Source organism: Cellulosimicrobium cellulans, assembly GCF_016921195.1.
Classification (GTDB): domain Bacteria; phylum Actinomycetota; class Actinomycetes; order Actinomycetales; family Cellulomonadaceae; genus Cellulosimicrobium; species Cellulosimicrobium cellulans_F.
This window is the reverse complement of sequence record NZ_JAFGYF010000008.1, coordinates 1-167013: the sequence shown is the minus strand read 5'-3', so window position 1 is coordinate 167013 and position 167013 is coordinate 1. Positions and strand designations below refer to the sequence as shown.

Below are 167013 nucleotides of genomic sequence, written 5' to 3'. Positions count from 1 at the left end.
CATGGCTCCACGAGTACAACCACCACCGTCCCCACACCGCCTGCGGGAACAAGCCACCCATCACACGCTTGACCAACCTGTCCGGTCAGTACAGCTAGCCGGAGCGGATAGTCGACGCGTTAGCCCAACCGCTCCGCCAAGAGTGAGCTGCCATCGAGCCGATGGCCCGGACGGTCGACCGGTAGGCTCGCGACGCGACTGGCGTACAGACCTTGTTGCGCGAACCGCTCGGCAACGCTGCGGGCGACGTTGAACTCCTGGACGAGGAACCTGATCTCGTCGCAAGTCGAGGCGAGCGCGGCGTGGTCTGCGAGCATCGGCGATCGAGGCGTCAGGCAGGTACTCGCTACCGGGCGAACTCGTGGCCCTGAGCGTCTCGACCTGTAATCACGTCGACCACGGTCTCGCCCGCGGCGTTTTTCTGGCTCAGGTGCGTCCAGAAGACGGTGACCGTGGCGCCGCACTGCTGGCACCACTCCTGTGTACTCGACTCTTCTTTCCCCATGACTCGATGCTAATTCTGGAGCGGTGAGCCCGCGCACTCTTGCGCCTTCGGTCGAGTTCCTGCGCCACCTCACCGTCCAGCTCCGCACCGATCGCCGAGCATCCGGCCGTCTCCACCCCGCGTCAAGGGCGCCTCCTGCGTCGCTCCTCGATGACCTTCGGCCACCCTTGACCAGGACCTCCGACGACCTCTTGTGCTCCGCTATCGGTCCGGCGCCTCCGAGTGTCCCCGCCGCACAAGGATGCTGGAGCCCATCTTTACCCTCCTCTTTGGCGTCCAAACGAGTCCGAGAACGTGTAACGCGTTGCACGCGTGAGCGAAGCGTCCGCCGAGGTCAGAAGGAAGATCGTCCAGGCCGACCAACGTCGTCCAAAGCCAGCGACCGAACCCCACCGCTACCGCCACCCGAAGGGCCCCAGCTGCGAGATTCCGCGGCTGTGGGGCCCTTCGCGCGTCTCGGCGTCGCGCTCTTCCTCGACGCCGCGGAAACGTCGGGCGTGCTCGCTCAAAGCCCGAGGTCGTCCGCCGCGGCGCGCAGCGTGTCGGCGGAATGACGGAGGGCCGTGAGCTCGGCGTCCGACAGGGGTGTCGGCAGGAGGGTCCCGGCGCCGTCGTGGCTGACCATGGTCGGGACGGAGAGGCACACGTCGTCGATGCCTCGGTACCCGTTCAGCAGTGAGGAGACCGGCATGACGCGGTGCTCGTCGTTGGTGATCGCCTCGACGATCCGGGAGGCGGCGAGGCCGATCGCGTAGGCGGTGGCGCCCTTGCCCGCGATGATGTCGTAGGCGGAGTGGACGACGTCGTGCGCGATGGCGTCGCGGACCTCCTCGGTCAGCGGTTCCCGCCCGTCGAACGGGTCGAGCTCCAGGAGCGGCACACCGCCGATCGTCGCGGACGACCACAGCGGCACGGCGGTGTCGCCGTGCTCGCCGGCGACGTAGGCGTGCACGTTCTGCACCGCCACGCCGACGTGGTCCGCGATGAGGTACCGGAACCGCGAGGAGTCGAGCACAGCGCCGGAGCCGAGCACCTGCGCGCGCGGCAGGCCGGAGTACTTCAGGGCGGCGTAGGTGACGACGTCCACGGGGTTGGTGACCATGAGGTAGACGGCCTGGGGCGCGACCTCGACGAGCTGGGGCATGAGCGTGCGTGCCAAGCCGACGGTCTTGGCCGCGAGGTCCATGCGCGTCTGGCCGGGCTGCTGCTTGGCTCCCGCCGTGACGACCACGACGTCCGCCCCCGCGCACACCGCGACGTCGTCGGACCCCTCCACGCGCGCCATCGGCATGAACTGGATGCCGTGCGCGAGGTCGAGGGCCTGGGCGTGAACCTTGGCCGTGTCGACGTCGTACAGGGCGACCTCCCGCGCCGCCCCACGGATCAGGACGGCGTAGGCCAGGGTCGCCCCGACCGACCCCGCGCCGACCACGGCGACCTTCGCGGTCGTACCTGTCTGGATCCCGCCTGTCCCGGTCCTCGTCTCGCCGCTCTGGATGTCGCTCCGCTCCTGCCTCACCGCAGTCACTCCCTCGTCGCGTGCGTCGCATGAGAAGTACGGGCCGCTTCCAGGCTAGGACGTCTGGGCGGACGGTGACGGGAAGCGTGTCACCCGCCCCCAGCAGACAACGGCCACGCCGACCTCTGCATGGGCGTCCCCGGGCCGCGGATGAGCCGTCGGACACAAGCACCCTGACCTTGCCATTTTCGTTCGGACCCTGGCGTAAACACGTCGTGCCCAGGTAAGTTGCAGGAGACCGAACAAATCCCGGGATCCCCAGCCCGGGCCGAAGAGCAACGAGGCCTTCATGAACGATCGATCGACACCCAGAGCGGCCTCTCCCGGCCGCTCGCTCGCCAAGACCTCGCCCGCACCGACCGCCCGCTCGCGCGCGGTCGCGACCACCGCCGTCATCGGGGCGCTCGCCCTGACCGCGGCCACCTTCGCGTCGCCCGCCGTGGCGGCGCCGCAGCCCACGGCCAAGCCGGCGGCGTCCGTCGCCGGGCCGTCCGACATCAACGGGTTCCGCAGCGTCGGCTACGTCATGGCCGACTCGCGCGTGACCCGCGACTTCCACGTGGCCGACCTCGTCCGCACCGGCGCGATCGAGGACCTCACGCACATCAACTACGCGTTCGGCAACGTCACGACCGATCTCGTGTGCGACATCGCCGACGTCCCCGGCGAGGGCGACCCCCTCAACGACTTCGTCGCGGAGGTCGCGGCCAAGGACTCCGTCGACGGCAAGGCCGACAAGCCCGGCCAGAAGCTGGCGGGCAACTTCAACCAGCTCAAGAAGCTCAAGGCCGTCAGCCCCGACACCAAGATCCTCATCTCGCTCGGCGGCTGGACCTGGTCGGACAACTTCTCCGAGGCGGCGTCCACGGCCGAGGGCCGCACGGCGCTCGTCGACTCGTGCCTCGACCTGTACATCGACGGGAACCTGCCGATCGTCGACGGCAAGGGCGGTCCGGGCGCCGCGGCCGGCATCTTCGACGGCATCGACATCGACTGGGAGTGGCCGGTCACGGGTGGCGAGACGGCGAACGCCCGCCCCGAGGACAAGGAGAACTTCCTGCTCCTCATGGAGGAGTTCCGCGCCGAGCTCGACGCGCGCGGCGCGGCGAACGGTGAGGACTACCTCCTGACGGCCTTCGCGCCGGCCGGCGGCTGGAACGCAGGACAGGGCGGCTGGCTCGACCCCCGCCTGTTCGCGGTCGTGGACTTCCTCAACGTCCAGGGCTACGACTTCCACGGCGGCTGGGTGCCGAACCAGACGGGCCACCAGGGCAACCTGCACCCCGACGGCACGCAGAACTGGGGCCTCGGGCTCGACGGCGCGCTCGGCATGTACGTCAACGCGGGCGCGGACCCGTCGCAGGTCAACGCGGGTCTCGCCGCCTACGGCCACGGCTGGTACGGCGTCGAGGACGGCTCGCAGGGCTGGCAGCCCGCCGCGGGCTACGTCGGCACCAGGACGTACGCGGAGCTGCGGTCGTTCGACGGCGAGCAGTACTTCGACCCGGAGATCGGGGCGAGCTGGCTCTACGACGGCGACCAGTGGTGGAGCTACGACGACCCGGCGTCGGTCACGGCCAAGGCCGAGTTCGTCGCGACGCAGGGCTACGGCGGCGCGATGTGGTGGGACCTCTCGGGCGACTACCGCAACGAGCTGGGCGACGCGCTGGGCTCGACGCTCCGCGCGGCGACCCCCGGTCCCGGCGTGGCCGACGAGTGCGCCGTGCCCTGGTACGGCACGGGCGTCTACACCGGTGGCGAGGTCGTCTCGCACGAGGGCTCGGAGTACAAGGCCCAGTGGTGGACCCGCAGCCAGGAGCCGGGCACGAGCGGCGCGTGGAAGAAGATCGGGCCGTGCGGCACGGCACCCGAGGTCGAGGTCGCGGACTGCGCTCCCGCCTGGTCGCGCGAGGCCGTGTACACCGGCGGTCAGACCGTCTCCCGGGCCGGCGTGAACTACGCGGCCCAGTGGTGGACCCAGGGCGAGCTGCCCGGGTCCGTGACGTGGGGCTCGTGGGACCCGGTGGGTCTCTGCGAGTGACCTGACGGGTCGTCGGGGCGGCGCGCATCGCCCGGTCGGCCCCCGCACGACGACGGCGGGCCCGGTCTCAGGACCGGGCCCGCCGTCGTCCTATCAAGGAGGGCCGTACGGACCACCGTCCACCTGGCGTGACCCCGATTCCTCGTGCGAGCAGGCTTCTCTCTCGCGCTACCGACGCTCTACCTGGTGCGACCACGGTTCTACCTGGTGCGACCACGGTTCTACCTCGCCAGACCACGGTTCTACTTCGCGCGAACCTCGTGGGAGGGCGTCGACCCTCAGCGCTGCGCGCGGACGTCGCGGCGGAGGTAGTTCCAGGCGAGGACGCAGCAGACGATGCCGTTGACGAGCCCCACCACGACGTCGGCCGGGCCGTGGGCGCCGCGGTAGAGGCGGGACAGGCCCACCGCGAGCGGCACGAGGCAGCACAGGACGGTGACGACGACGCGCAGGACGGGGTGGGTGATGCGCTGCGCGAGCAGAGCGAGCGTCAGGTAGAACGCCGCGGACGCGCCGGTGTGGCCGGAGGGGAAGCTCGAGGTCGGTGGCGCCTCGTCGAGCCGCGAGACGTCCGGGCGCTCGCGCCCCACGACGATCGACGACGTGAGGAAGATCAGCGCCTGGAGAGCGACGGCGAGCGCGGGCACGACGGCGAACCACCACTGCCGCGTCCGCCACCAGACGAGCAGGATCGTGAGCACGGTCCCGCCGATGATGAACTCGGTCGTCCCGATGAGGGAAAACACGTCGGTCACGGTGTCCCAGAAGGGCGTGCGCCGCTGCTCGAGCCAGCGGTTCACCCCGACCTCGCCGGGCAGGTCGCCCAGTGGACCCGTCACGAGGAACCCGGTCGCGACGATGAGCACCCACAGGACCGCGCCGGGGAGGAACGCCCGGAGACCGACGTCGCGCAGCACCTCCTTCGCGGTGGGCCGGGTCGTGTCGAGCTCGTAGCGGTGCACGAAGGGATGCATCAGACCTCGTTCCTGGGAGCGGAGCCGGAAGAGCGGGCGGTCCGGGCGGTCGTCCAGCCGTGGTAGCCGACGGCGGAGGCCCCCGCGACGGCGCCGCCGAAGAGGATGCCGCCGACGACGTCGGACGGATAGTGCGCGCCGAGCAGCACGCGGTCGGCCGCGGTGACGAGGGCGAGCGCGGTCGCGCCGCTCACCACGGCGACGCGGCCCCGTCGCCCGAGCAGCGGCCACACGAGCACCGTGAGGCTCACCCCGACGGCGGCGGCGTTCATCGCGTGCCCCGACGGAAAGCTGGACCCGGGCACGACGGTCACCGCGTCCTCGACGACGGGCCGCGCGCGGTCGACGAGCTCCTTGGCCCCGAGGCCGAGCGCCCACGCGCCCCAGATGGTCCCCGCCGCCGAGGCCGCTCGCGACCCGAGGCCGTGGCGCCGCCACGCCCAGAGGCACACGCCCATCGCGGCGAGGTTCATCCACCGCGCGGCGAGCACCTCCTGCCCCACGAGCAGGGTGCGCTCGAACGCGGGCCGCTCGCCGGTGAACCCGGTCGCCGCGGCGACGGCGGCGCGGTCGGCCTCGACGACGAGCCCCGACTCCGCGCGCACGAGCCACGCGAGCACGAGGACGGGGACGGACGCCGCGATCCCGTACGCTGCTGCCCGCCCCAAAGCGCGCCTCCTGGCACGCCCGAGCGGGCGGCGCGGGGCGGGGTCGGCGGGCACCCCCGGACGGTAGCCGGGGGTACGGCTGCACGCTCGTGGAGAGGGGTGTCAGCCGGGACGGATCACGCGGGCAGGGCGGCGACCGCCTCGATCTCGACGAGGGCTCCGGGCCGGCCGATTCCCACCCGGAGGACCGTCACCGCCGCGGGGTGCGGACCCCAGACCTCGCCGACGACGGCGAAGCCCTCCATGAGGTCGGCCTCGGGGTCGAGGTAGACGGCGAGCCGTGCGACGTCCTCCGGACCGGCGCCGGCCTCGGCCAGCACGGCGAGCACGTTGCGCAGCGCCTGCGCGGTCTGGGCCGCGATGCCGCCCTCGACGATCGCGCCGTCCGCGTCGGTCCCGTTCTGGCCGCCGACGTAGAGCGTCCGACCGGTCTCGACGATCGTGCCCTGGGAGAACGCCGGGTTGCGGTGCAGCCCGGCGGGGTTGAGGTGCGTGACGCTCGGCGTGGTCATGGTCGTCTCCTCGTGCGTTCCGGTCCTGAGACGTCCGACGTTACGGCGCGCCTCCCACACGCTCCGGTGCGGGAGGACGGCGGTTCTCCGCCCCGGGCCGGGTTCGTGACCCACCGGCGGCACGGCGGCAACCCGGTCCCGACAGGCCGTCCCGCCGTCGGCTGTGTAGGAAGGAGGGGTGAAGCAGTCAGCAGGGCTTGTGCTCTACCGGTTCCGTGACGGCGTCGTCGAGGTGCTCCTCGGGCACATGGGCGGTCCGCTCTGGGCACGCAAGGACGCGGGCGGGTGGACGATCCCCAAGGGTGAGGTCGAGCCGGGCGAGGACGGCCTGGCCGCGGCGCTGCGCGAGTTCGCGGAGGAGCTCGGTGTCCCGGCCCCGGCGGCGCAGGCGCCCGACCTGGACCTCGGCACCGTGCGCCAGCGCGCCGGCAAGCTCGTGGCGGCGTGGGCGCGCGAGGCGGACCTCGACGTCACGGCGATCTCCAGCAACACGTTCGCGCTCGAGTGGCCCCCGCGCTCGGGGCGGATGCAGGAGTTCCCCGAGCTCGACCGGGCCGGCTGGTTCCCGCTCGCGCGAGCCCGCGGGCTCGTCGTCGCCGGGCAGGTCCCGCTGCTCGACCGCCTCGAGGAGCAACTGGCGGGCGCTCCCGGCCGTGCCGTCGAGCCGTAGGCTCCTGGCGTGGCGCTGTATCACGACGGGCTCTCGAAGCCGCCCCGCGACCAGCGGCACCGCCGCTGGTGGGCTGTCGCGATCCTGCTGTTCTGTGCCCTGCTCGCCCCGTTCACGGTCCTGGGAGCGGTCCGAGGCTGGCTCGCGGGCGACGTCCTCGACGCGCTGGGGCTGACGACGCTCTCCGTCCTCTGCCTCGGAGGCGTCGCCAGCGCGGTCTGGGCGCTCGTCGACTCGTTCCGAGGCAGCGGGCCGCACCGGGGCGCGGCGGGAGCTCAGCCGAGCAGGTAGGGCGCGGCGGCGAACCCGGCGGCGAGCCCGACGATCGCGACGGCGACGGCGGACAGGTGCGAGTGGCGCGCACGGCTCGCGGTGCGGCGGGCTGCGGCGGTCACGGTGGTCATGACGGGTCCTCTCGTCGGGGGTGGTTCCAGGGAGAGAGACCGCGCCCGACGCGATCCATGACGCGATGTCGGCCGACCACGGCGCGATCTGCGTCACGTCGCGGCGACAGAAGCGCGCCAGCCCTGGTGCAGCATCGTGCACCAGGGCTGGGTGGTTCGCGCGGGCAACGCGTGCGGCGGAGTCGCGCACCGCGCCCCACGAGGGCGTCAGGCGCGCAGGATCAGCGCGTCGCCCTGCCCGCCCCCGCCGCACAGCGCCGCCGCACCGACGCCGCCCCCGCGGCGCCGGAGCGCGAGCGCGAGGTGCAGCGCGAGGCGGGCGCCCGACGCGCCGACGGGGTGACCGAGCGCGATCGCGCCGCCGTCGGCGTTCACGACGTCCGCGTCGATGCCGAGGTCCGCGATCGACTGGAGCGCGACGGCGGCGAACGCCTCGTTGATCTCGACGAGGTCCAGGTCCGCGGCGGCGACGCCCTCGCGCTTCACGGCGGCCTCGATGGCGCGCGCGGGCTGGGAGTGCAGCGAGTTGTCCGGCCCGGCGACCTGGCCCGCGGCCCTGATCTCCGCCAGCCAGGGCAGCCCGTTCCGCTTGGCGAAGGCGCGGCTCGCGACGACGACCGCCGCCGCGCCGTCGGACAGCGGCGAGCTCGACCCGGCGGTGATCGTCCCGTCCGGCACGAAGGCCGGGCGCAGCCGCTCCAGCGCCTCGAGCGTCGTGTCGGCGCGAACGCCCTCGTCGTGCTCGACGACGACCGGCTCGCCCCGCCGCTGCGGCACCTCGACGGGGGCGATCTCCTCGGCGAGGCGCCCGGCGTCGCGCGCGGCGGCGGCGCGCTGGTGCGAGCGCAGCGCGAACGCGTCCTGCTCCGGGCGGCCGATGCCGCGCGTCGCGCACCCGCGGTCGGTGAGCTCGCCCATGACCTCGCCGCTGAACGGGTCGTTCAGGCCGTCGTGCGTGAGCGAGTCGGCCATCGTCACGTCCCCGAACGCGAACCCGGAGCGCGCCCCGACCACGAGGTGCGGCGCGTTCGTCATGGACTCCTGGCCGCCCGCGACGACGACGCTCGCCTCGCCGGTGCGGACCAGCCGGGCCGCGTCGATGATGGCCGTGAGCCCCGAGAGGCACAGCTTGTTGATCGTCACGGTGGGGACCTCCCAGCCCAGGCCCGCGAGGATCGCGGCCTGGCGCGCGGGCCCCTGCTTGGCGCCTGCCTGGACGACCTGCCCGAGGATGACGGTGTCCACCTGCTCGGGCGCGACGCCCGCCGCCGCGAGCGCGCCGCGGATCGCGTGCGCGCCGAGCTCGGGGGCCGAGAGCGAGGCGAGCGCCCCGCGGAAGCGCGCGAACGGGGTGCGCGCGCCGTGCAGGAGGACCGGGGTGACCTCGTCCTCGGGGGTGACGCCTGCGGCGTCGGGCAGGGGAGTGGCGTCGGTGCTCATGGGGCTCCGTCCGGGGAGAAGGCGGGAGGGCAAGGGGAAGGGGAGGCCCCGGCGCCGCGAGGAGGGGCGAGCGGCGCCGGGGAGCAGGAGGAGGGCGTGCGCCCTCGGGGCCGTCAGACGAACGCCGAGACGCCCGTGATGTCGCGGCCGACGATGAGCGCCTGGACCGACTCGGTGCCCTCGTACGTGTGCAGGGCCTCGACGTCGGCGAAGTGCCGCGCGACGCGGTTGCGCAGCAGGATGCCGTTGCCGCCGAGCAGGTCGCGCGCGCTCGCCGCGACCTCGCGGGCGCCACGCGTGCACGTGTACTTGGCGAGCGACGCCTGCGGCCCGGTGAGCGTCCCGGCCTCGTCGAGGCGCGTCATCTGCGCGACGAGGAGCTGGAGCTGCGTGATCGTCGAGAGCATCTTGGTGAGGCGCTCCTGCACCATCTGGTTCGCGGCGAGCGGGCGGCCGAACTGGACGCGCTGCTTCGCGTAGGCGACCGCTGCCTCGTAGCAGGCCACCGCGTGCCCGACGGCGGCCCACGCCACCCCGAGGCGCGTCGCGAAGAGCACGCGCGAGGTGTCCTTGAACGACCGCGCGCCGGGCAGCGCGTTCTCGGCCGGGACGAACACGTCGTCGAGCACGACGTGCGCCTGCCAGATCGCGCGCAGCGACACCTTGCCGGTGATGGTCGTGCCGGTGTAGCCGGGGGTGTCCTGCGGCACGACGAACCCGTGGACCTGGCCGTCGCCGTCGTCACCGACGAGGCGCGCCCACACCACGGTGATGTGGCCCGACGAGCCGTTGCCGATCCACTTCTTCTCGCCGTTCAGCACGTAGCCCTCGACGCCGTCGCGCGTCTCCTTGCGCGCCGTCGTCTCGAGCGAGACGGAGTCCGAGCCGTGGGTGGGCTCGGTGAGCGCGAACGCGCCGAGGATCTCCCCGCGCGCCATGGGCTCGGCGTACCGTGCCCGCTGCTCGTCGGAGCCGAGCATCTGGATGCTGCGCAGCGCGAGGCCGCCCTGGACGCCGCAGATCGTCGCGACGGAGCCGTCGCCGCGCGACATCTCCATCGCGGCGAGGCCCGCGCCGAGCAGGCTCACGCGGGGGCGGCCCTCGACGTCGACGCCGTCGCGCAGCAGGTCGAGCTCGCCCATGCGCTTGACGAGGTCGAACGGGACCTCGGCGCGCTCCCAGTAGTCGTCGATGACCGGGAGCACCTCGTCCTGGACGAACTGCCGGACGCGCTGCTGGTGGGCGCGGTCCTCCTCGGTCGCGTCGGCGAACGCGCCGGCGTAGTCGAGGTCGAGCGGGGTCGCGAGGTCGTAGGTGGGCTCGGTGACGCCGGGCATGATCGGGGTGGTGGGCATCGGTGCTCCCCTGGGAGGGCGGCTGCGGTCGGTCGTGCGCGACCGGCTCCGGCGCGGGTTCCGGGGGTGCGGGCCCGGCGTCGGTGGCGGTCCCTCCCATAGTGCAGCGATACCCCGTCTCAGTCAAACGAGACGGGGTATCGCAGTCGACCTCGCGGCTCCGGTGGGTGACAGCCGCCGGCGTAGGGTGCCCGGATGACGACGACGGCTGGCCGGGTGGCTTGGGACGACGACGCCTCGGCGGGTGCGTGGATCGCGGAGCGGCTCGGGGAGTTCGGCCCGCGCGTCGACGGCACGGTCCCGCGCGGGTACGCGGCGTACGCGTGCGTCCCGCACCCGGGCTGGGACGACGACGTCACGCTCGCGGCGCAGACCGACGCCCTGGCCGCGGCGCTCGCACCCTTCACCGGGGACCGGTCGGTGCACCTCGCCCTGTGGACGGGCTACGCGTTCCTCTACGACCACGGGACGGACCCGCGCGCGAGCTCGGGCGTCGCGCCGCTCGTGGGGTGGTCCGAGGACGAGGCGCGCCCGACCACGGAGGAGATCGAGCGCGCGGTCGCCGAGGCGTGGGAGCACCTCGCGCCGACGCTCGTCGAGCGCCCGGCCGCCCCGATGCTCCTGCTCCCGCACCGCGAGTACCACCTGTGGACCGGGACGCTGGCCGACGCCGGCGCGTTCCGCGACCACGAGCAGCCGCCCAACCTGTGGTGGCCCGAGGACCGCTCGTGGTTCGTCGGGACGGAGATCGACGCCGCCGCGACCTACGTGGGTGGGAGCGAGGCTCTCGTCGAGGTGCTGTGCGCCGACCCGACGTTGCGCGCGAGCCGCGCCGCGCCGTCGGACCGGATGCTGTTCGAGGACTGACCCGCGACCCCGGGCCGCGGACCCGCGGGTCAGGCGGGCGCGCCCGCCGCCTCCGCCGCTGTCGCCGCGCGACGGTTGACGCGCCACCACACGAAGAACCCGACGAGCGTGAACGCGCCGTAGAACACGTACATGAACGCCGACGCGTAGAAGCCGGCCGAGACCAGCAGCGGCACGCCCACGACGTCGACGGCGACCCAGATCAGCCAGAACTCGACCCAGCCCTTCGCCATCCCGTACGTCGCGAGCAGCGAGCCCATGAAGATCCACGCGTCGGCCCACACGGGCTCGTACGACTCGAGCGCGCGGAACAGGGGGGTCAGCAGCGCCGTCCCGCCGACGAGCGCGACGACGAGGAACGCGCGCTGGCGCCACGACGCCCAGCGCGGGACGACGGCGACGCCGTGGCTGTCCGCGTCGGCGTCCCCGAGCCGCGCCTGGGTCCGGCGCCACTGCACCCACCCGTACACCGACACGACGACGAACATCACCTGGCGGCCGGCCTGGCCCAGCAGGTTGACCGGGTTGGGCGTCGCGAACACCGCGCCGAGGAACACCGTGAGCAGCAGCAGGTTGCCGACGATGCCCACCGGCCACGCCCACACCTTGCGCCGCATGCCGCCCAGCGCCGACGCCAGGCCGAAGCCGTTGCCCACGATCTCGCGCCAGAGCAGGTGCTGGTCGCCGATCGTCAGCTGCGCGTCGAACAGCGCGTGGATCAGGTCCATCGGATGTCCTCGTCCTCCCGGGCACGAGCGCTCCGGGGTGAGGGCGGGCGGTGGGGTCAGGCCTGGACCGGCCCGACGGCGTCGCTCACCACGGCGAGGCCACCGCCGTCGCGAACCGGTGCGCCGACGGGTCGTCGGAGCACCACGCTCTGGGCGTGGCCGCGCCGCACGTGCTTCCTCCCATCCGGACTGTCACCGTCGGTCCTGGAGTTCCACCAGGTCAACCGCGCGTGGGCGCGGGTCGCGGACTGTCACCGCCGGCTCGGAATTGCACCGACCCCGGAGCACGTTCGTGCGTACTGCGTTCTGCAACCGCCGATGCTACCGGCGCATTCCCCGACGCCGGGACACCCGTCGCTCGACGCGACCTCGGCACGTCCCGCCGCGGTCGGCAGTCGTGATCGCCGATCTCGGCAGAAGCCGCCGATCTCAGGGGGTCATGCGAGCGCGTCGCGGACCGCCCGGGCGACGTCGTCCGCGACACCCTGGGCGTCCGCCCCGGCGTCGACAACGGTGACGACGACCCGGCGGCCGGGCACGCCGTCCCCGGAGTCGCGGCGCTCGGCCGGCGCGGTGCCGTCGGGTGCCGCGTACCGGCCGACGGCGGCGCGACGCAGGTCCGCGAACGCCTCCTCGAGCTGGGGGCGCAGGTCCTGGTCGGGGGAGCGCAGCCACCGGCGCAGGAGCGCGTTGTGCACGGCGACGACGGATGCGGCGAACGCGATGGAGGCGGTCGAGCGGCGCTCGTCCGGCGGGAGCGCGTCGCGCAGGTACGCCGTGAACGCACGCTCGTAGCGGTGGGTCGTGACGAGCTCGCGATCGCGCAGGGCGGGCACCTGCTGGAGGAGCTGCCAGCGGGCCAGCGACGTCTCGCGCTGCCCGACGTGGTGGTCGAACACCAGCCGCGCCGCGCGGCAGACCTCGAGGTACGGGTCGACCGTCGGGTCGGGCGTCAGGTGCCCCTCGGCGTCGGGCACGGGCCGCGTCGCGGCGAGCATGACGACGACCTCGTCGAGCAGGAGCTCGTGGTCCGCGAAGACCACGTCCTCCTTGGACCCGTAGCGACGGAAGAAGGTGGCGCGGCTGACCTGGGCGGCGTCGGCGATCTCCTCGACGGTCGTCTGCTCGTACCCCTTGCGGGTGAAGAGCTCGATCGCTGCGTCGACGGCCTGGGCATGGGTGCGGCTGCGGACGTCGGTCATGCACCGGACGGTACACCGGTACCGGTCGCTCGCCCGGGCCGGGCGGTGGTCCCCGAGCCCGGCCGGGTGCGAGGCTGGGACCATGCCCGACCAGCCCCGCGTGCACGCGATCCACGTCGCCAAGGCCCGTCGGCTGCCGACCCGCGTCGTCGAGGAGGTCGAGGCCGAGGAGGGCAAGGGCCTGGTCGGCGACCGGTACCACGGCTCGAAGCACCGGCACGTGACGATCCAGACGCTCACCGACCTGGCGGACGCCGCCGCGGACCTCGGGCAGGAGATCGACCCGGGCCTCACGCGCCGCAACGTCACGCTCACCCACGGCGACCTGCCGACGAAGCCGGGCACGTTGCTGCGGATCGGAGACGTCGAGCTCCAGGTGCTCCGGATCGCCGCGCCGTGCCGGCTGCTCGACGACTGGATCGCGCCCGGGGCGATGCGCGCGATGCACGCCCGCGGCGGGGTGGTCTGCCGCCTGCTGTCCTCGGGCACGATCCGTGCGGGCGACGCCGTCGTGTGGGACGACGCGACCGACGCTCAGGGCACGAGCCGGTAGAACCGGAAGAACGAGAAGTCGTCCACGGGCAGCACCTCGACCTCCGCGAACCCGGCCTCGCGTGCGTAGCGGCGCAGCGTCGCGGGGCGCATGACGGTCCCGGTGCCCACGGACGGCGCGGACGACAGCCCGTCGGGCAGGCACACCAAGAGGCTGTACCCGTACATCACCCGGTCGACGTCGTCGGCGGGCGCGGAGAACTCCTCGCCGACGGCCTCGTCCATGACGACGACGACGCCGTCGGGCTGGACCGCGCGGCGCACTGCGTCGAGCACCGCGACGGGCCGCGGCATGTCGTGCACGCACTCGAACGCGAACGCGGCGTCGAACGGCAGACCGGCGGGCTCGACGAGACCGAGCTCGGCGGCGTCGGCGAGGTGGAACGTCACGCGGTCCGCGAGCCCCGCCTCCTCGGCTGCCGCGCGCGCCGCCGCGACCGACGGGCGGTCCACGTCGACGCCGTGGAGCACTGCGTCCGGGTAGGCGCGCGCGAGGGCGAGCGTCGACCACCCGAACCCGCACCCGACGTCGACGACCCGAGCCCCCGGTCGGCTCAGCACGTCGTGGACCGCAGGGACCCGCGCGAGCGTCGGCGCGAGCCGGCGCTCGAACCACGGCCGGTTGACCTCCGCCTGGGCCTCGCGCGCGTCGTCGCCGAGCTGGTCCCAGGACACGCCGCCGCCCGTGCGGTACGCGTCGAGCAGGTGCGGGAGCTGCGGGCCGATCGCCCCGACGAAGCGTGCGAGCGGCGCGACGTACGCGAGCGAGGTCGTGTCGGTGAGCACCTCCGCGTGCTCGGCAGGCAGGGCGTAGAGGCGCTCGCGGGCAGCCGCGGCCGGGTCGGCGGCGAGCGCCGGCCCCGCGCCCGGGTCCTCGGCGGCGAGGATCCCGCTCGCCGCCTGCTGCTCCAGCCACTCGCGCGCGTACCGCTCGTGGGTGCCGGTGCGCTCGGCGAGCCCGGTCGACGTGAGGGGCCCGGCGTCGACGAGCGCGCGGTACCAACCGAGCCGGTCACCGACATGGACGGCGAGGACGTCGATCGCGCCGAGCGTCGCGGCGAACAGGCGGTCGGCGAACGCGTCGGCGTCCGACGTGGTGCCCGACGGCGCCGGGCCACCCCGCGCCGAGTCGTCCCCCCGTCCCGGGGGCCCGTTCTCGGCTGTGGCGACCATGCGCGGCCTCCGGCTGGACGTTGGCCGGGCGCGTGCCGTGGGCAGCGGCGCCCGTGGTTCGACGGTAGACCTCCGGAGCGCTCGCGTCGATGGGTGCAGCGGCTGAAACGTGGGCCGTCCACAGCTCGCTCACCCGTCCACAATCCCGGTGCCCCGCCCGGCGCCGGATGGCACCATGGCGGCCATGCTCGTGACCCTCGCCGCGACGGCGTCCCCGGGGACGCTCGACGACGCCACCGACCTGGGCTTCCTGCTGCACAAGCACCCGGACCGCGCCCAGGTGTTCGACCTGCCCGTGGGCCGCGCGCACGTGTTCTACCCCGAGGCGACGGCGGAGCGGTGCGAGGTCGCGCTGCTGCTCGAGGTCGACCCGGTCGGCATCGTGCGGAACAAGCGCTTCGGCGGCGGTGACGCCTTCGCGCTCGCGCAGTACGTCAACGACCGCCCGTACGCGGCGTCGTCGATGGTCGCTGTCGCCCTGGGGAAGGTGTTCGCGACGGCGATGGCGGGCCGGTGCGACGCCCGGCCGGACCTCCCCGCCGTCGAGCTCCCGCTCGACGTGCACGTCCCGTCCCTGCCCTGCCGCGGTGGCGCCGACCTGGCGTGCCGGCTCTTCGAGCCGCTGGGCTGGCACGTGACGGCGACCACGGAGCCGCTCGACCCGACCGTCCCGGCATGGGGTGCCTCGCGGTACGTGGACCTGCGCCTGCGCGGCACGCGCCGGCTCGCCGACGCGCTCGCGCAGCTCTACGTGCTGCTGCCCGTGCTCGACGACGCCAAGCACTACTGGGTCTCGACGGACGAGGTGGACAAGCTCGTGCGCGCGGGCGGCGGCTGGCTCGCCGACCACCCGGAGCGCGAGCAGATCCTGCGCCGCTACCTCGCGCACCAGCGCCGCTACGTCGAGGACGCGACGGCGCGCCTCGCCGCGCTCGACGGCGCCGCGCCCGCGGAGGAGCAGGCCGTGCCCGACAGCGGGGTCTCGGCCGACGGCGCGGCGTCACCCGAGGCGGACGCGCCGGAGCCGCCGCTCGCCCGGCAACGTGCGGACGCGGTGCTCGGGGTGCTGCACGAGGTCGGTGCGCGGACCGTCGTCGACCTCGGCTGCGGGGAGGGCGCGCTCCTGCGCCGCCTCGCCGCCGACCGGACGTTCACGCGCGTCCTCGGCACCGACGTCTCGGCGCGCGAGCTCGAGCGCGCGGCCACGCGGCTGCGCCTGCACGACGCGAGCGACGCCGAGCGCGAGCGCGTGCGCCTGCTCCAGTCGTCCCTCACGTACACCGACGACCGGGTCAGGGGGTTCGACGCCGCGGTGCTCATGGAGGTCGTCGAGCACGTCGACCCGTCGCGCCTCCACGCGCTGGCGCACGCGGTGCTGGGCCACGCGCGGCCGCGCGCCGTCGTCGTCACGACGCCCAACGCCGAGTACAACGTGCACTACCCGAACCTCCTGGACGGGCCGGGCGGGAGCCGGGTGCGGCACCCCGACCACCGGTTCGAGTGGACGCGCGCCGAGCTGCGCGCGTGGGCGGGCGCCGTCGCGGAACGGTACGGGTACGCGGTCGAGCACCGCGACGTCGGGCCGCTCGCGCCGGACGTCGGGGCGCCCACGCAGATGGTGGTCCTCACGCTCGTGCCCGGTGCGGACACCCCGCAGGGCGGGACGGCCACGGCAGGTTCCGGCACGCACGACGGAGGGGAGGCGCGATGAGCGAGCACATGTCCGGCCAGGGCACCGCGCAAGCAACCGAGCAGACGACCGAGCGCCCGGCGGCGACTCGCGACCTGCGCGTCCCGGCGTCGAGCCTCGTGGTGCTGGTCGGTGTCTCCGGCTCGGGGAAGTCGACGTTCGCGCGCGAGCACTTCGGCCCCTACGAGACGGTGTCGTCGGACGTGTGTCGCGGCCTCGTGTCGAACGACGAGAACGACCAGGCGGCCACGAGGGCCGCGTTCGAGGTGCTGGAGACGATCGTGTCCAAGCGCCTCGAGGCGAACCTGCTCACGGTCGTCGACGCGACGAACGTGCAGCGTGAGGCGCGAAAGTCCCTCGTCGCCCTCGCGCGCGCCCACGACGTCCTGCCCGTCGCGATCGTCCTCGACGTGCCGGAGAGGGTCGCGGTCGAGCGCAACGCGGCGCGTGCCGACCGCGGGTTCGGCGCGCACGTCGTGCAGCGGCAGCGGGCGGCGCTGCGGTCGTCGCTCAAGAGCCTGCAGCGCGAGGGGTTCCGCACCGTGCACGTGCTGCGCGGGGAGGACGAGGTCGCGGCGGCACGCATCGTGCGCACGCCGCTGCTCACGGACCGCCGCGGCGAGCACGGCCCGTTCGACGCGATCGGCGACGTGCACGGCTGCCTCGACGAGCTGGTGGCGCTCCTCGGCGAGCTGGGCTACGCCGTCGTGCGCGACGACGCGGGCCGGCCCGTCGACGCCGCGCACCCCGAGGGTCGGCGTGCGATCTTCCTCGGCGACCTCGTGGACCGTGGGCCCGACTCCCCGGGCGTGCTGCGGCTCGCGATGGGCATGGTCCGGGCGGGGCACGCGCTCGCGGTGCCGGGCAACCACGAGCACAAGCTCGTGCGCGCGCTCGGGGGCCGCGACGTGAAGGTCTCCCACGGCCTCGAGACGACGCTCGCCCAGCTCGCCGAGGAGCCCGAGGAGTTCCGGCGCGAGGTCGAGTCGTTCTGCCGCGACCTCGTGTCCCACCTCGTGCTCGACGACGGCCGCCTCGTCGTCGCGCACGCCGGGCTCAAGGAGTCCTACCAGGGCCGGGCGTCGGGCCGCGTGCGCAGCTTCGCGCTGTACGGCGACACCACGGGCGAGACCGACGAGTTCGGGCTGCCCGTGCGCTACCCGTGGGCGGACGACTACCGCGGTCGCGCCACGGTGCTGTACGGGCACACGCCGACACCCGAGGCCGAGTGGGTCAACAACACGATGTGTCTCGACACGGGCTGCGTGTTCGGCGGGAAGCTGTCCGCGCTGCGCTACCCGGAGAGGGAGGTCGTGCAGGTGCCGGCCGCGCGCGAGTACTACGCGCCCGCGCGCCCGTTCCTGCCCGGCGGCTCGGACGGCTCGGGCACGCCCGTGCGCGAGCCCGACCTGCTCTCCGTCTCCGACGTGCTCGGCCGCCGCGTCGTCGAGACCTCGACGCACGGGCGCGTGACCGTCGGCGAGGAGCAGGCGGCGGGCGCGCTCGAGGTCATGAGCCGGTTCGCGGTCGACCCGCGCCTGCTGCTGTACCTGCCGCCGACCATGAGCCCCGTCGCGACCTCGACCCTGCCCGGCCTGCTCGAGCACCCCGACGGCGCCTTCGCGGCGTACGCGCGCGACGGCGTCGACCGGGTCGTGTGCGAGGAGAAGCACATGGGCTCGCGCGCGGTCCTGCTCGTCGCGCGCGACTCGGGACCGGGCGGCTCGCGCGTCGTCGCCGAGCGGTTCGGCATCGAGGCGCCCGGAGCGGTGCACACCCGTACGGGGCGGTCGTTCCTCGACGAGCCGACGACGGCGCTGTTGCTCGGGCGCGTCGCCGCGGCCCTCGACGCGGCCGGGACGTGGGACGCGCTCGGCGCCGACTGGGTGCTGCTCGACGCCGAGGTGCTCCCGTGGTCGCTCAAGGCCGACCAGCTCCTGCGCGACCAGTACGCGAGCGTCGGGGCGGCGGCCAGGGCCGTCATGCCGTCCGCGCTCGCGGCCCTCTCCGCCGCCGAGGCGCGAGGCGTGGACGTGGGTGAGCTCCGCCGTCGGACCGCGCGGCGCGCGACCGACGCCGAGCTGTTCCTCGAGTCGTACCGGCGCTACCGGTGGGACACGGGGGCCGACGGGGCCGGCGACGCCGACCCGCTGCGCGGCGTGCAGGTCGCGCCGTTCCAGGTGCTCGCGTGCGGGACGGCCGCACGACCCGGCTGCGTGGGGGCGACCGGGACGACGTACGCCGAGCGCGACCACCTGTGGCACCTCGACGTCGCGGACCGCCTCGTCACGGCCGACCCGGCGCTGTTCCGCACGACGCGGCGGGTCGTCGTCGACCTCGCGGACGACGCGTCGCGCACCGCCGGGACGGCGTGGTGGGAGGAGCTCACGGCGGCCGGGGGAGAGGGCATGGTGGTCAAGCCGCTCGCCAACCTCGTGCGACGGCGGGGCGCGACCGGGAAGGGCGGCGGTCTCGTCCAGCCGGGTCTCAAGGTCCGCGGCCGGGAGTACCTGCGCATCGTCTACGGGCCCGAGTACACCGAGGAGCGCAACCTCGAACGGCTGCGCGAGCGGTCGCTCGGGCGCAAGCGCTCGCTCGCCCTGCGCGAGTACGCGCTCGGCCTCGAGGCGCTCGACCGGGTCGCGCGCGGCGAGCCGACGTGGCGCGTCCACGAGCCGGTGTTCGCGGTGCTCGCGCTGGAGTCGGAGCCGCTCGACCCGCGGCTCTGACCGCGCGCGCCGTCCCCGGCAGCGAGGAGGTCTCGCCTGGCTGAGGTTCGCCCCGCGATGGTCGAGGGCTCGCGCGCGGCGGCCGGTCAGGGCTGAGCGGGGCCCTCAGCCGCCGAGGAACGCGTTCATCGCCAGCACCGAGAACAGCACCGCGCCGGCCACGACGGCCACCGCGACGAGCCAGCCGTTCGCCCGCTCGACGGGCGGGACGACCGGGCGCTGCTCAGGGCCGGCCGTGCGTCGTCGGGCACCACGGCCACGGCGCGCGGTGAAGCGCAGTCCGCGCGCGGCCGCGCGCGCCGACGGGTGCTCGGGGGACGCCGCGTCCCGAGCGGGGGTGGGGGTCGTCACGGTGCGCCTCCGGAGGTCTCCGGCGCCGCTGCCCGACGCCGTGCCGCCAGTCTTCCCGCCGAGCCCCCACGGGCGCGTCGGCCGTCCGGTGGATCCTGCGGTCCACCGGGGTGCGACCTCCGGATGACGAACGGTGCCACCCCGTGGCCCGCGCGGGCGACGGCGCCCCAGGACTCAGCGGGGCGCGTTCTCGTGGTAGCGGGGTCGGCCGCCGCGCGCGGCGCGCTGGAGGTAGCGGACCTCGCGGAGCGCGACCGCGACGGCGACGAGGAGCGGGAACCAGGCCCAGACGCGACCGCGGAGCACGAGCGCCAGGCAGACGAGCGCGACGGCGATCCCGCCGACGACGGTCGCGACGCTCGCCCAGCGCACACCCGTGCGCACCTCGTCGGCCCGCTGCCACCAGCGCCGCAGCCGTTCGCCGAGGCCGGGCCGGGGCCCCGGGGCGGGGGCCGTGCTCACGGCCTGTCCTCGCGGGCGATCGCGACGCCCTCGATGCTGCGCACGGCCATGCGCAGCGCGTCGCCCCGCGACACCTCGCCCTCGTCGTGCATCGCCCATGCGTTGAAGAGCATCCACCACAGCGTGCGGACGAGCCACGAGACGCTGAGCTGGTCGTCGAACACGCCGTCGGCCTGGCCGCGGCGCAGGAGCTCGCGCACCGGCTCCTCCGCGGCGTCGGACTCCGCCCAGAACTCGGGCTCGCCGCCCGACAGCTCGTTGAACAGCACCATGTACCAGGGACCGAGGTCGAAGTACTCGAAGGCCAGGCGGCGCAGCGCCGCCGCCGGGTCGCCGTCGTCGAGGCGGGCCGCGGCGATCGCGGCGCGCGTCCGCTCGACCGCCTCGGCGCCGATCGCCTCGACGAGGTCCGCCCGCTCGGGGAAGTAGCGGTGCAGCGTCGTGCGTCCGACCTGTGCGGCCTGGGCGACGTCGCCGAGGGACGCGGACTTGTCCGTGCTGAGCACGGCGACCGCGGCGTCGAGGATCGCGCGCCGCGTGCGGGCCCGCGCTCCGCTCTGCGGCGGCGACCCGTCGCCCGGCTCGCTGAGGGCCGGCGCCGTGGTGGCGTCCCGCGCGCTGGTTCGTGCCGTCACGCGCCCACGATAGCCCTCCTCGCTGCGGGACACCTCTTGCCCCTAGCGGAACAGCCATGTTCCACTTGGGGGGAACGCTGTTCCGCGCATTGCGCTCAGATCGCGTCAACCACAGTTGACACGAGAAGGGATGTCAACCATGGTTGACGCCATGTCCACGACCGACGCTCCCCAGCCTGCGACCACGCCATCCGCCCCCGACGACACCCCGAAGGGACCGTTCCTCCCGCGGCTCCGGGTGCTGTGGCAGTTCGTCCGTCCGCACCGCCGCACGCTCGTGCTCGGCCTCGTGCTCGGTCTCGGCACCACCGCCGCGGCCCTCGCGACCCCGATGGTGACCAAGTGGGTCCTGGACACCCTCGGGACGGGGGAGTCGCTCACCCCGGCCGTGCTCACGCTCGTCGGGCTGCTCGTCGTCGGCCTCGTGCTCGGCCTGTGGCAGTGGATCCTGCTCGGCACGCTCGCCGAGCGCGTGGTCCTCGACGCGCGGTCCTCCATGGTCCGGCGCTACTTCCGCGCGCGGATCGGCGCGCTCACCGGCCGCCCGACGGGCGAGCTCGTCACCCGTGTCACCTCCGACACCGTGCTGCTGCGCGAGGCGGCGTCGTCGAGCATCGTCAACCTCGTCAACTTCGCGGTGTCGCTCGTCGGGACGATCGTCCTCATGGGCGTGCTCGACATCGTGCTGCTCGGCACGACTCTCGGCGCGATCGTCGTGATCGGCGTGCTCGTCGGCGCCCTCATGCCGCGCATCGCCAAGGCGCAGGAGAAGGCGCAGGAGTCGCTCGGGAGCCTCGGCGGGACGCTCGAGGGCGGCCTGCGCGCGATCCGCACGATCAAGGCCAGCCGCGCCGAGGGCCGCCAGATTGACCGCGTCCTCGACGACGCGCAGACGTCCGCGCGGCACAGCGTCCGGGCCGTGCGCACCGAGGCAGTCGCGTGGACCATCGCCGGCGGCGGCATCCAGCTCGCGATCATCGTCATCCTCGCGCTCGGGGCCTGGCGCGTCGACGAGGGGCTGCTCGCCGTGTCGAGCCTCGTCGCGTTCCTGCTCTACGCGTTCCAGATCGTCGAGCCCGTCACCGGTCTGACGATGAACGTCACGCAGCTCCAGGCGGGCATCGCCGCGGCGGGGCGCATCAGCGAGGTCCAGGCGATCGAGCCGGAGGAGGGCGACGACGCGGCGCGCGTCCGAGCAGGATCGGCGATGCTCGACCCGGCCCGCGCGGAGGCCGGCCCGGCGACGGGGGCGGCTGCGGCGTCGGGAACGGCGGGGACCGCGCCCGGGACGCCGCGGCTGTCCCTGCGGGGCGTCACGGCGCGCTACCTCCCCGGCGGCGAGCCCGTGGTCCGCGACCTCGACCTCGACGTGCCCCGCCGTGGGCAGGTCGCGATCGTCGGGCCGTCGGGGGCGGGCAAGACCACGACGTTCTCGCTGCTCCTGCGGTTCCTCCAGCCCGAGTCGGGGCAGATCCTGCTCGACGGCGTGGCCTACGACGACCTCACGTTCGACGACGTCCGGCGGCGGTTCGCCTACGTCGAGCAGGAGACGCCCGTCGTGCCCGGCACGATCCGCGAGAACCTCCGGCTCTCCGACCCCGACGCGACCGACGAGGCGATGTGGGCCGCGCTCGCGAAGGTTCGGCTCGAGGCCAAGGTGCGCTCCCTCGCCGACGGTCTCGACACGTCCCTCGTCGGGACGACCGTGTCGGGCGGGGAGCGCCAGCGCGTGGCCCTCGCGCGCGCCGTCCTGCACGCGCCCGACGTGCTCCTCCTCGACGAGGCGACGGCCCAGGTCGACGGGCTCACCGAGGCCGCCGTGCACGCCGTCATCGAGGACCTCGCGCGGGACCGGGCCGTCGTGACCATCGCCCACCGGCTCTCCACGGTGATCGACGCCGACCTCATCCTCGTCATGGAGGACGGGCGCGTCCGCGCACGCGGCACGCACGCCGAGCTCCTCACGACCGACGATCTCTACCGCGAGCTGGTCGCCGCGCTCCGCATCGCGACCGAGGAGGCGGCGACCCCGAGGTAGAGCCCTGGTCGCGCGAGGGAAAACCCTGGTCGCGCGAGGTAGAACCGTGGTTGCGCGAGGTAGAACGGTGGTTGCGCGAGGTAGAACGCTGGTCAGCCCACGGCGGGCGAGACGCGGGCACCGCTCTCGACGACGACGGGGACGCCCACCTCGTCGCTCAGGCTCTCGCCCAGCCGCTCCTCCGGCGAGGGCGTGAGCTCCTTCTCGATGCCGATCTCAATGCCGCTGCCGTCGACGCTCGGGCCACCCATCGTGACGGGACCGTGAGCCGTCCCCGACTCGAACAGGGCGAGCACGGCAGCCCGCAGGTCTGCCGGGAGGTACGGCGTCTGCACGACCTCGACGGCCGTGTCGCCCGCGAGCTCGGCCAGGTCGTCGGGCGCGTCACCGTGCCAGTACAGGACGAGCCCGGTGCCACCCTCGGCGAGCGCGAGCGTCCCGAACCTCGGGTCGGCGCCGTACCGGTCGTAGATCGCGTCGGACGTGGTCGCCGAGTCGTCAGTGCGGGGTGCCGGGTCGGGCTGCTCGTACGGCTGGCGTCCGGACGCGTCGGCCGGGGGCACGGGCGTCGCGACGCCGTCCGGAACCTCGACCTGCGCGCACGCCGCGGCACCGAGGATCGCCGCGGTGAGGGTCGCGGCAGCCATCGGTCGTCGTCGCACGGTGTCCCCTCGTCTCGGGTCGCCCACTCGTCAGGACTGTGTCGCGCCAGGCGTCCTTCTTGCGGTGCCGTCGGCCCGCGATGAGTTCCGGGTGCGCGCGCGGTCGGAGGTGTCGACGACGGACGACGGCGGTCGCGGCTCGCGCCGACCGCGGAGGGCGAGGGTGGAATGGCGAACGTGACGTGCGACGTGGCGGTGTCGGTGGACGGGTTCTCGTCCCGGCCGGACCAGACGCAGGAGCACCCGTTCGGCGAGGGGGTGGACCTGCACCGATGGATGTTCGAGACGGCCGACGAGAATGCCCCGGAGATCGAGGCGATCCTCGACGCGGGGCGTTCGTCATGGGACGGAACATGTTCACGCCCGGCCGTGGTGAGTGGGACCTCGACTGGCGCGGCTGGTGGGGGCCGGAGCCGCCGTACCACGGGCCGGTGTTCGTCCTCACGCACCACCCTCGCGAGCCGCTCGTCATGGAGGGCGGGACGACCTTCTTCTTCGTCACCGACGGCATCGAGTCCGCCGTCGCGCAGGCGCGGGACGCGGCGGGGGACCGGAACGTCTCCGTCGCGGGCGGCGCCGCGACCATCAACCAGGCGCTCGCGGCGGGCCTGCTCGACGAGCTCCGGCTGCACGTCGTGCCGCAGGTCCTCGGTCACGGGGACCGCGTGCTCGACGGCGTCCCGCCCCTCGCCCTCGAGACGATCGCCGTGCGGGCGGCGTCCCAGGTCACGCACGTGACTTACCGGGTGCTCGGCCCGCTCGGGTGACGGGTCTGTCGCGGGCGGGGCGTCAGCCGAGCACGGCGAGCAGGAGCGGCGCGGCGACGACGAGCACGACGACGGCCCCGACGACGAGGACCCGGCCCCACGGCCCGGCGCCCTCCGGCGCGCGGCGTGCGCGGGTGCGGTCGGTCCATGCCGAGCCGTCGTACCAGCGCTCGCTCCCGGAGCCCGGTGCGTCCGCGTACCAGCCCGCCGGTGCCTTGCGCACGTCGCCTCCTCGCGTCGCCGTCCCGTGAGTCCCTCGTACGGACCTGTGTCACGGGCTTCCCACCTCTTGCACGCAGCGGGGCCGGGGGAGGTTCCCTCCGGCGCGACGTGCGCGATCAGGGTCGGTGGCCGAGGCGGGTGCGGGCGGCTCAGAGACCGCGGACCTGCGCGGCGCCGTCCGTCGCGATCTGCTCGAAGACGCTCCGGTCGGCCGCGAACTGGGTGCCCGGGACTGGCCAGTGGACGACGATCTCCGTGATGCCGACCCCCGCGTAGCCGTGCACGGTCTCGACGAACGCGTCGACCGACTCCAGCGCGGGGTCGGGCGTGAAACCGGTGAGCAGGATCCGCTCGACCGACGCGGGGTCCCGCCCCGCGTCGGAGCACGCGGCCTCGAGCCGGTCGACCTGGTCGCAGACCGCCGCGCGCGACTCCGCCGGCGTCGCGTCGTCGCCCAGGCGGCCGTCGCCCGTCGTCACCCACGCCTGGCCGTAGCGCGCGGCGAGCCGCAGCCCGCGCGGACCGGTCGCGGCGATCGCGAACGGCACGCGCGGGGACTGGACCGGGCCCGGGATGGTCCGCGCCTCGTGCGCGCGGTAGTGGCCCTCGTCGTGCGTCACCGCGGGCTCGGTGAGCAGCCGGTCCAGCAGGACCGTGAAGTCGCGCAGCCGGTCGGCCCGCTCCCGCGCGGACCACGGCTCGCCGCCGAGGACCGTCGCGTCGAAGCCCGTCGTGCCCGCGCCGAGGCCGACGGTGACCCGTCCGCCCGAGAGGTCGTCGAGCGTCATGACGTCCTTCGCGAACGTCACCGGCTCGCGGAAGTTCGGCGACGACACGAGGGTGCCCAGCCGCACCCGCTCCGTGACTCCCGCCGCGGCGGCGAGCGTCGGGACGGCGCCGAACCACGGCCCGTCCCGGAACGTGCGCCACGACAGGTGGTCGTACGTGTAGGCGGCGTGGAACCCGAGGTCGTCGGCGGCCCGCCACACGTCCCGGCCCTCACGCCACGGGTAGATCGGCAGGACCACGGTGCTCACGCGCATGGTCGCCAGCCTAGGGTGGGGGCGTGATCCAGCACACCGTCGCCTTCCGCCTCGTCCACCCCGCCGGCAGCGCCGAGGAGGTCGAGTTCCTCGACACCGCACGCCGCACGCTCACCGCGATCCCGGGGGTGCGGGACTTCAGGGTCTCGCGCCAGGTGAGCGCCAAGAGCCCGCTGACCTTCCAGTTCTCCATGGTGTTCGACGACGACGCCGCCTACGCCGCGTACGACGCCCACCCGGACCACCGCGGCTTCGTCGCCGACCGCTGGGTGCCCGAGGTCGCGGAGTTCCAGGAGCTCGACCTCGTCGCGCTCGTGGACTGATCTCGGGGCCCTCGCGCGGCCACGGTTCTACCTCGCGCGGCCACGGTTCTACCTCGCGCTACCACGGTTCTATCTCGCGGGTCGGGGTTTCCGCCGGCGGGAGGCAGCAGACCCGTGTGGCAGGGTGGCCGCATGACCCAGATCGACCTGCGCATCTTCACCGAGCCCCAGCAGGGTGCCTCCTACGACGACCTCCTCGCGGTCGCGAAGGCGACCGAGGACCTCGGCTTCGACGCCTTCTTCCGCTCCGACCACTACCTCGTCATGGGCGACGGCGACGGGCTGCCCGGACCGACCGACGCGTGGACGACGCTCGCGGGCCTGGCCCGAGAGACGAGCCGCATCCGGCTCGGCACGCTCGTGTCGTCGGCGACGTTCCGCCACCCCGGCGTGCTCGCGATCCAGGTCGCCCAGGTCGACCAGATGTCGGGCGGTCGCGTGGAGCTCGGGCTCGGCGCGGGCTGGTTCGCGCGCGAGCACGAGGCGTACGGCATCCCGTTCCCCGAGAAGCGGTTCGGGATCCTCGAGGAGCAGCTCGCGGTGATCACGGGGCTGTGGGAGACGCCGGTCGGCGAGACGTTCTCGTTCGGCGGCGAGCACTACACGCTCACCGACTCGCCGGCGCTGCCCAAGCCGGCCCAGGAGCGCGTCCCCGTGATCGTCGGTGGCCACGGACCCCGCCGCACGCCGGCGCTCGCGGCTCGCTACGCGAGCGAGTTCAACGCCGCGTTCCCCGACCCGGGCGTGCTGCCCGAGCGGTTCGAGAACGTGCGCGCCGCGTGCCTCGACGCCGACCGCGACCCCGACTCGCTCGTGTACTCGGCCGCGTTCGTGGTCGCGGTGGGCAAGGACGAGGCGGAGTTCCGTCGCCGCGCCGACGCGATCGGCCGCGAGCCCGACGAGGTGCGCCGCAACGGACTGGCCGGCACCGTGAGCGAGGTCACGGACAAGATCGCCGCTGCGGCCGAGCAGGGCGCGACGCGCTTCTACCTCCAGGTGCTCGACCTGCACGACCTCGACCACCTCGACCTCATCGCGTCCGAGGTCGTGCCGCAGCTGCCCTGACGGCTCGCCGACGGCGCCGAGCGTCCGCCAGGCGGACGTTCGGCGCGTCGGCGCCGTGAATTCTCCGTTTCCACCCGTGAACGGTGCGTTTCCGGGTCGTGCGGACCGCCGCTCGGGTGAGCGCTCACCCGAGCGGGCGCGGCCCCGCCCGCCGGGGACGGGAGCGGCGGCGCACCAACGATCCAAGGCCTCGGCGACGGCGCGGCGTCGGTCCGGTGCGGGTCTGTTCACAAGAGCGGCTGTCCGCCGAGACCGCGGCGGAGCCCTGGCGCGCGACCCGTGACACGGGCGTCGTGCACCGCTACCTTCGGCGCAGACGACGAGGTGGCCCGCTCGGAGCGGGTCACCTCGAACCGTCTCCGGGTCCTTTCGCACGAGGGCGCCGGCAGGGGGCTCGACAGCACTGCCATGCACGCACTCGCGACGCCGACGACGTCGCCGCACCCGGGCAGCCGGTGGGCATCCGCCCGCCGAGCCCGGCCCGATTCCCGAGCCCCGAGGTCCCCGCACGGGACCCGTCGAGAGCCGAGGACCTGCGATGGCCGTCTCCGAGTTCGACCGCCTGGTCGTCACCCCACGCCGCACGCAGCACGTGCGGCCCGCCCCGTCCGGCCCGCGGGCCGACGTCGACCGCCCCACCGGCCCGCCGCGCGACGAGAACTCCGCCGCGCGCTCACCGTCGCTCGTCATGATCATGCTGCTCGCGACGCTCGGCGTCGTCGCGTACGCGGTGTTCCTGCTCGACCCCGCGAACCGTGGCGACGCCCTGCCGTACCTCATGGTCATCACCGCCGAGTCGGTGCTCGTCGGCCAGGCGCTGCTGGCGATGTGGACCGTGCTGTCGAGCGGGTACGACCCGCGCGGGTTCTCGTTCCACCACGCCAGGGACCGCCTGTTCGACGTCCCCGAGATCGTCCGCGACGGCGCCGAGGACGACCCGACGCGCTGGAACCTCTACCTCCACGACCGTCCCGTCACCGTCGACGTCCTCATCACGACCTACGGCGAGGACCTCGACACCGTCGCGCGCACGGTCCGCGCCGCCGTCGCGCTGCGCGGCACGCACCGCACGTGGGTGCTCGACGACGGCCGGTCCGACGACGTGCGCGACCTCGCCGCCCAGCTCGGCGCGCGCTACGTGCGGCGCCTGTCGAGCAACGGCGCGAAGGCCGGCAACGTCAACCACGCGCTCGCGATCGCCAAGGGCGACTTCTTCGTCATCCTCGACGCCGACTTCGTCGCCAGGCCCGAGCTCCTCGTCGAGACCGTGCCGTTCTTCGTCAAGGACGACGTCGCGTTCGTCCAGACACCCCAGACCTACGGCAACCTCGACAACCTCATCTCGCGCGGCGCCGGGTACATGCAGGCCGTCTTCTACCGGTTCGTGCAGCCCGGCCGGAACCGCTTCAACGCCGCGTTCTGCGTCGGCACCAACGTGATCTTCCGCCGGGCCGCGATCGACGACATCGGCGGCATGCACACCGACTCCAAGTCCGAGGACGTGTGGACGTCGCTCATGCTCCACGAACGCGGGTGGCGCACGATCTACATCCCCACGACGCTCGCCGTCGGCGACACACCCGAGACCGTCGAGGCGTACACCAAGCAGCAGCTGCGCTGGGCCACCGGCGGGTTCGAGATCCTGCTCCAGCACAACCCGCTCAGCCCGCGCCGCACCCTCACGCTCGACCAGCGGCTCCAGTACACCGTCACCGCGACGCACTACCTCGCGGGCATCGCGCCCCTCGTGCTGCTGCTCGTGCCGCCGCTGCAGATCTACCTCGACCTCACCCCCATGAACCTCACCATCTCGTGGGGCACGTGGCTGCTCTACTACGCGGGGTTCTACGTCCTGCAGATCGCCATCGCGTTCTTCACGCTCGGGTCGTTCCGGTGGGAGGTGCTCATGCTCGCGTCCGTGTCGTTCCCGATCTACACCAAGGCCCTGTGGAACGCGCTGACCGGCAAGGAGCAGGCGTGGCACGTGACCGGGAGCAGGGGCGAGGTCACGTCGCCGTTCAACTACATGATCCCGCAGGTGCTGTTCTTCGCGTTCCTGCTCGTGACGTCGGTGGTCGGGGCCTGGAAGGAGCGGGGCGACCCGATGCCGAGCCTCGCGCTCGCGTGGAACGTCACCAACACGCTGATCCTCGGGGCGTTCGTCGTGACGGCCCTCCGAGAGTCGCGGTCCGCCCGGCGCGCCGGGCATCCGCGCCGGCGGCGCGGAAGGGAAGCCGCGACCGTCGTCGACGAGGCGTTGTCGGCGCGGCTCGGCGTGAAGGTGACGGTCGGCGTCGGGACGCGGGCCGGGAGGCGGCAGGCGCGCCGTGGCGGGGAGTCGTCGTCCGGACCTACCGGAGGTGTCGCATGACCTGGTCGAACCGATTCCGCCTCGTGGGCGGGCTGCTCGTGGTGCTGCTCGTGTGCACGGCGCTCACGCTCGTCATGAACCGCCGGCTGGGGCAGGCGACGAGCACGACGGCGACCATCCGGGCGGAGGTGCTCGACGTCGGCAGCGACTACGCCGGGACCGTCACCGCGGCGGAGGTCGCCGAAGGGGACGAGGTCGCCGCGGGCGACCCGCTGTTCACCGTGAGCAGCCTGACGCTCCAGCACGACATCGCGCTCGGGCTCGTCAGCGCGGACACGTCGGCGTACCAGGTGTCGCCCGACGGGACGATCACGCTCGTCGCGCCCTACGACGCCGTGGTCACCCACGTCGCGGCCCGCGAGGGCGGGTTCGTCCAGGCGGGCGAGGCCGTCGCGTCGCTCGAGCGGGAGGGGTCGCTGTTCGTCGACGCCCGCCTCACGCTCGACCCCAGCGACTTCGCGCGCGTGCGCCAGGGCGCCGAGGTCACCGTCGTGCTGCCGAACCAGGCGGAGGTCGTGGGCGAGGTCGCGTCGGTCGCGGTGCAGAACACCGCCAACCAGGCGGAGGCCACGGTGGAGGTCACGAGCGACGCGCTCGTGCGTGGCGCCGAGCACGGGCTCGTCGCGTCGGGCACGCCGGTCACGGCGAGCATCGAGCTGCACGACGACGGCCCGCTCGCCGGGGTCGACGAGTCGTTCGGCGAGTTCCTGCGGAAGGTCGGGCTGTGACGCCCCGCCGATCTCGGGGCCGGGTGGTCGCCACCACGCCCGCCGCGCTCCTGGCGTCAGCGCTCCTCGTCGGCGGTTGCGGGCTGTTCGAGACGGACGCGTCGCCCGGGGCGTCGGGCCCGTCCGGGGCCGGTGCCGCCGTCGGGCACCCGGCCGCGGACCTCACCGGGACCGTGCCCGACGTCGACCCGTCGATCCTGCCGCAGGAGACTTTGCGGCCGATGTCGACCGCGCGGCTCGCCGACGGCCTCGTCCCCCCGACGAACCGGTGGTACTCCGGGCTCGTGTTCGGCGACGAGCCGCTGCCCGTGTTCCCCGTACCGCTCGCGTTCGGTGTGACCGACGGCGGGTTCGCGTTCGGGCTCCCCGACGTCCAGGTCACGGAGCAGTCGATCCTCGGCCCGTACGTGCCGCAGGTCGGTGTGGACGTCGGGGCGGCGTCGGTCGTCGTGACCGGCTACGACACCGCGTCCGTCACGCTCGACCTGCTCGACGGCGCGGGCTCCGTCCTCGGGACCGTGACCCTCGTCGAGGGGTCGCCCGTGCTGCGGTACACCGCGGCGACGGACCAGACGGCGGCGCTCACGGTCACGTTCGCCGAGGCGGGCGGGGCGGTCAGCACCGGGGCCGGCGGGCGTCAGTACGTGCTCGTCGGCGCGGACGACGCGCTGTCGACCGACGGCCGCGCGCTCGACCTCGATGCCGGCGACGCCGTCGCCTGGTTCCCCGTGCCCGACGGCGCGCCGGACGGCGCGGTCGTGACGCTCGCCGAGGCGGCCGCGCACCCCGTGACGGGCACGACGCTCGCCTACGGCGTGGCCGACGACTCCGTGACCACGGCGATCACCTACGAGACCGGGGACGACCCGCCCGGCGCGCCGACCGTCGTCGTGCGCCTGCCGCACCAGCACGAGAGCGAGGGCGCGACGTGCGGCCTCGGCACCTACGCGACCGTGCGCGGGACGGCCGACGTGTGCACGGCGAGCACGCTCGCGTGGACGAGCCCCACCGTCGAACCCGCCGGGACGCTCGACCTCTCCGGGCTGGACGAGGGCGCGCGGACCGAGCTCGCCGCGCAGGTGCGCGCCGACGCGTCCGCGCTCGAGCCGCGGCCGTCGGACACGTACTTCGGCGGCAAGGCGCTCGCGCGCGACGCGAACCTGTTCGCGCTCGCCGAGCAGCTCGGGCTCGACGACGTCGCGGCGCCGCTGCGCGAGGACCTCGCCGCCGCGCTGCGCGAGTGGACCGAGCCCGCGGGGTGCGCGGAGCGCGACGCGCGCTGCTTCGTCTACGACCCGCAGGTGCGCAGCGTCGTCGGGCGGACGCCGTCGTTCGGGTCGGACGAGCTCAACGACCACCACTTCCACTACGGGTACGTCCTCTACGCCGCGGGCCTGGTCGCGGCCGACGACCCGGCGCTCGCGGCCGACCTCGCGCCCGTGCTCGACCTGCTCGCGGCTGACGTCGCCTCCGGTGCGGGCGACGCGGACTTCCCGGCGCTGCGCGTGTTCGACGCGTACGCCGGTCACTCCTGGGCGTCGGGGTACGCGCCCTTCGCGGACGGGAACGACCAGGAGTCCGCGTCCGAGGCGGTGTCCGCGTGGAACGGGCTGGCGCTCTGGGCGCAGGCGTCGGGGGACGCACCGCTCGAGGCGCAGGCTCGCTGGCTGCTGTCCGCGGAGGCGACGTCGGCGCGCGCGTACTGGACCGACTTCGACCGCGACGACCCTGCCCTCGTCGGGTTCGGGCACACCGTGACGTCGCTCGTGTGGGGCGGCAAGCGCGACTGGGCCACGTGGTTCAGCGCCGAGCCGAGCGCGATGCTCGGCATCCTCGTGCTGCCGATGCAGCCCGTCGCCGGGTACCTCGCGGGCGACCCGGAGCGCATCCGGGCCAACCTCGACGAGGCGCTCGCGGGCCCGCGCGACGACCCGGCGTCGTGGGACGTGATGTTCGGCGACCAGCTGCTGATGTACGCGGCGCTCGCGGGCCCGGACGACGCCGCGGCCGCCCTGGACGTCGCCCGCACGCTCCCGGACGAACGCATCGACGACGGCAACACCCGCAGCTACCTGCTCGCGTGGCTCCTGTCGCACGCGCCCGCGTAGCCCCGCCCGCCGCCGAACCCGTGGATGTCGCCGGGCTCGGCGGCCCGGGGTGCGACAAGCCCGGGTTCGACGGGGCACTACCCTGCTCCGGGGGTCTTCACACGAACTTCACGGACGGGAGAGACATGAGCGCCATCGGGTGGCGGGTGCACGGGAACGGGAAGACGGTCGCGCCGGGGGACGTCGTCGACCCGGACGAGCGGCTGACCTGGCCGCGCACCATCGGGATCGGCATGCAGCACGTCGTCGCCATGTTCGGCGCGACGTTCCTCGTGCCGCTGCTCACCGGGTTCTCGCCCGCGACGACGCTGTTCTTCTCCGCGATCGGCACCGTCGGGTTCCTGCTCATCACGCGCAACCGGCTGCCGAGCTACCTCGGGTCGAGCTTCGCGTTCATCGCCCCGATCGGGGCCGCGACGATGTCGCAGGGCCAGTCCGTCGCCGTCGGCGGCATCCTCGTCACCGGTCTCGTGCTCGCCGCGGTCGGCCTCCTGGTCCACGTCGCGGGTGCGCGGTGGATCGACGTCGTCATGCCGCCGATCGTCACGGGCACGATCGTCGCGCTCATCGGCCTCAACCTCGCCCCCGCGGCGTGGGGGAACGTCCAGCAGGCGCCGGTCACGGCCGTCGTCACGCTGACCGCGATCATCCTCGTCAGCGTCCTGTTCAAGGGCATCATCGGTCGCCTCTCGATCCTCGTGGGTGTGATCGTCGGCTACGTCGTGGCCGTGCTCCAGGGCGAGGTCGACTTCACCGACGTGCGCAAGGCCGACTGGATCGGGTTCCCCGAGTTCGTCACGCCCACGTTCGACGTCGCCGTGCTCGGGTTGTTCGTGCCCGTCGTGCTCGTGCTCATCGCGGAGAACGTCGGCCACGTGAAGTCGGTCGCGGCGATGACCGGCAAGAACCTCGACGACCTCACCGGCCGCGCGCTCTTCGCGGACGGCCTCGCGACGACGTTCGCCGGCATCGGCGGCGGGTCGGGCACCACGACGTACGCCGAGAACATCGGCGTCATGGCCGCGACGCGCGTGTACTCCACGGCGGCGTACTGGGTCGCGGCGGCGACCGCGCTGGTGCTCTCGCTCTCGCCGAAGTTCGGCGCGCTCATCGCGACCATCCCCGTGGGCGTCCTGGGCGGTGCGGCGACGATGCTCTACGGCATGATCGGCATCCTCGGCGCGCGCATCTGGGTGCAGAACAAGGTCGACTTCTCCGACCCGGTCAACCTCACGACCGCCGCCGTGCCGCTCGTCGTCGGCATCGCCAACTTCACGTGGGCCGTCGGCGACCTGACGTTCGAGGGCATCGCGCTCGGCACCGCCGCGGCGCTCGTGATCTACCACCTCATGCGGACCGTCGCGCGGTGGCGCGGCACGACCCAGGAACCCGCCAGCCCGGCGTCGGCCCCCGGCGGCGACGAGCCGATCGTCCACGACGCGGTCGAGGGCGCCCGCTGACCGTGGACTCCGCCTGACGCCGAACCCGGGGATGTCGCAGGATTCGTCCGCAGGACGAGCGACAACCCCGGGTTCGACGCGGCGGGGATGACCGGCGTCCACAGGTGCCTCTTGCGGGCGGGCTCCACAGACCGTTGACGACCCCTCGCGCGTGGCACCCGCCTTTCGCTGTGATGTGGGGCATGCCGACAACCGCACCCGCCAGAGGCATCGACGCGATCGACGCCGTCGCGGCCGAGCAGGAGTGGCTCGTCTCCGCTCGACAGTGCCGCGAGGCCGGCGTCGACCATGGCGTGATCCGGCTCCTGCTCCGGCGTGGTGCCTGGCGGCGCGTCACGCGCGGGGTGTACGACGTCGACCCGTTCCCCGGGCAGCGCCGCTCGTACGACCGACGACGTCGCCGCGCGGCGTGGTCGGGTCTGCTCGCCTACGGTCCTGACGCGGTCGCCGTCGGGCCGAGCGCGCTCGCGCTGCTCGGGGTCGCGGGCCTCCCGATCGACACGGCCCCGCAGGTGGCGCTGCCGTCGGCGAGGTCGCTCGAGTCACGGGACGGGTTCCGGTTGCGCATGTTCGACGACGGGATGACCGTGACCCGGGTCGGGCGCGCCGCCGTCGCCTCGCCGTGGTGGGCGCTCGCGCAGGCGGTCCCGGAGCTCGACCGCGAGCATGCCGTCTCCGTCCTCGACTCGGCGCTGCACCAGGGTGTCGTCACCGCGGACGACGTCGCGCACGCCCACGACCTGGCGCGCGGTCGACGTGGCGTCGCGCGGACGCACTCCTGGTGGGGCCTCGCGGACGGGCGGTCGGAGTCACCGCTCGAGACGCGCGTCCGTCTCGACTGTCACGACGGCGGGGTCGGCCCCGACGCGCTCCAGGTGCCGCTCGTCGACGCGGCGGGGGTCGTGCGGCGCGGTGACCTCGGGTGGCGCACGCGCGACGGTCGCTGGTTGGTGGCGGAGGCCGACGGTGCCGAGTTCCACGGTTCGCTGCAGGCGGCGTACGCGGACCGGGAGCGGCACAACGAGCTGGTCGGGGGTGACGTCGCGGCACTGCTGCGCTTCACGTTCGACGACGTGCGCGTCGCCGGCCGGTGCGCACGCACGGTCCGTCGGGCGCTGCACGCCATCGGATGACGGGCCCCGGTGACGCCGGACCCGGGGTTGTTGCCACGTCGAGCGCCGAACCCGGCGACAACCCCGGGTTCGGCGTCGGAGGGTCTGCTCAGAGGCGGAGGCCCAGGACCAGGCCCTCCTCGACGTCCAGGCGGGTGAAGCCGAGATGTTCGTAGAAGCCGATCGCGGAGACGTTGTCCTCCGCGACGCCGAGGTGGACGCCCTCGACCCCGGCCGCGCGGAGCGCGTCGAACAGCGCCGTCATCAGCCGGCGGCCGTTGCCGCCGCCCTGCGCAGCGGGGAGCAGGTCGACGTGGAGGTGCGCGGGGTAGTCGGGGAGCACCGAGGGATCGGTGAGGTGCGGGTGATGGATCTGGCGGACGAGCGCCTCGTCGCGGGAACCCTCCGGGAAGCTGCCGAGCGGGTACCGCTCGCGCAGCCGCGGCCACCACTCGCGCTCGGCCCGCGCCTCGAACGCGGCGGTGTCGCGCGCCCCCAGCACGTAGCCCGCGGCCTCGCCGTCGACCTCGACCACGAACGCGAGCGACGGCTCGAGGGCGAGGTACGCCCCGAGGTAGACCTCACCGAGCAGCCGCGGGTCGGCGTACAGCGCGGTCGCGTCCGCGCCGGACGCGCCGGTCCGCAGGCAGATCTCGTAGAGGCGGTCGACCTCGTCGGGGTCGTTGGTCCGGGCAGGCCGGAGGGGAAGGGGGCTCATGGGTACCGTTCGGCGGTCGTGAGGCCCGGCGGGCGCCGGGTGCGGGACGTGCTCAGCCCTCCGCGGGCGGCACGGGCAGCGGCTGGGGGGTGATCTCCTCGATCGCTACGCACCCGGCGCGGCTCTCGAGCGGCACGTCGCCGGACAGGCCGACGAGCTCGGGGTCCACCACGTCCTCGAAGTCGGCGCCCACGTAGAGGTCGACCGTCGCGTCCTCGCGCGTGTCGAGCACGAGGCCCGGGTCGTCGTAGTGCGCCGCGAGCGTGTACGCCTGCGCGAGCCCCGTGGCCCCGAAGTGGATCTGCGTCCGCGACACGACGTCCGAGCTGCCGTCGCCGTCCAGGTCCGGCGCGTTGCCGGTGGTGAGCACCGTGAAGCCCCGGGACGTGAGCAGGTCCTGGTTGAGCCGTCCCAGAGGCGCGTCCTTGCCGGAAGCGTTGTAGACGTTGACCTGGACGTCGCCCGTCGCCGCTGGGAGCGTGCCCTCGGGCAGGCAGGGGACCTTGACGTCCGCGAGGTCGTCGACCGCCTCCGGGGAGGACAGCGGTCGGTCGAACGGGGCGTCGATCGCGCCCGTGTACACGGCGAGCGCGCCGAGACCGACGACGGCGAGCGCGGCGATGAGCAGCCCGAACACGACGGCCTGGCGCTCGTGCATGCGTCGGCGACGCTCGGCGCGCGCGGTGTCGGGGCGGGTGGTCACGCCAGAAACCTACCGGACCCCGCGCTCATCGCACGGTCAGGACGCGGGCGTGCAGGATGGCGCGCTGCTGCAGCGCGGCCCGCACGGCGCGGTGCAGGCCGTCCTCGAGGTAGAGGACGCCCTCGAACTCGACGACGTGCGCGAAGAGGTCGCCGAAGAACGTGGAGTCCTCGGCGAGGAGCGCGTCGAGGTCGAGCGTGCGCTTGGTCGTGACGAGCTCGTCGAGGCGTACCTGACGCGGGGGCACCTCGGCCCAGTCCCGCGCGGTCACCCGGCCGTGGTCCGGGTAGGGGCGCCCGTCGCCGACGGCCTTGAAGATCATGCGGCACATCCTAGAGGCCCGACGGCGGCGCTCGGCCAGGTCGGCGGGGTGCCGGTCACGCAGTCGTCACGATCTCCCCACGAGGAGCACCCGCGTCCTCCGCGTCCCGGGTCGCTCCGCGCGTCGGCGCGTGCCCCGTCAAGGTTCCGGCAGAGGGCGTCAAGGTTCCGTCAGAGCCTGCACCGGGGCCGTCCCGCCGGGCGTAGAACGGCAGGGCACCCGGGTACCGGGCGCCGGCACGACGCCCGCCCCGGGTGTCGTCCGACCGTCGTCGAGAAGGCGTTCCCACCATGGCCGACCTGGCCTTCCTCCTCCTCACCGTCGCGTTCTTCGCGACGGTCGCGCTCGTCGCGCGTCGTCACGGCTCCTCGGGAGGCACCCGGTGACGGTCCTCGACTGGATCGCGCTCGGCGCCGTCGTCGCCGTGCTGGGCTACCTCTTCGTCGCGCTGCTCCGCAGCGACCGGGCCCGGTGAGCGCCGTGCCGACGACGGTCGACGCCGCGGTCGTCTGGACGGCCGTCGGACAGGTCGCGCTCCTCGTCGCGGCGCTCGCGGCGGTGCACGCGCCGCTCGGCGCGTACATGGCGCGCGTGTACACCTCGTCGCGCCACCTGCGGGTGGAGCGCGCGGGCTACCGGCTGGCGCGCGTGGACCCCGACGCGGAGCAGCGGTGGAGCACCTACCTCCTCTCGCTGCTGGGCTTCTCGCTCGCCTCGGTCCTGCTCCTCTACGCACTCGGCCGACTCCAGGACCACCTGCCGATGAACCTGGGGTTCACGGGGCTGGACCCGGCGGGCGCCTGGAACACGGCGGTCTCGTTCGTGACGAACACGAACTGGCAGTGGTACTCCGGCGAGGCCGCCGCGGGCCACCTCCTCCAGATGGCCGGGCTGGCGGTGCAGAACTTCGTCTCGGCCGCGGTCGGGATGTCGGTCGCGATCGCGCTCGTGCGCGGGTTCGCCCGCTCCGGGACCGACGCGCGGATCGGCAACTTCTGGACCGACCTCACCCGGTCCGTGGTCCGGATCCTGCTGCCGGTCGCGTTCGTCGCGGCGGTCGTGCTCGTGGCGAACGGCGTCATCCAGAACCTCAGCCCCCACACCGCGGTCGAGACGCTCGCCGGCGGCACGCAGCACGTCCTCGGGGGGCCGGTCGCCTCCCAGGAGGCCATCAAGGAGCTCGGGACCAACGGCGGCGGGTTCTTCAACGCGAACTCGGCGCACCCCCTGGAGAACCCGAACCCGTTCACCAACCTCGTCGAGATCTTCCTCATCCTGCTGATCCCGTTCACGCTCCCGCGCACGTTCGGCCTCCTGGTCGGTGACCGCCGCCAGGGCTGGGCGGTCCTCGGCGCGATGGCCGGGCTCTTCGCCGTCGCCCTCGCGCTGACCACCTGGGCGGAGCTCGCCGGACCCGGTGCCGCCCCGCAGGCCGCGGGCGCCGCGCTGGAGGGCAAGGAGACGCGCTTCGGCCTCGCCGCGAGCGCCCTCTTCGCGACGGCGACGACCGGCACCTCGACCGGAGCGGTCAACGCGATGCACGACTCGCTCACCGCACCGGGGGGTGGCGTGGTCCTGTTCAGCATGCTCCTCGGCGAGATCGCCCCCGGCGGCGTGGGCGCGGGGCTGTACGGGATGCTCGTGGTCGCCGTCGTCGCGGTGTTCGTCGCGGGCCTCATGGTCGGCCGCACGCCCGAGTACCTGGGCAAGAAGATCGGTCGCCCGGAGATCACGCTCGTCGCGCTGTACGTCCTGACGACCCCGGCCGTCGTGCTCGTCGGCACGGCGCTGTCCGTGGTCCTGCCGTACGGCCTCGCGGGCCAGCAGGAGGGCGGCCCGCACGGGCTCACCGAGGTGCTGTACGCGTTCGCGTCGGCCGGGAACAACAACGGCTCCGCGTTCGCCGGGCTGTCGGCCGGGACGCCGTACTACAACACCCTGCTCGGGCTCGCGATGCTCGTCGGCCGCTTCGTGCCCATCGCGCTCGTCCTCGCCCTCGCCGGGCGCCTCGCCTCCCAGCGGTCCGTCCCGCCGTCCGCCGGCACGCTGCCGACCCACCAGCCGCTGTTCGTCGGCCTGCTCGGCACGGTCGCGCTCGTCGTCGTCGGCCTCACCTTCGTCCCGGTCCTGTCCCTCGGTCCTGTCGTGGAGTCCCTGTCATGAGCACGCCGCTCGCTTCCGTCCCTCAGCTGCCCGGCACCCCGGCGTCCCCCGCGGGTGCGCCCGACGGCGGCCCCCACCACGACGATCGTCCCGACGGCGGCCGTCGTGCCCCGCGGGCGCTGACTCTCGCGCAGGTGGGCGCGGCGCTGCCGGCCGCGGTGCGCAAGCTGGACCCGCGGGTGCTGCACCGGTCGCCGGTGCTGTTCGTCGTGGAGCTCGGCGCGGCCGCGTCGACGGTGCTCGCCGCCCTGGAGCCGGACCTGTTCTCGATCCTCGTCGCGGCGTGGCTGTGGGCGACGGTCCTGTTCGCGACGCTCGCCGAGTCGGTCGCGGAGTCGCGGGGCAAGGCCCAGGCGTCGAGCCTGCGCGCGACGCAGCGCAGCACGACGGCGCGCCGCGTGGACGCGCCGACCGACACGCTCACCGCTGGGTCGAGCCTGCACCTGCTGCCGACGGTGGACGTGCCGTCGTCGAGCTTGCGGGTGGGCGACGTCGTCGTGGTCGTCGCGGGGGAGACGATCCCCGGCGACGGCGACGTGATCGAGGGCGTGGCGTCGGTCGACGAGTCGGCCATCACGGGCGAGTCCGCCCCGGTGATCCGCGAGTCGGGGGGCGACCGCTCGGCCGTGACGGGCGGGACCGTCGTCCTGTCCGACCGCATCGTCGTGCGGATCACGGCGCCGGCCGGCCAGACGTTCGTCGACAGGATGATCGCGCTCGTCGAGGGCAGCGAGCGCCAGCGCACCCCGAACGAGATCGCTCTCAACGTGCTGCTCACGTCGCTGACGATCGTGTTCGTCCTCGCCGTGGCGACGCTCCAGCCGTTCGCGGTGTACTCGGGGGCGCGGCAGTCCCTCGTGGTGCTCGTCGCGCTCCTCGTGTGCCTCATCCCCACGACGATCGGCGCGCTGCTGTCCGCGATCGGCATCGCGGGCATGGACCGCCTGGTCCGGCGCAACGTCCTCGCGATGTCCGGCCGCGCGGTCGAGGCGGCGGGCGACGTGGACGTGCTGCTGCTCGACAAGACGGGGACCATCACGCACGGCAACCGGTTCGCGACCGAGGTCCTGCCGGTGGGTCACGTGAGCGCGGCGGAGCTCGCCGACGCGGCGCGCCTCGCCTCGCTGTCCGACGAGACCCCGGAGGGGCGCAGCATCGTCGACCTCGTGACGTCGCTGGACGGGCGCCCCGCGAGCGACCTCGCGCGCGAGATGACGGGCGCGGAGTTCATCCCGTTCACGGCCCAGACCCGGATGTCGGGCGTGGACCTGCCGGCGCCCGACGGCGGCGTGCGGCGCGTGCGCAAGGGCGCGGGCTCCGCGGTCCAGCGCTGGGTGCACTCCACGGGCGGGAGCGTCACGGGGCCGGACACGGACGAGCTCGCGGCGCACGTGGAGACGGTCAGCGCGCAGGGCGGCACGCCGCTCGTGGTCGCCGAGCAGGTGGGCGACGGCCCCGCGCACGTCCTCGGCGTCGTCCGGCTCAAGGACGTCGTCAAGGACGGTCTGCGCGAGCGGTTCGACCAGCTCCGCGCGATGGGCATCCGCAGCGTCATGGTCACGGGCGACAACGCGATCACGGCGCGGGCCATCGCGGCGGAGGCGGGCGTGGACGACGTGCTCGCCGAGGCCACGCCCGAGGACAAGCTCGCGCTCATCCGGCGCGAGCAGGAGGGCGGACGCCTGGTCGCGATGGCCGGTGACGGGACGAACGACGCGCCCGCGCTCGCGCAGTCGGACGTCGGCGTCGCGATGAACACGGGCACGACCGCCGCGAAGGAGGCGGGCAACATGGTCGACCTCGACTCGGACCCCACCAAGCTCCTGGAGATCGTCGAGATCGGCAAGCAGCTCCTCATCACGCGCGGCGCGCTGACCACGTTCTCCGTCGCGAACGACGTCGCCAAGTACTTCGCGATCCTGCCCGCGATGTTCCTGGGCGTGTTCCCCGCGCTCGAGGTGCTCAACGTCATGCGCCTGTCGAGCCCCGAGTCCGCGATCCTCTCGGCGGTGATCTTCAACGCCCTCGTCATCGTGGCCCTCGTCCCGCTCGCGCTGCGCGGGGTGCGGTACCGCCCGGCGTCCGCGTCGGCCCTGCTCCGGCGCAACCTCCTGGTCTACGGGCTCGGCGGCCTCGTGGCGCCGTTCGTCGGGATCAAGCTCGTCGACCTCCTCGTCTCCCTGCTCCCGGGCTTCTGATCCCGGTGCCGAAAGGAACTCCCGTGCCCACCTCCTCGCAGGTCCCGTCCGGCGCCCGTCCGTCCACCGCCGGCGGCGCCGTCTCCTTCGTCCGCCAGTCGTGGGCGGGGCTGCGCGTCCTGCTCCTGATGACCGCCCTGCTCGGTGGGCTGTACCCGCTCGCGGTGACGGGCGTCGGCCAGGCCGCCTTCGGGTGGCAGGCGAACGGCTCGCTCGTCCGCGCGGACGGCACGCGGGCCGCGTCGGTCGACGACACGGGGGCCGACGGCGCCCCGGTCGTCGGGTCCGTCCTCGTCGGCCAGGCGTTCGGCGAGCCGGGGACGGCGCCCGAGTGGTTCCACGGCCGCCCGTCGGCGGCCGGGGACGGCTACGACACGCTCGCGTCCGCGGGGTCGAACCTGGGGCCGAACAACCCCGACCTGGTCGCCGCGATCGAGGCGCGCCGGGCGGCCGTCGCCGCGCAGGACGGCGTCGACCCGGCGAGCGTCCCGCCCGACGCCGTGACGGCGTCGGCCTCGGGCCTCGACCCGCACGTCTCGCCCGCCTCCGCGTACCAGCAGGTCGACCGCGTCGCCGCGGCGCGCGGGCTCGACCCCGCGGCGGTGCGTGCGCTGGTCGACGACGCCGTGGCCGGGCGCGTGGCCGGCGTGCTGGGCGACCCGCGGGTGAACGTGCTCGCGCTCAACCTCGCGCTCGAGAACCTCGCGCCCGCGGGCTCGGACGCGCCCTGACGTGCGGCGTGATGGACTGCGCACATGAGTGCCGACACGCCTGACGAGCGGCGCCGGGGGAGGCTGACGGTCTACCTCGGCGCCGCGCCGGGCGTCGGCAAGACGTTCGCGATGCTCGACGAGGCCCACCGCCGCCGGTCCCGCGGGACCGACGTCGTGGTGGGCCTCGTCGAGACGCACGGGCGCCCGGCTACGGCGGCGAAGATCGGCGACCTCGAGGTGGTGCCGCGCCGCGCCGTCGGTCACCGGGGAGTCGAGCTCACCGAGCTCGACGTCGACGCCCTCGTCGCGCGCGACCCGGACGTCGCGCTCGTGGACGAGCTCGCGCACACCAACGCGCCCGGCTCGCGCCACGCCAAGCGGTGGCAGGACGTGCACGACCTCCTCGACGCCGGGATCGACGTCGTGACCACGGTGAACGTGCAGCACCTGGAGTCGCTCACCGAGGACGTCGAGGCGATCACCGGCGTGCGCCAGCGCGAGACCGTCCCCGACCACGTGGTGCGCGAGGCCGACCAGATCCAGCTCGTCGACCTCTCGCCGCAGGCGCTGCGGCGGCGGCTCGCGCACGGCAACGTCTACCGGGCCGAGCAGATCGACGCGTCGCTCTCCTCCTACTTCCGCGAGGGCAACCTCACCGCGCTGCGCGAGCTCGCGCTCCTGTGGCTCGCGGACCGGGTCGACGACGCCCTCACCCGCTACCGCGCCGACCACGCGATCTCGGGGACCTGGCCCGCGCGGGAGCGCGTCGTCGTCGCGGTCACCGGCGGGCCGGAGAGCGCGACGCTGCTGCGTCGCGGGGCCCGCATCGCCGAGCGGGCGGCCGGGTCGGAGCTGCTCGCGGTGCACGTGCTCGCGACCGACGGGCTGCCCACGGCGTCGCCCGCCGCGATCGCGGCCGACCGTGCGCTCGTCGAGTCGCTCGGCGGCACCTTCCACACCGTCGTCGGGGAGGACGTCGCGTCGGCCGTCGTCGACTTCGCGCACGGGGCCAACGCGACGATGGTCGTCGTCGGGGTCTCGCGGCGCTCGCGGTGGCGCGAGGCGTTCCTCGGCTCGACGAGCGCGGAGATCGCCCGGCTCTCGGGCTCGCTCGACGTGCACCTCGTCACCCACGAGCGGGCCCGGTCGGGGAGGGTCGCACGTCGCGGCTGGAGCCCGCTGTCCGCCCGGCGGCGCGTCGCGGGGTTCGTGCTCGCCGTCGCCGGCCCGGTGGGTCTCACCGCCCTGCTCGACGCCGGCCGGGAGGCCGTCGGGCTGTCGACGCAGGTCATGCTCTTCCTCGCGCTGTCGGTCGGCGTAGCCCTCGTCGGGGGCATGTGGCCCGCGCTGGCGTGCGCCGTCGTGTCCTTCCTGTGCCTCAACTGGTTCTTCACGCCGCCCACCGGCCTGCTCACCGTCGCCGACCCGGAGAACCTGCTCGCGCTGCTCGTGTTCGTGCTCGTCGCGGCGGCGGTCGCGTCGGTCGTCGACCTCTCGGCGCGCCGCACGGTCCAGGCGTACCGGGCGCGGGCCGAGGCGTCGACGCTCGCGGCGCTCTCCCGGTCCGTGCTCTCCGGCGAGGACACGGCCGAGGCCGTGGTCGCGCGCCTCGCCCAGACGTTCCAGCTCCGCCGCGTCGCGCTCGAGAAGCGGGTGGCGACGGGCGGCCGGACCCGCGCGTGGTCGACGGTCGCCGTCGCGGACCGCGCCGTCGACGCGGTCCCGGTCCGCGCCGGGCGTCGGGGCACGCCCGGGGCCGGCGGCGAGACCCGGACCGTGGTGAGCGTCGACGACGACCTCCGGCTCGTGCTCGACGGCCGCCCCCTGCCTGCGGGCGACCGCCAGGTGCTCGAGGCGTTCGGTGCGCAGGCCGGCATCGTGCTCGAGTACCGCCGGCTGCGCGAGGAGGCGGCGCACGCGGCCGTCCTCGCGGAGGCGGACGCGACGAGGACGGCCCTGCTCGCGGCCGTCTCGCACGACCTGCGTACCCCGCTCGCGGCGATCCGGGCCGCCGTCGACGGGCTGCGCTCGCCCGACGCGGTCATGGAGCCGCAGGACCGGACGGCGCTCGTCGAGACCGCGGCCTCCGAGACCGAGCGGCTGGAGCAGCTCATCGACAACCTGCTCGACCTCTCGCGCCTCCAGACCGGTTCCGTGGCCCCCGTCCTGCGCGACGTGTCGCTCGAGGAGATCGTGCCCGCCGCCGTCGAGCCGCACGGCGCCCGGGTCGCGCTCGACGTGCCCGAGGACCTGCCGCTCGTGCGCACCGACCCGGGCCTGCTCGAGCGCGTCGTCGCGAACGTCGTCGCCAACGCGGCGCGGTTCGCGCCAGCGGACGACCCGGTCAGGGTCCGGGCGTCCGCGTCGGGCGGCATCGTCGAGGTGCGCGTCGTGGACCGCGGTCCCGGGGTGGCCGACGACGCCAAGGAGCGCATGTTCGAGTCGTTCCAGCGGCTCGGCGACGCGGGCGGGCACGGCGTCGGCCTGGGGCTCGCCGTCGCGCGCGGGTTCGCCCGCGCCGTCGGCGCGACCCTCGTCCCCGAGGACACGCCGGGCGGAGGCCTCACCATGGTCCTGACCGTCCCGGTCGCGTCGCCGCGCGGCCCGGCACGCACCGAGCGGGAGGAGCGCGCGTGAGCGACGACCCGGTGACCCACCACGTCCTCGTCGTCGACGACGACCCCGGCCTGCTGCGCGCGATCGCCATCACGCTGCGCACGCACGGGTGGAGGGTGAGCACCGCGACGTCGGGCGGGGCCGGCATCGACCTCGTCGCGACCGACGCGCCCGACGTCATCCTGCTCGACCTCGGCCTGCCGGACCTCAGCGGCTTCGACGTCATCCGCGCCGTCCGCGCGTGGAGCACCGTGCCGATCGTCGTGCTCTCCGCGCGTCACCTCGGCGACGACAAGGTCGACGCGCTCGACGCCGGTGCCGACGACTACGTCACCAAACCGTTCGCGATGCCCGAGCTCATGGCGCGGCTGCGCGCCGCCGTGCGGCGCTCGGCGGGTGCCGCACGGGACGGGTCCGCGGTCGTCGAGGCGGGCGACCTGCACGTCGACCTCGCGCGGCGCCGCCTCCTGCGCGGCGGCACCGAGGTGCGGCTCACTCCCACCGAGTGGGCGCTCCTGGAGATCCTCGTCGCGCAGCGGGGCCGCGTCGTCGAGCGCGAGCACCTGCTGCGCGAGGTGTGGGGGCCGACCGCCACGCGCGACACCCACTACCTGCGCGTCTACGTCGCGCAGCTGCGCCGCAAGCTCGAGGACGACCCGGCGGCGCCCCGACACCTCATCACGAGCCCCGGCATCGGCTACCGGTTCGAGGAGTGACCCGCCGCGTCGTCCGCGAGGCGCGCGAGCTCGCGCACGACGGCGCCCGGGAGCGCGGGCGGGAACAGCAGCGCCCGCTGCCGCTCGCCCGCGCGCCAGCCGTCGCACGCGAGCGCGGCGAGCACGAGCGACGACGGCGCCGCCTCCTCCCGCCACGCGCGCAGCACGAGCGCGTGCGCCGCGTGCTGTCCCTCCGGGACGTCGTCGCGCGCGACCCCGCCCAGCGCGTACAGGCGCAGGAGCGCGGCGGCCTTGCGCGAGTCGTCGAGCGCCGCGACCGACGCCGCGACCGCCGCGCGGGACGGGTCGAGCCGCAGCGGCGACAGGTCGTCGAACCCGGACTGCACCACCTCGACCGCGACGTCGTCGACCAGAGTCTCCGCGTCGCCGAACATCGACCGCAGGGTCGACTCGCTGCGGTCGCACCGCCGCGCGACGGCGGCGAACGTCACGTTCTCGACGCCCTCCTCGAGCGCCACACGCAGGACCGCGTCCACGAGCGGGCGCTCGTCGTCGCGGAACGGGTCCTCGTCGAGGTCGACGTCGCGGAACACGACGGCGCTCGCGGGCGGCCGGACGTCGGCGTACCGCGAGAGGTCGCCGACCAGGACGTCCCACTCCGCCTCGGTGAACCGGTACGCGTCCTGGTACAGGCCGAGCCACGTCCCCTCGAGCGCGAGCGCCGCGACCCACGTGCGCGGGTCGGGGACGCCCGAGGCGCCGGCCGGCCCCCGGCCCGGCTCCTGGGTGGGGATCGCGGCGACCCACTCGTGCAGGGTGGCCCTGGCCGAGCGCGTCGCGTCGCTCCGGTCGGGCGTGGACATGACCGTCACCTCCGTGGTCGGAAAAGGTGGATCGAGCCTAGCCGGAGGCCGTGACGGTCTCGCGTCAGGGACGAGGGACGTCGCGTCGGCGGAAACCGACCAGTCCCAGCGCGACGAGCGCGAGAGCCAGGAGCGTGAGCCAGACGAACGGCCACGGCTCGACGTCGGCCCCCGGGAGCTGGGGGACGTGCCAGAACGGCGAGACGCCGCTGGCCCACGAGGGCAGGTCGAGCAGGGCGCCGAACATCGTCACGACGAACGAGTAGGCGAGGAGCGCCCAGGCGAGCGCCGCGAGCCCCGGCCGCCAGCCGAACGCGGCGACGGCGACGCCCGTGACGACGGCGACCGCCGGCAGGTACGCGAACGACGCGGCGAGGTAGTCGCCGAACCCGAAGGCATCCTCCCCGACGCTCAGCGCGCCGAGCCACAGCCCGAGCGCGCTCACGGCGAGCAGCACCGCCGTCCCGACCAGCGTCACGACGAGCTGGGCCCCGAGCCAGCGGACGCGCCCGACCCCGGTCGCGAGCACGGGCTCGAGCCGCCCCGCCGTCTCCTCGCCGCGGGCCCGCTGGGCCGACGCGACCGCGAACCCGCCCGCGCCGAGCCCGAGGAACAGGGCCATCACCGCGACGAACCCGCCCACGAGGTCGGAGGCGTCGCCGAGCATCTGCGCGATCTCCGGGTTGTCGGCGACCATGTCGCCCACCGAGTCGACGAACGTCCCGCACGCGAGCGCCGTGACGCCGACCCCGAGGCCCCACGCGAGCACGGACGCGCGCTGCTGGCGCCACGCGAGGGCGAGCGGGCTCGCGAGCCACCCGGCGGCGTCGGGCCGACCGGCGCGCGGCGGCACGAGGCCCGCTCCCAGGTCGCGCCGCGCAGCGAGCGCCGCGCCCAGCGCGAGCAGCAGCACGACGAGCGCGAGCGACAGGCCGAGCGGCCACCAGCGCAGGTCGACGTACGCACGGATCTGCTGCGCCCAGCCGATGGGGGAGAGCCACGAGACCCAGCTCCCGTGCTCCTCCTGGACGTCGCCGACCGCGCGCAGCAGGAACGCGACGCCGAGCACGGCGAGCGCGAGGCCGCTCGCGGCGCGCGCGTGCTCGGTGACCTGGCTCGTCACGACCGCGACGGCGGCGAACACGAGACCCGTGACGCCGATGGCCGCGCCGAGCGCGAAGGAGTCGACGGCCGCGAGCCCGGTCGCGACGAGGACCGCCCCCGTCGCGAGCGCGATGGCCGCGTTCGCGACGACTGCCGCGACGAACGCCGCGGTGGCGGGGGCGTGGCGCCCGACGACGCCTGCCCGGACGAGCTCGGCCCGTCCCGTCTCCTCCTCGGCGCGCGTGTGCCGCACGACGAGCGAGATGCTCATGATCGCGACGGCGACCATGACGGTGAGCGCCATCTCGTTCGCGATCATCGCGCCGAGCGTGTAGTCCTCGATCCCGTACTGCGGTCCGGACAGCATGATGCCCGCGGGGCTCGAGACGAGCGCCGCGCGCGCCTGGCGGTCGGCGGCGGTGGGGTAGAGGGTGTCGAGCGCGACGGCCGCGTACCCGAAGAGGAGCGCGATCGACGCCGTCCACACCGGGATGCGGACGCGGTCGCGCCGCAGGACGAAGCGCAGGAGCGTGGTCCACCCGGTCACAGCGCGCCCGCCCCGTCGAGCACGGCGAGCTCGTCGCCGTAGTGACGCAGGAACAGCTCCTCGAGGGACGGCGGGTTGACCGTCACGGAGCGCAGACCGAGGTCGGTGAGCGCGCGCAGGACGGTCTCGACGTGGTCGTTGTCGACGTCGAACCGCGCCCGCGTGCCGTCCGCGCCGGGCTCGACGACGAGGTCGTGCACGCCGTCGAGCGTGTCGAGGGCCGACGGGTCGCGCTCGGTCACGGCGGTGACGGACGAGCGCGTGAGGTGCCGCAGCTCGGCGAGCGTCCCGGACTGGACCGTGCGACCCGCGCGGATGATCGTCACGGTGTCGCACAGCTTCTCGACCTCGGCCAGGATGTGGCTCGAGAGCAGGACGGACCGGCCCTCCGCCGTCACCTCGCGCACGCACTGCGTGAACACCGACTCCATGAGGGGGTCGAGGCCCGACGTCGGCTCGTCGAGCACGAGCAGCTCGACGTCCGACGCGAACGCGGCGACGAGCGCCACCTTCTGCCGGTTCCCCTTGGAGTAGGTGCGCGCCTTCTTGGACGGGTCGAGCTCGAAGCGGTCGAGCAGCAGCTTCTTGCGCCGCGGGTCGACGCTCCCGCGCAGGCGGGTGAGCAGGTCGATCGCCTCGCCGCCGGTGAGGTTGGGCCACAGGCTGACGTCGCCCGGCACGTAGGCGAGGCGCCGGTGCAGGTCGACGGCGTCGTGCCACGGGTCGCCGCCGAGCAGGCGGGCGCTGCCGGAGTCGGGCCGCAGCAGCCCGAGCAGCACGCGGATCGTGGTCGACTTGCCCGCGCCGTTCGGTCCGAGGAACCCGGCGACCTCGCCCGCGCGGACGGTGAGGTCGAGGCCGTCGAGCGCCTGCACGTGGCCGAAGGCCTTGCGCAGGTCGTGCACCTCGACGGCGGGGGCCGTGCTCGTCATCGCGTCTCCTCCTGGTGGGTGGTGTGCTGCACGTAGGCGTCGAGCAGCGTCGGCTCGACGAAGAGTCCTTCGGTGAAGACCTCGAGCGCGGGGAGCATCACGCGCTCGACGTACTCGCGGAGGTCCGCCTCGGGGTCGCGCGGCTCGCTCCGCTCGCGCAGCGCGCCGTCGATCAGGAGCGAGCCGAGCGAGAGCGAGACGAGGTAGCGCGCGCGGGCGGCCTCGTCGCGGCTCGGGCGGATGACGCCGGCGGCGACGCCGGACTCCATGTACTCGAGCGTGACCTGCGTGAGGTGCTCGACGAACGACCGCGCGAGGTCCCCGCCCGCCTGGAGGCTGCGCAGCGTGTACTCGAACACGGGCGCGTAGTCCTCGATGCCGGCGAGCTGGGTGAACAGCGCCATCGGGCCGGCAGCCGGGTCCTGGGGCGCGATGGCGTCCGTCTTGGCGGCGCGCACGGCGTCGAACACGTAGTCGTCGCACGCGCGGCGCAGCCCGTCCTTGGACCCGAAGTGGTGCACGACGAGCGCCGCGCTCACCCCGGCGTCGGCCGCGATGGTCCGCAGGGAGGCGCCGAACCCGTCGCGCGCGAAGCGCGAGATCGCGGCGTCGCGGATGCGGGCACGGGTCGTGAGGTCGTCGGTGGCCGACGGCGCGGGGCCGGCGCGGCCGGTCGTGGGGGACTGGTCGTCTGAACGCACGTTCAAAAGACTAAACACTCGTTCAACGCGTGTCCAGCCACGAGGGAGCGCTCTGTCGTGGCCCACCCCTTGACGCCGGTGGTGACGACCGGTTGAGTGGAGGTCTCGATGTGATGGGAGCGCTCCCATCCATCCGTCCAGCACCCCGTGTCGATCGAAGGAGATCCGCATGAGACGTCGTGCCGCCCTGTCCGCCGTCGCCGGGCTCGCGCTCGCGGCCCCGCTGCTCGTCGCCGGCGGGACCGCCGTCGCCGCCCCCGCCCTCGCCACGCCCCCGGTGACGGCCGCCCCCGCGGCGGACGACGTCGTCGGCCCGGGCACCCGCCTCTACGTGGACCCCTTCTCCACGACCCTCCAGGCCGCCGCCTCCCTCACGGGCCAGGCCCGCGCGGACGCCCAGCTCCTCGGGTCCTTCCCGTCGGCGTCGTGGTTCACCGGCGGCACCCCCGACGAGGTGCGCGACGACGTCGCGTCCGTCGTGCAGGCGGCCGCGACGGACGGCGCGGTGCCCACCGTCGTCGTCTACAACCTGCCGTTCCGCGACTGCGCGCAGTACTCCGCGGGCGGCGCCGCGGACACGGCCGCCTACACGGCGTGGGTGGACGCCGTCGCCGAGGGGATCGGCGACGACCCGGCCATCGTGATCCTCGAGCCGGACGGGCTCGGGATCATCCCCTGGTACACCGACATCGACGGGAACCCGGAGTGGTGCCGCCCCGCCGAGCTCGACCCGGACACCGCCGCCGCCGACCGGTTCGTCCAGCTCAACCACGCGGTCGACGCGCTCACGGCGCTCCCGGCCACGTCGGTGTACCTCGACGGGACGCACAGCGGGTGGCTCGGGGTCGGGGACATCACCGACCGCCTGATCAAGGCGGGCGTCGAGCGCGCCGACGGCGTGTTCGTCAACGCGTCGAACTACGTCGAGACCGAGCGCCTCGTCAAGTACGGGACGTGGATCAGCGACTGCGTCAACCTGTCGGTCAACAGCTGGTGGGAGCCCGCGTGGTGCGCGAGCCAGTACTACCCGGCGAACCCCGACGACTTCGCGACCTGGGGCCTCACCGACGCCGCGTACCAGCAGGCGTACGCGGACACGGGCGTCGAGCGCGACCCGGCGGCGCAGAAGCACGTCGTCATCGACACGAGCCGCAACGGCCAGGGGCCGTGGACCGCGCCGGCCGGCGCCTACCCCGACCCCGAGGTGTGGTGCAACCCGCCCGACCGCGGGCTCGGCGAGCGGCCGACGACGGACACCGGCGACCCGTTCGTCGACGCGTACCTGTGGATCAAGGTGCCGGGGGAGTCCGACGGCAAGTGCTACCGGGGCACCGGCGGCCCGCTCGACCCCGCCCGCGGCATCGAGGACCCCGCGGCGGGGCAGTGGTTCGTCGAGCAGGCCGCGGAGCTCCTCGCGCTCGCCGTGCCGTCCGTCGAGCGCCCGACCTGCGAGGTCGACTACACCGTCCACGGGACGTGGCAGGGCAAGAAGGGCAGCGGCTTCATCGCCCAGGTCGAGCTCCGCAACACCGGGCGGGCGCCGCTCGACGGGTGGGAGCTGCGCTGGACCCCCGGCGGGGAACAGCGGCTCACCGACGTGTGGGGCGCGCAGGCCGGTCGCGACGGTGCCGCCCTCACCGCGCACAGCCTGTCGTGGAACGCGACCGTGCGGCCAGGCGCGACCGTGACGTTCGGCTTCGTCGCCTCGGGGGCGCCGGGTGCCGACCCCCAGCTCGTGACCCTCGGGGGACGACCGTGCCACGTCGTCTGACCCGCCCCCTCGGGGGCCCGTGCGGCCCGGGTCGCACAGATCACGGGCACTGAGGACGCGAGACCCCTGCCGTTCCGGGCCAGACACCCGTAGGCTGGGGGTAGCCGTCGGCGGCACCGCCGGCGCCACGTCCCGGCGCGTCGGACCGTCGGGACGTCGAGAGGCCCGTCGCACCCGTGCGACGGGCCTTTTCGGTCCGGGCGCACGGGCGGTGCGCCGGGCGACGACGAAGGGCCCGCCGCGAGTGCGGCGGGCCCTTCGGTCTGCGGAGGATGGGGGATTCGAACCCCCGAGGGCTGTTAACCCAACACGCTTTCCAAGCGTGCGCCATAGGCCACTAGGCGAATCCTCCTGGTGCGACGGCCGGGACGCGCGGGGCGCACCGACAGCAGCGCAACGAGGATACCGGACCGCGGCGTCCCGGCCGAATCGCCCGCCGCGGGGCGGGTTTCTGGTGGGACGCCGACCTGGGCTAGGGTGGGTGCAGACCCCTCGTGCGGCATCATCTCGCCGAACTCCCCCAGGGCCGGAAGGCAGCAAGGGTAGGTGAGCTCTGGTGGGTGTGCGGGGGGTCCTTCGCGTTCCCGGCCGGCGCCGGCCGGTGCGGGCACCGGCGCGCGCGCCGGCCTGGTGTGGCGCAGATCTCTCGATCCGAGCGAGAGGCGGACCGGAAGCCGACCTCGAATGCCCGCTCTGTCCCGATCTGAGGACCGAACTTTCCGGCATTCGACCACTTTCGCGTCCGCATCGTGGACGATTCGGGCCGGTGATTGGCGTGCGGGGTGTCGGCGTGCTCATGATGTCCGCATGACCCGGAACCACGTCGCCACCACGACCTCGCGCGCAGCGTCCTGCGCCGGGACGTCGTGCTGTCGTGGCGTGCGCACCGGGCGAATGTGCGGCTGCTGACGCCGTCGTGAACCGCAGGGAGACCTGCGCCGCACCTGCCGCGTCGTCCTGTCGACGCCCCCGCTCGCCGCGTGGCTGATGGCCCGCCGGAAGCACCCGAACCCCACCCCTCGCAGGGCCGTCCCTGCACCCCGGCCCCGCCGGTCGCCGCCCGTGACCGACGCCGCCGCCACCGGAAGGAACCCCATGTCGTTCTCGACCACCCGCAAGCGTCTGACCTGGACCGCGATCGCCGCGACGGCCGCCCTCGCCCTCACCGCCTGCGGCGGCGGCGACGACTCCGCGGGCGGCACCGCCAGCGGTGACGCCGCGGACCCGATCCGCGTCGGCGTCGTCGGCGCGTCCGACGACAAGTGGGCGGTGTTCCAGGAGCAGGCCGAGGCCGAGGGTATCGAGATCGAGCTCGTCGACCTCCAGGACTACACGCAGGCGAACCCGGCGCTGTCCCAGGGCGAGCTCGACGTCAACCAGTTCCAGCACCTCCAGTTCCTCGCCGGCTACAACGTCGACGCGGGCGACGACCTGCGGCCGATCGGCGCGACCGCCGTCTACCCGCTCGGCCTGTACTCGTCCAAGCACGCGTCGCTCGAGGAGATCCCCGAGGGTGGTCAGGTCGCCGTGCCGAACGACCCGACGAACCTCGCCCGCGCGCTCCTCGTGCTGCAGGAGGCCGGCCTGGTCGAGCTGAAGGACGGCGGGAGCTCCATCTCCACCGAGGCCGACGTGCTGCCCAGCTCGAAGGTCACCGTCACGCCGGTCGACGCGGCACAGACCCCGATCCAGCTCCAGTCGGTCGACGCGTCGATCATCAACAACGACTTCGTCGAGGACGCGGGCCTGTCGCCCGAGGACGCGCTCTTCCAGGACGACCCCGACTCCGACGCCGCCAAGCCCTACATCAACGTGTGGGTCGCGCGGGCCGAGGACGCCGACGACGAGACGCTGCTCAAGCTCGCCGAGATCTCGCACTCGCCGGAGGTCGTCGAGGCCGAGAAGACGGCGTCGGGCGGCACCGCGGTCATCAAGGAGAACACCCCGGCCGAGCTCCAGGAGATCCTCGCCGGCATCGAGGACGACATCCGCAACTCCTGACGCCGTCCTCGCGAGGGCGGGCGCGCACGTCGCGTCCGCCCTCGCGCGCCGCCGTGCCCGGGGGAGGACGATGGCAGACGAGCGGCACACCCCGACACGCGGCCCCGGCGATGCACCTGGCGACCCCAGGCGATCCCCGGCGGCCCCGGCCCGGAGGCACGGCCTCCGACGAGAGGAACCCGACGTGACCGACGTCCCCCGCGACGAGCGCGGTGACGAGCAGCCCGCGATCGAGCTGCGCCACGTGAGCAAGACGTTCGGCGAGGGCGACGGCGCCGTGCACGCGGTCGACGACGTGTCGCTGAGCATCCGCCGCGGCGAGATCTTCGGCGTCATCGGCTACTCGGGCGCCGGCAAGTCGACGCTCGTGCGGCTCGTCAACGCGCTCGAGACCGTGACGAGCGGCGAGGTCGTCGTCGACGGCCAGGTGATCACCGGGCTGCCCGAGCGCCGCGTGCGCGAGGTCCGCTCGCGCATCGGCATGGTCTTCCAGCAGTTCAACCTGCTGTCGTCCCGGACGGTCGCGGGGAACGTCGCCTACCCGCTCAAGGTGGCCGGCTGGTCGCGCGAGCAGCGGGCCGCGCGCGTCGCCGAGCTCCTCGCGTTCGTCGGGCTCGCCGACAAGGCGAGGGCGTACCCGCGCCAGCTCTCGGGCGGGCAGAAGCAGCGCGTCGGCATCGCCCGCGCGCTCGCCGCGCAGCCGACGATCCTCCTGGCCGACGAGGCCACGTCCGCGCTCGACCCCGAGACGACGCGCGAGGTGCTCGCGCTCCTGCGGCGCGTCAACGCCGAGCTCGGCATCACGATCGTGGTCATCACGCACGAGATGGAGGTCGTCCGCTCGACGTGCCACCGCGTCGCGGTGATGGAGCACGGCAAGGTCGTCGAGACGGGCGACGTGTACGACGTCTTCTCCGCGCCGAGCGCCGACGCCGCCCAGCGGTTCGTCGGCACCGCGCTGCACGACCGCCCGTCGCGCGAGACGCTGGCCCGCCTGCGCGAGCGGCATCCGGGCCGGCTCGTGACGGTCGGCGTCCGGGAGGGTGCGAGCACCGGGTCGGACCTGTTCCGCCTGCTGCGCGAGCACGACGTCGACGGGTCCGTCGTCTACGGCGGCATCTCCGAGGTGGGGGAGCGGCCGTTCGGGTCGCTCACCGTCGAGCTCGAGGCGCCCGAGGACCGCATCGCACCCTTCCTCGTCGCGCTGGCCGAGCGGGCCGACGTCGTCGACCTCGGGACGGCCGAGCACCCGCTGGAGGACCCGCGCGTCGCGCGGCTCGACGCCGACCCGGGCGGCGGGGACGCGCCCGACGACGCGGGGGGCGACCTGGGCGACCCGTACGGCCTCGCCCGCGAGACCCTCTTCCGCCACGGCAACCTCGGAGGCCGCTGATGAACCGCGACTGGTCCCAGCTGTGGCCGATCCTCGTCGAGTCGTTCGGCCAGACGCTCCAGATGGTGTCCGTCGCCCTGCTCACGGGCGGGTTGGCGGGCCTCGCTCTCGGCATCGCGCTCTACGTGACGCGGCGCGGCAACCTGCTCGCCAACCGGTGGGTGTTCGGCGTGCTCAACGTGCTCGTCAACATCGTGCGGCCGATCCCGTTCATCATCTTCGTCACGCTGCTCGGGCCGGTGACGCTCCAGGTCGTCGGGACGACGCTCGGCACCGAGGCGTTCATCTTCCCGCTGTCGGTGATGACGGCGTTCGGGACGTCGCGCATCGTCGAGCAGAACCTCGTGGGGATCGACCCGGGCGTCATCGAGGCGGCGCGTGCCATGGGGGCGTCGTCGTGGCGCATCATCACGACGGTGCTCGTGCCCGAGGCGCTCGCGCCGCTCATCCTCGGCTACACGTTCCTCTTCATCGCGGTGCTCGACATGTCGGCCATCGCCGGGATCATCGGCGGCGGCGGGCTCGGCAACTTCGCGATCGTCTACGGCTACCAGCGCTACAACTGGGGCGTCGTGGTCGTGACGGTGCTCGTCATCATCGCGATCGTCCAGGTCGCGCAGCTCCTCGGCAACTGGCTCGCGCGCAAGGCGCTGCACCGCTGACCTGGCCCGGCCGGGATCGGCGGGACCGACGGCGGAGCGGCCTCGTGCGTGTGGGTCGCGGCGTCTAGAGTGACCGGGGTGAGCACCGCCCTGTACCGCCGCTACCGGCCCGAGACCTTTGCCGAGGTGATCGGTCAGGACCACGTGACCGCGCCGCTCATGCAGGCGCTGCGCAGCGGCCGGGTGAACCACGCCTACCTCTTCTCCGGCCCGCGCGGCTGCGGCAAGACGACGAGCGCGCGCATCCTCGCGCGCACCCTCAACTGCGCGCAGAACACCCCGGACAACCCGCTCGACACCCCCTGCGGTGTCTGCCCCTCGTGCGTCGAGCTCGCGCGCGGCGGCCCGGGCAGCCTCGACGTCGTCGAGATCGACGCGGCGTCGCACAACGGCGTCGACGACGCGCGCGAGCTGCGCGAGCGCGCCGCGTTCGCCCCGGCGCGCGACCGGTACAAGATCTTCATCCTCGACGAGGCGCACATGGTGACGCCGCAGGGCTTCAACGCCCTGCTCAAGCTCGTCGAGGAGCCGCCCGAGCACGTGAAGTTCGTCTTCGCGACGACGGAGCCGGACAAGGTCATCGGCACCATCCGCTCCCGCACGCACCACTACCCGTTCCGCCTCGTGCCGCCGGACGTCCTCGGGCCCTACCTCGAGGAGCTGTGCGCGGCGGAGGGCGTGACCATCGGCGGCGGCGTCGTCCCCCTCGTCACGCGCGCCGGCGGCGGGTCGGTGCGCGACTCGCTGTCCGTCATGGACCAGCTCATCGCGGGCGCGGAGGACGGCGCCGTCGAGTACGAGCGCGCGGTCGCGCTCCTGGGCTTCACGCACGCGACGCTGCTCGACGACGTCGTGGACGCGCTCGCCGCGCGCGACGGCGCGAGCATCTTCCGCGTGGTGGACCACGTCATCGCGACGGGGCACGAGCCGCGGCGCTTCGTCGAGGACGTGCTCGAGCGCCTGCGCGACCTCATCGTCATCGCGGTCTCGGGCGACGAGGCGCAGGCCGTGCTGCGCGACCAGCCCGCGGACCAGCTCGCCCGCATGCGCGCCCAGGCGCAGAACCTCGGCGTCGCCGAGCTCTCGCGCGCGGCCGACCTCGTCAACGCGGCGCTCACCGAGATGACGGGCGCGACGTCGCCGCGCCTGCACCTCGAGCTCCTCATGGCGCGACTGCTCCTGCCCGGCGCGGACGACGGCGCGGCCGGGTTCGCCGCGCGCCTCGACCGCCTCGAGCGCGGGGGGCTGGGCACGGTCGCCCTCGCACCGGCAGCCGTCACGCCGGGGGCCGGGACGGCCGGTGCCCCGGTGCCCGACGGCGTGGGGCAGGTTCCGGCGACGGCCGCACCGGCGTCCGGGCTCACCGGCGCGGCCGCCGTCCGTGCCGCGCTGCGCCCCCACCGGCCCACGTCGCCCACCTCCGCCGCGCCGCCGTCGGGCGCCGCCGCACCCGCCGACGCGGGGACCTCCGCCGAGCGCGCCGAGCCCGCCGAGCCACGACCCGCCGCGGCCGCCCCGGCAGGGACCGTCGAGGACGCACGGGCCTCGGCGCCGACACCCGCCGCCCCACCGGTACCAGACCAAGGGAACCCGTCCGGACAGGGCGATGGCGGCGCCCCGTCGAGCGCCGGCGGGCCCGCGCGCCCGGACTCCGCGTCCGTGCGCCCGTCGTCGGCGGAGCTCGCGGCGGAGCCGGCCGTGCAGACCGGTCCCGCCGCGCGGTCCGGTCCGGTCCAGCAGGGCGGTCCGGTCCAGGAGGCCGGCCCGGTCGAGCGACCCGCCGCGCACGCAGGCCCGGCGGAAGAGGCCGCCCCGCACGCAGGCCCGGCGGCGCAGGACGGCGCGGTGCCGCCGGCGCGCGAGGACGGGGCACCCGCCGCGCGCGTCGAGGTGGCACCCGCGGCGCAGGCGACAAGCCGTCCGGCTCAGCCGGCGTCGAGCGCTCCCTCCAGCGGTGCGAGCCCGGCGCTCACGACCGAGGAGCTGCGGCGGCGCTGGCCGGAGGTCCTCGAGAACCTGCGCGCGAGCCCCGTGACGTGGTCCCTCGTCAGCGCGAACGCGCAGGTGGCGGAGCTCGGTCCGGACGTCCTCTACCTCGCGTTCCCGTCGCCGGGGCTCGCCCGCACCTTCTCGTCGTCGCGCCACACGGGCGCGGTCCAGGACGTCGTCTACCAGACGCTCGGGCTCCAGGTGCGGGTCGAGCCGCGCCTGGACGAGGGCGGGGCGGGCGGCGGCGGTCGTGCGCCGATGCCGGGGCCCGCGGCTCCGGCGCCGACGTCACCGGATCCCGCCGCGGCACGTCACGCTCCCGCGGAGCCGCGACCGGACGGGATGCGGCACTCCCCGGCCGGCGGCGGCTCCGGAGACGGCGGGCCCGGGGCGACCCTCGCGGTCGTCGGTGCACCGAGCAGCGGCGGGGGGTCCGGGGCGGGCCCCGTGCCGGCGACGGCACAGCGTGCCGAGGCGAGCGCTCCCGCGCCGCGCGGCGCCGTCGCGCTGCAGGAGCGCCCGGTCCCGGAGGAGGCTACGCGTGGCCCGGTCGTGGACGCCGCCGACGAGGCCTGGCTCGCCGGGGCGTCGGTACCCGCGCCGGACGGTCGCGTCGACGCCGCCGACGAGGCCTGGCTCGCCGGGGTGCCGGCCGAGCCTCCGGCGGACCTCGACGACGGCCCCGAGCCGGAGCCCGTCCTCGAGCAGGCGCCTGCGGTACGTACCGCGCCCGTCGCGTCGGCACCGGTCTCGCCCGCCCGCCCCGCCCCGGCCGCGGACGCCCCGGCCACGCCCGCGACGCCGCCGCGTCAGGAGCCGTCGGCCCGCGCGGGTGCGCCGGGAGCGCCGCTGCGCGGGGTCTCCGCGGCGCGCGCGGCGATCGCCGCGGCCACGACGGCCCGGGCCGCGCGGCCTGGCGACGAGCAGGCCCGGCGGGCCGCTCCGTCGACGGTCGACCCGATGGACGACCTCCCCTCCGCGGACGACCCGGACATCGTCTCCACCGGCCTGGTCGGGACGGCGCTCGTCGTGAGCCTGCTGGACGGGAAGATCATCGAGGAGATCCAGGACCAGGGGGTCTGATGGTGACCCGGGGTGGCCTGCACCACGTCGAGCTCTGGGTGCCGGACCTGGCCCGCGCGGAGCGCTCGTGGGGCTGGCTCCTGGCAGAGCTCGGGTATGCGCCCCATCAGCGCTGGGAGCGCGGTCGGTCCTGGCGGCTCGGCGGGACGTACGTCGTGGTCGAGCAGAGCGCGGCCCTCGTCGCCGGTGAGCACGACCGGTTGCGACCGGGCCTCAACCACCTCGCCTTCCACGGCGGCTCTCGCGGGGACGTGGACGACGTCGTCGCGCGAGCGAGCGACCACGGGTGGTCGTTGCTGTACGAGGACCGCCACCCGTTCGCCGGCGGGGACGACCACTACGCCGCCTACCTCGAGGACGTCGACGGCTTCGAGGTCGAGATCGTCGCGTCCTGACGACCCGCGCCGCCGTGCCCGCGGCGTCGTCCTGCTGCGCGGCCGCGACCCGTAGGCTGGGGGAGTGTACGAAGGCGCTGTCCAGGACCTGATCGACGAGCTCGGCCGGCTTCCCGGCGTCGGGCCCAAGAGCGCGCAGCGCATCGCGTTCCACCTGCTCGCCGCGGACGCCGCGGACGTGCGGCGGCTCGCCGACGCGCTGACCGAGGTGAAGGCGCGCGTGCGGTTCTGCGAGACGTGCGGCAACGTCGCGGAGTCCGAGCAGTGCCGCATCTGCGCGGACCCGCGCCGGTCGCCCGAGGTGATCTGCGTCGTCGAGGAGCCCAAGGACGTGGTCGCGATCGAGCGCACGCGCGAGTTCCGCGGGCGGTACCACGTGCTCGGGGGTGCCATCAACCCGATCGAGAACGTCGGTCCGGGCGACCTGCGGATCGCCGAGCTCATGGCGCGCCTCGCCGACGGCCAGGTGACCGAGGTGATCCTCGCGACCGACCCCAACGTCGAGGGCGAGGCCACCGCGACGTACCTCGCGCGCATGCTGGGCCCCATGGGCCTGCGCGTGACCCGCCTCGCGTCCGGGCTGCCGGTCGGTGGAGACTTGGAGTACGCGGACGAGGTGACGCTCGGCCGGGCGTTCGAGGGCCGACGCCTGGTCGGCGGCTGACGGGAAGGGTGGCGCGCATGGGGGAGATCGAGAACGACCCCGACCTCCGGGAGATCGCCGAGGGCATGGCCGCGCAGGCGCGCGCGTTCCTCACGACGACGACCCAGGTCGCGTCCGGTGCCGCACCGGGGGCCGTGCTGCCCCTGCTGCTGCTCGCGCTGTCCGACGCGCTCGCCGCGGGCGCGCGGCTCGGGGCGATGGGCGACGTCGTCCCGGTCGAGCGCTTCGAGCCCGACGCCGGTCGCGACACCGACGTGGACCCGCTGCGGACCGCGCTCGCCCGGCTCTTCGATGGGTTCGACGACTACGCGGAGATCACGGACCCGCTCGTGGGCGCCGAGGTCGGCGCCGCGTCGCTCTCGGGCGACCTCGCGTGCGTCGCCGAGTGCCTCGCGAAGGGGCTCCAGCACCACGACGGCGGTCGCGAGCTCGAGGGCCTGTGGTGGTGGCAGTTCTCCTACGTCTCGTTGTGGGGGGAGCGCGCGGCGAGCGCGCTGCGCGTGCTGCAGCTCGCGCTCGCGCACCTGCGCCTCGACGTCGAGGACGACGTCGCCGCCGAGGCGGAGTACGACGCCCTCCAGTCCTGACCCGGTCCGGGACGCAGGACCACCGCGAACCAGGCGCTGTGGTACCACTAGGGGGTGCTGCCCGCCTTCTCCCTCCCGGCCTCCGGCGGGCTCGAGATCGACGGCCTGACCGTCCTCCTGCTCGTCCTCGCCGCCCTCACGGCGGGGTGGATCGACGCCGTCGTCGGCGGGGGCGGTCTCGTCCAGCTCCCCGCGCTGCTCCTGGTGCCCGGCATCAGCCCGGTCCAGGCGCTCGCGACGAACAAGCTCGCGAGCATCATGGGCACGTCGGTGAGCGCCGCGACGTACTACCGGCGGGTCGGTCCCGACCTGCGGACGGCAGGCCCCATGGCGCTCGCCGCGCTGGTGGGCGCGATCGGGGGCGCGGCTCTCGCGTCACGCATCCCGGCCGAGCTCTTCAAGCCGATCATCCTCGTGGTGCTCGTCGGGGTCGCGGCCTACACGATCGCGAAGCCGAGGCTCGGGCACACGACCAACCTGCGCTGGGAGGGCAACGGCCACCGCTGGGCCGCGGCGGGGATCGGTCTCGTCATCGGCACGTACGACGGCCTCCTCGGCCCGGGCACGGGGACGTTCTTCGTCATCGCGCTCGTGAGCATCCTCGGGTACGCGTTCCTGCCCGCGTCGGCGCTCGCGAAGATCGCGAACTTCGCGACGAACGCGGGTGCGCTCATCTTCTTCGTCCCGTACGGCGCGGTGATCTGGGGACTCGGCCTGCTCATGGGCGGGGCGAACCTGCTCGGCGCGTACGTCGGCGCACGCATGGCGGTCGCGAAGGGGAGCGCGTTCGTCCGGGTCGTGTTCGTCGTCGTGGTGGGGGCGCTCATCCTCAAGCTCGGGTACGACGTCGTCGCCGACCTGACCGCTTGACCGCGCCGCCGAGGCGGCACCACCCCTTGGTGTCATGTGGTGTCAATAATGTTGTCGCCAGGGGTTGCAGTGACACCACACGTGGTGCCATGATGGCGTCATGGACCTCACCCCGTATGTCGACGACCTCCAGAACCGCCTCGCCGCCGCCGCGGACGCCGCCGGGGACGACGGCCGTCGCCTCGCCGAGCGCCTGACCGCGCCGCTCGACGCGGCCGTGCGGCTCGTCCTGCTCGACGCGCTCTCGGCTGCGGCGGGCGAGATCTCCGCGGAGCTCGCCCCGGGGTCGGTCGACGTGCGGCTGCGGGGCGGCGCCCCGGAGTTCGTCGTCGCCGCCCCGGCTCTCGCTGCCACGGCGCCCGCCGAGCCCGCGTACGGCGTCGCCCCGGCGCCCGTCGCGCCGCCCGTCGCGCCGCTCGCCGGCGGGACGGCCGACGTCGAGTCCGGCGCCACGACCCGCACGACCCTGCGCCTGCCCGACCACCTCAAGACGCAGGCCGAGACCGCCGCCGCCCGCGACGGCGTCTCCGTCAACACCTGGCTCGTGCGCGCGGTCGCCGCGGCGCTCGAGCAGTCCACCGGACGCCCGGCCGCGCAGGCCCGTCCGCAGCAGCGCGGCTCCGCCCGCGTCACCGGCTGGGTGCGCTGACCGGCCCCGGTCCGCCGCCCGCCTCTCCCACCATCAGCTGACACCACACCGACACCACCGTTGGAGCTCCGTCATGCCCACTTTCCCCGCACCCCAGCCCGTCCCGGTCGTCGTGGACGTGCCCTTCGCCAACCTGCACGTCGTCGCGGGCGACCGTGACGACGTCGTCGTGACGGTCCTGCCGACGGACCCGTCGAAGTCCGGCAGCGTCCGTGCGGCCCAGGACGTCCGGGTCGATCGCGACGGGGACGCCGTCACCATCCTGTACCCCGGGTCGTGGAAGCAGTTCGTCCTGCCGTTCGCCGCCGGGACCGCCGACATCACCGTCGAGCTCCCCGCCGGCTCCGACCTGCGCGGCAAGGCGGGCACGCTCTACACCGAGGGCTCCCTCGGCGCCGTCGACATGACCCTCTCGGTCGCGGACGTCCGCCTCGAGGACGTCGAGCGGCTGGACCTCAAGGCGTCGGCCGGGTCGGTCGTCGTCGGCCGGGTCGCGGGCACCGCGGACGTCAAGGTCAGTGCCGGCTCGGTGCGCATCAGCGAGATCGCCGGCGACGGCACGATCAAGGCCAGCAACGGCGCGACGACGGTCGGCGTCGTCACGGGCACGCTCGCCGTGCAGGGCGCGCACGGTGAGATCGCCGTGAGCCGCGTGCTCGGGTCGCTCACCGCCAAGTCCGCGCACGGCGGCATCCGGGTCGACCGGCTCGAGTCCGGGAGCGTCACCCTCACCACGTCGTTCGGGTCGATCGAGGTGGGCGTGCCGGAGGGCACGGCCGCGTTCCTCGACGCGAGCTCCGAGCACGGCAGCGTGCGCAACCACCTCACGCCCACGGAGGGCCCCGTCGAGGACGAGGCCACCGCGGAGATCCACGCCAGCACCGGCTTCGGCGACGTCGTCGTCCGCCGGCCCTGAACCACACCTGAGAGAGACGGAGACCTGGACATGTCTGTCGACCAGCCCCTCGCGCCCGCGGTGCGGGTCCGAGGCATCGAGAAGTCGTTCGGCGACCTGCGTGTGCTGCGCGGGGTCGACCTGGACGTGACCCCGGGCAGCATCTTCGCGCTGCTGGGGTCCAACGGGGCGGGCAAGACGACCCTCGTGCGCATCCTGTCGACGTTGCTCGCGCCCGACGCGGGGACCGCGAGCATCCACGGCCACGACGTCGTCGAGCACCCCGGGCAGGTCCGGGAGTCGATCTCCCTGACCGGGCAGTTCGCCGCCGTCGACGAGGTCCTCACCGGACGGGAGAACCTCGTGCTCGTCGCCCGCCTGCGCCACCTGAAGAACCCCGGCCAGGTCGCGGACGACCTGCTCGCCCGCTTCTCGCTGACCGACGCGGGCTCGCGCCGGGCGGGGACGTACTCGGGCGGCATGCGCCGGCGCCTCGACATCGCGATGAGCCTGATCGGCGACCCGCCGGTCATCTTCCTGGACGAGCCCACCACCGGTCTGGACCCGCAGGCCCGGATCGAGGTCTGGGCCACGGTGCGCCAGCTCGCCCAGGGAGGCACGACCGTCCTGCTCACCACGCAGTACCTCGACGAGGCCGAGCAGCTCGCCGACCGGATCGCGATCCTGCACCGCGGCACCATCATCCAGAACGGCACGCTGGCCGAGCTCAAGGCGCTCCTGCCGCCCGCGCAGGTCGAGTACGTCGAGAAGCAGCCGTCCCTGGAGGACGTGTTCCTCACGCTCGTCGGCGAGACCGGCGAGGACTCCACGACCCCCGAGACCGCGGAGGGCGCCCAGCCCGCCGGAGAGGAGCTCCGATGACCACGCACGCCCTGGCCGACACCCGTGTCCTGACCGGTCGCTCGCTGCGCCACATCCTGCGCAGCCCGGACACGATCATCACGACCGCGGTCACGCCGATCGCGCTCATGCTGCTGTTCGTCTACGTCCTCGGCGGCGCGATCGACACCGGCGCCGCCGGGTCGTACATCGACTACATGCTGCCCGGCATCCTGCTCATCACCGTCGCCTCGGGCATCGCGTACACGTCGTACCGCCTCTTCCTCGACCTCCAGGGCGGCATCTTCGAGCGCTTCCAGTCGATGCCCGTCGCGCGGTCCAGCGTCCTGTGGGCGCACGTGCTCACGTCGCTCGTCGCGAACCTCGTCTCGGTGACGATCGTCGTCGGCGTCGCGCTCCTCATGGGGTTCCGCACCGACGCGTCGGCGGGTGCCTGGCTCGCCGTGCTGGGGATCCTCGTGCTGTTCACTCTCGCCCTGACGTGGCTCGCGGTGGTCGCCGGCCTCTCGGCCAAGACGGTCGACGGCGCGTCGGCCTTCAGCTACCCGCTGATCTTCCTCCCGTTCATCAGCTCCGCGTTCGTCCCGACGGATACCATGCCGGCCCCGGTCGCGTGGTTCGCGGAGAACCAGCCGGTCACCGCGATCGTCGACACGCTGCGCGCGCTGTTCGGCGCGCAGCCCGTCGGCTCCGACATCTGGGTCGCGCTCGCGTGGCTCGTCGGGATCCTCGCCGTCGCGTACGCGTGGGCCGTCGCGATCTACCGGCGCAAGATGCGCTGACCGCACGGTCTGCCGGGGAGGGGCCGCGGTGCGGTCCCTCCCCGGTCCAGCGCCCGCCGGCCCTCGGACCTTCGGTCCCTCGCGGTCGCGACCACGGGCCCTGGCCCCGGCGGCTTGGCGCCGGCGAGGATCGAGGTCGTGCAGACCCTCGCCCAGGCCTTGTCCACCCAGTCGGAGGCGGCCCGGAAGAAGGCCGGATCGGCGAGACGGCCGGCGCGCTACCTCGTCGCCGCGATGCTCGCGGGCGCGTACGTCGGCGTCGGCGTCGTGCTCATGGTCGCGACGGCCGGGCCCTTCCTCGCGGCGGGGTCGCCGGGGGAGCGGCTCGTCGCGGGCGGCGTGTTCGCCGCGGCGCTGACCCTCGTCGTCTTCGCGGGTGCCGAGCTCGTGACGTCCGCCATGATGATCCTCGCCCAGGGCGTCGCGACGGGCGCCGTCCGGGTGCGCGACGCCGTCCTCACCCTCGGCCTGAGCCTCGTCGGCAACCTCGCCGGCTCCATGCTCTTCGCGTTCGCCGTCACGAGGGCCGGGGTGCTCCGCTCCAACGCGGCTGCGGGGGAGATGGTCGCCGCCATGCTGCGTGCGAAGGCCCACGAGACCGGTGGTGAGCTCTTCTTCCGCGGCGTGCTGTGCAACCTCCTCGTGTGCGCCGCGATCTGGGCGTGCGGCCGCCTGCGCTCCGAGGCGGGCCGGGCGATCGTCCTGTTCTGGGCGGTCCTCGCGTTCATCGCCTCCGGCTTCGAGCACGTGGTCGCCAACATGACGACCTTCTCGCTCGGCCTCCTCGGAGGGCTCGGCCCGACGACGTGGGCCGACTTCGCCCGCAACCTCACCTGGGTGGGCCTCGGCAACCTCGTCGGCGGGGCCGCCGTCGTCGGGCTGGGCTACGTCGTCGTCGCCGGCCCCCGGGCGCGCGTGCTGCCCGACGCGTGACGCCCGTGCCGACGGTCCGGCCCGCATGGCGGGACGGGCTTGGCCGGACCGCGGGGCGCGTGCGTATCATCGATCGACCCACAAGCACCCGGCGGGCCGTTGAGAGAGACGGAGGCCGGCGACAGATGGAGCAGCACGTGGCACTTGTCGTGCAGAAGTACGGCGGTTCGTCGGTGTCGGACGCCGAGAGCATCAAGCGCGTGGCCAAGCGCATCGCGCAGACCAAGCGGGCCGGTCACGACGTCGTCGTCGTGGTCTCGGCGATGGGCGACACGACGGACGAGCTCATCGACCTCGCGCAGCAGGTCACCCCCCTCCCGCCGCAGCGCGAGATGGACATCCTCCTCACCGCGGGCGAGCGCATCTCGATGTCGCTGCTCGCCATGGCGATCAACAGCCTGGGCGTCAAGGCGAAGTCGTTCACGGGCCAGCAGGCGGGCGTCATCACCGACGCCGTGCACGGCAAGGCGCGCATCGTCGACGTCGTCCCGCACCGCATCCGGGAGACGATCGAGCGCGGCCAGGTCGCGATCGTCGCGGGCTTCCAGGGCGTCACGCAGTCGACGAACGACGTGACGACGCTCGGGCGCGGCGGGTCGGACACGACGGCCGTGGCGCTCGCGGCGGGTCTCGACGCCGACGTGTGCGAGATCTACACCGACGTGGACGGCATCTTCACGGCCGACCCGCGCATCGTGCCGAGCGCGCGCAAGATCGACCGCATCACGTACGAGGAGATGCTCGAGATGGCGGCGAGCGGGGCCAAGGTCCTCGCGCTGCGCTGCGTCGAGTACGGCCGCCGGTACGGCGTGCCGATCCACGTCCGTTCGTCGTTCAGCGGCAAGGAGGGCACGTTCGTCAGCGCGGACGCGTACTCCGCGCCCCCGCCCGCCGACGCCGCCCCCCGCTCCGCAGACCTTCCCGAGGAGACCGTCATGGAAGACCCGATCATCTCCGGCGTCGCGCACGACCGCAGCGAGGCCAAGATCACCGTCGTCGGGGTGCCCGACGTGCCCGGGACGGCCGCGCGCATCTTCGAGGTCGTCGCGGGCTCGGGCGTGAACATCGACATGATCGTGCAGAACGTCTCGGCCGCCCGGACGGGACTGACCGACATCTCGTTCTCGCTGCCCGAGGGCGACGGCCCGGCCGCGATGTCGGCGCTGTCCGCGCTCCAGGGCGAGATCGGGTTCGACTCGCTCCAGTTCGACGACCAGATCGGCAAGCTCTCGCTCGTCGGGGCGGGCATGAAGTCGCACCCGGGCGTCTCCGCGAAGCTCTTCGGTGCCCTGCGCGACGCGGGCATCAACATCGAGATGATCTCCACCTCGGAGATCCGCATCTCCGTCGTGACCCGCGAGGACTCGCTCGACGACGCGGTGCGCGCCGTGCACACCGCGTTCGAGCTCGACGCCGCCGACGGCGAGGCCGTCGTCTACGCCGGCACCGGCCGCTGAGAGGACGAGGAACCATGAGCACCGAGAACCGTCAGGGCCTGCACGTCGCCGTCGTCGGCGCGACCGGCCAGGTGGGCGCCGTCATGCGCCGCCTCCTCGACGAGCGGGACTTCCCGGTCGCGAGCATCCGCTACTTCGCGTCCGCGCGCTCGGCCGGGTCGACGCTCCCGTGGCGCGGGACGGACGTCGTCGTGGAGGACGTCGCGGCGACCTCGACCGACGACCTGCGCGGGATCGACGTCGCCCTGTTCTCCGCGGGCGGCGCGACCTCGAAGGCGCAGGCCGAGCGCTTCGCGGAGGCCGGTGCCGTCGTGATCGACAACTCGTCCGCGTGGCGCATGGACCCGGACGTCCCGCTCGTCGTGTCCGAGGTCAACCCCGCCGCGCTGCGCGAGGCGCGCAAGGGCATCATCGCCAATCCCAACTGCACGACCATGGCCGCGATGCCCGTGCTCAAGCCGCTCGCGGACGAGGCCGGGCTGGAGCGCCTGATCGTCGCGACGTACCAGGCCGTGTCCGGGGCCGGTCTCGCCGGCGCGGAGGAGCTGCGCGCCCAGGCCGTCGCGGGCGCGGCGGCCGAGGGAACGGGTGCCGGGCTCGTCGGGCTCGTGCACGACGGCGGCGCGGTCGCCCTGCCCGAGCACGCCGTCTTCCCGCGCAACGTCGCGTTCAATGTCGTCCCGCTCGCCGGGTCGATCGTCGACGACGGGCTCGAGGAGACGGACGAGGAGAAGAAGCTCCGCAACGAGTCGCGCAAGATCCTCGGCCTGCCGGAGCTCGCCGTCGCGGGCACGTGCGTACGCGTGCCGGTGTTCACCGGCCACTCGCTCGCGATCCACGCCGAGTTCGGCGCCGCGATCACGCCCGACCGCGCGCGCGAGATCCTGGCGTCCGCGCCGGGCGTCGCGCTCGCGGACGTCCCGAACCCGCTCGAGGCGGCGGGCCAGGACCCGTCGTTCGTCGGCCGCATCCGCACCGACCAGTCCGTCCCCGGCGGACGCGGCCTCGTGCTGTTCGTGTCGAACGACAACCTCCGCAAGGGCGCCGCGCTCAACGCGGTGCAGCTCGCCGAGCTCGTCGCGCAGGACCTCGACGCCGTCCGCGCGGCGTTCGCCCCGGCCCTCGCGAAGTAGTACCCCGGTCCGCCGAGGGAGAACTCTGGTACCACGAGGTAGAGCCCTGGTCATCGGCCAGGGCTCTACCTCGTGCTCGGACGTCTGACCGACGGCGGAGCGCCCTGCGTCGGGTCGGGCGGCGGTTCGTGCTCGACGGCTGAAGCTCCACCATGACGTGCAGACGCCGCCGGGGCCTCCCGCGGCGGCGTCGTGCCGATCTGCCGGGCCTCAGCCCTCGACCAGGCGTGACATGTTCTCGCCGTCGGCGAGGCCGACGATGTTGCCGGCAGGGTCCGTGAACCACGCACCGTCGCCGCCCTCCATGAACCCGCGCACGATGCCCTTCTCGTCCTGGTCGAACCCCTCGTAGCGCTCGAACGTCACGCCCTTCGCGGTGAGCTCGTCGACGGCCTGGTCCACGTCGTCGACGGTGAGGTGCATGACCGTGAAGGCGGCCGGCCGATGGTCCTCCTTCGGGTAGACGAACACGTCCGAGCCCCCGCCCAGGTGGAGCACCAGACCGCCCCCGTCGTCGAGTGCCGTGACGGGGAGCCCGAGGGTGCTCCCGTAGAAATCGCGCGCCGCGTCGAGGTCGTCCGCCGAGAAGCTGGAGAACCCGCGCCGAATGGTGACCATCGTCGTCTCACTCCTTCGTGACGCCGGCGGCCGGAGGGCGTGACCCGCCGCGGGACGCCGGATCCTCCCAGGGTCCCACCGGCAGGCCGCCGAGGGTACCGCCACGGGCAGGCGAACGGTCGACCGTCAGGAGGCCGCGCGGGTCGCGAGCGTCGGAGCGAGCAGCCACAGCGCGGCCGCGGCGAGCACGTGCCAGACGGCGTGCCCCTGGAGCGTCACGCCGACCGTCCCGTCCGCGTCGCACAGGGGCCAGCCCGGTCGCGTCGACGTCCCGATCCCACCGCCCACGGCGAGGAGGACGAGCGCGGCGACGGTGCGCCGTCGGACCGGGGGGCGCCGCCACGCGCGCAGGGCGCTCGCGCCCACGGCGACGGCGGCGACGACCACCTGCGCGGCGGCCGAGGCGGTGGGCCACGCCGCGGCGATCGGCACGCCCAGCAGGGTCGGGGCGAGCCACCACCAGGTCCGCAGCCGACGGCCCGCGAGGTCCGCGACGGCGTCGGCCGCGACGAGCGCGAGCGCGCCGAGCAGCGGCGGGTCGTGCACGACCGGGTTCCAGAGGGGTGATGGTCCGTGCTGGACCACGGACCCCGCGCCGATCAGGGCGACCATGATCCCGAAGGCGACGCGCAGGCGCGTGGTCGCTCCGGCGTCGGGCCGGGGCGTGCCCGACGACCTCCGGCGGGGGCGCAGCGCCGCCGCCACGACGCCCGCGCCGGCGACGACGAACGCGAGGCTCGTCCAGGCGCTCAGCGGCTCGGCCCAGGGCGTCCCGCCCGCGAGCTCGCACGCTCCCTCCACACCGCCTCCCGCGAGGTAGAGCCGTGGTCACTCCCCAGGGTGCCTCCTCGCACGACCGGGCCTCTACCTCGCGAGACCAAGGCTCTACCTCGACGTACCAGGGCTCTACCTCGCGCGACGGGGTTGTGGGATCGGCGGCATCTGTGGTTCATTAGTGGAGTAATGAACCAGATAACGCACGAGGCGGGAGAGGATGGGGCCCATGTTCGACGGACCGGAGCCCATCTACCTCCAGATCGCGCAGATGATCCGGGCGCAGGTGCTCGCGGGCGAGCTCGCGGAGGAGGAGCAGGTCATGTCGACGACGCAGTTCGCGACGACGTTCCGCATCAACCCGGCGACGGCCGCCAAGGCGTTCGCCGGCCTGGTCGACGAGGGCGTCCTCTACAAGCGCCGCGGGCTCGGCATGTTCGTCGCCCCGGGGGCGCGCGAGCAGCTCCTCGCGGACCACCGCGCCCGCTTCTTCGACGAGGTCCTCGCCCCCGCGCTCGCGCAGGCCGACATCCTCGACATCCCGACGGCCGAGATCGTGGACTACGTCCTCGGCCGGCCGCGACCCGCCGGCACGTCCGACGACCAGAGCACCGGCCCGACCACCGACCCCACCCCGAGGTGAGACCCGTGACCGCCCGGCCCGCCCGCCGTACAACCCCCGACCAGAACCCGTCCGCCCGGACCGCATCCGCAGCCCCGGAGCCCTTCGCCGCCGAGGTGCGCGACGTCGTCGTGCGCTACCCGCGCAGCGACGACGTCCCGGCGCTGGACGGCGCGACGCTCACGGTCCGCCCCGGCGTCATCACCGGCCTCCTCGGGCGCAACGGCGCGGGGAAGACGACGCTCGCAGCCCTGCTCGCGGCCTTCCGCCGCCCCACGGCGGGGACGGTGCGCGTCGGCCCCGCGGGCGAGCTCGAGGACCCGTTCGAGAACGTGTGGGCGACCATGCACACGCAGCTCGTCCGCGAGAGCGGCGACGTGTGGGAGGCGGACAAGGCACGCGACACGCTCGCGTACTACGCCGACCTGCGCCCGCACTGGGACGCCGAGCTCGCCGCGCGCCTGCTCGACGAGCTCGAGGTGGACGTCCGCAAGAAGCCGACCCAGATGTCGCGCGGCAAGCGGTCCGCGCTCGGGGCGGTCATCGGCCTGGCCTCGCGCGCACCCCTGACGATCTTCGACGAGGTCTACCTCGGCATGGACGCCCCGAGCCGTTACGCGTTCTACGACGCTCTCGTGGCCGACTACGCCGAGCACCCGCGCACGATCCTGCTGTCGAGCCACCTCATCACCGAGGTGGAGCGCCTCTTCGAGGACGTCGTCATCATCGACCGGGGGCGCGTCCTGCTCGCCGAGAACGCCGACGACGTCCGGGCCCGGGGCGTGAGCCTCACCGGCCCTGCCGAGGTGGTCGAGCGCCACGCGGCCGGTCGCGCGGTGCTCGCCCGCCAGCGGCTCGGCGGCACGGCGCAGGTGACGCTCTTCGGCGCGTTCGCCGACGACGAGCGCGCCGCCGCCGTGGAGGCCGGGCTCGAGGTCGGCGCCGTCCCCGTGCAGGACCTGTTCGTCCACCTGACGCGCAACGGGCGCTCGGGTTCCGAGGCCGAGACGGAGACGGCGCGATGACCACCACGACCCACCGCAGCGCCGAGCGCCGCGCCCTCGAGTCCGCCGCCCACCGGCGCGGCGTCAGGGCGGTCGCCGGGTACTTCATCGGTGGCACCTGGTACGTCGGGGTGGGGTTCTGGGCCATCGCGCTCGCCGTCGGGGCGTTCGTGCTCTGGATCATGGAGCGCAACGACGACGTGAGCATCGAGGCGGTCGGAGGAGTTGCCGGCTCGGCGAAGTTCTTCCTGTTCGTGATGGGCATCATCCTGCCCCTCATGACGATCGCCGTGCACGTCGCGTCGGGTGGCACGCGCCGCTCGTACACGCACGGGCTGTGGATCGGCGCGGCCGTGTCGGGGATGACGTTCGGCGTCGCGACGGCGCTCGTGAAGTGGGGCGAGTGGGCGCTGTTCCGCCGCTCCGGGTGGTCGACCGAGCCGGAGCTCGCGCAGCTCTACGTCGACGGCTCGCAGGTGGGCCTGGCGATGCTCGTCGAGGGGCTCTTCTGCGTCGTGTACTACCTGGCCGGGATGGTCATCGCCGCCGGCTTCTACGGGTTCGGGTTCCTGCGCGGGGTGCTCCTCGTGCTCGCGTCGCTCGTCCCCGTGGTGGTCAGCGAGATCTTCCTGCGGTCCGGGTTCTTCGGCCACGCGCTCGCGCGCGTCGTCGGTCTCGACGGCACCCCCGTCGCGCTCGCCGTCCTCGGCGGGGCGCTCGGGGTCGTGCTCGCCGCTCTGCTCCTGCGCGTCGTCCTGCGGGGCGTCGCGATCCAACCGGTCGAGTTCGCCGCCAGCGCGAGCGCCTGACCAGCCCGGAGCGCCCGCACCGAAGCCCTCCCGGGCGGCGCGTCGCGCCGTCCGTGGGTGGCGCACACCCTCCAGGAGGCCACCATGAGCACCGCCGCCCCACCGCCCACCGGCGCCGCGATCGTCGCGTCGTCCGCCCCGACCGGCGCCTCGTCGGCCAGCACGTCCCCGGTCGTCGAGGTCCGGAACCTGCGCAAGACCTACCCGGGGCCCCGTGGCTCTGACGCCCGCAAGGTCGCCGTCGAGGACGTCAGCTTCACCGTCGCGCCGGGCGAGATCTTCGGCATCCTCGGCCCGAACGGTGCCGGCAAGACGACGACGGTCGAGTGCCTCGCCGGCCTGCGCGAGGCGGACGGCGGCGTGGTCCGCGTCCTCGGGGTCGACCCGCAGGCCGACCCGGCCGCGGTGCGCGACGCCGTCGGCGTCCAGCTCCAGGAGGCCGCGCTCCACGACAGGATCACGGTCGAGGAGGCGCTGCGCCTCTTCGCGTCGTTCTACGAGGCGCCGTCGGACGTCGAGGAGCTGCTCGACCTCCTCGACCTGACCGAGCACCGGCGCGTCGCGTTCGGCAAGCTCTCGGGCGGGCAGAAGCAGCGCCTGTCGATCGCGCTCGCGCTCGTGGGCGACCCGCGCGTCGCGGTCCTCGACGAGCTGACCACCGGGCTCGACCCGGCCGCCCGCCGGGCGACCTGGGCCCTCGTCGAGCGCGTGCGGGACCGTGGCGTGACGATCCTGCTCGTCACGCACTTCATGGAGGAGGCGGAGCGCCTGTGCGACCGGCTCGTCGTCATCGACGGCGGCCGCGTGGTCGCGCAGGGCACGCCCGCGGAGCTCATCGACTCCGTCGACACGTCGCGCACGGTCCGCCTGCGCGTGCCCCCGGCCAGCCACGACCTGGCGCTCCACACCCTCGCCGGCCTCGCCGACGTCGAGCACGTGGAGGTGGACGGGCGCGAGATCGAGGTGACCGGGACGCGCCGGGTGCTGCTCGCCGTCGTGCTCGCGCTCGCCGAGCAGGAGGTCGTGCCCGACGACGTCCGGACCGTCACGCGGACGCTCGAGGACGTGTTCGTCGCCGTGACCGGCCGGACCTACGACCACGCCGCGGACTCCGCGGCCCCGCACGAGGGAGGCGCACGATGACCGCCGCGACCACGACTTTGACCCGCGTCCCCACCGCCCGCTCGGGGTGGCGGGGCTTCGGGACGCTCCTGAGGACCGAGACCCGCCTGTTCCTGCGCGACGGCACGGCCGTGTTCTTCGCGCTCGTGTTCCCCACGGTCCTGCTCGTCGGCGTCGGGCTCGCGATCCCGGGCATGCGGGAACCGATCACCGGGGCGGGCGCGCCCTGGGACGGCCTGACGGCGATCGCGACCTACGTCCCGATCGTCCTCGCCGCCGCGGTCGCGACGCCCGCGCTGACGACGATGCCCGTGACCTTCGCGACCGCCCGTGAGAAGGGGCTGCTCCGCCGGCTGTCGACGACCCCGATGCGCCCGCAGGGCGTCGTCGTCGCCCACCTGCTCATCAACCTCGGCGCGATCGCCGTGTCCTCCGCGCTCGCGCTCGTCGTGGGTCAGGTCGTGTTCGGCCTCGCCGCGCCCGTCAGCCCGCTGACGGTCGTGCTGGCCTTCGTCCTCACCGTCCTGTCCATGCTCTCGCTCGGCATGGTCGTCGCGGCGGTCGCCGCCAAGGGCAGCACCGCGTCGGCGATCGGGAACCTCGTCTACTTCCCGATGCTCTTCCTCTCGGGCATGTGGACGCCCGGCCCGATCATGCCCGACGTCGTGCGGGACATCGGCCAGTTCTCCCCGCTCGGGGCCGCCGCCCAGGCGATGTCGGCGGGCTGGTTCGAGACGGAGGTCCCGACGCTCCAGCTCGTCGTGATGGCCGCCTGGACCGCCGTGCTCCTCCCGCTCGCCGTGAGGCTCTTCCGCTGGAGCTGAGCCCCAGTCCACCCGCCCACCGCGGGTGTGGCCGCGGAGGCGCACCTAGCGTGGCGCGCATGAGGCCGTTCCTGCTGCTCGCGTCGCGGGCGGAGGACCCCGCCGCGGACGGCGAGCACGACGCCGTGCTCCGGTACTCCGGGCTCGGCACGGACGCGCTCCACCGCGTCCGGATGGAGGCAGGACCGCTGCCGGCGATCGACCTCGACGCGTACTCCGGGGTGATCGTCGGCGGCAGCCCGTTCGACTCGTCGCTGCCCGAGGCGGACAAGTCCCCGGTGCAGCGCCGCGTCGAACGGGAGCTCGCTCCGCTCCTCGACGAGATCGTCGAGCGCGACGTCCCGTTCCTCGGCGCGTGCTACGGCGTCGGGACGCTCGGCCTGCACGAGGGCGCCGTCCTCGACGACACCTACGCCGAGCCCATCTCGGCCGTGACGATCCGGCTCACGGCCGAGGGCCGCGCCGACCCGCTGCTCGCCGACCTGCCCGACGCGTTCGAGGCGTACGTCGGGCACAAGGAGGCGGTGCGGGAGCTGCCGCCGCACGCGGTGCTGCTCGCGACGTCGGACGCGTGCCCGGTCCAGATGTTCCGGGTCAAGGAGAACCTCTACGCCACGCAGTTCCACCCCGAGCTGGACCTGGACGGGATCCTCACGCGCATCGGCGTCTACCGCGACTACGGGTACTTCCCGCCCGAGACCGCGGGCGAGGTCGAGGCGACCGTCCGCCGAGGCGCCGTCCGGCACCCGCACCGCATCCTCGCGGCGTTCGTCCGCCGCTACGCGCGCGCCTGACGAGCATGCGGTCGTCGCCGGCCGACCATGCGGATACCGCCCGTCCTGACCCGACGACGGGCAGCAACCGCATGCTCGCGCGCGGGTGAGGGGGGTCAGGGGGCGGCGGGTTGTGGGTCGGGGGCGGCGGGGGCGGATACGGGCGCGGGCTCCGTGGGCTCGAGCGCGACGGCGCGGCGGTGGGCCCGGACGGACCAGGCGACGGCGGCGGCCCACACGACGGCGACCAGTCCGAGCACGACGCCCTGGACGGCGCCGCTCGCGTCGACCCAGTCGGAGCGCAGCAGGGTGCGGACGTTGGTGAGGACGATGACGCCGCCGACCGCCGAGCCGAGGATCCGCGGCGGCAGGAGCCGCACGAGCCAGGCCGCGATGGGGGCCGCGACCAGGCCGCCGAGCAGCAGCGCGCCCACCCACAGCAGGTCGATGCCCTGCGAGCCGAGCGAGACGAGGAAGCCGAGCGACGCGGCGACCGCGACGAGGAACTCGCTCGTGTCGATCGAGCCGATGACCTTGCGCGGCTCGATGCGTCCCGAGGCGAGCAGCGCCGGCGTCCCGACGGGCCCCCACCCGCCGCCGCCCGTGGCGTCGACGAAGCCCGCGACCAGGCCGAGCGGGGCGAGGAACCGCTTGCGCAGGGGCAGGCCCTGGCGACCCTTCGGCAGCCCGACGAACGTGAACCGCGTCAGCACGTACACGCCGAGCCCCAGGAGCAGCAGCGACATCACCGGGGCGGCGACCTCGGTCGACAGGTTCGACAGGAAAGTCGCTCCCGCGAACGCCCCGATCGCGCCCGGCACCCCGATGCGCACGACGACCTTCCAGTCCACGTTCCCGAACCGCCAGTGCGCCGCACCCGACGCGAGCGTCGTCCCGATCTCCGCCAGGTGGATCGTCGCCGACGCCGCCGCGGGGTTCGTCCCGATCGCGAGCAGGAGCGTCGTCGACGTCACGCCGTACGCCATGCCGAGGCTGCCGTCGACGAGCTGCGCACCGAGGCCGACGAGGGCCAGCAGGATGAGGGTCCGCACCGCGTCTCCTTGCTCGGGTGGCCGGGTCGGCCCCGACGTGTCCTGACAAGGTTGACCGAACGAGTCCAGTATGTGAAGCGCCGACCACATCGTGGGCCAGTGTTAACGGGCTCCGAGGCGGCAGGTCGAGCTTCACAGCCCGACCGCGGCCTCAGCGGGTCAGGGGTTCTCCCAGGCGTCGGCGCGGGCGGCGAGGGCGTGGACGTCGTCGGGGAGGTCGCGGCGCACGACGTCGTCGATCGTGACGCGGTCGAGCACGTCGCGGACGCTCGCGCGGAGGGCGACCCAGACCTCGAGGAGCGCGGCCGCGGAGCCCTCGTACTCGAGGCTCGGCGGGCGCTCGTCGCGCACGGTCACGAGCGGTCCGTCGACCGCGCGGAAGACGTCGGCGAGGGTGACCTCGGACGCGGGTCGGGCAAGACGGTGACCACCGGCGCGACCACGGACGCTGGCGACGATGCCCGCCCGGCGCAGGTCGCCGAGGATGCGCTCGAGGAAGCTCACGGGCAGGCCCTGGCCCGCCGCGAGGTCCTCCGCCCGCACGGGGTCGCCGTGGGGGGACGCCGCGAGCTCGGCGCACGCCCGCACGGCATAGTCAGCCTTCGCCGAGACACGCATGAGGACATTGTGCCGTGCGCGGGGTGGTCGATCGCCGTGCCGGGCCCCGGCGGGAGCGATCTCACCCGCGCCGGTCCTGCTCACCCGTTCGGGTTCCCCTCTACGCTGTGACCCGTGGACGTGCGCGAACGCAACAACGTGCGTGTCGCGGGACCGTCGGGCGGACCGACGATGGTCTTCGCGCACGGCTTCGGTTGCGACCAGTCGATGTGGCGCTTCGTCGCGCCCGTGTTCGCGACGGACCACCGGGTCGTGCTCTTCGACCACTCGGGGTGCGGCGCCTCCCACCCGGCCTCGTGGGACCCCGCGCGGCACGCGGAGCTCGCGGGGTACGTCGCGGACATGATCGAGGTCGTGGAGGACGTCGCCGACGAGCCCGTGATCCTTGTGGGCCACTCGGTGAGCGCGGTGATCGCGCTCCTCGCCGCGGCGGACCGGCCCGACCTCGTCGACCGCCTGGTGCTCGTCGGGCCGAGCCCCCGGTACATCGACGACGAGGGGTACCGCGGCGGGTTCTCCGCCGAGGAGATCGACGAGCTCCTCGAGACGATGGACGCGAACTACCTGGGCTGGACGCAGGCGATGGCGCCGGTGATCGTGGGCAACCCCGACCGCCCGGCGCTGGGCGACGAGCTCGCGGAGGTCTTCCGCCGGAACGACCCGGCGATCGCCCGCCAGTTCGCGCGCGTGACGTTCCTCGGCGACAACCGGTCGGACCTGGCGCGCGTGCGCACCCCGAGCCTCGTCGTGCAGAGCAGGGAGGACGTGATCGCCCCGCCGACGGTGGGTCGGTACGTGCACGAGCACCTCCCGGGGAGCGAGCTCGTCGTCATCGACTCGGTCGGGCACTGTCCCAACCTCTCGCACCCGACGCTCCTCGTGGAAGCGATGCGCGACTGGCTCGGTGGCGCCTGATGGTGATGTCACGGGGCGAGCGCTGGGTGCTCGCGCCGGTCGCGCTCCTGCTCCTCGACGCGGAGGCGCGCGTCCTCGACGCGAACGACGAGTTCCTGCGGCTCCTCGACGTGCCCGACGTGGAGGCCGTCGCGGGGCGGCGGCTCGCGGACCTGCTCACGGTGGGGGGCCGCATCTACTGGGAGACCCACCTGGGCCCGCGCCTGCACATCGAGGGCCGGGTCGACGAGGTCGCCGTCGAGCTGCGCACGCCGCGGGGCCGAGAGCCGGTGCTGCTCACCGCGATCGGGCGCGAGGCCCGGGGCGAGCGCCTCGTCGAGGTCGCGATGCTGGGCGCACGCGAGCGGTCCCGCTTCGAGCAGGAGCTCGTGGGCGCCCGGCGCGCGGCCGAGGAGGCCGAGCGCCGCGTCCGGCTGCTGCACGGCATCGCGGCGGACCTCGCGAGCGTCGCCGGTCTCGACGGCGTCGCGTGGGTCCTGCTCCGGGCCGCGGTGACGATGCTCGGCGCGGGCGACGCCGCGCTGTGGACGCCCCAGGAGCGGGGTCCGCTCCGGCGCTGGGGCGGTGCGGCGGGGGTGACGGCCCCCACGGTCGACGAGCTGGCCGAGGCGGGCGTGCGCGCGGACGGGACCGTCGTCGTCCCGCTGCGCACGGCCGGGGCGCTGCTCGGCGTCCTCGCACTGGAGCCCCGCCGGGCGGCGGGCTCGGAACCGGTCGACCTCGGTACGGCCGCCGCGGCCGGGCAGCTCGCGGCGCTCGCGCTGGCCCGGGCGACGACGCACGAGCAGAGCGTGTCGGTCGCGAGCGAGCTGCAGGGCGCGATGCTCTCGGACGGGATCGTCGCCGACCCCCACGTGGAGATCGCGGCCTGCTACCGCCCAGGCGTGCACGACCTCCAGGTCGGCGGCGACTGGTACGACACCTTCCGCGTCGCCCCGGACGTCGTCGCGCTCTCGGTCGGTGACGTGGTGGGGCGCGGGCTCAAGGCCGCGACCGCGATGGGGCAGCTCCGGACGGCGGTCCGCGCGGCGTCGGACACGGGCCTGCCACCGGAGGAGGTGGTGGAGCGGCTCGACCGCTTCGTCGACCGGACGGGGACGGGCTTCATGGCGAGCCTCGTCTACGGGGAGCTCGAGCTGCGCGAGGGGGTGCTGCGCTACACGTGCGCCGGTCACCTCCCGCCGCTGCTCGTGCGCGCGGACGGGTCGGCGGGCTACCTGTGGGAGGCACGGTCCACCCCGCTGGGCGTCCGGGGCACGACGCCGCGCGTCGCCGACGCCGTCACGCTCGCCCCGGGCGACCTGCTGCTCCTCTTCACCGACGGGGTCGTCGAGCGGCGTGACCGCCCGCTCGCGCTCGCGCTCGACGAGCTCGCGGAGATCGTCACGAACGCGCTGGAAGCCGGGCTGGACGGCACGGAGCTTCTGGAGGCCGTCGTCGCGCGCGCACCGGAGGACGACGACGCGTGCCTGCTCGCCGTGCGCTGGCTCGGCCCGGAGGCGTCGGGCGCGTCCGGGACGGAGACGTCGCGCGTGGCCTCAGCGGACGAAGAAGGGGCCGGCTGAGGGGTCGGCGAGCCGGCCCAGCGCGTGACCGAGGCGCTCGACGGTGGAGGGCGCGAGGTCGTCGGGCAGGTCGTCCGGGTCGAACCACGCGACCGCGAGCGACTCGTCGTCGGCGACGTGCGCTGCCGCCGCAGCAGCGGGGGACACGGGCCGGCACAGGAACGCGAGGTCGAGGTACTGCGAGCGGTCGCCGTTGGGGTACTGCATCGGCTCGGTGACCGTCACCGCGACGAGCGTGTCCACGGCGACCTCGACCCCCGTCTCCTCGCGCACCTCGCGCACGAGCCCGACCGCCGGGTCCTCGCCGCGCTCGAGGATCCCGCTGATCACGGCCCACTGCCCGGTGTCGGCGCGCTGCCCGAGCAGGAGGCGGCCGTCGTCGTCCACCACGACCGCCGACACCCCCGGCATCCACAGCAGGTCGGTCCCGACGCGGGAGCGGAGCGCGGCGACGAACTCGGGGATCGGCATGCCCCGAGCCTAGGCCGTCCGACCGGCACGTGAGACGCTCCGTCCGGCGCGCGGAGCCCCTGTGCTACGGTCGCCTCGTGACTTCTCAGTGGTATTGGCGCTTTACGCAGGCTCCCGGTGGGGCCGTGCGGGCGTTCGCCTGACCACAGATCACCACCCGGAGCCAGCACAGGGCCTTGGACGCGGACCGCGTCCGGGCCTTTCGTCGTGAGACGGGCCGCTCCGGGACCACGGGCGGCAGCAGGCCGGTGGAGCGCCGCTGGGCACCCCGACTCACGGCGGTCCCAGAACCCCCGCCGCACAGACCAGGAGCCTCCCGTGACCAGCACGACCACCCCGACCGAAGCCGCGGCGTCCGACGCGTCGACCGACCGCGTGACGAGTACCGTCGACCCCGTGGACAGCCCCGAGCTCCAGGCCCGCACGAGCGACCTGCGGGTCCGCGCGCTCGACGCGCTCCCCGCCCCGCGCACGATGCTCGCCGACCTGCCGCTCGGCGCGACGCGCAGCGACCTCGTGACGACGTCGCGCCGCGAGGTCCGCGACGTCCTCGCGGGCGACGACGACCGTCTCCTCGTCATCGTCGGCCCGTGCTCGGTGCACGACCCCGAGGCCGCGCTCGAGTACGCGGGCCGCCTCGCCGCCGTCGCGCACGAGCTGGCGGACGACCTCATGATCGTCATGCGCGTGTACTTCGAGAAGCCGCGCACCACGGTGGGCTGGAAGGGCCTCATCAACGACCCGCACCTCGACGGGTCGCACGACGTGCACCACGGCCTGCGCCTCGCGCGCGAGGTGCTGCTCGGCGTGCTCGACGCCGGCGTCCCGGCCGCGTGCGAGTTCCTCGAGCCGACGAGCCCGCAGTACATCGCCGACGCGGTCTCGTGGGGCGCGATCGGCGCGCGCAACGCCGAGTCGCAGGTGCACCGCCAGCTCGCGTCCGGGCTGTCGATGCCCGTCGGGTTCAAGAACGCGACGGACGGCGACGTGCAGATCGCGGTCGACGGCTGCATCACCGCGGCGAGCGAGCACACGTTCTTCGGCATGGACTCGCTCGGGCGCGCCGCGGCGGTCGAGACGGCGGGCAACCCCGACTGCCACGTCATCCTGCGCGGCGGACGCTCGGGCCCCAACTACGGGGCCGACGACGTCGCCGCGGCGCTCGCGGTCGCGCGCGCCTCGGGCCGGGGCGGGGTCACCGCGCACGGGCTGGTCGTGGACGCCTCGCACGGCAACTCGGGCAAGAGCCACGTGCGCCAGGCGGAGGTCGTGCGCGAGGTCTCCGCACGCCTGGCCGAGGGCGAGCAGGGCATCACGGGCCTCATGATGGAGAGCTTCCTCGTGGCCGGCGCCCAGAAGCCCGCGCCGAGCGGCCTCGTGTACGGGCAGTCGGTCACCGACGCGTGCATCGACTGGGACACGACGGCCGACCTCCTGCAGGAGCTCGCGGCGGCGGTCCGCGCCCGGCGCACGCTCTGACCGGTGCCGGGGGACCCGGCCGACGTGTTCATCGCGACGTCCCGGTGACAGGCGTCAGCTCGCGAGCTCCCGCGCGGGCGCCCACGACCCGATCGTCGCGGTCCCGCCGCCGAGCAGGTCGAGCCCGTCCCCGACGCCGGGGATCCCCGCGAGCCCGACGACGGACTCGGGGTCGCCCGGGTGCGGGGCAACGAGCAGCGTCGTGACGAGCGGCGGGTCGTCGGCCGTCGACCCGCCGCGCCACGAGAGCGCTGCCCAGGCGGTGGCGCCCGGCGCGAGCGTGAGCGGCGCGAGGCCGTCGTCGTCCGGCTCGAGGAGCACGTCCGTCTCCGAGCCGTCGTCGGCGACGAAGCGGACCGCGGGTGCACCCGCGAGGACGCACTCCGCGGTGCCGTCGTTGCGGGCCGTGACGGTGAGGAACCGGCGCCCCGCCGCGGCGTCGAACCCCAGGGCACCGAGGGAGAGGTCGGTGGGCGCGCACGCGCCCGCGGGGCGAGCCGCGTCCGTCGGGGCGACCCCCGCGACGAACCCGGAGCGGGTCGCGGAGGCGCCGCCGTCCGTCGAGCCGTGGACCTGGTAGGGGAGCGCGGGGCCGGGGTACGCCGCGCCGTCGAGCACGCGCGCGACCGCAGCCGCGTCGCCCGAGGTGATCACCGTGAGCAGGGGGTCCTGCGGGAAGGTGTCGCGGACGGCGTCGTGCACGACCTGCGTCACGCCGGGTTCCGCGGCGACGTCGGCCAGGAGCGTGAGCAGGGCGTCGTCGGGGACGGTCAGCCCGTCGCCGTCGTAGGTACCGACGCCCGAGCCGTCCACCCCGAGGCTCGTCAGGCCGCGGCCCTCGGCCCGTACCAGCGCGGCGACGGGCACGAGGTCGTCGGCCGAGCGGACGTCGACCGAGGCGGCGCCCGGGGCCAGGAACACGCGCCGCACGGGGTCGTGGGCGACGAGGCGCACGGCGTCGGCGACGGCGTCGGCCCCGAGGAGGTCCGGGCGCGGCTCCCCGGTGGCCGGGTCGACGCCGGGGACGGTGGCCGCTCCCGGGCCGTGCTCGACGGCGAGCGTCCCGCCGCCGGCGCCCGTGCCCTCGACCCGGAGCGACCACGTGCCGCCGCCGGGCACGGCCGCGACGATCGCGCTCGCGTCCATGGCGGTGCGCTGCGCGACCTCGGGGTCCGGGAGCGGGGTCACGAGCGTGATCTCGGCCGACGTGCCCACCCGGCCGTTCGTCTGCACGTCCTCGACGCCCGGCAGGGCGAGCAGGAGCGCGATCATGTCCTCCGCCCCCTGCTCCGGATCCCCGGGCCCGGGCGACGTCGCCGTCGACCCGTCCGACGGTGACGACGGGAACGCGGCTGGGCTGTCGGCCACGGCGACGTCGAGGACCGCGGGGGCGAGGAGCGCGGCGACGACCGCGAGGCTCACGCCGACGACCGACGCGACGACGGCGACCGTGCCCCGCGGGACCCGGCGTGCGCTCGCGGGTCGAGGTTCGTCGGTGCCGTCCGCCGTCGATGCGGTGCGCTCGTCGTCCACGGCCGAGACGCTACCCACGCGGACGCCCCGACGTGGCCGCACCGACGCGGTCTGCGCGGGCTCGCCGCCGACTCTTCACACCCACTGGGTGGCGGCCAGGATGATTCGGTGGCCGTCGTGTCGCAGGAGCCCTTCCGAACCGGTCTTTCAGCCCATCGACGGACCTGCCGGGCGCCGCTCCATACCAGGACTCCTGGAGGCCGGCAACATCTGGCATGATCCGGCCATGACAGTGAGGACGGCAGCGGAGCTGGCGGCGGTCGACGACCCCGCCTGGCCGACGCTCTCCCGCATGCTCGGGCGCGGCGGCGTGGAGGTCGTGCCGGCACCCGCGTGGTCGCTCGAGGTCCTCTACCGGCTCCAGGTCACCGTCCGTTCGACGCTGGGCGCGCTGGCGCTGCACACGGGCGGGGTCGTCGTCGACGGTGGGTGGCTGCGGATCCTCGGCGGGGGCGGCGCAGGGCTCCCCGATCTCGCGACGGTCAACGGGCTCGGCGAGCCGGGGGCCGACAGCGTGGCGCCGTCGGTCCTGGTCGTCGCGTACGACGTGCTCGGCGGCACGTTCGCTATCAACGGCGGCGGCCTCCCGGGCCAGCTCGGCAACGTCAACCACTTCGCGCCCGACTCGCTCACGTGGGTGGACCTCGGGTTCGGTCAGGCGGCGTTCCTCGAGTGGGCGGTGAGCGGCGGGACGACGGAGTTCTACGCCTCCGTCCGGTGGCCCGGCTGGTACGACGAGATCGCGACCGTCCGCCTCGACGAGGGTCTGAGCCTCTTCCCGCCGCTGTGGTCGGAGGAGGGGCGCGACGTCGCGCGGTCGTCCCGCACCCCCGTCCCGCTCGGCGAGCTGGTCGACTGGCACTTCGAGATGGCCGAGCGCATGACGCCGGTGGACGACTACGTGCGCGACGCCGACGAGCACCTCGACGGCTACGGGGGCTGGCCGGCCGGGGACCACCGCCCGTAGCAGGTCACGGCCACCAGGGTCCGGCGTCGTCGAGCAGCCCGGGCGGCACCGTGCCCAGCTTGTCGGGGTTCCGCACGATGTCGAGGGCCGCGACGCGCCCGTCGGCGACCGTGAACGCGAGGACCGTGAGCACGCCCGACCCGTCGACGAGCGCGAGCCCGGGGCTGCCGTTGACGTCGACCGCCCCCGCGCCGCGTGGTCGGTTGCGCAGGTAGGAGAGCAGGACCTCCCCGACGGTCCGCGCGCCCCGGACCGGGTGGCGCAGCGCGCGGACCTTGCCGCCGCCGTCGCCCCGGAGCGTCACGTCGGGGTCGAGCAGGCCCAGCAGCGTCGGCAGGTCGTCGCCCGCGCACGCCGCGACGAACGCCTCGACGACGCGCTCCTGCTCGGCGCGCGACGTCCGACCCCGCGGTCGTCCCGCCTCCACGTCCTTGCGGGCGCGCGACGCGAGCTGGCGCACCGCCGCGGGAGAGCGCCCGACGACGTCGCCCACCTCCTCGAACGGCAGCCCGAAGACGTCGTGCAGGACGAACGCGACGCGCTGCGCGGGGGAGAGGCGTTCCAGCACGACGAGGAGCGCCATGCTCACCTCCTCGTCGAGCGTGGCACGGTCGGCGGGATCGACGGCGTCCTGCGCGGTCGCGGCGGACGACGCGACCGGGGACCGCGCGCCGGGCGCCGTGACGACGGGTTCCGGCAGCCACGTCCCGACGTAGCGCTCCCGCCGCACGCGCGCGCTGCCGAGCACGTCGAGCGCGAGGCGGCCGACCGTCGTCGTGAGCCACGCCGCGAGGTTGCGGATCGACGCGGGGTCCTGGGTGCGCAGGCGCAGCCACGCGTCCTGCACGCAGTCCTCGGCGTCCGACCACGACCCGGTGGTCGCGTACGCGAGGCGCAGGAGGCGTGGGCGCTCGGCCTCGAAGGCGTGCGCGACGTCGTCGGTGCTCATCGGTCCTGTCCTATCACGGCCGTGTCCCATGCCCTTCCGACGACGGAGCGCCGCGCGATGTGACCCTCTGGTCGCGTCGTCGTGCGCTTGTATACAAGTGCGCAGCGTGTGTGGCACGATGGCCGGGTGACGACGACGCCCGACCTGCGCGCCGCCGTCGGGCAGGCCACGACGGCCCCCGGCGACGCGGGCCTCGCGCGCCGTCAGTCCGGCGCTCGCGCGGTCTACGACCTCCTCCGCGGCCGCATCATCGACGGCTCGCTCGCACCGGACGCCCGCCTCACCGAGCCCGTGCTGTCCGCCGAGCTCGGTGTCTCCCGGACCCCGGTGCGGGAGGCGCTGCGCATGCTCCAGGCGGAGGCGCTCGTCGTCGAGCTGCCGACCGGGGGAGTGCGCGTCGCGCCGCTCGATGTCGCGGACGCGCGTCGCGTCTACGACGTGCGCGCCCGCCTCGAAGGGCTGCTCGCCCGGGACGCGTGCGAGCGCTCCACGCCCGACGACGTCGCGCGCCTCGTCCGGCTCGTGACCCTCATGGACGCCGTGCGCGACCACGAGGACGAGGTGCTGCGCGTCGGCGCGCAGTTCCACGGCGAGATCGAGGCACTCGCCGACAACCGCTGGGGGTCGGCGCTCCTGCGCCAGATCCGGGGCCACGTCGACCGGTACCGCGCGCTCGCCGCGCGCCGCCGCGTGGGCACCACCGACCACGTCGACGAGCACCGCGCGGTCGCGGACGCGATCGCGAGCCGCGACCCCGCCGTGGCCGAGCACGCGATGCGAGCCCACATCGAGCGCAGCGCGGCCCTCGCCGAGCAGTCCCTGCGCGACGTGGGGTCGGAAGCCGACCTCCCCTGACCACCGCCCACCGCACGACGGAGACACCGATGCCGTACACCCATCACCTGCGCGTCTACCCCAGCGCGGAGCCGCTCGACCGCACCGACCAGCTCGCGTGGAAGCTCGCCGAGCTCGCGACCGACCCGGTCGAGGTCACGCCCGAGGTCGTCGACATGGTGATCAACCGCGTCATCGACAACGCGGCCGTCGCCGCGGCCAGCCTCACGCGCGGCCCCGCGGTCGCGGCGCGCGGCCAGGCGCTCGCGCACCCGTACTCGCCGGGGGCGACCGTCTTCGGGTGCGGCCTGAAGACCCGCACGAGCCCCGAGTGGGCGGCGTGGGCGAACGGCGTCGCGGTGCGCGAGCTCGACTTCCACGACACGTTCCTCGCCGCCGAGTACTCCCACCCGGGCGACAACATCCCGCCGATCCTCGCCGTGGCGCAGCACGCCGGGTCCGACGGCGCCGCGGTCGTGCGGGCGATCGCGACCGGCTACGAGGTCCAGGTCGACCTCGTCCGCGCGATCAGCCTGCACCAGCACAAGATCGACCACGTGGCGCACCTCGGCCCGTCGGCCGCCGCGGGCATCGGGACGCTGCTCGGCCTCGACACCGAGACGGTGTTCCAGGCGATCGGCCAGGCCCTGCACACGACGACGGCCACGCGCCAGTCCCGCAAGGGCCAGATCTCCACATGGAAGGCGCACGCCCCGGCGTTCGCCGGCAAGGTCGCGGTCGAGGCCGTCGACCGCGCGATGCGCGGCCAGACGTCGCCCGAGCCGATCTACGAGGGCGAGGACGGCGTCGTCGCGTGGCTGCTCGACGGTCCGGACGCGGCGTACGACGTCGTGCTCCCGGGGCCGGGTGAGCCGAAGACCGCGATCCTCGACACGTACACCAAGGAGCACTCTGCGGAGTACCAGTCGCAGGCGCTCATCGACCTCGCCCGGGCGCTGCACGACGAGCACCCGTGGCTCGCCGACCCCGAGAACGTCACGTCGATCGTCATCCACACGAGCCACCACACGCACTACGTCATCGGCTCCGGCGCGAACGACCCGCAGAAGTACGACCCGACGGCGTCGCGCGAGACGCTCGACCACTCGATCCCCTACATCTTCGCGGTCGCGCTCCAGGACGGCGGCTGGCACCACGTCGACTCGTACACCCCCGAGCGCGCGGGCCGCCCCGACACGGTCGCGCTGTGGGCCAAGGTCACGACCGCCGAGGACCCGGAGTGGACGCGCCGCTACCACTCGACCGACCCGGCCGAGAAAGCGTTCGGCGGCCGTGTCGAGATCGAGCTGGCCGACGGCGGCCGCCTCGTCCGCGAGATCGCCGTCGCCGACGCGCACCCGCTCGGCGCGCGCCCGTTCGGGCGCGAGCAGTACGTGAGGAAGTTCCGCACGCTCGCCGCGGGCGTCCTCGAGGACGCGGAGATCGAGCGCTTCCTCGACCTCGCGCAGCGGCTCCCGTCGCTCACACCGGCCGAGGTGCGCGAGCTGACGATCGTCGAGCGGCCCGGGCTGCTCGACTCCGTCCCGACGCCGACCGGGCTCTTCGAGCTCGGGCGCGACGACGACGGCGCGGCGCCCGCCGAGTTCGAGGGCGAGGGTTTCACCATGCACGAGGCGCCCGACGCGGCGGGGCAGACTGGCGGACACGGTGACCCTGCGCCGTCGGGCACCACGACCACCGAGGGAGAGGCGCGCTGATGCTGTACAGCCAGGTGACGCCGTCGGACAAGCGGCGCGCGTTCCGCGCGGCGCTCGACGCCGCGGCGACGACGGGGGAGCCACTGCGGCTCCCGGGCGCGTTCAACCCGCTGTCCGCGCGCCTGATCCAGGACAAGGGCTTCGAGGGCGTGTACGTGTCCGGGGCCGTGCTGTCGGCGGACCTCGGCCTGCCCGACATCGGCCTCACGACCCTCACCGAGGTCGCGGGGCGCTCGCAGCAGATCGCGCGCGTCACCGACCTCCCCGCGCTCGTCGACGCCGACACCGGCTTCGGCGAGCCCATGAACGTCGCGCGCACGGTCCAGGCGCTCGAGGACGCCGGCGTCGCGGGCGCGCACGTCGAGGACCAGGTCAACCCCAAGCGGTGCGGCCACCTCGACGGCAAGGAGGTCGTCGGGCTCGACGAGGCGGCCAAGCGGGTCCGCGCGGCCGCCGACGCGCGCCGCGACCCGGGCTTCCTGATCATGGCGCGCACCGACGTCCGCGGCACGATCCCGGGCGATGGCGGGCTGCGCGCCGCGATCGACCGCGCCAAGGCGCTCGTCGACGCCGGTGCCGACGCGATCTTCCCCGAGGCCATGAAGGACCTGTCCGAGTTCGAGGCCGTCGCGTCCGCCGTGGACGTGCCGGTCCTCGCCAACATGACCGAGTTCGGCAAGTCCGAGCTCTTCACGCGCCGCCAGCTCGGCGACGCGGGAGTCCGGCTGATCATCTACCCCGTCACGCTCCTGCGGGTCGCGATGGGCGCCGCCGAGCGCGCGCTCGACGAGATCGCCGCGACCGGCACCCAGGCCGGGCAGGTCGAGGGCATGCAGACCCGCGCCCGCCTCTACGAGCTGCTCGACTACGCCGCCTACAACACCTTCGACGAGGGCATCTTCACCTACCGGCCCTGACGACCCGCCGGTGCCGCGCGCCCGTCGGGCCGCGGCACCGCATCTCCCCGCGACCCGTGCTGCACGAAGGAGTGACCGCATGACCACCTCCCCGACCACCACCGAGGGGCCCGAGATCCGCAAGGGGCTCGCGGGCGTCGTCGTCGACGTCACGGCCATCTCCAAGGTCAACCCCGACACCAACTCGCTGCTCTACCGCGGCTACCCGGTGCAGGACCTCGCCGCGCGTCGCAGCTTCGAGGAGGTCGCGTACCTCCTGTGGCACGGCGAGCTCCCCACGCCCGAGCAGCTCGCCGAGCAGACGGCCGTCGAGCGTGCGCACCGCGCCCTGCCCGGCAACGTGCGCAACGCGATCCTCGAGCTGCCGACGACGTGCCATCCCATGGACGTCGTCCGCACCGCGATCTCCCAGCTCGGCGCGCACGACCCCGACGCCGAGGACTCGTCGCCCGAGGCCGAGCAGGCCAAGGCCGTCCGCCTGTGGGCCGTGCTGCCGGCGGCCGTCGCGCTCGACCAGCGCCGTCGTCGGGGCCAGCAGATCGTCGAGCCGCGGGACGACCTCACCTACGCGGAGAACTTCCTGTGGATGACGTTCGGCGAGGTCCCCGAGCCCGCCGTCGTGCGCGCGTTCGAGGTCTCGATGGTGCTGTACGCCGAGCACTCGTTCAACGCCTCGACCTTCACCGCCCGCGTCATCACGTCCACGCTGTCCGACCTGCACTCCGCGGTGACGGGCGCCGTCGGCGCGCTCAAGGGCCCGCTCCACGGCGGCGCGAACGAGGCCGTCATGGCGACGTTCGCCGAGATCGGCACCGCCGACCGCGCCGCGGCGTGGCTCGACGACGCGCTCGCCCACAAGCGCAAGATCATGGGCTTCGGGCACCGCGTCTACAAGCACGGCGACTCGCGCGTCCCCACCATGCGCGCGACGCTCGACGACCTCGTCGAGCACTACGGCCGCCAGGACCTCCTCGACCTCTACGTCGCGCTCGAGACCGCGATGACCGAGCGCAAGAACATCCTGCCGAACCTCGACTACCCGGCCGGCCCGGCGTACCACCTCATGGGCTTCGACACCCCGATGTTCACGCCGCTGTTCGTCGCGTCGCGCGTCGTCGGCTGGACCGCGCACGTCATGGAGCAGCGCGCCGCCAACGCCCTCATCCGCCCGCTCAGCGAGTACGTCGGCCCCGACCAGCGCGACCTCCCCTGACACCAAGGCAGAACCCTCGGCCCGCCGAGGTAGAACTCCGGTCGGCCGAGGTAGAACTCTGGTCGGTCGAGGTAGAACCCGGGCACGGTGACCAGCGTTCTCCTTCGCGCAACCACAGTTCTACCTCGGCGCACCGCGGTTCTCCCTCGGGCGGTCGGGTGAGTCAGCCGACGAACGACTCCAGCTCGGCGCGGTCGACGGCGTCGCGGTGGATGAGCGCCTTGACGTCCTCCATGCGGTCCCAGACGTTGACGGCCATGCCGGCCTCGACGCGGCCGTCCTTGACCCAGAACGCGACGAGCTCGCGGTCGGGGACGGAGCCGGAGACCACGACCTCGTCGTAGGCATCGGGCCCGGCGACGAAGCCGAGGTACTCCATGCCGACGTCGTACTGGTCGGAGAAGAAGTACGGGAGCTCGGGGTAGGGGTCGGTCGCGCCGAGCATCGCGCGCGCGGCGTGCGGGCCCTGGTTGAGCGCGGTCGCCCAGTGCTCGACGCGGACCGACCGCCCGTAGCGCGCGGTCGGCACGCTCGCGATGTCGCCGGCGACGAAGACGTCGGGGTCGGTGGTCTGGAGCGTCGCGGACGCGACGACGCCGCCCGTCGCGGAGTCGAGCGCGAGGCCCGCGTCGCGGGCGAGCGCGACGTTCGGGACCGCACCCACGGCGACGAGCACGAGGTCGGCCTCGACGTGGGTCCCGTCGGCGATGTCGACGCCCGTCGCGCGGCCGCCCTCGCCCGAGATGCCCGTGACCTGGGCGCGGCGGTGCAGGTGGACGCCGTGGTCGGTGTGGACCTGCCCGTACAGCTCGCCCATCTCCGGGCCGAGGACGCGCTCGAGCGGGTGGGTGCCGAGCCCGATCACCGTGACGTCGAGGCCGAGCGAGCGGGCGGAGGCCGCGACCTCCAGCCCGATCCAGCCGTCGCCGACGATCGCGAGCCGCCCCGCGCCGCCGTCGTGGGTGGCGCGCATCGCGGTGGCGAGCGCGTCGCTGTCGTCGAGCGTGCGCAGCTCGTGGACGCCGTCCAGGTCGAGGCCGGGCAGCGGGATCCGGCGCGGGTCCGAGCCGGTCGCGAGGAGCAGCTTCTCGTACGGCAGCGCCCGGCCGTCCGCGAGGGCCACGCTCCGACCCGCGAGGTCGAGGGCCGTCGCCTCGGTCCCGGTGAGGAGCTCGACGTCGTGCTCGGCGTACCACTCGGCCGCGAGCGGGAACACCGCGTCGCGCTCGGCCTCCCCGCGCAGGTAGTCCTTGGACAGCGGCGGGCGCTCGTACGGTCGGTGCGGCTCTCGCGCGACCACGGTCAACCCGCCGTCGTAGCCCTCGTCGCGCAGCGTCTCGACCGCCTTCGCCGCGGCGAGCCCTCCTCCGACGACGACGTGACGACCTGCGCTCATGGCGACCTCCGCAGTGACTCGGCGCCCGGGGCTCGGGCGGACGGCCTCAGTCTCGCGCGAACTCGTGCGCGGTGCGAGGTGCTGTGGCAGGTGCCGGTACGTCCCTGGGCACGTCGCACGTCGGGTCGTGACGCCGCGCCGCGGCGGCGTTCACGCGTTTCGCGTGACGACCCGCGCGACGTCCCCGGGCAGGCTGACCAGGACAGCATCCGCCGTGCACCGTGCGGCGGTACCCGCGCGGAGGAGGTGTCGTGAGCATCGTCGTCGGCGCGATCGTGACCGTCGCCGTCGTCGCGGTGGCCATCGGGGCGATGCTGCTCGTCCGGCGGCGCGCACCCGCCGGGAGCCGGTTCAGCGACGGCGACCGGGCGTCCGGGGTATTCGGCGTGGTCGCCACCGGCTTCTCGGTGCTCCTCGGCTTCATCGTCTTCCTCGCGTTCGAGTCGTACGACGAGGCGCGGAGCGGCGCCGAGGCGGAGGCGCGGATCGTCGTGCAGCAGCTGGAGACCGCACAGTTCTTCGCCCCGGACGACGCGTCGCGGCTCTCTGGCGAGCTCGTCTGCTACGCCCGGTACGTCGTCGCGAACGAGTGGGAGCAGATGGCGGACGGCGAGCTCGGCGAGGCGGTCAACCCGTGGGGCGTCGCGCTCTACCGGACCGTCCTCGACGTCGTCCCCGCGTCGGACACCCAGCAGTCCGCGTACGACCGGTGGATGGACCAGACCGCGGCGCGCGAGGAGGCCCGCCAGTCCCGCGTGCACGGCGCGGAAGGTCTGATCCCCCTCCCGCTGTGGCTCGTGCTGTTCGTCGTCTCCGGGACCGTCTTCGTCTTCCTGCTGTTCTTCGCCGACTCGGCCGAACGTGCCGCGACGCAAGGTCTCCTGATGGGCAGCGTCGCGCTGGTCATCACGCTCCTGCTGTGCCTGCTCGCGTTCTTCGACCACCCGCACGGGCACCAGGTGGGCAAGCTGCGACCGACGGCGATGGAACGCACCCTCGTCCTCCTGGGGGAGGAGGCGGAGGCCGCGGGGCTGGAGATCGACCCGCCGTGCGACGCCGCCGGGACCGCGACCGGTCCCGTGGCCGACCGGTCCTGAGGATCGTGCGCGCAGTTCCTGGGCATCGGTCGCACCCGTAGCGCCCGGGCACGACGAAAGGCCCGGAACCACGACGGTTCCGGGCCCTCAGCCTGGTCGGGGTGACAGGATTTGAACCTGCGACCTCTTCGTCCCGAACGAAGCGCGCTACCAAGCTGCGCCACACCCCGGTTGCTCGTCCGCGCGATGGTCGACGAGGAGACCTCGTCTTCCGCGCGGGAAGCCTGCCCAGAATAGCCGACGAAGTGCCGTGCCACGAAACTCGATTCCCGTGAGCCCCGCGACACCCGCCCGAGGTACCCGCCGGACCCCGCGCGGGCCGCGCTCAGCGTGCCGTCAGGGTGAGCAGCGTCGCCTCGGGTCGGCACGCGAACCGCACCTGCGCGTACGGCGAGGTCCCCGCCCCGGCGGAGACGTGCAGCCACGTCGAGTCCTCGCCGCCGGGTGCGTCGGGTCGTGCGCCGGGCCAGCCGTGCAGTCCCTTGGCCCGCTTGCGGTCGATGTCGCAGTTCGTCACGAGCGCGCCGAACCCGGGCACGCAGAGCTGCCCACCGTGGGTGTGGCCGGCGAGGACCAGGTCCGCGGCGTCGTCGTGCATGGCGTCCAGGACGCGCCGGTACGGCGCGTGCGTGACCCCGACGCGGAGCACCGGCCCGTCGGCGGACGGCGCCTCGGAGCCCGCGCCGCGGGCGTCCGGTGCGGACGGGGCCGGGAACACGTCCCGGTCGAGGTGCGGGTCGTCCACGCCGACGAGGTCGAGACGGACTCCGCCGACCTCCAGCACGTCGCGACGGTTCGTGAGGTCTGCCCAGCCCGCGTCGCGCATCGCCGCGGCGAGCTCGCCCGCGGGCAGCAGGCGCGCCTGGGACGAGAACGGCACCCGCGCGTCCGGCAGGAGGTAGCGGGCCGGGTTCTTGGGGACGGGCGCGTAGTAGTCGTTCGACCCCATGACGAAGGCACCGGGCGTCGACAGGAGCGGCTCGAGCGCGTGCAGCAGGGGGTCGAGCGAGTCGACGTGCGCAAGGTTGTCGCCCGTGTCGACGACGAGGTCGGGCTCGAGCTCGGCGAGCGAGCGCACCCACTCGATCTTGCGGCGCTGGGTGGGGACCAGGTGGAGGTCCGAGACGTGCAGCACCCGCAGGTCCGGCGCGCCCGGGGGCAGCACGGGCACGGTCACCCGGCGGAGCGTGAAGAGCTTGGTCTCCACGTGCGCGTACGCGACGCCCGCCGCGCCGACGGCGGCGAGGGCGCCGAGGCCCCGCAGGACGCGGCGCCCGCCGTCGGCGCTCAGCCGTTCCCCCCGCCGCCGAGGTTGTCGAACCACTCGCCGAGGTCGACGTCGTCGCGACCGCCCCCGTTCCCGCGGTCGCCGCGGTCTCCGCGATCGCCGTCACCGTCGGCGTCCGCGTCGGGCTGGCCCCCGCCGCTCTGGTCGCCGCCGCCCTGGCCGCCGCCATCCGGGTTGCCGCCGCCCTGGTCGCCGCCGCCCTCGGTGGTCGAGGGCGTCCGCGGCGGCGGCGTCGGGGCGTTGACACGACCCCAGTCCGGGTCGGGGAAGCCGGGTGCCGGCTGACCGGCGAGGATCTGGTTCATGTAGTCGCGCCAGGTCGGAGCAGCGAGGCTCGAGCCGTACCAGTAGGAGCGCGTCGTCCCGTTGATCGTGAAGCGCCCGTTCATCGGGACGTCGCTCTCGGCGTTGCCGATCCACACGGCGGTGACGACCTGCGGCGTGTACCCGATGAACCACGTGTGCGTGTTGTTGTTCGCCGTACCGGTCTTGCCGGCCGCGGGGCGGCCGTCGGCGAGGCTGTTGCCGCGACCCGAGCCCTGCGTGAGGACCTGCTGCAGCGCGTAGGTCACGGTGTTGGCGATGTTCGGGTCGATCGCGCCGGGCTGGCAGTTCGCCGACGGCACCGGGAGCTCCTCACCGTCGCCACCGACCACCTTCGTGATCGCGATGGGCGAGCAGTAGGTGCCGCCGCTCGCGAACGTCGCGTACGCCGCGGCCATCTGCAGCGGAGACGAGTTCTGCGTCCCGAGGATCATCGACGCCTGGACGTCCACGACCCCTTCGTCCTTGAGCATCGACGGCTGGAAGCCGGCGGCCTTGGCGGTGTTCGCGATGCCGCACAGGTCGAGCTGGCTCGCCATCGTCGTGTACGCGGTGTTGACCGAGTTGTACGTCGCCTTGAGGACCGTCATGGAACCGCTGCCCGGGCCGTCGGAGTTGGCCGGCGTCCACTTGTCGTTGCCGAGCCGCTTGCAGCTCGCGTGGAAGTCGCGGTTGATGGTCCAGGTGCGCTTGTTGGCGCTCACCGTCTCGTAGAGCGAGTGCCCCTGGTTGAGCCATTCGGCGAGCACGAACGGCTTCCACGTCGAGCCGGGCGAGAACCCGTTCGACGAGCCGTGGGCCTGGTCGACGCTGTAGTTGACCGCGGTCGTGTTGGGCGCGGGCTCCTTGGTGTTGTCGAAGGCACGGTTCTGTGCCATCGCGAGGATCTTGCCGGTGCCCGGCTCGACCGTGACGATCGCGTCCTCGATGTGGCTCGGGTCGTCCGCCGGGACCGCGGCCGTCGCGTGCTGCTCGGCCGCCGCCTGCATGGCCGGGTCGAGCGTGGTGTAGATGTCGAGACCACCGCGGTAGAGCAGCGCCTGGCGCTCCTCCTTGGTCTCGCCGAACACCGGGTCGGACATGATGATCTTCGTGACGTAGTCGCAGAAGAACGCCGAACCGCCGGAGGCCTGGCAGCCCGCCTCGAGCGGCTGGATCGCGAGCGTGTCCGCGATCGGCGTGGCCCGACCGGTGTCGTACTCCTCCTTGGTGATGTACCCCTGCTGGTACATCGTGTTGAGCACGATGTCGCGGCGCTTCTGGGCGTTCTCGGGGCTCGTCGTCGGGTCGTACGTCGACGGCGCCTTGGTGATCCCCGCGATGGTCGCGGCCTCGACGTAGTTCAGGTCGACGGCGCTCTTGTTGAAGTAGTGCCGGGCCGCCGTCTCCACGCCGTACACCGAGCGGCCGAACTGCGCGATGTTGAGGTAGCCCTGGAGGATCTCCTCCTTGGTCATCTTCTTCTCGAGCGCGATGGCCAGCTTGGCCTCGCGCGCCTTGCGCCCGAGCGACTTCTCGTTGGCCTCGTAGAGCGCCATGGTGTCGTCCTCGCGGACCGCCTGCTCGATGAGCACGTTCTTCACGTACTGCTGCGTGAGCGTCGAGGCGCCCTGGGTGTCGCCGCCCGTGATGTTGTTCACGACCGCGCGAGGGAGACCCTCGACGTCGACGCCGCCGTGGTCCCAGAAGCGCTTGTCCTCGATCGCGATGACCGCGTTCTTCATCGCGTCGGACACCTGGTCCAGCGGGACGACGATGCGGTTCTCCGTGTAGAACGTCGCGAGGCGCGTCGTGCCGTCGTTCGCGTAGATGCGTGACTGCTCCGACAGCGGACCGGGCTCGAGGTCCGCCGGCAGCTCGTCGAAGACCTCGACCGCGGTGTCGGTCGCGGTGTTCGCACCCGCGGCGAGCGGGACGAGCAACCCGGCGGCGAGCACGCCACCCACACCGGAGACCAGCACGAACGCCAGGAAGAGGGCGACGAGCTGGTACGCGTTGATCTGCCGACCGCGAGGACGCACAGGGGAAGCCATGGTGACAACCCTACGGGAGCGACCCGGGGAGGGCCCCGGGATCCCGGTGCTCCCGGGTGTGCGGGTTGTGTAAGCATCCCGCGCCGGTGCTCGCGGGTGGCGCCCACCGCGGCCGACTACGCTCGCCCCATGGCAACCACGTGGGAGTACGCGACCATCCCCCTCATCATCCACAACACCAAGGCCGTCCTCGACCAGTGGGGCTCCGACGGCTGGGAGCTCGTCCAGGTCGTCACCGGCCCCGACGGCAACGGCCTCGTCGCCTATCTCAAGCGCCCGACCGGGGAGAAGTAGTGGCGGGCTTCCCCGCCGGGACGATCGCCGCGCGCCTGACGGAGCTCGGCCTCGACCTCCCCCCGGTGGCGGCGCCCGTCGCCGCCTACGTGCCCGCCGTGCGCTCGGGCCGGTACGTCCACACCTCGGGCCAGCTCCCGTTCGTGGACGGCGCCCTCCCCGCGACGGGCAAGGTGGGCGACGGCGAGGGCCTCGTCCCGCCCGCCGACGCCGCGGCACTGGCCCGCTTGTGCGCGCTCAACGCGCTCGCGGCCGTGCACGACCTCGTCGGGAACCTCGACGAGGTCGCCCGCGTCGTCAAGGTGGTCGGGTTCGTCGCGAGCGACCCGTCCTTCACGGGGCAGCCGGGCGTGGTCAACGGCGCGAGCACCCTGCTCGGGGAGGTCTTCGGGGAGGCAGGCGTCCACGCCCGCAGCGCCGTCGGCGTCGCGGTCCTGCCGCTCGACGCCCCGGTCGAGGTCGAGATCGTCGTCGAGCTCGCGGAGTAGCGACTCCGGCATGAGGACGGGGTCGGCGACCAGGTCCTCGCGGACCCGGCCGCCGACCCCGTCCTCGTCGGCCGTCGGTCAGCGCGCGCGGCGCTCCAGGCGGTCCATGTCCAGCAGGACGACGGCCCGGCCCTCGCGGCGCACCCAGCCGCGCGTCGCGAAGTCGGCGAGCGCCTTGTTCACCGTCTCGCGCGACGCTCCGACGAGCTGCGCGAGCTCCTCCTGCGTGAGGTCGTGCGCGACGCGGATGCCCTCGTCCGTCTCCTCGCCGAAGCGGGTCGAGAGGTCGAGCAGCGCCTTGGCGACACGACCCGGCACGTCGGAGAACACGAGGTCGGCCAGCGTCTCGTTGGTGCGGCGCAGCCGGCGCGCCAGGGCGTTCAGCAGGTGCTTGGCGACGCTCGGGTGCTTCTCGATCCACTCGACGAGCTGGTCGTGCCCCAGCTCGTAGATGACGGAGTCGGCGACGGAGCTCGCGGTCGCGGTGCGGGGGCCCGGGTCGAACAGGGAGAGCTCCCCGAACATCTCGCCGGGGCCGAGGATCGACAGGAGGTTCTCGCGGCCGTCGTTGGAGCGGCGCCCCAGCTTGATCTTGCCGCTCGCGATCACGTAGAGGCGGTCGCCCGGCTCGCCCTCGCGGAACAGCACGTCTCCGCGCGAGAGCTCGATCTGCTGCATCGACTCGAAGAGGGTGCGCGTCTCGTCCGCGTCCATCGTCGCGAACAGGGGGGCGGAGAGCACAACGTCGTCGTCCACGCGGGGTGTCCTATCGTCTCGTCCTCGGAAATGTTCCAGGACAAGTCTGCCCTACGGCCGCAACTCGGGTGTCGGGGGCGGCGGCTACGGTGGTTCCGTGACCACCACCGAGCAGGCCCGCACGGGGGCGCCGAGGCCCGAGTCGCACCTGGCGCTGGTCCGGCGTGCGCGCCGTACCAACCGCGAGCTCGCGGTCACCTACCCGGACGCCCACTGCGAGCTGGACTTCACGACGCCGCTCGAGCTGCTGATCGCGACGGTCCTGTCCGCGCAGACGACGGACAAGCGCGTGAACCTCACGACCCCCGCGCTGTTCGCGCGCTACCCAGACGCCGCGGCCTACGCGGGCGCCGACCGGGAGGAGCTCGAGGAGCTGCTGCGGCCCACCGGCTTCTTCCGGGCGAAGGCGCAGTCCGTCATCGGCATCGGCCAGGCCCTCGTGGAGCGGTTCGACGGCGAGGTGCCCGCGCGCCTGGAGGACCTCGTCACCCTGCCCGGCGTCGGGCGCAAGACGGCGAACGTCGTGCTCGGCAACGCGTTCGGCGTGCCGGGGCTCACCGTGGACACCCACTTCGGACGCCTCGTGCGCCGCCTGGCGTGGACCGCCGAGGAGGACCCGGTCAAGGTCGAGCAGGTCGTCGGCGGGCTGATCGAGAAGTCCGAGTGGACGATGCTCTCGCACCGGCTGATCTTCCACGGCCGCCGCGTGTGCTTCGCGCGGAAGCCCGCGTGCGGCGCGTGCACGATCGCCCGGTGGTGCCCGTCCTTCGGCATCGGCGAGGTCGACCCGGTCAAGGCGGCGAAGCTCGTCAAGACGAGCTGAGGGTCAGCGCTCCCGCTCGGCCCGGGCGGTCGTGGGGAGCCAGTCCAGCAGCAGGTCCGTCACGGCGTCCGGCGCCTCCTCGGGGAGGAAGTGGCCGGCCCCGTCCACGACCTCGAAGCGGAAGTCACGGGCCAGCGCGGCGCCGTCCGCGTCGGCGAGGTCGCGACGCACGAGTCCGTCCTTCTCGGCGTGGACCTGCAGCGCGGGGACGTCGACCGGGCGGCGGAGCGCGGCGAGGAAGCGACGGCCGTCGGGGCGGGGCGTCGAGCGCACGGCCCAGCGCAGCGACTCCATCGCGGTGTGCGCCGCGAAGGGGATGCGCATGACGGTGCGGTAGGTCTCGACGACGTCGGGCGCGAAGGGCGTCGCCGCACCGGTCGCGAGCACGTCGTCCACGAGGTCGCCGCGGACGAGGGCGCGCTCGGGCAGGGTCGGCACCTGGTAGAACGCGAGCTGCCGCAGCGCGGCGGGCGTGAGCAGGCGACGCGCGGAGGTGTGCATCCGCGCGGGGTGCGGGGCGGAGACGGCGGCGACGCCGGCTGTCACGGCAGGCTGGAGCGCCGCCATCGCCCAGGCCAGGCTGCCGCCCGTCCCGTGGCCCACGACGACGGCGCGCCCGGACCCGAGCGAACGTACGACCCCCGCGATGTCGCGCGTGCGGGTCGGGGCGTCGTAGCCGATCGGCGGCTTGTCCGAGGCGCCGACGCCCCGGATGTCCATCGCGGCGACGCGGTAGCCCGCGGCCGCGAGCGGCTCGATCTGGTGGCGCCAGGCCCACCAGAACTGCGGGAAGGAGTGCAGCAGGACCACGAGGGGCGGACCCGGGTCCCGCACGCCGCGGTCCTCGGGGCCCGCGAGCGCGACGTGGAACCGCGCGCCGTTGGCCGGGACGAACTCATGGCGCCACGGGCCGTCGAGCAGGGCGGACGTGAAGTCGGAGGGGTCGGGCGTCACCCGGACGAACCTACCGGGGTCCCGGGGCCGCTGTCGGCCGACGAGCCCGCGGCGTCCGTCCCGGGGGCGTCGGAGCCCTCGGCGGGACGGCGGTCCTTGGGCGGGTCGAACCGGTACCCGACGTTGCGCACCGTCCCGATGAGCTGCTCGTGCTCGGGGCCGAGCTTGGCGCGCAGGCGTCGGACGTGGACGTCGACCGTGCGCGTGCCGCCGTAGTAGTCGTAGCCCCAGACCTCCTGGAGGAGCTGGGCGCGCGTGAACACGCGGCCCGGGTGCTGCACCAGGTACTTGAGGAGCTCGAACTCCTTGTAGGTGAGGTCGATGGGGCGGCCGCGCAGCCGGGCCGTGTACCCGCTCGCGTCGATCGCCAGCTCGCCGGCCGCGATCTCCTGCGGACCGTCCTCGGCGGGCCCGCGCGCGGACCGCTCGATGACGAGGCGCAGCCGCGCCTCGACCTCCGCGGGGCCCGCCCCCTCGAGGAGGAGGTCGTCCGCGCCCCACTCGGCCGTGACGACGGTCAGCCCGCCCTCGGTGAGGACGAGCACGAGCGGGACGGTCAGTCCGGTCGCGTGCAGGAGGCGGCACGTGGTGCGCGCCGCGACGAGGTCGCGCCGCGCGTCGAGCAGCACGACGTCGGAGTCCGGTGCGTCCACGAGCGCCGACGGCTCCATGGGCAGGACCCGGATGCGGTGCGAGAGCAGGCCGAGCGCGGGCAGCACCTCGACGGAACCGCCTGTCGCGGGGGTGAGGATGAGCAGGTCGGCCATCCGGCACCTCCTTCCGGGTCGCGGGGCGCGGGCGGCGCCCCCGGGCGTCGACGCGTGGCGACCGGGCCGGGACGTACCTCTGCGGGGCTCGCCACGTCATCGGCCACGTTCTCGGTCCGTGGATGGTTACCGTATCGCGTGCCGGGCGCGGAGACGGCGAACGTCTCACGGGCGCGCGTGCCGGGGCCGGTAGGCGGTCCGGCGGGAGACTCTGCGACACTCTGAGGCGTGCTGCACGACCCGACGCCCTCCCGCGACCCCCGAACGGGGCGCTGACCGCGTGGACCTCTCGACCCGGGCCGTCGTCACGGCGTGCCTCGCCGCAGGCATCGCCGTCGCCGCGTTCTTCGGCCCGCTCCCGCTCGCCGCGGCGTCGGGCGCCCTGGCGCTGGTCGTCGCGATCGGGTGGCCGCGCCTGCTCGACATCCCCGTCCACGGCGGGACGCGCGTCGTCATCGCCCTCGCCGGTCTCGGCGCCGTCGGCGCGACCGCCGCGACGCACGGCGAGCCCGCGCTGCGCCACCTGCCCGTGGTGCTCGCCCTCGCCGTCGTGCTCGCGTTCGTGGCCGAGCTCCTGCGGCGCGACGGGCGCCCCCGCCTGGTCGAGTCGCTCATCGGGACGGTGAGCGGGATCGTCGTCGCGACGTCGTGCGCGGGCTGGATCGCGACGGGCCGCACCGACGCGGGCGAGTCCCTCGTCGTGACGTGCGCGGTGGCGCTCGCCGTCGCCTCGGCGGTCTCCGCGCTGCCGCTCGGTGGGTGGATCAACGCGGCGCTCACGCTCGGTCTCGCGGTCGCCGCGGGCGGGGCCGTCGGGTACGTCATGCCCGACCTCGACCTGCTGAGCGGTGTGTGGTCCGGCGTCGTCGCGGGCCTGCTCGTCGCCTCGCTCCACGCGCTGTTCGACCAGCTCCCGGAGCTGCGGGGGCGCCTCGGCGCGTTCTCCGCGACGGCGCTCCCCGTCGCGGTCGGCGGGACGCTGATCTTCGTCGTCGGGCGGGTGATCGTGGGATGACGCCGTCCGTGCTGCCCGTCCTGCTCCTCGCGGCGACGCTGCTCGCGACGCTCGCGCTCGGCGTGCGGTGGCAGCGGCGCCAGGGAGTCGTGCGGGCGACGCGCACGACGTCGCCCGGTGCCGTGACGGGCCACGCCGCCACGCCCTTCGACTGGGGTGCCCATGGCGTCGCGCTCGGCGCCCGCCGCACGTTCGTCCAGTTCTCGGCGGACCTGTGCGCTCCGTGCCGGGCGACCGCGCGCGTCCTCGGCGAGGTCAGCGCGGCGCACGACGACGTGACGCATCGTGAGATGGACGTCGACGACCACCTCGACCTGGTGCGAGCATTCGGCATACTGCGCACGCCGACCGTCCTCGTGCTCGACGCGGAGGGCCGGGAGGTCGCTCGCGCGAGCGGGGGGATGAACCGGGCCCAGGCGCTCGCGGCGCTCGCCGTCGCGGACCCGGGCTCCGTCCCCGCGAGCGGGCGCGACGCCTGACCGCGCCGTCCCCGACGGCCCGAACCCGAGGGAGACCGCATGAGCGACCAGGCCGGCCGTGAGGACACGGCGACCGAACCTCCGGCGGTGCCCGCCGGCATCGACCCGCGCGGCCCGCGTGCGGGGGCCGGGATCACGGCGGTCCTGCTCGCGGTCGTCATCCTCCTGTGGACGTCGCCCGCCGCGCTCGTGCTGCTCGCGGTCGTCGCGGCGAGCTTCCTGGTCGGCGCCGTCCGGGGCGCTCAGGGCACGTGGCAGGCCTGGGTCTACCGCGTGCTCATCCTCCCGCGCATCGGCCCGACGGCGGAGCGCGAGGACGCCCGGCCGCCGCGGTTCGCGCAGGCGGTCGGCCTCGTCATCACCGGCGTGGGGGTCGTGCTGGGCCTGGTGGGCGTCGACGGCGCCGTGCCCGCCGCCGCGGCGCTCGCGCTCGTGGCGGCCGTCCTCAACGCGGCGTTCGGCCTGTGCCTGGGCTGCGAGCTGTACCTGCTGCTGCGGCGGGTCGCGCCCGCGCGCTGACGGCGCCGTCGCCGGGCGGCCCGGCGGTCCGGCCGGGGACCGGCCCCGTCAGTAGACCAGCGCCTGGGCGCCGTCGCGCAGCGCCTCCTCGACGAACACCGCGGCGCCCGCGATGCGCACGCCGGGCAGCACGTCGTCGGCCGTGATGCCGCGGCGGGCGGCGCACTGCGTGCACACGGTGAGGGTGCCGGCGGCGAGCACGGCGTCGAGCAGGTCGGGCAGCGGGGCCGCGTGCTCGAGCTCCAGCTCGGCGGCTCGCCCCGGGAGCCCGAACCACGCGGCCTCCCCGGTGAGCCACACGCTCACCTCGACGCCCGCGGCGACGGCCGCGGCGGCGACGGTGAACGCCTGGTTGGCGGCCTCGGGACGGTCGAGCCCCGACGTGGCCTTGACCACGAGCGAGCGCTGACGGGGAGCCACGGAGGGCGGCGCAGTGTCGGTCACGCGGCCGAGCGTAGCCCTCGGCCGGAGCCGCTCCCGGCCCGCGACGTGGCGCGGCCGCCCGGCCGGTAGGATCGGGCGCATGAGTCCGCACACTCTCGAGCTGATCTTCCTCGGCCTGCTCCTCGCGGCGACGGTCACCATCACGTGGTTCGCGGGGTACGTCGTCTACAAGCTCTACAAGGGCCAGCGCTGACGCTGCCGCGCGGGGGCACGCCCCGCGCGTGCCCGTCGCCCCGCCCGACTCCGAGAGGTGGTCGCTGATGCCGTTCGAGTTCCCCGAGGGCCTCGCGCCCGAGGTCTACCCGCTCGCCTGGCTCGTCGGGAGCTGGCGCGGCGAGGGGGTCGTCAAGTACCCGGGCATCGAGGAGACGCCGTTCGTCCACGACGTCGTGTTCGACCACGACGGCGGACCGTACCTGCGCTACGAGTCGACGCTGCGGGTCCTCGAGGCCGAGGTCCCCGAGACCGTCCCGGACGAGGGTGCCTGGCCCGAGCGTGACGGCGCGACGCTGGACGCCGCGGCCGCCGACGCGCCCGTGTGGTCCACCGAGACGGGCTACTGGCGCGTCTCGACGGACCGGCCCGACGGGCTCGAGGCCGACCGCCACCCGCTCGAGGTGCTGATCGCCGACCCCGCGGGCCGCGTCTCGGTGTACCTCGGCGCGGTCGGCAACGGCCGGGTCGACCTGGCGAGCGACCTCATCGCGCGCACGTCCACCGCGTCGGAGGTCACCGCCTCGAAGCGGCTCTACGGCTTCGTCGAGGGCCAGCTCCTGTGGGTCTGGGAATTGGCGGCGTTCGGGGAACCGTTGCAGTCGTACGCGTCCGCGAAGCTCACCCGGCGCCCGTCGGCCTGACCGGCGCGCCCGCGGAGGACCCGCCAGCAGGCCCGGACGCGCCGACGAAGGAGGACCACCCGTGACCACCGGCTACACCAGCCCGCTCCTGTCGCGCCACGGCGCGGTGCCCGCGACCGGCCCCGACGAGGGCGTCGCCTGGCACTACGGCGACCCCACCGGGGAGCAGCGCGCCCTGCGCACGGGCGGCGCCGTCGTCGACCAGTCGCACCTCGGCGTCGTCACGGTCACGGGGCCGGACCGGCTGAGCTGGCTGCACTCCATCACCTCGCAGGACCTGACGAACCTCGCCCCGCGCACGTCGACGGAGCTGCTCGTGCTCTCCCCGCAGGGGCACGTCGAGCACGCGGCCTCGGTCGTCGACGACGGGGAGACGACGTGGCTCGTGACCGAGCGCTCGCACGCGGCCGACCTCGCCGCCTGGCTCGATCGCATGAAGTTCATGCTCCGCGTCGAGATCGCCGACGCGACCGACGACTGGGCGGCGCTCGGGGAGCCCGTCGACGCCGAGGGCGCCGAGGGCGAGCCCGTCACCTGGCGCGACCCGTGGCCGCGGGTCATCGGGGGCGGCACGCGCTACGGCCCGCCCGAGGGCGAGCACCCGGGCACGGAGCGGCCGTGGCGGCTCGTGCTGGTGCCGCGGGCGCAGCTGTCCGACGCCGTCGCGGCGCGCGAGGCGGCCGGGTGGCGGCTCGTCGGCACGTGGGCGAGCGAGGCAGCGCGTGTCGAGGCGTGGCGGCCGCGGCTGGCGACGGAGGTCGACCACCGCTCGATCCCGCACGAGACCGACTGGCTGCGCACCTCCGTGCACCTGCACAAGGGGTGCTACCGGGGTCAGGAGACCATCGCGCGCGTGCACAACCTCGGTCGCCCGCCGCGACGGGTCGTGATGCTCCACCTCGACGGCTCCGGCCACCTGCTGCCCGCGCCGGGCGCGGAGGTCACGCTCGACGGACGCGCCGTCGGCACCGTGACGTCGGTCGCGCGCCACCACGAGCTCGGGCCCATCGCGCTCGCGGTGCTCAAGCGCAGCGTCCCCGAGGACGCCGAGCTCCTCGTCGACTGCGACGGCGGCGCGATCTCCGCGGCGCAGGAGGTCGTGGTGCCGGGCGAAGGGGTCTCGGTCGACCGCCCCGCCCCGCGCGGCCCCGTCGGCCGGGGGATCACGCCCCGCGGCGAGGGCGCGCCGACGAGCATGCTGTGAGCCCCGGGCCGGCGTCCCGCGAGGACCCCGGTCCCGGCGCGGTCGACGTCGCCCGGACCGCGTGGCGCCGGCTCCTCCTGCGGGCGCGGATCCGACAGGGCGCATCCCGCGTGCGCGTGGCGCTGTGGCCGATCCTCCAGGCGTCGGCCGCCGCCGGCCTCGCGTTCGCCATCGCCCGGTACGGGCTGGGCCACACCGCGCCGTTCTTCGCCCCGGTCTCCGCCTGGGTCTGCCTCGGGTTCAGCCAGGACCGCCAGCTCCGGCGCGTGCTCGAGCTCGCGGTCGGGGTGGCGATCGGCGTCGGGCTCGGCGACCTCGTGGTCCACGCGATCGGGTCGGGCTGGTGGCAGGTCGCCGTCGTGCTCGCCGTCTCCGCGCTCGCGGCGCGCTTCATCGACCGCGGCGCGATGCTCACGACCCAGGCGGGCGTGCAGGCGATCGTGATCGTCGGCCTCCCGGCCGCGCAGGCGGGCGGGCCCCTGGGGCGGTGGACGGACGCGCTCGTCGGCGGTGCCGTCGCGCTCGCGGTCGCCGCCCTCACGCCGGGCGACCCGCGGCGTCGGCCCCGGCTGCTGGGGTCCGAGGCGACGACGGAGCTCGCCGGCGTGCTCGACGTCCTCGCGCGGGGGCTGCGCACGCGAGACCGCGCCGACCTCGAGGCGGCGCTCGTCAAGGGCCGCGCGTCGGAGGGCGCGCTCGAGGAGTGGCAGTCGTCCGCGTCGTCGGCGCGCGAGCTCGCGCGCGTGAGCGCGGCGGGGCTGCGGCACCGGGACGAGCTCGGCGGGCTCGAACGGCAGGCGGTGCTCGTGGACCGCGCGATGCGCAGCGTGCGCGTCCTGGCGCGCCGCGCCGTCCCCGTCGCGAGCGGGCCCGACGAGCACGAGCTCGCCGGCGTGGCCGACCTCGTGTCGCGGTTCGGCGCAGGCGTGCACGTGCTCGCGGAGGCGGTCGGCGCCGGGCGCGACCCGGCGGTGGCGCGCGAGGTCCTCCTCGAGGTTGCGCACGGTGCGGACCCGCACGCCCTCGGCGACGGGGACTGGCAGGTGCAGTCGCTCGTCATGCTCGTGCGGTCGCCGATCGTGGACCTCCTGGAGGCGGCCGGGGCGTCGCCCGAGCAGGCGCGCGACGCCCTTCCGGAGCTCTGAGCGGGCGTCCTGGCCTGCCGGGCGAACCGGACGTTCTTCACCCTGCACAGCGGCGCCCCGGGCCGGTACCGTCGGGGCATGGAGGTCCCCGTCAGCGCCCTGCGTGCCGAGCTCAAGTCGTGGATCGAGCGGGCCAGGGAGGGGGAGGAGGTCGTCATCACCGAGCGCGGCATCCCCGTCGCCCGGCTGACGGGCGTCGCGACGGCAGACCTGGTCACCGAGCTCGTGCGCGACGGCGTGCTGGTCCCCGCGGCGGGCGAGCGCCCGGTCCACGTGGTGCCCGGCGGGGACGCCGACGCGCGGCCCGCGAGCCCGGACGGTGCGCGACCGGCCGACGGTGCCCGGTCGGCCCGTGGGGGTGGCGTGGCGGCGCTCGTGCGCCGGATCAGGCGCTGAGGCCCCGATGGCCCTGGTCTACTTCGACGCGAGCGCGCTGGTGAAGCTCTGCGTCCCCGAGGCGGGCTCCGCCCTGGCGAGCCGCCTGTGGAACCGCGCGGACGTCGTCGTGACGAGCCGCCTCGCCGACGTCGAGGTGCGAGCCGCGCTCGCCGCCGGAGCACGGGGCGGCGTGCTCGACGCCGCGGGGCACGCGCGCGCCGTCGGCACGTGGGACGTGCTGCGCCCCGCGCTCCACGTGGTCGAGGTCTCCGGTGCCGTCGCCGAGCGCGCGGCCGCGCTCGTCGAGACGGGCGCGTTGCGCAGCAACGACGCGGTGCACGTGGCGAGCGCCCTCGCCGTGGGGCACGGCGACACGATCGTCGCCGCCTGGGACCCGCACGTGGTGTCCGGGGCCCGCTCGGCCGGGCTGCGCGTGGTGCCGTGGCCGCTCGCCAGACCGTAGGCTCGTGCCCGTGGGAATCATCGGGTCGCTCCAGTGGATCGTCTTCCTCGTCCTCTCGCTCGTCGTGTTCGGGACGCAGCTCTTCGCGCTCGTCGACGCGATCCGGCGTCCGGCGAGCGCCTTCACCGCCGAGGGCAAGCTGACCAAGCCGATCTGGCTCGCGATCCTCGGCGTCGCCGCGGCGCTCGGGTTCCTCTCGCTGCCGCTCGGCGGCGGCGTGAACCTCGGCTTCCTGGGGCTCATCGCCGTGGTGGCCGCGATCGTCTACCTGGTCGACGTGCGCCCGCGCCTCCAGCCGTACGGCAACGGGCGCGGCAACGGGTCGTCCGGCCGCCCGGGCGGCTGGTGAGCGCGGTCGTGACCGCGCACGTCCACGGCGGGGTCGAGCGCGCCGCCGTCCCGCTCGCGGAGGTCGTGCGCGGTGACCTCGTCGAGTCCGTCCACGCCGGGCACCTGGTGCTGCTGGACGCGGACGGTGCGCCCGTCCTGGAGCGCGGCGACGCCGACGCGGTGATCTGGCCACGCTCGAGCGTCAAGCCGTTCCAGGCCGTCGCGATGCTGCGCCGCGGCCTCGTCCTCCCGCCGCGCCTCCTCGCGCTCGCGGCCGCGAGCCACAACGGGGAACCGCAGCACCTCGCGGGCGTCCGGGAGATCCTCGAGGGCGTCGGGCTCGACGAGTCGGCGCTGCGCAACACGCCCGACATGCCGCTCCACCCGCCCGCCGCGTTCGCCTGGCAGCTCGAGGGCCACGGGCCGTCGGCGATCACGCAGAACTGCTCCGGGAAGCACGCGGCGATGCTCGCGACCTGCGTCGCCGCCGGCTGGGACACCACCACCTACCTGGACGTCGACCACCCCCTCCAGGTCGCGGTCCGCGAGACGGTCGCCGAGGCGACCGGCGTGCCGGTCGAGCACGTGACGGTCGACGGGTGCGGCGCGCCGCTCTTCTCGACGACGGTGCGGGGCCTCGCGCGGGCGTTCGGGCGGCTCGCGGCCGCCCCGGAGCGCGACCCGCTCTCCCCGGAGGCGCAGGTCGCGCGCGCGATGTCGGCGTTCCCGGAGATGGTCGGCGGGACGGGCCGGGACGCGACGCTCGCGATGCGCGCGGTGCCCGGCCTGGTCGCCAAGGACGGTGCCGACGGCGTCTACGGCGCAGGCCTGCCCGACGGCGGCGCGCTCGCCTTCAAGGTGCTCGACGGCGCGTCACGCCCGCGCCCGGCGCTGCTCGCCGCGGCACTCCGGCGCCTCGGCGCGGACGGCGTGGCCGGAGCCGACGAGGCCGCGCTCACCGCGCTCGGCGACGTGCCCGTGCTCGGCGCGGGGCGTCCCGTGGGCGTCGTGCGGCCGGTCCTCGACGGTGCGCCTGCGGGTCCCGGCCTCGGCGCGGGCCCAGGGGCGGGTCACGACGCGGGGGCGCGCTCGTGAGGGCCGTCGTCCAGCGCGTCTCGCGCGCGAGCGTGAGCGTCGTGGCCGAGGACGGATCCTCGGAGGTCGTGGGGGCGATCGACCGCCCCGGGCTGCTCGCGCTCGTCGGCGTCACGCACGATGACGGCGACGCGCAGGTCGAGACGATCGCGCGCAAGATCGCCGAGCTGCGGATCCTCGCGGGGGAGCGGTCGGTGCAGGACGAGGGCGCGCCGGTGCTGGTCGTCAGCCAGTTCACGCTCTACGCCGACACGAGGAAGGGCCGCCGTCCGTCGTGGAACGGGGCGGCGCCCGGACCGGTCGCCGAGCCCCTGGTCGACGCGGTCGTGGCGCGCCTGCGCGAACGCGGGATCGAGGTCGCGACCGGACGGTTCGGCGCGCACATGGCCGTCGACCTGGTCAACGACGGCCCGGTCACGCTCCTCCTCGAGGCCTGACCCTCGCCACGCCGAGGTAGAACTCTGGTCTACCGAGGTAGAACCGCGGTCGCGCGAGATAGAACGGCTGGTCCGCCGAGGTAGCACCGTGGTTGCTCGAGGTAGAACTCTGGTTCTTGTGCTCGACGGCGTTCTGGTTGCCCTGGGTGGTCGGGGTGGGTGGTGGTGCCGCATCGACCATCCGCCGCTCGTTCCTCGCGGCTCCCGCCAGGCCCGCCACGACGCGGCACCACCACCCACCCCTCCCGGGGCGAGCGCACCGACCCGCGGGCAATCGCCCTGGGCGAGGAAGGACCCGGTGGTCGGGTCACCCACGGCGACCAACCCGCCGTCGCGCACCGGCGGGAGCCGCCGCTGCCGCGGCCAGGGTTCGCCTTCGGTCGACCAGAGTTCTACCTCGCGCAACCACGGTTCTACCTCGGCGGACCGGGGTTCTGTCTCGGTGGAGCGGGGTACCGTCTCGGCCGGCCGGTTCCCTCCCGCAGGTCGCGAGGGGTCAGCGGAGCCAGCCGCGGCGCTTGATGTAGGCGAGCGGGATCACGGCTGCCACCAGGGTGAGCAGGACGGTGAGCGTGAAGCCGTAGGGGCGGTCGAGCTCGGGCATGTGCGTGAAGTTCATGCCGTAGAACGACGCGATGAGCGTCGGCGGCAGGAACACGGCCGTGATGATCGTGAAGACCTTGACGATCTGGGCCTGCTTGACGTCGAGCGACGTCATGATCGCCTGCTGGAGGTAGCGCACCTTGTCGTGCTCGAAGCTCGCGTGCTGCTTCACGCCGTCGACGTCCGCGACGAGGGTCTCGACGAGGCCGGCGAGCACGGGGTCGGAGTCCGCGATCTCGCTGCGCAGGTGCCGCGCCGCGCGGGCGAGCGAGAGCTGGGACTCCTGGGCGCGCGAGACGATCTCCTCCGCACGGTTCATCCGGGTGATGGTGTCCTGCATGTCGCTCACGCCGATCTCCCGGCCCCGGGAGTCGACTCCGCGCGTCGCCTCGTCGATCTCGTCGGACATGTCCTCGAGCAGGTCGCTCGCGTACGACACGGCGCGGTCCGCCGCCTCGTTGAGCGCGTACAGCAGGGCGTACGCGACGCCGTAGGACGAGCCGATGAGCCACGGCGTGCGGCGCATGCGGGCGATCGCCTTGTCGAAGACGGGGTAGTGCCGCTGGGGCTGGGCCGTCACGACGACGTCGGGGGAGAGGGCGAGCACGATCCGCTCGGAGACGACCCGGTCGCCGTCGCGCCGCGTCGCGGTCACGGGGAGGTAGACGTGGACGTCCGTCTCCCAGACCCGGCCGCCGGCAGCGGCGAAGTCCACGCCGTGCTCGGCGGCGCGGGCCGTCGCGTCGGGGTCGCCCACACCGACCTGGACCCAGCGCGAGCGCAGGACGCGGGGGTCGAACCGGGGAGCGCCGGTGCCGTGCGCGCGGGCGTGCAGGTCCAGCCCGCCGCGCGCGGGCGCAGGGAGCGCGCGGTCCGCGCCGGGTGCCGGCGCGAGGCTGCGGGGCTCGGGCAGCGTCGTCGTCATCACACACCCCCTGCGGTGACGTGCGCGAGCAGCAGCGCGACGCAGATGAACACGTACAGGCCGACGGTGAAGGAGATCGACTGGCGTTCCAGGTTCGGTCGGCGGGCACGGCGTCGGTCGTCGCGCGCGTCCCGCAGGGGCAGGCGTGCGGGACGGGTCCGGGTCTCGGTGGCAGGCGAGCGCTGGGTCATGGGTGGTCGTCCTTCTCGGCGTGCCGACGAGCACCGACGGGCGCCACGGGGTGGGCGGCGACGGCGGGTGCGTCAGCGGGGGTGGTCCGGCGGCGCGCACGACGGCGCGCGGTGCGCACTGGCGACCTCCCCGCACGGGACGACGGCCGGTCGCGGGAGTCCTCGCGGTGCTGGGACTCAGGCGACGGGCTGCGGGCCACGGGGGGTGAGCGCGCAGTGCACGGCTCTATGACTGCTGCCGTCCGGCATGGGGCTCACCTCGCTCTCGTGGCGGCGGCGCCGGGGGAGCGCCGCACCCGGGTCGGGGCGCACGGGACCCGTGGCCACGACGGGGATCGAGGTCAGGCTAGCCCTCTCGTCCGAGTCGGGCAAGCGCCGTCGTCCCAGGTGGCGGTCGTGTGACGGGCGGGAAACGATGAGGTGATCCCTTGTTTACGGAGGGTTGTTAACATTTCATCCGGTCGACGGGCGACGAAGCCCCCGGACGGAGGGTCCCGACATGTCAGAACGGCACGACTACCTGGTTCCGGAGCCGCACCGGCGCGCGGACGCGCGGTCGGCGCGACGGCTGGAGCGGCTGTCCTCCCGCGCGCAGGAGGTCGACCGCGCGCTCGCGGCCGTGAGCGAGGGCAAGGGCGGCCTCGTGTGGACGGCCGAGCACGGCATGGGGGCGAGCGCGACGCTCGAGCTCGTGTGCGAGGCCGTCGCGTCGCACACGTTCGCCCGCCCGACGCTCATCCTGCGGTGCCGTCCGCCCGCGGGCGCGCCTGCGCCGGGCTCCGCGGTCGTGTCGCTCGTGTCGCAGGTGTCGCAGCTCGCGGGCGGTGTCGTCCCGGAGCGCCTCACGCGCGTCCTCGAGCCGGTCGACCCCGGCTTCGGGTACCTCCCCGAGGTCGCGGCGGTCGCGCTCGCCGAGCTCCTCGTGGAGTCGTTCGACGGCGCGACGGTCGTGCTCGTGGCCGACGACCTGCACCTCCAGGACGACCTGAGCAGGTCGGTCCTGGCGAGCCTGGTCGCGCAGCGCCACGCGCCGGTCGTGCTCCTCGGGACCGCGACCGCGGGCGCGCTCGACCCGTCCTCCGGGCCCTTCGAGCTCCGCGCCGTCCCGCCGCTCGCGCCGGCCGACGCCCTGCACCTGCTGCTCGTCGAGCGCCGCCTCGCGGTCGCCCCGCATGTCGCGGCCCGCCTCGCGCAGCTCCTCGGGGGCAACGCCGCGGCGCTGACGCAGACGGCGGCGCTGCTCACGCCGGAGCAGCTCTCCGGGGGGTCGATCCTCCCGGACCCGTTGCCGGCGGTTCCCGCCGTGCGCTCCCTCTTCGCCGACCGCCTCGCGGCCCTCACCGAGGGGGAGCGGCACGCGCTGCTGGTCGCGGCCGTCGCCGTCGTGGACCGGACGGAGCTGCTGCTGTCGGCGACGGGGCTCGCGATGGACGAGGTGCTCGACGGCCCGCTCGCCGAGCACCTCGCGCTCGTGGGCGGTCGGTTCGCGTTCGTCGACCCGCGCATGCGGTCCCTGGTCCACGCGGACGCACGGCTCGCCGAGCGGACGGCGGCGCACGTCGCGCTCGCCGAGGCGCACCGCCGGGCGGGCGAGGAGGACGTCGCGGTGTGGCACTCGGCGCTCGCGACGCTCGTCGGCGACCCGACGCTCGTCCCGGGGCTCCTGCGGATCGCGCGTCGGCACCTGGACCGCGGGGACGTCGTCTGGGCGCACGAGGTGGCGCGCGAGGCCGCGAGCCAGGCGGCGACCGAGCACCGCGCCGAAGCGTTCGCGATCGCGGGCGTCGCCGCGCTGCGGTCGGGCCACGTGCAGGACGCGGCGGACTGGCTGCGCAAGGCGTCGCGCAGCGGCGACGACGCGCTGCGCGCACGGACGCTCGGGCCGCTCGTCGCCGCGCTGACGCTCGCCGAGGGGCAGGTCCCCGACGACGTCCTGTCGCCCTACCTGCGTGGCGGGCAGCCCGACGGCCTGGCGCCGGACGCCGTGGCGGGGGTCGTGTCGGGGGTGCTCGACGCGGCACGGCTGCACGCCGAGCGGGGCGACGGCGTGAGCACGTCCCAGCTCCTCGACACGGCGACGTTCCTCGCGTCGTGGTGCGACGACGACGAGACGGCCGCCAGGCTCGCGCTCGCGCGGTCCTGGGCCGCGGTGTTCGGCGTGGGCGAGCGCGCGGCCGTCCCCGACGTGGACCTCGGGCCGGACCACGAGGCGTCGGTGCAGGTCGGTCGAGCCCTCGCCCTCGCGGCCGACGACCGGCTCGAGGACGCGGCCCAGACGCTCGCGAGCGTCGTCGCGTCGCTCGCCCCGGTCCGCGACGGCGGTCGCTGGTTCGACGGCCCGGACACCGCGCTGACCCCGCTGGCCGAGGCGCACGTGCGCCTCGCCCAGACGCTCGTGCACCTCTGGCGCGGGACGCTCACGCGTGCCGCCGACGAGCTCGCCGAGGCGGCGTTCCGCCTCCCGGTCGGGCTGCCGTTCGCCGGTCTGGGGGTCGCGGCCGCCCGTCGCCTCGACATGATGACCCGGGGCGTCGTCGGCCCGGTCGCGACGGCGCTCGAGGAGACGTGCGCGAGCCCGACGTCCCGCCCGGTGCGGCTCGGGCTCCTCGTGGACCGGGCGATGGGCGCGGCGTTCGCGCACCACGTGACCCAGGCCGCCACGCTGCTGGAGCTCGCGGCGGAGCGCGAGCGTCCCGACAGCGCACGCATGCTCCCGCTGCCCGGGCTGGACGACGTCGAGGCGTGGGTCGTCGCGGGCCGCCACGACGCGGCGCAGCGTGCGCTGGCCCGACGGAAGGTGGACGCGAAGGAGCTGCCGCCGTCGCTGCGGTCGGCGACGCTCGTCCGGGCGGAGGTCTCGCTGGCCACGCCAGAGGACCTCGCGGCGCCGCTCGAGCGTGCGACGCGCGTGAACCGGACGACGGCCTCGCCGTACGAGCACGCGCGGACCGACCTCTGCGCGGCGCGCGCCCTCGTGCGTGCGGGGGAGCTCCAGCGCGCGCACGGCCTCTTCCTGTCCGCGATCGAGCTGTTCGACGACGCGGGTGCGGACGCCTGGACGACGATCGCGCGGGACGAGCACGCGGACGTCGTCCGGCTGCTCGGCGGGCCGGTGGCGGACGACGCGACGCCCGGTGCCCCGGCGTCGGCGGTCCGGCTCGGCGCCGCGCCCGCCATCGGGCTCGGCACGGCGTCCGGCGGGGCGCCGCCCGGGTCGTGGGCCGCCGCGGCGCGCGCGGCGGGACTGCACGCGCCGCTGCCCGGAGCCCTCGGCGGCGCCCGGCCGGGGGCCGAGCCGGCGGTCCCGACCCGTCCCGCGCCGCCGGACGCGTGCCGGCTCGCGGTGCGGGAGAGCGACGTGTCGGACGAGGCGCTCGCCGAGCTCCGGGGGCGGTGGTCCGACGAGCTCACCGAGCGCGAGCTCGACGTCGCGCTGCTCGTCGTCCAGGGTGCGTCCAACCGGGAGGCCGCGGACCAGCTCTACCTCTCGGTGCGCACGGTGGAGGTGCACCTCGGCCGGGTGTTCCGCAAGCTCGGGGTGCGGTCGCGCGTCGAGCTGACCGTGCTCGCGCACCGCGTGGGGCGCTGAGGGGAGTCCCGGACGCCGGTCGGGCACGGAGGCGTCGCCTTCCTCGCCGTCGTCTTGTCCCTCTTGTCCCGGTCCGAGGGTGTCTGTCCTAGGTGGTTTCCCTTATCGGGCGCGTAAGTTCGCAGTACGAACATTGTGGGAAGCGCGGATAACGCTCGCGTGCCCCCGTCATTACGTTCGAGGGGACCCGAGGGCGACGGCGACTCCGGAGGACGGCGACGCGGCCCACCGCACGAGCAACGAGGCAGGACCCATGGACGTGTCCCTCTTCACCAGACGACCCCGCGAGGGGCGCCGTCGCGGCACGCGCGTCGCGGCGCTCACGACCGCAGCGGCGCTCGTCGGCGGGCTCCTCGCGGGAGTCGCGCCGGCCCAGGCCGCCGAGGTCGCCCCGGCCGCGGTCTCCCACCCGGGCGACAGCGACGTGAACGGCTACCGCAACGTCGGCTACTTCACGCAGTGGGGCGTGTACGGCCGCGACTTCCAGCTCAAGAAGGTCCAGGACTCCGGCGCGGCGCAGGACCTCACGCACATCAACTACTCGTTCGGCAACATCCACCACCAGAACCTCACGTGCTTCATCGCGAACAAGGCGCAGGGCGCCGGGCCGAACGGCTCCGACGGCGCCGGTGACGCGTGGGCGGACTTCGGCATGGGCTACACCGCGGCGAGCTCCGTGACCGGCGTGGCCGACACGTGGGACCAGCCGCTCGCCGGCTCGTTCAACCAGCTCAAGCAGCTCAAGGCGAAGAACCCCCACCTGCGCGCCCTCATCTCCATCGGCGGCTGGACCTGGTCCAAGAACTTCTCGAAGGCTGCGGCGACGCAGGCGTCGCGCGAGAAGTTCGTGTCGTCGTGCATCGACCTCTACATCAAGGGCAACCTGCCCGTGATCGACGGCCGCGGCGGGCCCGGGGCGGCCGCCGGGGTGTTCGACGGGATCGACATCGACTGGGAGTGGCCCGGCTCGAACAACGGCGAGGTGGGCAACCACGTCGACACGGTGAACGACCGCGCGAACTTCAAGCTCTTGCTCGCCGAGTTCCGCAAGCAGCTCGACGCGTACGGCGCGCAGACGGGCAAGCACTACCTGCTCTCGGCGTTCCTCCCCGCGAACCCCGACGACATCGCCGCCGGCGGCTGGAACGACCCGGCGATCTTCGAGTACCTCGACTACGGCAACGTCCAGGGCTACGACCTGCACGGCGCGTGGGACCCCGCGCTCGCCGGCCCCCAGGGCAACCTGTACGACGACCCCGCCGACCCCCGGCCGGCGAACCGGCAGTTCAGCGCCGACAAGGCCGTCCAGGCGTACCTGCGCGGCGGCGTCGACCCGAGCCAGCTCGGCCTCGGCATGGCCATGTACGGCCGCGGCTGGAAGGGCGTCACGTCCTCGGCCCCGTGGTCGGCGGCGACGGGAGCCGCCCCCGGCACCTGGGAGGCGGGCAACGAGGACTACGACAAGCTGCGCACGCGCGGCCAGGACTACTACGACCCGGCCACGGTCTCGGCCTGGCGCTACGACGGCGACCAGTGGTGGGGCTACGACAACGCGCGGTCCGTCGCCGCCAAGGCGGAGTACATCGACCGACTGAACCTCGGCGGCGGCATGTGGTGGGACCTCTCCGGCAACCACGACGGCACGCTGCTCGCGGGCTTCACGGACAAGGTCCGTGCGCTCCCGACCGGCCCGGTCGACGGCACGGACGGCTCGACCGACCCGACCGATCCCACGGACCCGACCGATCCCACGGACCCGACCGACCCGACCGACCCGACGGAGTGCCTGGCCCCGTGGTCGTCGAGCGCGGTGTACACGGGCGGTGCGACGGTGTCGTTCGAGGGGAAGAACTACCGCGCGAAGTGGTGGACCCAGGGTGACCGCCCGAGCGCGGGCGGCCCGTGGGAGGCGACCGGCACGTGCGGCGCGACGGACCCGACCGACCCCACGGACCCGACCGACCCCACGGACCCGACCGACCCGGGCACGTGCACGGCGCCCGCGTGGTCGTCGAGCGCGGTCTACACCGGCGGCGCGACGGTCTCCTACCAGGGCCAGACCTACCGCGCGAAGTGGTGGACGCAGAACAACGTCCCGGGCGCGGAGCAGTACGGCCCCTGGGAGTCGCTGGGCGCCTGCTGACGCCCACCCCTGACGGCGCCGGTCGCCACGAGCGACCGGCGCCGCCGAGCGGGGCCCCGTCCACGACGTGGTCGACGGCGGGTGCGGTGACGAGTCCCGTGCACCCGCCCGTGCACCCTCCCCTCGCCGCGTCACCGAACGCCTCCGTCGTCGACCGCCGTCGTGACGGGTCCCGCTCGGCACCCCTCAGCAACCCTTCACCCGTCGGTCGCCCTCCCCCCCGGCGACCGTGCCCGACGCGACGCCGTCCGGCGTCGTGCGCACCAACCCAGCAGATCGAGGTACCCCATGCGGTTGTCCCTGACCCCTCGGGCGCGCGCCCCCCGCGCTCCCGGACGCCGGCCACAGGTCGTCGCGGCCCTCACGACGCTCGCCGTGCTGGCCACCGGCCTCGCCGGTGCCGCGGCCGCGCAGGCCACGACCCCCCTCGCCGCCGCCACGGCCACGGCGTGCGCGGACCCCTGGTCCGCGACCCCCGCCTACGTGGGCGGCGCGACCGTCTCGTACGGCGGCCAGAACTACCGGGCGAAGTGGTGGACGCAGAACAACGTCCCGGGCGCGGAGGCGTACGGCCCCTGGGAGTCGCTCGGCGCGTGCGGCGACACCCCGGCCGAGGAGCCGACGACGGACCCGACCACGGACCCGACGACCGACCCGACGACGGACCCGACCACCGACCCCACGACGGAGCCGACGACCGACCCCGCCGCGAACCCGGACGAGAAGTGCCGTCCTGACGGCATGGCGCAGACGCCGGGCGTCAGGACGCCCTACTGCGACGTGTACGACGAGGACGGTCGGGAGAAGCTGCCGAACGGGCTCGACCGCCGCGTCATCGGCTACTTCTCGAGCTGGCGGACCGGCACGAACGGCCAGCCGCGTTACCTCGCGAGCGACATCCCCTGGGACAAGCTCTCCCACATCAACTACGCGTTCGCGCATATCGACGGCAACGACAAGGTCTCCGTGAACGCGGGCGCGGCCGGCAACGCGGCGACGGACATGACGTGGCCGGGCGTCGCGGGCGCGGAGATGGACCCGGCGCTCGACTACACGGGCCACTTCAACCTGCTGGCGAAGTACAAGAAGGCCCACCCGGGCGTCAAGGTCATCCCGGCCGTGGGCGGCTGGGCCGAGACGGGCGGCTACTTCGACGCGAGCGGGAAGCGCGTCGCGTCCGGCGGCTTCTACACGATGACGGAGTCGCAGGCGCGCATCGACACCTTCGCGGACTCGGTCGTCGACTTCGTCCGCCAGTACGGGTTCGACGGCATCGACATCGACTACGAGTACCCGACGTCCAACAACCAGGCTGGCAACCCGGACGACTTCCAGATCTCCGACAAGCGCCGCGGGCAGCTCTTCCAGGGCTACGTGAACCTCATGAAGACCCTGCGCGAGAAGCTCGACGCGGCGGGCGCGCAGGACGGCGAGTACTACATGCTGACGACCGCGACGCCGTCGTCAGGCTGGCTGCTGCGCGGCATGGAGGTCTACCAGGTCACGCAGTACACGGACTACGTGAACATGATGACGTACGACCTGCACGGCGCCTGGAACGAGTACGTGGGCGGCAACGGCGCCCTGTTCGACGACGGCAAGGACCCCGAGCTCGCGGCCGGCGGCGTGTACAGCGCGTACAAGGGCATCGGCTACCTCAACGGCGACTGGGCCTCGCACTACTTCCGCGGCGCCATGCAGGCCGGCCGCATCAACCTGGGCGTGCCGTTCTACACGCGCGGCTTCCAGGGCGTCCAGGGCGGCACGTACGGCATGGGCGGCACCGCGAAGGCGCCGGCCGGGTTCCTCTGCCCGGCGGGCACGAACAACAAGTGCGGCTACGGCGCGGAGGGCATCGACAACCTCTGGTACGACAGCGACCCGCAGGGCAACGCGGTCCCGGCCGGCGTCAACCCGATGTGGCACGTGCTCAACCTCGAGAAGGGCGTGACGGGCGACTACGTCTCCGCGTACGGCGTCACGGACACGATCCAGGGCACCTACGAGCGCCACTTCGACCCGGTCACGAAGAACGAGTGGTGGTGGAACGCGCAGACGAAGACGTTCCTCTCCGGTGACTCGACCGAGGCGATCGCGGCCAAGGCGGACTACGTCGCGAACACCGGCCTCGGCGGCCTGATGATCTGGGAGCTCGCGGGCGACTTCGGCTACGACCAGGCGAAGGGCCAGTACGAGATCGGCAGCACGCTCGTCGACCTCATGCACAGCAAGCTCTCGGCCACGACGCCGTACGGCGCGTCGAAGGCGAACGCCGACCGGACGATGCCGACGCAGGCGCTCGACGTCGACATCCGGTACACGGAGTTCGCGCTCGGCGACAACAACTACCCGATCTCGCCCAAGGTCGTCTTCGCCAACAACGGCGCGAAGGACATCCCGGCGGGCGCGACGATCTCGTTCCAGTACGGCACGACCGACCCGGGCGAGATGAGCGACTGGAGCGGCTTCAAGACCACGGTCACCGCGAAGGGCCACACGGGGGACAACGTCGGCGGCCTCGACGGCGACTTCCACACCGTGCAGTTCACGGTCCCGACGGGGGGCATCCCGGCGGGCGGCTCGATCACGAACCAGCTCAAGTGGTCGATGCCGGCCGCCCAGTTCTCCAACGTGATCGTCACGGTCGACGGCGTGGACTACGCCACGACGTACGACCACCCGCGCGGCGTCACCGTCGTCGACCTCCCGGGCTCCGGGAGCGGCGGGGGTCCGGGCGGCCCCGGCACCGGCACGGGCGAGTGCGCCGCCGCGGCCTGGGTCGCGGGCACGGTCTACACCGGCGGCGCGGTCGTGAGCCACGGCGGTCACGTGTGGACGGCGCGCTACTGGACCCAGAACGACACCCCCGGCGCCTCGGCGTGGGGTCCGTGGGCCGACGGCGGCGCGTGCTGACGCGCCGCCAGCGTCCCTGACGAGGTCCCGCCGCGACGGCTCGCGGGTACGGGGAATCCCGTACCCGCGAGCCGCCATCGTGTGGGTCTCACGCATCTCGACCCGTGGTCGCGCTCGCTAGCGTGACAAGACCGACGAGGTCTCCGCAGCTCTCCCCAGTGGGCTGCGGGGACCTCCGACCGTGAAAGGCGACCAAACGTGCACGTGCAGCATCGAACGACCCGTCTCTCCCTCTCCCTCGCGGCCGTCGCGCTCGGCGGACTGCTCCTCGCCGGCTGCTCGGGGGGCTCCGAGCCCGACGCGACCGCCGACGGAGGCTCGGGCCCGGCGACGGCCGAGGACCACGGCGCGCACGGCGCCCACGCCGACGAGAGCAAGGTCCCGGTCGGCCCCCTCCAGCTCCCGGCCGCCGAGTACTGGTCCGTGCTCCAGCCCGCCGACGGCGTCACGCAGGTCCGCTCGGGCGGGTGCCCCGAGGACGCGGTCTGCCCCGCCTTCGAGATCCTCACCGGCGCGGGCCTCGACGGCGTCGACCCCGCCGCCGCCCACGTGCCCGACGGCGCGACCTGCCCGGGCACCGACCAGCTCGCGGCCCGCGCGGTGGGGGAGGCGGTCGAGTCGGACGTCGAGGTCGCGGGGACGGCCGCCACGCTCGCGCGCTGGACGCTCTCGTGCGTCGACCCCTCCGGGGCCGAGGTGCGCACCGTCGAGCAGCTCCAGTGGTACGTCCCGGACGCTCCGGGCGGCGCGGTGCTCGTCGTCGACCGCTGGGCCTTCGAGGGCCTGGAGTCGCGCCTGGCGGCCGGCGCCTGGGCGGCCGCCTGACGGACCCGCCCCCGACGGGTCGTCTCGTCGCGACCGGCGACGCACGAAGGCCTCGCACCCTGGCGGGTGCGAGGCCTTCGTCGTGCGTGCGGTGCCCGGTCAGCCCTTGCGGGTCCGGCGCGTCAGCAGGACGATCGCCGCGCCGACCACGGCGAGCCCGGCCGCGATCGCCGCGTACAGGCCGACCGTCGCGCCGGTCTCCGCGAGCGTCGGGTTCTGGCTCCCGGCGACGGGGTTGTCGACCGGCGTCACGCCCGGGAAGCAGTTGCTCGTGTCCTGCGGATAGGTCACCGGGACGGTCACCTCGGGGTTCACGGCGAACGTCACGTCCACGGTGCCCGTGGCCCAGCCGTGGGTCGCGGTGTTGATCCACATGTTGTTCACGAGCTCCCAGCCCTCGTCGGCCGGCAGGTCGACGAAGCGCTCGGGATACGCGCCGGGCCACAGCACCCGTCCGCTGAGGGGGAGGTCGGCCATCACCTCGTCCTCGCCGTCGGGGTTGTGCCACGTGAGGGTCGCCGTCGTGTTCGGCGTGCCGGTGACCGAGACCCCGTAGTCGAGGTAGGACACGCCCTCGACGCACACGGGCGTGAGCACGTCGACCTTGATCGTCGGCTCCGGGGTGCCGGGCGGGTTCGTCGCGCACTCCGGCGTCGACGGCGGGTAGGCCACGACGGTCTCGGCCGTCGGGTTGACCTCGAAGACCACCGTCACGCCCGCGCGGACCCAGTCGAACTCGTCGCCGACGACCCACTCGCCGTCCACGAGGCTCCAGCCGGGCCAGTCGACGGGGTTGCCCGCGCCGTCGACCTCGGCGCCCGGCCAAAGGACGCGGCCCGAGAGCGGCAGGCCGGACTGGACGACGTCCTCGCCGTCCGGGTTGACCCAGGTGATCGTGAGCGGGTTCGTCTCGTCGTTCTCGTAGTTCTCGGGGAGCTCGAAGACGTAGTCGAGGTAGGGCACGTCGCCGTCGCACACCGGCGAGGCCACGGTGATCTCCGGGACGTACGTCTCGGGGTCGGTGGTGGCAGCGCTCGCGGTCGTCGCGACGACGGGGACGGTCAGGAGCGCGGCGACCGCGGAGAGCGCTCCGACGAGCACCGCCCGTCCCGTGCTGCGCAGACCCTTCGAGGTACGCATGGCTTCTTCACCCGTCTCGGTTCAGGGATTGTGGTGTTCCGGTACACAGAGAGCCCCGGAGTGCGGTCCGTGATGCATCGTGCGCCACGGACCGATGGCACGGGTCGAGCGACAGGCGCCCAGGATAGCGAGGATCGGACCCTGAACTGGACGGTCGTCCGGGTGAAATGTGCCCGTCAGGACCATCGTTATCGTGCCGTGATCCTCGGCGTCATCCTCGGCGGGAAGACCACGCGTTCGTCCGCCCGTCCCGGGGGCGGGGCCGGCAGGTTCGGGAGGGCGTCGCGAGGGTTCACCCGCACGCGGCGACCGGCACCACCTCGAGGCCGGGCGCCGACACCGTCGGGGTCGTCCACACGTCGATCGTGCCGTCGGCGCCGGGGTGGTCAGGGGCGTCGCCCGGCGTCGTCACGGTGAAGGAGACCGCCGTGCTCTGACCCGGCGCGAGCTCGACGGGGAGCGAGGCCGCGCGCCGTCCCCCCACCTCCGCGACGAGCGCCCCCGTCGGTGCCCCGCCCACCCGGACGGTGCCGACCTCTCCGCCCCGCGGCGGGTAGAGGACGACCACCGTGCGGACGTTCCCCGGGGTGACGCCCGAGATGCCGCCGCCGGTCACGTACCACGGCAGGCTCGTCCCGGCGTCGGCCGGCGCGGTGGACGTGAGCGCGGCGCTGAACGTGTCGACCCGTCCGCCGTCGGTGCACACGCTGCCGGTGAGCCGGACGTCCGTGCCGAGGTAGTAGCTCATCTTGCCGCCCGTGGCGTCGTTGAGGAACACGCCGACGGAGCCCTCCGCGCGGTCCGCGGTGTCGATGTCGCCCGCGACGACCGTGCCCGCCAGGCGGTCCTGCTCGTCGGGGTGCGCGGACCAGAGGAGCACGCGGTGCTCGTCCGCGCCGCGTGCGAGCGCGTCGCGGGCGAGCGCGGGGTCCGCGCCCCCGGCGAGGAACGTCCCGAGGACGGTCGACGCGACGGAGGCGAAGAACGCGTCCGTCTGCTCCCCGGGCTCCAGCTCGACGTAGGCGTCCGAGAGGAGGACCTGGACGACGTTGCCCGCGTCGAGCGCGACGGTCTCGTCCCCGAACGGCACCTGGACCGCCCCGGTGGCCTCCAGCAGGTACGACAGCGCGACGGGGTCGATCGCGGCCACGCCGTCCACCGTCTCGCCCTGGGCCTGCTCCCACATGGCCGCCGTGAGCTCCGCGGTCGTGGGGAAGTCGGGCGTGAGCGGGGTGTCCTGCACGTACCGGCCCACGCGGTCGGTGAAGAGCTGCTCGACCCCGGCGTCCAGCGGGAGGACGGGCTCGGCGAACGGCGGGACGTCGGCCGTCGAGGCCTGGCGCTCCAGGGAGACCGCGCCGCCGTCGACCGTGAGGACCGCGAGCGCCCCGGGGATGCCGCCGCCCGCGCGCAGCTCCGCGTTGTTGAGCGCGACCACGAGGTACCGGCGCGGGCCGTCGGCGCCGAGCATGGCCGGGCCGAGCGCGGTGACGCGGTCGGCGGTGCGCACGACCGGGCGCAGGTCGTCGGTCCGGGCGACGAGCGTCGCGTACGGCTCCGCGATCTCCTGGTGCAGGGCGTCGGGCTCGACGGCCGCGAGGCGCGCGTCGATGTCGTCGAACGCGTCCGCGGCGCGGCCGACGGCGGGAGCGGCAGCGGCGAGCGGGGCGAGGTCGACGCGCCCGTCCGCGACGGTCAGGCTGTCGCCCTCGACGGCCCCGAGAGCCTGCGTGAGCGCCGGCAGCACGGTCGCGGCCAGGTCGTCCACGGTCGCCGCCGCGGCGGAGAACGCGCGGACGTCCTGCCCGTACACGGGGAGGTGCGCGGCCAGGGACCACAGCGGGCCGTCGGTGCTCGCGCGCGCGGTCGCGGTGAAGGGCTGGACCCGGTCCAGGGCCGCCTCCGCGGTCTCGACGTCGCCCGCGCGCAGCGCCTCCTCGGCCGCGGGGACCTCGTCGAGCGCGCGGGTCAGCGCGTCGCGCGCGGCGAGGGCGTCGCGGGCGAGCAGCGCGACGCAGACCACCAGGAGCACGGCGAGGAGGATCAGCGCCCAGCCCAGCCACGACGCCCAGTGCCGCCGTCGTCGGCCGCCCGTGTGGCGGGGCGGCAGGTCGACCGGCTCCGTCCTCGTCATGCCCCACAGCGTAGGTGCTGCGCGGTGGCAGGATCGGTGCCGTCGCGGGTGAGGTTCGGGTGAAGGACGTGCCGTGCAAGGAACCGGCTCCCCGGGACACAGAGCGGTTGACAGCCCCGACCCGCCGACGAGGAGCCGCCGTGACGACCGACGAGGCAGCCGACGCCGCCGTCCACGACGAGGCCTGGTTCGCCGCGCTCTTCGCCGCGCACGCGACGCCGCTCTACCGCTACTTCCGCCGCCGGCTGCCGAGCGCGGCCGGCTCCGTCGGGCCGGACGCCGACGACCTCACGGCCGAGGTCCTCGCGACGGCCTGGCGGCGCCGCGAGGACGTGCCCGACGGCGCCGAGCTCCCGTGGCTCTACCGCACCGCGGGCTTCGTCCTGGCCAACCACCGGCGCAAGGCGCGGGCGGTGCCGGTGGCCGAGGTGCCCGACCGGGGCGACGAGGGCGCGGACGTCGAGCACGTCGTCGTGCAGGACGACGAGGTGCGGCGCGCCCTGGGCGCGCTGTCGGTCCGCGACCGGCGCATCCTCCTCCTGCACGCCTGGGAGGGCCTGGGCGGCGACGGCCTGGCGGCGGTCCTCGGCACGTCGCGCGGGGGAGCCGACGCGGCGCTCTCGCGGGCGCGGGCGCGGCTGCGCACCGCGTGGGCGGAGCAGTCGGCCCTCGCGCAAGAGTCGGGCGCCTGAGCACACATCACGGGTAGACCCGACCGGCCGCGCCCCCGCGGCGCGGCCCCGCAGTACCTGGAGGGCGACATGACCAGCCACACCCCCGACCAGCCCGACGACGTCGACCTGGAGCGCCTGCGCGCCGCCGATCCGGCGGCGAGCGCCGCACCGGACACCGGCGCCCTGGAGGCCGCGGTCCGCGACCGCGTCCCTGAGGCGTTCGGCGACCGCTCGGCGGTGACCGGCGAGCCGCTGTCCGGGCCGGGCGGCCCGACGGCGACGCTCGTCGACGAGCTCGCCGAGCGCCGTGCGCGACGCCTGCGTCGGCGGGCCCCGCTCCAGGTCGCCGCGGTGGTGGCGGGGGCGCTCGTCATCGGGGCGGGCGGCTACGCGCTCGGTGCCGGAGCGGTGGGAGCGTCGCCCGCGGGGGACTCGGCCGTGGAGTCGACGGCGCTCGCGCCGTTCCGGCTGGGGGGCGCGGGCGCGGCCCAGGAGGAGTCGGGCCTCGCCCCCGACGCCGCCGCGTCGGGGCAGGCGTTCTCGTCCGACGCACGGGCCTCGGCGGACATGGCCTACCCCGGCGCCTGGGGCGGGCGCACGGTGTTCCACCAGGACGGCCTCTCGACGCAGGGGACGAGCGCGGACGCCTGGGCGTACGACGCCGCGGGCGTGTTCTCGCAGGAGACCGCACGGCGCGTCGCGGACGTCCTCGGCGTCTCGGGCGAGGTGCGCGAGGAGTACGGGACCCTCGTCGTCGGGGCCGACGGCGAGGCGCAGGTGCGTCTCTCCCCTGACGGAACGGTCGGGATGTCCTTCTACGACTCGGCGAAGGAGCCGTGGGGTGGTGCGGACCTCGGAGCGCCTGTCTCGGCGGAAGCCGCCACGAGCGAGCTCTTAGGTGTTCTGGAGGCACTGGGCGTCGACCCCACGGAGGTCGAGGTGGTCGTGGAGGACCTCGCGGACGCGTCCGACGCGCAGCAGGGGAGGTTCCTCAACGCCTATGAGGTCGTCGACGGTCGTCGAACGGGGCTGTCCTGGAACGCGACGTTCTCCGGAGCCGGGCTCGGGAGCCTGTACGGGCCGCTCGCGCCGCGCGTCGCGATCGGCTCCTACGACGTCGTGAGCCCCGCCGAGGCGGTGGACCGCCTGGGCGACCCGCGGTTCGGCGGGGGAGGCATGATCGCCTTCGCGCGGGAGGACGGCACCGCGCAGGCCGTGCCCGAGATCGCGCCCGCCGAGCCGGAGGCGCCGACCGTGCCGCCCACGGTCGGCGAGGGCGCCCGGTTCGCGTGGCCCGTCACGGACGTGACGATCACGGACGCGCGCCTGGGGCACGCGGTGCAGTACCAGCCCGACGGCGCGGCGGTGCTCCTGCCCGCGTACGAGCTCTCCGACGCCGACGGCAACGTGTGGTCCGTCGTGGCCGTCGTGGACGACCGGCTCGACTTCTCTCCCGCAGGCTGAGCCCACCTCGCCGGGGACGACCCGGCGGCCGGTGTCCGCGCGATGCCGACCGTCGGGTCGTCCCCGGCGTGCGCTTTTGCATCGCGCAAGCGTCGTGCTCCGCGAAAGTAGGCACGCTTTTGATTGACCCTCGACAAAAGTGTGGCTAGGGTCGCAGCAGACCGGGCGCCCACCGGGTCGGAGAGCGGTCACACGCCCTCGTCCGGGCGTGCGGTCCGACGATGGCAGGGAGGCCATCGTCGTCGTGCTCGGCGGCGCTCCGGCGTCCGCCGACGGGAACGGGAGCAACGATGCACCACTTCGCTTCTGACGGCTCGTCAGACCGCCCTGCTCCGGACGCGCGCACGGGGCTCTGGCTCGTCGGCGCCCGCGGCTCCGTCGCGACCACCGCGACGCTCGGCCTCGCGGCCGTCGCCGACGGGCGTGCGGCGCCGACCGGGTGCGTCACGGTGTCCGAGCCCTTCGCGTCCGCCCCGCTCCCGGCGTTCGCCGACCTCGTCGTCGGCGGCCACGACATCTCCGACGTCTCGATGGTCAAGCGCGCGGAGCTCCTCGTCGAGGCCGGCATGATCGCCCCGCGCCTGCTCACGGCCGCGCACGCCGCGCTCGAGCGGGCCGACGCCGAGGTCCGCCCCGGCTACACCGCCCACCCCGCCGAGGGGTCGCCGCGCGAGTCCCAGCAGGCCGCGGCGGAGCGCCTGGCCGCGGACATCGTCGACTTCCGCGAGCGGCACGGGCTCGCGCGCGTCGTCGTGGTCGACCTCGTGTCGACGGAGCCGCTGCCCGAGCCCGGGCCGGAGCTCTCCGACCGGGAGCTCCTGCGCGCCGCGCTCGCGGATCCGGAGCGCGCCGTGCTCCCGCCGAGCTCCGTGACCGCGTACGCGGCCCTGCTCGCGGGCGCTCCGTTCGCGGAGTTCACGCCGTCGGCGAGCATGCACCTGCCGGTGCTGCTCGAGCTCGCGGAGGAGCTCGGCGTCCCCGTCGCGGGCCAGGACGGCAAGACCGGCCAGACGTGGCTCCGCACGATCCTCGCGCCGGCCTTCGCGGCCCGCGGACTGCGCGTCCTGTCCTGGGCAGGTGCCAACCTGCTCGGCGGCGGCGACGGCGCGACCCTGGCGGACCCGGAGGCCGTGCAGAGCAAGCTCGCGTCCAAGTCGCGCGGTCTGCAGGACCTCACGGGCAGCCAGGTCACCCCGCTGCACATCGACAACGTGCCGGACCTCGGTGACATCAAGGTCGCGTGGGACCACGTGCACGTCGAGGGCTTCCTCGGCTCGCGCCTCACTCTGCAGACCACGTGGTCGGCCTACGACTCGATGCTCGCGGCGCCGCTCGTGCTCGACCTCGCGCGCCTGCTGGCGCTCGCCGACGCGGCCGGGTACGGGGGGCCGGTCGCCGAGCTCGGGTTCTTCTTCAAGGACCCGTGGGGGAGCGACGTGCACGACTTCGCGGCGCAGACCGTCGCGCTCGCGGACTGGGTCCGGGAGGCGGCGGCCCGCGTCGGTGCGGCACCGGCCGACCGGCCGTGACCGGCTCTCTCCACGACCACCTGGACCTCGTCCGCGCCCCTGCGGTCCTCTCGGTGGTCGGTGACACCCTCGCGGGCGCCGCCGCGGCCGGTCACGCGCTCACGCCGCGCCGCGCGCTGCTCCCGGTGGCCTCCGCGTGCCTCTACGCGGGCGGCATGGCGCTCAACGACTACGCCGACCGGCACCTCGACGCGGTCGAGCGGCCCGAGCGCCCGATCCCGTCCGGGCGGATCCCGGAGCGGCGTGCGCTCCAGGTGGCCGTGGGGCTCACCGCAGCAGGCGTCGGGCTCGCCGCCGCCGGCGGGGGAGCGCGGGCGCTCGCCGTCGCCGTCCCGCTCGCCGCGAGCGTCTGGACGTACGACACGGTCGCCAAGGAGCACGCCGTCGGCCCCGTCGTCATGGCCGCGTGCCGCGGGCTCGACGTCCTGCTGGGCGCGGGCGTCGGGCACCTCCGCGCCGCGCTGCCGGCCGCGGCGGGGATGGCGGTGCACACCGCGGGTGTGACGTTCGTGTCACGCGGGGAGGTGCACGGCACGACGTCGTCCCTCGCCGCCGGCGTGGCGGCGGCCACCGCGGTGGGTGGAGCGGTCGTCGGCGTCGGGGCGCTGCGCCGTGGGCGCGGGGTCGGCCCGGGCCGTCCGACGCGCGTCGCGACGGCGGTCGCCGGGGTCGTCGCGGCCGGTGCGTACCTCGCGACGGCGCTGCCCCGCCAGGTCGACGCGGCGATCACGCCGTCCGCGGGCAACGCCTTCGCGGCGACGAAGGCCGGGATCCGCGCGATGCTGCCGCTCCAGGCCGCGTGGGCGGCGCGCGGCGGGAGCCTCGCGTCGGTGGGCGTGCTCGCGGGCGTCGAGGTCGCGGGCCGGCTGCTGCGCCGGGCCGGACGCGGGCGTGCCGAGATGAGCGAGACGTGACCGCGCACGAGACCCGGCAGGGGATGCCCTTCACGCTCGGGTACGGCACCAACGGCTTCACGGACCACCCTCTCGACGTCGCGCTCGACGTGCTCGACCACGAGGGCTACGGCGCCGTCGCGCTCACCCTCGGGTTCCCGCACCTCGACCCGTTCACGGACGGCTGGCGCGCGGAGGTCGACGCGCTGCGCGCACGCCTCGCGGCGCTGCGCGGCGGGGCGGGGATGCGGGTCGTCGTCGAGACGGGCACGCGGTTCCTGCTCGACCCGTACCGCAAGCACCGGCCCACGCTCGTGGACGCCGAGGCCGACGCCCGGCTGCGCTTCCTGCGCCGCGCGGTCGAGATCGCGGCCGCGCTCGACGCGGAGTGCGTGTCGTTCTTCTCGGGCGTCCTGCCCGACGACGCGTCCCCGGCCGAGGGCTGGTCGCTCCTGCGCGACCGCCTGCCCGGCCTCGTCGAGCACGCGCGCGACCACGGCGTGCGGCTCTCGCTCGAGCCCGAGCCGGGGATGCTCGTCGAGACGGTCGGCGACGCGCTGCGGCTGCGCGACGAGCTCGGGGGCGACGCCGGGGACCTGGCGGACCTCGGCATGACCGTCGACGTGGGCCACTGCCTCGTCGTGGAGCCCGACGGCGTCGTGGGCGCGCTGCGCGCCGCCGCGCCGTACCTCGCGAACGTGCAGCTCGACGACATGCCGCGGACGCACCACGAGCACCGCCCGTTCGGCGAGGGCGAGATCGACCTGCCGCTCGTGCTCGCGACGCTCGCCGACGTCGGCTACACCGGCGTCGCCGCGGTCGAGCTGCCCCGCCACTCGTACGACGCGCCCGGGCTCGCGCGCCGCAGCATGACAGCGCTGAAGCAGGCCTGGGACCGCCGCTCCGCGGTGCCCGCCCCCGAGCAGGAACCCCTCGTCTCCGACCACCCCCAGGAGGTGCCATGACCGAGCCAGCCGCCGCCGCTCCCGCGGCCCAGGACGGCGCGACCACCGAGGGCGAGCGCTGGCTCGCCGAGGCGCGCGCCGCCGTCGAGCAGGACCCCGCGGCCGTGTCGCGCGCGTTCGCGCTCGCAGGTCGCAAGGTCGGCCGCACACCGGTCCGTCCGGAGACCGACCCCGCCGGCGTCGTCCACGGCACCGTCGACGACCGCGCGCGCGCCGCGCTCGTGGTCGCCCTGGCCGAGGCCGTCGGGCGCCGCGGGTCGGACGCCGACGCCGCGCTCGCCGCGCGCCTCGCCGACCTGTACCAGCACGGCGACACCGCCGAGCGGCGCGGCGTCCTGCGGGGGCTCGACGCGCTCACCGAGCGCGGGGAGCTCGCGGGTGACTCCGCGGCCTCGGTCGTCGCCGTCGGGCGCGACCTCGCCGCGGACGCGCTGCGCACCAACGACCAGAGCCTCGTCGCCGCGGCGGTCGGGCCGTTCGCGGCCGCGCACCTCGACCCGCACGCGTGGCGGCACGCCGTGCTCAAGCTCGTGTTCATGGGCGTGAGCCTCGACGCCGTCGCCGGCCTCGACGACCGCGCCGACGACGAGCTGGCCCGCATGGCGCGCGACTTCGCCGCCGAGCGCCGCGCCGCCGGCCGCGTCGTGCCCGACGACGTCGCCCGCCTCGCCCCTGACGTCACCACCGGGAGGACCGCCTGATGCGCATCTTCGACCCCCACATCCACATGACCAGCCGCACGACGGACGACTACGAGGCGCTGTACGCGGCGGGCGTGCGCGCGCTCGTGGAGCCGGCGTTCTGGCTCGGCCAGCCGCGCACGAACGTGGGGTCGTTCCTCGACTACTTCGACGCGCTCCTGGGCTGGGAGCGGTTCCGGGCGGCGCAGTTCGGCATCCGGCACCACGCGACGATCGCCCTCAACCCCAAGGAGGCGAACGACCCGCGCTGCCGCGAGGTGCTCGACGAGATCCCGCGCTACCTGCTCAAGGACGGCGTCGTGGCCGTCGGCGAGGTCGGGTACGACTCGATGACGCCCGAGGAGGACGAGGTGTTCTCCCGCCAGCTCCAGATGGCGCGCGACGTCGACCTGCCGGTCCTCGTCCACACGCCGCACCGCGACAAGCTCGCGGGCACGCGCCGGACGCTCGACGTCGTGCGCGAGTCCGGGGTGCCGTCCGAGCACGTGCTCGTCGACCACCTCAACGAGACGAACGTGGCGCTCGTGCTCGACGCGGGCGCGTGGGCCGGGTTCTCGATCTACCCGGACACCAAGATGGACGAGGACCGCATGGTCGCGATCCTGCAGGAGCACGGCACCGACCGGATGATCGTCAACTCCGCCGCGGACTGGGGGCGGTCCGACCCGCTCAAGACGCTCAAGACCGGTCGCGCGATGCTCGCGGCCGGGTTCACCGAGGACGACGTCGACAAGGTGCTGTGGCGCAACCCGGTCGAGTTCTACGGGCAGTCCGGCAACCTCGTGCTCGACCCGGTGCCGGGCTTCGTCGAGGGCGACCTGCCGACGCCCGGCGTCGAGTTCGAGGGCTCGTCCGTGCTGCGCGGCGTGCGGGCGTAGGGCGGCACCACCGTGCTGTTGTCGTACTGCACCAACGTCCACCCCGCCGAGGACCTCGACGGGGTCGTCGAGCAGCTCGTGACGTACGCGGGCCCCGTCCGCGAGGCCGCGGGGCTCGACGTCCTCGGGGTCGGCCTCTGGATGCCCGCGACGCTCGCGCACCGGCTCGCGGCGTCGCCGGCGGACCGCGCGTGGCTGCGCGCCGTCCTCGACGAGCAGGGGCTCCAGGTCCACACGCTCAACGCGTTCCCGTTCGGAGGTTTCCACGCGGACGTCGTCAAGCTCGACGTCTACACGCCCACGTGGGCGCAGCCCGAGCGGCTCGCGTACACGCTCGAGTGCGCCGAGGTCCTCGCCGACCTCCTGCCCGACGGCGTGACGGGCTCGATCTCGACGCTCCCGCTCGCGTGGCGCGAGCCGTGGTCCGCGGCGGACGACGACGCGGCGACGCGCGCGTTCGTGGCGCTGGGCGCGGGGCTGCGCGACCTGCGCGAGCGGACGGGCAAGGTCGTGCGCGTCGCGGTCGAGCCGGAGCCCGGCTGCGTGCTGGACACGGTGGACGACGTGGTGGCCTGGCTCGCGGCGCGCACCGGACCCGCGGTCCACGAGGAGACCCGCATCGACCCCGAGCACGTCGGGGTCTGCCTCGACACGTGCCACCTCGCGGTGTCCTTCGCGGACCGGCGCGCGGGGACGGCCGCCACGGTGCGCCGGATCACCGACGCCGGGCTGCGCGTGGTCAAGGTGCAGGCGTCGGCGGCGCTCCACGTCGCCGACCCGTCCGACCCGGCCGCGCGCGCGGCCGTCGGCGCGTTCGCCGAGAAGCGCTACATCCACCAGGTCCGCGAGCTCACGGCGGCGGGCGACGTGCTCGCGGCCGACGACCTCCCCGACGCGCTCGGCGACGCGCCCGAGCCCGGCGCGGGGGACGCCGTCGGGCACGCGCTGCCGGGGGACGGGCCGTGGCGCGTGCACTTCCACGTGCCGCTGCACCACGAGCCCGCCGCGCCGCTCGCGGCGACGACCGACGTCCTGCGCGACGCGGTCGACGCCGTCCGGGCGGCCCCGCACGGCGACGAGGCGCACCTCGACGTCGAGACGTACACGTGGTCGGTGCTCCCGGAGGGCGCGGCGACCGACTCGCTCGTCGCAGGCATCGCGGCCGAGCTCCGCTGGGCCACGACCCACCTGACCGCCGACACCGACCTCACCACCCGGAGGACCGCATGAAGCCCGTGCTGCTGCTCGACGTCGTCGGGCTCACCTCGACCGCGCTCGCGCACATGCCGCGCCTGCGCCAGCTCGCCGCGAGCGGCTGGCAGTCCGAGCTCGCGACGGTCCTGCCCGCGGTGACGTGCAGCGTCCAGGCCACGATGACGACCGGGCTCAGCCCGTCCCAGCACGGGATCGTCGGGAACGGCTGGTACTTCCGCGAGCTCGGCGACGTGTACCTGTGGCGGCAGCACGCCCGGCTCGTCGAGGGCGAGAAGCTGTGGGAGGCCGCGCGCCGGGCGCGCCGCGAGTACTCGTCGGCGAACGTCTGCTGGTGGTACGCCATGGGCATGACGACCGACGTCACCGTCACGCCGCGCCCGATCTACCACGCGGACGGCCGCAAGTCCCCGGACGCGTACGTGCGCCCCCCGGCGCTGCACGACGACCTCGTCGGACGGTTCGGCGAGTTCCCCCTGTTCACGTACTGGGGCCCGACGGCGGACATCTCGTCCTCGCGGTGGATCGTCGACGCGACGCGGCACGTGCTGCGCACGCACGCGCCGGACCTCACCATGGCGTACGTCCCGCACCTCGACTACGACCTCCAGCGGTTCGGGCCCACGTCCCCGCAGGCCGACGCCGCCGCGGCGGAGCTCGACGCGACCCTCGCGCCGCTGCTCGACGACGCCGCGAACCAGGGTGTGACCGTCCTCGTGGTCTCCGAGTACGGCATCGCGGACGCCGACCGGCCCGTGCACCTCAACCGCATCCTGCGCCGCGAGGGCCTGCTCGAGGTCTACGTGCAGGACGGCAAGGAGCAGCTCGACCCGTGGACGTCGCGCGCGTTCGCCGTCGCGGACCACCAGGTCGCGCACGTCTACCTGGGCGACCAGCACGACCCCGCGCTCCAGCGGCGCGTCACCGACCTGCTGCGCGGCGTGCCGGGGGTCGACGAGGTCCTCGACCGCGAGGCGCAGGCCCGGTACGGGCTCGACCACGAGCGCTCCGGCGACCTCGTCGTCGTCGCGGAGCCGGGCGCGTGGTTCACGTACTACTTCTGGCTCGACGACGCGCGCGCGCCCGAGTACGCGCGCGGCGTCGACATCCACCGCAAGCCCGGCTACGACCCCGCCGAGCTGTTCTTCGACCCCGCGGACAGGCTGGCGAAGGCGAAGGCGGGCCTCAACCTCGTGAAGAAGAAGGTCGGGCTGCGGTACGCCATGAGCACCGTCCCGCTCGACGCGTCGTACGTGAAGGGCTCGCACGGCCGGCTGCCCGACTCCTCGGCCGACACCCCGCTCGTGCTGTGCTCCGACGCGGAGGTGCCGGCGTCCGTCGCGGGCGTCGTGGAGAGCGGGAGCGGGCAGATCCCGGCGGCGGCGATCAAGGGCCTCGTGCTCGAGCTCCAGGGCCTCGGCGCCCGCGTCTGACGCCGCCGAGGTAGAACCGTGGTCGCGCGAGGTAGAACCGTGGTCGCGTGAGGTAGAACCGTGGTTGCGCGAGGTAGAACCGTGGTTGCGCGAGGTAGAACCGTGGTTCTCGTGCTCGACGGCGCGTGGTTGCTCTGGGTGGGCGGGGTGGGTGGTGGTGCCGCGTCTACCATCCGCGCCGCTCGTTCCTCGCGTCGCTCCCGCCAGGCCCGACCACGACGCGGCACCACCACCCACCCCGCCCTGCGTCGTCTCACCCTGGTCGGTGCTCGCCCGGGCAGGCTCGCCGAGCGCTGAGTACGGAGTCGTGGACGGTTCCGGGTTGTCGGCGGTCCGTGACGGCGTGCTCAGGTCCGTCACCGTGCGGTGGCGCGGGTGGGACGTCGTGACCTCGCCTCGGCAGGCGACCCACCGTCGTCGGGCATGACCACGGTTCTACCTCACGAAACCACGGTCTTATCTCGCGTGACCACGGTTCTATCTCGCGTGACCACGGTTCTATCTCGCGTGACCACGGTTCTGTCTCGGGTGACCGGGGTTCTATCTCGCGTGACCGGGTTCTACCCCGGCGGAGGGGCGGGTGGGGGTCCGTGGCGCGCCTAGTCCTCGTCGTCCGGGAGGGCGACGAGGAGGTCGAGGTGCAGGCCGAGAACGGTGCCGTCGGCCGCGACGGTCCGCACGAGCGGGTAGAAGCCGTCGCCCCACCCCGAGTGGGCGAGCACGACGTTCTCGCCGTCCGGTGCGCCGGGGAGCTCGATGTTCGCGACACCCTCGAACAGGTGCTCGGCGGAGTCCATGAGCGAGAACCAGCTCGTGTCCGTGCCGTCGTCGAACACCTCCTCGTACCAGTCGCCCTCGGGCATGAGGCGTGCGACGGCGTCGGCGTCCGCGAACGCGACCGTCCCCGCGTCGACGGGCACGCCGTAGGCGGTGCCGGCCTCGGGCGGGACGTCGGCGCCCTCGGGGACGACGGGCTCGACGACGGCGACCTCGCCCTCGGCGAGCACGACGCTCAGGTACGCCTCGCGCAGGTGCGAGCCGTCCTGCTCGTCCGAGACGTCGGCGACCGTGACGCGCACGGGGTAGCGGCCGGGCTCGACGCGCACGACGAGACCGTCGCCGAGCCGCGCGAACGGGTCGGACGCCTCGAGCCGCCCGCTCGGGAGCACGAGGTCGCCCAGGTCGTGCACGGTCAGGTGGAGGTCCGGGCCGTCGGCGGCGCCGGTCCCCGCGGCGGGGCCGGGGCGCAGCGCGAAGAACGTGTCAGGGGTGGGGAAGTCGCTCACGCCGCGAGCGTATCCGCCGGCGCCCGTCGAGGCTGCACGACCCCGGACGCGGCGAGGGCCGCCACCCGGACGGGTGACGGCCCTCGCGCGGCACGGCGCGCGGCTACGAGCAGCTCAGCGCCTCGTAGTCGGCGTCGTAGGTCGTCGTGACCTCCTCGCCGTCGATCTCGGCGGTGAGGGTCGCGGTCACGGAGCCGGCGTCGAACGACGCGGAGCGCGACGAGAACGACTGGTACGCGTTCTTGCCGTCCTTGACGTTCGGGAACGTCTTCTCGCCGTACGGCGTGGTCACCACGACGTCGGCCGTCGCGCCCGACTCGTTGAGCACGCGGACCGCGACGTGGGCCTTGCCGCCGAGGCAGCGCGCCTGCGCCGTCACCGTCGCGTCGACGACGGCGGACGTCGTGACGTCCACGGTCTGCCAGCGCTTGGTCGTCGTCGCGTTGTGCAGGTGCAGCAGCAGGAGCTTGCCGCTGCCCGCCTCGACCGCGGCCTGCGAGCGGTGCACGGGGATCGACGTGTCGTCGGCCCCCACGTACAGGAGCTGGTCGCCGCCGTCGAACCAGTAGGCCGGGTCGTACGGGTCGCCCGTGAACGTCTCCGTCGCGTCGACGAGCTGGTCGGCCGCCTGGGAGTACGGCGAGTACGTGAGGACCTGGAAGGTCGGGACGTCGCCCTCCTCGATGCCGAGCGAGCCGATGCCCACGGGGATGACGACGACGTTGTTGTCGAACACCGACGTGTCGACGTCGCCCCACACCGAGTTGATCGGCTGGAGGTCGACGTTGTCGCCGGCCTCGTACTCGGTGCCGTCGGGAGCCGTCCAGTCCTTGAGGGTGAACGTCGCCGCGAGGGTCAGGTCGGTCTCGCTGTTGTACTTGATCGCCGCGACCTCGAAGTCGGCCGTGCCGTCGGAGTCGACGTCCACCTCGACCGCCGGGATCGAGACGGAGCCGAGGCTCGCCCACTCGCCGTCGACCGCGACACCGATGCCGATGACGCCGTCCGCGGGGTCGCCGCCGTCCGCGGCGACCTGTGGCGCGGTGGACGTGAAGCCGACCGCGCGGACGTCGGCCGCCGCGATGGCCGTCGCCGAGGCGCCGACCGCCGCGTCCGCCTCGAGACGCGGGCTCGTCGTCTTGAGCTCGAACGGTGCGACGAGCGAGAACCAGCCGCCCTGCGCGACCCCGCGGCCGTCGAGCTCGAGGTCCGCTGTGGTCGACGTGCCCGGGAAGGCGACGTCCTGGCCCTTCAGGTCGCTCACGAGCCTCGGCGAGGCCTGCACCGGGACGCGGAGCGCGGCGCCGCCGTCGGTCGGGGTGAGCACGACGCGACCGCTGACCGAGGACACGTAGTCGCGCGGGACGCCGAGGCCGGAGTCGTCCGACGACGTCGGGTCGAGCTCCTTGGCGAGCGTCGCCGGGTCCGCCGTCAGCGTCACGGTGACGACCGTGCGTTGCCCGGCCGGCACGGTGACGGACGCCGGGGCGACGGACACCGTCGCGCCGCCCGCGGTGCTCGACTGCGCGAAGCTCGTCGCGTACGTCTTCGGGGCGTCGCCCGTGTTCTGCACGGTCACGGTCTTGCGCACGGTGACCGTGTCCTTGCCGACCGGCACGACGCCGAACGCCACGGACACCTGGTCGGAGTCCTGCGACGCGTAGGCGAGCGTCGTGTTCGCGACGGCGTCGACGGCGTCGACGCGTCCGGAGCCCACGCGCTCGGGCCCGTAGGCGGTGCCGGTGCCCGACGGCCCGGTGAAGACGTCGTGCGTCGCGGTGTTCATGACCGAGGCCTTGACCTCGGCCGGGGCCCAGCCGGGGTGGGCCTCCTTGACGAGCGCCGCGATGCCCGCGACGTGCGGGGTGGCCATCGACGTACCGGACTTGATGCTCGCGCCGTCCAGGTGGCCGGACGCGACGGACGCGATCCCCGTGCCCGGCGCCGCGACGTCGGGCTTGGCGATGCCGAGAGAGCCGTGGACGCCGCGCGACGACCCGCTGTTGAGCGTGTCGCCGATCTCCGGGATCGAGACGAAGGACGACAGCGCGAACGACGGGCCGATCGTCATCGTCACCTCGCCGGCCTCGATCGCCGGGCGCAGCGCGTCGTGGCTCGGGCCCGTGAGCTGGGCGCCGGGGATGCCGGGGTTGCCCGCGATGCCCGCGACGAACGACGAGAGCTCGGAGGAGAGCAGCACGCCGACCGCACCGGCGGCCTCCGCGTTGTTGAACCGCGCGGCGCTGCCGCACGCGCGCGTCGCGTCGTTGTCGTCCCAGGAGAGGAACGCGATCTTGCCCGCGACGGCCGCCGCCTGCTCGGGCGTGAACGCCTCGCAGCCGTCGACGTCGCCCCCGAGGAACGCGACCGGCGCGGTGACGTCGGTTCCGCCCGCGTAGTCCTGGGAGTTCTGGGCGGGGTACTCGCCCGCGAGCGACTCCGGCGCGTCGACGCGCACCGCGTCGAACGTCTGGGTGTCGCCGACCGAGTTCGCGACCGTGAGAGCGGTCCGCGCGTTCCCGGGCGAGCCGCCGACGTCGGTCACGTCGCCCGCGTTGCCCGACGCGATGACGGACAGCGTGCCCAGGCGCGAGAGCTGGTCGATGAAGAGGTTCTCCGGGTCGTCCGCGGGCGAGCCGTCGGAGCCGAGGGAGAGGTTGACGATGTCGAGGCGGTCGGACAGGTCGCCGTCGCCGTTCGGGTCGGCCGCCCACTCGAGCGCGTCCACGACGACGCCCGTCGAGCCGCCGAGGTCGCCGAACACCTTGAGCGCGTACAGGCCCGCCTCGGGCGCGGACCCCGGGCCGACCTGCCAGTCGGAGATGTCCGTCAGCGTCGAGTAGTCCCCGTCGAACGTCTCGCCGTCCGCGGTGACGCCGTACGCCGCCGTCGTGCCGGCCACGTGCGAGCCGTGGCCCGAGCCGACCGAGTCGAGCGAGTCGATCGGGTTCTCGTCCGGCGTGGGCACGAGCGTCGTCCCGGGGACGGTGCCGCTCGCGTCGTAGTCGTACCCGGCGAAGTCGTACCCGCCGAGGAACTTCAGCTCGTCGTACGTGCCCTCGGGGACCGGGCCGGTGCCACGGTCGCCGTAGGCCTCGTCGAACGCCTCCTGCGTGCCGGGGCCGCCGAACGCCTTGTGCGTGTAGTCGATGCCCGTGTCGATGATGCCGATGCGCACGCCCTCGCCGGTGAGGCCGGTGCTCTGCCACGTCTCGAGCGCACGCGTGAACACGTCCGTGCCCTTGTTCGCGGGCTTCTTGGGGATGATCCGGTAGACCGTGCGGACCGAGGCGTCGCGCGCGAGGTCGCGCACGCGGTCGGCGTCGCCCGTGACGACGACTCCCGCGACGAGCGTGCTCGTCACCGACACCTGCTGCGGGTCGCGCGCGCCGGCGCTGCGGGCGGTCGCCTGCTGCGGGACGACGTCGTCCGCGAGCTGCGCGACCTCCTGCGCGTTGGCCTCGACCTCGTCCGGGGTCGCGCCCTGCGCGGCGAGGTCGACGGCTGACGGCGCGTCGAGCTCGACGAACGCGGTGACGGTGCCGGCCGCCTTCGCGAGGGACGGGGCGACCTTGTCGGTCGGGGCGAGGGACGCGCCCGACTGCACGCCGAGGGAGTCCCCGGGGTCGGGCGGCGGGTCCGCGACAGCAGGCGCGGCGGCCGCGGCGACGACGGCGAGGCTCGCGGCGGCAGCGGTCAGCGACACGGGTAGAGAACGGTGCTTCATCGACACTCATCTCCCCGGCAGGGCCGGTTCGGCGAAGGGTTCGTGGATGGGTCCTTCCCAGCGGTCTCGCCCGGGTGGGACGAAGGCCACCCGAGCACGGTAACCAACGAGTGCCGGGCCTGCCCAGCGGCGGGTGCCAGAACCGGCCCGGAGCCGGAGACAACAGGGGCGGCACGCTCTACGATGCGGGCGGGGTCACAGGACGTGGCCGTCCTGTGGGAGTCCCCTTCCCGCGGCAGGTCCACGGGGTGCGAACCCGGGGGCGTGGCCCACGCAGAAGGAGAAACCATGACCAGATCCTCGTTCCGCGTCCTGTCCGCCGCGCTCGTCGCCGGACTCGCCCTCAGCGCCGCCGCCGCGGCGCCCGCCCTCGCGTCGGAGCCGGACCTGCGGGTCGTGACCTGGGACCGCGGAGCCGACGCCGCCGACGACGCCCAGGTCTCGACCGGTGAGAGCTGCGCGGTCGAGGCGCAGCCGCTCCTGCCCGGCCAGGACCCTGACACGCTCCCGCCCGCGCCCGAGGTGTGCTTCGGCTCGCTCGAGGAGGCGCTCGAGTTCGTCTCGGGCGGCGACGTCGCCTCGTCGCGGCTCGCCGACGCGACGCCCGCGCAGGTCGAGGGCCTCGTCGCGGAGCTCAACGCGTCGGCATCGGTCGCGCCTCGCCTCGCCGGGACGGAGCGTGCGGCGGCCGCCGCGGCGAGCTCGCTCGTCCTGGGCGTGCTGTGGCGCGACGCCAACTACAAGGGCGCGTCCAAGGTGCTCTACGGGTCGGGCACCAACGGGTGCTACACCGGCTCGACCTACGGCTTCCCGAACCTCGCGAACCTGCTCATGAACAACGTCGTCACCTCCGCGACGACCTACGCGGGCTGCTGGGTGACCCTGTACGACTCGTACAACTACGCGGGTGCGAAGAAGAACTGCACGCCGCACTGCGCGACGCTGGGCACGTTCGACAACCGGGCGTCCTCGGTCGTCTACCGCCCCGTGGGCCAGCTCGGCTGAGCCGTCACGCGGCGCCGCCGGGCACGTCGCTCGACCAGCGGCGGGCCCGGCCGGCGCCGAGCCGGGCCGGGCTCACCTCCCGCACCGCGACGCGGCGCCCCAGCAGGTGCCCGACGGCGTCGCCCGCGGCCCGCGCGGCCCGCGCCCCGGCGTCTCCCGGGGCGTCGGGGACGACGTCGAGCGCGACGCTCCCGTCGGCGGACTGGTGGAGCTGCCACGCAGCCATGCCGTGGGCCTGGAGGTGCTGCGCGGCGTCGACGGACGGCACCCACGCGCCGTCGGGCCGGAGGTAGCGCACGGGGGACCGGCCCTCCAGGTCGTGCAGCTCGACCCGCTCCCCGCGCCGCACGATCCGCGCGCGGTCCCCGGTGCGGTAGCGCAGGAGAGGCAGGTACGGGTTCTCGTCGACCGTGACGACCACCTCGCCGAGGTCGCCGTCGGGGACCGGGGCGCCGTCGTCGTCGAGGACCTCGACCCAGACGCGCCGGCCCGCGACGACGACGAAAGGCCCGGCGTCGGTGCGGGCCGCGACCGCGCCGGTCTCGCGCAGCCCGTAGAGGTCCACGACGGGGACGTCCCACGTGGCGCGCAGTCGCGCGCGGGCGACGTCGGACAGGTGCGCGGCCCCGCTCACGAGCGCGACCGGGTGCAGGTCGAGCCCGTGCTCCTCGGCGAGGCGGGCGAGCGCGAGCAGCGGCAGCGGCGAGCTGGACACGACCTGCGGGTCCTGGGCCGCGAGGAACGCCTCCCGGTCGCCCGGCCGTCGCCACGCCCCGGGGTCGAGGTTCACGCGGGCCATGCTCGGCGCGGGGGTGCCCGGCGGCCGCCGGAACCCCGTCATGGCCGAGGCGTAGGTGAACGCGTTGCGCTGGTCCACGAGGTTCACGAGGCCGAGCCGTCCGGGGGCCGGCTCCCACGCGGCGCCCGACGAGGCAGCTGCTCCCGAGACGAGGTGCTGCAGGAGCACGAGGTCCGCCGCGACGGTGACGGGGTGCAGCGGCACGCGGACCGCGGCGCCCGTGCTGCCGGAGCTCGTGCCCTCGAGCACCCGGCCGAGCGGCACGTCCACCGGGACGAACGACGCCACGTCGTGCCGCAGGTCGTCACGCGTGACGGGCCGGACCGCGGTGAGCGGCGACCCGGCCCCGCTCTCCCCGCGGTCGCGCGCCCGCCGGTACCGCGGCACGACGGCGTGCGCCCGGTCGATGAGGGCACCCACCCACGCGGGCGGTGCGAGCGGCGACCCGTCCGCGGTGGCGGGCGGCGCTCCCCGGTCCTCGGCGCGGGTGCCGGCACGGGCGTCGGGGTGGCCGGCGGCGAGGCGCGCCGCGACCTCGTCGAGCACGGGCAGGTCGTCGGGGCGCAGCCGGTCGCCGGTGACGTGGACCCAGGCGGGGGCGGCGGGGTGGCCCCGCACGGCGTCGAGCGCGGCCCGGCCGGCGGCGTCGAGCGTGGGCCAGCGCTCGGCGTCGGTGAGCGCGACCGCCGAGCCGGGAGCGTACTCGTCGAGCGTGAGGTCGGGAGCGTCGTCGGGTGTCGTCATGGAGTCCTCGTCAGGAGTTTCGCTAGTAATTCGCGTACTGCGCGGCGGCCTCCTTGGCCCGCTTCTCCGCGAGCTCGCGCGCGAGCTGCTCGGCCCGCCGCGCCTCCTGCGCCATCTCGCGCGCGATCCGGCGCTGCTCCGCCGTGCTCACGGCGGCCCACCGGTCCTGGGCCACCTCGGGGCTCTCGCCCGCGGGCCGCAGCCCGAGCTCGCGCAGCACCGCGCGGGCCAGCTCCTCGCGCGCCGCCGGCGCGTGCAGCCAGTCGTCCGGCGTCCGCAGCGCCGCGAGGGCGGGCACGGTCTGCTCGACGACCCGGACGAGCGCGCCCGGCGTCGCGGCGGCCCGGAACGCGGGCCCGGCGAGCAGGTTCTCGTCGCGCAGGAGCCAGCAGACCGTCCCGGCGAGCGCCGCGTACGGGGCATGGGTGCACAGCGCCTCGACGGCGGTGCGCGGCGAACCGCGCAGCACGCCGATCGCGCCGTCGCCGGCGAGGAGGTCCGCGGTGTCGCCGACGAGCGCGGCGGCCACGACCACGGGGTGGTCCAGCACGTCCGGGGGCGTGTCGGCCAGGCGGTGCACGACGTCGGCGAGCGCGGGGCCCTCGACCGTGGGGCGGGTGAGGTCATCGGCCACGACGGGCCCCTTCCGGTCGGGTGCCCGCTGTCCGTGCACCGGCCGGGGCGCCGGTCGAGGCGCCCCACAGCTCGCGCGCGAACGCGCGGGCGAACGCGACGAGGTCGTCCTGGGTCTGCACGGCGTGGACCCGGTAGCCCACCGCGTACTCCCGCACCGTCTCGGCGCCCTCGGCCGAGACGTCCAGGACGAGCGTGCCCCCGCCCCCGGCGGCCGCGACGGCGCGCGCCGCGGTGCCCTCGTGGGGCGCGACCAGCTCGGTGTCGGGGCGAGCGCCCCACCGGATCCGGACCACGTCGTCGAACATCGACACGACGCCGTCGTCGGAGATGACGGCGACGTGGCACGGGCGCGTGCGGGTCGGCGCGGCTCCTGTCACCGGGTCGCCGAGGTGCGTGCGCTCCAGGAGCGGCACCGGGAAGGACGTCGACCCGCCGAAGTGCGCGACCACCGCGTCGAGCACGCGGTCCTCGTCGCGAACGAACCCGTCCGTCCCGGCGACCTGCCGCGGCCCGCTCCACGTCGTCGCCTGCACGCGCGCCCCGGCGCGCAGGGCCGAGAGCGCGAGCACGGCACCGGCGAGCGCGATCGGCGCGACCCGCCGCGTCGGGTCCGGCATGGAGCCGGACGAGTCGAGGTAGAGGTCGAGGTCGACGGGCACGCGGTCGGGCTCGTCGCCCGTGTCCTCGTCCACCGACCGGCGCACCGTCGTGAACCCCGGCACGACGACGGGCGAGCGCAGCAACGTCCCCGTCCAGTCCACCTCGCTCAGCTCGTCGCCCACGTCCCACTGCTCGTGCGCGCCGAGCAGCGGCTCGGTGGCGCGCACGTGCTCGCGCACGGGGAACGGGACGAGCAGGGGCGCGGCGTGCTCGCGGTACCAGCGCCGGGCCGACGCCGCGGCGTCCGTCGTGAGCCCGAGCAGCCGGAGCGTCGCGTCGTAGTCCGCCGGCGCCAGAGCCTGGCCGGTCGCGTCGTGCGCGCCCTCGCCGCCCGTCGCGGGGGCGTGCTGCGTGGTGTCCGGTCGCGCCGAGGGGTCGTCGTCGGCGCCCAGCCCGAGGTCCCCGACGACGCGCGGGTCGAGCGCGGGGTGGCGCACGGGCTCGACGGCGCGCGGGTCGGTCGCGAGGCCGCCCGGGACCGCCCCGGCCACCTCGTCCTGGCCGCAGACCACGTGGGGCAGCGTGGACCGCCGACGCTGGAGGTGGCGCCGGCGGGTCTCGCGGTCCCCGTGCTCCGGTCGTGCGCGGCGGCGGGCGTCCTTCGCGGTCGCGAGCGACCCCGCCTCCGCCGCGAGCAGCGTGCGCAGCAGCGCGGCGAACCCCGCGGCGCCGCCGACAGGGTCGTCGGCGTAGGCGCGCACGAGCCGCGCCACGAGCGTCGCCTCGCGCTCGGCCACCGGGGTGTCCGATGCGGTGAGGTCGCCGCGCGGCAGGCCCCACAGGATCTCGTCCGCGCGCAGCACGGTCTGCATGACCGTGCTCGTCCCCGGACCCAGCGCGCGCCACAGGCCGGCGAGGTCGATCCCGGCACGGCGCTGGAGGCGGTCGTTGATGAGCAGGTCGCTCCACAGGTTGGCGGTGAGCGGCGCGAGGTGGTCCTGGTCGACGAGCCCGGCGCGCGTGCGCGCGACGAGGAGCGCGCTCGTCGTGAGGTCGCCGGGGGAGAGCACGTGGTGCCCCACCTCGTGCGCGAGGACCGCGACCGCGTGGTCCTCGATGCCCAGCTCCACGACCTCGGCGAGGTCCACGTGCACGCTCACGCGCGTCGTCGAGAACCACGCGAACGACCCGACCCCCTCCGGGGCCGTGCCGGGGCCGTGCAACGTCGGGGCGCTCAGTCGCGTGAACCGGCCCCAGGCCGCGAGCGCCTCGGGCCAGGCGGCGTGCCACCGCTCGCGCAGCGCCCCGAGGTCGGGCGGCGCGCCGGGGCGGTCGGGCGCCGCCGCGGTCACCGGGGCCACCGCACGAGGAGGACGTCGTACGAGCCGGTCCGGCTCAGCAGCGCGAGCCGGCCCGACGGCGTCTCGACCACCGCGGCGCCGCTGACGTCCGTCAGGACGCCCTCGGGGGCCGGATCGGCCGCGCGCCGGTCGGCGGAACCGTGGTCCGCCCCGTGGAGGTCCTGGTCGGCGGCGTCGGGCCCCGGCGGGGTGACCGCGCCCGTGGCGTGGTCGCCGGCACCGGGTGCGCGCGCGACGAACGCGCCGTGGACGTCGGCGACGAGCGTCCACTCGACCGTCTCGTCCCCGGCCGCGGTGTCCGTGCCGGTGTCCGCGGCGCGTTCGTCGCCGGTCGAGAGCAGCACCCAGCGCAGGCCCGGGTGGCGCGCGTCGGCACCGACGACGAGCGCGGGCGACCGCCACGGGCCGCCGAACCCGCGGAAGCCGCCGAACCGCCCCAGGACCTGGGCGGGCCCGGGAGCACCCGGGAGGCGGACCCACCTCGTGCCGGCGGGCTCCCCGGTCGGCGCTGCGGCGGGCCACCACCACGGGTCTGCGGCGTGGCGGTCGAGCACGGCACGCAGGTCGGCGGAGTCGGTCCGCGCGTCCGCGTCGGTCGTCGGGAGCGAGAGCGCCGCCCGAGCGACCGGCGCCGGGAGCGAGCGCGCGGCGTCGAGCGCCGCGTCCCGGTAGCGCACGAGCCCGCTGCGCCACGCGGCGACGAGCACCGCGCCCCGGACGACGCCGACCTCGGGCGCGCCGTGCTCCGCGGCGGGCGAGGCCTCGGCCGCCGCCACGACGCGCGCCGCCCAGCCGGCGACGTCCCCCCGCGACCCCGGCCCGCCGCCGACGGCACGCGCGCCGTCGACGACGGCCGCGACCGTGACGGCGGGCGCCGCCGCGAGCCACGGCCCCAGGCGTGGCACCAGGTCGAGGACGGCGCTCCGCTCCGGTCCGCCGACGCGCCAACGCCGCGCCGCCACGAGCCGCGCGACCGCGTCGACGAGCGCGTCGCACGTCGCCGCGAAGGCGTCCGGCCCGAGCCGGAGGGCGAGCGGGTCCGCCGCCACGGCCGCCTCGCGCACCGCGTCGGCGAGCGTGTCCCGGTCCGCGCCGAGCGCGAGGGCGCGGGCCAGCGCCGCGTCGTAGCGCTCGCGCGCGGCGAGCGCGCGGGACGAGAACGCGGCCGGCGCGACGTCGCGCGGACCCGGGGCGCGACCGGTGGCGACCTCGGTCACGAGCCGCTCCAGCGCAGCCACGCGAGGTAGTTCGTGTACCGCTGGTGGGCGTACTTGAGCGCGAGCGCGTCCTCGTACACGTGGCCGTGGAGCTTGGCGTGCTTCTCCCACGACGCGAGGACCTGCTCGATCCGGGCGAGCCGGCGCAGCACGTCCGCCTCCGGCAGACCCTCGAGACCGGCGGCGACCTCCGCGAGGATCTCGCCGACGTCGTCCCGGTCGTCCAGGCCGGCGGCGTCGTACTGGCGGCACGCCGTGTCGAACAGGTCGCGGATCCACGAGACCCGGTCCGAGCGCAGCGGCTCCCGCTCGCGGTCGTCGAACGGGGCCGACTGCAGGTCGGGGAGCAGCTTGTCGTGGAGGACGAAGGGGAGCACCGCGCGCAGGTCCGCGAGGTCCACCTCGGCGTTCCCGCGGAAGTACGCCATGGCCTTCGCGTACGCGACGAGCGACTGCAGCGCGCGCACCGACAGGCCGTTGAGCGTCTGCGCGCCCACGTCGCCCAGACGGTCGCGGCCCGTGTCCGCCGTCGCCACGAGGTGCGGGTCGACGCCCGCGACGCGCGCCGTGTCCTTGGTCCGGTACTCGAACTGCCAGCCGGCTCGCTCGAGCACCTCGAGCTGGCTCGCGAAGAACTCCAGACGACGGCGCACCGGGTCCGGGAACGGGACGGCGAGGATCGCGGCGTGCAGCGCGTCGTGCTCGGCGGCGTCGAACACGATCTCCGGCGGCACGTTCTCCTCCGGCCGTACGCGCCGCTCCGCGCGCGCGACGAGGTCGCCCAGGAAGCGGTTGTTGAACGGCAGCGCGTGCACGACGACGTCGATGCGGTCCCGCAGCGCGTCGACCACCTGGTACGTCCCACCCCCCGCGTCGTCGTTCGCCGTCAGGTACCAGGCGGCGTCGCCCGTCTCGTAGACCTGGTCGTAGACCTCGACGTACCCGTCCGCGAGCACGGTGAGCAGCGCCGACTGCGTACGGGTGGGGATGCGGTTGTACTCGTCGACGATCTTCACGCGCATGCCCAGCCACGACCGCCACGCGACGTCCACGTCCGCGAGGCTGTCCGCCTGCACGAGGTCCTTGGGCAGCGGCGTGCCGAACAGGTCCGACACCGTCAGCTGCGGGTGCCCGTGCTGCATCGCGCGGCGCACGTCGCGCACCGGGTAGCCCGCGAGGACGCCCATGAGCACGGCGCTCGCGGTCTTCCCGCGGCCCGGCCCGCCGATCATGAGGCACCGCCCGCGCACGGCGAAGGTCAGGAGCGGCAGCAGCACGAAGCTCGAGTACGACTGGTCGCTCGGCAGGGTGAGCAGCGCCTTCGAGTCGCCGAGGCGGAAGCTCGTCTCCCGCGCGCCGGGCGCCGCGAACTCGACGTCGTAGTGCGGGCTGATGATCGCGTGGTTGACGACCCAGAAGTACGCCTGGCGCAGCTTCTCGTCGAGCGGCAGTCCGGCCCGGGCCGTGCCGTCGTCCGGGCCCGCCTCCGCGACGGGCGTGCCGAACAGGTCGTCGACGCCCAGGGCGAACGGGTCGCGCACCTCCGCCCGCCCCGCGGGCTGCGGCCGGGTCGGGGCCGAGGACACGTGCTCGAGATCGGTCACGGGCCGATCCTGCCACCGTCGTGCGCGGGACGCGGGGACGTCCGTGGCCGGGACCTCCTCGGGCTCCGCCCTCGCGCGCCGGGACGTGCGGGGTCAGAACGCGTCGGTCCCGGCCTGGGGGAGCGGGTCGGCGACGTGGCGCGGGGTCGCGAGCAGCGGTCCGACGGCGGCCAGGGCCTGGGCGAGGCGGCTCGCCCGGTCGCCGCGCACCTCGAACCACGGGACGCCGGGGCGCCGACCGTCCGGCGTCGGCAGCTCGGCGGGGCCGAGGTGGTGCACGACGTCGCGCGGGTCCGCCAGGCGCGGACCGGTCGCGGCGAGGACCTCGCGGAAGCGGTCCTGCATCGCGTGGCGCACGTGCTCGCCGTCGCGCAGGCCGTCCTGGACGAACGGGATCTCGTCGCCGGTGAGGACGTAGAGGTCGGGGCGCCGGGAGGCGGCGAGCGCCTCGACGGTGGGGGAGCGGTGGCCCACGTAGCGCTCGTGCCACAGCGTCGTGGCGAGCACGTCGGTGTCGCACACGAGGAGCGGGACGGGCGACGTCGCGGCGGCGGCGTCCTCGCGGCGGGCCTGCTCGCGCGCCACGAGGTCGAACTCGGCGGTGTGCCAGGGCGCGGCGAGGCCGCCGGGCCGGACCTCGGACCACTCGCGCCCGAACTCGAGCACCGGGTCCAGCCCGAGGTGGGCGGCGAGATCGGTCGCGAGCGTCGTCGAGCCCGTGGACTCGGCGCCGAGCACGACGACGCGCCGCACGTACCAGGACCGGACCGGCGCGGGCAGCGCCCACCAGTGCGCTGCCGGGTCGGCGCGGACGGCCGAGCCGGACACGGGCAGGTGGCGCCGGTCGGGGTCCACCTGGACCCACGTCGCGTCGAACCGCCGCGCGAGCTCGACGCCGTACCGGTCGGACGTGAGCACCGCGTCGACGGGCGGGTCGTCCGGGTCGAGGAGCGAGCGCATGACCTTGACGTGCTCGTCCCACGCGTGCGGGTCGGCGTAGTCGACGGGCGCGTCGTCGAGACCGTGGACGACGCGCGCGCCGGGGACCTCGGCGCGCAGCCACTCGGCGCGCAGGGCGGCGGGGATCGACTCGCTCGTGGAGGCGAGCACCTGGACGGTGACGCGCTCGCAGCGCGCGAGCGCGGTGCGGACGAGGTGCAGGTGGCCGGCGTGCGGCGGGTAGAACTTGCCGATGACGAGGCCGTGGGCGAGCCGGGTCACCGGGCCGGCTCCGCGTCGTCGGGCACGGGGGCGGGGGCCGGCCCGACGGCTCCCGGCTCGGCGGTGCCCGTGGCCGGCCCGGCGCCGTCGGGCCCGGCCGCCGACCACTCGCGCAGGCCCTGCACGCACAGCGCGACGAACCCGACGTAGAGCGCGGCGGTGAGCCACAGGCCCTGGCTCGCGTAGAGCCCGACGAGCACGACGTCCGTCGCGATCCAGACCCACCAGTTGCCGATCCACTTGCGCCCGAGCATGGTCTGCGCGAGCAGGCTCGACGACGTGGTCAGGGCGTCCCAGAACGGCACCGCGGAGTCGGTCCAGGTGGTGAGGACGGCGACGAGCGCCGCCGTGGTCGCCGCGGCGGCGACCAGCCCGACCACCCACGCCGCGCGCGGCGTGCCGTGCACGACGAGCCTTCCACGGTCGGTGCCGCCCCGCAGCCACCAGTACCAGCCGAGCGCGCCGAGCACGAGGTACACGACCTGGAGCCCGGCGTTCGCGTACAGGCCCGCGCCGGTGAACAGCACGAGGAACACGACGTTGTTGGCCAGCCCCACGGGGAACGTCCACACGTTCTGCCGCACCGCGAGCCACACGCACGCGGCGCCCGTGACGAACCCCAGGATCTCCTCGACGCTCACGGGCGCTCACTCTACGGGCGTGCCCGCGGAGCGCCGGCGGCCGCGACGGCACTGTGACGTGCGCCGCGCTCGGGGGCAGACGGGCCGTCGGGGCGTTACGGTCGGGACGAGCCCGGTCCCTCCCGGGCACCCCGACGTCGAAGGAGATCTCGCATGCCCACGCGTATCGCTCGTACCGCCTGGAACGGTGGACTGCAGGACGGTCAGGGCCAGGTCGAGCTGACGAGCTCGAAGGTCGGCACGTACGACGTCTCGTTCCCGCGGCGTGCCGCGGACGACGCGGGCGGTGTCACGAGCCCCGAGGAGCTCATCGCCGCCGCGCACTCGTCCTGCTACGCCATGCAGTTCTCGGCGGTGCTCGCCGAGGCCGGCGCGACGCCCGTCTCGCTCGAGGTGACCGCCGAGGTCACGCTCGCGCCGGACCCGGCCGGCGGCTTCCAGATCCCGACGATCGCGCTCACCGTCCGGGGCGAGGTCGAGGGCATCGACGAGGCCGGGTTCCAGCAGGCGGCCGAGACGGCCAAGGCGACGTGCCCCGTGTCGAAGGCGCTCGCGAGCGTCCCGACGATCACGCTCGACGCCGCGCTGGAGCGCTGACGCGCGCTCCCACCGCGCTGAGCACGACCTGAGGGTCGTTATCCGTCGGATAGCGACCCTCATGTCGTGCTCGGCGACGCCCGGGGTGGGTCAGCGGGGGAGGAGAGGGGGCGTCGACGTGCCCGCGCCGTCGCGGATCCCGTCGACGAGCTCGGCGAGCGTGTCCTTCGCGCCGTGGGCCGGGTGCCACCGCAGGAGCTCCCCGGCCAGGCTCGTGTCCAGCACGGGCACGCGCATCATCATGTCGAGCCAGCCCTCGCCCACCGGCACCAGGCGGGCCCGCCACGCGGCCGCGACGGCCGTCCGGGCCGTCCCGTAGGGGACGGTCCGCAGCGAGCCGTCCGCGACGACGTCCGCCACGTCCTGCGGCGTGAGCACCGTGGGGTGCGCGACGTTGAACGGCCCCGGGTGCCGACCGACCACGATGCGCGCGTACGCCTCGGCGACGTCCTCGGCGTGCACGACCTGGAGCCGCAGGCCCTCGGGGAGCGGGACGGTGGGCAGGGGCGCCCGGCGGAGCACGCGGGTGCCGAACGGGCCCAGGAAGTACCGCGCGATCTCGGAGGCGGCGTCGCGCTGGAACACCAGGGCCGAGCGGACGCGCGAGATGACGATCCCGCTGTGGCGGTCGACCTCGTCGAGGAGCGACTCCACGGCCGCCTTGTCCTCGGAGTACGACGAGCCGGGCACGCCCTCGACGGGCCAGCCCTCGTTGACCGGGGTGTCGCGCGCGTCGCCCGCGTACGGGGCGGGCGAGTAGGCGCCGACCGACGACGCGGCGACGAGGTGCGCGACCCCGGCGCGCTGCGCGGCCTCGACCACCCGTCGCGTGCCCTCGACGTTGACGCGGCGCAGGCGCTTGCGGTCGTGGCTCGGCTGGATCGCCCACGCGAGGTGCACGACGACGTCCGCCCCGGCGAACGCGGCGTCGAGCCGCTCGTCCGCGTCGGCCGCGGCGGCGTCCGCGTACCGCCACGTCGCCGCGTCGTGCGGGGCGCGCACGGTGCTCGAGCCGTCGGCTCGCGGCACGCGTCGCGCGACCGCCACGAGGGACGTCACGACGGGTTCGGCCGCGAGCCGGCGCAGCACCGCCGTGCCGACGTTCCCGCTCGCCCCGACGACCACCACGCGCATGCGCTGCCTCCCGACCTCGTCCGCGCCGCCCTGTGTACGTGTGCGGCGGCCGCTCTCCCGACGCTAGCCCGCCGCGCCCGAGTTCGCCCGGGCGATGGCGAGGACGGCGCCGCGCGCGGGCTCGGGGAGCTCGGGCACGAGGACGACGGTGCTCGCGAGGACGAGCCGTTCGATCTCCGCACGCGACAGGTCGCTGCCGCCGAGCCACGCGGCGGTGACGTTCTCGACGAGCGCGACCCAGCCCGCGGCGACGAGCCGCAGGCGCGGCGAGGCCAGGGGCGAGCCGGCCGTCGTCGCGGAGACCGTCGAGGTGAGGCGGGCGACGAGGCCCTCGCGGACGCGCGCGAGCGCCTCCTGCGTCGCGTCGTCCCCGCCGAGCGCGCCGCGCCAGAGGTCCTGCCAGACGAGGCGCCGGGCCTCGACCGCGTCGAGGAACGACGCGACCGCGAGCGCCGGGCGCTCCACGAGGGGACGATCGTCCGGTGCGACGGTCGCCGCCTCGAGCCCCGCCACGGCCTCGAGCGCGACGGCCCGCCGCAGCCCGGCGGTGGACCCGAAGTAGTGGAAGACGAGCGCCTTGGACGCCCCGGCCCGCGCGGCGACGGCCGCGGGCGTGAGCGAGTCCAGGCCCTGCTCGTCGGCCTGCCGCGCGGCGGCGTCGAGCAGCTCGCGACGGCGGTCGGCGGGTTCGCGGCGACGCCGCGAGCCGTGCGACGGGGCTGCCGCGTCGGCCGGGGACGGGGGATCGCCGGAGGGGGCGGGCGTGCGGGGCATGGCATCCGTTGTACGCGGTTGTTGACCACGAGTCAACAAGAGGCGTAGCGTTGTTGACCGTGAGTCAACGGCGTCCTCGGGAGGCCGGGGACCCACGAGAGGGAAGAGCCGGGATGCAGATCACGCTGACGGACGTCCGCGTCGACGGGCGGCGCGAGCCGATGCTCGAGCCGATCGACCTCGCCTGGTCCACGGGCGAGTGCGTGCTCGTCGCGGGCGAGCCCGGGCACGGGCACACCGCCCTCGCGCTCGTCGCCACGGGACGGTTCGACCCGTCCGCGGGCGACGTCCGGCTCCTGCCCGCGAGCACGCCGTCGCGCCGCGCCGGGCGCACGTCCCGCGGCGCCGCCGCGACCCTGCGCGACGTGACCGCCGTCGTCGACGTGCCCGGCATCAGCGAGCCCGACGACGCGCTCACCGTGTCCGACGTCGTCGCCGAGGGCCTCGCGCTCGCCGGGCGACGGTCGCTGCCCTCCGACGTGACGCGCTGGCTCGCCGACCACTCGCTCGCCGCCGACCGCGCGCGGCGCCTCGACCAGGTCCCCGGTGTCGTGCGCACCGCCCTGCTCGCGGCGCTCGCGGCCGAGGACCCCGACGTCCGCTTCCTCGTGCTCACGCTCCCCGACCGCCACGGCGGCGAGCCGTCGGGCTGGTGGGAGGTCGCGCAGTCGCTCGCCGGCGCGGGCTACGGCGTCCTGGTGCAGTGCACGCGCGCGTCGGCCCGCGACCTCGGCGTCGACCTCCCGCCCGCACGCGGCTCGTCGATCCACGAGCCACCCGTCGTCGCGCTGCGTACCCGCCCCACCCCGCTCGCCGAACCCGGGGTTGCGGCCACCCCTCCCGCCGAACCCGGCGACATCCCCGGGTTCGGCACCGATCCTGACGACGACCCCGGGGTCGACGCCGCCGCCGACCGTCAGGACGACACCGAGGAGGGACGATGACCGCGATCCGCCTCGGGCTGTCCGAGCTGCGCCGCCTCGCCGCGGGCACGCTGCCGCGTCTCGCCATCCTGGCGATGGCGCTCATCCCCACGCTCTACGCCGGGCTGTACCTGTTCGCGAACCACGACCCGTACGACAAGCTCGACCAGATCCCCGCCGCGCTCGTGGTGCTCGACGAGGGCACCACGACCACGGACGCCTCTGCCCAAGGGGGGACAGGCACGACGACGGCGCGTCACTTCGGTCGTGACGTCGCCGACCAGCTCCTCGACGACGGCGGGTTCGGCTGGGTGGAGACGAGCCAGGTCGACGCCGAGTACGGCGTGCGGTCCGGGCGGTACGACGCCGCGCTCGTCATCGGGCCGACGTTCTCCGCCGACCTTGCGTCCGCGGGCGAGTTCGAGCCCCAGCAGGCGAGCCTCACGCTCATCACCAACGACGCGAACAACTACCTCGCGCGCACGATCGCGGACCAGATCGTCGGGAAGGTGCGCGACTCGATCGCCGAGCAGGTGGGCACCGAGGCCGCCGACACGTTCCTGCGCGGCTTCGCGTCCATCCACACCAACCTCGCGGATGCCGTGGACGGCGCGGACCAGCTCCTCGACGGGTCGACGCAGGTCCGCGACGGCCTCGTCACCGCGGACGACGGCGCGCACACCCTCGCCGACGGCGCGGGGCAGGCCGCCGACGGCGCCGAGCGTCTCGACGCGAGCACCGGGACGCTCGCGGACGCCGTCGGGCGGCTCGACGACGGCGCCGAGTCCCTGGCCTCCGGGCTCGGGACGCTCCGCGGTGCGACGTCGTCGCTGCCCGACCAGACCCAGCAGCTCGCCGACGGTGCCGCGCAGGTCGCGGACGGGAACGCGCAGGTCGCGCAGTACGGGCAGCAGGCGGCCGCGGCCGCGGGCGAGGTGCTCCCGACGCTCGACACGATCCGCGGTGACGTCGACGCCCGGCTCGACCAGCTCGTCGCCGACGGCGTCATCGACCGGGCGACCGCGGACCAGGTGCGGGCGCAGGTCGGGCCCGTGCTCGACCAGCAGCGCGAGCAGGTCCAGGGCGCGGTCGACCAGGTCACCGCCGCGTCCGGGAAGCTGGACCAGCTCGCCGACGGGTCGCGCCAGGTGTCCGACGGCGCGGCCCGGCTCGCGGCCGCCACGCCGCAGCTGACCTCCGGCATCGCGAGCGCCGCCGACGGCGCGGACCGCCTCGCCGACGGCACCGGACAGCTCGCCGCCGCGACCCCGCAGCTCGTGGACGGCGTCTCGCAGCTCGCCGACGGCACGCGCCAGGTGTCCGACGGCGCGACCTCGCTCGCGGACGGCACGTCGCAGCTGCGCGACGGCTCGGGCGAGCTCGTCGACGGCGTGACGCAGCTCCGCGACGGGCTCGCGGAAGGACTGGGCCAGGTGCCGGACCTCGACGAGCAGACCCGGCAGGACACCGCCGAGACCATCGGCAACCCGGTGTCCGTGCAGAACGAGGCGCTGTCGTCCGCGGGGACCTATGGCGGCGGGCTCGCGCCGTTCTTCCTGTCGCTCGCGACGTGGATCGGCGCCTACGTGCTCTTCCTGCTCGTGCGCCCGCTGTCGTCGCGCGCCCTCGCCGCCGGGCGGTCCGGCCTGGCCACCGCCCTGGGCGGCTGGCTCACCCCGGCCGCGATCGGCGTCGTGCAGGTCGCGGCGATGTTCACCGTGACGAAGTTCGCGCTCGACATCGACCCGGTCCACGGCGTCGGGACCGCGCTGTTCCTCGTGCTGGTCTCCGCGACGTTCGTCGCGATCCTCCAGGCGCTCAACGTCTGGCTCGGCGCGGCCGGCCAGTTCCTCGGGCTCGTGCTCATGCTCGTCCAGCTCGTCACCGCGGGCGGGACGTTCCCGTGGCAGACGATCCCCGAGCCGCTGCGCTCCCTGCACCGGTTCCTGCCCATGACGTACGCGGTCGAGGGCCTGCGCCAGCTCCTCTACGGCGGCAACTCGGCGACCGTGACGCGCGACGTCACGGTGCTCGTCGTCGTGCTGGCCGCCGCCCTCGCCCTGACGACCCTCGCGGCCCGCAAGCAGCGCGTCTGGACGATCAAGAAGCTCCAGCCGGAGCTCGTCCTGTGAGACCAGGGTTCTACCTCGCGAGATAGAACCCTGGTCCCGCGAGATAGAACCGTGGTCGCGCGAGGTAGAACCGTGGTCTCGCGAGGTAGAACCGTGGTTCCACCGACGCCGGGGCGTCGCCACGCCCAGCCCGACGGCGGCGCGTAGGGTCGGCGCGGAGGTGGGAGCATGACGAAGCTCGCGGAGGCGTTGGCGCTGCGCGCGGACCTGCAGCGGCGACTCGCGCAGGTGGCGTCGCGCGCGGTCGCGAACGCGCGGCACCAGGAGGGCGAGGAGCCCGCGGAGGACCCGGTGGCGCTGCTTGCCGAGCACGACCGCATCGCGGCCGAGCTGGAGCAGCTGATCGCCCGCATCAACGAGGTGAACCTCACGACGGAGGTCGCACCGGGACTCACGATGACGCAGGCTCTCGCGCGCCGCGACGTGCTGCGGCTGCGGCACCGTGTCCGGGGAGACCTGGCCGACGCCGGCACCGCCACGCAGGACCGTTTCACCCGGACGGAGCTGCGGTTCGTCTCGGCGGTCGACGTCGCGGGGCTGCGTCGCGAGGCCGACGACGTCGCGCGCCGGCTGCGCGAGCTGGACACGGCGATCCAGCAGGCCAACTGGACGACGGAGGTCTGAGCACGACGGGAGTCGGTAGCCCCCGCGAGAGCGAGCACGACCCGGCCCGGGCAGGGCACTCCAGGTGACCGGAGGGCAGGTCCGCACAGGGTTTCCCTGGCACGGCGCAGCCCAGCACGGCGCACGACCGCACCGCGCACCCGGCATCGCGCACCACCGTGTGCTGGCTCGCAGGGGTGAGGGTGGGGTCGGGGACCTCTCGTCACAGCACCACCGGTCGCACCAGAGCACTGCTCCGACCGGGGTTCTACTTCATCGGAACACCGTTCTACCTCGCGGGACCAGGGTTCTACCTCGCGGGACCACGGTTCTACCTCGCGGGACCAGGGTTCTACCTCCCGGGACCGCGTTCTACTTGGGACCAGGGTTCTACTTCGGCAGACCAGGGTTCTACCTCGGCAGACCGGGGTTCTGGCTCGGCGAAGCGGTTCTGCCGCGCGGGGCCCGGGTTCCTCGGGGGTGGTTGGGTCGCCAGGGGGCGGACGCTCGCCCCGCACCCGGGTGCGAGGGTGCGAGAATCGCGACGTGTCCGCTGAGATCGACGCCACCCCGACCCCCGCCCCGCAGCACCACGGGAACGGCTCGCGGCGGTCCGGCTCCCGCGCGACGAGGTCGCCGGAGGCGGAGCGCGCGGCCGCTCTCCGCGAGGCCGAACGGGCGGCCGACGTCGCGCGCACGGCGCTCGCCGAGGCGCTGCGGACGGTCGTGCGCGGCATGGTCGACACCGCGACCCGGCGCCGCGCCGAGTACTCGACGGACGCCTCGAACTACCGGGTGGTGCCCGAGGCCGTGGTCTACCCCCACGACGCGGACGACGTCGTCGCGGCGCTCGACGTGCTGCGCGAGCTCGAGGTGCCGGTCACGGCGCGCGGTGCGGGGACGTCGGTCGCGGGGAACTCGATCGGGCCGGGCGTGGTCCTCGACTTCACGCGGCACGTGAACCGCGTGCTCGACGTGGACCCGGAAGCCCGCACGGCGCGCGTCCAGCCGGGCGTCGTCATGTCGGCGCTCCAGAAGGAGGCCGCGCCGCACGGGCTGCGGTTCGGGCCGGACCCGTCGACGCAGAACCGCGCGACGCTCGGCGGCATGATCGGCAACAACGCGTGCGGGCCGCACGCGGTCGCGTACGGGCGCACGGTCGACAACGTGCTCGAGCTCGACGTCGTCGACGGTCGGGGCCGCCGCTTCACCGCGGGCAAGGGCGACCCGACGTTCGCCGCGGTCCCCGGCCTGGCGGAGCTGGTGCGCGAGAACCTCGCGCTGATCCGCACGGAGTTCGGGCGGTTCGGGCGCCAGGTGTCGGGGTACTCGCTCGAGCACCTGCTGCCCGAGAACGGGTCCGACCTCGCCAAGGCGCTGGTGGGCACCGAGGGCACGCTCGTGACGATCCTCGAGGCCACGGTCCGCCTGGTGCCGGTGCCGTCCAAGCCGACGCTCGTCGTGCTCGGCTACCCGGACATGCCGTCCGCGGCCGACGACGTCCCGACCTTCCTGAACCTCAGCCCGCTCGCGGTCGAGGGCCTCGACGCGCGGCTCGTCGACGTCGTGCGTCGCGCCAAGGGCGACGCGTCCGTCCCGCCGCTGCCGCCGGGCGCCGGCTGGCTCATGGTCGAGGTCGGGGGCGCGACGCCCGAGGAGGCGATGGCGAACGCGGAGGCGATCGTCGCGGCGTCGGGCAGCGAGGCCACGATGATCCTGCCCGCGGGCCCCGAGGCGACCAAGATGTGGCAGATCCGGGCCGACGGCGCCGGGCTGGCGGGGCGCACGCCCGCGGGCGAGCAGGCGTGGCCGGGCTGGGAGGACTCCGCCGTCCCGCCGGAGAAGCTGGGCGACTACCTGCGCGACCTCGACGCGCTCATGGCGCGCTACGGCGTCGACGGCCTGCCGTACGGGCACTTCGGCGACGGGTGCGTGCACCTGCGCATCGACATCCCGCTCGAGGCGTCGGGGTCGGTGCTGCGCACGTTCATGCTGGAGGCGGCCGAGCTCGTCGCGAAGTACGGCGGTTCGCTGTCCGGCGAGCACGGCGACGGCCGCGCGCGCTCGGAGCTGCTGCCGGTCATGTACAGCCCCGAGGCGATCGCCCTCATGGAGCGGTTCAAGGCCCTGTTCGACCCGCAGGACGTCATGAACCCGGGCGTCGTGGTGCGCCCGAGCGCGATCGACGACGACCTGCGCCGCCCGCACGCGCACCCGCTGCTCTCGACGGTCGGCGCGCCGGGGACGCCCGGGACGAGCACGGCCGCGCCCGTGAAGGTCACCAAGATCTCGCGCCGCGCCGGCTACCAGGGCTTCTCGTTCGCGCACGACCACGGCGACATGACGCAGGCGGTGCACCGCTGCGTCGGTGTCGGCAAGTGCCGCGCGGACACCAGCGCCGCGGGCGGTTTCATGTGCCCGTCGTACCAGGCGACCAAGGACGAGAAGGACGTCACGCGCGCCCGCGCCCGCGTGCTCCAGGAGGCGGTGAACGGCACGCTCGTCGGTGGTCTCGCCGCGCCCGAGGTGCGCGAGTCGCTCGACCTCTGCCTGTCCTGCAAGGCGTGCTCGAGCGACTGCCCCGCAGGCGTCGACATGGCGCAGTACAAGTCCGAGGTCCTCTACCGTACGTACCGCGGCAAGCTGCGCCCGGTCGACCACTACTCGCTCGGCTGGCTGCCGATCTGGGCGCGGCTCGCGACCGGCATGCCGCGCCTGGCCAACAAGCTGCTCGGGTTCCGGCCGCTCGCGAAGGTGGTCCTGTGGGCGGGCGGCATGGACACGCGCCGCTCGATGACGACGTTCGCCGAGGTGCCGTTCCGCACGTGGTGGAAGCGCGGCGGCGCGACGCAGGGCGTGCCCGGCCTGCGCATCGGCCAGCGGCCCGGCCACCCCGTGCGCGACGAGCGGCCCAAGGTCGTGCTGTGGACCGACTCGTTCAGCGACAACATGTCGCCCGGCGTCCCGCAGGCCGCGGTCAAGGTCCTCACCGCGGCCGGGTACGACGTCGTCGTGCCCGACGAGCAGGCGTGCTGCGGCCTCACGTGGATCAGCACGGGCCAGCTCGACGGCGCGCGCAAGCGCCTGGAGAACCTGCTCTCGGTGCTCGGCCCGTACGCGGTGAACGGCATCCCGATCCTGGGGCTCGAGCCGTCGTGCACCGCCGTGCTCCGCTCCGACCTCGTGGACCTGTTCCCCGACGACCCGCGCGCCCGGGCCGTCTCCGCCGCGACGCGCACGCTCGCCGAGCTCCTCACGTCCGTCGACACCGCGCCGGGGCGCGAGTCCGGGTGGCGCATGCCCGACCTGTCCGACGTGACCGCCGTCGTGCAGCCGCACTGCCACCAGCACTCGGTCATGGGGTTCGCCGCGGACGAGCGGCTGCTGCGCGACGCGGGCGCGACGATCAAGGTCCTCGCCGGCTGCTGCGGCCTCGCGGGCAACTTCGGCATGCAGAAGGGCCACTACGAGACGTCGGTCGCCGTCGCGGAGAACGCGCTGCTGCCCGCGCTGCGCGACGCCGCCCCGGGCGACGTGTACCTCGCGGACGGGTTCTCCTGCCGTACCCAGGCCGACGACCTCGCCGGCGTGCAGGGCAAGGCTCTCGTCGAGCTCCTCGCCGAGCGGCTCTGAGCGCCGGGCGTCCGGCGTGCCCGACGGCGCGCGGTCGCCCGGGTGGGCCGTCAGCCGCGCACGGGGTGCACGTCCGTGATCGTGTAGCACTCCTCGTCGTCGATCGCGCGCGGCATCGGGTCGAGCGTGAGCGACGTCGGGTACCCGAGGTCGCCGTCGAACGCCACGTCGGTGACGTCGTCCTGGCGCTCGTCGAGGAGGTCGAGGAACCCGTCGATCGTGCGGCCCCCGCTCTCGACGTAGGACTCGGGGGTCATCTCCAGGTGCGCGAGGCTCGCGGAGACCGCGACCACCTCGCCGCCCGCGACCTCGACGTCGAAGTCCCCGACGAGGTTCCGCTCCCCGCACGACGACGTGAGCGTGAACCCGTAGTGGTCGTACCCCGCTGCGGCCCACCGGTCCCGCGCGCCTGCGAGCCCGGCGACCGGTGACGCGACGCCCGCGCACGCGGTCACGAGCGGCGCGGCGAGGAGCCCGCCCAGGGCGAGCACCGTCGTGGTCCACGACGGGCGGGTGCGACGGTGCGGCGTCCTCTCCATGCCCTGCTCGTGTGCCGACGACGCACGGTCTTGCGGCAAGCCGACTCGGCGATGCGCCGGGCGACCTCACGCGCCGGTCTGCGCGGCGCGGACGGCGTCGGCGAGTCGGGCGACTGCCTCGCCGACACGGGCGTCGGCGAGGTTGCCGTACCCGAGCACGAGGGTCGTGGACCGGTCGGCGGGGCGCACCTGATAGCGGCGCAGGTCGACGACGGTCACCTCGCGTCGGGCAGCCTCGCGCACGACGGCCGCGGCGTCGGGCGCGGGATCGTCCGGCGCGCTCGGCAGGGAGAGCAGCGCGTGCATCCCTGCCGCGATGCCGCTCACCGCGGCGCCAGGCAGCTCGCGGGCGAGCGCGCCGAGCACGGCGTCGCGACGGCGGCGGTACCGGCCGCGCGCGGCGCGCAGGTGCCGGTCGTACCCGCCCGAGGCGACGAACCGCGCGAACGTGAGCTGGTCGACCGTGGACGGGGCCGTCGCGCCGTGCGGAGTGGCCGCGCGCACCACCGACTCGCGCCACCGCGCGGGCACGACCATCCACCCGACGCCGAACGCCGGGCTCATCGTCTTGCTCACCGAGCCGAGCAGGACCACGCGGTCGGGGTCGAGCTGCTGGAGCGCGGCGACGGGCCGGCGGTCGTACCGGAACTCGGCGTCGTAGTCGTCCTCGATCACGACGCCGTCGACGGCACGGGCCCACGCGAGGACCGCCTCGCGCCGCTCGGGCGCCAGCGCGGCGCCGGTAGGGAACTGGTGCGCGGGCGTGAGGAGCGCCGTCCGCGCCCCGGTCCGTCGTGACGCCGCGACGAGCGCGTCGACGTCCGCGCCCGCGTCGTCCACGGGGACCGGGACGGGCGTGAGACCGACCCGCGTCGCGACGTCGCGTAGCACCGACCAGCTCGGGTCCTCCACGAGGACGTGTGTGTGACCTGCCTCGACGAGCGCGGCGGCGACGCGCGCCATGCCGTCGGTCGCGCCGCGCGTGAGCACGACGGCGTCGTCCGGCCCCGCGACGACGCGCGCCCGGCGCAGGTGGCCGGCGACGACGGCTCGCGCGTACGGGTGCCCGGCGGGGGCAGGCTGGCCGAGGTCGTCGTTCGACGCGTCCGCGAACGCCTCGCGCGCCGCGCGGAGCCACGGGTCGCGGGGCACGTGCCGGAGGTCGGGCACACCGGGCGCGAGGTCGAACCGGGCGCGCGCGGCGTGGGTCCTGCCGGTGTCGGTCCGCCGGGCGTCCACGACGGCGCGCGCGGGTCTACCGTCCGCCGCCCGTTCGCGGCTCCCGCCAGACCCGCCACGACCCGCGCGCGCCGCCGTCCCCGCCGTGCTCGTTGGCCGCTCGAGCAGGGCGCCCGTCCCCGCAGGGCTCGTCGGCCGGGCTGCGGCGGAGACGCGGGTCGCGGAGCCGGTGCGCGCCTCGAGGAAGCCCTCGGCGACGAGCTGGCCGTAGGCCTCGGTGACGACCCACCGCGACACCCCGAGCGTCTCGGCGAGCTGGCGGCTCGGCGGCAACGCCGCCCCGACGGGGACACGGCCGGTGTGCACGGCGTCGCGGACCGCGCGCTCCAACCGCTCGACGCGAGAGCCCGGCCCCGTCCCCAGGTCGAGCAGCGCCTCCCACGCGAGCTCCGCCGTCGTGCCGGGTCCGGCTCGACGGCGATTGGTCTGGTGCATGGCCATGGAATCGGACCGTACACCCGTGCCGATCGCTCCGTAGCGTGGAGCACGTCATCGGGACCACGGATCCACCACGGACCGCTCGGACCACCGAGCACCATGTAGCAGGGAGACCACCATGCGGTACCGCACCATCGGCGACGGGCGCACCTCCTTCGACGTGTCGACCCTGTGCCTCGGCACCATGAACATGGGCACGCTCGTCGACGAGGACACGTCGTTCGCGATCCTCGACCGCTACCTCGAGGCGGGCGGCACGTTCCTCGACACGGCGAACAACTACAACGCCTGGGGGCTCGGCCACGGGCGCGACAGCGAGGACCTGCTGGGCCGCTGGCTCGCGAGCCGCGGCGTGCGCGACGAGGTCCGCATCGCGACCAAGCTCGGCGCGGCGAAGAAGGACCCCACCCTGCCGCTGCAGAACGTCGAGCCCACGAACTTCCAAGGCCTGGGCGCCGACGTCATCGGGTACGAGGCGCACGAGAGCCTGCGCCACCTCGGCGTCGACCACCTGGACGTGCTCTACGGGCACGTGGACGACGTCGAGACGCCGCTCGCCGAGACCGTCGGCGCGTTCGGCAAGCTCCAGGCCGAGGGCGTCGTCGGCATCACGGGCATCTCGAACGTCGCGCTGTGGCGCGTCGTCGAGGCGCGCGAGGAGGCGCTGCGGCAGGGCGTCGCGCCCTACGGGCTCGTCCAGCAGAACTACACCTACGCCTACCCGACGCCGGAGGTGGGCCGGCACAACTGGGCGTCGTACGAGCTGCTCGACTACGCGGCGTCCACCGGCGTCGACGGCCGCCCGCCGCTCGCGGTCACGGCCTACTCGCCGATCCTCCAGGGTGCGTACGTGCGCCGCGACAAGCCGCTGTGGGACGGGTTCGACCACCCGACCACGCGCGAGCGCATCCGGCTCCTGCACGAGGTCGCGGGCGAGCTCGGCGCGACGCCCAACCAGGTCGTGCTCGCGTGGCTCCTCGGCGGTGCGCACCCGGTGGTCCCGATCATCGGGCCGAGCACGGTCGAGCAGCTCGACGAGCTCCTGGGGGCTGCCGACCTCGAGCTCGACCCGGAGCTGCGCGCCCGCCTCGACGCCGCCTGAGCCCGCGTGTCCGCCCGGCCCGATGCCCCGCCGTCGGGCCGGGCTGGGCCGGCCTGCCACCATGGGGCCGTGCCCACCACCGTCGTACGCGTCCGGCCGGACGACTGGCGCGACCTCCGGGACGTCCGCCTGCGCGCGCTCGCGGACGCGCCGTCCGCGTTCGGCTCGACGCTCGCGCGCGAGGTCGCCTTTCCCGACGACGTCTGGCACGAGCGCGCGACGCAGGGCCGCACGCTTGTCGCGCGGACGGTGCCCGACGACGTCACGCCCGACGACGGCGGCCCGGCCGGAGGCGACCGGTCGCCCGGTCCGGTGGTCGGCGTCGCCGCGGTCGTCCTCTCGCCCGACGACCCGACCGTGGCCGAGCTCGTGTCCGTGTGGGTCGACCCGGGCGCGCGCGGCACCGGCGTCGCGGCGGCGCTCCTGCGTTCCGCCGACGCGCTCGCCGCCGAGCTCGGGGCGCGGACGCTCGCGCTCTGGGTCACCATCACGAACGCCCGCGCGCGCCGGCTGTACGAGCGCGCGGGCTTCGCGCCCACCGGCGAGACCAAGCCCCTCCCGAGCGACCCGCGCCTCCTCGAGCTGCGGATGACGCGGCACGTCGCCGGGTAGGGTTCGGGGACCCGCTGCCGGACCGTGCCGAGGGGGCCACGTGGAGTTCCAGGACGTCGTCCGACGCCGTCGCATGGTGCGCCGGTTCACCGACGAGCCGGTCGCGCCGGACGCGGTCGACCGCCTCGTGCGCAACGCGGTCCGCGCTCCGAGCGCGGGGTTCTCGCAGGGGTGGTCGTTCCTCGTCCTCACCGAGCCCGACGACGTCGCGCGCTTCTGGTCCGCGAGCTCGCCCGAGCAGCCCGAGCGGAGCATGAGCGCGTGGCTCGCCGGGATGCGCACCGCGCCCGTGCTCGTCGTGGTCCTCACGTCGAAGGCCGTCTACCTCGACCGGTACGCCGAGGACGACAAGGGCTGGGCCGACCGCGACGAGAACCGGTGGGCCGTGCCGTACTGGCACGTCGACGCCGGGATGGCCGCGCTGCTCATGCTCCAGACCGCCGTCGACGAGGGGCTCGGCGCGTGCTTCTTCGGCGTCGCGCCCGGCGAGGTCGCGCGGCTGCGCGCCGCGTTCGGCATCCCCGACGCGTACGCCCCGACCGGGGTCGTCGCCGTCGGGCACCCGGCCGACCGGGCGACCACGGGCTCGCCGCGGCGCCGCGCGCGCAAGCCGCTCGACGACGTCGTGCACCGCGGCCGCTGGGGAGGCCGGCCGTAACCTGCGCGCCCGGGACGCTCGCCGTCAGGCGTCGCGGTCGCGCAGCGCCGGGACGTGCAGCCCGACGACGGCGCGCGCGTCCGCAGGCAGCTCGCCCCAGTCCTCGGCGGTGTCGAGGTCGACCGCCGTCCCGGGCCGCTGCACGACGGCGGCCCGCAGCCCGAGCCGCTCGGCCTCCGCGACGTGCGCCGCGCGGCTGCCCGGTCCGAACCGGAACCGGAACCCCGCGTCGACGGGACCGCCGCTCGGCCGAGCACGAGGTTCGTGGCGTTCTGCGCCGCTGACCGACGGCAGCCCGGTGCTCGACGGCGAGGAGGCGGGGGGTCCGAGGACGAGCAGGTTCGTGCCCGCTCCGACCCGGTCCGTCGCGACGACGACCGGGGCGTCCTCGGCGAGCAGCGCCGCCACGTCCGCGGTCGTGAGCGCGGGCAGGTCGGCGTGCGCCACGAGGAGCCGCACCGGGCCCTGGGTCGCCGCGTCCTCCGACGCGATCTCCCGGCCCAGCTCGACCGCCGCGTCCAGGCCGGGCCGGTCCGCGGGCTGGAGCACGATGCGCAGCCGGTCCGCGTCCTCGGTCAGCAGGGGGAGCCCGTCGGCCTCGCCGGTGTGCGCCGCGTCGGCGGGCTCGTCCACCACGACGTCCCGCAGCGCCCGCCACGTGAACCGCGAGTCCGACGTCACCACGACCACGCGCTCCACGCCGTCGCTCGCGAGCAGCGTCCCCACGACGTGCCGCGCGAGCACGGCGATCAGCCTGCTGCGCGACGCGGGGTCGAGGACGTGCGCGAGCCGTGACTTGCCGGACGACCCGTCGCGCAACGGCACGACGGCGACCACGCGCCCCGGTCGGGCGGTGGCACCCGGGCGGGCGTCGCCGTCGGGCAGCGCGAGGTCACCCACGAGCGACCCCCGCCGACGCGAGGAGCGTGCGCGCGAGGCGCTCGCGGCCCTCGGCACCGCCCATGACGGTGTCCGTGACGACGACGTCCATCCCGAGCGCGCGGACGGCGTCCGCGAGGTGCGCGTCCTCGTCGTCGATCACCATGACGTCGACCAGGCCCGCGTACAGGCGCGCGACGCCGAGCGCCGAGACCTCGTGCCCGAGGGTCGTGAGGATCTGCGCCGCGGGGCCCTTGATCGCGCGGCCGCCGACGATGGGGCTCACCGCGACGCGACGCGCGGTCGTCCCGGCGAGCGCGTGCCGCACGCCCGCGACGCCCAGCACCGGCTCCACCGACAGGAACGGGTTCGACGGCGCGACCACGACGACGTCGGCGCCCGCCACCGCGTCGAGCACGCCGGGCGCCGGGCGCGCGGCGTCGATGCCGTCGTAGACGAGACCCAGCACGTCGTCCGCGTGCCGCCGGCCCACGAAGTACTCCTGGAACCCGAGGCGTCCCGCGGGTGTGTCGACGAGCGTCGCGACGCGGTCGTCGGTCACGGGCAGCACACGCGCCCGGACGCCGAGCGCGGACGTGAGCTGCGCGGTGACGTCGGAGAGCGGAGCGCCCGCCCGCAGCTGGGCCGTCCGCACGACGTGCGTCGCGAGGTCGCGGTCGCCGAGCGTGAACCACGTGTCCTCGCCGAGCCGGCCCATCGCCTCCAGCGCGGCGTACGTCTCGCCGACCACGCCCCAGCCGCGCTCCTCGTCCGCGAGCCCGGCGAGCGTGTACGTCACCGTGTCGAGGTCGGGCGAGATCCACAGCCCGTGCAGCTCGACGTCGTCCGCGACGTTGACGACGACCGTGAGGTCGGCCCCGGCGAGGTCCAGGCCGTGCGCGAGGCGCGCCCCGCCGACCCCGCCCGCGAGCACGGTCACGCGGTCGGTGCGGTGTTCTGCTGTCACGACGACGAGCCTACGTCGGAGGGGCGGAGGCCACGGCGCTGCCCGGGCGCCTCGGCGCGGGCCGGAGCACGGAGCCGTGCCACGATGGGTCCATGGCCGTCTTCGCCTTCTCCGTCGCTCCGCTCGGTGCCGGCGAGTCCGTCGCGGACTCCGTCGCCGAGGCCGTCCGCATCGTCCGCGAATCGGGCCTGCCCAACCGCACCACCGCGATGTTCACCGAGATCGAGGGCGACTGGGACGCCGTCATGCCCGTGATCCAGCGCGCCACCGAGGCCGTGGGCGCGGGCGGGCACCGGGTCTCGCTCGTCATCAAGGCCGACATCCGGCCGGGTCGCACGGGCGAGCTCACGGGCAAGGTCGAGCGGGTCGAGGAACGCCTCGCCGCCGAGTCCGAGGAGACCGGGCACGCCTGACCTGCGGTGGCGTCGCGGGACGACGTCGCAGGGTTCCGGTGCGGCGCCTCCAGGACGGTTCGACCGGTTCGACGGACTTGACCGCCGACGTAGGCTATGGCGCAAACGCACCCGCCCAGGTCGCGTTCCGCTGCCGCAGGAGATCTCCCGATGCCCCTCTTCGAGGTGGACGCCGAGCGTCCCGTACTGGTCCAGCCGCCCCAGCCGGCAGGTGCCTTCGGGACCGACGCGCAGCGTGTCGTCGACGGCAACATCGAGGGGCTGCTGGGCGAGCAGATCTTCCCGGTCGCGCAGGGCACGTCCGACGACGAGCCCCACCTCCTCGCGCTCGACGCCGCCGGCCTCCCGGTCGTCATCGAGGTCACCGCGGAGCTCACGGAGGAGGCCCTCACCGCGGCGCTCAACCACGCCGGCCGTGCCGGGCGACTCACGCGCGCCGAGCTCGCCGCCCGCTACACCGGCGGAGCGTCGCGGTTCCAGCAGGACGTGGCCGCGTTCTACGACAACGTCCCGCTCACGCGCTCGCAGGCGACCGCCCGCGCGACGGGCGCCCGCCTCATCGTCATCTGCTCCAGCGCCGCGCCCGGCATCCAGGACGCGCTCGACTTCCTCCGGCAGCCCGGCTCCCCGGTCTCCGTCCTGCGCCTCGGCGTCGTGCACGGCGCGGACGGCCGCCGCTTCGTCGACGTGTCCCCCCTCGCCATGACGCGCGACAACCCCGCACCACCCGCGGCACCCGAGCCCCGCCGGGGCCGTGCCGTCGCTCCCGGTTCCGACTTCGCGGACGGCGTCGCCGTGGGCCGAGCCCTGACCGGCAAGTTTCCCGTGGTGACGCGGCAGGCCGCGCAGTCCCGGGCCGAGCGCCGTCGTGCCGCCGAGCTCGAGCCGCGCGTCGGCTCCGCGATCGCGCCCACCCCGGCGGACGAGACCGGCCCCCTCGCCGCGCCGGCACCGACCGCCGCGCCGTCGGAGCCGTCGCACGCCGAGCCTCCCGTCCTGGACTTCGTGCCCCTCGACGACCCGCTCACCGCCCGGACCGTGCCCGACGCCGCGTCCGCCGGCTGGGCCGACCGCCGGCCCGTCGAGGCCGGCGACGACGTCCCGACGCCGCGCACGTCGATCCTCACGCGCGAGTCGATCCGCACCCGCGAGTCGATCCGGACGCGGGAGTCCTACCTCACGCACGAGTACGGCGAGCAGCGCAGCCCGTCGCGCGAGCAGCCGTACGACCCGCTGTCGTACCACCCGCCCGTCGACCTCGACCCGGTGCCCGCTCCGGCGCCCGCGAGCCGCGACGTCGTCCCCGTGCCGCCCCCGCCCTCCGCGGACGTTCCGCTCGGTCCCGACGACGACCCCGACCTCGTCGCGCTCGCGCGCGCTTTGGGCACCCCGCGCCAGCTCGTCTGGTCACGTCCGCGCCGCGGCCAGCGCTTCGAGGCCTTGCTCCAGCCCGACGGCTACATCGAGCTGCCCGACGGCGCGCGCTTCCGCCACCCGGACCTCGCCGCCGTCGCCGTGTCGGGCACCCACACCGCCGACGGCTGGAGCGTCTGGCGCCTCGGCACCGACGACGGCCCCACCCTCACCGACGCCTTCCGAGAGCACCACGCCTGACCGGCCGGCGCGTGCGGGCAGGCATCGGGCCCGGTCTCCCCTCGGAGGCCGGGCCCGTCTCGTGCCCGCAGCGGGTCTGGCCCGTCAGTCGGTCGAGCGCACCATGGTGCGGATCCCGACGGCGAGTCCGACGGCGGCCGTCACGACGGCGGCTACCCACCCCCACGCGGCCGCCGAGGCCGTGAGGTCGCCGGCGAACAGGGCGCGCTCGGCGTCGACGACGTAACGCAGCGGGTTGACGTCGGACGCCACCTGCATCCAGCGGGGCCCCGTCTCCAGCGGCAGGAGCATGCCGGACAGGATCATGAGCGGGAAGACCAGCGTCTGCTGCACGACCCAGAACATCCAGTCCTGCTTGCGCACGGCGAGTGCGAGGGCGTAGCTGAGGGACCCGATCCCGACGCCGAACACGGCGAGCAGCGCGAGCCCGACGACGGCGCCGGCGGGATGGAGCTCGAACCCGAACGGGAGCATGACGAGCACCACGACGACCGACTGCGCGACGATCGGGACCATCTCCTTGAGCGCGCGGCCCACGAGCAGCGAGGCCCGGGACAGCGGGGCGACGAGCATCCGCTCGTGCGCGCCGGTCTGGAGCTCGACGAGGAGGTTCGCCCCCGTGGTGGAGGTTCCGAAGAGAGTCGTCATGACGAGGATCGAGGGGACGAACCACTGCCAGACGTTGCCGCCCAGGACCTCCTGGCCGGTCGCCGTGCCCCCGAGCGACCCGACGAGCAGAGGGCCGAACAGCGCGAGGAAGACGATCGGCTGGACGAGACCGAACAGCACGGAGAACGGGTCGTGGACGACGGGCCGCAGCTCGCGGACGAGCACGAGCCCGGTGTCGCGCGCGAAGGCGGCGAGCCCGCGGTGTGGGCGGGGACCGGTGGCGGCCCGGCGCGGGGCGACGCCGGTGGGGGCGATGTCTACGGTGCTCATGCTGCGGTCCTCTCGGTGGGGCGGGCGCCCTCGGCGAGGGCGTCGGTCGGGGTCGTGGCACCTGCCTCGCGCAGGCTGCGCCCGGTGAGCGCGAGGAACACGTCGTCGAGCGTGGGCCGGTGGACCTGCGCCGTCTCGACGGCGATGCCGTCGGCGTCGGCGGCACGCAGCAGGCGGGGCAGGTAGGCGTCGCCCCGCTCGGCCCGCACCTCGAGCGTCGGTGCGGCGTCGTGCCCGACGCCGGGGGCGCCGTCGGGCGTGCGGATCGCCTCGCGGAAGCCCTCGACCCGGCGGGCGAGCGCGACGAGCCGCGCGGCGTCGTCGTGCACCGGGCCCTGCGGGGACGCGAGGGTGACGACGACGCGGTCCCCGGCGAGGTCGGCCTTGAGGTTCTCGGCGGTGTCGTCCGCGATGACCTGGCCGTGGTCGACGACGACGACGCGCTCGGCCATGGTGTCGGCCTCGTCGAGGTAGTGCGTCGTGAGCACGATCGTCATGGGCTCGCCCGTGGCCGCGAGCGTGTCCTCGCGCATGCGCAGGACGTGGTCCCACAGGTTCGCGCGGTTGTGCGGGTCGAGGCCGGTCGACGGCTCGTCGAGGAACAGCAGCGACGGCGCGTGCACCAGGCCCATCGCGACGTCGAGCCGGCGACGCTGTCCGCCGGAGAGGTCGGACACCTTGCGCCTGCCGTACGACGCGAGCTCGAGGGAGTCGAGGAGCTCGTCGGCGCGGCGTCGCGCGGTGCGCCGGTCGAGGCCGTGGATGCGGCCCTGGCTCGCGAGCTCGTCGACGGCACGCTGCGCGTGACCGGCGCCGTTGCCCTGGCCGACGTAGCCGATGCGGTGCCGGACGGCGTCGGGCTCCGCGACGACGTCGTGGCCCGCGACCGTCGCCGTGCCCGACGTGGGGCGGATGAGCGTGGTGAGCATGCGGAGCGTGGTCGTCTTGCCGGCGCCGTTGGGGCCGAGGACGGCGACGAGCTCGCCGGGTGCGACGTCGAGGTCGATGCCGCGCACGGCGCGCACCGTGGCGCTCGCGTCGCGCCCGACGGCGAAGTCCTTGGTCAGTGCTCTGGTGCGGATCACAGTGGCTCCTCCTGGGTGTGCTTGGTGCGTCGAGAGCGACGTTGCCAGGGGTAGAGGACAGCTACGGTCCTCTACTCCGTGCCACCCTGAGGTCATGCTCGAGACCTCTGGACGACTGCTCCGGCTCCTCTCGCTGCTCCAGGCACGCCGGGACTGGCCGGGTTCCGCGCTGGCCGAGCGGCTCGACGTGAGTCCCCGCACCGTGCGGCGCGACGTCGACCGGTTGCGCGAGCTCGGCTACCCGGTCCGCGCGACGAAGGGGCCCGACGGCGGGTACCGGCTCGACGCCGGCGCGGACGTGCCGCCGCTCCTCTTCGACGACGAGCAGGCGGTCGCGGTCGCGATCGCCCTGCGCACCGGGACGCTCCCCGGGGTGGAGGACGCCGCGGCGCGCGCGCTCGCGACGATCCGCCAGGTCATGCCCGCGCGCCTGCGCACGCGCATCGACGCGCTCGAGGTGACGGCCGTGCCGGGCGGGAGGGAGCGGGCCCTGCCCGCCGTCCGGGCCGACGTGCTGGTGGCCGTCGGCTCGGCAGCCACCGAGCGTCGTGTCCTGCGGTTCGACTACGAGGGCGGGACGGGCGAGGTGCTCCGTGCTCCGGGCCAGGGGTCCGGGGAGGGGTTCCGTGCGCCACGCCGGGCGGAGCCGCACCATGTCGTCACGTGGGGCGGCCGGTGGTACCTCGTCGCGTGGGACCTCGACCGGGACGACTGGCGCACGTTCCGGATCGACCGGATGACGCCGCGCGAGGGCGTCGGAGCGCGGTTCGAGCGTCGGGCGCTGCCCGCCCCGGACGTGGCGACGTTCGTCGCCGAGCGCTTCACGCAGCCCGAGATGCCCGTGCGGGGCACGGTCGAGCTCGAGCTGGACGCCACCGTCGTGGCGGCATGGGCCGGCACGGACGCCCTCGTGGAGGCGGTGGAGAAGGGGCGGTGCCGTCTGACGGCGGGTTCCTGGTCGTGGGGCGGGCTCGCCGCGTGGTTCGGCATCTTCGACGCGCCCTTCACCGTCGTGGGACCGGACGACCTCCGTGCGGCGGTGGCCCGTCTCGCGGCGCGCGCGACGGCGGCAGCCGGGCCCCCTCCGCCGTGGGACGCGGCGGAGGCGACCGCGACGCGCGCACCGGGGCGAGAGGCCCCGGAGGGGAGTGGCCCGGGTCACGGCGACGCGAGTTGACCTCCCGCCTCGGGACCCCGTAATGTTCTCGAGGTCGCCCGGCAGGGAGGAACAGACACCACGGCACAGCTCCTCGGAGCAGATGCGAAGTGGCTGGTCCCCCGGGTGAAACTTCCACCAGATTCTCGGAGCACAGTGCTGCGCCGCGAGCGAGGTGGGGGTGTCTGGATCAGGTACATTTCTGAACGGAAATCCGGTTTTGCCGGTCCGGGACGAACGGCCGGGTCTGGTAGGATTCAGAACGAAGGAAACGCCCCGCGCAAGGGCCTCGGGAACGAGGTCGGAGGCGGTGTGTGTCGGTTGTTTGAGAACTCAACAGTGTGCTTGTTAGTCAATGCCAAATTTTTTGTCCCTGTGGCATGGCTGGCTGTTCCTGCCCGT

148 protein-coding genes, 2 tRNA genes, 1 other RNA gene, 2 pseudogenes and 1 riboswitch are annotated in these 167013 nt (G+C 74.6%); of the genes and pseudogenes, 93 read left to right on the top strand and 60 right to left on the bottom strand.

Features of this window, described 5'->3' with window-relative positions; all coding sequences use genetic code 11:
- Positions 1 to 1010: 1010 nt before the first annotated feature.
- Positions 1011 to 2003: an L-lactate dehydrogenase gene (locus JN535_RS16310; RefSeq protein ID WP_205206662.1), complete on the bottom strand. Its 993-nt coding sequence runs from the start codon at positions 2001 to 2003 to the stop codon at positions 1011 to 1013.
- Between the two features lie 310 nt (positions 2004 to 2313).
- Between JN535_RS16310 and JN535_RS16305 the strand changes: the two genes are divergently transcribed.
- Positions 2314 to 4065, top strand: a complete 1752-nt coding sequence (locus JN535_RS16305; RefSeq protein WP_205206630.1) for a glycosyl hydrolase family 18 protein — start codon at positions 2314 to 2316, stop codon at positions 4063 to 4065.
- A 278-nt stretch (positions 4066 to 4343) separates the two neighbouring features.
- On the opposite strand, the gene JN535_RS16300 is transcribed toward JN535_RS16305, so the two are convergent.
- The 3 genes from JN535_RS16300 to JN535_RS16290 form a co-directional block, all read right to left on the bottom strand.
- On the bottom strand, positions 4344 to 5039 hold the full coding sequence (locus JN535_RS16300) for a phosphatase PAP2 family protein (RefSeq protein ID WP_205206628.1): 696 nt from the start codon (positions 5037 to 5039) through the stop codon (positions 4344 to 4346).
- Positions 5039 to 5707 (bottom strand): phosphatase PAP2 family protein, encoded by a 669-nt coding sequence (locus JN535_RS16295; protein WP_240201291.1) that lies wholly within the window; start codon positions 5705 to 5707, stop codon positions 5039 to 5041. The genes JN535_RS16300 and JN535_RS16295 overlap by 1 nt, the downstream gene beginning before the upstream one ends.
- 116 nt (positions 5708 to 5823) lie before the next feature.
- Positions 5824 to 6219: a RidA family protein gene (locus JN535_RS16290; protein WP_205206625.1), complete on the bottom strand. Its 396-nt coding sequence runs from the start codon at positions 6217 to 6219 to the stop codon at positions 5824 to 5826.
- A gap of 178 nt (positions 6220 to 6397) precedes the next feature.
- Here JN535_RS16290 and JN535_RS16285 point away from each other — a divergent pair, with 178 nt between their 5' ends.
- Both JN535_RS16285 and JN535_RS16280 read left to right on the top strand, forming a co-directional pair.
- The gene (locus JN535_RS16285; protein ID WP_205206624.1) at positions 6398 to 6889 is read left to right on the top strand and encodes an NUDIX domain-containing protein; all 492 of its coding nucleotides are present in this window, start codon (positions 6398 to 6400) and stop codon (positions 6887 to 6889) included.
- Between the two features lie 9 nt (positions 6890 to 6898).
- Positions 6899 to 7180, top strand: a complete 282-nt coding sequence (locus JN535_RS16280) for a hypothetical protein (protein WP_205206623.1) — start codon at positions 6899 to 6901, stop codon at positions 7178 to 7180.
- Here the strand turns inward: JN535_RS16280 and JN535_RS21295 are convergent.
- The 3 genes from JN535_RS21295 to JN535_RS16270 form a co-directional block, all read right to left on the bottom strand.
- Entirely contained in the window at positions 7165 to 7293 is a 129-nt protein-coding gene (locus JN535_RS21295; RefSeq protein ID WP_275892248.1) for a hypothetical protein, read from the bottom strand. The two genes, JN535_RS16280 and JN535_RS21295, sit on opposite strands and share 16 nt — an antisense overlap.
- A gap of 207 nt (positions 7294 to 7500) precedes the next feature.
- The gene (locus JN535_RS16275) at positions 7501 to 8733 is read right to left on the bottom strand and encodes an acetyl-CoA C-acyltransferase (RefSeq protein ID WP_205206622.1); all 1233 of its coding nucleotides are present in this window, start codon (positions 8731 to 8733) and stop codon (positions 7501 to 7503) included.
- Between the two features lie 113 nt (positions 8734 to 8846).
- Positions 8847 to 10088, bottom strand: a complete 1242-nt coding sequence (locus JN535_RS16270) for an acyl-CoA dehydrogenase family protein (RefSeq protein ID WP_205206621.1) — start codon at positions 10086 to 10088, stop codon at positions 8847 to 8849.
- Positions 10089 to 10283: 195 nt separating this feature from the next.
- On the opposite strand from JN535_RS16270, the gene JN535_RS16265 reads away from it, so the two are divergent.
- Positions 10284 to 10955 (top strand): hypothetical protein, encoded by a 672-nt coding sequence (locus JN535_RS16265; protein ID WP_205206620.1) that lies wholly within the window; start codon positions 10284 to 10286, stop codon positions 10953 to 10955.
- Between the two features lie 29 nt (positions 10956 to 10984).
- On the opposite strand, the gene pnuC (JN535_RS16260) is transcribed toward JN535_RS16265, so the two are convergent.
- On the bottom strand, positions 10985 to 11683 hold the full coding sequence (gene pnuC, locus JN535_RS16260; RefSeq protein ID WP_205206619.1) for a nicotinamide riboside transporter PnuC: 699 nt from the start codon (positions 11681 to 11683) through the stop codon (positions 10985 to 10987).
- A gap of 167 nt (positions 11684 to 11850) precedes the next feature.
- Positions 11851 to 11974, bottom strand: a riboswitch (FMN riboswitch).
- A 146-nt stretch (positions 11975 to 12120) separates the two neighbouring features.
- Entirely contained in the window at positions 12121 to 12885 is a 765-nt protein-coding gene (locus JN535_RS16255) for a TetR/AcrR family transcriptional regulator (RefSeq protein WP_205206617.1), read from the bottom strand.
- A gap of 82 nt (positions 12886 to 12967) precedes the next feature.
- On the opposite strand from JN535_RS16255, the gene JN535_RS16250 reads away from it, so the two are divergent.
- Positions 12968 to 13438 carry an MOSC domain-containing protein gene (locus tag JN535_RS16250; protein WP_205206615.1) on the top strand — a complete coding sequence of 157 codons (471 nt, stop codon included), beginning with the start codon at positions 12968 to 12970 and terminating at the stop codon, positions 13436 to 13438.
- Here JN535_RS16250 and JN535_RS16245 read toward each other — a convergent pair.
- The gene (locus JN535_RS16245; protein WP_205206613.1) at positions 13420 to 14610 is read right to left on the bottom strand and encodes a class I SAM-dependent methyltransferase; all 1191 of its coding nucleotides are present in this window, start codon (positions 14608 to 14610) and stop codon (positions 13420 to 13422) included. The two genes, JN535_RS16250 and JN535_RS16245, sit on opposite strands and share 19 nt — an antisense overlap.
- A 184-nt stretch (positions 14611 to 14794) precedes the next feature.
- Between JN535_RS16245 and JN535_RS16240 the strand changes: the two genes are divergently transcribed.
- Both JN535_RS16240 and JN535_RS16235 read left to right on the top strand, forming a co-directional pair.
- Positions 14795 to 16321: a 3' terminal RNA ribose 2'-O-methyltransferase Hen1 gene (locus tag JN535_RS16240; RefSeq protein WP_205206611.1), complete on the top strand. Its 1527-nt coding sequence runs from the start codon at positions 14795 to 14797 to the stop codon at positions 16319 to 16321.
- On the top strand, positions 16318 to 19029 hold the full coding sequence (locus JN535_RS16235) for a polynucleotide kinase-phosphatase (protein ID WP_240201290.1): 2712 nt from the start codon (positions 16318 to 16320) through the stop codon (positions 19027 to 19029). Before JN535_RS16240 ends, JN535_RS16235 begins: the two co-directional genes overlap by 4 nt.
- A 105-nt stretch (positions 19030 to 19134) precedes the next feature.
- Here JN535_RS16235 and JN535_RS16230 read toward each other — a convergent pair whose 3' ends face one another.
- The 3 genes from JN535_RS16230 to JN535_RS16220 all read right to left on the bottom strand — a co-directional run bounded on the left by JN535_RS16230 (position 19135) and on the right by JN535_RS16220 (position 20477).
- The gene (locus JN535_RS16230) at positions 19135 to 19380 is read right to left on the bottom strand and encodes a hypothetical protein (RefSeq protein WP_205206609.1); all 246 of its coding nucleotides are present in this window, start codon (positions 19378 to 19380) and stop codon (positions 19135 to 19137) included.
- Between the two features lie 174 nt (positions 19381 to 19554).
- Positions 19555 to 19842: a hypothetical protein gene (locus JN535_RS16225; protein WP_240201289.1), complete on the bottom strand. Its 288-nt coding sequence runs from the start codon at positions 19840 to 19842 to the stop codon at positions 19555 to 19557.
- Positions 19839 to 20477 carry a TetR/AcrR family transcriptional regulator gene (locus JN535_RS16220; protein ID WP_205206607.1) on the bottom strand — a complete coding sequence of 213 codons (639 nt, stop codon included), beginning with the start codon at positions 20475 to 20477 and terminating at the stop codon, positions 19839 to 19841. The genes JN535_RS16225 and JN535_RS16220 overlap by 4 nt, the downstream gene beginning before the upstream one ends.
- 151 nt (positions 20478 to 20628) lie before the next feature.
- Here JN535_RS16220 and JN535_RS16215 point away from each other — a divergent pair, with 151 nt between their 5' ends.
- Positions 20629 to 22515, top strand: coding sequence for an ABC transporter ATP-binding protein (locus tag JN535_RS16215; RefSeq protein ID WP_240201288.1), 1887 nt, complete (start codon positions 20629 to 20631; stop codon positions 22513 to 22515).
- 92 nt (positions 22516 to 22607) lie between these two features.
- On the opposite strand, the gene JN535_RS16210 is transcribed toward JN535_RS16215, so the two are convergent.
- Positions 22608 to 23162, bottom strand: a complete 555-nt coding sequence (locus JN535_RS16210) for a hypothetical protein (protein ID WP_205206601.1) — start codon at positions 23160 to 23162, stop codon at positions 22608 to 22610.
- Positions 23163 to 23345: 183 nt separating this feature from the next.
- Here JN535_RS16210 and JN535_RS16205 point away from each other — a divergent pair.
- Positions 23346 to 23944, top strand: a pseudogene (locus JN535_RS16205) (dihydrofolate reductase family protein).
- 22 nt (positions 23945 to 23966) lie between these two features.
- On the opposite strand, the gene JN535_RS20905 reads toward JN535_RS16205, so the two are convergent.
- Complete coding sequence (locus JN535_RS20905) at positions 23967 to 24167, bottom strand: DUF2510 domain-containing protein (RefSeq protein WP_307868832.1); 201 nt, start codon at positions 24165 to 24167, stop codon at positions 23967 to 23969.
- A gap of 148 nt (positions 24168 to 24315) precedes the next feature.
- Positions 24316 to 25209, bottom strand: a complete 894-nt coding sequence (locus tag JN535_RS16195) for an LLM class flavin-dependent oxidoreductase (RefSeq protein WP_205206600.1) — start codon at positions 25207 to 25209, stop codon at positions 24316 to 24318.
- 23 nt (positions 25210 to 25232) lie between these two features.
- Between JN535_RS16195 and JN535_RS16190 the strand changes: the two genes are divergently transcribed.
- The 7 genes from JN535_RS16190 (at position 25233) to JN535_RS16160 (ending at position 34397) form a co-directional block, all read left to right on the top strand.
- The gene (locus JN535_RS16190; protein ID WP_205206599.1) at positions 25233 to 25532 is read left to right on the top strand and encodes a Dabb family protein; all 300 of its coding nucleotides are present in this window, start codon (positions 25233 to 25235) and stop codon (positions 25530 to 25532) included.
- A 141-nt stretch (positions 25533 to 25673) separates the two neighbouring features.
- Positions 25674 to 26597, top strand: coding sequence for an LLM class F420-dependent oxidoreductase (locus JN535_RS16185; RefSeq protein ID WP_205206658.1), 924 nt, complete (start codon positions 25674 to 25676; stop codon positions 26595 to 26597).
- A 538-nt stretch (positions 26598 to 27135) separates the two neighbouring features.
- The gene (locus JN535_RS16180; RefSeq protein WP_205206598.1) at positions 27136 to 28968 is read left to right on the top strand and encodes a glycosyltransferase family 2 protein; all 1833 of its coding nucleotides are present in this window, start codon (positions 27136 to 27138) and stop codon (positions 28966 to 28968) included.
- On the top strand, positions 28965 to 29696 hold the full coding sequence (locus JN535_RS16175; protein WP_205206597.1) for an HlyD family efflux transporter periplasmic adaptor subunit: 732 nt from the start codon (positions 28965 to 28967) through the stop codon (positions 29694 to 29696). Before JN535_RS16180 ends, JN535_RS16175 begins: the two co-directional genes overlap by 4 nt.
- 23 nt (positions 29697 to 29719) lie before the next feature.
- Complete coding sequence (locus JN535_RS16170) at positions 29720 to 31804, top strand: glycosyl hydrolase (RefSeq protein ID WP_205206596.1); 2085 nt, start codon at positions 29720 to 29722, stop codon at positions 31802 to 31804.
- Positions 31805 to 31929: 125 nt separating this feature from the next.
- Complete coding sequence (locus JN535_RS16165; RefSeq protein ID WP_205206595.1) at positions 31930 to 33264, top strand: uracil-xanthine permease family protein; 1335 nt, start codon at positions 31930 to 31932, stop codon at positions 33262 to 33264.
- 182 nt (positions 33265 to 33446) lie between these two features.
- A complete protein-coding gene (locus JN535_RS16160; protein ID WP_205206594.1) occupies positions 33447 to 34397 on the top strand; it encodes a type IV toxin-antitoxin system AbiEi family antitoxin domain-containing protein in 951 nt (316 codons plus the stop codon).
- 88 nt (positions 34398 to 34485) lie between these two features.
- Here JN535_RS16160 and JN535_RS16155 read toward each other — a convergent pair whose 3' ends face one another.
- The 3 genes from JN535_RS16155 to JN535_RS16145 are packed head-to-tail and all read right to left on the bottom strand — an operon-like array spanning position 34486 to position 36119.
- Positions 34486 to 35094 (bottom strand): GNAT family N-acetyltransferase, encoded by a 609-nt coding sequence (locus JN535_RS16155; protein ID WP_205206593.1) that lies wholly within the window; start codon positions 35092 to 35094, stop codon positions 34486 to 34488.
- Positions 35095 to 35146: 52 nt separating this feature from the next.
- The gene (locus JN535_RS16150) at positions 35147 to 35797 is read right to left on the bottom strand and encodes a LytR C-terminal domain-containing protein (protein WP_307868830.1); all 651 of its coding nucleotides are present in this window, start codon (positions 35795 to 35797) and stop codon (positions 35147 to 35149) included.
- Positions 35798 to 35822: 25 nt separating this feature from the next.
- Positions 35823 to 36119, bottom strand: a complete 297-nt coding sequence (locus tag JN535_RS16145; RefSeq protein ID WP_154797817.1) for a type II toxin-antitoxin system VapB family antitoxin — start codon at positions 36117 to 36119, stop codon at positions 35823 to 35825.
- Positions 36120 to 36501: 382 nt separating this feature from the next.
- Here JN535_RS16145 and JN535_RS16140 point away from each other — a divergent pair, with 382 nt between their 5' ends.
- From JN535_RS16140 to JN535_RS16115, 6 genes are read left to right on the top strand one after another with little or no spacing between them, the layout of a single operon-like run.
- Positions 36502 to 36594 carry a potassium-transporting ATPase subunit F gene (locus tag JN535_RS16140; protein WP_205206592.1) on the top strand — a complete coding sequence of 31 codons (93 nt, stop codon included), beginning with the start codon at positions 36502 to 36504 and terminating at the stop codon, positions 36592 to 36594.
- Positions 36595 to 36599: 5 nt separating this feature from the next.
- Positions 36600 to 38282 (top strand): potassium-transporting ATPase subunit KdpA, encoded by a 1683-nt coding sequence (gene kdpA / locus JN535_RS16135; RefSeq protein ID WP_205206654.1) that lies wholly within the window; start codon positions 36600 to 36602, stop codon positions 38280 to 38282.
- Positions 38279 to 40480 (top strand): potassium-transporting ATPase subunit KdpB, encoded by a 2202-nt coding sequence (gene kdpB / locus JN535_RS16130; protein ID WP_205206591.1) that lies wholly within the window; start codon positions 38279 to 38281, stop codon positions 40478 to 40480. The genes kdpA and kdpB overlap by 4 nt, the downstream gene beginning before the upstream one ends.
- Before the next feature lie 23 nt (positions 40481 to 40503).
- The gene (gene kdpC / locus JN535_RS16125) at positions 40504 to 41211 is read left to right on the top strand and encodes a potassium-transporting ATPase subunit KdpC (RefSeq protein WP_205206590.1); all 708 of its coding nucleotides are present in this window, start codon (positions 40504 to 40506) and stop codon (positions 41209 to 41211) included.
- Positions 41212 to 41235: 24 nt separating this feature from the next.
- A complete protein-coding gene (locus JN535_RS16120) occupies positions 41236 to 43830 on the top strand; it encodes a DUF4118 domain-containing protein (protein ID WP_205206589.1) in 2595 nt (864 codons plus the stop codon).
- Positions 43827 to 44525 carry a response regulator transcription factor gene (locus JN535_RS16115; protein WP_307868828.1) on the top strand — a complete coding sequence of 233 codons (699 nt, stop codon included), beginning with the start codon at positions 43827 to 43829 and terminating at the stop codon, positions 44523 to 44525. The genes JN535_RS16120 and JN535_RS16115 overlap by 4 nt, the downstream gene beginning before the upstream one ends.
- Here the strand turns inward: JN535_RS16115 and JN535_RS16110 are convergent.
- The 4 genes from JN535_RS16110 to JN535_RS16095 form a co-directional block, all read right to left on the bottom strand.
- Positions 44507 to 45349 (bottom strand): hypothetical protein, encoded by an 843-nt coding sequence (locus JN535_RS16110; protein ID WP_205206588.1) that lies wholly within the window; start codon positions 45347 to 45349, stop codon positions 44507 to 44509. The genes JN535_RS16115 and JN535_RS16110 overlap by 19 nt on opposite strands.
- Positions 45350 to 45413: 64 nt before the next feature.
- The gene (locus tag JN535_RS16105; protein WP_205206587.1) at positions 45414 to 47000 is read right to left on the bottom strand and encodes an ABC transporter permease; all 1587 of its coding nucleotides are present in this window, start codon (positions 46998 to 47000) and stop codon (positions 45414 to 45416) included.
- Complete coding sequence (locus JN535_RS16100) at positions 46997 to 47932, bottom strand: ABC transporter ATP-binding protein (protein WP_205206586.1); 936 nt, start codon at positions 47930 to 47932, stop codon at positions 46997 to 46999. The genes JN535_RS16105 and JN535_RS16100 overlap by 4 nt, the downstream gene beginning before the upstream one ends.
- The gene (locus JN535_RS16095; protein ID WP_307868825.1) at positions 47929 to 48633 is read right to left on the bottom strand and encodes a TetR/AcrR family transcriptional regulator; all 705 of its coding nucleotides are present in this window, start codon (positions 48631 to 48633) and stop codon (positions 47929 to 47931) included. The genes JN535_RS16100 and JN535_RS16095 overlap by 4 nt, the downstream gene beginning before the upstream one ends.
- Before the next feature lie 169 nt (positions 48634 to 48802).
- On the opposite strand from JN535_RS16095, the gene JN535_RS16090 reads away from it, so the two are divergent.
- Complete coding sequence (locus JN535_RS16090; protein WP_205206584.1) at positions 48803 to 50404, top strand: glycoside hydrolase family 6 protein; 1602 nt, start codon at positions 48803 to 48805, stop codon at positions 50402 to 50404.
- A gap of 266 nt (positions 50405 to 50670) precedes the next feature.
- Here JN535_RS16090 and JN535_RS16085 read toward each other — a convergent pair.
- Positions 50671 to 50756 (bottom strand) — tRNA-Ser (locus JN535_RS16085).
- Between the two features lie 131 nt (positions 50757 to 50887).
- Here JN535_RS16085 and ffs point away from each other — a divergent pair.
- The 16 genes from ffs (at position 50888) to JN535_RS16005 (ending at position 66758) form a co-directional block, all read left to right on the top strand.
- An RNA gene (gene ffs / locus JN535_RS16080) (signal recognition particle sRNA small type) lies at positions 50888 to 50984 on the top strand.
- Positions 50985 to 51499: 515 nt separating this feature from the next.
- Positions 51500 to 52405 (top strand): MetQ/NlpA family ABC transporter substrate-binding protein, encoded by a 906-nt coding sequence (locus tag JN535_RS16075; protein WP_205206583.1) that lies wholly within the window; start codon positions 51500 to 51502, stop codon positions 52403 to 52405.
- A 184-nt stretch (positions 52406 to 52589) separates the two neighbouring features.
- A complete protein-coding gene (locus tag JN535_RS16070; RefSeq protein ID WP_374100521.1) occupies positions 52590 to 53798 on the top strand; it encodes a methionine ABC transporter ATP-binding protein in 1209 nt (402 codons plus the stop codon).
- Positions 53798 to 54460 (top strand): methionine ABC transporter permease, encoded by a 663-nt coding sequence (locus JN535_RS16065; protein WP_205206581.1) that lies wholly within the window; start codon positions 53798 to 53800, stop codon positions 54458 to 54460. Before JN535_RS16070 ends, JN535_RS16065 begins: the two co-directional genes overlap by 1 nt.
- 78 nt (positions 54461 to 54538) lie before the next feature.
- Positions 54539 to 57532 (top strand): DNA polymerase III subunit gamma and tau, encoded by a 2994-nt coding sequence (locus tag JN535_RS16060; RefSeq protein ID WP_205206580.1) that lies wholly within the window; start codon positions 54539 to 54541, stop codon positions 57530 to 57532.
- Entirely contained in the window at positions 57532 to 57927 is a 396-nt protein-coding gene (locus tag JN535_RS16055; RefSeq protein ID WP_205206579.1) for a VOC family protein, read from the top strand. Before JN535_RS16060 ends, JN535_RS16055 begins: the two co-directional genes overlap by 1 nt.
- A 64-nt stretch (positions 57928 to 57991) precedes the next feature.
- Complete coding sequence (gene recR, locus JN535_RS16050) at positions 57992 to 58591, top strand: recombination mediator RecR (RefSeq protein WP_024841680.1); 600 nt, start codon at positions 57992 to 57994, stop codon at positions 58589 to 58591.
- Between the two features lie 17 nt (positions 58592 to 58608).
- A complete protein-coding gene (locus JN535_RS16045; protein WP_205206578.1) occupies positions 58609 to 59178 on the top strand; it encodes a DUF5063 domain-containing protein in 570 nt (189 codons plus the stop codon).
- Positions 59179 to 59232: 54 nt separating this feature from the next.
- The gene (locus JN535_RS16040) at positions 59233 to 60048 is read left to right on the top strand and encodes a TSUP family transporter (RefSeq protein ID WP_307868823.1); all 816 of its coding nucleotides are present in this window, start codon (positions 59233 to 59235) and stop codon (positions 60046 to 60048) included.
- A gap of 100 nt (positions 60049 to 60148) precedes the next feature.
- Positions 60149 to 60697 (top strand): histidine kinase, encoded by a 549-nt coding sequence (locus tag JN535_RS16035; RefSeq protein ID WP_205206577.1) that lies wholly within the window; start codon positions 60149 to 60151, stop codon positions 60695 to 60697.
- Positions 60698 to 60770: 73 nt separating this feature from the next.
- On the top strand, positions 60771 to 61613 hold the full coding sequence (locus JN535_RS16030; RefSeq protein ID WP_205206576.1) for a DUF4097 family beta strand repeat-containing protein: 843 nt from the start codon (positions 60771 to 60773) through the stop codon (positions 61611 to 61613).
- A gap of 30 nt (positions 61614 to 61643) precedes the next feature.
- On the top strand, positions 61644 to 62474 hold the full coding sequence (locus tag JN535_RS16025; protein ID WP_205206575.1) for an ABC transporter ATP-binding protein: 831 nt from the start codon (positions 61644 to 61646) through the stop codon (positions 62472 to 62474).
- Positions 62471 to 63235: an ABC transporter permease gene (locus JN535_RS16020; protein ID WP_205206574.1), complete on the top strand. Its 765-nt coding sequence runs from the start codon at positions 62471 to 62473 to the stop codon at positions 63233 to 63235. The genes JN535_RS16025 and JN535_RS16020 overlap by 4 nt, the downstream gene beginning before the upstream one ends.
- A 138-nt stretch (positions 63236 to 63373) precedes the next feature.
- Positions 63374 to 64168: a formate/nitrite transporter family protein gene (locus JN535_RS16015; protein WP_205206573.1), complete on the top strand. Its 795-nt coding sequence runs from the start codon at positions 63374 to 63376 to the stop codon at positions 64166 to 64168.
- Between the two features lie 137 nt (positions 64169 to 64305).
- On the top strand, positions 64306 to 65625 hold the full coding sequence (locus JN535_RS16010) for an aspartate kinase (RefSeq protein WP_205206572.1): 1320 nt from the start codon (positions 64306 to 64308) through the stop codon (positions 65623 to 65625).
- Between the two features lie 14 nt (positions 65626 to 65639).
- On the top strand, positions 65640 to 66758 hold the full coding sequence (locus tag JN535_RS16005; protein ID WP_205206571.1) for an aspartate-semialdehyde dehydrogenase: 1119 nt from the start codon (positions 65640 to 65642) through the stop codon (positions 66756 to 66758).
- Between the two features lie 210 nt (positions 66759 to 66968).
- On the opposite strand, the gene JN535_RS16000 is transcribed toward JN535_RS16005, so the two are convergent.
- Together JN535_RS16000 and JN535_RS15995 are read right to left on the bottom strand one after the other, a co-directional pair.
- Positions 66969 to 67376 (bottom strand): VOC family protein, encoded by a 408-nt coding sequence (locus JN535_RS16000; RefSeq protein ID WP_205206570.1) that lies wholly within the window; start codon positions 67374 to 67376, stop codon positions 66969 to 66971.
- A 126-nt stretch (positions 67377 to 67502) separates the two neighbouring features.
- Complete coding sequence (locus tag JN535_RS15995) at positions 67503 to 68177, bottom strand: hypothetical protein (RefSeq protein ID WP_205206569.1); 675 nt, start codon at positions 68175 to 68177, stop codon at positions 67503 to 67505.
- A gap of 202 nt (positions 68178 to 68379) precedes the next feature.
- Between JN535_RS15995 and JN535_RS15990 the strand changes: the two genes are divergently transcribed.
- From JN535_RS15990 to JN535_RS15965, 6 genes are all read left to right on the top strand, one after another.
- Entirely contained in the window at positions 68380 to 68793 is a 414-nt protein-coding gene (locus JN535_RS15990; protein ID WP_205206568.1) for a GntR family transcriptional regulator, read from the top strand.
- Positions 68794 to 68798: 5 nt separating this feature from the next.
- Entirely contained in the window at positions 68799 to 69797 is a 999-nt protein-coding gene (locus JN535_RS15985; RefSeq protein ID WP_205206567.1) for an ATP-binding cassette domain-containing protein, read from the top strand.
- Positions 69794 to 70585 (top strand): hypothetical protein, encoded by a 792-nt coding sequence (locus JN535_RS15980; RefSeq protein ID WP_205206566.1) that lies wholly within the window; start codon positions 69794 to 69796, stop codon positions 70583 to 70585. The genes JN535_RS15985 and JN535_RS15980 overlap by 4 nt, the downstream gene beginning before the upstream one ends.
- Before the next feature lie 84 nt (positions 70586 to 70669).
- Positions 70670 to 71728: an ABC transporter ATP-binding protein gene (locus tag JN535_RS15975; protein ID WP_205206565.1), complete on the top strand. Its 1059-nt coding sequence runs from the start codon at positions 70670 to 70672 to the stop codon at positions 71726 to 71728.
- A complete protein-coding gene (locus tag JN535_RS15970) occupies positions 71725 to 72531 on the top strand; it encodes an ABC transporter permease (protein WP_205206564.1) in 807 nt (268 codons plus the stop codon). The genes JN535_RS15975 and JN535_RS15970 overlap by 4 nt, the downstream gene beginning before the upstream one ends.
- A 59-nt stretch (positions 72532 to 72590) precedes the next feature.
- Positions 72591 to 73325, top strand: a complete 735-nt coding sequence (locus JN535_RS15965) for a glutamine amidotransferase (protein ID WP_205206563.1) — start codon at positions 72591 to 72593, stop codon at positions 73323 to 73325.
- Between the two features lie 95 nt (positions 73326 to 73420).
- Here JN535_RS15965 and JN535_RS15960 read toward each other — a convergent pair whose 3' ends face one another.
- Complete coding sequence (locus JN535_RS15960; protein WP_205206562.1) at positions 73421 to 74356, bottom strand: sulfite exporter TauE/SafE family protein; 936 nt, start codon at positions 74354 to 74356, stop codon at positions 73421 to 73423.
- 159 nt (positions 74357 to 74515) lie between these two features.
- A complete protein-coding gene (locus JN535_RS15955; protein WP_205206561.1) occupies positions 74516 to 74974 on the bottom strand; it encodes an RrF2 family transcriptional regulator in 459 nt (152 codons plus the stop codon).
- Positions 74975 to 75088: 114 nt separating this feature from the next.
- On the opposite strand from JN535_RS15955, the gene JN535_RS15950 reads away from it, so the two are divergent.
- Together JN535_RS15950 and JN535_RS15945 are read left to right on the top strand one after the other, a co-directional pair.
- A complete protein-coding gene (locus JN535_RS15950) occupies positions 75089 to 75889 on the top strand; it encodes an alpha/beta fold hydrolase (protein WP_307868821.1) in 801 nt (266 codons plus the stop codon).
- Complete coding sequence (locus JN535_RS15945) at positions 75889 to 77454, top strand: SpoIIE family protein phosphatase (RefSeq protein WP_205206560.1); 1566 nt, start codon at positions 75889 to 75891, stop codon at positions 77452 to 77454. Before JN535_RS15950 ends, JN535_RS15945 begins: the two co-directional genes overlap by 1 nt.
- Here JN535_RS15945 and JN535_RS15940 read toward each other — a convergent pair.
- Positions 77428 to 77925, bottom strand: coding sequence for an NUDIX hydrolase (locus JN535_RS15940; protein WP_205206559.1), 498 nt, complete (start codon positions 77923 to 77925; stop codon positions 77428 to 77430). The genes JN535_RS15945 and JN535_RS15940 overlap by 27 nt on opposite strands.
- A gap of 375 nt (positions 77926 to 78300) precedes the next feature.
- Here JN535_RS15940 and JN535_RS15935 point away from each other — a divergent pair, with 375 nt between their 5' ends.
- Positions 78301 to 79404, top strand: coding sequence for a 3-deoxy-7-phosphoheptulonate synthase (locus tag JN535_RS15935; RefSeq protein WP_307868836.1), 1104 nt, complete (start codon positions 78301 to 78303; stop codon positions 79402 to 79404).
- Positions 79405 to 79458: 54 nt separating this feature from the next.
- On the opposite strand, the gene JN535_RS15930 is transcribed toward JN535_RS15935, so the two are convergent.
- Positions 79459 to 80937 (bottom strand): DUF4232 domain-containing protein, encoded by a 1479-nt coding sequence (locus tag JN535_RS15930; RefSeq protein WP_205206557.1) that lies wholly within the window; start codon positions 80935 to 80937, stop codon positions 79459 to 79461.
- A gap of 226 nt (positions 80938 to 81163) precedes the next feature.
- Between JN535_RS15930 and JN535_RS15925 the strand changes: the two genes are divergently transcribed.
- A complete protein-coding gene (locus JN535_RS15925) occupies positions 81164 to 81904 on the top strand; it encodes a DUF2625 family protein (protein WP_205206556.1) in 741 nt (246 codons plus the stop codon).
- A 4-nt stretch (positions 81905 to 81908) separates the two neighbouring features.
- Here the strand turns inward: JN535_RS15925 and sigJ are convergent, their stop codons facing one another.
- Complete coding sequence (sigJ, locus tag JN535_RS15920; protein WP_205206555.1) at positions 81909 to 82853, bottom strand: RNA polymerase sigma factor SigJ; 945 nt, start codon at positions 82851 to 82853, stop codon at positions 81909 to 81911.
- A 126-nt stretch (positions 82854 to 82979) separates the two neighbouring features.
- On the opposite strand from sigJ, the gene JN535_RS15915 reads away from it, so the two are divergent.
- The 4 genes and pseudogenes from JN535_RS15915 to JN535_RS15900 all read left to right on the top strand — a co-directional run bounded on the left by JN535_RS15915 (position 82980) and on the right by JN535_RS15900 (position 87535).
- The gene (locus JN535_RS15915) at positions 82980 to 83708 is read left to right on the top strand and encodes a GntR family transcriptional regulator (RefSeq protein WP_205206554.1); all 729 of its coding nucleotides are present in this window, start codon (positions 82980 to 82982) and stop codon (positions 83706 to 83708) included.
- Positions 83709 to 83737: 29 nt separating this feature from the next.
- Positions 83738 to 85252: pseudogene (locus tag JN535_RS15910) on the top strand (MmgE/PrpD family protein); the annotation flags it as partial.
- A gap of 152 nt (positions 85253 to 85404) precedes the next feature.
- Positions 85405 to 86322 carry a methylisocitrate lyase gene (gene prpB, locus JN535_RS15905; protein WP_205206552.1) on the top strand — a complete coding sequence of 306 codons (918 nt, stop codon included), beginning with the start codon at positions 85405 to 85407 and terminating at the stop codon, positions 86320 to 86322.
- 79 nt (positions 86323 to 86401) lie between these two features.
- Positions 86402 to 87535 (top strand): bifunctional 2-methylcitrate synthase/citrate synthase, encoded by a 1134-nt coding sequence (locus JN535_RS15900; protein ID WP_205206551.1) that lies wholly within the window; start codon positions 86402 to 86404, stop codon positions 87533 to 87535.
- Between the two features lie 163 nt (positions 87536 to 87698).
- On the opposite strand, the gene JN535_RS15895 is transcribed toward JN535_RS15900, so the two are convergent.
- A complete protein-coding gene (locus JN535_RS15895; protein ID WP_205206550.1) occupies positions 87699 to 88931 on the bottom strand; it encodes an NAD(P)/FAD-dependent oxidoreductase in 1233 nt (410 codons plus the stop codon).
- Between the two features lie 251 nt (positions 88932 to 89182).
- Between JN535_RS15895 and JN535_RS15890 the strand changes: the two genes are divergently transcribed.
- Positions 89183 to 90028, top strand: coding sequence for a bestrophin-like domain (locus tag JN535_RS15890; protein ID WP_205206549.1), 846 nt, complete (start codon positions 89183 to 89185; stop codon positions 90026 to 90028).
- Positions 90029 to 90121: 93 nt separating this feature from the next.
- Here the strand turns inward: JN535_RS15890 and JN535_RS15885 are convergent.
- From JN535_RS15885 to JN535_RS15875, 3 genes are all read right to left on the bottom strand, one after another.
- A tRNA-Pro gene (locus JN535_RS15885) sits at positions 90122 to 90198 on the bottom strand.
- Between the two features lie 155 nt (positions 90199 to 90353).
- Positions 90354 to 91352, bottom strand: a complete 999-nt coding sequence (locus tag JN535_RS15880) for a metallophosphoesterase (RefSeq protein WP_307868818.1) — start codon at positions 91350 to 91352, stop codon at positions 90354 to 90356.
- A complete protein-coding gene (locus JN535_RS15875) occupies positions 91316 to 93673 on the bottom strand; it encodes a transglycosylase domain-containing protein (protein WP_205206548.1) in 2358 nt (785 codons plus the stop codon). The genes JN535_RS15880 and JN535_RS15875 overlap by 37 nt, the downstream gene beginning before the upstream one ends.
- 129 nt (positions 93674 to 93802) lie before the next feature.
- Here JN535_RS15875 and JN535_RS15870 point away from each other — a divergent pair, with 129 nt between their 5' ends.
- Positions 93803 to 93967 carry a hypothetical protein gene (locus tag JN535_RS15870; protein ID WP_021481786.1) on the top strand — a complete coding sequence of 55 codons (165 nt, stop codon included), beginning with the start codon at positions 93803 to 93805 and terminating at the stop codon, positions 93965 to 93967.
- The gene (locus tag JN535_RS15865; protein WP_205206547.1) at positions 93967 to 94455 is read left to right on the top strand and encodes a RidA family protein; all 489 of its coding nucleotides are present in this window, start codon (positions 93967 to 93969) and stop codon (positions 94453 to 94455) included. The genes JN535_RS15870 and JN535_RS15865 overlap by 1 nt, the downstream gene beginning before the upstream one ends.
- A gap of 78 nt (positions 94456 to 94533) precedes the next feature.
- Here JN535_RS15865 and JN535_RS15860 read toward each other — a convergent pair whose 3' ends face one another.
- Complete coding sequence (locus JN535_RS15860; RefSeq protein ID WP_021481784.1) at positions 94534 to 95211, bottom strand: Crp/Fnr family transcriptional regulator; 678 nt, start codon at positions 95209 to 95211, stop codon at positions 94534 to 94536.
- Positions 95212 to 95308: 97 nt separating this feature from the next.
- Between JN535_RS15860 and nth the strand changes: the two genes are divergently transcribed.
- Positions 95309 to 96034 carry an endonuclease III gene (gene nth / locus JN535_RS15855; RefSeq protein WP_205206546.1) on the top strand — a complete coding sequence of 242 codons (726 nt, stop codon included), beginning with the start codon at positions 95309 to 95311 and terminating at the stop codon, positions 96032 to 96034.
- Between the two features lie 3 nt (positions 96035 to 96037).
- Here the strand turns inward: nth and JN535_RS15850 are convergent, their stop codons facing one another.
- Complete coding sequence (locus JN535_RS15850) at positions 96038 to 96988, bottom strand: alpha/beta fold hydrolase (protein ID WP_205206545.1); 951 nt, start codon at positions 96986 to 96988, stop codon at positions 96038 to 96040.
- Positions 96985 to 97755 (bottom strand): winged helix-turn-helix transcriptional regulator, encoded by a 771-nt coding sequence (locus JN535_RS15845; protein WP_240201286.1) that lies wholly within the window; start codon positions 97753 to 97755, stop codon positions 96985 to 96987. The genes JN535_RS15850 and JN535_RS15845 overlap by 4 nt, the downstream gene beginning before the upstream one ends.
- Positions 97756 to 98035: 280 nt before the next feature.
- On the opposite strand from JN535_RS15845, the gene JN535_RS15840 reads away from it, so the two are divergent.
- Genes JN535_RS15840 through JN535_RS15830 form a run of 3 tightly spaced genes read left to right on the top strand, consistent with a single transcriptional unit; the run spans position 98036 to position 99768 of the window.
- The gene (locus tag JN535_RS15840; protein ID WP_205206544.1) at positions 98036 to 98770 is read left to right on the top strand and encodes a hypothetical protein; all 735 of its coding nucleotides are present in this window, start codon (positions 98036 to 98038) and stop codon (positions 98768 to 98770) included.
- The gene (locus JN535_RS15835) at positions 98767 to 99249 is read left to right on the top strand and encodes a thioredoxin family protein (protein WP_205206543.1); all 483 of its coding nucleotides are present in this window, start codon (positions 98767 to 98769) and stop codon (positions 99247 to 99249) included. Before JN535_RS15840 ends, JN535_RS15835 begins: the two co-directional genes overlap by 4 nt.
- Before the next feature lie 39 nt (positions 99250 to 99288).
- A complete protein-coding gene (locus JN535_RS15830; protein WP_205206542.1) occupies positions 99289 to 99768 on the top strand; it encodes a DUF4395 domain-containing protein in 480 nt (159 codons plus the stop codon).
- A gap of 48 nt (positions 99769 to 99816) precedes the next feature.
- Here the strand turns inward: JN535_RS15830 and JN535_RS15825 are convergent, their stop codons facing one another.
- On the bottom strand, positions 99817 to 100212 hold the full coding sequence (locus JN535_RS15825) for a DsrE family protein (RefSeq protein WP_307868816.1): 396 nt from the start codon (positions 100210 to 100212) through the stop codon (positions 99817 to 99819).
- Between the two features lie 260 nt (positions 100213 to 100472).
- Between JN535_RS15825 and JN535_RS15820 the strand changes: the two genes are divergently transcribed.
- From JN535_RS15820 to dtd, 8 genes are all read left to right on the top strand, one after another.
- Positions 100473 to 101069 (top strand): FABP family protein, encoded by a 597-nt coding sequence (locus JN535_RS15820; RefSeq protein WP_205206540.1) that lies wholly within the window; start codon positions 100473 to 100475, stop codon positions 101067 to 101069.
- Positions 101070 to 101130: 61 nt separating this feature from the next.
- Positions 101131 to 102273, top strand: a complete 1143-nt coding sequence (gene ygfZ / locus JN535_RS15815) for a CAF17-like 4Fe-4S cluster assembly/insertion protein YgfZ (RefSeq protein ID WP_307868815.1) — start codon at positions 101131 to 101133, stop codon at positions 102271 to 102273.
- The gene (locus tag JN535_RS15810; RefSeq protein WP_205206539.1) at positions 102270 to 103418 is read left to right on the top strand and encodes an FUSC family protein; all 1149 of its coding nucleotides are present in this window, start codon (positions 102270 to 102272) and stop codon (positions 103416 to 103418) included. Before ygfZ ends, JN535_RS15810 begins: the two co-directional genes overlap by 4 nt.
- A 78-nt stretch (positions 103419 to 103496) precedes the next feature.
- Positions 103497 to 103814, top strand: a complete 318-nt coding sequence (locus JN535_RS15805) for a type II toxin-antitoxin system Phd/YefM family antitoxin (RefSeq protein ID WP_205206538.1) — start codon at positions 103497 to 103499, stop codon at positions 103812 to 103814.
- Positions 103815 to 103821: 7 nt separating this feature from the next.
- Entirely contained in the window at positions 103822 to 104259 is a 438-nt protein-coding gene (locus JN535_RS15800) for a type II toxin-antitoxin system VapC family toxin (RefSeq protein ID WP_205206537.1), read from the top strand.
- Positions 104260 to 104269: 10 nt separating this feature from the next.
- Positions 104270 to 104608, top strand: coding sequence for a DUF2516 family protein (locus JN535_RS15795; RefSeq protein WP_307868813.1), 339 nt, complete (start codon positions 104270 to 104272; stop codon positions 104606 to 104608).
- Between the two features lie 8 nt (positions 104609 to 104616).
- Entirely contained in the window at positions 104617 to 105684 is a 1068-nt protein-coding gene (locus tag JN535_RS15790; protein WP_307868811.1) for an asparaginase, read from the top strand.
- A complete protein-coding gene (gene dtd, locus JN535_RS15785) occupies positions 105681 to 106121 on the top strand; it encodes a D-aminoacyl-tRNA deacylase (RefSeq protein ID WP_205206535.1) in 441 nt (146 codons plus the stop codon). Before JN535_RS15790 ends, dtd begins: the two co-directional genes overlap by 4 nt.
- A gap of 496 nt (positions 106122 to 106617) precedes the next feature.
- Here the strand turns inward: dtd and JN535_RS15780 are convergent, their stop codons facing one another.
- Together JN535_RS15780 and JN535_RS15775 are read right to left on the bottom strand one after the other, a co-directional pair.
- The gene (locus JN535_RS15780; protein ID WP_205206534.1) at positions 106618 to 107649 is read right to left on the bottom strand and encodes a CorA family divalent cation transporter; all 1032 of its coding nucleotides are present in this window, start codon (positions 107647 to 107649) and stop codon (positions 106618 to 106620) included.
- Positions 107649 to 107840: a hypothetical protein gene (locus JN535_RS15775; protein ID WP_087469910.1), complete on the bottom strand. Its 192-nt coding sequence runs from the start codon at positions 107838 to 107840 to the stop codon at positions 107649 to 107651. The genes JN535_RS15780 and JN535_RS15775 overlap by 1 nt, the downstream gene beginning before the upstream one ends.
- Positions 107841 to 108339: 499 nt before the next feature.
- Here JN535_RS15775 and JN535_RS15770 point away from each other — a divergent pair, with 499 nt between their 5' ends.
- The 4 genes from JN535_RS15770 to JN535_RS15755 all read left to right on the top strand — a co-directional run bounded on the left by JN535_RS15770 (position 108340) and on the right by JN535_RS15755 (position 117310).
- Positions 108340 to 111429, top strand: a complete 3090-nt coding sequence (locus tag JN535_RS15770) for a helix-turn-helix transcriptional regulator (RefSeq protein WP_205206533.1) — start codon at positions 108340 to 108342, stop codon at positions 111427 to 111429.
- Between the two features lie 253 nt (positions 111430 to 111682).
- Positions 111683 to 113572, top strand: coding sequence for a glycosyl hydrolase family 18 protein (locus JN535_RS15765; RefSeq protein ID WP_205206532.1), 1890 nt, complete (start codon positions 111683 to 111685; stop codon positions 113570 to 113572).
- A gap of 294 nt (positions 113573 to 113866) precedes the next feature.
- Positions 113867 to 116485, top strand: coding sequence for a glycosyl hydrolase family 18 protein (locus JN535_RS15760; protein WP_205206531.1), 2619 nt, complete (start codon positions 113867 to 113869; stop codon positions 116483 to 116485).
- Positions 116486 to 116689: 204 nt separating this feature from the next.
- A complete protein-coding gene (locus tag JN535_RS15755) occupies positions 116690 to 117310 on the top strand; it encodes a hypothetical protein (protein WP_205206530.1) in 621 nt (206 codons plus the stop codon).
- Positions 117311 to 117409: 99 nt separating this feature from the next.
- Here JN535_RS15755 and JN535_RS15750 read toward each other — a convergent pair whose 3' ends face one another.
- A complete protein-coding gene (locus JN535_RS15750) occupies positions 117410 to 118450 on the bottom strand; it encodes a hypothetical protein (RefSeq protein WP_205206529.1) in 1041 nt (346 codons plus the stop codon).
- A gap of 292 nt (positions 118451 to 118742) precedes the next feature.
- Positions 118743 to 120584 carry a DUF4012 domain-containing protein gene (locus tag JN535_RS15745; protein ID WP_205206528.1) on the bottom strand — a complete coding sequence of 614 codons (1842 nt, stop codon included), beginning with the start codon at positions 120582 to 120584 and terminating at the stop codon, positions 118743 to 118745.
- Between the two features lie 140 nt (positions 120585 to 120724).
- Here JN535_RS15745 and JN535_RS15740 point away from each other — a divergent pair, with 140 nt between their 5' ends.
- The 9 genes from JN535_RS15740 (at position 120725) to JN535_RS15700 (ending at position 130333) form a co-directional block, all read left to right on the top strand.
- Positions 120725 to 121276, top strand: a complete 552-nt coding sequence (locus tag JN535_RS15740; protein ID WP_205206527.1) for an RNA polymerase sigma factor — start codon at positions 120725 to 120727, stop codon at positions 121274 to 121276.
- Positions 121277 to 121345: 69 nt separating this feature from the next.
- Entirely contained in the window at positions 121346 to 122722 is a 1377-nt protein-coding gene (locus tag JN535_RS15735; protein WP_205206526.1) for a hypothetical protein, read from the top strand.
- Positions 122723 to 123012: 290 nt separating this feature from the next.
- Positions 123013 to 124251 (top strand): inositol-3-phosphate synthase, encoded by a 1239-nt coding sequence (locus JN535_RS15730; protein WP_205206525.1) that lies wholly within the window; start codon positions 123013 to 123015, stop codon positions 124249 to 124251.
- Positions 124248 to 125165, top strand: a complete 918-nt coding sequence (locus tag JN535_RS15725; RefSeq protein WP_205206524.1) for an SCO3242 family prenyltransferase — start codon at positions 124248 to 124250, stop codon at positions 125163 to 125165. Before JN535_RS15730 ends, JN535_RS15725 begins: the two co-directional genes overlap by 4 nt.
- Positions 125162 to 126109, top strand: coding sequence for a sugar phosphate isomerase/epimerase family protein (locus JN535_RS15720; RefSeq protein ID WP_307868807.1), 948 nt, complete (start codon positions 125162 to 125164; stop codon positions 126107 to 126109). Before JN535_RS15725 ends, JN535_RS15720 begins: the two co-directional genes overlap by 4 nt.
- Entirely contained in the window at positions 126106 to 126810 is a 705-nt protein-coding gene (locus JN535_RS15715) for an EboA domain-containing protein (protein ID WP_205206523.1), read from the top strand. Before JN535_RS15720 ends, JN535_RS15715 begins: the two co-directional genes overlap by 4 nt.
- Entirely contained in the window at positions 126810 to 127688 is an 879-nt protein-coding gene (locus tag JN535_RS15710; protein WP_205206522.1) for a TatD family hydrolase, read from the top strand. The genes JN535_RS15715 and JN535_RS15710 overlap by 1 nt, the downstream gene beginning before the upstream one ends.
- A 12-nt stretch (positions 127689 to 127700) precedes the next feature.
- A complete protein-coding gene (eboE, locus tag JN535_RS15705) occupies positions 127701 to 128918 on the top strand; it encodes a metabolite traffic protein EboE (protein WP_205206521.1) in 1218 nt (405 codons plus the stop codon).
- The gene (locus tag JN535_RS15700; protein WP_205206520.1) at positions 128915 to 130333 is read left to right on the top strand and encodes an alkaline phosphatase family protein; all 1419 of its coding nucleotides are present in this window, start codon (positions 128915 to 128917) and stop codon (positions 130331 to 130333) included. The genes eboE and JN535_RS15700 overlap by 4 nt, the downstream gene beginning before the upstream one ends.
- 599 nt (positions 130334 to 130932) lie before the next feature.
- Here the strand turns inward: JN535_RS15700 and JN535_RS15695 are convergent.
- A complete protein-coding gene (locus JN535_RS15695) occupies positions 130933 to 131619 on the bottom strand; it encodes a DUF4241 domain-containing protein (RefSeq protein WP_205206519.1) in 687 nt (228 codons plus the stop codon).
- 103 nt (positions 131620 to 131722) lie between these two features.
- Positions 131723 to 135346: a S8 family peptidase gene (locus tag JN535_RS15690; protein WP_205206518.1), complete on the bottom strand. Its 3624-nt coding sequence runs from the start codon at positions 135344 to 135346 to the stop codon at positions 131723 to 131725.
- Between the two features lie 288 nt (positions 135347 to 135634).
- Here JN535_RS15690 and JN535_RS15685 point away from each other — a divergent pair, with 288 nt between their 5' ends.
- Positions 135635 to 136351, top strand: a complete 717-nt coding sequence (locus tag JN535_RS15685) for a hypothetical protein (RefSeq protein ID WP_205206517.1) — start codon at positions 135635 to 135637, stop codon at positions 136349 to 136351.
- Positions 136352 to 136355: 4 nt separating this feature from the next.
- On the opposite strand, the gene JN535_RS20900 is transcribed toward JN535_RS15685, so the two are convergent.
- From JN535_RS20900 to pnuC (JN535_RS15650), 7 genes are all read right to left on the bottom strand, one after another.
- Positions 136356 to 137894 carry an AMP-binding protein gene (locus JN535_RS20900; RefSeq protein ID WP_240201284.1) on the bottom strand — a complete coding sequence of 513 codons (1539 nt, stop codon included), beginning with the start codon at positions 137892 to 137894 and terminating at the stop codon, positions 136356 to 136358.
- Between the two features lie 22 nt (positions 137895 to 137916).
- Positions 137917 to 138528, bottom strand: coding sequence for a hypothetical protein (locus JN535_RS15675; RefSeq protein WP_205206516.1), 612 nt, complete (start codon positions 138526 to 138528; stop codon positions 137917 to 137919).
- Positions 138518 to 140491, bottom strand: a complete 1974-nt coding sequence (locus JN535_RS15670) for a hypothetical protein (RefSeq protein WP_205206515.1) — start codon at positions 140489 to 140491, stop codon at positions 138518 to 138520. Before JN535_RS15670 ends, JN535_RS15675 begins: the two co-directional genes overlap by 11 nt.
- Positions 140479 to 141729 (bottom strand): hypothetical protein, encoded by a 1251-nt coding sequence (locus tag JN535_RS15665; RefSeq protein ID WP_205206514.1) that lies wholly within the window; start codon positions 141727 to 141729, stop codon positions 140479 to 140481. The genes JN535_RS15670 and JN535_RS15665 overlap by 13 nt, the downstream gene beginning before the upstream one ends.
- The gene (locus tag JN535_RS15660) at positions 141705 to 143312 is read right to left on the bottom strand and encodes an ATPase (protein WP_307868803.1); all 1608 of its coding nucleotides are present in this window, start codon (positions 143310 to 143312) and stop codon (positions 141705 to 141707) included. Before JN535_RS15660 ends, JN535_RS15665 begins: the two co-directional genes overlap by 25 nt.
- Before the next feature lie 93 nt (positions 143313 to 143405).
- Positions 143406 to 144533 (bottom strand): AAA family ATPase, encoded by a 1128-nt coding sequence (locus JN535_RS15655; RefSeq protein WP_205206513.1) that lies wholly within the window; start codon positions 144531 to 144533, stop codon positions 143406 to 143408.
- Positions 144530 to 145174: a nicotinamide riboside transporter PnuC gene (gene pnuC / locus JN535_RS15650; protein WP_205206512.1), complete on the bottom strand. Its 645-nt coding sequence runs from the start codon at positions 145172 to 145174 to the stop codon at positions 144530 to 144532. Before pnuC (JN535_RS15650) ends, JN535_RS15655 begins: the two co-directional genes overlap by 4 nt.
- Before the next feature lie 153 nt (positions 145175 to 145327).
- On the opposite strand from pnuC (JN535_RS15650), the gene JN535_RS15645 reads away from it, so the two are divergent.
- Positions 145328 to 145771 carry an OsmC family peroxiredoxin gene (locus JN535_RS15645; RefSeq protein WP_205206511.1) on the top strand — a complete coding sequence of 148 codons (444 nt, stop codon included), beginning with the start codon at positions 145328 to 145330 and terminating at the stop codon, positions 145769 to 145771.
- Between the two features lie 90 nt (positions 145772 to 145861).
- Here the strand turns inward: JN535_RS15645 and JN535_RS15640 are convergent, their stop codons facing one another.
- Positions 145862 to 146905, bottom strand: a complete 1044-nt coding sequence (locus JN535_RS15640; RefSeq protein ID WP_205206510.1) for an NAD-dependent epimerase/dehydratase family protein — start codon at positions 146903 to 146905, stop codon at positions 145862 to 145864.
- A 63-nt stretch (positions 146906 to 146968) separates the two neighbouring features.
- Positions 146969 to 147679: a TetR/AcrR family transcriptional regulator gene (locus JN535_RS15635; RefSeq protein WP_205206509.1), complete on the bottom strand. Its 711-nt coding sequence runs from the start codon at positions 147677 to 147679 to the stop codon at positions 146969 to 146971.
- A gap of 113 nt (positions 147680 to 147792) precedes the next feature.
- Between JN535_RS15635 and JN535_RS15630 the strand changes: the two genes are divergently transcribed.
- The 4 genes from JN535_RS15630 to JN535_RS15615 all read left to right on the top strand — a co-directional run bounded on the left by JN535_RS15630 (position 147793) and on the right by JN535_RS15615 (position 154970).
- Entirely contained in the window at positions 147793 to 148623 is an 831-nt protein-coding gene (locus JN535_RS15630; RefSeq protein WP_205206508.1) for a hypothetical protein, read from the top strand.
- Positions 148620 to 150734: a YhgE/Pip domain-containing protein gene (locus JN535_RS15625; RefSeq protein WP_205206507.1), complete on the top strand. Its 2115-nt coding sequence runs from the start codon at positions 148620 to 148622 to the stop codon at positions 150732 to 150734. Before JN535_RS15630 ends, JN535_RS15625 begins: the two co-directional genes overlap by 4 nt.
- Positions 150735 to 150902: 168 nt before the next feature.
- The gene (locus JN535_RS15620) at positions 150903 to 151358 is read left to right on the top strand and encodes a DIP1984 family protein (protein WP_205206506.1); all 456 of its coding nucleotides are present in this window, start codon (positions 150903 to 150905) and stop codon (positions 151356 to 151358) included.
- Positions 151359 to 152051: 693 nt separating this feature from the next.
- Positions 152052 to 154970 (top strand): FAD-binding and (Fe-S)-binding domain-containing protein, encoded by a 2919-nt coding sequence (locus tag JN535_RS15615; protein ID WP_240201297.1) that lies wholly within the window; start codon positions 152052 to 152054, stop codon positions 154968 to 154970.
- A 50-nt stretch (positions 154971 to 155020) separates the two neighbouring features.
- Here the strand turns inward: JN535_RS15615 and JN535_RS15610 are convergent, their stop codons facing one another.
- Both JN535_RS15610 and pdxR read right to left on the bottom strand, forming a co-directional pair.
- Complete coding sequence (locus tag JN535_RS15610) at positions 155021 to 155509, bottom strand: DUF6174 domain-containing protein (RefSeq protein ID WP_205206505.1); 489 nt, start codon at positions 155507 to 155509, stop codon at positions 155021 to 155023.
- A 66-nt stretch (positions 155510 to 155575) separates the two neighbouring features.
- A complete protein-coding gene (gene pdxR / locus JN535_RS15605; protein WP_240201283.1) occupies positions 155576 to 157189 on the bottom strand; it encodes a MocR-like pyridoxine biosynthesis transcription factor PdxR in 1614 nt (537 codons plus the stop codon).
- Between the two features lie 115 nt (positions 157190 to 157304).
- Here pdxR and JN535_RS15600 point away from each other — a divergent pair, with 115 nt between their 5' ends.
- From JN535_RS15600 to JN535_RS15590, 3 genes are all read left to right on the top strand, one after another.
- On the top strand, positions 157305 to 158288 hold the full coding sequence (locus JN535_RS15600; RefSeq protein WP_205206504.1) for an aldo/keto reductase: 984 nt from the start codon (positions 157305 to 157307) through the stop codon (positions 158286 to 158288).
- A gap of 69 nt (positions 158289 to 158357) precedes the next feature.
- Positions 158358 to 158900, top strand: a complete 543-nt coding sequence (locus JN535_RS15595) for a GNAT family N-acetyltransferase (RefSeq protein ID WP_205206503.1) — start codon at positions 158358 to 158360, stop codon at positions 158898 to 158900.
- 40 nt (positions 158901 to 158940) lie between these two features.
- Positions 158941 to 159558: a nitroreductase family protein gene (locus tag JN535_RS15590; protein ID WP_205206502.1), complete on the top strand. Its 618-nt coding sequence runs from the start codon at positions 158941 to 158943 to the stop codon at positions 159556 to 159558.
- A gap of 24 nt (positions 159559 to 159582) precedes the next feature.
- Here JN535_RS15590 and JN535_RS15585 read toward each other — a convergent pair whose 3' ends face one another.
- Both JN535_RS15585 and cofD read right to left on the bottom strand, forming a co-directional pair.
- Positions 159583 to 160458 carry a 2-phospho-L-lactate guanylyltransferase gene (locus JN535_RS15585; RefSeq protein WP_307868800.1) on the bottom strand — a complete coding sequence of 292 codons (876 nt, stop codon included), beginning with the start codon at positions 160456 to 160458 and terminating at the stop codon, positions 159583 to 159585.
- The gene (gene cofD / locus JN535_RS15580; protein WP_205206501.1) at positions 160451 to 161404 is read right to left on the bottom strand and encodes a 2-phospho-L-lactate transferase; all 954 of its coding nucleotides are present in this window, start codon (positions 161402 to 161404) and stop codon (positions 160451 to 160453) included. The genes JN535_RS15585 and cofD overlap by 8 nt, the downstream gene beginning before the upstream one ends.
- A gap of 92 nt (positions 161405 to 161496) precedes the next feature.
- Here cofD and JN535_RS15575 point away from each other — a divergent pair, with 92 nt between their 5' ends.
- Positions 161497 to 161817 (top strand): MTH1187 family thiamine-binding protein, encoded by a 321-nt coding sequence (locus JN535_RS15575; RefSeq protein ID WP_047234361.1) that lies wholly within the window; start codon positions 161497 to 161499, stop codon positions 161815 to 161817.
- 150 nt (positions 161818 to 161967) lie between these two features.
- The gene (locus JN535_RS15570) at positions 161968 to 163431 is read left to right on the top strand and encodes a restriction system modified-DNA reader domain-containing protein (RefSeq protein WP_205206500.1); all 1464 of its coding nucleotides are present in this window, start codon (positions 161968 to 161970) and stop codon (positions 163429 to 163431) included.
- Positions 163432 to 163515: 84 nt separating this feature from the next.
- Here the strand turns inward: JN535_RS15570 and JN535_RS15565 are convergent, their stop codons facing one another.
- On the bottom strand, positions 163516 to 164370 hold the full coding sequence (locus JN535_RS15565; protein WP_205206499.1) for an ABC transporter permease: 855 nt from the start codon (positions 164368 to 164370) through the stop codon (positions 163516 to 163518).
- On the bottom strand, positions 164367 to 165455 hold the full coding sequence (locus JN535_RS15560) for an ATP-binding cassette domain-containing protein (protein WP_205206498.1): 1089 nt from the start codon (positions 165453 to 165455) through the stop codon (positions 164367 to 164369). Before JN535_RS15560 ends, JN535_RS15565 begins: the two co-directional genes overlap by 4 nt.
- Positions 165456 to 165549: 94 nt before the next feature.
- Between JN535_RS15560 and JN535_RS15555 the strand changes: the two genes are divergently transcribed.
- Positions 165550 to 166632 carry a helix-turn-helix transcriptional regulator gene (locus JN535_RS15555; protein WP_205206497.1) on the top strand — a complete coding sequence of 361 codons (1083 nt, stop codon included), beginning with the start codon at positions 165550 to 165552 and terminating at the stop codon, positions 166630 to 166632.
- The last annotated feature ends 381 nt before the right edge of the window (positions 166633 to 167013 follow it).

What these genes read in the sequence shown, in the direction of transcription:
- JN535_RS16305 (WP_205206630.1), top strand. Translation starts at nt 2,314, where the DNA reads ATGAACGATCGATCGACACCCAGAGCGGCCTCTCCCGGCCGCTCGCTC.
- JN535_RS16300 (WP_205206628.1), bottom strand. Translation starts at nt 5,039, where the DNA reads ATGCATCCCTTCGTGCACCGCTACGAGCTCGACACGACCCGGCCCACC.
- JN535_RS16290 (WP_205206625.1), bottom strand. Translation starts at nt 6,219, where the DNA reads ATGACCACGCCGAGCGTCACGCACCTCAACCCCGCCGGGCTGCACCGC.
- JN535_RS21295 (WP_275892248.1), bottom strand. Translation starts at nt 7,293, where the DNA reads ATGACCACCGTGACCGCCGCAGCCCGCCGCACCGCGAGCCGTGCGCGC.
- JN535_RS16275 (WP_205206622.1), bottom strand. Translation starts at nt 8,733, where the DNA reads ATGAGCACCGACGCCACTCCCCTGCCCGACGCCGCAGGCGTCACCCCC.
- JN535_RS16270 (WP_205206621.1), bottom strand. Translation starts at nt 10,088, where the DNA reads ATGCCCACCACCCCGATCATGCCCGGCGTCACCGAGCCCACCTACGAC.
- JN535_RS16265 (WP_205206620.1), top strand. Translation starts at nt 10,284, where the DNA reads ATGACGACGACGGCTGGCCGGGTGGCTTGGGACGACGACGCCTCGGCG.
- pnuC (WP_205206619.1), bottom strand. Translation starts at nt 11,683, where the DNA reads ATGGACCTGATCCACGCGCTGTTCGACGCGCAGCTGACGATCGGCGAC.
- JN535_RS16255 (WP_205206617.1), bottom strand. Translation starts at nt 12,885, where the DNA reads ATGACCGACGTCCGCAGCCGCACCCATGCCCAGGCCGTCGACGCAGCG.
- JN535_RS16250 (WP_205206615.1), top strand. Translation starts at nt 12,968, where the DNA reads ATGCCCGACCAGCCCCGCGTGCACGCGATCCACGTCGCCAAGGCCCGT.
- JN535_RS16245 (WP_205206613.1), bottom strand. Translation starts at nt 14,610, where the DNA reads ATGGTCGCCACAGCCGAGAACGGGCCCCCGGGACGGGGGGACGACTCG.
- JN535_RS16240 (WP_205206611.1), top strand. Translation starts at nt 14,795, where the DNA reads ATGCTCGTGACCCTCGCCGCGACGGCGTCCCCGGGGACGCTCGACGAC.
- JN535_RS16235 (WP_240201290.1), top strand. Translation starts at nt 16,318, where the DNA reads ATGAGCGAGCACATGTCCGGCCAGGGCACCGCGCAAGCAACCGAGCAG.
- JN535_RS16215 (WP_240201288.1), top strand. Translation starts at nt 20,629, where the DNA reads ATGTCCACGACCGACGCTCCCCAGCCTGCGACCACGCCATCCGCCCCC.
- JN535_RS16210 (WP_205206601.1), bottom strand. Translation starts at nt 23,162, where the DNA reads ATGGCTGCCGCGACCCTCACCGCGGCGATCCTCGGTGCCGCGGCGTGC.
- JN535_RS16195 (WP_205206600.1), bottom strand. Translation starts at nt 25,209, where the DNA reads ATGCGCGTGAGCACCGTGGTCCTGCCGATCTACCCGTGGCGTGAGGGC.
- JN535_RS16180 (WP_205206598.1), top strand. Translation starts at nt 27,136, where the DNA reads ATGGCCGTCTCCGAGTTCGACCGCCTGGTCGTCACCCCACGCCGCACG.
- JN535_RS16175 (WP_205206597.1), top strand. Translation starts at nt 28,965, where the DNA reads ATGACCTGGTCGAACCGATTCCGCCTCGTGGGCGGGCTGCTCGTGGTG.
- JN535_RS16165 (WP_205206595.1), top strand. Translation starts at nt 31,930, where the DNA reads ATGAGCGCCATCGGGTGGCGGGTGCACGGGAACGGGAAGACGGTCGCG.
- JN535_RS16160 (WP_205206594.1), top strand. Translation starts at nt 33,447, where the DNA reads ATGCCGACAACCGCACCCGCCAGAGGCATCGACGCGATCGACGCCGTC.
- JN535_RS16155 (WP_205206593.1), bottom strand. Translation starts at nt 35,094, where the DNA reads ATGAGCCCCCTTCCCCTCCGGCCTGCCCGGACCAACGACCCCGACGAG.
- JN535_RS16145 (WP_154797817.1), bottom strand. Translation starts at nt 36,119, where the DNA reads ATGATCTTCAAGGCCGTCGGCGACGGGCGCCCCTACCCGGACCACGGC.
- kdpB (WP_205206591.1), top strand. Translation starts at nt 38,279, where the DNA reads ATGAGCACGCCGCTCGCTTCCGTCCCTCAGCTGCCCGGCACCCCGGCG.
- JN535_RS16120 (WP_205206589.1), top strand. Translation starts at nt 41,236, where the DNA reads ATGAGTGCCGACACGCCTGACGAGCGGCGCCGGGGGAGGCTGACGGTC.
- JN535_RS16110 (WP_205206588.1), bottom strand. Translation starts at nt 45,349, where the DNA reads ATGTCCACGCCCGACCGGAGCGACGCGACGCGCTCGGCCAGGGCCACC.
- JN535_RS16100 (WP_205206586.1), bottom strand. Translation starts at nt 47,932, where the DNA reads ATGACGAGCACGGCCCCCGCCGTCGAGGTGCACGACCTGCGCAAGGCC.
- JN535_RS16090 (WP_205206584.1), top strand. Translation starts at nt 48,803, where the DNA reads ATGAGACGTCGTGCCGCCCTGTCCGCCGTCGCCGGGCTCGCGCTCGCG.
- JN535_RS16075 (WP_205206583.1), top strand. Translation starts at nt 51,500, where the DNA reads ATGTCGTTCTCGACCACCCGCAAGCGTCTGACCTGGACCGCGATCGCC.
- JN535_RS16065 (WP_205206581.1), top strand. Translation starts at nt 53,798, where the DNA reads ATGAACCGCGACTGGTCCCAGCTGTGGCCGATCCTCGTCGAGTCGTTC.
- JN535_RS16055 (WP_205206579.1), top strand. Translation starts at nt 57,532, where the DNA reads ATGGTGACCCGGGGTGGCCTGCACCACGTCGAGCTCTGGGTGCCGGAC.
- JN535_RS16045 (WP_205206578.1), top strand. Translation starts at nt 58,609, where the DNA reads ATGGGGGAGATCGAGAACGACCCCGACCTCCGGGAGATCGCCGAGGGC.
- JN535_RS16035 (WP_205206577.1), top strand. Translation starts at nt 60,149, where the DNA reads ATGGACCTCACCCCGTATGTCGACGACCTCCAGAACCGCCTCGCCGCC.
- JN535_RS16030 (WP_205206576.1), top strand. Translation starts at nt 60,771, where the DNA reads ATGCCCACTTTCCCCGCACCCCAGCCCGTCCCGGTCGTCGTGGACGTG.
- JN535_RS16025 (WP_205206575.1), top strand. Translation starts at nt 61,644, where the DNA reads ATGTCTGTCGACCAGCCCCTCGCGCCCGCGGTGCGGGTCCGAGGCATC.
- JN535_RS16020 (WP_205206574.1), top strand. Translation starts at nt 62,471, where the DNA reads ATGACCACGCACGCCCTGGCCGACACCCGTGTCCTGACCGGTCGCTCG.
- JN535_RS16005 (WP_205206571.1), top strand. Translation starts at nt 65,640, where the DNA reads ATGAGCACCGAGAACCGTCAGGGCCTGCACGTCGCCGTCGTCGGCGCG.
- JN535_RS16000 (WP_205206570.1), bottom strand. Translation starts at nt 67,376, where the DNA reads ATGGTCACCATTCGGCGCGGGTTCTCCAGCTTCTCGGCGGACGACCTC.
- JN535_RS15990 (WP_205206568.1), top strand. Translation starts at nt 68,380, where the DNA reads ATGTTCGACGGACCGGAGCCCATCTACCTCCAGATCGCGCAGATGATC.
- JN535_RS15980 (WP_205206566.1), top strand. Translation starts at nt 69,794, where the DNA reads ATGACCACCACGACCCACCGCAGCGCCGAGCGCCGCGCCCTCGAGTCC.
- JN535_RS15975 (WP_205206565.1), top strand. Translation starts at nt 70,670, where the DNA reads ATGAGCACCGCCGCCCCACCGCCCACCGGCGCCGCGATCGTCGCGTCG.
- JN535_RS15970 (WP_205206564.1), top strand. Translation starts at nt 71,725, where the DNA reads ATGACCGCCGCGACCACGACTTTGACCCGCGTCCCCACCGCCCGCTCG.
- JN535_RS15965 (WP_205206563.1), top strand. Translation starts at nt 72,591, where the DNA reads ATGAGGCCGTTCCTGCTGCTCGCGTCGCGGGCGGAGGACCCCGCCGCG.
- JN535_RS15955 (WP_205206561.1), bottom strand. Translation starts at nt 74,974, where the DNA reads ATGCGTGTCTCGGCGAAGGCTGACTATGCCGTGCGGGCGTGCGCCGAG.
- JN535_RS15945 (WP_205206560.1), top strand. Translation starts at nt 75,889, where the DNA reads ATGGTGATGTCACGGGGCGAGCGCTGGGTGCTCGCGCCGGTCGCGCTC.
- JN535_RS15940 (WP_205206559.1), bottom strand. Translation starts at nt 77,925, where the DNA reads ATGCCGATCCCCGAGTTCGTCGCCGCGCTCCGCTCCCGCGTCGGGACC.
- JN535_RS15925 (WP_205206556.1), top strand. Translation starts at nt 81,164, where the DNA reads ATGACAGTGAGGACGGCAGCGGAGCTGGCGGCGGTCGACGACCCCGCC.
- sigJ (WP_205206555.1), bottom strand. Translation starts at nt 82,853, where the DNA reads ATGAGCACCGACGACGTCGCGCACGCCTTCGAGGCCGAGCGCCCACGC.
- prpB (WP_205206552.1), top strand. Translation starts at nt 85,405, where the DNA reads ATGCTGTACAGCCAGGTGACGCCGTCGGACAAGCGGCGCGCGTTCCGC.
- JN535_RS15900 (WP_205206551.1), top strand. Translation starts at nt 86,402, where the DNA reads ATGACCACCTCCCCGACCACCACCGAGGGGCCCGAGATCCGCAAGGGG.
- JN535_RS15895 (WP_205206550.1), bottom strand. Translation starts at nt 88,931, where the DNA reads ATGAGCGCAGGTCGTCACGTCGTCGTCGGAGGAGGGCTCGCCGCGGCG.
- JN535_RS15875 (WP_205206548.1), bottom strand. Translation starts at nt 93,673, where the DNA reads ATGGCTTCCCCTGTGCGTCCTCGCGGTCGGCAGATCAACGCGTACCAG.
- JN535_RS15870 (WP_021481786.1), top strand. Translation starts at nt 93,803, where the DNA reads ATGGCAACCACGTGGGAGTACGCGACCATCCCCCTCATCATCCACAAC.
- JN535_RS15845 (WP_240201286.1), bottom strand. Translation starts at nt 97,755, where the DNA reads ATGGCCGACCTGCTCATCCTCACCCCCGCGACAGGCGGTTCCGTCGAG.
- JN535_RS15835 (WP_205206543.1), top strand. Translation starts at nt 98,767, where the DNA reads ATGACGCCGTCCGTGCTGCCCGTCCTGCTCCTCGCGGCGACGCTGCTC.
- JN535_RS15830 (WP_205206542.1), top strand. Translation starts at nt 99,289, where the DNA reads ATGAGCGACCAGGCCGGCCGTGAGGACACGGCGACCGAACCTCCGGCG.
- JN535_RS15820 (WP_205206540.1), top strand. Translation starts at nt 100,473, where the DNA reads ATGCCGTTCGAGTTCCCCGAGGGCCTCGCGCCCGAGGTCTACCCGCTC.
- JN535_RS15805 (WP_205206538.1), top strand. Translation starts at nt 103,497, where the DNA reads ATGGAGGTCCCCGTCAGCGCCCTGCGTGCCGAGCTCAAGTCGTGGATC.
- JN535_RS15800 (WP_205206537.1), top strand. Translation starts at nt 103,822, where the DNA reads ATGGCCCTGGTCTACTTCGACGCGAGCGCGCTGGTGAAGCTCTGCGTC.
- JN535_RS15780 (WP_205206534.1), bottom strand. Translation starts at nt 107,649, where the DNA reads ATGACGACGACGCTGCCCGAGCCCCGCAGCCTCGCGCCGGCACCCGGC.
- JN535_RS15775 (WP_087469910.1), bottom strand. Translation starts at nt 107,840, where the DNA reads ATGACCCAGCGCTCGCCTGCCACCGAGACCCGGACCCGTCCCGCACGC.
- JN535_RS15770 (WP_205206533.1), top strand. Translation starts at nt 108,340, where the DNA reads ATGTCAGAACGGCACGACTACCTGGTTCCGGAGCCGCACCGGCGCGCG.
- JN535_RS15765 (WP_205206532.1), top strand. Translation starts at nt 111,683, where the DNA reads ATGGACGTGTCCCTCTTCACCAGACGACCCCGCGAGGGGCGCCGTCGC.
- JN535_RS15750 (WP_205206529.1), bottom strand. Translation starts at nt 118,450, where the DNA reads ATGCGTACCTCGAAGGGTCTGCGCAGCACGGGACGGGCGGTGCTCGTC.
- JN535_RS15745 (WP_205206528.1), bottom strand. Translation starts at nt 120,584, where the DNA reads ATGACGAGGACGGAGCCGGTCGACCTGCCGCCCCGCCACACGGGCGGC.
- JN535_RS15735 (WP_205206526.1), top strand. Translation starts at nt 121,346, where the DNA reads ATGACCAGCCACACCCCCGACCAGCCCGACGACGTCGACCTGGAGCGC.
- JN535_RS15730 (WP_205206525.1), top strand. Translation starts at nt 123,013, where the DNA reads ATGCACCACTTCGCTTCTGACGGCTCGTCAGACCGCCCTGCTCCGGAC.
- JN535_RS15715 (WP_205206523.1), top strand. Translation starts at nt 126,106, where the DNA reads ATGACCGAGCCAGCCGCCGCCGCTCCCGCGGCCCAGGACGGCGCGACC.
- JN535_RS15710 (WP_205206522.1), top strand. Translation starts at nt 126,810, where the DNA reads ATGCGCATCTTCGACCCCCACATCCACATGACCAGCCGCACGACGGAC.
- JN535_RS15700 (WP_205206520.1), top strand. Translation starts at nt 128,915, where the DNA reads ATGAAGCCCGTGCTGCTGCTCGACGTCGTCGGGCTCACCTCGACCGCG.
- JN535_RS15690 (WP_205206518.1), bottom strand. Translation starts at nt 135,346, where the DNA reads ATGAAGCACCGTTCTCTACCCGTGTCGCTGACCGCTGCCGCCGCGAGC.
- JN535_RS15685 (WP_205206517.1), top strand. Translation starts at nt 135,635, where the DNA reads ATGACCAGATCCTCGTTCCGCGTCCTGTCCGCCGCGCTCGTCGCCGGA.
- JN535_RS20900 (WP_240201284.1), bottom strand. Translation starts at nt 137,894, where the DNA reads ATGACGACACCCGACGACGCTCCCGACCTCACGCTCGACGAGTACGCT.
- JN535_RS15645 (WP_205206511.1), top strand. Translation starts at nt 145,328, where the DNA reads ATGCCCACGCGTATCGCTCGTACCGCCTGGAACGGTGGACTGCAGGAC.
- JN535_RS15640 (WP_205206510.1), bottom strand. Translation starts at nt 146,905, where the DNA reads ATGCGCGTGGTGGTCGTCGGGGCGAGCGGGAACGTCGGCACGGCGGTG.
- JN535_RS15635 (WP_205206509.1), bottom strand. Translation starts at nt 147,679, where the DNA reads ATGCCCCGCACGCCCGCCCCCTCCGGCGATCCCCCGTCCCCGGCCGAC.
- JN535_RS15630 (WP_205206508.1), top strand. Translation starts at nt 147,793, where the DNA reads ATGCAGATCACGCTGACGGACGTCCGCGTCGACGGGCGGCGCGAGCCG.
- JN535_RS15625 (WP_205206507.1), top strand. Translation starts at nt 148,620, where the DNA reads ATGACCGCGATCCGCCTCGGGCTGTCCGAGCTGCGCCGCCTCGCCGCG.
- JN535_RS15620 (WP_205206506.1), top strand. Translation starts at nt 150,903, where the DNA reads ATGACGAAGCTCGCGGAGGCGTTGGCGCTGCGCGCGGACCTGCAGCGG.
- JN535_RS15610 (WP_205206505.1), bottom strand. Translation starts at nt 155,509, where the DNA reads ATGGAGAGGACGCCGCACCGTCGCACCCGCCCGTCGTGGACCACGACG.
- pdxR (WP_240201283.1), bottom strand. Translation starts at nt 157,189, where the DNA reads ATGGCCATGCACCAGACCAATCGCCGTCGAGCCGGACCCGGCACGACG.
- JN535_RS15600 (WP_205206504.1), top strand. Translation starts at nt 157,305, where the DNA reads ATGCGGTACCGCACCATCGGCGACGGGCGCACCTCCTTCGACGTGTCG.
- JN535_RS15575 (WP_047234361.1), top strand. Translation starts at nt 161,497, where the DNA reads ATGGCCGTCTTCGCCTTCTCCGTCGCTCCGCTCGGTGCCGGCGAGTCC.
- JN535_RS15570 (WP_205206500.1), top strand. Translation starts at nt 161,968, where the DNA reads ATGCCCCTCTTCGAGGTGGACGCCGAGCGTCCCGTACTGGTCCAGCCG.
- JN535_RS15565 (WP_205206499.1), bottom strand. Translation starts at nt 164,370, where the DNA reads ATGAGCACCGTAGACATCGCCCCCACCGGCGTCGCCCCGCGCCGGGCC.
- JN535_RS15555 (WP_205206497.1), top strand. Translation starts at nt 165,550, where the DNA reads ATGCTCGAGACCTCTGGACGACTGCTCCGGCTCCTCTCGCTGCTCCAG.